The sequence below is a fragment of the Dactylosporangium sp. NBC_01737 genome (assembly GCF_035963215.1).
Lineage (GTDB): Bacteria > Actinomycetota > Actinomycetes > Mycobacteriales > Micromonosporaceae > Dactylosporangium.
The window spans coordinates 5,315,280-5,545,965 of sequence record NZ_CP109153.1; the positions used below are offsets into that span (position 1 = coordinate 5,315,280).

Here is a 230,686-nt window from a genome sequence, read left to right on the forward strand (position 1 = left end):
GGGCTTCCCGCACGACGTCGCCGGGATCCTCGCCGAGGCCGGCGTCGCGCCGGGCCGGCTGACGCTCGCCGTGCCGGCCGCCCTCGCGGGGGAGGACAGCGCGGTCCGCGGGGCGCTGCAGGAGCTGCGCGGGCTCGGCGTGGGGCTCGCCCTGGACCACACCGGCACCGCGCAGGCGCGGCTCGACCTGCTCGCGTCGCTGCCCTTCACCCGCCTCGTGCTGGACGCCGCGCTGTTTCCGGCCGACGGCGAGGACCCCCGCCGGGAGGCACTGGTCGACGCCGTGGCGCGGCTCGTCGCGGCCACCGGCGTGGAGACGGTCGTCAGCGGGGTCCGCGACCCGGGGCAGGTGTCACGGCTGCGGGACCTCGGGCTCGCGCTCGGCTCCGGCCCGGCGCTCAGCGCGCTGTCGGATCTGCGGCTGTCGAGCCGGTAAAGCGCTGGTCACCCACCGTCAGCGCAGGAGCGCTCTCCTGCGATGGGCGCGGCGCCCTTCCTACGGATCGAAGAATAAGTGTGGGTCCGCTCTTGACAGGGCGCCCCGATCGGGCAACCCTCGTCCTTGGAGAGCGCTCTCCCACCCCAGACCCCGGGCCGCCCGCCTTTGGCCGCGGAGTCACACACCCCGGATGGCCGGACCGAGCACCACCGTGTCCCTGCGGTGGCGCTGCCGGCTGCCGCCCGCCCTGAAACCGGGAGCAATTGATGCTGACCGCCGCACGACCGGCGCACCGCCGCCGCCGGAATCTGTTCATCGCATCCGTCGCCGCCATCCTGATGGTGGCCACGTATGCGGTGACCACGACCTTCTCGGCGTCCGCCGCCGACACCCTCCTCTCACAAGGCAAGACCGCGCTGTCGTCGTCCGACGAGAACGGTGGCACGCCCGCGTCGGCCGCGTTCGACGGCAACACGACGGCCACCCGCTGGTCCTCGGCCGCCTCCGACCCGCAGTGGCTGCGTGTCGACCTGGGCCAGACCGCGACGATCTCGCAGATCAAGCTGTACTGGGAGGCCGCGTACGCGACGGCGTTCAAGCTGCAGACGTCCCCGGACGGCAACACCTGGACCGACATCAAGTCGGTGACCGGGGCGACCGGCGGCGCGCAGACCTACGACGTGACCGGCTCCGGCCGGTACGTGCGGATGTACGGGACCGCCCGTGCCACCGGCTACGGCTACTCCCTGTGGGAGTTCCAGGTCTACGGCTCCTACGGCGGCACCACCAACCCCGGCACCTGCAACACCGGCGTCAACGCCGCTCAGGGCAAGCCGGCCACCGCCTCGTCGGCGGAGAACGCGGGCGCCAACGCCGCCGGCGCGGCCGTCGACGGCAACACCGGTACCCGCTGGTCGAGCCTGTTCGCCGACCCCCAGTGGCTGCGCGTCGACCTGGGCGCGACCCAGTCGATCTGCCAGGTGACGATCAACTGGGAGGCCGCCTACGGCAAGGACTTCCAGATCCAGACGTCCAACGACGGCACGAACTTCACCACGATCAAGACCGTGACCGGTGGTACCGGCGGCATCCAGACCCTCGACGTGGCCGGCTCCGGCCGCTACGTGCGGGTGTACGGCACCGCCCGCGGCACCGGCTACGGCTACTCGATCTGGGAGTTCATCGTCCGCACCGGCACCTCCCCGTCCGGCTCGGCCTCGACCACCCCGTCGACCTCGCCGTCCGCGTCGCCGACCCCGTCGACGTCCACCGGCCCGATCCAGGGCGGCGGCGACCTCGGCTCCAACGTCATCGTCTTCGACCCGTCGCAGTCCACCGCGACCATCCAGACGAAGCTGGACCAGATCTTCGCCCAGCAGGAGACCGCGCAGTTCGGTCCCGGCCGCGTGCAGTTCCTGTTCAAGCCCGGCACGTACAACGGCCTCAACGCCCAGATCGGGTTCTACACCTCGATCAACGGCCTCGGCCAGAACCCGCAGGACGTCCGGATCAACGGTGACATCACCGTCGACGCCGGCTGGTTCCAGGGCAACGCGACGCAGAACTTCTGGCGCTCGGCGGAGAACCTGTCCGTCTACCCGGTCTCCGGCGTCGACCGCTGGGCCGTCGCGCAGGCCGCACCGTTCCGCCGCATGGACATCCACGGCGGCATGACCCTCGCGTCGCCGAACTGCGGCTGGGCCTCCGGCGGTTACATCGCCGACTCCCGGGTCACCGGCAACATCAACCCCTGCTCGCAGCAGCAGTGGTTCACCCGTGACAGCACCATCGGCAGCTGGAACGGCTCGGTCTGGAACATGGTGTTCTCCGGCGTGCAGGGCGCACCGGCGAACAGCTTCCCGAACCCGCCGTACACGACCCTGCCGACGAGCCCGATCACGCAGGAGAAGCCGTACCTGTACACCGACGCGTCCGGCGCCTACCGGGTGTTCGTGCCGTCGCTGCGCACCAACAGCAGCGGCGCCACCTGGATCAACGGCCAGACCCCGGGCACCTCGCTGTCGATCAACCAGTTCTACGTCGCGAAGCCGGGCGTCTCGGCCGCGACCCTCAACGCCGCCGTCGCGCAGGGCCTGAACCTGCTCTTCACCCCCGGCGTGTACCACCTGAACAGCACCGTCAACATCAACCGCGCCGGCACCGTGGTCCTCGGCCTCGGCTACGCCACGATCGTCGCGGACAACGGCGCCCTGCCGATGGCCGTCGGCGACGTCGACGGTGTCAAGATCGCCAGCCTGCTCTTCGACGCCGGTCCGACGAACTCCCCGGCGCTGCTGCAGGTCGGCCCGAACGGCGCCTCCGGCAACCACGCCACCGCCCCGAACCTGATCTCCGACGTGTTCCTGCGCGTCGGCGGCGCGGGCGCGGCCAAGGCCAGCGCGGCCCTGATCGTGAACAACAACAACACGATCATCGACCACATCTGGGCGTGGCGCGCCGACCACGGCGACGGCGCGGGCTGGACCTCCAACCCGTCCGACAACGGCCTGATCGTCAACGGCCAGAACGTGCTCGCCTACGGCCTGTTCGTCGAGCACTTCAACAAGTACAACGTGGTGTGGAACGGCAACGGCGGCCGCACGATCTTCTTCCAGAACGAGCTGCCGTACGACCCGCCGTCGGCCGCCGCCTGGTCGCACGACGGCATCGTCGGCTACGCCGCGTACAAGGTGGGCAACAACGTCACCACCCATGAGGGCTGGGGGATGGGCAGCTACTGCGTGTTCACCACCGACGCCTCGATCGCCGCGTACCACTCCTTCGAGGTGCCCAACACCCCGAACGTCAAGTTCCACAACATCTTGACGGTGTCGCTCGGCAAGGGCTCGATCACCCACGTCATCAACGACACCGGCGCGGCCGCCCAGGCCTCCGCGGTGACGCCGTCCAACGTGGTCAGCTACCCCTGATCCGCATCTGCCAATTAGACGGGGGCCGGTCCTTCGGGACCGGCCCTCTCACCGCGCCGCGGAGACCTGAACACCGAGGGCCGGTCTCCCACGCCGGGAGCCGGCCCTCGGTCACGCCCGTGGCAGCGCACGGAGGGCGACCACGGGATGGGCGCGTATGCGCGATCCCAGCCACGCGGCACGCGGGCTGTGCGCCGCTGGCGGCGCATTGGGGGTCCGGGGTGAGAATCCCCCGGCGGGACCCGCCGCGAAGCGGTGGGGCAGCTAGAGACTGTGCGAGACGGTCAGGGAGTAGAACTTGACCTTTGCGCCGTTGGTGGTGCTGTCCGAGGACGACTGGTTGTAGGAGCCGGCCTTGAAGTACATGCCGTACTGGTTGAACGACGACGGGATCGCGTAGCTGGTGGTGCTGCCGTTCACGGTCAGGTTGATCCGGTTGCCGCCGGAGATCGCGATGACGTAGGACCACTTGACGCCGAGGGGCACGTTGCCGACCAGGTGCAGGGTCTGGCCACCGTCGGGGGAGTTCTCGGTGCCGATGTAGATGTCGCCGTTGGGGCGGTAGTACAGCTCCAGCAGCGGCTTCGTCGACGGGCCGCCGGTACCCAGGTGGACCTGGCCGACGCAGACGTTCTTCGTCACGTTCGGGATGCGCAGCGTCGCGCTCATCCGGTGCGAGCCGGCGAGGCGCCAGTCCGCGGCGCTGCCGCTCGCGTTCATCTCCCGCAGCTCGGAGCGGGCGTAGTTCGAGTTCGGCGTCGTGACGCCCTTCTCCGGGGCCCAGAACGTCATCGAGCCGTCGTTCTTGTCGGTGAAGAAGTACGCCGGGTTCGTGTACCCGTTCGCGCCCCGCAGCTGTGATGACGGGATGGTCGTCGGCGCGCCGGGGGAGCCGACCGGCAGCTGCAGCTGCCAGATCGACAGGTCGAAGTTGCCGCCGGGCGCGACGGCCGGGTTGAGGCCGCCCGCCGGCGGGGTGGTCGGGGGCGTGCTCCCGCCGGGCAGCGTCCAGGCCTGGTTGGCGGTGCCGGTGCAGGTCCAGATCTGCAGCCGGGTGCCGTTCGCGGAGCTCTGCCCGGTGGCGTCGAGGCACTTGCCGGAGCCGGTGTTGACCAGGGACCCGTTGGTCGCGGTCCACTGCTGCGCCGCCGAGCCGTTGCAGTCGTACAGCTGGATCTTCGCGCCGTTCGCCGTCGATGCGGCGGTCACGTCGAGGCACTTGCCGAGCGCCTTGAGCTGCGTGCCGTCGACGGTCCAGGTCTGTGCCGCGGTGCCGTTGCAGTCGTACAGCTGGACCGCCGTGCCGTTGGCGGAGCTTGCCGCGGCCACGTCCACACACTTCCCGCCGAGCCCCGTGACGGGTCCTGCGGTGGCGGCGTTCGCGGTGGTACCGCCGAGCACGCCGGCGACGATCGCGGCGGTCGCTGTGGTGACGGTGGCGGTGGCGAGGATGAGCGTCGTCGAGCGCCGCTCCGGGCGTTGTGGCATGGGCTGTCCTTGGGGGAGGGGAGTGCCCGCCCCGAATAGGCAGGGCGGCTAACAATAAACAACCTTGTCTATGCCTTGTCAACGCTTCCTCGCCGCGCATGTTGACGAACCGTCACGCATCTGAAATCTTGGATGTCCAGCGACGCAAGAACTTTGCAGAACTCGTCAAGATTCTGTGCGGCGCTGTGCAAGCCACGTAGCAGTCGACCGCCACCGCCTGCTGCGCCCCCATCCACCCGCTGTTACCGCCGATCCCACAGTCCCCACACAGGGCGCACCGACACCCCCGGCGCGCCTCGCCGCCATGCCCGCAGGGTCCAACCCCGCGGGCCCGGTGTGTCGCGCCCTCGCCCCGATGAGAGGCCAAGACGTCATGAGTACACGAAAGTCCAGGTGGCGGCTCTTCACCGCGGTCCTGGCGACCGCGGTCATCGCCGCCACGATGCCCACGGCCGCCGAAGCCGCCGGCGGGCCGAACCTCGCCCTCGGCAAGCAGGTCCAGGCCAGCAGCTCCAACGGCCCGTACGGCACCGGCAACGTCAACGACGGCAACGCCGGGTCGTACTGGGAGAGCACCAACAACGTGTTCCCGCAGTGGATCCAGGTCGACCTCGGCGCCAACACCGCCATCGACCAGGTGGTGCTGAAGCTGCCCACCAACTGGGGCACCCGCACCCAGACCCTCGCCGTGCAGGGCAGCGTCAACGGCAGCGCGTTCAACGACCTGTCCGCGTCGGCGGGGCGGGTGTTCAACCAGTCCTCCGCCAACGTCGTCACCATCAACTTCACCGCCGCCAGCGTGCGGTACGTGCGGGTCACCATCACCGCGAACAACGGCTGGCCCGCCGGGCAGCTGTCGGAGTTCGAGATCTACGGCGCGGCCGGCAACGTGCAGCCGCCGACGGCACCGGGGAACCTCGCGTACACCCAGCCGGCCTCCGGGCAGGTCCGGCTCACCTGGACCGCGTCGACGTCCGCGTCGGGCATCGCCGGCTACCAGATCTTCGCCAACGGGGCGCTGCGGGCCACCGTCGGCGGCACGGTCCTGGTGTACACCGACACCCAGCCGGACACGGCGACCGTCGAGTACTACGTGAAGGCGACCGACCCGGCCGGCAACGCGTCGGCGGAGAGCAACCACGTCACCCGGACCGGCACGACCCCGCCGAACGGCACGAACCTGGCCCTCGGCAAGGCGATCGAGGCGAACTCGTCGGTCTTCACGTTCGTCGCCACCAACGCCAACGACGGCAACGTCGGCTCCTACTGGGAGTCCAACGGCTTCACCGGCATCCTGACCGTCAAGCTCGGCTCGAACGCCGACGTGAGCTCGGTCGTCGTCAAGCTCAACCCCGACACCGCGTGGGGCCCGCGTACCCAGGCCATCCAGGTCCTCGGCCGCGAGCAGTCCGCCACCGGCTTCACCTCGCTCAACCCCCGCGCCGACTACGGCTTCAGCCCGACGGGCAACCAGAACACCGTGACGATCCCGGTCAGCGGCCGCGTCGCGGACGTGCAGCTGCAGATCTTCACCAACAACGGCGCCCCCGGCGGTCAGGTCGCCGAGCTCCAGGTCATCGGCACCCCGGCGCCGAACCCGGACCTCGTCGTCACCGGCCTCACCTGGTCCCCGGCCGCCCCGACCGAGACCCAGGCCGTGACCGTGTCGGCGACCGTGCGCAACGCCGGTACCGCGGCGTCCGCCGCCACCACGGTCAACGTCAACGTCGGCGGGACCTCCGCGGGCACCGCCGCCGTCGGTGCGCTCGCCGCCGGCGCGTCCACCACGGTCACCGTCAACGCCGGGACCCGCGCGATGGGCAGCTACCCGGTCTCCGCGACCGTCGACCCCGCGAACACGGTCGCCGAGCAGAACGAGTCCAACAACGCCTTCACCGCCGCCTCGCAGCTGGTCGTCTCCCAGGCGCCCGGCCCCGACCTGCAGGTGCTGAGCGTCTCGTCGAACCCGTCGAACCCGGCGGTCGGCGCGGCGGTCAGCTTCACCGTCGCGGTCAACAACCGCGGCATCACCGCCACCAGCGTCTCCACGGTCACCCGGGTGACGGTCGGCAGCGCGACGCTGAACGGCACCACCGGCGTGATCGCGGCCGGCGCGACCGTCAACGTCGCGATCAGCGGCACGTGGACGGCGACCAGCGGCGGCGCGACCATCACCGCGACCGCCGACGCCACCGGCGTGGTCGCCGAGACCAACGAGAGCAACAACTCCCTCTCACAGTCCATTGTGGTCGGACGTGGCGCGGCCGTGCCGTACACGTCCTACGAGGCCGAGGCCGGGCTGTACCAGGGCACCCTGGTCACCGCCGACCCGCTGCGCACCTTCGGGCACACCAACTTCGGCACCGAGTCCTCTGGCCGCGCGTCGGTGCGCCTGAACAGCCAGGGCAACTACGTCGAGATCACCTCGACCAACGCCGCCAACTCCATCGTGGTGCGCAACTCCGTCCCGGACTCCGCGTCCGGCGGCGGCGCCGACTACACGATCAGCCTGTACGCGAACAACGTGTTCGTCCAGAAGATCACGCTGTCCTCGCGCTACAGCTGGCTCTACGGCACCACGGACGACACCGAGTCGCTGTCGAACTCGCCGCAGGCCAACGCGCGCCGGCTCTTCGACGAGTCGCACGTGCTGCTGGCCTCCTCGTATCCGGTCGGCACCAAGTTCAAGCTCCAGCGCGACGCCGGTGACAACGCGTCGTTCTACTACATCGACCTGATCGACCTGGAGCAGGTCGCGCCGGCGCTCAGCCAGCCCACCGGTTGCACGTCGATCACCACGTACGGCGCCATCCCGAACGACGGCGTCGACGACAGCGCCGCCATCCAGCGGGCCGTCAACGACGACATGAACGGCGTCATCAGCTGCGTGTGGATCCCGGCCGGGCAGTGGCGGCAGGAGCAGAAGATCCTGTCCGTCGACCCGACCCGCGGCCAGTACAACCAGAAGGGCATCCGCAACGTCACCATCCGCGGCGCCGGCATGTGGCACTCGCAGCTCTACACGCTGACCGAGCCGCAGAACGTGGTCGGCAACATCAACCACCCGCACGAAGGCAACGTCGGCTTCGACATCGACGACAGCACCCAGATCTCCGACCTCGCCATCTTCGGCGGCACCACCAACCGCGCCAACCGGGGCCACGGCCTCAACGGCCGGTTCGGCAAGAACACGAAGATCAGCAACGTCTGGATCGAGCACGTCAACGTCGGCGCCTGGGTCGGCCGCGACTACAGCGACACCCCGGCATACTGGAACCCGGGCGACGGCCTCGAGTTCACCGGGATGCGCATCCGTGACACGTTCGCGGACGGCATCAACTTCTCCAACGGCACGAAGAACTCGCGGGTGTTCAACTCGTCGTTCCGCACCACCGGCGACGACTCCCTCGCCATCTGGGCCAACCCCCGGGTGAAGGACGCCGCGGTCGACATCGCCCACGACAACCACTTCACCAACAACACCGTCCAACTGCCGTGGCGCGCCAACGGCATCGCCATCTACGGCGGCTACGGCAACGGTGCGGAGAACAACCTCGTCTCCGACACGATGAACTACCCCGGCATCATGCTGGCGACCGACCACTCCCCGCAGCCCTTCAGCGGCACGACGGTCATCTCCAACAACGGCCTGTACCGCTGCGGCGGCGTCTTCTGGAACGAGGACCAGGAGTTCGGCGCGATCACCCTGTTCCCGTCGTCGCTGGACATCGTCGGCGTCACGATCCGCGACACCGACATCTACGACTCCACCTACGACGGCATCCAGTTCAAGACCGGCGGCGGCAACATGCCGAACGTCGCCATCACCAACATGCGCATCGACAAGTCCAACAACGGCGCGGGCATCCTCGCCATGGGAGGCGCCCGCGGCAACGCCAACCTGACGAACGTGACCATCACCAACTCCGCCGACGGCAACATCGTCAAGGAGCCCGGCTCACAGTTCGTCTTCAACGGCGCCTGACCGTCCCACCACCTCCGCGGGCCCGCCACCACGGCGGGCCCGCGGCCGTGCGTCACCCCAGCACGCGCGACAACCCGTGTCCCTGCGCGGCCCAGCCCGCGCGGTGGCGCGTGTCCTGAGACTGCCCAACCCGCGCGGCGAGTCGTTTCCTGCGCGGCCCGGCGCGCGGTGGCCCCGTGCCCCGGGTGCCCGGCGCGCGTGGTGGCCCGTGCCCCGGGTGCCCGACACGCGCGGTGGCCCGTGTCCTGCGGCCCAGCGCGCGTGGCCGTGTCCCCGGGGCGCCGTGTCCCCGGTGCCCAGCCCGCGTGGTGGCCCGTGCCCTGTGCGGCCCGTTGTGCGGCGGTCGGTCCCCGCCTGCCCGCGCGGCGGCCCGTGTCCTTGCGCTGCCCGGCGCGCGGCGGTCGTGGTCCGGCCCGTCTCAGCCCGCGGGGTCGGCATATGCCCCGGCCCAGCCCGCGCGGTGGTGTGCCCGGCTGGCCCGTGGGGTGGGGTGTCCTCTGGTCGGTCGCCGACTGGACGCCCGCCTTGCAACCGGCCGTCGTGTCGGAGTGGCGCGGCGCCGCGTCCAGTGGATCGGCAGGTTCGCCACCTGGCCATGTCCTGCTGGAACCGTTGCGGTTGCGGCGCGCTGCTTCATTGCACCCTAGCTCCGCCGTGCAAACCATCGAACGGACTCGTCACCCATCGTAGACCGGTTCTCCGGGCGTTCTGTTCATGATCGGCGACTCAAGCGGCGGAGGTCGACTGGGGCAGGGGTCTGAGAGGCCCACATCGTGCCGTGTTCGCTGTGGGCGTTACGCGCCGGGTGGTGATCGCCGGTTTGGGTGTGACCGAGTGCCGGCCTCGCCGTGCGGCCGTGGATTTGATCTCGCCGCCATGATCGAAGGATGGCCGGGGTCGTCCGGGCAGCCAGCCTGGGCCTTCGATCATCGGGGAAGATCCGCTCTGCGATCGGATCTTCCGGTGGAACGGCCGCAGACATCGGCGGGGCGGCGGAGGCCGACCCCCGGGCTGCTCGCGTGAGCGGATCCCTGCCAGCGCGCAGCGCGGCAGTGCGCCGCTTGCGGCGCATTGGGGGTCCGGGGTGAGAATCCCCCGGCCGTCGCGCGGCCTGCCGCGCCGAAGCTAGTGACTGTCGACGCGGACCGACAGGCGGGTGGTGCCGATGACGATCTCGTCGCCGGGGTTGACGGTGACGGAGGTGACCTTCTGGCCGTTGACGCGGGAGCCGTTGGCGGAGCCGAGATCGGTCAGGGTGAGGCGGGTGCCGTCGAAGTCGAGGCGGGCGTGCTGGCGGGAGGCGCCGGTGTCGGCGAGGCGCAGGTCGGCCTGCTCGCCGCGGCCGATGACGGTGCTGCCGCGTTGCACGGCGTGGGCGGAGCCGTCGTCGGTGATGAGGCGCACGCCGCTGTCGGGGCCGCGGCGGGTGCGCTGGTCGGCGCCGGTGTAGACCTGTGCGTCGACGCGGAACAGGCCGGTCTCCAGGGTCTCGCCGCGGGAGACCTCGACGAGGATGTCGCCGTAGACGGCCCAGCCCTGCTCGCCGATGTACTCCGCCTGGGACTGGGCGAGTTCGCGGGCGAGGGCGGCGGCGTAGGGCGAGAGCCGGTCGTGGTCGGCGGGGGACAGGACGATCACATAGCGGTTGGGCACCAGGATGCGGCCGCCGGGCAGGCCGGACTTGCCGGCGTTGGCCTCGCCCTGCATGGCGTTGAGGATCTCCACGGGGTGGACGACGCCCTTGAACACCTTTGCGAAAGCACCCTCGACCATGCCTTCGAGGCGCTTCTCGAACCGCTGCAGACCGCTCACGCCTCAACGGTAGCGCCCATGAACGTTTCATCGGCGTCGTGGTGCCGACAATCACCGTGACAATGCGCTGACCTGCGGAAAGGACCAGGTCAGGGGAGTCCCGGGACATCGCTGCGACTGGCGTCACTGTCGGGGAGCGCCCAGGATCGCCGGTCATGAAGGTCTTGCACAAACGTGGACTCCTCGCGGTGGGCGCCGCCTCCGCCCTCGCGGTCACCGGGATCATCGTCCTGCCCGCCGTCAACGCCTCGGCGGCGAGCGGCTGCCGCGTCGCGTACACGGCGAACCAGTGGCCGGGCGGGTTCACCGGGAACATCACGGTCACCAACCTCGGCGACGCCGTGAACGGCTGGACGCTCGGCTTCACGTTCGCGGACGCGGGGCAGAAGGTCGGGCAGGGCTGGTCGGCGACCTACAGTCAGAGCGGCACCACCGTCACGGCCCGCAGCCTCGACTACAACGGCAGCCTTGCGACCGGCGCTTCGACGAGCATCGGATTCAACGGTACGTGGACGGGCAGCAACCCGTCGCCGGCGACGTTCACGCTCAACGGCGTGACCTGCACCGGCACGGTGACGAACAGTCCCACGCCGTCAAGGAGCCCGTCGAGCAGCCCGTCCACCAGCACGAGCCCGAGCACGCCGCCGCAGGGTGGTACGCCACTGGCCGCGAACGGGCAGCTGCACGTGTGCGGGGTCAATCTCTGCAACCAGAACAACAAGGCGATCCAGCTGCGGGGCATGAGCACCCACGGCATCCAGTGGTTCGCCTCGTGCGTCAACAACGCGTCGGTCTCCGCGCTCGCGGACGACTGGAAGGCCGACCTGCTGCGCATCGCCATGTACGTGCAGGAGCAGGGCTACGAGACGAACCCGTCGGGCTTCACCAACCAGGTGAACGGCTACGTCGACCTGGCGGAGTCCAAGGGCCTGTACGCGATCATCGACTTCCACACGCTGACGCCCGGTGACCCGAACTACAACCTGGACCGGGCCAAGACGTTCTTCGCGGCCGTGTCGGCCCGCAACGCGAACAAGAAGAACGTCATCTACGAGATCGCCAACGAGCCCAACGGCGTCTCGTGGGCGTCGATCAAGTCGTACGCCGAGCAGGTCATCCCGGTCATCCGGGCCAACGACCCCGACGCGGTCGTCATCGTCGGCACCCGCGGCTGGTCGTCGCTGGGCGTGTCCAACGGCGCCGACGAGAACGAGATCGTGTCGAGCCCGGTGAACGCGTCGAACATCATGTACGCGTTCCACTTCTACGCCGCGTCGCACGGGGACAACTACCGCAGCGTGGTGTCGCGGGCGGCGGGCCGGCTGCCGCTGTTCGTGACCGAGTTCGGCACGGTCAGCGCCACCGGCGGCGGCAACGTCGACCTGAACAGCAGCACCGCGTGGCTCGACCTGCTCGACTCGAAGAAGATCAGCTACGCGAACTGGACGTACTCGGACGCGAACGAGAGCAGCGCCGCGTTCAACCCGGGCACGTGCGCGGCGGGCAGCTGGACCAACTCGTCGTCGCTGAGCACCTCCGGCGCGTGGGTCCGCGGCCGGATCCGCACCGCCGACAACTTCTGACCACGAAGAAGCACGAAAGAGCACGAAAGAGCGCGAAGAGCGCGATGAAGCGCGATGAAGCGCGATGAAGCACGATGAAGCACGAAGAAGCACGAAGAAGCAAAAGACAGAAGCAAGAGAAAGACGCACGAAGCATCATGACGAAGCGGGACGGGTGAGCAACTGCCCGTCCCGCTTCACCACGTGACCGTCGACGAGCACCGTGCGCACGTCGGCGGCGGTGAGGCACGACACGACCGCGCCCGCCCGGTCGCCGCGCAGATGCCCGAGGCCGTCCAGGAGCAGCAGATCCGCCCGCTTGCCGGCCTCGACCGTGCCGATCACGTCGCCGAGACCGACCGCCCGGGCGCCGTCGATCGTCGCCGCCCGCAGCAGGTCCGCGGCCGCCGGCACCGACGCCGACCGCGTCCGCAGCCGGGCGGTGCGCAGCGTGTCCCGCAGCGGCTCGAACAGGTCCGGCGGGTTGTTGATGACGACGTCGGCGCCGAACGCGGGGCGGGCCCCGGCGTCGGTGAGCCTGCCGTACGCGGACGCGCCGTGCCCCATCACCGCCTCCACCGTCGGCGTCACCACCACCGCCGTGCCGGACGCCGCGAGGAGCTTCGCGTCGTCGGCGGTGACCGCGTTGAGGTGGACCAGCTGCAGGTCGGGGCCGAGCAGCCCGGCGTCGTGCAGCCGCCGCACGCAGCCGCCGCCCACGTGCGCGGAGACCATGAGCCCGAGGTCCCGGCCGAACGCGAGCTGCGCGAGTGCGGTGTCCCAGTCGTCGTACTCGGGGCCGAGGATCGCCAGCGCGCCCGTCACCCGTCCGGTGCGGCCCGCGAGCCGCCGGACGTCGGCCGTCGCCGGAGGCGCGCCATGACCGACGACGGCGCGGATCCCGGAGGCGTCGAAGGCGTCGACGACCGCGTCGGTGTGCTCGGGGGAGCGGGTCGCGTTGCTGTAGTCGAAGACGGTGGTGATCCCGGCGTTCAGCGCGAGGGCCGCGCCGAGCGCCGTCGCCTCGAACGCGCCGGCGGGCGACAGCGCGGCCAGGGCGGTGCCGAGGATCTCCGCGAAATACCGTGACATCGGCATGTCGGCGCCGGTACCGCGCAGCGCCGCCTGCCACACGTGTCGGTGCGCGTCGACGAACCCGGCGGTGACGGTCAGACCCGTCGCGTCGAGCACTTCGCAGCCGGGGGCGGCCAGGGCCGCGAGCCCGGGACCGACGGCGGTGATGACGCCGTCGGTGCAGAGCACGTCGGTGCCCGGCAGCTCGGGACCGCTGCCGGGCACGACGTGAGCGTGTTGAACAAGAACCTGACGGTGCACGTACACCTCCGAGAAAGCTTTTCAAAAAGCTATCTCGAAAGTGATGTGCTGGCAAGTCAGGTGGCGGTGCAGGTGACCGCCGGTGCGGTGTTGGTGCCGGACCAGGCGCCGTTGAAGCCGAAGCTGGTGGACTGGCCGGCGCTCAGCTTGCCGTTGTAGCTCGCGTTCACGGCGGTCGAGACGCCCCCGGCAGAGGTGATCGTCGCGTTCCAGAACGATGTGATCGTCTGCCCGTTGGCCCAGGTCAGCTTGACCGTCCAGCCGTTCGTGCCGGCGCCGCCGGCGGTGACGGTGACGTTGGCGCCGAAGCCGCCGGACCACTCGTTGGTCTTGGCGTACGTGGCGGTGCAGCCACCGGGCGGGACACTGGTGCTGCGGCTCGGGCTGGCGCTGGCGCTCGGGCTGGTGCTGCGGCTCGGGGAGGACGACGGCGACGACGGGGAGGCGCTACCGGTCGGGCCGGTCCCGCCGGTGAAGATCACGTCGCTGCAGAAGTAGTACGACTGGTCGAGGTGGCTGGCCTGCCAGATGGTGTAGATGACGTGCCGGCCGGTCCGGGACCCGGCGTTGACCTGCGCCTGGTACTGCGGCGCCGGCGCGTACCGGCCGGTCGAGTTGACCAGTTCGAGGCTCGCCCACGTCAGCGGCTGGGTCGTCGGGTCGAACCCCTGCTTCGTGATGTAGATCCGCAGGTAGTCGGCGCCGTGCTGGGCGGCGTCGGTGAGGGTCATGGTGAAGGTGTTCGGCTTCGTCGCCGCGACCCACGCGCCGATGGTGTCCATGGACGCGTACCGGCCGTTCTGGGTGCGGCCGCCGCTGCAGAGCTGGCCGTCGGGGATGGCGGCCTGGTGGTTACCGGCGACGCCCTCGCGGTAGAGGCCGTTCCAGTTCCACATGGTGTCCGGGTTGGCCTGCCACGCCTGGGCACACATCGGGTCGGTCTGGGCCATGTTCGGGTTCTGGAAGTCGCTGCCCCATCTGGCCCAGCAGCCGTAGTTGCGCGACGGCGGGTCGGTGATCGAGCCGTGCGCCGAGGCGGGACTCTGGGCGACGACGACCGCGGCCATGGCCGCGGTGAGGATGGCGGCCGCGCCGATGGCGAGCCGTCTGGTACGGGCTGAAAGTTGCACAGGGAGCTCCGTCACGTCGATACGAGTTGTGTCCATGGCGGCGCCTGCGGTGCAGCTCAGAGGCTGTCCGCGGCGCTGTACGGCTCCCGCGTCCATGATACCTGCGGCATGGATCACTGTGAATGCAAGGCGGGCCCGCCCCGGGACGCCGTTCCCGGGAGCGGGCCCGCCGGTCGGGGTCAGCTCGCGGCGCAGGTGGGGGTGAGGGTGCCGGCGGTGCCGGTGGCCTGGAGGCCGAACTCGGTGTACTGGCCGGGGTTGATGTGGCCGTTGTAGGACACGTTGGTGAACGTGTTGCCGTTGCGGGTCACGCTCCAGGAGTTGGTGACGGTGATGCCGCTGGGCAGTGGCATGGTGACGGTCCATGCGTTGGTGCCGCCGGAGCCGGCGGTGACCCTGACGGTGACGACGAACCCGCCCTGCCACTGGTTGACCGACGCGGTGGCGGTGCAGCCGCCGGACGGGACCGGCGGGGAGGAGCTGCTCACCGGCGGGCTGCTCGGCGGGCTGGAGGTGGGTCCGCCGCCGCCGAGGGCGGTCAGGGTGCTGGTGTACGCGGCCTTCTTGTTGCCGTTGCCGTCGAACAGCAGCGGGGTGCCCGAGGCACGCCACGAGTCGCTGTCACGGATACCCCACACAGTCATCCCGGTGCACCGGCTCACCGCGAGGCAGGCCTCGGTGACCCGGCGGTAGTTGTCGGCCTGGGCGCTGCCGGAGCCCTCGATGTCCAGCTCGGTGATCTGCACGTCCAGGCCCAGGTCCGCGAACCGCTGCAGATTCGCCTGATAGTCCGACGGGACCGGGCTCGCACTGTTGAAATGCGACTGGAACCCCACACAGTCGATCGGCACCCCACGAGCCTTGAAATCCGACACCATCGCATACACGGCGTTGGACTTCGCGTTCTGCCCATCGGTGTTGTAGTCGTTGTAACACAACTTCGCGGCCGGGTCCGCGGCCCGCGCCGCACGGAACGCCACCTCGATCCAGTCATTCCCCGTCCGCTGCAGGCTCGAGTCACGCCGCCCGCCGCCACCACCATCGGCGAACGCCTCGTTCACCACGTCCCACGCATAGATCTTGCCCTTGTAATGCGTCGCGACCTGCGTGACATGGTTGACCATCGCGTTACGCAACGCCGTCCCCGACAGGTTCTGCGCCCAGCCCGGCTGCTGCTGATGCCACGCCAGCGCATGCCCACGCACCCGCTGACCGTGCGCCTGCGCATGCGCCACGATCTGATCCGCCGAGCCGTAGGAGAACGACCCCTGCGACGGCTCCGTCGCATCCCACTTCATCTCGTTCTCCGGCGTCACCATCCCGAACTCACGATCCAGAATCGTGCTGTACACCGAGTCACTGAGCTTGTACGCCGCAACCGCCGTACCGAAGTACCGGCCCCGATCCGCCGCGGCGGCGTGCAAGGTCGACCCGGCCGCGGCGGCCGTGGACACCACACCCAGCACCACCGCCACCGCGACGGCACCCGCACCGGCGGCACCCAGCGCCCGTTTTCGATTCCTGTCCATCACAACGCCCTTCGTTTTCGAAACATGTTCGGCGGGGAACTCGACCAGCATCGATCAATGCAACCCCGGCGGACCCGCCCCGCGGCGCACCGGTTCCAGGTGGCGGCGTCGGTGCAGCGTGCGGCGGCGCGGGCGGCGAGTTTCGAAAATTGATGTGTGAAAGTTGCAGCGCGGGGCGTGCTTGACGCGGCGGTGCGGCGGGTCATACGGTCCTGGATCACAACCACATATCGCGCTGCACGACCCGCGACGGGAGAGCCCCCGGCACCACCGGGGCGCCGAAGGAGCAATGTTCTCCCCAGAATCTCTCAGGCACAGGTACCGCCGCGGTCAGGCGACTCTGGAAAGTCAGGACGAAACCTGTCCTGCGCCAACGGTGCAAACCGTCCACGTCGGCATCCCGCCGGGCGGTGGCGGTGAAGCTCTCAGGTTCCGATGACAGAGCGGGGAGGTCACCCAGCCGGGTGCCGTCCCGTGACGGCATCTGCGACCCAGGGAGCCTCACGTGACGCCGTTGTTCGATGTGCACCGCGATCTGGGTGCCACCTTCACCGACTTCGCCGGCTGGCGCATGCCGCTGCGCTACACCGGTGACCTCGCCGAGCACCACGCCGTGCGCCGCGCCGCCGGCCTGTTCGACCTGTCCCACATGGGCGAGATCGAGGTCACCGGCGCCGACGCGGGCCGTTTCCTCGACCACGCGCTCGTCGGCCGGCTGTCGACCCTGGCGGCCGGGCGGGCCCGGTACACCATGCTCTGCCACGACAACGGCGGCGTCCTCGACGACCTCGTCGTCTACCGGCTCGCCGAACGCCGCTACCTGGTCGTGGCGAACGCGGCGAACACCGCCGTCGTCTTCGCGATGCTGCGCGAGCACGCCGACGGCTTCGGGGTCGGGGTCCGCGACGCGTCCGCGGACTGGGCGCTGATCGCGGTGCAGGGACCCGCAGCCGCGGCGATGCTCGACCCGGGACCGTTGCGGTACTACGCGATCCGGGACTTCACGGTCGCCGGCCGGGGTGTGCTGCTCGCGCGGACCGGGTACACGGGCGAGGACGGCTTCGAGGTGTACTGCCGGCCGGGCGACGCCGTGGCGGTGTGGGAGTCGCTGCTCGCGCGCGGCCCGTCGCCGGCCGGACTCGCGTGCCGCGACACGCTGCGTCTGGAGGCCGGGATGGCGTTGTACGGCCACGAACTGTCCGTCCGTGTCACGCCGCTGCAGGCCGGTCTGGAACGGGTCGTCGCGTTCGACAAGAGCGACTTCGTCGGTGCCGCCGCCCTGCGCCGCCAGCGCGCCGAAGGCCCCGCCGACGTCCTCGTCGGCCTCGTCACCGGCACCCGCCGCGCGCCCCGGCGCGGCTACCCGGTCCTCGACCCCGCGACCGGCGCCCAGGTCGGCGCGGTCACCAGCGGCGCGCTCTCCCCGACCCTCGGCCACCCCGTCGCGATGGCCTACGTCCCCGTCGGCGTGTCGGCGCCGGGGACCCGCCTCGCCGTCGACGTCCGCGGTACCGGTGCCGACGCCGACGTCGTCGCGCTGCCCTTCTACTCCCCGCAGAGGTGAGCATCATGCCCGCGATCCCGCCGCACCTGTCCTACACCCGCGACCACGAATGGCTGCACGACGGGCGGGTCGGCATCACCGCGTTCGCCGCCGACGCGCTCGGCGACATCGTGTACGTGCGGCTGCCCGACCTCGGCGCCACCGTCACCGCCGGCGTGCCGTGCGGCGAGATCGAGTCGACGAAGTCCGTCAGCGAGCTGCTCGCCCCGGCCGACGGCACCGTCGTCGAGGTCAACGCCGCGCTCGCCGAGGAGCCGGGCCTGGTCAACGACGACCCGTACGAGCGGGGCTGGCTCTTCAAGCTCGCCGTCACCGGTACCCCGGACCTGCTGGACGCGGCCGCCTACACCGCCCTGGCCGGGTGAGCGCGGTGGCGTTGAGCGCGTTCGACCTGTACTCCGTCGGCATCGGCCCGTCCTCGTCGCACACCGTCGGCCCGATGCGCGCCGCCCACCGCTTCGCGTCCACATTGGACACCCTTGAGGTCGGGCGGGTGCAGGCGGAGCTGTTCGGCTCGCTCGGCGCCACCGGCCACGGCCACGGCTCGGCGAAGGCCGTCGTCCTCGGGCTCCTCGGCGAGGACCCGGCGACCGTGGACACCGACACCGCCGACGAACGCGTCGCCGGCATCCGCCGCACCGGCCGGCTGCGGCTGTCCGGCGGCCGTGAGGTGCCGTTCGACAGCGACAACGACGTCGTCCTGCACCGCCGCAGGTCGCTGCCCGAACACCCCAACGGCATGCGCTTCCACGCCTGGTCCGGTGCCGGCGAGCTGCTCGCCGAGCGCACGTACTTCTCCGTCGGCGGTGGCTTCGTCGTCGGCGACACCGGCATCGTCGCGGACACCACGGTCCTGCCGCACCCGTTCAGCACCGGCGGTGAACTGCTCGCCCTGTGCCGCGAACTGTCGCTGCCGGTGAGCGACGTCATGTACGCCAACGAACGCGCGTGGCGCCCCGACGCCGACACCCGCGCCGGCCTGCTGCACCTGTGGTCGGTCATGCAGGCCTGCGTCGAACGCGGCTGCGACCGGGAAGGCGTCCTGCCCGGCGGGCTGCGCGTACCCCGCCGGGCACCGGCCCTGTACCGCGACCTGAAGGCGGACGACGGCACCGAGGACCCGCTGCGGGTCCTGGACTGGGTGAACCTCTTCGCCCTCGCCGTCAACGAGGAGAACGCCTCCGGCGGCCGGATCGTCACCGCCCCCACGAACGGCGCCGCCGGCATCATCCCCGCGGTCCTGCACTACTACACGCGGTTCGTGCCCGGCGCCACCGACGACGGCGTCGCCCGGTTCCTGCTCACCGCCGCCGCCGTCGGCATCCTCATCAAGGGCAACGCCTCCATCTCCGGCGCCGAGGTCGGCTGCCAGGGCGAGGTCGGCTCCGCGTGCGCGATGGCCGCCGCCGGGCTGTGCGAGGTCCTCGGCGGCACCCCCGGACAGGTCGAGAACGCCGCCGAGATCGGCCTCGAACACAACCTCGGCCTCACCTGCGACCCCGTCGGCGGCCTCGTCCAGATCCCCTGCATCGAACGCAACGCCATCGCCAGCGTCAAGGCGATCAACGCGGCGCGGCTCGCCCTCAACGGCGACGGCAGCCACAAGGTCACCCTCGACAAGGCCATCCGCACCATGCGCGACACCGGCCGCGACATGTCCGTCAAGTACAAGGAGACCGCCCGCGGTGGACTGGCCGTGACGGTCATCGAATGCTGACGGCGCCGGTGGGAGACTGGGGCGGTGGATCGGGTCCTTGACGGCGGCGAGGTTGCCCGGGAGCTTGCCGAGCTGCGGCCGCGGGACACCGGCTACCGGACCCTCGACGTGGCCGACCCCACGGCGGCGTGGGCGGTCGTGCGGGAGCTGTCACTCGATCGGCTGATCCTCGCCGGGGTGGCCGCCGGACCGCGGCTGCTGACGCTGGTGCGGGCGGCGCTCGGCCACGACCCGGGGGCGCAGGAGCTCCTGACGTACCTGCGGGCATGGTTCCCGCCGGCGGGGGACGTGCCGCCGGTGCCGGAGCGGCTCGTCGGGACCGTCCGGTGGCTGGCGCTCGGCGTGCCGGGGGAGCCGGTGGCGCACGGGCTGTTCCCGAGCACCGTCACGAAGCTCGCCCGGCTGGCCCTGGCCCGGCAGCGGCTGTACCCGGGCGACGTGGTGCAGCGGGCGGCGCAGCGGGCGTATGCCGGGCCGTACGACGCGCACGAGGCCCTCGCGTGCGCGCTGGTGCACCCGGACGTGGACACCGGCACGCTCGTGTGGCAGCACACGCGGCGGGGGAGAGGGTGGCGGTCGCGGCGGAAGACGGCCAGGGTCCTGGCGTGGGCGCGGCGGCTCGGCTACCTGGCCGAGCCCCTGGTCTGCGGGTGCCGGCACGAGCGCCTCGAGGCGCCGGGCGCCCGGTGGGAGGCGGTGCGGCTGGCCGGGAACTGGACCCGGATCCTGCCGCTGCTCGAGGAGGTGGCCGCCGACCCGGCGCGGTGGCTGGCCGTGTACCGCTGCTCGCTGTGCGAACGCCTGTGGGCGCAGGACACCGTGTCGTCCGGCCACGCGGACCTCACGTACGGGTACCCCATCGCCACCGACGACCCGGCCGGATGGCTCGCCGCCGCCAGCCCCCGAAGTTTGCGGTAAAAAAGAGAAAGTTTCAGGCAGGGCGGCGGGCGATGGCGATCACCGACTGGCCGAAGGGCGGGGTGACGAAGCGTTCGGCGAAGCGTGTCATCGGCGCTACCGTCGAGTCGTAGAACTTCACCATCAGGCCGGGACCCGGCTTCTGCCGCAGCAGGCACGTCGACACGTAGTAGCCGATCAGGCCCAGCGAGTTGGCGTAGTGCAACTTCTCGATCTCCAGGTCCGCCGCGAGCAGGACCTCCCGCATGGTCTTGCGGGTGTACCGGCGCACGTGGCCGGTCGCGATGTCGGCGGGGCCCATCGCGAACGGGAACGCGGGCACCACGATGATCACGTAGCCGCCGGGGCGGACCAGCGAACGCATCGTCTGCAGGGCGCCGAGGTGGTCCTCGATGTGCTCCAGGACGTTGTAGGACACGGCGGCGCTGTGCTCGGCGGTGATCTCGCTCGGCAGCATCAGCTCACGGATCGCGACCTCACGGTTGCCGGAGAAGCGCTCCTTGAGCGCCAGCAGACGGTCCGGGTCGGCCTCGGTCACCGTCATCCGCGGCGCGTGCTCCAGCCACTCCGCCGCGTAGTCGCCCAGGCCCGCGCTGACCTCGATCGGGTCGTCGCCGAGAAACGGCGTCGCGAACGCGACGAACCACTTGCGATGATTCTTCGCCATCGCCAGGCCCTCGAGGACCTCGGACTGGATGAGCTGGTCACCGAGGATCTCCGGACTGCGATCCCGATCGCCTCCAGGTGGCACGGCGTTCTCCTCGGTAGCTCGGCGATCCAACGATCTGATCATGTTATCCGGAATTGGCGTAGTTTATAGGCGTCGATGCTCTGGGGCCAGAGCGTGCGCCATGGGCAGGGGTCCAGCTATGGTCTCACCCGTGAAAACCGGCGGAAAGAACGCGCTTGTCGTCGTGAGCTACGTGGTCTTCTCCGTCGTGCTGTTCCACCATCTGTGGGCGGCACCGCAGACGAGGATGCTCGCGGACAACAACCAGGACCAGGTGTTCTTCGAGTGGGTGCTCACGCACGCCGCGCGCCTGTTCACCCATGGTGACTCCCCGATCCTCACCGACCAGCTCAACGCGCCACTGGGCGTGAATCTGATGGCCAACACGTCCATCCTCGGGCTCGCCCTGCCGCTCGCCCCGATCACGCTGCTGTTCGGCGCGCCGGTCACGTTCGCCCTCATCAGCACCATCGCACCCGCCGCCACGGCGATCGCGTGGTTCTTCATGCTGCTGCGCTGCGAGGTCGTGCGGTCCCGGACGGCAGCGTACCTGGGCGCGCTGTTCTGCGGGTTCGGGCCCGCGATGGTGTCGCAGACGACCGGGCACCCCAACATCGCCGGGCAGTTCATGATCCCGCTGATCCTGTGTGCCGTGTTCCGGATGCGTGAACCCGGCAACACCGTCCGCAAGGGTCTCGTGCTCGCCGGTCTCGTCGTCTACCAGTGCTTCATCAACGAGGAGGTCCTGTTCCTCGCGGCGTTCGCGTTGCTGGTGTTCCTGCTGGTGTTCCTGCGGCCCAGCGAGATGCTGCCGGCCGCGAGGGCCGCGCTGCCGGCGCTCGGCGTCACCGCCCTGGCCGCCGGCGCCGTCATGGCCTACCCGCTGTGGCACCAGTTCGCCGGCCCGCAGGCGTACCACGGGCTGCCCGACTTCGTGCACGGCTTCAGCGCCGACTTCGCCGGGTTCTACAACTTCAGCCGCCGCTCGATCCTCGGCGACGTCACCCAGATCGACAAGCTCGGCGGGCCCACGGAGGAGAACACGTTCTTCGGCTGGCCGCTGCTGCTGCTCCTGCCGGCCGCCGCGGCGGCCCTGTGGCACCACCGGGCCGCGCGGGCGCTGTTCGTGACCGCCGTCGTGTTCGCGGCGCTGTCGCTCGGACCGGTCGTGCGGTACAAGGGCGAGGAGACCACCTGGCACGGCCCGTGGCGCTTCCTGGTCGACCTGCCGCTGTTCGACTCCGTGGTGCCGACCCGGGTCGCGCTCGTCGTCACACCCCTCGTCGGGGTGCTCCTGGCCATCCTCGTCGACCGGTTCATCGTCGCGGGGCCGGTCACCCGCACCGAGACGGCCCAGGCCGTCGCGGCCGACGCCCCGCCCGTCGAGGGGTCGTTCGCCGCCGAACCGCCCGTCGAGCCCCGCCGCGACGAGGACGACGAGCCGCTGCCCGCCGCCGGCCGCTGGCTGTGGACGGCGGCGCTCGCCATGGCGCTGCTGCCGCTGATCCCGACGCCGCAGCCCACGAACGAGCGGCCCGCCGCGCCGATCTTCTTCAGCAGCGGCGTGTGGCGGCAGCACGTCCCGGAGCAGGCCACGGTCGTGGTCATCCCCGGCGGCTGGTGGGAGGGCCTCGACGCGATGCGCTGGTCCGTCGACACGCGCATCAACTTCAAGATCGCCGGCGGGTACTTCCTCGCGCCGGACCCGAACGACCCGGAGCACAAGGCCATGTTCGGCCCGACCTACCCGCAGACCTGGTCGCTGCTCGGCCAGGTCGGCACCGACGGCGTCGTGCCGCAGCTCGGCCCCGAGTACGTGGCGCAGGCCAAGGCCGACCTGGCGTACTGGAAGGCGGACCGGATCATCCTCGCCGACGGGCACGGCAACAGCGACGCCATCCGGCAGACCGCCGACATGCTGTTCGGCCCCGGCGAGCACGTCGTGGACGTCTGGGTCTGGAAGGTCTGACGTCAGCCACCGGCGGCGTGGCTGACGATCAGTTCCTCGATCGTGTACAGGAACGTCTCCATGTCCGCACGGGGCAGCAGCGCGCTGTCGGCGGTCATCGCGAGCTCCAGGGCGCCCGGCGCGTCCTGGGCGTCCAGGGCGAACGACACGCCCCGGCGCGGCTCGTGCTCCACCGGCCACGTCAGCGTCGTGCGGGTCAGCGCCTCCCGCAGCGGCGCCGGGGCCGGCGGGGCGAAACCGAGCGCCGGCATCAGGCCCCGCTGGTCGTTGACGAAGCAGGAGTGGTCGCCGGGGTGCTCGAGGGCCGCGACGTCACGGTCGAGGGCGAGCTTGTCGTAGTACGCGTGGCGCTGCGCGGACAGGGCGGCGCCGAAGGTCCGGCGGACCAGGTCCGGGAAGTCCGCGCCGCCGGTGCCGGTCAGGTGGAACAGCCCCTCCTGGGCGATCGTCGTCACGCCGCCGGCCATGCCGGGCAGGAACCGGTTGTTCACCACGACCTGGAAGACGGCCTCGCCGACGCCGGTGATGCGGGCCGCCGACGCGGCCGCCGCGGCGAGGACGACCGCGGCGGGGCTGACCGCCAGCGAGCCCGCGACCCGGTCCAGGGCCAGGCCCAGCGCGGGGGAGTTGAGCACCGCGTTGGGGAACGTGGCCGCCGGCGGCCGGCCCGCCCGCGCCGGGAACAGGCTCGCCGGGCCGCGGCCCAGCTTCTCCGCCACGACCGGCGGGCGGCGGCGTCGCGGCGCCGGCCCCGCTCCGACGTCTGGAACGCCGCCTCCTCCAGGGGCTGCAGCAGGTCCCGGGCGGGCAGGGGGCCGCGCAGGAGGGCGGCGAAGTCGGCGAGCAGGTTGCGCAGCCCCCAGCCGTCGGAGGCGGTGTGGGACAGGAAGAACACGACGTAGTGGGCGTCGCCGCCGGCCTGCACGACACCGACCCGCAGCGGCCACTCCCGTTCGGCGTCGAACGGCACCGCGAGCAGCTCGTCGCGCAGCGCGTACGCGGTCGGGGTGACCGTGTCCGGGCCCGCCGCGCGGGTCACCAGCGGGATGCCGCCGGCGGCGTGCACGACCTGCTCGACCCGGCCGTCGCCGGTGGTGCGCAGCCGGGTCCGCAGCGACTCGTGCAGCAGCACCAGGTCCCGGACCGCCGCCTCGACCCGGCCCGCCGGGACCGGCGAGGGCAGCGGCAGGCCGCCGGAGACGTTGTAGCGGGCGGCGTCGGTCCCGAGGTTGCGCACCACATCCCAGATCGCCTGCTGCCCCCACGTCGCGGGCCCCGAACCGGCCCTGCCGCCGCTGAACGCGACCTCCGAACGCCGGTCCGCCCACAGCTGTGCCACCGTCATGCCCGCTCCCACCCCGTGTCGCCGACGACCCAGCCCGAGTCTCGTGCACCGCCGGACGCAATGTCGACGGCGTCGCGAAGCTGTATATGCAGGGCACCGTACGGTCCTCAAGTCCCGGCGGGGGTGCCGATGGCATGCGGTGACGAACCTTCGCGGGTGGCTCGCGGTCTCGGCGGCCGCGTCGCCCGGCACCGCTCAGAGGCAGTACGTTTGGACCCGAACGACAGGCAGGCCGAGCGTCTCCGCGTCCTGTCGTGAGGTGAAGTACACGACGGAGTAGCTGTTGCCCGCCGCCGTCACGCCGAGCGCCGGGGCGGCGCCCAGGTCGCACGTCAGCGGCACGACCACCGCCCGGTAGCCGAGCGTGGCGAGCACGCCCGCCTGCTCGTTCCCCGGCGGCCGCCGGGTCCCGGTCTCGTGGACGCCGGCGACGGCGGCCCACGCCTCGGCCCCGTTCGACGACGGTGTCATCGGCGTCGCGTACCGCGGCGGGCACCCCGGGCCGAAGACGCACAGGCGGGGGATGAGCGCCGCCGCACGGTCGACCGTCTCGGGGGTGCGCACGATGCCGCCGAACTCGGCGACGGCCGAACCGACCCGCACGACCAGGAACCGGAACGGCTGCCCGGTCTGCTCGCCGGCGCCGTCGGCGGGCAGCGCGACCGTGATCGACAGGGCCTCGCCGCCCAGGGCCGGGCTGCTCACCGGCTCCAGCACGCCCGCGCCGTCGAAGCCGCTGCACCGTTGCAGCTTCGGCCGCAGGTCGCGCATGACCGCCTTCGCGGCGTCCTCGTCGCGGTACACGTACAGGGCCTGGTTCAGCTGCCTGCGCCGCTCCTGCTCGCCGTCGACCTCGGTCATGGCCCGGCGCGTCACCGGCTGCCCGAAGCAGTCGGCCTGGAAGTCGTGGTGGTCGATGACCTGCTCGGCACCGGTCTCGCCGGCGAGGAAGCCGGGCGGGATCCGGTCCAGCCGGGTGCCGGTCGGCGCCGGCGGGGCGGGTGTCGCCGGCGGCACGGCGGGCGGTTCCGGCGCCGCGTCGCGGTCCAGGTCGCGGGTGATCGTCCAGCCACCGGCGAGGACCGCGAGGACGGTCAGACCGGCGAGGACCACGTGCCCCGTGCGGCGCCGGCGCCCCCGGGCCTCGATCCGCTCGGCGGGCGGACCGGCCGCGGCCGCGTCGACCCGCGCCCGCAGGGCCCGGAACGCCTGGTCGACAGCCTCGTGCTCGGCGTCGGCGGTCATGTCGTCACCTCTGTGGTCAGCATCGGGGCCAGGGCCTGCCGCCCGCGGGCCAGGCGGGCCTTCACGGTGTTCTCCGGCGCGCCCTCCATCCGGGCGATCTCCGCGACCGCGAACCCGCCCAGGTGGTACAGGACCAGGGCCCGGCGCTGCGGCTCCGGCAGCCGCCGCAGCGCAGCGACCAGGTCCAGGGTGTCGCCGCCGGGTTCGGGGACCGGCGGCGGCGGCCCGTGCCGCGCCCAGCCGGCCACGGCCGTGCGGGCCTTGCGCCACCGGCTGATGGCGAGGTTGTGCCCGACCCGGCTCACCCATGCCCGCGGGTCGTCGTAGGTGCCGATCCGCCGCCAGCGCGCCCAGGCCCGCACGTACACCTCCTGCGCCACGTCCTGCGCCTCGCCGAGGTCACCCGTGTACGCGACGAGTTGCGCTACCAGGCCCCGGTAGGTGTCCCGGTAGAACTCCGCGAACGTGTCGGCGTCTGCCATGCCCAGGAACACGCCCCTCGAGGGTCGCCGGTTGCATACGGAAAAGCATTCGTTCCACTGAATTTCGCGGTGCGACCCTGGCGGTGACCCCTGTTCCGGGAGGAGGAACGACGATGACCGTGCAGTTCGTGCTCCATCTGCAGCGGCACGACACCGTGCTGCGGGTGCCGCGCACCGGTGCCGTGGTGTGGGACGACGAGGCCGTGCACGCCGAGGCGTACGCCGCCGACCCGCAGCGGTACGCGCTGACGGCGCTCACGCCCGGGGTCCTCGCGCCGCAGCGGGCCCGGGTGCTGCTGCGGCTGCTGCTCGCCTCCCGCGCCGGGCTCGACGACGCCACCCGGGACACCCTCGCGCGGGTCACCCGGGTCCTCGCGCTCGGCCTCGCCCCGGCGGACGTGCTGAGCGTGCTGCTCGCGGTACGCCGGCGCCGGGCCAACCACAGGCACGTCACCCGGACCGTGCTGACGGTGCTGCTGGAGCACCCGCACGCGGCGCAGTTCGCGCAGGCCCGCCGTGGCGTCGCCCAGGACTGCTTCGAGCACGCCCTCGGCCGGGCCACCGCCCGCGCCTGCGTCGACGCCCTGCGCCGCGGCGCCCGCCCGCACCACGCGCTGCTGCGCTCCGCGGCCGCGTCGCAGCGGGTGCCGGCGCTGTACCGGCACGGCGACGCCACCGCGCTCGTCGCGCTCCCACCGGCCGCCGGCGACCTCGACCTGACCGCGCAGCGGCCGGAGACGGTCACCGCGACCAACCGGGGCGACCTCGCCGCGACGCTCGTGCACCTGCTGCGCGGCGGGCCGAGCGACGAGCTGCTGCCCGCGGTCGCCCGGTACACCGACGAGACCGTCGCCGGGATGCCCCGCTACGACGGCACCGTCGCGCTGGTGCTGGACGACTCCGCCTCGATGCGCGGCTACGGCGACCGCGAGTGGGCGGTCGCGTCGCAGGTCGCCGCGCTGCGCCGGGTGCTGGACCGGGTCTGCGCCCGGCTGGTCGTGGTCCCGGTCGGCGGCGCGCACGGCCGTCCCGGCGGGGCGACCGACCTCGCCACGGGCGTGCTGGACGCGCTGTCGGGCCCGGTCGCGCCGGACGTCGTAGCCGTCGCCTCCGACGGCTACGAGAACGTCCACCCCGGCGACCTGGCGCGGGTCACCGCGACCCTGCCCCGGGTGGGGGTCCGCACGCCGGTCCTGTTCTGTCAGGCCACGTTCGGCCACGCCGACGACCTGACGCTGCGCCGGCCCGCGCCGCTGCTGCCGCAGCGCACGTTCTGGCACGGCGACGACCTGGCGCCGCTGGTGCTGTGGATGCTGTCCCATGTGGACGGTGCCGCGGCGGACCGGTGGATCGTCGCGGAACTGCGCCGCCGCCTCGCCGCCGCCTCGCTCACGTTGGAAGGAGGATCGTGATGAACCTGCCGGTTCCCGCCGGGGTGGACACCACCGGCTACCGGCTCGGCCCGCCGCAACGGGCCGGGGCGCTCACCATGGTGCCGGTCTTCGGGCCGGCGTACCCAGGTGTCGCGCCGCCCCGCAGCGGGCTGAAGCTCAGCCGGGTCGTCACGTACGGCCAGGTCGAACTGACCAACCCCGCCGACGCCGGGGTGGCGATCGTGCCGCTGCACGTCGGCTACATCCAGGACTCCGCGCAGAACCACGCGCTGTGCCGCTCGGCGTTCATCGCCGCGGGCCAGACGCTGCGCTTCGACGACGCCTGCTGCGTCCAGGAGAGCCAGGGCGGTTACCTGGCCGAGCGGGACCAGTGGTTCTTCATCCTGCCGGTGGAGCTGCGCGCCGCGGCGCTGCGGCTGCGGGGGACCAGCCAGTACAGCAAGCTCTGGGGCGACATCGCGGGCTTCAACGCCCGTCATGGGCTGCCGGCCCGCGGTCACCTGGAGCAGGTGCTGACCCGCAAGCGGGCGGTGCTCACCCAGTACCAGAGCCGCCTGGAGCTCCTCGACGGGCAGCTCGGCGCGCTGTTCTTCGTCGGCGACAGCCTCGCCGGGATGGAGATCGCGCCGGACCCGGTGTACTTCGCCGAGGTCTGGATGGCCCTGGTGTGCTTCGCCTACGGCCCGGCCGCGTGGTTCGCCGCGCCCGGCCCGTCCGCTGCGATGGACGCCGCGTTCGACGTCGACTCCCTCGACGGGCTGCGCACCGCCCTGGAGGCGCGGCGCCGCTCGGTGGCGGACGAGGTGGGTGACTGGCTGGCGCGCGCCGCGTGGCAGCCGGGCGACCTGGTCGAGGAGGAGCGCTACCTCGACCTGCGACTGTCCACTGTGACCGGTGAGGCGGTCGGCGGCCAGGTGGTCACCGACGGCTCGCGTCTGGTGTACGCGTCGCTGTTCGCGGCGGCGGCCTGAAAACCGGTTGCCGGCCGCACCCGGGAACCGGTTGAATACAAGGTATTGCGGGACTGCGTCAGGCCCGGCCGACAGGCCCCCCGATTCCAGATCGGGGCACAGTCGCTAAATAAAAGCGGCCTTTATGTCGACAGGGCGCTGGCCACACGACCCGCGATCGCCACGAAGGCGCCACCCCGGCGGGGGTGGCGCCTTCCGGCGTCCTTGGCCCGGCTTGCGTGCGGCGCGCAGCGTCGCATGGGGGTGTCGCCTTCGAGGTCGCCGGGGCAGTCCCGCAGGTGCGCGCGCAGCGCGGCGAGGGCGGCCGGCTGGTCCTCCCGCTGCAGCAGCAGCTCGGCCGAGTCGAACGCCACCATGGTTCCCATCGCGCGGATGCTACCGAAACCAGACAACCCGAAGGACCGGTGCGGTCCTTCGGGTTGACGGGTGTCAGGTGTCAGCGGTTGGCGTCGGCCTCGCGCTGGCCGTCGCGCTGGGCCGGGACGGCGGGCTCCGAGGAGTGCCGGGCGAACCCGTTGCCGTGGCCGGTGCCGGTGCTCGGCCGATCGTCGTCGGCCGGGGTCTCGTGCGCGGGCGTGCGCGGCTCGAACAGGCTGCGCGGTGCCGCCTCGCCCGGCCTGCTCTGCTCGCCGCGCCCGCGGCCCTGCTCGCCGAGCGGGCCGTGCTCGCCGGTGCGGCTGTCGCCGTGGCCGTTGCTGCCGCGCAGCTGCGCGCCGAGCGAGCCGCGCTCGCCGGTGCTGTCGTCGCGGGCCTGCTCCGCGAGGGGTGCGTGCTCGCCGGAGCGGCTGTCCTCGGCCTGCTCCTCCTCGGGCCCGCTGTCCTCGGCCGCCGCGGCCGGCTGCGCCGCGCCCGGGCGGGCGCCGAGCGGCTGCCCGGTCAGCGGGTTGATCGCGACGGGCTGGCCGGTGAGGGGTGCACCGCGACCGGCTGGGTGCCCTGCTGGGTGGCCACCGGCTGCGGCTGACCGCCCGGCTCCTGCTCGGCGAGGCGCTGCTGGTCCACGACGCGCTGCTGCTCCGCGGCGCGCTCCGCCGGGGTGCGCACCGGGATCTTGGCGTATTCGCCGGTCTCGCCGCCCGCGGCAGCCGCCATGACGGCGGCGGCGGCCAGGTCCGCGACGCGCTTCGCCTCACGCTGGACGCGGGCGCGGACCTCCTTGGCGTGCCGTTCCGCGGACTCGGCGGCGGAGCGGGCCTCCTCGAGGCGGCCCATCTCCTCGGCCAGGTCCTGGCGGGTCTCCTTCAGGCGCTGCTGGAACTGCACGACCTCACGCTCGGCGGTCGCGCCCTCACGGCGGGTCTGGGCCAGGCGCTGCTGGTTGCTCTCCAGCTCGGCCTGCAGCTGGGTCAGCGCCTGCCGGCGGGCCTGGATCTCACGCTGGACGGTGGCGAGCTGGTGCTGGGCCTGGGCGTTCTGCTCCTCGGCGCGGCGGCGCAGGCCGGTGAGCTCCTCCTCGAGGCTGGTGCGCTGGCCGGCGAGCTCCTCCTCGACCTGCTCGCGGTGCGCGGCGATCTCCTGCTCGGCGCCGGCCTTGACGTCGGCGATCTCCTTCTCGGCGGCGGCCTTCCACTGGGCCAGCTCCTGCTGGGTCTGGTTGCGGGCCGCCTCGATCTCCTGCTGGATCTTGAGGTGGGCCGCTTCCAGGAGCGCCTTCGCCTGCGCCTGGGTGTGCTTGATCTGCGCGGCGCTCTGCTCGTTGATCCGGTTGGCCTCCTGCTCGGCGCGCTGCTGCGCGGCCTCACTGTTGGCCCGCAGCCGCTCGGCCAGCTCACGGATCTCGGCGAGCTCGCCCTGCGCGGCGGCGCGGCGCTCGTCATAGGCCTGCTGCTCCTCGGCGCGGCGCTTCGCCAGCTCGTCCTCGAGGTCCTGCAGCGTCTTGGCGGCCAGCTCGCGGGCCTCGGCGAGGACCTTCTCCGCCTCGGCCTGGTGCTTGGCGGCGCGCTCCTGGGTGGTGCTGGTGATCTGGTTGGCCTGCTTCTCCGCGAGCGCGAGAATGTCGTCGACCATCGGCCCCAGGTGCCGGAACGAGGCCTTGTCGACCTGCGCGGGCCGCTCCCGCAGCTCGTTGATCTCGGCCTGCAGCTGCTGGCGCTGCGCCTGCATCGACCGCAGCCGGGTGTCGAGGTCCTGCCGGTCCGCCTCGATCCGCCGGCGCTCGGCGGCGAGCTGCCCGAGCTCCCTGTCCCGTTTCGCCAGATACTGGTCGACCTGTCCCTGGTCGTACCCCCGCAGCGCGACCTTGAAGGCCGGCCGAGCGCCGGAATCCTCTCGAGCTGTCAACAGCTCTCCGCCCTGGGACATGTGCCAACCCTCCATACCATCGCGCTCGCGATCTGGCGCAACGCTACCGTCGCGCGCCGCCGGGCCAACACCCCGCCCGGCGTGTCAGTTTCGCACCACATCCGCGGTCGGTGGATCGTCCGGAAGGCCCTCGATCCTGCGGGCATGTTCGATCATGCCGTGGATGGCCTCGAGGCTCGGGCCCGACAGCCCGGCGGCGCGCAGCGCCATGGTGCGCACCGCGTTGTCCCGCAGCGCGGCCAGCAGTTCCAGCTGCTCGTCGATGCGGCGGGCGGCCTCGTCGTCCAGGAAATATGCGGCATTGACGCCGAAGAACTCGGCGAGTGCCTCGAGGTGGCGTTTGGTCGGATTGTCCCGGGCGCCCTTGCGCAGCTGCCAGATGTACGTATGGGAGATCATCACCCCCCGCTCGCGGATGGCGGCGGCGACCTCCTCGTAGCTGTACTCGCCGCGGCCCGGCGGGTGGACCGTGCCGAACAGCCGGTTGAGCTTCTCTGCGAGGGTCACCTTGCCTCCTGCAACGTAGCGACGCTTGACAATCGCACCCCCGCGATGGAAATCTCCATCATAAGCTCAGATTTATGGACGATGTCGCCCCATAAACTGAAGTTGACGTCACCCATTCGGGTTGGGCGGATCGTTGTGGCCGGCGAGAGCAACGGGGGTGGCCACGACGCCCTGCACGGCCGCGTCGCGGTATCGCCGCGCGAGGCCGAGCAGCGCCCGGACCTCGGCGTCGACGTCGGGCCCGCCGGCCGACTGGGAGGCGCCCGGCGGGCCATGAGCCGCGTCCGGGGTGGGTGACGCGGCCTGCTCCAGCCGCTTCCCGGTCGTGATCGCGGCCCGCAGCGCCGCCGCGTCCTCGGCGCCGTCGCCGGCCCGGCCCGTCAGCAGCCACTGCGCGTCGCGGATCTCGATGACCCGGCGGTAGAGGCGCAACTTGACGCCGCGCAGGGCGAGCAGCTCGCCGAGGCGCCCCGGCGGGTCGCCGAGCACCACCCCCGGCGCGGCCGTCGACAGCTCCAGCCACAGCGGCCGCAGTCGCCGCAGCGCCACGTAACGTGACATCCAGCGCCGCAGCCCGCCGAGGGCCGGCAGGGCGCCGCCGGCGGCGAAGAGCAGCAGCATCATGGCCAGCAGCCCGCGGGAGACGTTCTGCGCGGCGGCGCCGTCCAGGGCGAGGCTGCCCGCGGCGTGGCTGACCTGGTAGGCGACCCGGTTCGCCATGAACAGCAGCCCGACCACGGCCGCGGCGCTCAGCAGCCACATCCCGGTCCGCAGCGCCCCGGGCGCGACCGACCGCCCGGTGGGGCGGAACAGCACCAGCGCGCAGCACAGCCCGACGGTGAGCCCGAGCTGGGTGAGCACGGCGTAGGCGGTGACCAGGGGCTCGCCGGCGTGCTCGTAGACGAAGTCGTAGCGCTCCGGCCGGCGCGGGGCCAGCAGGAACAGCACGCACATCGCCACCGACGTCACGCCCAGCAGCGCGTACGCCGCGCGCCGCAGCCACGCCCACCGCGCCGGGTCGGTGGACAGCAGCCCGACGATGTGGACCATGCCGGCGGACGCGGCGACAGTCGCCAGGTTCTTCAGCGGCACCGAGATGTCCGGCACGTGCAGGACCGTGTCCGTCGCGTACGAGATCTCCCGCCGGTTGAACGTGAACGACAGCGTCGCCAGCAGCACCACGAGCCGGACGGCCTTGCCGCGCGGGGTCTGCGGCGTCGCGAACCGCCAGATCGTGAACGCCCAGAACGCGGCCAGGACGGCGATCTCCAGGACGTCAACGACCACGGCGCTCGACCAGGAACGGTTCGGCGAGGGCGTCGTACAGGTTGCCGAGGGCGGGGTCGGCGGGCGGCCGGGCGGCGGTGGTGCCGGCCCGCTCGTTGAGCATCGTGGCGATCATCTCCGCGACCTGCTCCTGCGGCGCGGAGTATGAGGAGCGGCGCAGCACCCGGGCGACCGTCGCCGGGTCGAGGTCGGGCAGCAGCAGCGCCGTCACGTCAGCCGGTGAAGGCTCCGGCGCGACGTGCTCGCACAGGATGTGCCCGATCTCGTGCAGGATGATGTGCTGCTGGTGCAGCCAGCCGGTGCCGGCGGCGTAGAAGACGTGGTCGGCCTTGTCCGTCGCCAGCCACAGCCCGCACGCGGTGCCGTCGGCCCCGGCCTGCGGCAACTGGTGCAGGTGCAGGTCGCGCCCCCGCGCGGCGGCGACGGACGCGCAGAACGCCCGCAGGTCGAACGGGTCCGGGACGTCCAGTCCGGCGAGGATCCGCCTGACCTGTTTCTCCAGCTCTCGCAGCCGCATCCACGCTCCAGCCGACCTTCGGGACATACCGGCTCAACGATAGGCCCCGGGTGGCGGCGGTCAGAAGGCCGCCGCCACGGCAATGCGCTACAGGCCGGAGTTGAGCGCGGTCATCAGGGTGCCGGACGTGGTGTCGCCGGACATCTCCCAGATCATGCCGCCGAGCAGGTTCTGCTGCTTCAGCCAGGCGGTCTTCTGTGCGATCGACCACGTGTCGTCGAACGTCCACCACTGCCCGCCGGGCCCGGTGAAGCAGGACGTGGCGATCGACTGGACGTCGTGGTACACGGTGCAGCCCGGCACCATGGCGAGCAGGTTCGCGTAGCCGCGGGTGCCGGCCTCCTCCGCGAACTGCCCCGGTGCCGCGCCGGTCGCGGCCTGCCACTCACCGTTCGTGGTGCCGGCGGTGACGCCCTGCCAGCCGCGGCCGTAGAAGGCGAAGCCGACGGTCAGCTGCCGTGGGTTGACGCCGGCGGTGGTGTACGCCGCCACGGCGTTCTGCACGCTGAACGTGAACGGGTACGGGTCCTGGGCGTCGCCGTACAGGTTGCCCTGGTGCCCGGTGCGGTTGGGCTCCCACGAGTTGTCGCTGCCGGCGCCGTGGAAGTCGTAGCCCTGCACGTTGGCGAAGTCCAGGGAGTCGAAGACGCTCGGCGTGCCGTCGTTGTGCGTGATGTCCCAGCCGGCGGCGATCTTCGCCGGGTCGGCGGGGGTGAACGCGGTCAGCAGGTAGCGCTTGCCGCCCAGCGCGTCGAGCTGCTTGCGGAACTCGGCGAGCAGCAGCGTGTTGTTCGCCTTGTCCTGCGGCCCCCAGTGGTTGCCGGCGTGGCCTTCGGCGCCGGGCCACTCCCAGTCCAGGTCGATGCCGTCGAAGATGCCGGCGGCGCTGCCGGGCCCGCCGGCGCCGTTGTACAGCGGCAGGTTGCCCTTGATGTACACGTCGATGCAGGAGCGGACCAGCTTCTCCCGGGACGCCTGGGTCGCGGCCGCGTCGGAGAAGAACTTCGAGTAGGTCCAGCCGCCGATGGAGATGAGCACCTTGAGGTTCGGGTGCTTGGCCTTGAGCTTGCGCAGCTGGTTGTAGTTGCCGCGCAGCGTCTCCCAGCCGGTGTCGGCGACGCCGTCGACGGACTGCGCGGCGCTGAACGGCCGGCCGTAGTCGGCGTCGGCGTCCCCGGCGCCGGTGCCCTGGTCGGGGTCCTGCGGGTTCGCCGTGGTGCCGCGGGTGACGCCCTGCAGGCAGGTGAGGTTGACCGGGTCGAGGTTGGCGAAGGCGTAGTTGACGTGGGTGAGCTTCGCCGCGGCGCCGGACGTGTCGAGGTTCTTCACGAAGTACTGCCGGCCGTAGATGCCCCACTGGACGAAGTAGCCGACCTTCGCGTAGGCGCCGGAGCCGACGGCGTCATCGGTGGTGACGGTGACGGGGGCACTGGCGGGGGAGGCGTTGTCGTACGTGTCGCGCGCCTTCACCGTGAACGTGTACGCGGTGAGCGGCGCCAGCCCGGCGACGGTCGCGGTCGTCGTGGTGGACGACGCGACGAGGGTGCCGCCGCGGTACACGTCGTAGCCGGCGATGCCGCTGGGGTCGGTGACCGCGTTCCAGGCAAGGGTGACGCTGACCGACGTCTTCGCGGTGCTGCGCAGGTTGCCAGGCGCGGCCGGCGCGGTGGTGTCGTCGGCGGGGTTGAGGGTGGTGGCGGTGACCGGGGCGCTGTCGGCGGAGGCGTTGCCCCGGGTGTCGCGGGCCCGCACCGTGAAGCTGTACGCGGTGTTCGGGGTGAGCCCGGTGACGGTGGCCGACGGCGTGGTGACCGACGCGGCGAGGGTGCCGCCGCGGTACACGTCGTAGCCCGCGATCGGGAAGTCGGTCGGGGCGGGTGCGCTCCACGCGAGGGACACGGTCTTCGTGGTGCGGCCGGTGACGGCGACGCCGGCGGGGACGTTCGGGGCGCGGTCGGCGCTGCCGTCGCACTTGTTGCCGTTGATCCGGCAGTTCAGCGGCTGGCTGTTGGTGCCGGTGGCGATGAACCAGAAGCTGTACGGCTCGGTGTTGCGCCCGGCGGGGACGGTGCCGTTGTAGTACGCGTTGACGACGGTCACGTGGTTGCCGGTGCGGGTGACGGTGCCGTTGTAGCCGGAGCCGACGGTCAGTCCGGCGGGCACGTCGAACTCGAGGGTCCAACCGGTGATGGACGCGGCCGTCGGGTTGCTGACGACGTACTTGTCGACCCAGTAGGTGCCGTTGTCCGCGGCGGAGAACGCGGCGGTCAGCCCGGGGGTGGCGGCGTGCGCGGTGCCGGGTATGGCGACCGCGGCGGAGACGGTGAGCAGGACGGCGGCGAAGAGCCTGGTGGGGTGCACTCTGGCCTCCTATTAGGAAAGTTTCTTAATAGTCCGCGCGAGGTGGCAATAAAGTCAAGTATGTCTATATCCTTAAAGGTTCTTAAGGTTGCCGCCCCCGTGGGCGTGCTCGACTTTTTGACGACCGCGGTTAGTTTCTTGCATTTACATACCTGAGTTAGTACCGTCAGCCGCACGAAACCATCGCGACGTGTGGATGTGTGGGGCTTCGGCGGCCCGTGCACCCACCGCCGGACGCACGACTGACGACCCGGCGCCCGCCAGCGCCGGGCACCCCGGCGTGCCCCGGCATCGCGTGACCCGACCCATTCCGGGAAGGACCCCCGCCGATGCACCCCCGCCGATCCATCACCCGATCCGCCGCGGCGGCGCTGCTGGTCTGCAGCGCCGCCGTAGCACTGCCCGCCGCGCCCGCCCGGGCGCACACCACCATCAACCCCGCCCTCTTCCAGCAGATCGAGCTCGCCAAGGGCATCAACGAACTCGGCGAACCCATGTCGATCGCCGTGCTGCCGGACCGCTCCGTGCTGCACACCGCCCGCAACGGCACGCTGCGGCGCACCGACGCCGGCGGCACCACCACCGTGATCGGCAACCTGCCCGTCTACACCCACGACGAGGAAGGCCTGCAGGGCGTCGCCGCCGACCCGAACTTCCTGACCAACCGGCAGATCTACCTGTACTACGCGCCGCCGCTGAACACGCCCGGCGGGGACGCGCCCGCCGCCGGTGCCGACTGGACCCCGTGGAAGGGCGTCAACCGGCTGTCCCGGTTCACCCTCAACACCGACAACACCCTCAACACGTCCAGCGAACGCACCGTCCTGGAGGTCGGCACCGACCGCGGCATGTGCTGCCACGTCGGCGGCGACATCGACTTCGACGCCGCCGGCAACCTGTACCTGTCCACCGGCGACGACTCCAACCCGTTCGACTCGGCCGGTTACGCGCCGATCGACGAGCGCACCGACCGCAACCCCGCCTACGACGCGCAGCGCTCCGCGGGCAACACCAACGACCTGCGGGGCAAGATCCTGCGGATCAAGGTGAACACCGACGGCTCGTACTCGATCCCGTCGGGGAACCTGTTCCCGCAGGGCACCGCGAACACCCGGCCCGAGATCTACGCGATGGGGCTGCGCAACCCGTTCCGGATGAGCGTCGACAAGCCGACCGGCGCGGTCTACGTCGGCGACTACGGGCCCGACGCGGGCACCACCGACGCCAACCGGGGCCCGTCCGGGCAGGTCGAGTTCGACCGGATCACCGCACCCGGCAACTACGGCTGGCCGTACTGCACCGGCACGAACACCACCACCGAGACGTACAACGAGTGGAACTTCGCGACGAACAGCACCGGCCCGAAGTACAACTGCCCCGGCGGACCGGCCAACAACTCCTTCCGCAACACCGGGCAGGGCACCCTGCCGGCCGCGAAGGCGGCCTGGATCCGCTACGCCGGGGACGCCGGCAGCCCGCCCGAGTTCGGCAGCGGCTCCGAATCGCCGATGGCCGGGCCCGTGTACCGCTACGACGCGGCGAACCCGTCGGCCGTCATGTTCCCCGCCGACCTCGACGGGCACTTCTTCGCCGGTGAGTTCGGCCGCCGCTGGATCAAGGCCATCGACGTCAACGGCGACGGCTCGCCCGGCGCCATCGCCAACTTCCCCTGGTCCGGCATGCAGATCATGGACCAGGCGTTCGGCCCCGACGGCGCCCTGTACGTCCTGGACTACGGCGCCGGCTTCGGCAACGGTGACGCCAACTCGGCGCTGTACCGCATCGAATACACCGGCGGCGGCAACCGCGCGCCCGTCGCGGTCGCCGCGGCGAACCCGACGTCCGGGCCCGCGCCGCTCACCGTGAACTTCAGCTCGGCCGGCAGCAACGACCCAGAGGGCCAGGCGATCACGTACGCGTGGGCGTTCGGCGACGGCACCACGTCCACGGCGGCGAACCCGACGAAGACCTACGCCACCGCCGGGACCTACACCGCGACCCTGACCGTCCGGGACCCGCAGGGCGCGACCGGCAGCGCCAGCGTCCGGATCTCCGCCGGCAACACCGTGCCCACGGTGCGGATCGTGACGCCGGCGAACGGTTCGCTCGTCTCGTTCGGCGACACCGTGCCCTACCAGATCACCGTCACCGATCCCGAGGACGGCACCGTCGACTGTGGACGGGTCCGGATGACGTACATCCTCGGCCACGACACCCACGGCCACCAGATCACGTCACAGACCGGCTGCACCGGCTCGATCACCATCCCCCTCGACGGTGAGCACGACGCCGCCGCGAACATCTTCGCCGTGTTCGACGCCGAGTACACCGACAACGGCGGCCTCACCACCCACACCCAGCACACCCTGCAGCCGCGGCACCGCCAGGCCGAGCACTTCAGCTCCCAGCAGGGCGTGCTGACGTTCGACAAGGCCGGCGCCGAGGGCGGCAAGACCGTCGGGCAGATCGAGAACGGCGACTGGATCGCGTTCACCCCGTACCTGGTGAACAACGCCACCTCGTTCACCGCCCGGGTCTCCTCCGGCGGCGCCGGCGGCACCCTGTCGCTGCGCACCGGCTCACCCACCGGCACGCTCATCGGCTCGACCAGCGTCCCGGCGACCGGCAGCTGGGACACGTTCGTCAACGTCACCGGCACCGTCTCCGGCGCACCCGCCACGACCGGGCCGCTGTACCTGGTGTTCACCGGCGGCGCGGGCGCCCTGTTCGACGTCGACGCCTTCACCCTCGACACCGGCGGTGTCGTTCCCACGGGCCGGGTCGAGGCCGAGTCGTACACGTCCCAGAACGGGGTCCAGGTCGTCGCCGACGGCACCGCGCACGGCGGCAGCCGCGTCGGCTACATCGACGGCGGCGACTGGGCCGGCTATTCGGGTGTGAACGTCTCCGGCAAGACCGGGTTCACCGCCCGGGTCGCGTCCGGCGGCACCGGCGGCACCATCCAGATCCGCTCCGGTTCGGCCACCGGCCCGCTGCTGGGCTCCGTCAACGTCGGCAACACCGGCGGCTACGGGACGTTCGTCGACGTGACCACCACGCTGACCGCCGGTTCCGGGGCGCTGTTCCTCGTCTTCGTCGGCACCGGCACGGGTGGCCTGTTCGACGTCGACGACTTCGCCCTCACCGGCGGTTCCACGCCGCCGGTGACGAACCTGGCGCTGAACAAGACGGCGACCGCCGACAGCCAGTGCGCGGCGACCGAGACTCCCGCGAAGGCCGTCAACGGCACCGTCAACGGCGGCAACGCCGACAAGTGGTGCTCCCTCGGCGCGTCCAAGTGGTGGCGGGTCGACCTCGGCTCGACCGTCTCCGCCGGCCGGGTCGTGATCCGCCACGCGGGCGCCGGCGGGGAGAACACCGCGTTCAACACCCGCGACTTCGACGTGCAGACCAGCGTCGACGGCACCACCTGGACCACCGTGTCCCAGGTCCGCGGCAACACCGGCAACGTCACCACCTCCACGTTCACCGCCGCCGGCGTCCGCTACGTGCGGGTCAACGTCATCGCACCCACCAGCAACGCCGACACCGCCGCCCGTCTCTACGAGGTAGAGGTCTACGCATCATGAAACGCATTCTCGCCACCCTTGCCGTGACCGGCGCGCTCCTGGCCGCCGGGGCCGTCCCCGCCGCCAACGCCGACACCGCCTTCGACGTCCTCGTGTTCTCCAAGACCGCCGGGTTCCGCCACGACGCCATCCCGGCCGGCATCACCGCGATCCAGCAGCTCGGCGCGGCGAACGGGTTCACCGTCACCGCCACCGAGGACGCCGCCGCGTTCAGCACCGCGAACCTCGCCCAGTACGAGGCCGTGGTCTTCCTCAGCACCACCGGCGACGTGCTCAACGCCACGCAGCAGACCGCGTTCGAGTCCTACATCCGTGGCGGCGGCGGCTACGTCGGCGTCCACGCCGCCGCCGACACCGAATACGACTGGCCGTTCTACGGCGACCTCGTCGGCGCCTGGTTCGCCTCCCACCCGGCGATCCAGCAGGCGACGCTCCGCGTGGAGGACCGCACCCATCCGGCAACTGCCCACCTGGGCGCCACCTGGGTGCGCACCGACGAGCTGTACAACTACCGCACCAACCCGCGCGCCACCGCGCACGTCCTCGCCACCCTGGACGAGACCACGTACAGCGGCGGCACCATGGGCGCGGACCATCCGTTCGCCTGGTGCAAGACGATCCAGAGCGGACGGTCGTTCTACACCGGCGCCGGCCACACCCAGGAGTCCTATTCGGACAGTGCGTTCCGGGCCCACCTGCTCGGCGGGATCCGGTACGCCGGCGGCAAGGTCGCCGCCGACTGCAGCCCCGGCACGGTGACACCGCCGACCGGCCGCATCGAGGCCGAGTCCTACACCTCCCAGTCCGGCGTGCAGATCGTCGGTGACGGCGCCGCCCACGGCGGCAACCGCGTCGGCTACATCGACAACGGCGACTGGGCCGGCTATTCGGGTGTGAACGTCTCCGGCAAGACCGGGTTCACCGCCCGGGTCGCGTCCGGCGGCGCCGGCGGCACCATCCAGGTCCGCTCCGGCTCCGCCACCGGCCCGCTGCTCGGCTCGCTGCCGGTGACCAACACCGGCGGCTACGGCACCTTCGTCGACGTGACCACCACGCTGTCGGCCGGTTCCGGCTCGCTGTTCCTGGTCTTCGTGGGTACGGGCTCCGGTGGCCTGTTCGACGTCGACGACTTCGCCCTCACCGGCGGTTCCACGCCGCCGGTGACGAACCTGGCGCTGAACAAGACGGCGACCGCCGACAGTCAGTGCGCGGCGACCGAGACTCCCGCGAAGGCCGTCAACGGCACCGTCAACGGCGGCAACGCCGACAAGTGGTGCTCCCTCGGCGCGTCCAAGTGGTGGCGGGTCGACCTCGGCGCCGCGGTGTCCGTGGGCCGGGTCGTGATCCGCCACGCCGGCGCCGGCGGGGAGAACACCGCGTTCAACACCCGCGACTTCGACGTGCAGACCAGCGTCGACGGCACCACCTGGACCACCGTGTCCCAGGTCCGCGGCAACACCGCCAACGTCACCACCTCCACGTTCGGCCCGGCCGGCGTCCGCTACCTGCGGGTCAACGTCCTGGCCCCGACGAACAACGCCGACACCGCCGCCCGCCTCTACGAGGTAGAGGCCTACGCGTCCTGACCCCCGTTGCTGTCCCGGCGTGGAGCTTTCACGCCGGGACAGCCCGGGACCAGCGGAAAATGTCCCGGGCATTGAACAGCGTCGAACACCGTTGCTCTACTGCGCGGATGCGGACCCTCCTCGCGCTCCTCACCGCGGCCTTCGTCGGCGCGGTCCTGCTCCTTGCGCTGCCGACCGGACCCGCCAACGCGGCCGCGGTGCGCATCATGCCCCTCGGCGACTCCATCACCGGCAACCCGGGCTGCTGGCGGGCGCTGCTGTGGAACGACCTGCAGAACGGCGGGCACACGAACATCGACTTCGTCGGCACGCAGCCACCCCAGGGTTGCGGGGTGGCGTACGACGGTGACGGCGAAGGGCACGGCGGCGCGCTCGTCACCGCCGTCGCCGACCAGAACCAGTTGCCCGCCTGGCTGTCGGCGAGCAAACCCGACGTGGTGCTGATGCACTTCGGCACCAACGACGTGTGGAGCAACCGTTCCGTGGACGTGATCCTCGCCGCGTACGGCAAGCTCGTCGACCAGATGCGGGCCAGCAACCCCGCGATGCGGGTGCTCGTCGCGCAGATCATCCCGATGAACCCGTCCAGCTGCACCGAGTGCGCCGCGCGGGTCGTCGCCCTCAACGCCGCCATCCCGGCGTGGGCGGCCGGCAAGACCACCGCCGCGTCGCCGGTGACCGTCGTGGACCAGTGGACCGGGTTCAGCACCGCCACCGACACCGGCGACGGCGTGCACCCCAACGCCACCGGCGACCGCAAGATCGCCGACCGGTGGCTGCCCGCCGTGGTGCGGGCCCTCGGCGGCGTCCAGCCCTCGGCGTCGGTCTCCCCGTCGCGCTCCACGTCCCCGTCGGCGTCGGTGTCGCCGTCCCGGTCGGTGTCGCCGTCGGCGTCCCGGTCGGTGCTGCCGTCCGACAGCGTCCCGCCGGTGCCCGGCTGCGCCGCCACGTACACGGTGGTCGGGCAGTGGCCCGGCGGCTTCCAGGGCGAGGTCACCGTCCGCAACACCGGCACGGGCACGTTCGCCGGGTGGACGGCGCGCTACACGTACACCGGCGCAGAACGCGTCACGCAGGCCTGGGGCGCCACCGTCACCCAGACGGGAACGGCCGTGACCGCGGACAACGCCACCTGGAACGGCGCGCTCGCCCCGGGCGCCTCCGCCACGTTCGGCTTCATCGGCAGCGGCACCCCCACCACCCCACCCGTCACCTGCGCCGCCCGCTAGCGATTCCCCGCAAGCTCGTCGGAGACCCCGCCGGGTCTGGGGGCGCCGCGGCGCCCCCAGACCCGCGGTAGCCGATCGCACACGAAGGGCTTGCCGGCGGGACGGGTTACTGGGTGCTGGAGCCGGTGCGGAGGCGGACCTCGGCGCCGTTCTGCTCGTAGCTCTGCTGCGACACCTGCACCAGGACGGCGTCGCGGTGGAACGACGGCACGGTCACGGCGCCGCAGCTGACCATGGTGGCGCGCAGCTTGGCGACGGTCCGGGCGATGTTGGGGTACAGGCTGCCCGCGTAGGGCACGTACCCGTCGACGCCCTCCTCGAACGGCATCTCTGTCTCGCCCTGGTCGTAGCGGGCGACGTTGCGGGCCCGCTGGGAGCCCTCACCCCAGTACTCCTTGTACAGCTGGCCGTCCAGGTTCACGACGTTCGACGGGCTCTCGTCGAAGCGGGCGAAGTACCGGCCGAGCATGATGAAGTCGGCGCCGAGGGCCAGGGCGATCGCCATGTGGTAGTCGGCCAGGAGCCCGCCGTCGCAGCAGACGGGCACGTACACGCCGGTCTCCTGCGCGTACCGGTCGCGTTCGGCGACGACGTCGATGAGCGCGGAGGCCTGCCCGCGGCCGATGCCCTTCTGGTCGCGGGTGATGCAGATCGACCCGCCGCCGATGCCGACCTTCACGAACGCGGCGCCGGCCTCCGCGAGGTACCGGAAGCCGCGCCCGTCCACGACGTTGCCCGCGCCGACGGGAACGGCGCCGTCGAGCTCGCCGACCGCGTACTGCAGGGTGTTGCGCTGCCAGACGGAGTACCCGTCGGAGGAGTCGATGCACAGCACGTCGGCCCCGGCCGCGACCAGCGCCGGGATGCGGTCACGGTAGTCGCGGGTGTTGATCCCCGCGCCGACCCGGAAGCGCTTGTCGTCGTCGATGGACTCGTTGCGGAACTGCTTGTGCAGCTCGTAGTCGCGGCGCAGCACGATGGAGGCGAGGTGCCCGTCGGCGGTGACGATCGGCAGCAGGTCCAGGCGGTGGTCCCAGATGAGCGTGTTCGCGTCGGACAGCGACACCGTCTGCGGCGCGGTCACGAGGCCCGCGGCCGGGCGCATCCGGGACTCGACGGTGTCGTTGAGGTCGTGCCGGTGCGGGTGGAAGTCCGCGGTGGAGATCAGCCCGACGAACCGCCCGCCGGGGCTGCCGTCCTCGGTGACCACGGCGATGTCCCGCTCGGCGGCCCGCAGCAGCCGGCTCACCTCGCCGAGGGTCGCCGACGGCTTCGTGTTGATGTCCGAGTGCCGGAACCCCGCCTTGTGCCGCTTGACCGCGCTGACCGACTCCGCCTGCTCGGCGATGCCCTGGTTCTGGTGGATGAAGCTCAGCCCGCCGGTCTGCGCCAGCGCGATCGCCAGCCGCGGCGACGACACCGCCTGCATGATCGCGCTGACCAGCGGCACGGCGATGCGCAGCGGCGACGTCCCGCCGACGGCGTGCCGCACGATCGGGGTCGACAGGTCGACGTTGTCCGGGGTGCAGTCCTCGGTGGTGAGGTTCGGCACCAGCAGGTATTCGTTCAGGGTGCGGGAGACCTCGGGGAGGATCACGACCACGTGCCTGCTCCTAAACACTCCGCCGCCGCAACGGCATGGCTGGAATGCAGCCACACGCTACCAGCGCCGCCGCGCCCGCCTCCGCCGGTCGGCGGGGTTTCACCCACCTGACCCGAACGCCGCGAGGGCACCCGTGTACGGCTTCGGCGGCGGCGGGGCGAACTCGCCGTGCTTCGATGTGGACACGCCGAGGGTGAGCAGGGACTGCACGAGCAGTGTCGCCGCGGCCACCCCGTCCACGACCGGTACCCCGACGCGTTCGGAGACGACCGACGGCAGGCCGGCCATGCCGGCGCAGCCCAGGACGATGACGTCGGAGCCGTCGCGGGCGAGGGCGGCGCGGGCGAGGGTGACGACCCGTTCGGTGACGGCCGGGTCCCGGTCCAGCTCCAGGACCGGGATGTCGCAGGCGTGCACGCCCCGGCAGACCCCGGGTGCGACGTAGCGGGCGGCGAGGTCCCAGGCGCGGCCCCGGGTGCGGTCGAGGGTGGTGACGACGCTGAAGCCGCGGCCGAGCAGGGCCGCGGCGTGCATGGCCGCCTCGGCGATGCCGACGACCGGGCCGGCGGCCACCTCCCGTGCCGCTTCCAGGCCGGGGTCGCCGAAGCAGGCGATGACGTAGCCGTCGGCGTCGCCGGCGCGGATGGCGGCGAGGACGCCGGGGACGCTGAGCGCCTCGTCGTAGTGGCTCTCGATGGAGGCCGGGCCCATGCTCGACGTGACCGCCTCGACGCGGGTGCCCGGGCCGGCGACGGCCCGGGCACTCAGCTCGATCTTCGCGGTCATCTCCGCCGTGGTGTTCGGGTTGACGACCATGATCCGCATGGCGTCAGGCGGCTGGGCGCATCGTGCGGCGATTCGCGAGGCCGAGGTGCACGGCGAACCCGAGGCCCATGCCGATGAACCAGCTGTACTGGGCGGTGGTGTGCATGCCCGGCCCGTGCGTCCACAGCACCGGCACGACCGCGACGAGCGCGCCGACGGCGGTGGCGACGATCGCCGGGGGGTTGTAGCCGCGCTTGTAGAAGTACTTCCCGCCGGCGTCCATCGTGAACATGTCGTCGACGGACACGACCTGCCTGCGGATCAGGTAGTAGTCGGCGATGAGCACCCCGAACAGCGGGCCGATCGCGGCGCCGAGCACCTCGAGGGTGTAGTGGATGACGTCGGGGTTGTTGTACAGGTTCCACGGCGTGATGAGCACCGACCCGACGGCGGCGATCATGCCGCCCATCCGCCAGCTGATCCGCTGCGGGCTGACGTTGGAGAAGTCGAACGCCGGGGAGATGAAGTTCGCCACGATGTTGATGCCGATCGTGGCGATGGTGAACGTCAGCGCGCCGAGCACGATCGCGAACGTGCTGTCGATCCTCGCGACCGTCTGCACCGGGTCGGTGATGAGCTCGCCGAAGATCGGGATCGTCAGCGACGACGTGACCACGACCAGGATCGAGAACGCGAGGAAGTTCACCGGCAGGCCGAGCAGGTTGCCCTTCTTCACGGCGCTGAAGGACCGCCCGTACCGGGAGAAGTCGCCGAAGTTGAGCATCGGGCCGGAGAAGTAGGACACGACCAGCGCGATCGCCCCGAGCATGATCGGCACGGCGTCGAAGCCGGTGTACTTGACCTCGCCGAGGTTCAGGTCGATCTCGCCCCAGCCGGCCTTCCAGATCAGGTAGCCCGCCAGGACGATCATCACGACGTACACGGCCGGGCCGCAGAAGTCGATGAACCGGCGGATCGTCTCCATGCCGGTCCAGAACACCGCCGCCTGCAGGACCCACAGCAGGGCGTAGGAGCACCAGCCGAGCAGCGGCAGGCCGAGGAACCCCCACTCGTTCACGTCCGCGTACGGCGCGAGGCCGGGGAACAGCTTCAGCACCACCACGTCCAGCGCCGCCGAGGCCAGGTAGGTCTGGATGCCGTACCACGCGACCGCGATGCCGCCGCGGATGATCGCGGGCACGTTCGCGCCCAGCACCCCGAACGCCACCCGGTTGATCACCGGGTACGGCACGCCGGTCACCTGGCTCGGCTTCGCGACCAGGTTGCAGAAGAAGTAGACGATCGTGATGCCGACGACCAGCGACACGAGGACCTGCCAGCTCGACAGGCCCAGCGCGAACAGGCTGCCGGCCGTGACGTACCCGCCGACGCTGTGCACGTCGGACATCCAGAACGCGAAGATGTTGTAGGAGCCCCACGACTGGTGCCGCAGCGGCGCCAGGTCCTCGTTGGTGAGCCTGGGGTCGTAGCCGGGTTTGATGACGCCGGAGCCGACCGGCATGCCGGCCGCCTCGACCAGATCCTGCGGCCCGTCGGCTCCTGCTCCTGCGAGTGTTCCTGCGACGACGGGTTCCTGCGCGCGTGCCACTGTGTCGGCCATCTGCGAACTCCCGAGGTAGTGCGGCTCGTTGCCGCTCACGCTAGGAATCCGCTGTTTCACGCCGATGTGCGGGAACATATATCTTTGTCAGTCCGGCTCCGCGAACAGCCCCGTGTGCTGCGGCAACAGGGCGATGAACGTCTGCAGCCGCCGGTGGTGCTCGGTGCACACGCGGATCAGCGCGTCCGCGTCCCGGGCGATGAACGCCTCCAGCATCCCGGCGTGGTCGCGGTGCAGCAGCTGCCGGTCCGCGCCGTCCAGGTGCGACATCGGCTGCAGCGGCTCCGTCATGTTCCACGCCGTGCCCAGCATGTGCAGCAGCCGCCGCATCCGGCACGGCCGGATCAGCGCCAGGTGGAAGCGGCGGCTCTCCCGGTGGTGCGCCCGCGGGTCCCCGTTGGCGACCGCTTCCTCCAGCGCCGCGTGCGCGGCCCGCGCCTGCTCGTCGTCCTCCGCCCTGGCGAACGCCACCGCGACCCGCATCGCCGCGGTCTCCAGGGCCTCCCGCACCAGGTAGATCTCGCCGAACTCCTGCGCCGTCATCTGCGCCACCCGGTACCCCAGATGCGGCCGGTGATCGACGAGCCCCTCACCGATGAGCGTCATCAGCGCCTCGCGCACCGGGATCCGGCTCACCCCGAACGCGGCGGCGACCCCGTCGACCGGGATCGGCGAGCCCGGCGGCACCTCCCCGTCGAGGATGCACGCGCGCAGCTCGTCGAGGATCACGCTCTGCGAACTGCCCAGCGGCTTCCCGGCGAGCCTCGAGATCAGCACCGACCGACGGCGTGGTCCAGCCATCCGCCACCTCCCAACGGTGCAGCTCACGCTATCCCCGCCCGGTTATCGGCACGTTTCGCGCGCCCCGATGACGACGCCTGCGGCAAACCCGCCCCGGCGAGGATGCCGGTCGTGACGCCGCTGATGAAGATGCACACCCTCGGGCACGACTTCATCCCCCGACCCGATCCACGCCGGCGGCCTGCGGTATCACGGGATGGCGCCGCTCATCTCGCACGTGTACGAGCTCGGCCTGATCGAGGCGGTCGCCAAGACCCAGCGCGAATGCTTCGAGGCGGGGGTGCGCTTCGCCCGTACCGAGGGCATCATCCCGGCGCCCGAGCCGACGCACGCCCTCGCCGCCTGCGTCGAGGAGGCGCTGCGCTGCAAGGAGACCGGCGAGGCGAAGGTGATCCTGACCGCACTGTGCGGCCACGGGCACCTGGACCTGCCCGCCTACGGCCGGTTCCTCGCCGGTGAGATGGAGGACCGGGAGCTGTCCGACGAGGCGGTCGCCGCCGCCGTCGCGCAGCTGCCGAAGGTCCCGGCCTGACGCGCTGACCCGGGAGCTCAGCGCAGTTCGACCTGGACGCCCTCCTCGGTGAGGAAGGCGACCAGGTCGTCGAAGGTGAGGGCGGGCAGCCAGGTCGCACGGTCGTAGCCGGGGACCAGGTGGCGGCGGGCGACCTCCGAGTCGTGCCAGATCAGGCGGAACCCGGGGGTCGCGCCGCCGTCGCCGGTGGCGGCGTTCTCGTGCAGCCAGAACAGGTCGCCGCCGAACCAGCCGCCGGGGCCGTTGATCGCCTCGCCGATCGCGCAGTAGAAGCCGTCGATGTCGGTGACGTGGCGGCCGTCCAGGTGGTAGACGGTGCCCGCGGGCTTGTCCGGTGCGTGCCGGCGGTGGATCGCGGCGGCGTGCACCCACAGGCAGCGGCCGCTGCGGTCGAGGTCCGCCCACAGGTTGGGCCCGGCCGGGCCGCCGGCGCGCCACATGTCCCACAGCGGGCGTTCGTTGGCCGCGAGGGGCTCCGGGATCCGCGCGTCCAGGGTGACGTCGACGAGGTCGCCGCCGAGCGCGGACGGGCGCGTGCCCGTGACGCTGCCGAACACGCGGCGGCTCCAGCCCGTCGTGTGGGCAGTGCCGTCGACGCGGACGTGGGCCAGTTCGGCCTCGAGCGATCCGGTGAGCCCGGGCCGGCAGCCGAGCAGGGTCAGCGGGGGACCCGGCGGCCAGATGCCGGCCCGTTGACGGAACAGGCCCGTGACGGCACGGCACTCACCGGCCGCCGTCCCCCCGGTGGCGTCGTGCGTCCCGTACCACGCGATCATCCGGTAGCCGGAGACGTCGGGCGCGGTGGTGCCGTCGCGATTGGCGTTGTCGTCGCGGCGATGGCCTTCGAGGTCGACGTCGAGCAGCCCGGACCCGTCCGCGGCGGGCCGGTGACCGACGAGCCGGACGTCGAGCAGCTCCTCCATGATGTCCAGGCACTGCCGGCACGAATCCTCGCAGCGCTCGCCGACCGGCCGGCCGGGGACGTGGGCGCCCTCCACGATGAGGTTGCCCAGCCAGGCCGGCCCGGTGCCGTCGATCGCGGCGAGCAGCGGGCCGGACGGGGCGCAGCCCACCAGGGTGTAGCGCTCATACGACGGCTCGGCCGGGAACAGGCCGTCGACGAAGAGCCCGTCGATGTCCGTGCAGTCGGTCAGGACGGCACGGGTCTCCTCGTCGAGCAGGCGCCAGCGCAGCGGAATCGGCACACGCCGACCCTAGCCGCCCCCGGCTGAGCGCTGCCTGAGCCGCCGGCACCGGCAACTGCAAGAATCCTCGGATGGTGACGACGTTGACAGTCGACTGCGGTGGTGGCGGGCTCAAGGCCGCCGTGGTCGACGACACCGACACGCTGTGCAGCGAGCCGGTGCGGGTGCCGACGCCGTACCCGCTGCCGCCGGCCCGGCTGGTGGAGGCGCTGCTCGGCATCGCGGCGGGGCTGCCGGCCGCGGACCGGGTCACCGTCGGGCTGCCGGGGATGATCCGGCACGGGGTGGTCGTCGCGACGCCGCACTACGTCAACGAGGCCGGGCCGCACACGCCGGTCGACCCTGAGCTGTTCGCGCTGTGGAAGGGTTTCGACGCCCGGGCCGACCTCGAGCGGGCCTTCGCCCGGCCGGTGCTGGTGCTCAACGACGCCGAGGTGCACGGGGCCGCGCTCGTCGAGGGCAGCGGCCTGGAGCTGGTGCTGACGCTCGGCACCGGGCTCGGCAGCGCCCTGTTCGACGGCGGTCGGCTCGCCCCGCACCTGGAGCTGTCGCACGCGCCGTACTCGAAGAACCGCACGTATGACGACGTCCTCGGTGAGCTGGAGCGGCAGCGGCTCGGCGACCGGCGCTGGTCGCGGCGGGTGCTGCGGATCGTGGACGGGCTGCGGCCGGTGTTCCGCTGGGACCGGCTGTACCTCGGCGGCGGCAACGCCGAGCGCCTCGCCGTGACCATGCCCGACGACGTGCGCCTGGTCCCGAACCAGGCCGGGGTGCGCGGCGGCTCACGGGCGTGGACGCTCATCGGCGTGTAACGCCCGTTCTGTCCGAAATATACCTTACTGTGATGCGGTGACCACGGTATGTGACGACGTGCTGGAGACCGCCAGGGGTGCCGTGGCCGCGCTGCGCGCGCTGCCGCCGCCGGCCGCCGACACCGGCGTCCCCGTGGTGCTGTGCCCGGGGCTGATCGGCTCGAAGGAGGACTTCCTGCCGCTGCCCGCGCTGGCCGCCGCCGGGTACCGCGCCTACGCCTACGACTACCGTGGCCACTACGGCGCCTCGTGCGACGCCTCGGCCGACGCTTTGTCCGACCGTGATCATTCCATCCGGCGGCACGCCGACGACCTGCTCGCCGTCCTGGACGCCGTCGCCGGCGGCGGGGACGCCGGGACGCCGCACGTCGTCGGGCACTCCTACGGCGGGTTCGTGGTCCGCGCCGCCGCCCTCGCCGACCCCGGCCGGCTGCGCTCCGCGGCCCTCATCGGCTGCGGCCCCGGCATGGACAGCCCGAAACACCGCAAGATCCTCGGCGGGTTCGACCACACCCTGTCGCTGCAGGGCAACGCCGTCATGTGGCCCGTCGTGCGCCGCCTCATCCCCGAGGACGACACCGCCCGGCGCGAGTTCTGGCGGACCCGGCTGCGGCTGATGCGCCCCGCGTTCGTCCGCGGCGCCCTCGAGGCCCTCGCCGGCGAGTCCGACCGCGCCGACGACCTGCGCGCCACCCGGCTGGCGCTGCTCGTCCTGCACGGCCACCGGGACCGCAAACTGTGGTCCTCGACCGAGTTCGCCGGCTACGCCGAACGCGCCGGCGCGTCCCTGGCCGTCATCGACGGCGCCTCCCACAGCCCCAACCTCGAACAGCCCGGCCCCACCGCCGAGGCGCTGCTGCGGTTCTGGGCCGAGACCGACCGGCGGCGGGCCCTGCGCACGTTCGTCGACCTGGTCCGCCCATCGGCGCACCCCGACCCGTACCCGGCCTACGCGCGGCTGCGCGGCGCCACCCCCGTGCTGCCGGTGCAGCTGCCCGGCAAGACCGAGGCGGTGGTGCTCACCCGGTACGCCGACTGCGCGCGCCTCCTGCAGGACGCCACGTTCGTCAGCGCCGGCGAGGCACCCGACCTGCTCACCGCCGGCTGGCGCGAACACCGCCTGGTGCGCTGCCTGTACCAGTCGTTCGGCTGGCGGGAAGGCGCCGCGCACCTGCCGCTGCGCACCGCACTCGCCCGCCGGCTCACCCCGCGCCGCTGCCCCGTCCAGCACGCCGACGTCGTCGACGTCGCCACCCGCGTCCTGGACGGCTTCGCGGTGCGCCTCGCCGGGGGAGCGACGGTCAACCTCGCCGACGCCGTCGCCGTGCCGTTCGCGTCGCTGGTCACCGGCCGGCTCCTCGGCATCCCCGACGCCGACGCGCTGCGCCTCGGCGTGGCCGCCCGGGCCGGCAGCGCCGCGTTCGAACCGTTCATCACGCCCCGGCAGCGCACCGCGATGGCAGCGGCCGGCGACACCATCATCGACACGCTCGCCGCTCATGCCGCGCTTTCCGGCGGCGGCCTTCTGGACGTGGTACGCGCGCACCGGCCGGACGGCGGCGAGCAGTACCACGGCGACCTCACCCTGCTGTTCGGCGCCGCCTACGACTCCCCGGCGAGCCTCGTCACCCTCGGCGCCCGGCTCCTGCTCACCCACCCCGCACAGGCCGCGCTGCTGCGCGAGGATCCTTCCCTCGCCGAGCAGGCCGTCGAGGAGATCCTGCGCTACGACCCGCCGGTGCAGGTGGCGGTACGCATCGCGACCGTGCCCTGCTCGTTCGGCGACGTCGCCGTCTCACGCGGCACCGCACTGCTCGGGATCCTCGGCGCCGCCAACCGCGACCCCGCGTACACATCAGATCCCGACGAGTTCCGGATCCTGCGGCGTACCACACGGCCGCCGCTGTCCTTCGGCGCCGGACGGCACTACTGCCCCGGCTCGGCCCTGGCCCGCACCCACGCCCGGGTGCTGTTCCCGATGCTGCTGCGCCGCTTCCCCGGCCTGCGCCTCGCGGGACCGCCCCGGTTCCGCTCGCCCGGCACGATGCTGCGCGGCGTCGAAGACCTCCCCGTCGTCCTGGATGAATGCGAGACCACCTGATGCGGGTGCTGTTCACGATCAACCCGGCGCCCGGCCACCTGTACGCCCTCGTCCCCCTCGCCTGGGCGATGCACCTGCGCGGCCACGAGGTCCTCGTCGCCGCGCCGCAGTCGATGGGCCAGCAGATCCGCCGTGCCGGGCTCAGCCACGCCGTCGTCGGCGGCGACGCGTCGTTCTTCGAGCTGTGGCCCGCCCACGTGCCGCTCGGCGGCAACGACACCCTCGACCTCGCCGTGTTCGCCGCCATCGCCGAACGCACCGGCCCCGACGTCGTCGCCCTCGCCCGCGCCTGGCGGCCCGACCTCATCGTCACCGAACCCGTCGAGTACGCCGCGCCCCTCGCCGCCACGCTCCTGGGCATCCCGTGGGTCCTGCACCACTGGGGGCTGCCCGTGCCCGGCGCCCTGCACCGCGCCGCTCTCGCCGACGTCGCCGACCGGCTGCTGCGCCTCGCCGACACCCTCGGCGTCTGCGGGGCGACCGCCGCGCCGCTCGCGACGGTCGACACCTGCCCGCCGTCGCTGCGGCTCCCAGGCTCCGTCGCCGGCTCGGGCCCTTTTTCTGGCGTGTGCCTGCCTATGCGGTACGTGCCGTACAACAGTGCCAGCACGCTGCCCGACTGGTTGTTCGCTCCCCGCGTCCGCCCGCGCGTGTGCGTCTCCATGGGCACCGTGCCGATCCCCGAGGGCGTCGACGGGCTCACCGCCGCCGTCTCCGGCATGCGGGACCTGGACGTCGAGGTCGTCGTCAGCGGCGCCGGCGTGCACGGCATCGAGGACCTGCCCCCCAACGCCCGGCGCGTCGGCTGGCTGCCGCACCACGTGCTGCTGCCGACCTGCGACCTGTTCGTCCACCACGGCGGCTCCGGCAGCTCGATGGCCGCCCTCGGCGCCGGCCGCCCGCAGCTGGTCCTGCCGCAGATGTGCGACCAGTTCAGCATCGCCGACCGGCTCACCGCCGCCGGCGTCGCACGCAGCGTCGCCTTCGCCGACCGGTCCCCGGACGCGGTCCGCGCCGCCGTACGGGCGCTGCTCGCCGACACCGCCGTCACCCGCCGCGCCGGCCGCGTCCGCGACGAGATCGCCGCGATGCCCCCACCCGACGCCGTCGTGGCGAGTCTGGCGGGACTGACGGGCCGGGCCCGACCTGGCATGGTGGAAGCATGTGCAGGAACATCCGGGTACTGAACAACTTCGAGCCACCGGCGACCGAGGACGAGATCGAGGCCGCCGCGGTGCAGTACGTGCGCAAGGTCAGCGGCATGACCCGCCCCTCGCAGGCGAACCAGGCCGCCTTCGACGCGGCGGTCGCAGCCGTCGCCGCCGCCACGCGCGAGCTGCTCGGGTCGCTGGTGACGCAGTCACCGCCGCGCGACCGTAAAATCGAGGCCGCGAAGGCGAAGGCGCGCGCAGCCGAGCGGTACGGCACCCGCGACTGATCCCTGCCCTTACGACGCCGTCGTCGGCGTGCACCCGTCGCGGCCCGGGACGGCGACCATCGGCGGCCACGAGATCGAAGTGATCGTCGGGCCCGACCTGATCCGCTCCTACGGCGGGCCGTTCCCGGTGATGTACCTGACCGCCGAGGGCCGCTGCACCGGCAGCTCCCGCCTGGCGTCGATCGGGTTCGGATCACGGTTCGGCGGCTGACGGAACGCTTCGCCGGGGCGTCGCGTCGCACCGGGCATGAAGCGTCTCCTCGTCCTGTTCGCCGCCGTCGCCGTCGCCGCTCTGATCATCGGGCCGGCGCTGGCCCGCCGCGGGCCGGTCTACCGCCTCGCGTGCCCGGAGTCTGTCACCGCCTACGGGCAGATGCCACGGCCCGCGGTCCCGGTCGTCGGCGGTGCGTATGTGGCCGAGGTCGGCGACCGCTTCGCCGTCGGCGGCCATCGCGACCCCATGCCCGAAGGCCGGCCGCGGCTCGGTGGCGACGCGACGGTCGTCCGGTACGACCATGCCGAGACCTCGCCGACCGGGCAGCGGTGCGGGCGGGTGGTGGCCGGCTACCGGTACCACGTCTACGTCGCCGAGCACGCCGGTGACGTGGTCATCGACGGCCATCAGGTGCGGATCAGCGATCGACCCTGATCCGTCGAAAAATTTCACGGCATGGTCAGCATCTTGCGGTGAAGCATTGACCAAGTTACGGTTCGATCCTTCATCGTTGCCGTTCCCCGCCAGGAGCGTGTCATGCGTGTCATGCGCCGTGCCCTCATCCACCTCCTGCCGGCAGCATTGACGCTGGCCGCAGCCATCGCCCTGCCAGCACCCGCGAACGCCGACGCCACCACCGTCTCCGTGGACAACCTGCGCACCGGCTGGGACAGCGCCGAGCCCGGCCTCGCGCCGTCGGCCGTCTCCGCCTCCGACTTCGGCCAGCTGTTCTCGACCACCGTCAACGGGCAGGTGTACGCGCAGCCGATCGTCGCCGCCGGCACGCTGATCACCGTCACGGAGAACAACTGGGTGTACGGGCTCAACCCCGCGACCGGCGCCGTGACCTGGTCGCGCAGCGTCGGCCCGGCGTGGCCCGCGTCCGCGATCGGCTGCGGGGACCTGGTGCCGAACATCGGCATCACCAGTACCCCCGTCTACGACCCGGCGACCGGCGCCGTGTTCTTCATGGCCAAGGTCAACGACGGGCCGGACGCCGACCACCCGCACTTCTACCTGCACTCGATCAACCCCGCGACCGGCGCGGAGCGGGCCGGCTGGCCGGTGACGATCCAGGGCTCGCCGACCAACGACCCGGGCACCACGTTCAACGCGAAGACCGCGGCGCAGCGGCCCGGCCTGCTGCTGCTCGACGGCGTCGTCTACGCCGGGTTCGCCAGCCACTGCGACTACGGCCCGTACGTCGGGTACGTCGCCGGCGTGCGTACCACGACCCCGCAGATGACGACGTTGTGGTCGACCGAGGCGGGCCGCAGCAACGGCATGGCCGGCATCTGGCAGTCCGGCGGCGGTCTCGTCTCCGACGGGTCGGGCCGGATCATCGTGGCCACCGGCAACGGCGTCTCGCCCGCACCCGGCCCCGGCACCAGCCCGCCCGGGACCCTCGCCGAGTCGGTGATCCGCCTGCAGGTCAACGGCGACGGCTCGCTGACCGCCAAGGACTTCTTCAGCCCGTTCAACAACAGCCGGCTCGACCAGGACGACACCGACTTCGGCTCCGGCGGCCCGATGGCGCTGCCCGCCGGCTTCGGCACCCCCGCCCACCCGCGGCTGCTGGTGCAGACCGGGAAAGACGGCCGCGTGTACCTCCTCGACCGGGACAACCTGGGCGGCAACGCGCAGGGCCCGGGTGGCGGCGACGCGTCCGTCGGCCCGCCGGCCGGACCGTACAACGGCGTCTGGGGACACCCGGCGTTCTGGGGCGGCGACGGCGGCTACGTGTACCAGGTCGAAAACCAGGGCTTCCTGCGCGCGTTCAAGTACGGCGTCAACGGCGCGGGCCTGCCCGTCCTCACGTCCGCCGGGACCAGCGCGTCGACGTTCGGGTACACCTCGGGCTCGCCGGTCGTCACGTCCACCGGCACCACGTCGGGCTCGGCGATCGTGTGGGCCGTCTACAGCGACGGGTCCAACGGCGCCAACGGCCAGCTCCGCGCCTACGACGCGCTGCCGGTCAACGGCAGGCTCAACCTGCGCTACAGCGCGCCGATCGGCGTCGCGACGAAGTTCGTCACGCCCGCCACCGACGGCGGCCGGGTCTTCATCGGCACCCGCGACGGGCACCTCATCGGCTTCGGCCGGCCCACCACGGCGGCGCTGACCAGCAGCCCCACCGACTTCGGCAGCGTGGCCGTCGGCAGCACCGCCAACGCCACCGTCACCGTGACCGCCACCCGCGCCGTGAGCATCTCCGCGATCTCGACGACCGCGCCGTTCGCCGCGACCCCGCCGGCGCTGCCGGTGAACCTCACCACCGGGCAGACCCTGTCCGTGCCGGTGCGGTACACGCCCACCGCGACCGGCGGCGCCACCGGCAGCCTGACGTTCACCACCAACGCCGGCACCGTCCCGTTCGACCTGCACGGCGTCGGCACCCGGCCCGGGCTCGGCGCCACCCCGTCGGCGCTGTCGTTCGGCACCGTGCCGACCGGCGCGAACAAGACCCTCGGCGTCAGCATCACCAACACCGGCACGACCGCGGTCACCGTCACCGGGTTCACCGCGCCGGCCGCACCGTTCACCGCCACCGGCTTCCCCGGCACCGGCACCACCCTCGCCGCCGGCGCGTCCGTCTCCGTCACCGTCCGGTACACCCCGACCGCCGCCGGCAACCACAGCAGCGCGTTCATCGTCACGAGCAGCGCCGGCTCGGTCACCGTCCCAGTCACCGGCACCGCCGTCACGGGCTCGCCGCACCTGACCATCACCCCGAACCCGGTCGCGTTCGGGCAGGTGCCGGTCGGGCAGACCGCGACACAGACCTTCGACATCGCCAACACCGGCAACATCACGCTCACCCTGACGAAGGCCGCACCGCCGGTCGGCGCGTTCAACACGACCACACCGGTGTCGGAGGGCCAGCAGCTGTCGCCGGGTGACGTCATCCACCAGACCGTCACGTTCACCCCGTCCGCGCAGGGCGCCCAGTCGGCGGTGTACTCGATCACCGGCGACGACGGCCAGGGCGCGATCCTCGTGCAGCTCACCGGCACGGGGGTGACCGGCACCGGCACCACCAACCTGGCCGCGGGCCGGCCGGCCACGGCCTCCAGCGCGCAGCCCGGCTACCCGGCGGGCAACGCCACCGACACCGACGTGAACTCCTACTGGGAGAGCGCCAACAACGCCTTCCCGCAGTGGATCCAGACCGACCTCGGCGCCACCTCCGCGATCGGCAAGGTGACCCTGCGGCTGCCCCCGGCCGCGGCCTGGGCGACCCGCCGGCAGACGGTCGCGGTCCTCGACGGCGCCACCGGCACCGTGCTCAAGCCCGCCGCCGAGTACATCTTCGACCCGGCGACCGGCAACACGGCCGACATCGCGGTCACCGCCAGCGTGCGGCACGTGCGGCTGCAGATCACCGCCAACACCGGCTGGCCCGCCGGGCAGGTGTCGAGCCTGGAGGTGTACGGGTCGGGCGGCGGTCCCGCCACCCTCACCCTGGCCCCGGCGTCCCTCGCGTTCGAGGACACCGCCGTCAACGACAACAGCGACTGGCAGACCGTCACCGTCACCAACACCGGGACGGGCCCGGCGACCGTCTCCGGGATCACCGCGACCGGCGACTTCACCCGGGTCACCACGTGCGGCACGGTCATCGCCGCGGGCGCCAACTGCACGATCACGGTTACGTTCCATCCCTCCGCCGCGGGTACGCGCACCGGCACGCTCACGGTCGTGAGCAGCGCCACCAACGGCACCGCCACGGTCGGGCTCTCCGCGGCCGGCGTCGTGCCGACAGCAAGCCGCGCCGCAGAAGAACGCCGAAGAACGCCACCATCCACCGTCAATACAGGACTGACCGTCACCAACACCGGCACCGCCGCCGCGACCGTCTCCGCGGTCACGGTCGCCGGCGACTACAACGACGCAGACCGCGAACGCGATCGCGGACGACCGGCAGCTTCACCAGATCGGATCACGTGGACAAACCCAACGGACCAGGTGAGCGTGGGGGGGACAGCCGACCCAGCCAGGCAGACGCTCCGGCAACGTGGTGGACTGCAACCCGAACATCTGGGAGGGAGCGCGTGCCTGCGGGTCACCGCGTGTGTGGAGGGCAGACGACCTCTTGTCGGTGGGCCGGGTCACACACCCCCCCCCCCCCCCCCCCCCCCCCCCCCCCCCCCCCCGCGCGCGCGGGTGTGTGGGGGTGGTGTGGCGCGCGGGGTGGGCGTGCGTGTGGGGGGGTGGGGTGTGCGATGGGGGGTGTGGTGTGCCCCGTGTGCGTGTGTGCGCGCGCGCGCGCAGCGCGCGCGCGCGCGGGGGGGGGGGGGGGGGGGCTTAACAGCGGGGGTAGAAAAAGTTTGCGTTGTGATATAAGTCATCCGTGCGTCTGGGGTAATCACCCGGTTGACGCGATTTAACGAACCGGACGTTCATCACCAAACGACTTCCGTGAGCACTAGGTTCACTCGACGACATGAGTGCGCCGCGCCAGAGGATTCGCCCGCCAGCGGGGCCACGGGAGGTTCGACGTGTGGAAGGGCCGCCTGGCCATCGTTGCGTTGCTGTTCGTGTCACTGCTCGCGGGGCTGTCGATGCTCACCGTCGGCGGCGCGAGCGACGACCAGCTTGAGGTCTATTCGTGGTGGACGGGACCCGGCGAGGAAGAGGGCCTGGCCGCGATGGCCGAGGCCTTCGAAGCGGCGAACCCCGGCATCCGGTTCGTCAACGCCGCCGTGTCCGGCGGCGCCGGCTCCAACGCCAAGGCGATCCTCGCCAGCCGGCTGCTGGCCAACGACCCGCCCGACTCCTACCAGCGCCACGCCGGTCTCGAACTGCTCGACGACGTGCGCTCCGGCAAGGTCCAGGACCTGACCGACCTGTACGAGCAGCAGGGCTGGCGGAAGGTCTTCCCGAAGGGCCTGCTGGACAACCTCACCATCGACGGCAAGATCTACGCCGTCCCGGTCAACATCCACCGGGCGAACCTCATCTGGTACAACCCGCGCACGCTGCGTGAACTCGGGCTTTCGGGTCCCCCGAAGACGTGGTCGGACTTCCTCGCCCAGGCGGACACCATCCGCGGCAAGGGCAAGGTGCCGCTCGCCGTCGGCCCGGAGTGGACGCCATCCACCTCATGGAGGCACCAGCGGACTCTTCGGCGAGCTCGGCGTCAACGACCTAGGCCCAGACGCCGGCCCTGAACATGTTCGGCAAGGTGCTCGGCAACTCCGACGTGAAGTCCGCCGGGTGCAGGCTGTGTGGGTGTGCGCGTGTGCGTGTGCGCGCGCGTGTGCGCGGCTGGGTGTGTGGAGCACGACACACACACGCCCCCCGGCCCCCCGCGGCGCGCCCCCCCGCCCCGACGCCCCGCCCCCGCCCGGCACCGACGGCATGTACGACTTCCTCTCCGACTCCTTCACCCTGCCGACCGGGGTGCGCAGCCCCGACCTCTCCCGCAAGTGGCTCATCGAGTGCGGCTCCGCATCCGGACAGAACCTCTTCAACCCGCTCAAGGGTTCCATCCCGGCCCGCACCGACGCCGAAGCCAACCTGTACCAGGGATACCTCGGCTGGACGCTGCAGCAGTGGCGCGACCCCAAGACCCGCATCGTCGGCTCCCTCGCGCACGGGGTCGTTGCCAACAACGCCTACAACGCCGAGATCGACTCGGCGCTCGGGCTGTACGTCCAGCACGGCGACCTGGGCAAGTTCGCCAGCACCGTGCAGCAGCAGTTCCAGGAGACACGATGAGCGCCCCCGTCCATGTGCCACGGCACTCCAACGCCCCGCCGCAGGCCCCGTTCACCCCACCCCCGGTGCGCCGCCGCAAGCACCGCGGCCCGGCGTGGCTGGCCGGGTTCCTCCTCGTGTCGCCGTCGCTCATCCTCATCGGCGTCTTCGTCTACGGCTTCCTGGGCTGGAACGTCCGCGTCTCCTTCACCAACTGGCGCGGCCTGTCGCCCTCCTACCATTTCGTGGGCCTGGACAACTACACGCGCCTGATGCGCGACGAACGCTGGCACGCCGACGTGCGCAACCTCGTCGTTTTCACCGCCGTCTTCGTCGGCGGCGCCCTGCTCCTCGGCTTCCTCATGGCGATGCTGCTGGACAAGGGCGTGCGCGGCGAAGGCTTCCTGCGCGGCGTGTTCCTCTTCCCGATGGCCATCTCGTTCATCGCCACCGCCATCGTCTGGCGCTGGCTGCTGGACAACGGCTCCGGCGACGACACCGCCGGGCTGAACAAGCTCTTCGCCGTCCTCGGCCTGGACTTCCTGCGCAGCGACTGGCACAAGTCCGACTCGATCTGGGCGATCGCCGCCGTGGCGCTCCCCGCCGGCTGGGCCCTCTCCGGGTACGTCATGGCCCTCTTCCTCGCCGGCATGCGCGGCGTACCGGAGGCCCTGCGCGAATCCGCCCGCCTCGACGGCGCCAGCGAGACCCAGGTCTTCTGGCACGTGGTCCGCCCCGCCCTGCGCCCCGTCACCTTCAGCGCCATGCTCATCATGATCCATATCTCGCTGAAGACGTTCGACCTGCTCTACGCCCTGGACCAGGGCAACCTCCGCATCGACACGCCCTCGCTCTACATGTGGTTCACCACCTTCGACGGCGGCTTCTACGACCGCGGCGCGACCATCGCCACGGTCCTGCTCATCGGCGTCGCCCTCGTCGTCGGCCCCTATGTCTGGTACGCACTGCGCACGGAACGGCGGTAGACGCATGGTGCCCTGGTTCGCCGTCTTCCTGCCTGCCGGACAGGGGAGTCGCATGCTGCTCCGGTCCGCTGCCTCCTCGCCCGCTGGACGGGGGTAGTCGCATGGTGCGCGCCACCGCCACGGTGCCCCGGCACGTGGTCACCGACCCCATCCCGCCCGCGTCGTCCAAAGCCGCCGGCGGCGCCCGCAGCGTCGTGCGTTACGTCGTGCTGTGGGCCCTCGCGTGTTTCTTCCTCCTGCCGGTGTACGTCCTCGTCGTGACCTCCTTCAAGGACCCCGTCGACGTGTCGGTGACGCGGATCTGGGACCTGCCGACCAGCCTCTCCATGGACAACTTCGGCCTCGTGTGGCCCAAGCTCTCCTCCGGCTTCCGCAACAGCCTCTCCCTGGCGATCCCGGCCAGCCTCCTGTCGGCCCTGCTCGGCTGCGCCAACGGCTTCGTGCTGTCGAAGATCCGCTTCCCGTTCTCCAACGTCGTCTTCCCGCTGATCCTGTTCGGCATCTTCGTGCCCTACCAGGCCGTCATCATCCCCGTCTCGCAGACCATGACGGCGGTCGGCCTGCGCGGCGGCAACGACCCGACGGGCGGCCTCGCCGGCCTGATGCTCATCCACATCATCTACGGCCTGCCGATCACCACCCTCATCTTCCGCAACCACTTCGTCGCGATGTCCAACACCCTGCTCGAGTCCGCCCGCCTCGACGGCGCCGGCATCCTGCGCAGCTTCGTCGACATCGCCGTGCCCCTCGCCAAACCGGCCTTCGCCGTCGCGATCATCTGGCAGTTCACCTCCTCCTGGAACGACTTCATGTTCGGCGCCATGATGACCAGCCGCGACTCCTGGCCGGTGACGATCGCCCTCAACAACATCGCCGGCGGCCAGTCCGTCCCCTTCGGCCAGGCGATGGCAGGCGCCCTGCTCGTGAGCCTGCCCACACTCGCCCTGTACATCATGTTGGGCCGCTTCTTCATGCGAGGCCTGCTCGCCGGCACCCTGCAGGACTGACATGGGTGCCGTACTCACCCCCTCATAGGCAGAATTACCGATGCGCCGGACCTGCCCTTGCCGCGATGCTCCTCCCTGCGATCGATCACCGACCACGGAGGTGCTGTCATGAACACCATCACGCGCGGCTGGGCGGGTCCAAGCCTCACCGGCCCTGGATGACGCTCGACGAAACGGCCCCACAGCCTGCCCCGTCCTGCCCCCACACCTATGACCGTCCCGGCCCGACTATGCCGCGACGCTCATCCCACACGGGCCGTCCGGCCGCCGTCCACGACAGCGACCGGACGCCCACCACCACTCAGCCGCTCGGCTTGCCCAACTGCCACGCCGCTCCGGCCCGCTCGGCTTGCCCAACTGCCACGCCGCTCCGGCCCGCTCGGCTTGCCCAACTGCCACGCCGCTCCGGCCCGCTCGGCTTGCCCAACTGCCACGCCGCTCGGCCCGCTCGGATTGCCCGGCCGCCACGCCGCTCGGCCCGCTCGGATTGCCCGGCTGGGACGCCGCTCCGGCCCGCCCGGCTGCCGCGCCGCTCGGCCCGCTCGGATTGCCCGGCTGGGACGCCGCTCCGGCCCGCCCGGCTGCCGCGCCGCTCGGCCCGCTCGGATTGCCCGGCTGGGACGCCGCTCCGGCCCGCCCGGCTGCCGCGCCGCTCGGCCCGCTCGGATTGCCCGGCTGCGATGCTGCTCCGGCCCGCTCGGATTGCCCGGCTGGGACGCCGCTCCGGCCCGCCCGGCTGCCGCGCCGCTCGGCCCGCTCGGATCGCCCGGCTGCGACGCCGCTCCAGTCCGCTCGGCTTGCCCGGCTGCCATGCCGTTCAGCCGCTCCGCCCGCCTCGCCGCTGTGCCGCTCTGCAGCCCCTGGCCGCCGCCCCGTCGCCCGACGTTCCGTCGGTCAGGTGATCTGGCGGGGCTGCGCTGCATACCCGCACTCGCACCGGAAGCCGTAGATCGAGCCGCCCACCCCGCCGAACTCGCCGGTCCGCACCTGTCCGACGAACCACATCGGCCGCTCGCAGCAGGCGGGCCACTGCGGATGTGCCTGCAACCACTCGGGTCGCCCGCCGAGCCGCCCGACGTCGTCCCACCGCCGCTCGCCGACGGGGGCGAGCCGCATCCGCAGCGGCTGCGGGGCGTCGTCCGGCGGATATCCGGGGCACGACTCGGCGCGCTCCTCGTCGAACCTCCCCAGCCGCCAGCCGTAGTCGCCGCGCAGGTCCTCGTCGGCGTCGCACTCCGAGCAGAAGCTCATCACGAACGGGTGCCCGCCTCCCCGGAGCGCGGGCGGCAACAGCGCGTCGCCCACCAGCAGCGGCACCGTGAGCGGCAGCGCACAGCCGAGCCCGCGCGGATCCTCGAACACCGTGGCCGGGTCGACGAACGCCGCCAGCCGCGGGTCGCCCTTCCACGCGGTCACGATCGTGCGGGACGCCGGCGCATACCGGCGCTCGGCAGGGCCGTCCGCCGGCACCCATACGCCACGCTCGCCGCACATCCTGCCGACCGCCTCGGATGCCCGCGCCAGCCGCGCCAGGTGGGCGAGGGCCCGGTCGGTGTCGACCCCGAGCAGCAGCTCGACCCGCGCCGAGTCGAGGTCCGCGGGTGTCTCGTATCGCCGGACCTCGGCGGGCGGTGACGCGGCGATCCGATCGGCGAGACGGTCCACGATGTCGTCGGGGGCGCCTTCGGACGTCTGCCAGAAGCCGACCCAGTCGGCGTCGATGAGCCGGGCCACGGCCGCGTCGGTGAAGTCCTCCAGCACCGTGCCACGATAACGGCCGCTCATGCCACGAACCTGATCTCTGGATACCGCGGCGACGCCGCGTCGAGCAGCGCCGAGCCGACGCCACGCAGGTGGAGGTCGAAGAACGCGCCGACGTGCGCCCTGGCCACGGCCACCACCCGGGGGCCGTCGATCGTGCCGTATGCGTCGATGGTCTGCGCGCCGGGCAGCGCGGCCAGGGTCGGCACCATCAGCACCGAGTCGTGGAAGGAGAGGTGCCGCGCGTCGGGCATCCGCAGCTCGCGGTGCCAGCCGCGGAGATGGTCGGCGAACGCGCCCCATCCCGGGGTGTTGCCGCGGTCGGTGTCGCCCGCGGCGAACAGCAGGAACGGCCGGTCCAGGCCGGTGGCGGCGTCGGCGCCGTAGAGTGCGCCGTCGAGATTGATCCCGGCGCGGATGCGGCGGTCGTCGTGCATCGCCTGGGCGGCCGTGGCGCCGCCGAGTGAATGGCCGAAGGCGCCGACGCGGGTCAGCCGCAGCGAGCCGCGCGTCCCGGCCGGGAGGCGGCGGTGCTCCACGTCGGGGTTGCCGCCGGCGTCGAGGATCGCCAGGCGGTCCAGCACGAAGCGGAGGTCGGCGGAGCGGACGGCGACCATCTTCGCCGCGAACGCGTCGAACTGCGCGGGGTCCTCGATCTGCGCGATCAACGCCATGATCGTGTTGGGCTCCACCCGTCCGCCTGGGAACTCGACGGCCAGGGGGTCGTGGGTGTGGTCGACGGTCACCACCACGTGGCCACGGCTGGCGAGGTCCTCCACGAGCGCGGCGCTGGAGTTGCGCTCGGCGCCGAAACCGGGCGAGAACAGCACGACCGGCCAGCCGCCCTGCCGAGCGGCGAGCGGGGCACCGGTGTGCGCGTGTGTGCGGACCTCGGCCAGGCCCGGCAGGTCCCGTGGGACGCCGCTGACCGTCTCGGCGAGGTCCCGCCCGACCGGCCCGGCCTCCGCCTGGGTGAGCCACGGCGCGGGTGGCCCGGCCGGACGTGCCGTCGGATACCACAACTGGATCATGAGTTCTCTGGGCCTGGCGGGCGTCACCCACGGATCGGTCCGGGACGGGTCGACGAGATGCAGTGGCACCGTCCCGATCGGATGCGGCCCGGTCGGTGCGGGCAGCCGGAACGCCGGCCTGGTGCCCCGGGCGGCAGCGGCCGGCAGCGCGGGGAACAAGGTCAGAGCGGTGCCGATGGTGGCGGCGCCCAGCAGCCGGCGGCGGGACAGGGCCAGGGGATGCATGGTGGGGTCCTCTCGCTTGTGTGCCGCCGAAGGTAGCCCCGCCCCGGTGCTCGCGTCGTCGTACCCACGACCGACCCGGATCCGGCGGTGTCCGACCTGAGTAGGACACCCATGGTGTGCTTGACGATGACGACGCGGCACCCGCGCGCCGCCTACCTTGCCCCCATGACAACGACGTTCGCGGTCGAAGTGACCGATCTGGTGAAGGTGTATGGCACCGGCGACACCTCGGTGCGCGCGCTGGACGGTGTCGGTGTCGCGTTCCCCGCCGGCGAGTTCACCGCGATCATGGGTCCCTCGGGCTCGGGCAAGTCCACGCTGATGCACTGCCTCGCCGGGCTGGACGCCGCGACGTCCGGCTCGATCCGGCTGGGCGGCACGGAGCTGACCGGCCTGTCTGACAAGGCGTTGACCCTGCTGCGCAGGCAGCGGGTCGGGTTCGTGTTCCAGTCGTTCAACCTGCTGCCGACGCTGACCGCCGAGCAGAACATCCTGCTGCCGTTCGATCTCGCGGGCCGCCGGCCCGACCGCCGCCGGTTGGCGCAGGTGGTGTCGGTGCTGGGCCTGGGCGAGCGGCTGCGGCACACGCCGAGCCAGCTTTCCGGCGGTCAGCAGCAGCGGGTGGCGTGTGCCAGGGCGCTGCTCGGCCGTCCCGACGTGGTCTTCGCCGACGAGCCGACCGGCAACCTCGACTCCCGCACCGGGGCCGACGTCCTCGACGTGCTGCGGCGCAGCGTCCGGGAGCTGGGCCAGACGGTGGTCATGGTGACGCATGATCCCGTCGCGGCGTCCTACGCCGACCGGGTGGTGATGCTCGCCGACGGCCGCATCGTCGACGAGCTGCGCCGTCCCACGCCCGAGGCCGTCCTGGACCTGCTCAAGCGACTGGGGGCCTGACGTGCGACGCACCGCACTGGCGGGTCTGCGACCCAGGCGGCTCGTGCCCACCGCGATCGCCATCGTGCTGGCCGTCGGGTTCGTCGCCGGCATCATGATCTTCGGCGACACGACCCGCGCCGCGCTCCTGGACGAGTATGCGCGGTCGGCCCGTAACGTCGACCTCGCCGTGACCGCCGCCGACGGCACCCGGCTGCCACTGTCCTCAGTGGATGACGTCCGCCGTGCCGGCGGTGTCACGTCCGCCGAGGGACGCATGGCGGAGCAGGCGCCCCTCGTCGACCGTGCGGGCCACCTCGTCACCGAGTTCGGCGTCCCCGGTCATGCCGTCGACGCCGGCGACCGCCCCGAGCTGCGGCCCTTCGACCTGCGCACCGGTGCCGTGCCACAGGCGGACGGGGACGCGGCCCTCGACGCCCGCAGCGCCCGCCAGACCGGTTACCGGGTCGGCGACACCATCGCCCTCGTCGGCGCCGACGAGCAGCGGCACGAGTTCCGCCTCGTCGGGATCGTCGACATCACCGGCGTGGACGGCGGCAACACGTCCACGGTCGTGCTTACCCGGCAGGCACTCGTGCGGCTCACCGGCGCCACCGGCTACCGCGAGGTCGTCGCGACCATCGCCGACGGCACCACCGCATCGGACGTCCGTTCCCGCGTGACCGCGGCGGGCAAGGTGCGCACCGGCGAGCAGCTTCGGCGTGACCTGGCCCGCGAGGCGTTCGGGCAGATCGACGGCCTGCTCGTCGGCCTGCAGCTCTTCGCCGTGGTCGCGGTGCTCGTCGCCGCGCTCGTCATCGCCAACACGTTCAACATCCTGCTCGCGCAGCGGATGCGGGAGACGGCCCTGCTGCGGTGCGTCGGTGCGACCCGCGCGCAGGTGTTCCGGCGGGTTGTCGCCGAGGCCGCCGCCGTCGGGCTCGCAGGCGCGGCGCTCGGCACCGGTGTCGGTCTCGCGATCGGGTTCGGGCTGTCCCGTGGTGCGGCCCTGCCCGGGATCGGGCTACCCAGTGGCCGCCTGGTGGTGGGTGTTTCGCCGGTACTGGTCGCGCTGCTCCTCGGCGTCGTCCTGACGGTCGTGTCGGCACTGGTGCCGGCGGTCCGGGCGACCCGGGTGCCGCCGATCGCGGCGCTGCGCGTCACGCCCCTCGGCCGCGGCACCAGCAGGCGCGGACGGATGGTGCTCGTCGGGACCACGGCGCTGCTCGCGGCCGGTGGGGCGGCGCTGACCGTGGCGGGGCTGCGCACCGGTGACCCGCAGACGGCGATGGTGATCGTCATGGCCGGCGGCACGTGCGTGTTCCTGGCGGTGCTGCTGCTGTCGCCGCTGTTCATCGGCCCGCTGATGTCGGCGTTCGGGTGGCTGCCCGGCCTGCTCGTCGGCGCGCCGGTCCGCCTGGCCGCCGCCAATGCCCGGCGCAACCCGGGCCGCACCGCGGCGACGACGGCCGCACTGCTCGTCGGGGTTGCGTTGATGGCCGGCGGCAGCACCATCGCCGCGACCGTCAACCGCACCGCCGAGGCCCAGCTCAACCAGGCGTTCCCGATCGACTACCTGCTCACCCCCGCCGTCACCGGCGGCGACAGGCCCGCGACGGTCCCGCAGTCGATCACCGCCGTGCTGCGCGCCGACCCTACGTTCGGGCTCGTGGCGGCGGTCAGGCAGGACACCGCGAAATCCTCGGCAGGGGCATTGCTCGTCGGGACCATTGACGAGGCGGCGATCGGCACGGCGTACCGGCCCGCGGTCACCACCGGTCGGCTGGCGGACCTGCGGCCCGGGACCGCCGTCGTGTCCAGTGGCTCCGATGCCCTCGTCGGGCGGCGCGTCGGCGACCAGCTCCGGCTGACCGGCCCCGCCGGCCGCACGATCACGCTGACGGTCGCGGCGACGGTCCAGAGCGCGACGCTCGTCGGCGACGTCGTGATCACCGCGGCCGACTATGGGTCGCTGTTCCCCGCGGCGGCCGGTGACTCGCTCGTCATGCTCCGCACCGCCGGCGGTGTGCCCGCGGCGACGGCGCGCGCCCGGCTCGACACCGCGCTCGCGGCGCATCCGCTCGTCCAGGTCGGCGACCTCGCCGAGTTCCGCGACGAACGTAACGCCGCGATCGACCAGATCGTCGCCGTGATCGCGGTCCTGCTCGCGCTCGCGCTGATCATCGCGCTCGTCGGCATCGCCAACACGCTGTCGCTGTCGGTGCTGGAGCGCACCCGGGAGTCGGCGCTGCTGCGGGCCCTTGGCCTGACCCGCGGTCAGCTGCGAGCGACGCTGCTCGCCGAGGCGTTACTCATGGCGGCGGCCGGCGCCGTCGTCGGCGTCGTGTTCGGCCTGGTCTACGGGTGGCTGACCGCCATCGCGGCGTTCGGCGACGTCGAGACCCTCGTCGCGATCCCGGTCGGGCAGCTGGCTGCATTCGTCGGGCTCGCCGCGCTGGCGGGCACACTCGCCGCAGTGCTGCCGTCACGCAGAGCGGCAAACGTTGCCGTCGTCGTCGCGCTGGCCGATTGACGACCTATCGTGGACGACGTGTGGAACGGCGAACACCTGCGGCGCATCAGGACCTGGCTGTTCGACGGGGGCATCGCGGGATCCGTGCTGTATGTGACGCTGCTGGAGCGCGGACTGGAGCCGGCCGTCGTCGCCATCGGGCTCGTCATGGCGGCCGCGATGCTGGGCCGCCGCCGCTATCCGGTGACCGTCGCCTGCGTCGTCTACACGGCCGCACCGCTGCACCTGCTGTTCGACGACGCGATGCGGCTGTATGACATGGCGGTGCTGATCTCGATGTTCGCCGTCGTCAAGTACCGAGCCCAGCTCGTGTGGGGCATCCTCGCCGGCGTCGGCGCGGGGCTCGGCGTCGTGATCGGCGCCGCCGTCGAGGCCCGCCGGACCGACAACTTCGGCGCCATCTCCTGGGTCATCGGCGCGCTGACCGTTGCCGTGTGGTTCTCCGCGTACGGGGTGCGGACCAGGCGCCTGTACGTGGCGAGTCTCGAGGAGCGGGCCGCCACCCTCGAGCGCGAGCGCGACCACCTGGCCCGCCTCGCGGCCGCCGACGAGCGGGCCGCGATCGCCCGCGAGCTGCACGACGTCGTCGCGCACAGCCTGAGCGTGATGATCGTCCAGGCGGACGGCGCCGGGTACACGCTCGACCCGGCCTCGGTGCATGCCCGCGAGGCGCTCGACACGATCGCCGCCACCGGCCGCGACGCCCTCGAGGACATGCGTCGCGTCGTGAGCGTCCTGCGCGGCGCGTCGCCGGGGGCGGCCGCCGTATCCCGACGACGCGTCGGTCTCGCCGAGCTCGACCGGCTCGTCGAGCGGGCCGGCCTGCGGGTCGACCTCGACACGGTCGGCACGCCGGCGGGGTTGAGCGTGGCGGAGGAGCTGACCGCGTACCGGATCGTCCAGGAGTCCCTGACCAACACGCTCCGGCACGCGGGACCCGACGCGAAGGTCACCTTGCGTCTGGAGTACACACCGGACCGCGTCGCGATCGAGGCCACCGACGACGGCGCCGGCCGCCCCACGGCCACCACCCGCCCGGGCGGCCACGGCCTGGTCGGCATGCGGGAGCGGGTTGCGCTGCACGGCGGGACCGTGACCGCCGGCCCGCGGTTCGACGGAGGTTGGACCGTCATCGCCACGATCCCCAGAGCACCCCGGACCGTGCCCGCCGATCGGGCGTCCGCGGTGGGTGAGGGTCCGAGACCGCCTGCAGGGGGCGCGAGCGACGACGGGACCGCTGGCGCAGCTGCGCCCAGGGGCCTGGGTGGGGTCGAGCCCGGCAGTCGTGGTGTGGTCGCGGCCAGCGATCCGGTTGTGGTCGCGGCCGGCGACGGGAGTGACGGCGCAGTTGGGGGCAGTGGCCTGGGTGCGGTCGGGGACGGGGGTCCTGGCGTGGTCGGGCGTGGCGGTCCTGATGTGGTCGCTGGTGCTTCCGGTGTGGTCGAGATCGTCAGCCTGGATGTTGTCGAGCCCGGCAATGCTGATGCGGTCGGGATGGGCGTGGTCGGGATGGGTGCGGGCGAGATGGGTGCGGGCGAGATCGGCGTGGGCGAGGTCGGAGTGGTCGAGAGCGGTTCCCTTGGCGTGATCGGGGCTCGTGGTTCGGGTGTGGTCGGGGCTGGGGCCGCCACTGTGGTGGCGACTGGGCGGTGGGGAGTCCGGTGATCCGGCTTGTGATCGTTGACGACCAGGAGCTGATCCGGGCGGGGTTCCGGATGGTGTTGTCGGCGCAGGAAGACATGGTTGTGGTGGGGGAGGCGGGGGACGGGGCGGAGGTGTTGCGGCTGCTGCGGCGGGTCGAGGCGGACGTGGTGGTGATGGACATCCGGATGCCGGTGATGGATGGGATCGCGGCGACCGAGGCGTTGTGTGCGCGGCCGGGTGGGCCTCGGGTGCTGATCCTGACCACGTTCGACACCGACGAGGACGCGTTTGCGGCGTTGCAGGCTGGGGCGAGCGGGTTCCAGCTGAAGAACGCGCCGCCGGCGAGTCTGCTGGCGGCGATTCGGGCGGTTGCTGATGGGGACGCGATGGTGGCGCCGAGGGCTACGCGGAGTCTGCTGGACCGGTTCGCGGGGAAGTTCGTGACGGCGCCGCCGGTGGTTGACGATCCGGACGCGATGCGGCGGCTTGCGAGCCTGACGGACCGGGAGCGGCAGGTGCTGTTGCTGGTCGCCGAAGGGCTGTCCAATGTGGAGATCGGGGAGCGGCTCAACGTTGCCGAGACGACGGTGAAGACGCACGTGGGGCGGGTGCTGACCAAGCTGGAGGTGCGCGACCGGGTGCAGGCGGTCGTGTTCGCGTATCAGATCGGGCTGGTTCGCACCGACTGATTCCTGGTGTCGGTCCTCGGGGCTCGGTGGTTTCGCGCAGCCCTCGGTGGCGTGGCAGGGGTAGCGCGGTCGCCGTCCGTGCCGTCTTGCGGTGATGCCAAGCCTGGTCCGCGCTCGCATGGTCCAGCGCCGTCGAGGTCGTCATTCGGTGCTACAACACCGTTCTCAGTCATCACGAAGAGCCGGCGACGGTGAGGCCGCGCGACACCGCCGAGCCCCGAGGCCGCCTCAGGGTTGGTTGGGTACGGGTTGCTCAGGGATCGACCGGAGTCGACGTGGGGGGCGGGTTCGTCCTGCCGCACGAGTCGCCGGGGGTCGCAGGGCGGAAGGCTGCTTGGCAGAGATGCCTACCGATGGGAGCGGCCGTGACGACCCGTAGGACCATGCTGAAGACCGGTGCCGTGACGGCGTTCGTCGCCGTCGGCGGTGCCACGCTGACCGCCGACCCAGCCGCGGCCGCGCCGACGTCCGGGCCGGACCGGGCCGCGCTGCAGGACACCTTGGCGCGGATGGGTGCCAACGGGGCGTCCGGGATTCTCGCCGAGGTTCGTGACCGGGACTGGGCCTGGCGGGGCGCCGCGGGTGTCGCCGAGCTCGGTACCGGTCGGCCGGTGCAGCCGCGGGGGCGGTTCCGGGTCGGCAGCGTCACGAAGTCGTTCGTCGCGACCGTGGCGCTGCAGCTCGTCGCGGAGCGGCGGCTCCGGCTGGACGATCCGGTCGAGCGGTACCTGCCGGGGCTGGTGCCGGACGGTGGCCGGATCACCGTGCGGCACCTGATGCAGCACACGAGTGGCCTGTTCGACTACACCGACGGACTGCTCGGCGGGGCGACCGTGCAGGATCTGGTGCGGATGCGGTACCGGTCGTGGTCGCCGCGGGAGCTGCTTGCGTACGCCTTGGACGAGGCGCCGCTGTTCGAGCCGGGTGCGGGCTGGTCGTACTCGAACACCAACTACATCCTCGTCGGGCTGCTGATCGAGCGGGTCACCGGACGGCCGTACGGCAGCGAGGTGACGCGGCGGATCATCCGGCCGCTCGGGCTGCACCAGACCGAGGTGCCCGGCCACGATCCGGACATCGCCGGGCCGCACGCGCACGGGTACCTGCCGCTCGAACGCGACGGCGGTGTCGTGCCGGTCGACATCACGCGGTTCGAACCGTCGATCGCGTGGGCGGCGGGGGAGATGCTGTCCAGCGCCGAGGACCTCAACCGGTTCTACGGCGCGCTGGTCGGCGGGCGGCTGCTGCCGGCGTCCCTGCTGGCGCAGATGCAGGCGACGACCGGGCCGGAGAGCTACGGCCTCGGGCTGTTCTCCCTGACCCTGCCGTCCGGCACGACGCTGTGGGGGCACACCGGGGGCATCTTCGGCTACGAGACGTTCGCGATGGGCACCGCCGACGGCCGCCGGCAGCTGAGCCTCTCGGCCAACCCGTGGGGCCCCCACGAACCGGACGACGCGATGGACCAGCTGCTGACCCTGGCGTTCGACGGCACGGGGGCAGCGGCGCGCACGGGCAGGATCCAGCAGCTGCCGAAACTGGGCCGTTTCTAAAGGGAGCGGCGCCGCAGGTCAGGAGGGGGACCTGCGGCGCCGTGCCTTCCCAAGGAAAAACTGTGCGTCTCCGAGAAAACTAGGGGCGCGCCGCCCAGCGCTGGGCGCCGGTGCCGTTGCAGGTCCAGAGCTGGACCTTCGTGCCGTTGGCGGTGCCGGAGGCGTTCACGTCGACGCACTTGCCGGAGCCGGTGCCGGTGATGGAGCCGTTGGCGTTGAACGTGAACTTCTGCGCGTTGGTGCCGTTGCACTCCCAGATCTGGATCTTCGTGCCGTCGGCGGTGCCGTTGCCGTTGACGTCGAGGCAGCGGTTGCCGTAGACGCGCAGCTCGTTGGCGGCGGTCCTGGTCCACTTCTGGTTGGTGCCGCCGTGGCAGTCCCAGATGTGGACCTGCGCGCCGGGGGTGGTGCTGACACCGGAGACGTCGAGGCAGCGGTTGGCCTGCGGGTTGACCAGCGACACGGCGGCGCCGACCGGCGGGATGGTCGGGGTGAGGCTGCCGGGCACGGACTGCAGGGCGCTGAACCAGCGCGCGCCCATCTTGTCGTAGCCGGTGGCGTTGGGGTGGACGCCGTCGGCGAGGTCGGCGGTCGTGATCGCGGAGTGCATGTCGACGAGGTGCGTGAGCGGGCCCTTCGTGGCCACGATGCCGGGCAGGGCCGCGTTGTACGTCTGGACGCGCGCCTCGAGCGTCGCGTTGGTCTCCGGGGTGATCTGCGCGACGAACAGCTCCACCGACGGGGCGGTCGCCCGGATCTTGTCGATGAGGGCGGACAGGCGCGCGGGGGCGTTGGCGACGTCGTAGTTCTGGTTCATGTCGTTGGTGCCGATGTGCAGCAGGATCGTGCGCGGCGTGTACGACGTGAGCCAGCCGACGATGTTGGCGTCGAGCTGGTCGATCCGCCAGCCGGAGTGCCCCTCGTGGTCATGGTCGCCGAGGCCCGCCGGGCCGTTGAAGCCGGAGCCGACGAAGTCCACGGTGTACCCGCCGGCGGCGAGCCGCTGCCACAGGTTGATCCGGTAGCCGCCGGGCACGTTGTACCCGTCGGTGATCGAGTCGCCGAGCGGCATGACCCGGACGCCGCCGTTGGACTCGGCCTGCGCCGGTGCCGCCGTGGCGAGGGTGAGCCCCGCGGCGAGGGCGAGGCCGAACCCGGCGGCGGCGAGCCGCCTGAGATTGCGTCGCATGTGCTGGTTCCTCTCGTCTGGGCCGTCCGAGGGCGGTCCGCTCGGCGCGGGGATCCTGGCGGGGACCCGAGGCGTCGCGGCAGGGACGGTCGCATCGAGTTTTGGCGATGCGCCGCGGGCCGGGGAGCCCAGTGGTGGACCGGACCGGTCGAACGCCACCTACGCTGCGCCGAGCGGTTGCCGACCGCGGGCGTTCCCCGGGCAGCGTCAGGGCCTTGCAAGAACGCGTTCGAATCCAGCAAAGATGAGTCTGGATATTGCGGAGTCGTGTCGGCGGGGTTACCGTCCCTCTTGCACCGCACCGCCAACCGGTGTCACAACCCACCCCGCCGCTCGATCGTCTCCACCAGCGCCGACCAGCCCGACACCGCCAACTCGCGGCCGGCCGGCCGATGCCTCGCGCGGTAACGGCCCCGTCGAAAGCGAGCAAGACATGTTCCGGTCCCCCCGAGGTGCCAGGCGGAAAGGGCGTCTTGTCGCCCTGACCGCGGGCACCACCCTCGCTGCCGCGGGCGTCGTCGTCGGGATGACGATGTCGCCGGCGTCGGCGGCCGCGACCGGCGGCGTCGGTGCGACGCTGCCCTACGTCGAGGTGCAGGCGGAGAACGCCGCCACCAACGGCTCCGTCATCGGCCCCAGCGCCGCCTACAACACCCTCGCCGGTGAGGCGTCCTACCGCAAGGCGGTCACGCTGCAGGGCAGCGGCAAGTTCGTCGAGTTCACCACGCCGGTGGAGACGAACTCGATGGTCTTCCGGTACAGCATCCCCGACACCGGCAACGGCTCGGTGTACACGGCGCCCATCTCGCTGTACATCAACGGCGTCCGGTCCAACAACTTCACGCTGACCAACGCGTACAGTCACTACTACAGCAGCTACCCGTTCAGCAACCAGCCGGGCAGCAATCACCACCACTTCTACGACGAGGTCAACCGCCTCTTCCCGCAGAGCTACCCGGCGGGCACGAAGTTCCGCCTGCAGGTCGACTCGGATTCCACGGCTTCGTCGTACACCATCGACCTCGCCGACTTCGAGAACGTCGCGGGACCGCTGTCGCAGCCGGCCGGCTCCGTCTCGGTGACCAGCAGGGGCGCCGACCCGTCCGGCGTGGCCGACTCGACGGCGGCGTTCAACTCGGCGATCGCCGCCGCGGGTGCCGGTGGCACCGTGTGGATCCCGGAAGGCACGTTCCGGATCCCCGGCAGCAACCCGGGCTGTGGCATGGGGTGCAGCCACATCATCGTCAACAACGTCACCATCCGTGGCGCCGGCATGTGGCGTTCGAGGATCGTCGGCAACGCGCCCGGCTTCTACGGCAACTACGCGCCGTCGCCGAGCAGCAACGTGCACCTGGCGGACTTCGCCATCTTCGGCAACGTCCAGGAGCGCAACGACGGCGACCAGGTCAACGGCATCGGCGGTTCGCTGACCAACTCGACCGTCGACCGGGTCTGGATCGAGCACGTCAAGGTCGGCGCATGGATGGACGGGCCGTTCAACAACCTGGTGTTCAACCAGATGCGGCTGCGCAACTACAACGCCGACGCGATCAACTTCCACAACGGCGTGACCAACTCGAAGGTCACCAACAGCCACGTCCGTAACCCCGGCGACGACGGCCTCGCCATGTGGGCGGAGCACAACGCCGACGTGAACAACTCGTTCGACCACAACACCGTCGAGCTGCCGATCCTCGCCAACGGCATCGCGATCTACGGCGGCCACGACAACTTCGTGACCGACAACCGGGTCATCGACGCGGGCCTCAGCCAGGGCGGCGGCATCCACGTCGCGCAGCGCTTCGCCTCGACCCCGATCGGGCGCACCGACGTGCTGCGCAACACGATCATCCGGTCCGGCAACCTCGACCCGAACTGGCAGTTCGGCGTCGGCGCGCTGTGGTTCGACGCCCGCGACGGCGTGATGAACGGCCTGACCAACGTCGACAACATCCTGATCCAGCAGAGCCCGTACGAGGCGATCCAGTTCGTCTCGGGCTCCCAGATCAACAACGTGAAGATCAACAACGCGACGATCCAGAACACCGGCACGTTCGTGGCGCAGCTGCAGGTCGCCGGTGCGGCGACGATCACGAACAGCACCGCGACCGGTACCCAGGCATCCGCGCCGATCTACAGCTGTGGTGTCGGGTTCAACCTGACCGACGGCGGCGGCAACTCCGGGATCTTCGGCTCGACCGCCTGCCAGATGCCGGTGCCGACGTTCCCGCCGTACCTGCCGGACAACGGCTCCAACATCAGCGTCAGCCCGAACGCGCTCGGCTTCGGCTCGGTCGCGACCGGTGGCGCCAGCGCCGCCCAGGCCGTCACGGTCACCAACAGCGGCACCGCCTCGGCGCCGGTCGGCACGATCGCCGTCACCGGTGACTTCTCGCAGAGCAACACCTGCGGCAGCAGCCTCGCCGCCGGCGCGTCCTGCACGGTCAGCGTCACCTTCCGGCCGACCGCGGCCGGCACCCGCACCGGCGACCTGTCGGTGACCGCGGCCGGCATCACCAGCACCGTGCCGCTGTCCGGCACCGGTGTGGCACCCGGACCGGTCGTCAACGCCAACCCGACGACGCTGTCCTTCGCCGGTACCGTCGTGGGCGCGTCCGCCCCGACGCAGACGGTGACGCTCACCAACTCGGGCACCGCGGCCGCGACCGTCTCCGGGGTCACGGCCACCGGCGACTTCAGCCAGACCAACACCTGCGGCTCCCTGGCCGTCGGTGCGTCCTGCACGGTCACCGTGAGGTTCACCCCGACGACGTCCGGCGCGCGTACCGGCACCCTCACCGTCGCCAGCAACGCCAACAACAGCCCGGCCACGGTCGCGCTGTCCGGCACCGGCATCGGTACCAACACCAACATCGCGCTCAACAAGACGGCCACCGCCAGCAGCCAGGTCAACGGCACGCAGGCGGCGACCACGGCCACCGACGGCAACGCCGACACCTACTGGGAGAGCAACAACAACGCCTTCCCGCAGTGGGTCCAGGTCGACCTGGGCGCGACCAGCAGCATCGGCAAGGTCACCCTGAAACTCCCGCCGGCCACCGCATGGGCGACCCGCCGGCAGACCCTGTCGATCCTGGGCAGCACCGACGGCTCGAACTTCAGCACGATCGTCGGTTCCGGCGAGCGGGAGTTCAACCCGGCCACCGGCAACACGGTGAGCCTGACCTTCGGGGCGACCAACGCGCGGTACGTCCGCGTCAACATCACCGCGAACACCGGCTGGCCGGCCGGGCAGGTCGCCGAGCTCGAGGTCTACCCCAGCGGCGGCACCACGCCGACCACACCGGTCCTCAGCGCCAACCCGACCAGCCTCACGTACGCCTCGCAGACGCTGAACACCACCAGCGGCTCGCAGGCCGTCACGATCACCAACACCGGCACCGCCGCGGCCACGGTCTCCGGCGTCACCGTCAGCGGTGACTACCTGCAGACCAACAACTGCTCCTCGATCGCCGTCGGCGCGTCCTGCGTGGTCAACGTGAGCTTCCGGCCCACCGCGTCCGGCACGCGCACCGGCACCCTCACCGTCACCAGCAACGCGCAGAACAGCCCGACGACGATCGCGCTGTCCGGCACCGGCGCCGGCGGCACCACACCCACCAACCTGGCCGCGGGCAAGCCGACCAGCGAGTCCAGCCACGTCCAGGTGTACGGCTCCGGCAACGTCACCGACGGCGACCAGAACTCCTACTGGGAGAGCGCCAACAACGCCTTCCCGCAGTGGGTCCAGGTCGACCTCGGCTCGGCGCAGAGCATCACCAAGGTGGTCCTGCAGCTCCCCGCCTCCTGGGGCGCCCGCAACCAGACCATCCAGATCGCCGGCAGCACCAACGGCACGACCTGGTCGAGCCTGAAAGACCAGGCGTCCTACGCGTTCTCCGGCGGGGCGGGCAACACCGTCACGATCACGTTCGCGGCGCAGACCCAGCGCTACGTCCGGCTCAACATCTCGGCCAACACCAGCTGGCCGGCGGGGCAGATCTCGACCTTCCAGGTCTGGAACATCTGACCCTCCTGCAGGGCACGGGGTGCCGCCGGTCTTGCGGACCGGCGGCACCCCTCGTGGCCTCCGTGGTGCCCGGCGGCGCACGTGAACAACAGGCGCGTGGAGGACCACTCCAGCAGCTTCGCCTCGCTCGGATGCTCCGTCGTCTTACCTGCGCCTCCGCCGACTCGTCGTCTTCGGGAAGGTCGCGTTCGCCTACAGTGCGATGATGAGGCTCGTCCCGGTCGTGGAGATGGCCACGTCACAACCCACCTATCTCAACCTGGACCACGCGACGCTGGTCGCCCCGGTGCACCTGGACACGAAGGCGCGCGTGCTGCGCCGGGACCAGGAGACGTGGGCCGTCACGTTCGTGGTCACCGTCGGCGACACGGCGTCGGTCTACGCGACGCGCCGCTCCTTCGCCGGCGAGCAGGACGCGCTCGCGTGGATCGCCGCCGTCACCGAGGTCATCCGCTGAGGCGCGCTCAGACGTAGACCCCCTCCTCGAAGCCGAGCCGCTCCAGCACCTGCTGCGTCGCCCCGCCGCCGTCCCGCGACACGATGCAGGTGACGTCGATCTCCCACCGGCCGTCGTCGCCGACGAGCACGCTGTCGACGTTCATCACCTCGTACACGTCGAGCCGGATGCCGAGACCGGGAAACGGCGCGATCGGCAGCCGGATCTCCCGCAACCAGGTCCCGTCCGGAGTGAGGGTGACGAGCAACGCCCTGATCGGCCCTTCGGTGAGGCTCTTGCTCACGTGATTCCCCTCGTCATGGTGTACGCCCACCGCCCCACCCACGCTGCCGCGCCTTCCCACCGCCGCCACCGCCCCCGCACCACCGCAGCCCATGCGCCACGGCAACGCAGCGCGCCCGGCGACGGTGCGGTGCTGCGGTGCGATCGGTGGCGATGCAGTGCAGTGATGCGGTCGTGCGGTGCGGTGCGGTGCGGTGGGATCGTGCGATGCGGCCGGTAGTGAGGCAGTGCGGTGCGTGCGGTCGTGCGTGCGGACTGGGGTGCGGTGATGCGGTCGTGCGGCGCCGTGGTGCGTGCGGGCCGCGTTGCTGCGGTGCGGTGATGCCGGTCGTGCGGTCGGCGGTGGTGCGGCGCGGTGCGGTCGCGCGGCGGTGCAGGTGCGCTGCGGTCGGGCGGTGGTGGCGTCGGGCGGTGGTGGCGTCGGGCGGTGGTGACAGCTCAGGGCGCGGCGGCCGGTAGCCAGGTCGCCTCGGCCACGGCGCGGGTCGCGGCGTCCGTGTAGACCGCCGTGGCCAGCCACGCCTGGGCGAACGCGCTGCCGTCGTCGCCCGCGAGCCGCCCGAACATGTCCCGGGGACGCGTGCACGCCGCCTCCGTCAACCGGTCGAGCAGGACCGCGCCGGTGTCGAGCCGGGCCCGCCGCAGCCGGGTGGCGTCCGACGGTCCCCGGCCCGCCGCGAACGTGTGGACTGTCCTCCGCCGGACACCGTCCGCTCGACCTGCGCCGCCAGCAGCCGCAGCACGGGATCGCCGGTCGTGGCGGCCCTGCTGGCCACCGGCACGAGCGGAGCCGCACCCTGCCCGGGCGCGACGCCCCCGGGCGCGGCCTGCCCGGGCGTGACCTCCGCGGGCCCGGCCTGCGCGGGAGGACCGTCGCCCAGGTCGCCGCTTGGGGTGGCGGACGCGCCGGTGGTGTCCTCCAGTGCCGCGAGGCCGGCGGTCTGCGGCAGGTGGCTGCGGTGGAGCCGGTCGAACGCCAGGTCCGCGTGCCCGCCCTGCGCCGCCGGCAGGTTCCAGTCGGTGGCGTCCACCGGCGCGACGGACAGCGGGAACACCGTGCCCGGCCGCGCCGGATCGGGCCGGGCGACGATCAGCAGCTCCAGGCCGGCGGCGTGGCCGAGCAGCCGGAGGTTCTCCCGGTACGCCAGCGCCGGCGAGTCGTCAGCGACCCGCAGCGTCAGCGGCGTGCCGCCGGAGGCGGTGGCGTGGACGGCGTCGTCGCCGCCGGTACCCTCGATCCGCACCGACAGGAAGACCAGGTCGTCGCCTGCGCGCCGGTCCGTCACCGGCAGGGCGAGCGCCTCGAACGCCCGGTGCACCTGCTCGCCGAGCGGCACCGTCCACAGCCTGGCCAGGGGCTCCTCGTGCCAGCCGCAGCCGCGGGCGGTGACCGCCCGCACCGACTTGCCCGCCCCCAGCTGCCGGGTCGCGGACGCCGTCGCACCCGACACGACGAGACCCGCTCGGGTCAACGCCCGGTGGCTGAGCGCGGTCTCGCCGAGCGCGACCGTCGCGTTGCCGGCCTTCGCGGCCCGCCGGGCGTCGCCGGGCATCAGGTCCGCGATCATCCACAGGCCACCGTCGCGGTCGGCGACGTAGGTGACCACGCCCGCGTAGCCGGAGTCGGCGAGCACCGCCGTCGTGCACAGGCCGTGCAGCCGGAGACTGCCCCGCAGCTCGTACGCCCGCCGCGCCGTGCCCAGCAGCCCCTCCGCCGGTCCGCCGCCACCGGCCGACCGCAGCCGTTGCAGGACCCCGATGAGCTCCTGCAACGCGGCGGTCAGCTCCCCGAGCCGGAAGTCCGGATCGCCGGTACGGGCGGCCTGCAGCATCGCGGCCACGATCCGGGCTGCGGCGGCCGGACGGTACACCTTGCACGCCTGCCCCTCGTGCGCCGCCCGCAGCAGCGCCGTCCGCGCGACCGTCCCCGACCCGGTGACACCCGCGGCGAGCACGTCGACGGCGGCCCGCCACAGGTGCTCGACCGCCGCCCGCTGCTGCACCGTCAACGGCTCGGCCGTCGCCTCCGCCGGCACGTCGACGGCGTTCGCGGCCGAGGCGGTGCTCGTGGCCGGATCCGGGGCACCAGCGACCCGGCCGGCGCCGGACGCCGCGGCGTCCCCTGCCGCCGCGACGTCCCCGGTGCCCGCGACGTCTCCGGTGCCCGCGGCGTCTCCCGGCACGGCAAGGCCCACAGGCGCGGCAAGGTCGCCGGCCGCGTCAGGAGCGCCGGCCGCGTCCGGTGCCGCAACGCCCGGCGTGTCCGGCGCGGGGAACGATTCCGCTTCGGCCGGGGACCCTTCCGCGTACGCCGGGGCGAGCGCCAGCACCGCGGCGCGGTGCAGGCAGTTCGGTGCGAGGAGGCAGGTGCACGTCGCCGCGTCCGGTGAGCGGACCACCCCGCCGTCGGTGACCAGGGTGACGGTCGTCGTGTCGTCGACGGCGACCGTGAACCGGCCGTCCGCCGCCGTCACTGGCAGCGCCGCGAAGCGGGTCACCGCCTCGTCGACCTTCTTACGCAGCCTGGCCGGCAACGCGTCGACGGCGGCCACCAGCACCGTGTCCGCCACCGGCGGAAGGGATGCCCCGCTCATGCCATCGCCTCCACCAGTCGCCGGCCTGAGCCGGACCAGCGCTGCGGACCGCTCATGCGCGCACCTTCTCCCCGACCCAGCGGGCCAGCTCCAGCGGACTCAACGCGGCGACCGGCATGCCGCACGCGACGAGCTGCGAGGCCACCGACACCGAGTACCGCGGCCGGCCCCCGTCGTCGAGGCTCGCGCAGCCCAGGACGGTCGCACCCGACTCGACCAGGGAACGGGTCTCGGTGAGGAGCCCGCCCAGCGGGTACCCCTCCTCGAAGTCACTCACGACCACGACCAGCGTCCGCGACGGCACGGTCACCAGTGACCTGGCGTGCCGCAGCCCGGCGGCGATGTGGGTGCCTCCGCCGACCTTGACCTCGAGCAGCAGCCCCAGCGGGTCGCTGACCCGGTCGGTCAGGTCGACGACCTCGGTCGAGAACGCCACGAAGTGCGTCGTCAGCGCCGGTACCCCGGCGAGGATCGCCCCGGTCAGCGCCGACCAGATGACCGACGCCTCCATCGACCCGGACACGTCGACGACGAGGACGAGCCGCCAGTCGACGCCCCTCCGGGCCTTGGTGCGGAACACGGGCCGTTCGGGGATGACCTGGACCCGGCCCTCGCCGTCGCGGCGGGTCGTCGCCAGGTTGGCCCGCAGGGTCCGCGGCAGGTCGAGCGGCCCGCCCGGCCGGCGGGTCGGCCGCGGTGTCGTGATCCCCGCGAGGGCCGGCCGCAGCCGCGCGGCCAGCTGCCGGGTGAGCTCCTCGACGATCCTCGCGACCAGCGGCCGCAGCCGCGCGACCACCGACTCGGGCATGGCGCCGGCGAGGGACAGGACCGTCTGCAGCAGCTCCACCGACGGTGTCACCGCGTCGGGGTCCAGCAGCAGCGCGGCCTCCCGCCGCCCGGACTCCGCGGCGCGGGCCAGGACCTCCTCGCGGATACCCGGCCCGAACAGCGCGGACAGTTCCTCGGCCCATTCCCGTACACCCGGGAACGGCGCCTCCCGGCCTGCCCGCCCCGCGGCGTCGGCTCGCGACCCCTCGCCGGTGCCGGCGCCGTAGAGCTCGTCGAGGGCGGTGGCGTACCGCGCCGCCCCCGGACTCAGATCGTCCGACCGCCGCCCCAGCAGCAGCCGCCACCGGTCCACTGTGGACAGTGTGTGACCGGCGCCGCGTGGCTTGGTTTCGGTGACCGGAGCCTCGTCGGCGGGTGCGGTGTCCGCGGTGCCGGTGGGCGGCGTCAGGCCGTACGCGGCGAGCGCCGCACTGCCCGCCCGGTCGGCGAGCAGCCGGATGAGCAGCTCCTCCGGCGATACGTCGGTGATGTCGCGGACCGACGCGGTGTCGCCGAGGCGCTGCTCGACGACCGCGAGGAGCCGGTCCCGGCCGGCGGGGCTGACCGCCTGGAAGCCGCCGCGCAACGCCGGCAGCCGGGACAGGAAGTCGGCGTCGGGCAGGGACTCGACCCGGTCGAGGAGACCGTCGAGCATGTCGTCGCCGGCCTGCAGCAGCGGCTCCGCGGCGGTGAGCAGCCCGCGGAGGTGGCCGAGCAGCCGCCGCCGGCCGTCGTCGGTGCGGGCGCCGTCGACCCAGGACGCCAGCCGGGTCCCGAGCGCCGCGGGCTCGGCGAGGCCGAGGATCACCTGTACGGCACCCGCGGCCGCGGACATGACCGGCGTGCCGTCGTGCGCGAGGCGGCCGACCGCACCGGCGAGGCGGAGCCCGACCCCGGCCGCGTCGGCCCGCTGGGCGAGGGCGACGAGCGCCCGGACGTCGTCGACGGACTCGGATCCGGTCAGGCCGTCGACCTGGCGGACGGCGGCGGACTCGAGCTGCTCGACCATGGGGGCCAGCTCACCGAGCAGCCCGGCGGGCATGCCGGGGACGTGCCCCCGGTCGAGCCGGTCGACGAGCGCGAGCGCGGCCATCAGCTCGTCCAGGCTCGCGGCGGCCGGCACCCCGGCGGCGACCTCCGCGATCCGCTCCCGGGTCAGCGCGACGAGCCCGCAACCGGCCGCGACCGCGAGCCCGTCGATCAGCTGCGCCGACGTCGGGCCGTTGTCGTCCTGCTCGACGCGGCGCCGGTGCCGCAGCGTGCCCTCGGCCGCCTGAGCCAGGGTGACGCCCCGGATGCCGGCAAGCTCCAGCATCGCCTCGGTGCCGGGCACCCACTGCACGGTCCACCGGGTGGTGAGAGCGTCGGTGCCACCGGCACCTTCGACGGCGACGCGTTCGCCGTACGGCACGCGACACACCTCGAGCTGCCGCAGCGCCACCTCCCGCCGCCGGTCGAGGTCGGAGCGCAGCGAGTCGAGCCGCATGTCACGGGACTTCTCACCGGCGACGGGCAGTCGCAGCTCGCTCACGAGCGCCTCGACCGCGGGCCGCAGCCCGGACCGGGGCGTGCCGGGCGCGAGCACGCCGCGCTCCTCACCGACGAGGACCTGCTCCATCGCGGTCGCGACGACGCGTCCCCGGCCGAGCACCTCGCCGTGTGCGACGACGCTCTGCAACGCCTCGACGATCTCGCCCCGGCCCGGTGCGGGCAGCGCCCGGAGCCGTGCCAGGTCGGTGGCGAGCCGGTACGCCTCCCGAGCCTCCGCGGGCCCGGTCGGATGGCCGGCGGCGCGGACCCTGGCGCACACGTCGACGATCGCGGTGAGCGCGGCCCGTTCGACGTCCGCGGGGCGTCCGCCGGCGGTGACGACCGCCTGCTGCCAGCGGGGGTCGCGGATCCCGGCCGGGTAGCCGGACCTGGCGTCGAGCAGGGAGAACGCGTACGGCACCAACGAGGTGACGACCTCGGGTCCCTTCCCGGCCCGCTGCGGTGCCGGGTCGGCGGCGGGCTTGTCCACGTCGAGCAGCGCCCACGCGTGGAACGACCCGACCACCGCGGCGACCCGCCGCCCTTCGAGCGCCGCGAGGTGCCGGCGCATCCACGCCTCACGCCGCAGGTCGAGCGCCGTGACGTCATCGCCGGTGTCGTGCCGCATCGCCCAGCCGACGAGCAGCGCGGCCCGGCGGACCGCGTCCGGCGCTGCGCCGGGCGACCGGGCCTCGACAACCCGGTCCCACATGTCCTCGTCGGGCCTGCCGGTCGCGGCCCGCCGCAACGCGTCACCCAGCAACCGCAGCCCGTCCGGCGCGACCGTGGAAGGCGCGCGTGTCAGGGGTGCAGCCGTGGACGGCACGGGCGTTGGGAGAGCGGGTGCTGAGGGCGCGGCCGTGGAGGGCGCGGGTGTTGGGGGAGCGGGCGTGGAGGACGCGGGCGTGGAGGGAGAGGGTGTTGACGACGCAGGTGCTGAGGGCGCGGCCGTCGCGGACCCACCGATCCCGTCCGACGCCGACCCGTCTGAAGGGGTCGCGCCCGAGTGCGCGCCGTCGGATGCGGGCAGGTCCGCAGCCGTCCCCTCCGCGGCGGTGGTGCCCGGAGGCGTGCCGTCCGTCGCAGGTGGAAGGCCAGAGGCGGTCGAAGCCGGGCCGTCCACGGCAGGTGCGGCGGCCGAGGCGTCCTCGGGGAGGTCGTCGTGCCAGGCGCGGTCGGCGAGGGGCAGGTCGCAGGGGATCACCTCGACGCCGTTGCGGGCGGCCCAGCGCACCGCGACCAGCTCCGGGGAGAAGTCCGCGAACGGGTAGAACGCCGCGGTGCCGCGGGGGCCGGCAACCCCCGCGAGGGCGACCGGTGCCGTGGTGGCCGGGTCGGCCAGCCACGGCAGCCAGTCCGCGAACTCGGCCGGGAGCTCCAGCAGGAGCACCTCCGGCCGGGCCGCGTCGAGGAGGTCGTCCATGACCGCGGACAGCGCCGGCGAGTGGTGCCGCACCCCGATGAGATACGGCGCCGTCGACTCGGCGAGGACCCGCAGCGCCCCGTCAGGCGCTTCGCCGGGAAGGCCGCCGCCGGGAAGGCCGCCACCGGAAAGCTCACCGGAAAGCCCACGGGCAGACCCGGCGGAACGCCCACCAGAACGCCCATCGGAGAGCCCACGGCCGGACCCGCCGCCAACCCGACCGGCAGACCCGGAGGAAGACCCGGAGTAAGGCACGGAAGACCCGGCGGCAGGGCCGGTGGCAGCCACGGCGGAAAGGAACACGGCGGGGGGATCGGCGGAGCCACCGCCGGACCCACCGCCAGAGCTGGCGGCAGGTCCGGCGGCAGGCCCGCCGGAACGCAGCCCGGCGGGAGGATCGGCCGGGGCAGTGTCAGGACTTGAGGACATCACGGAGCTCCCACAGCTGGGTCCACAGCCGGGACCCCTCCTCGGCGCGGCGGCGCACGGCGCCGTCCCAGTAGCCGAGGAGCTTCGCCCCGTCGGCCGGGTCGTCCTTGCACACGACGCCCTGCAGGTGGGCCGGGAGCAGCGACAGCACGTCGCGGTCGCCGGGGAAGTACGCCGCGGCGAGGCCCAGGGACGTGGCGACGGCGACGGCCTCGGCGGTGCTCATCACCGTGGAGGGGCGCTCGACCTCCCAGCCCTCGACGGACCGGCCGGCCCGCAGGTCCCGGAACGCGGTGACGAGCGCCTCCAGGACCGCCTCGTCGACGCCATACGGCGTGCGCACCCGGTCGAGGGCGGCCCTGGCCTGCCGGCCGACGAGCGCGGTCTCCGCGGCCAGGTCGGGGATCGGCCCGACCGTCTCGAAGTTGAACCGGCGCTTGAGCGCGGCGGACATCTCCGACACGCCGCGGTCGCGGAGGTTGGCGGTGGCGATGAGGGTGAAGCCGGGAGCGGCGTGGATGGTGGCGCCGGCGGTGCCGGACAGCTCCGGCACCGCGATGCGCCGGTCGGACAGGATCGACACCATCGCGTCCTGGACCTCGGGCAGGCAGCGGGTGATCTCCTCGACGCGGGCGACGGCACCGGACCGCATCGCGGTGAGGACCGGCGACGGCACGAGGGCCTCGGGGCTGGGACCGCCGGCCAGCAGCAGGGCGTAGTTCCACCCGTAGCGCAGCTGGTCCTCGGTGGTGCCGGCGGTGCCCTGCACGACCAGCTCGCTGGTCCCGCAGACCGCCGCCGACAGCAGCTCCGACAGCATCGACTTGGCGGTGCCGGGCTCGCCGACGAGCAGCAGCCCGCGCTCGCCGGCGAGGGTGACGACGCAGCGCTCCACCAGGGCCCGGTCGCCGACGAACTTGCGGGTGATCGCCAGCTTCGCCGGCAGGCCGGCGGCGCGGGCGCCCTTGGGCAGGGTCAGCTCCTTGTCGTCGCTGCCGACGATGAACGTCACCACGGCCCGCGGGGTCAGCCGCCAGCCGGGCGGGCGGGCGCCGTCGTCGTGGGCGGCGAGGAATGCCAGCTCGCCCGCGTGCGCGTGCTCGGCGGGATCGACCTGCCGGACGTGCCCTGCGGCAGGTCCGGTCTCCAGCGTGGTGCTCATCGACGCCCTCTCGTGGTGAGTTCTTCGAAGCGGGGGTGGTCGCCGCCGGTGACCCGGGCCCAGGCGACGGTGAACAGCGCCGGTGCGGGCGCGACGGGGATGACCGCGCCGAGGCTGGTCACGTCGTCGCCGTCGCGGATGAACAGTGGCAGCTTCCACAGCTCGAACGGCAGGTTGGGGCTGGACAGCGCGACCCAGCCGCCGGGCAGGAACAGGGTGCGCCCGGCCCGCGGCCGCTTCGCCTCCACGACCAGTTCGGTGGCGGCGAGCTCGGCGCGGGCCTTCTTCAGCCGGGCCGGTTTCCAGCCCGTCCACGCCGCGACGTTGCGGTCGGTCGGGTCGGGCAGCGCGAGCAGCTGCAGGTAGAGCGTGGCGGCGTCGGCGCCGAGGCCGTGCTTCGCGGCGACCTCGGCGACCAGGTCCGGTGCGGAGCGCGACGGGTCGTGGTCCTGCTCGGAGCCCTCCGTGGAGGCCGCCGCCTCGACCCACGCGTCGAGCTGGCCGCTGAGGATCGCGCGCAGCGCGACGATGAACCGCGGTGAGCTGTCCAGCTCGGTGAGCAGCGCCGCCACCCGCGGGTCGTCGGGCCCGGTCATCCGGGCGGGACGCAGCAGGATGCTGGGCCAGTGCCGGTCGTGGACGATCTTGTACAGGCCGGCGTCCCGGGTCGTGCCGTCGGTGGTGAGGGGGAGGCCGATCTTGGCGATGAACTCCGTCAGGTCCTCCTCATACAGCGTCCCGATCTGCACCTCCAGCTCCGGGTCGGCCAGCCGCTGCCGGACGAGGTCCAGCACCCGGGGGAGGCTGACGCGCAGGGCGTGCCCGGCGGGGAGCCGCCGCACCAGCCACGGCACGGCGCGGGTGACGGCCCTGAGCAGGTCGGGGATGCCGATGCCCTCGACGGGGCCGTGCAGCCAGCGGCACGTCTCGGGGTTGGCGAGGCCGTGCACGAACGCGGAGGCCCGGATGCCGGCGGTGATGCGCGCCGCGCGCACCTCGACGACGAGGTCGTCGGCCAGCGGGGTCCTCGCCCCATACCGCTCCACGTGCCAGGTGCCGGCCCGCTCGATGCACGGCCCGTCGGTCCACAGCGCCGCCGGGTCGTCCGGCAGCAGCGCCAGGGCGAGGGAGCGGCGCTCGGAGCGGGACAGCGAGTCGCGGTCGCTGAGGGCGCCCTCGATCGCGGCGTCGGTGAGGACCTGGTCGAGGTGCCAGCCGTCCGGCCGGCGATCCTCCCAGTCCTTGGCCGAGACCGGGTCGGCGAGCAGCACGGTCGCGTCGGCGAGGGTGATGCCGGCCGCCGCGGACAGCGCCGGGACGAGCTCGGGGCGCCACGGCAGCGGGCCGTGCTCCCGGGCCGCGGCCACGAACGCGGCGAGCCGCTCACCGTCCCACCCGCCGGGGTCCAGGATCTGGTGCCGGGTGATGGCGTGGCCGGCCACCGCGCCGAACGTGCCGTCGGGGGAGTATTCGAACGCCTTGACCTCGCCGTCGGACTCGTCGGTGCGCAGCACGACCAGCCGCCGCTCGCCGGCGCTGATGACGTCGCCGGGCTTGGGCATCGCGGTGCGGTCGTCGGCCTGCAGCCAGAGCCGTCGCAGCCGCCCGCCGGGCGCGAGCAGCCCCGACCCGGCGATCACGTCGAGCAGGCCGAGCAGGTGCGTGTGGTGCTCGGCCGAGATCAGCGGCGACACCACCCGGTGGAGCACGGCGGGCATTGCCCCGACCACGTCGAACCAGTCCGGGTCGGCGCTGGCGGCGATCGGCGCGATCGGCCGCTGCGGCTGCCTGCCGAGCAGGGCCGCGCCGACGTGGATGTAGAGGTTGGCCCCGACGTGGCTGTAGTCATAGCAGCTCGGGATGAGCCCGGACAGCGCCGCGTTGAGGATGCGGTCGTCGGGCAGGTGGTCGTCGGGGTCGGCCTGCACGGCGGTCGCGATCGCCGCGGTCGCCGTGGTCAGCTCGACCAGCCGCGCCACGGAGCGGGCCGCCTGCTTGACGACGCCGGCGATCCCGGCGACGAGCGGCGCGGCGCCCACCTCGGGGAACGTCTCGGCGACGAGCTTGCGGGCGGCGTCGGTGTCGATCTTGGCGTCCGGGCCGACGAGGTCGACGACGGCGGCGAGCAGCCGCGCCGCCTGCTCGTCGGTCACGGCCCGCAGCGCCGCCGAGCCGGCCTCGTCGCGCACGCGCAGGTAGTGCCAGAAGGTCGCCGGGGGCATCATCCGGGTGCCCTCGCGGAACGGGTCCTTCTTGAGGCTGGTCCTGAGCACGGCGATCTCCGTGCCGTCCTCGGCGCACAGGACGATCTTGTTGTCCCGCCACGAGTCCTGGAACACCATGCCGTAGACGGCGTCGGCGCCGGGGAACCGGATCGCGCCGACCGGCGTGCCGTGGGTGCGGCCGGGCCGCTCGAACTTACCGGGCATGGTGAACGTGCGGCCGTCGACGCCGGTGCCGGTCTCCGTGCCGTCGGCGGTCGCGCGGATCCGCCAGCCGACCAGGCCGTCGCGGTGCCCGAGCGGGCTCGTCGCCGCCTGCGGCGGTGCCGGCAGCAGGTGCGAGGCATGGTGCACGAGCGTCTGGCCCTCGACGGCGCCGGCCTCGAAGAACGCCGGCAGCGACGCCCGGCCGAGGGTGCCGGTGGCCGCGTCATACTCATGCCAGCGCCAGGCCTCGTCGGGGCCGGACTCCGCGAGGGTCCAGTAGTGCTGGCCGTCGCCGGCGACCTGGGCCCGCTCGTGGGAGGACCGGTCGCCGACGTGCAGCGGCCGGCCGCCGGCGGTCCGCCCGCCGCCGGGCAGGGCGAGCGAGGTGTGGGTGTTGACGGTGAACGCCTCGTCGGGGGTGGTGAACACGTCGTCGGGGGCGCCGCTCCAGTAGCCGGCGCGCTCCTGCCCGATGTCCCAGCTGACCAGCAGCTGGCCGTCGACGTAGCGCAGCACCGTGCTCCAGTCGTAGCGCCGCTGGTCGGCGGGGATCCGCAGCATGTGCTCCAGCTCGACCCCGTCGGCGCCGACGACGGCGACCTGGTCACCGGCGCGCACCACCAGCTGCGGCCACTGCCGCTGCACCCGCACCTTGGCGTCATAGCTGTCGTCGTCGGACTCGATGTCGGCGTCGCCGACGAGCGTGTCGATCGCGGCCTCCAGGGCCGGCCAGCCGTATTCGTCGAAGACCCCGGCGCGCAGCGTCGTGGCGAGGACGGGGGCGAGGTCGTGCCCGGTGATGCGGCGCACCGCCTCCGGGTTGACCGCGAGACCCTCCGGGCAGGCGATGAGCGCGAGCCGCTTGAGCTGGTCGTCGATGCCGGGCAGGCCCTGCTCGATCACGCTGTCGGCGAGCCGGTCGATCCACCAGTGCAGCGCCGTGCGCAGGCCGGGCACGGCGACGACCGCGGCCACGTCCTCGGGTGACACCTTGGTGCTGCGCCAGCCGGGGCGCAGGTGGCCCTCGATGCTGTCCGCGACGCGCGGCAGCAGCCGTGGGTGCGCGACGAGGTGGACGAGGTCGCGGCGGCCCGGTTTGTCGTCCTTGAGCCACTGCTCGACGGGGCAGGTCGCGTTGGCGGCGACCTCGCCGAGGGGCACGCCGAGCTCGAGGCAGAGGTCGACGACGTCGAGGTCGAGATAGCCGGCGGAGGCGCACAGGTCGGCCGGCGCACCGTCGGCCTTCAACCGGCCGGCCATGCGGGTCACCAGCGCCGACTGCGCCGCCAGCCGCTCCCGCCGCCAGCCGGAGCGGTGCTGGTGCAGGCGGGTCAGCCAGCCGGCGGGGCCGTCGGGCGACTCGGCCCCGGCGGGCACGGTGCCGGCCGGCTCGATCAACGCGGCGGTCGCGCCGGACTCCTCGAGGATCTCCAGCCAGGTCTCGTCGGGGCAGTTGCCGGGGAACATCGCCAGCAGCTGGCCGCGGACCGCCGGGTCCTGCCGGGCGACGGAGACCAGCACCGCACGGTAGGCGGTCCAGAACCCGCCTGGCGCGCGGACGATCGACGGGGCGGTGAGCAGCACCCGCAGCAGCGCCTCCTCCTCGTCCGGGCCGAGCTTCGCGGCCTTCGCCAGCCGGCGCAGGTCGGTGTGCATCGACGCATACGGGGGCATCCCGCCGAGGGTCCGCTCCACGCACAGCCGGCGGAAGCGCTCATAGGCCGTCGCCGCGTCGGCGCGGGCGGCGAGGTCACGGGCATAGGCCGCCAGTGCCTTCGCGGTCAGCGCGCCGGCGAGCGCGAACTCCAGGAAGACCGTGTGCTGCCGGTCCTCGTCGATCTTCAACGCGAACGCGCGCTCGGCGTCGCGGGCCTTGCCGAACATCGACGCCGCGTAGGTGGGGCTGTCGGCGGCGAGGAACGCCCGCGCGGCCTCCTCGTAGAACGTCGGCAGGAAGTGCGGCACGGACCGCGCCAGCCGGTCGCCGAGCTCGACGAACCCGTCGCGGGCCGGGCCGATCCGCGACTTCGCGATCCGCACGAGCCGCTCGATGTCCTTGACCAGGGCCAGGGCGTGGTGGCCGTTGGCGGGGTCGTGCACCAGCGCCCACGCGGGGAACCCGAGCGCCTGCTGGCGCACGACGCCGACCTCGGTGACGGTCTCGGGTGCCTCGAACCCGAGGAACTCCATGGTGAGGTCCTCGGCCGGCCCGAGCGTGCCCGGGACGAGGCGCACCACGGTGCGCTCGCCGAGGACCGGGTGCCGGTAGGCCCGGGTGGTCAGCGTGTCGATCGTGTCCTGCGCCAGACCCTCACCGCTCGGCAGCACCGCACCGGCGTCCAGCAGCGCGTCCGCACTCATGCCTGCTCCTCCTTGCTCTCCTCGACGACCCGGCCCGCATAGAGCGCCGCGGCCATGCGCATGCCTTCGGACCAGGCGACCGGCCCGACCTCACCGAGCGGCACGGACGTGCCGTCGTCACGGACGAACACGAGGTCGCCGGTCTCGGTCTCGTAATAGGGATCGTCGGAGCCGACCCAGCTGCGGGCCTCGACGGTGCGGCCGCCCTCGAACACGCGGCAGATCGCGGAGCCGCCCTTCACCGGATAGCCCAGCGACGACGAACGCGCCGTCAGGTGCCGCAGCTCGGCGAACTTCCCGCCGGCATAGTCACTGACGCGGGTCGCGGCCGGCTCGACGTCGGGGCCGCGGGTCCACGTCTGGCGGAACAGCTGGTCGACCGACTGCTTCACGCCCAGGTCGGCGGCGAATTCCCGCAGGTCGTCGAGGTCGGCGAGCTGCACCGGGTGGGGGATCGCGACCCGCGTCGCGGGCAGCCGGACCGTCTCACCGTCGAGGTTGACGATGCCGACAGTGCCGCCGCCGTCGCCGGACGCGTCCCGCAGGAACCCGACCTCCTCGGGGTCCCACGCGCCGTCGTCGTCGAGGACGGCGACGACCAGGTCGGTCAGCGCGGCCCGCCACACCTCGTCGGCCCAGACCCGGGCGAGCACCTCGGCGGGCACAGGCAGTGACCGGACCATCCACCGGTCGACCTGCTCGCGCACCTGCGCCTCGTGCCGGCCCAGCCACTCCTGCAACTGCTTGAGCCCGAACACGACGGCGTCGTCCTTCAACGCGGGCGGAACGGACTTGAGCAGCTTGCCCTTGGCGTTGCGGCACGCTATGCGCCCGGCATCCAGGGTGACCTCATAGCCACCGCCGGCGGTCAGCCACGTCATGCGATCCCTGCCTCATCGGGTCTCGGACTTCCTTGACCCCCGGCAGGTTAGTCACCGGGTGCGACATTTTTGCAAGGCGCCAGGTCCACGATGACCGGGACGTCCGGATAGATGTGGGAAACGTCCGTCACCCGTTACCGTGTCGGCATGGTCGTCGAGCTGCTCGTCACCGCGGAAGGCGCTCGCCGCAGGATCCTGATGCTGCAGTTCTGGGCCTCGTCGTCGGAGCTGTCCGGATTCCGTTTCTCCGAGGTGTACGAGCACCCGGACGCCGGACGGCACACCTTCGAGGTCGACACCGGCCGCCGCGCCATCGTCCTGTTCGGACGGTCCACTTTGGACAGTGCGGGTGAGCGCGCCACCGTCGAGGCGTTCCGGGCCAGGGTCGCGGCCGGCGACCTCGGCCCGCACCTGCCGCCGGGTGGTGCCCGCGATCTCGTCGAGCGCTGGATCCTCGACGCCGGCCTGCCCAGCAGGGTCGGCGGCCGCCCGCGCACCCACCGGGTCCTGCGGGCCGGTGACCGGTGGCTCACGCTGCGGTTCTGGGTCGGCCCGCGCCCGCAGACCTTCTGCTTCGAGGAGGAGCGCCGCACCGGCGAATTCCGCGACCCGGCCAACGTGCACGCGGTGTCGGCGCCGATGGCCGACCTGGAGCGGCTCGTGACGTTCCTCGAACGCGGCTACCCGCCGGCGGGTGCGCAGCGGCTCGACGACCGCCTCGCCGCCTGCTTCGACGCCGCCGCCGCGGCCGGCGACCTCGACGACGAACCGGCCCGCGATCTGGTCGCGGGGTGGTTCGCCGACGCGGGCACGGCAGCGACGCAGACCGGGTTCGCCCGCACCGAGCGGCTGCTGAAGGTGCACCGGGCCGCGACCGACTGTGTCTTCACGCTCACGCTCATCACCGACCCGCAGGCCGGCACGATCACCTTCCGCGAGGAGTACGACTACCTCCCCCGCCCCGGCGACCCGGGGCGTGAGTACTCCTACGGCGTGCGCACCCCGTACACCTCGATCCGCCGCCTGAACGAGTTCCTCGGCGCGGCACCGGGCGGTGACCCGCAGGCCCGCCTGGCACGGTGCTTCCGCGACCTGCTCGCCGCCGGCAGGATCGGCGACGGGCTGCCGCTGCGCGAGGCCCGCGACCGGGTCGGGGCGCTGTTCGCCGGGGCGGGGGTGCCGGCCGAGCCCGCCGACTCGCACTGGATCAGCAGCGACTGAAACTGTCGTACCCGGGCGTTACGCTCGCCGCCATGAACGCCGAGTTCCCGTTCCCGTTCTTCGGCGCCGGCGAGGCGACCTACTTCGAGTGGGCCGAGGTGTGCGTCCGGTTCGCCCGCGAGCCGGCCGAGGGGGAGCGGGCCGCGATCGCGCGGCGTGTCCCGCCGCCCCTCATGCCGGCCGAGGACGAGCAGGACCGGGTCTGGGCGGGCCCGCTGCTCACCGTGGGCAGCGACCAGTTCGCCCACATGTGGATCATCGAGAACTACCCGAAGGAGGACGACGACGAGACCGACGACGACGTCGAGGGCGGGTTCCCGTTCGCGGCGGTGTCGCGGGTGCGCCGGTTCAACGAGGACATCGAGGCGTGGCTGCGCTTCGCGCACGAGCAGTGCCCGATTCTGGTCGCATACCGCCCGGAGGACGGCGAGTCCGGCGGCACCGAGCTGTCGGCGTGGCACGATTGGAGCGTCGCGCGCGCCGACGAGGTGCTCGCCGCCTTCGACCCGGCGGTCGTGGAGGCCGCCCGGGCCGCGATCGGGCACGACCGTCACCCGGACGGCGAGGCGTATGTGGTCCGCGGCATCCTATGGATGGCACCCCAGCGGAGTTCTGTCAAGACCTGACAAATGCCATCGCCACATACCGGTTTGGGGCGATACTTTCGGTAAGTCCTTGACAGAACACGTCTGCCCCGTGAGGATCGCGCCGTGGTGGCCCAGCGCATCGACCCTCACACCCTCTGGCATCCCGAGACCGGCGGTGCCGGCCGGCGGGTGGCCGAGACGCTGCGCCTGTACGGTCCACGGACCCGCGCCGAGCTGGTGCACCTCAGCGGCCTGTCCCGCCCGACGGTGTCCTCGGCCCTCGCCGACCTCGGCGGCGCCGACCTGGTGAGCGAGCAGGTGGGTGCCGCCGCCAAACCGGTCGGCGGCCGCCCGGCGTCCGTGGTGCGGCTGACCCGGCGGGCCGGGATCGCGGTCGGCGTCGACGTCGGCCGCCGGCACGTGCGGGTCGCGCTCGCCGACCTCGGCCACGCGGTGCTGACCGAGCGGCAGTCCCGCACCGACTTCGACATCGACGACCGGCCGCGCGAGGCCCTGGACCTCGGCACGACCCTCGTCGACGCCGCGCTGCGCGGCATCGGCGCCGACCGCTCCGACGTCGTCGGCGTCGGGCTCGGGGTGCCGGCGCCGATCACCCGGGACTGGCGCATAGGGTCACCGGGGATGCTGCCCGGCTGGGCGGACGTGCTGCCGGCCGACGAGCTGACCGCCCGGCTGTCGCTGCCCGTGCGGGTCGACAACGACGCCAACCTGGCCGCGCTCGGCGAATACGTGTGGGGCGCCGGCCGCGGCTGCGCCGACCTGGTCTACGTCAAGCTCGCCACCGGCATCGGCGCCGGGATCGTGCTGGACGGCAGGCTGTACCGTGGCGCCGCCGGGACCGCGGGCGAGCTCGGTCACGTCACCCTCGACGCGCGGGGCCCCGTGTGCCGGTGCGGCAACCGCGGCTGCGTCGAGCTGTCGGTGGGCGGGCGTGCCCTGCTCAGCCACGCCCGGCTGTCGCATCCGGAGCTCACCGACCTCGCCGGTCTCATCGCGCTCGCGCAGGCCGGCGACCCCGGCTGCCGCCGCCTCCTCGCCGACGCCGGCACCCAGCTCGGTTACGCGCTCGGCAACCTCGTCAACCTGATCAACCCGCAGCGGGTGCTGCTCGGCGACGAGCTCGGCGCGGCGACCGACATCCTGCGCGAGCCGCTGCAGCGGGGCCTCGCCGAGACGGCGTTCACGGCCGCCGCCGCGTCGGTCGAGGTCGTGCAGAGCGCCCTGTCGCTGCGGGCCGCGGCGCTCGGCGGGGTGGCGCTCGCGCTGGGCGTGGACACCGTCCCGTTCGCGGCCGCGTCGCCCACCCTGTCTACCCTGTGACGGATGACTGACGCCCGTCGGCTGGTCGACCGGCTCTGGTCGTTCTGCCACGTGCTGCGCGACGACGGGGTCGGCGCCGTCGAATACGTGGAGCAGCTGACCTACCTGCTGTTCCTGAAGATGGCGCAGGAGCGCGGCACCGACCTCGGGTGGCGCCGGCTCACCGGCACGCCGGCCGCCTACCAGGACCTGCTCGGCGAGCTCGCCGGCCGCCCCGGCGTGCTCGGCACGATCTACGCCGGGGCCCGCAACCGGATCCAGGACCCGGCGAAGCTGCGCCGGCTCATCGAACTCATCGACCGCGAGCACTGGACCGGGTCCGGCGCCGACGTGGCCGGCGACGCGTACGAGGAGCTGCTGTCCCGTGGTGCCGAGGACGTGAAGTCGGGTGCCGGGCAGTACTTCACCCCGCGCCCCGTCGTCCAGGCCGTGGTCGCCTGCGTGCGGCCCACCGCCGCGGACACCGTCGTCGACCCGGCCGCCGGCACGGGCGGCTTCCTGCTGGAGGCGGCGAAGGTCGCGCGCAGCGTCGGCGGGATGGAACTCGTCGACGGCACCGCCCGCCTCGCCGCGATGAACCTGCTCCTGCACGGCGTCGGCACCCCGGACGGCCCGTCCCCGGTCGAGGTCGGCGACGCCCTGGCCGCCGACCCCGGCCGTCGCTACAGCGTGGTGCTGTCCAACCCGCCGTTCGGCCGCCGCGCCGGCGAGCGCGCGCCGGCCCGCGCCGACTTCACCGCGGCCACCGCCAACAAGCAGCTCAACTTCGTGCAGCACATCGCCACGATCCTCGACACCGGCGGCCGGGCCGCGGTCGTGGTGCCGGACAACGTCCTGTTCGAGGGCGGCGCCGGCGAGACGGTCCGCCGCCGGTTGTTGTGCGACTTCGACCTGCACACCATGCTGCGGTTGCCGACCGGCATCTTCTACGCACAGGGGGTGAAGGCCAACGTCCTGTTCTTCGACCGGACCCCGCCGTCAGGGGTGTTGTGGGTGTACGACCTGCGCGCCGGCGTGCACTTCACGCTGAAACAGGACCCGCTGCGCCGCGAGCACCTCGACGGGTTCGTCGCGGCGTACCGCCCAGGCGAGCCACGCACGTCCCGGGTGCGCGACGCGCGGTTCCGCCCGTACGGGCACGCCGAGCTCCTCGCCCGTCACGGGGTGGACCTCGACCTCACCTGGACCGCCGAGGCCGGCGAGCCCCGCGGATCCGGGGAGGTGGACGAGCCGCAGCGCCTCGCCCGCGCCATCGTCGAGGACCTGACCGCCGCACTGCGGGAGTTCGAGGCCGTCGCCCTGGAACTGGGGCCGGAGCCCGGCACCGGGTGAGCCGGTTCACGCCCGCACGGGCGCAATTCGGCGGAACGGCACCGTCTTTAGCGGTAAGGTAACGACTCGTGGTAACGAGCGCACCGGCCAGCACCCCTGTCAGCACATCCGCCGGCAGGGCACCCGGGGTGGGGCGGCTGCTCGTGCCGCTCGGCGCGATGTTCCTGTTCGTCGGCCTGTCGACCGCGGTCGTCGGGCCGTTCGTCTCGCTGTTCCTCAGCACCACCGTCAAGGCCGACCCGCTGCACGTCGCCGCGTTCCTCGTGGCCGGGCCGGTGTCGATGGTCGTGTCCTCGACCCTCATCGGCCGGCTGTCGGACCGGCGGCCGGTCCGCCGCCAGATCCTCGCCGCCGCGGCCGCCGCCGGTGGGATCAGCGCGACCGCCACCGCCTTCGTGCGCGACTACTGGGTGCTGCTGGCGCTGACCGTGACCGTGACCGCGATCAGCGGCTCGCTGTTCCCGCAGGCGTTCGCCTACGCCCGGGAGATCCTGGAGCGGCGCGGCTCGACCCGCGCCGCGATGACGATCAGCACGCTGCGGATGCTGTTCTCGATCGCGTGGGTGGCCGGGCCGCCCATCGCGGCGGTCCTCCTGGACGCCGGCGGCTTCCGCGTGCTCTACCTGACCGCCGCCGTGATGTACGGCGCGGCCGTGCTCGTCGCCGTGTTCGTCCTCGACGACGTCGCGCCGGCGCCGAAACCGCCCCGCGCCGAGGCCGGGCACGCTCCGGCGCGGGTGCTGCAGGTCGTCGCCGCGCTCACCCTGCTGCAGGCGGCCGGGACGCTGGGCGTGCAGGCGATGTCGCTGTACCTCAGCCACGACCTGCGCGGCTCGGTGCGCGACGCGGGCCTGGTGCTGGGGCTGTGCGCCGCCCTGGAGATCCCGCTGATGCTCGGGTTCGGCGCGCTGTCCACCCGGTGGCCGCTGCACCGGCTGATCGTGATCGGCGCCGGCCTCGGCGTGCTGTACTACGTGCTCGTCGCCGCGTCCACGCACACCTGGCAGGTCGGTGCCGCGCAGCTGGTGAACGCGAGCTTCATCGCCGCCGTGCAGGGCCTCGGCATCTCCTACGTGCAGGAGATGCTGCCCGGCGAGCCCGGCCGCGCGGCGACCCTCGCCGGCAACGCCTACCCGGTCGCCGCGATCCTCGCCGGGCCGCTGTTCGGCCTCGCCCAGCACTTCGGCTACCGCTACGCCTACGCCGCCGGCGCGACGCTGTGCGCCGCCGGTGTGGTGCTGCTGCTGACCTCGCGCCGCCCGCGCCGGTCGTGACGGCGCTGCGCTTCGACGGGTGGATCGCCGGCGTCGGGACGGCCGGCGGGACGAGGCTCGTCCTCGGGCACTGGCCCCGCTCACCGTTCGGCCCCGTCAGCGACGTCATGGTCGAACGCCCCGGCGGCCACCGGATCCTGCTCGCCGGCACCGCCGACCTCGCGGCGTTCGTCGCCGCGACCTACCGCTTCGACGACGTCCGGATCGTCGCGGTCGGCGTCGTTCGCACCGGTACGACCTGGGCCGTCGACGCCGGCCCCCTGGGCCTGAGGTTCACCACGGGGCGCCGGGGACCGATAGGCGGGTTGCTGCGGTGCGTCCCGCCGCCCGTGGCGCGGCACCCGCGGTGGATCGCCGCGATCGACCGGCCGGCCCGGCTGCTGCTGCCCGGGGTGCGCACGCACGGCAGCGCCGGTGACGACCGGCACGAGTGGTACGGCGTCCAGGACCTGCACCGCATCACCGCCGCGACCGCGACCTGGGACGGCGTGGACCTCGGGCCGCTCGCGGACGTGGACCCGCCGGTGCGCTTCGGGTTCGGCTCCACGCCCCGCGCGCCCTCGCTGGCCCGGATCACGACGACCGTCGGCCCAGCTTCGCCAGGTCGTAGCCGTCGGGGTAGGACTTCGTGACGATGCCGTCGGCGAACAGCGGCGTGGTGCGCGGCCGGGCCAGCCGCAGCAGCCGGGCCCGCGCCCGCAACGCCAGGTGCAGCCCCGTCCGGGCCCACGCCGGCGGGTCCGGCACCGCGCAGGCGCGGCGCAGCGGCGGGTCGTACAGGGCCGCGATGAGCGCGTCGGCCGCGCCCCGCAACGGTTTCGGGATGCGGCCGCGCAGCAGCCCCCGGGTGACCCGCTCGATCTGCTCCGCCTGCGGGGTGTGCCGCAGGTTGGCCGCCTCGTACGCGTCGAACCAGTCCTCGAAGGCCTGGTAGCCGGCCGGGAGGTCGCGGACCCCCATGCGCAGCCCGACCTCGCGGTAGTAGCGGGCGGCCGCCTCACGCTCCTGCTCGGCGGGTGCGCGCCACCCGTACCGCCGCAGCCAGCGCATCGGCACGACCACCAGTGCTGCCAGGACGTAGACGCTGTCATCGTTGTCGGCGGCGACGTGCCGGTGCGCCTCGTTCAGCAGGCGCAGCGCCAGCCGTCCGCGCGGATGTTCGAAGCCGTGCAGGAGGATCTCGTACATGATGATGCCGGTGTCGTCGGCGCGCCGCCGCGGCTCGGTCAGCACCCGTCCGGTCCGCACGAGGCCCTCGGCGACGCGGGGCAGCGCGAACGACCGGTTGAACGCTAGATTGAACGCCATACGCATGTCCCAGGGGAACTCCTCGCGCAGCGTCAGCTGGTGGATCAGCAGGTAGTCGACGCCCGCGTCGCTCGCCTGGATGCGTCGCAGATTGTCATATCGACCCCTTCTGATCCCCCGCATGGCTGTGCAGTCTACGGATCCGGTGGCTCATGGTGAAATCAGTGCGGCGCCGACGGGCGCTCCTGGCCGGGGCGGTCCTCCTGGCCGGATCGGCCCTGTGGTTCGGCACCGACGAGGTGCTGATCCGGGTGCACAGCGGCGGCGGGATCGCCGGTCGCTACGACACGGTGGTGATCTGGGAGTCCGGCAAGGTGCTGGTCGGTGAGCAGGACCTGGCATGGTCCTGGCTGACCCCCGGGCAGCACCGGCGGCTGCGCGCCGCCCTCGACGCCGCCGACTTCGCCCACGTGCCGCAGCCCCGCGGCGGCGTCAATTTCGGCCACCGGATCGACTACGACCGGTGGTCGGTGGTGGTCACCGACGGTGCCGGGCTGGGTGACGTGCTGGCGGTGCCGCTGGAGGTCATCGGGGAGTATCGCCACCGCTGAGCCGGTCCAGCATGTCGGCGAGCACGGCGGGCCCGGTGGCGAAGTTGAGGCGGACGAAGCCGGCGGTGTCCACTGTGGTCCCCGCGGAGAACTCCGCGCCCGCGCTGAGCCTGACCTTCGCGGTGCGCTCCAGATCCCCGGCCGGATCCGTGCCGCCCCAAGGGATCCAGCTGAGGTACGTCGCCTCCGGCGGCCGGTGCGGCAGCCGCGCGGCGACCGTGTCCCGGTTGGCGCGCAGCAGCGCCCGGGTCTGCTCCAGCCAGCCCGCCGACTCCCGCCACGCGGCGACGGTCGCGACCCGGCCCGCGATGCTGGGTGTGCCGTACACGTCGAGGGGTTGCGCGTCCAGCGACGCCCGCACCTGCTCCGGGCCGACGTGCGCGACGGCGAGGCGCAGCGCGGCCAGGTTGAACGCCTTCGTCGCCGAGGTCGCGGTGACGGTCCGCGCCGCGACCGACGGGTCGAGCGACGCGAACGGGATGTGCCGGTGCGGCGCGTACGCGAGGTCGGCGTGCACCTCGTCGGCGAGCACCACCAGGTCGAGCCGCTCCGCGACCGTCGCCAGGGCCTCGAGCTCGGCCCGGTCGAAGACCCGGCCGGTCGGGTTGTGCGGGTTGACGAGGACCAGCAGCCGGCAGCCCGCGAGCCGCTCCGCGAGCCGTTCGGTGTCGAACGTCCAGCGCGAGTCCCCAGCTCCGTCCCCGAGCATCGGCAGCGGCACGATGCGCCGCCCGGCGCGCGCGATGCTGGCCAGGAACGGCGGGTACGCCGGGACGTGGATCGCGACCCCGTCGCCGGGCGCGGTCGTGTGCTCGATCATCACCTGGAGGATCTGCAGCAGGTCGGTGAAGATCCTGGTGCGTCCGGGGCGCGGGCTCCAGCCGTGCCGCTGCCGCATCCAGTCCTCGAACGCGGCGACGACCGGGTCCTCGCCACGCCAGAACGGGTAGCCGAAGTCCTCGCGGTGCACCAGGTCCAGGAGGCGCTCGCGGATCGCGGGGGAGACCCCGAGGTCCATGTCGGCGACCCAGGCGCCGATGGTGCCCGGCGCCGTCGCGCCCCACTTGACGCCGTGCCCGGCCCGCAGCCGCGCCGTGTCGTCGCCACGCTCGGGGCTGATGCAGTCGCGCAGGATCTCCATCTGGCCGTGGTGCTGGGCCAGCTCCTCGAAGACGTGCTGCAGCGCGGCGCCCTGCGTGGCGACCCGCTCGGGACCCTGGAACCCCGGCGGCGGCGTGCCCCGGGGCGGGTCCTGCGGTGACGCGCCGCGCACGTCGGCGGCGAACTGCGCCCGCACCTGCGCGACCCGCGCCACGAGGTCCTCGACCCGGCCCTCCGCGGTGAACTCCGCGTCCCGGTCGCGCTCGCTCGGCCGCCCCGCGACGAGGGTCCCGGCCCAGAACCCGACCACGCCGAGGCAGTGCGTCAGCAGCGCGAACGGCGAGTTCGCCCCAGGCATCGGCCGCTTGCAGGCCCGCTCGTCGCCGAGGTCGGTGACGATGCGGACCATGCCGTCCAGCGCGCGGTCGGTGTAGTAGAGGTACTCCTCGGCGCTGATCATGCTCGTCCCCTTCGCGTCACCTGTCTAACCGGTGACGACAACCTTGCGCCGGGACGGCGTCACCTGTCAAGGTGGTGACGTGACGTTCGTGTTCGTCAGCGGTGACCTCGCCCTCGACTTCGCCGGCACGCTCAAGTGGCGCCGCAGCGCCCCGGAGGAGCTCCTCGCCACCCCGGCGGACGCGGCGCGCTGGGCCGTTGAGGCGGGCGTGCTGACGTCCGCCCCGCAACTGTCCACAGTGGACTACGGGTCATTGGTTGCCCTGCGGGAGCTGGTCTACCGGCTCGTCATCGCCACGCTTGAGGGGCGTTCCTGGCCGGCGAGGGACCTGCGCGCGCTGAACGCGGCGGCCGCCGTCACGCGGCCCGGGGTGAGCCTCACCACCGGCGGGGTCCGGCGGGTGGGCGGGGCGGCGGCGCTCGGGGCGGCCGTGGCGGTCGCGGTGGTCGAGCTGCTCGGCGGGCCCGACATGGCACTGGTGCGGGAGTGCGCGCTGCAGGAGTGCACCCGGCTGTTCGTGGACCGTTCCAGGGCCGGCAACCGCGCCTGGTGCGGCATGGAGGAGTGCGGCAACCGGGTCAAGGCCGCCGCCTACCGGGCCCGCCGCGGCGCCGGTCAGGCCGCTGCCGGTTCCGGTCGGGGCAGTTCCGGTGGTGGCGGTGGTGATGGTGCCGGTGGTGCCGGTGGTGATGGTGCCGGTGGTGCCGGTGGTGGCGGTGGTGGCGGTGGTGGCGGTGGTGGCGATGGTGGCGATGGTGGCGGTGCCGGTGGCGGCGGTCAGGTGGCCGGCGGGATCGCGGTGTCGGCGTCGCGCCAGGCGATGCGGTCGTAGCCGAAGGCCAGGCACGCGTCGCGGATCCGGCCGGGCACCGTCTGGGCCTCCGCGCGCAGGACGATCTCGCCGTCGACGTTGTACAGCGACAGCAGCACCGTCGGACCCGGCGCCGGAGGGTCGATGGGGATCTCGACGCGGGCGTGGCCGTGGGTGCTGATGAGCAGCGTGCCGGCCCAGTGCGGCCCGGGATCGGCCGCCGGCACGCCGAACACGATGAGCCGCTGCAGGTGCCGGCCGTGCAGCAGGTCCAGGCGCAGCCGCTGGTGCCCGGCGCGCCGGTCGAAGGCGAGCGGGCCGAACGTCTCGCCCGGGCGCAGCACCGAGGACCAGCCGGAGTCCATCTGGTACGCGCAGCCGAGCACGAACCCGTCGTCCGGCGACCAGGCGGCCTCGAACGTCAGCGCTCCGATGCCGGACTGGAGCCGGGTCAGCTGCACCGACGGCCGGCGCGGCGACAGCACCGTCGGCGCGGAGTCATGGGTGCGCGGCGGGGTGAACGCCGGCGTGGCCGCCACCGGCGGGGCGGCCGCGGGCGTGGCCCTCGGCGGGGGAGCGAACGGCACCGGGTCCTGGGTCGCCTCGCCGGACAGATCGAGGGAGGTGCTCCGGGCGGGCGCGGGCGGCGGGGTGGTGCGGTCGGACAGGTCCAGGGACGTGTTTGCGGCGGGCACGGGCGGTGGGGTACCGCTGCCGCCGGACAGATCGAGGGACGTGTCGCCACCGGACAGGTCGAGGGAGGTGCTCCGCGCGGGCGGCGGGGCGGCGGGGCCGCTGGACAGGTCCAGGGAGGTGGCCGCCGTGGCTGCGGGCGGCGGCGCGGGGGCGGGCGCCGGTGTGGTCGCCCTGGCAGGGAGGCGCCGGTGCCGGATCCAGGACAGGTCGTCGGTGGTGACGGCGGCGTGGACTGGGCCGCGGTGCCGCAGCCAGGACAGGTCGTCCGTGCCGCTCACAACCGGATCCCGTAGTCGGCCGCGAGGGCCGTGACACCGCCCGCGTATCCGTCGCCGAGGACCTTGAACTTCCAGCCGCCGCTGTGCCGGTACAGCTCGCCGAGCGCCAGGCCGGTCTCGGAGTCCAGGGCCGGGGCCAGGTTCTCCGAACGGATCAGCTCCGCGTTGCCGTCGAGGTTGAGGACCCTGATGATGCACGTCTTCAACCGGCCGAGGGTGCGGCGCACCGCGGTGCCCTCGTTGACATACATGACGACGACGATCCGCGTGACCTCGGCGGGCGCGGCGTGCAGGTCGACCTCGATCTGGTCCCGGTCCTCGCCGACGACCTCCCGCAGCTGCTGCACCGACAGGTCGGGCGAGGCGAGCTGGTTGAAGTACACGAAGTGCCGGTCGGAGACGGCGTCACCGTCGCCGCGGCAGAGGATCGCGGCGACGACGATGTTGTCGACCAGGACCTGCTCGAGGCCCGCGCTGAACTGCACCCCGAGCACGACCCCGCGCAGGTCGGGGATCTCCCGGGTCAGCGTGACGTTCGCCCCGCGCTTCATCTCCTTCACGGCTCCGGTCATGCCGCCGCCTCCGGCGTCGGCACGACCCAATGCTGGGCCCACGATGACCGGCCCGAGACGCTGCGCTGGCCGGTCATGAGAGGTCCAGGTCGGAGCCGGAGAACTTGGTCCGCAGGAAGTTGCCCTGGGTGGCGAGGGCGTCACGGTCCTGGCCGCGCACGGCGACCAGGATGTTGGACGCGGCCTCCTGCAGCAGGTCGAGCTGCTCCAGCAGCTCCGGGACCGGGGCGGGCCGGTCGCGCATCGACGCCTCCAGAGTCAGGTAGCTGCGAAGGGTGGTCGGCAGGAAGTCCTCGACGGTGTTGCGGACCAGCAGCACCGCGTGGATGTCGAGCGGCCGGGTCGCCGACGTGTCCAGGATCTCCCGGAGCGTGTCGGTGAGCCAGCGCGCCTTGACGACCGCGGACGCCGGCAGCCGGGACGCGTGCTGGTTGACGAAGTGCTCGGCGTCCACGATCCGCCGGCGGATCTGCTCGGGATCGTCGACCTGGTCGGCCGTGGGTTCGGTGGCGGGGGCCGCGTCGTCGTCGGCGTCCCCCCACCATCGCAGCCAGCGCACGGGTGGGTCAGCCGGTCTGCTCGCCGCGCCGCGTGCGCTCGAGATACGGCGCGGCACGCTGGATCTGCCCCTCAAGGGCCTGGACCGTCTGCGCCATCGAGTCGACCGCCTGCGCGCGGAACGTGTCGAGCGCGTCCATGGTGGCGAACACGTTGTCGAACGCCGCCTGGAGCTTGTTGATGTCGATGGTGGACGACGCGGCCTGCTGGTTGATCGCCGCGCCCTGCGTCTTGAGCTGCTGTGACGTGGCCTCGATGAGATTCGAGGTGACCGTGTTGAGCTGGGTGATCTGGTCCAGGACGAGCTTCTGCCGGGCCAGGGCCTGCGACACGATCACCGCGATGCGCAGCGCGGCGATGGTGGTCGTCTGCGCCCGGTCGACACCGCGGATGAGCTCCAGGTTGTTGCGGCGGACCAGGTCGAGGGCCATGTAGCCCTGCACGTTGACCGCCATCTGGGTCATGATGTCCTGCCGGCGCTGCCGGACCGGGAACAGCGCGTCGGAGCGCAGCGTCGCGGCGGCGTCGGTCTGACCGGAGGCCTCCAGGGCGTTGACCTTCGCCTCGATCGCGCTGTCGAGGGCCGCGGCGAGCTCGTTGTACTCGGCAAGGCGGCCCATCGTGGTCCACATGTTGACCTTCTCGGTCTCAATGGCCGCGTTGTCCTTGCGCAGGTCGTTCTGTCCGGAGTCCAGCGAGACGATGATCGCGTTGAGGTGCGACTGCGCCGACTTGTACTTGGCGAAATACCGGTCGATCTTGTCGCCGCCGGGCAGCCACTTCAGGACCTTCTGCACGCCGGTCAGGTCGGCCCGGTTGGGGTCCAGGTCGGTGATCGTGGTGCGCAGGTCGACGAGGGTGTTGGCGACCCTGGTCTGGGCGTCGTCGGTGGCGCCGCGCCCCCGGCTGCGGCCCAGGGCGGCGGCGGGACGCTCCAACATGCGGTTGGACATCCCGGCCGCCGCGCGCATGTCCTGCTCGCCCATCGACGTGATCGACGAGACCTTCTGCTGGAAGGCCGGCGAGTTGGTGTCGATCGCGGCCAGCTCCTCGACGAAGGCGGTGGCCTTCTTGCGCAGCTCCACCTGCTTCTCGGACTGCAAGGGCACCGCACCTGCCGCCTGGGCCGGCTCCACGACCACGACCGGCGCGGGAGGAGTCAGCACCAGCGCGCCCTGCTGCGGGGGGCCGCCGAGATCGAGTTCGGACATTCCAGGACCCTTTCCGATCAACTCTCGTTGGTGCAGCTCAGCCGACGTTGACGCCGAAGTCGCGGGCGATACCGGCCAGCCCGGAGGCATACCCCTGGCCGACGGCGCGGAACTTCCACTCGCCGTTGTGCCGGTACAGCTCGCCGAAGATCATCGCGGTCTCCGAGGAGGCGTCCTCGGTGAGGTCGTAGCGGGTGAGCTCCGCGCCGCCGTCCTGGTTGACCACCCGGATGAAGGCGTTGCGGACCTGGCCGAAGTTCTGGCCGCGCTGGGGCGCCTCGTAGATCGACACGGGGAACACGATCTTGTGGCACTCCGCCGGGACCTGGGCGAGCTGCACCAGGATCTTCTCGTCGTCACCGTCGCCGCCGCCGGTGAGGTTGTCGCCGGTGTGCTCGACGGACCCCTCGGGGCTCTTCAGGTTGTTGAAGAAGACGAAGTGCTGATCCGACAGGATCTTGCCGCTCTCGCCGAGCATGAGGGCGCTTGCGTCGAGGTCGAACTCGGCGCCGCTGGTGGACCGCTCATCCCAGCCGAGGCCGATCATCACCGCGCGAAGGTTCGGCGCCTGCTTGGTGAGCGAGACATTGCCGCCCTTGGTGAGGGTGACGGACATGGGAACTCTCCTCGCGCTCTCGTTGTGGTCGTCAACCATGTCCGATCGGCTTGTCGGATATATTCATCCGGCTGATCGACGACACCGGAGCCGCCTTCAAAGCTAACGCGCTTCCGGCTAGTGTCGAACATTGATCGAACAAGGCGGAGCCTACCCCAACGCTTCAAGCGGACGCGCCCGCACGAACGAGCGAACACCGACTCCCGCTGGCGGCCGGACGCTACTCTCGGGCGGGCACCATCATGATCAGCCGTCGGCGCCGCCTGACGCCGGGGGATCATCGGCAAAACATCGAATGACTGGAGATCGGTATGGGCATCAGCCTGACCAAAGGTGGCAACGTCTCACTGACCAAGCAGGCGGGTCCCGCCGGTCTGACGGCGGTGACCGTCGGCCTCGGTTGGGATGTCCGCACGACGACAGGCACCGAGTTCGACCTCGATGCGTCGGCGATCGCGACGAACGCCGAGGGCAAGGTCTTCTCCGACAAGCACTTCATCTTCTACGGCAACCTGGCGACCCCGGACGGCTCGATCCAGCACACCGGCGACAGCCTGACCGGTGAGGGCGGCGGTGACGACGAGCAGATCAAGGTCAACCTCGCCGGCCTGCCGGCCGAGATCGACAAGATCGTCTTCCCGGTGTCGATCTACGACGCCGACACCCGCTCGCAGTCCTTCGGCCAGGTCCGCAACGCCTTCATCCGCGTCTTCAACAGCGCCGACGGCGTCGAGCTCGCGCGGTACGATCTGAGCGAGGACGCTTCCACCGAAACCGCGATGGTGTTCGGCGAATTGTACCGCAATGGTGCCGAATGGAAGTTCCGCGCGGTCGGTCAGGGCTACGCGTCCGGGCTGCGGGGCATCGCCGGGGACTTCGGCGTCAACGTCGGATAGTAAGGTCGGCGCACCCGCAACATCCCGATGAGCCCGAAACGGTGTGACAGATGTTCTTGAAGACATTCGGCTGGTCACTGGGGGTCACCGCGGTGACGCTCATTGCCGCCTTCCTCCTGGGTGGGCCGACCGCCTTCCTCATCGTCGCCATCCTCTGCGTGCTGGAGATCTCGGTCTCGTTCGACAACGCGGTGGTCAACGCGACCGTGCTGGGGCGGATGAACGCCTGGTGGCAGCGGCTGTTCCTCACCGTCGGCGTCCTCATCGCCGTGTTCGGCATGCGCCTGGTCTTCCCCCTGCTGCTCGTCGGCATCACCGCCTCACTCAACCCGATCGACGTCGTCCGGCTCGCCCTCGAGGGCGGGTCGGTCGACGAGCCGGGCACCTACGCCGCCCTGCTGCACGAGGCGCACCCGAGCATCGCCGCCTTCGGCGGCATGTTCCTGCTCGTGCTCTTCCTGGACTTCGTCCTGGAGACCCGCGAGCACACCTGGCTCAGCTGGCTGGAGAAGCCGCTTGCCAAGATCGGCAAGCTCGACCAGCTGTCGGTGGTCCTGTCCCTGGCCATCCTCGTGATCGCGGCGGAGACCCTCGCCAAGGACGTCGGCACGGTCATGGTCTCCGGTGTGCTCGGCATCGCCGTCTACATCCTGGTCAACAGCCTCGGTGAACTCTTCGAGAACGCCGGTGGCCTCGGCGATGACGACGACGAGGATGACGACGAGAAGGAGAAGGCCGCCGGGATACACGGTGACGCGGGCGACGTCGAGGCCTCCGTCAGCCGCGCCGGCGGACCGAACGCCGTCGTCCAGGTGGCCGGCAAGGCCGCGTTCTTCCTGTTCCTCTACCTCGAGGTGCTCGACGCGTCGTTCTCGTTCGACGGCGTCATCGGCGCGTTCGCCATCAGCCAGAACATCTTCGTCATCGCCGCCGGCCTCGGTGTCGGCGCGATGTACATCCGGTCGCTGACGGTGTACCTGGTCCGCAAGGGCACCCTGAGCGAGTACGTGTTCCTCGAGCACGGCGCGCACTGGGCCATCGGCGCCCTCGCCGCGATCCTGCTGGTCGGGATCAAGTACGAGGTGCCCGAGATCGTCACCGGCCTGATCGGTGTCGGCTTCATCCTCGCCGCGTTCCTGTCCTCGGTCGTGCTCAACAGGCGCAACGACGCCGCCGAGGCCGCCGAGGAGCGCGCCGAGAGCCTCGCCGGCCGCCCGTAACTCAAACCCCCGCACCCCTCCCGGGAAGGCAGGCAACGCCGTGACGAACCCGAACAACCCGGTCTCGCTGAACAAGGTCACACTGACCAAGGCGGCCCCGGCGGTCTCGCTCGCCAAGCAGGGCGGGGCCGCGGGCATCCTCCGGGTCAACCTCAACTGGGCGCAGCCCGCCGGCAAGGGCGGGCTGTTCAGCCGCAGGCCGAAGGGCGTCGACCTCGACCTGGGCTGCCTCTACGAGTACACCGACGGCTCCAAGGGGGTCGTGCAGGCGCTCGGCGACTCGCTGCGTGACGTGCACACCCTCGGCCGCGACCCGATCTGCCGCCTCGACGGCGACGATCGCAGCGGCACGAACACCGGCGGCGAGAACCTGTTCGTCGACCTGCGGTACGCGGCGAACATCCGCCGGATCCTGGTGTTCGCGTTCATCTACGAGGGCACCCCGAACTGGGCCGCGGCCCAGGCGGTGGTGACCCTCTTCCCGGTCGCCGGCCCCCAGCTGGAGATCCACCTCGACGAGCCGGACCCGTCGGCCATGATGTGCGCGATCGCGATGATCGAGGGCAACGGCACCGACGTGTCCGTGCGCCGCGAGGTCCGCTACGTCCGCGGTGGCCAGCGCCTGCTCGACGAGACCTACGGCTGGGGCATGCGCTGGGCGGCCGGCCGTAAATGACAGCGTTGTCGACCTTTCGGAAGGCGTACATATGGGTGTGAGTCTGAGCAAGGGCCAGTCCGTCTCGCTCGTCAAGGGCGGCGGCGGCACGCTCACCAAGGTCCGCATGGGCCTCGGCTGGGACGCCATGAAGAAGAAGGGCCTGTTCGGCGGCCTGAAGACCCAGTCGATCGACCTGGACGCGTCCTGCCTGCTGTTCGACAGCGCCAACGCCCTCGTCGACCAGGTGTGGTTCCGGCAGCTGCGCAGCACCGACGGTGCCGTGCAGCACACCGGCGACAACACCACCGGCGCGGGTGAGGGCGACGACGAGAGCATCATCGTCGACCTGGTCGCACTGTCGCTCAACGTCCGCACGCTGGTCTTCGTGGTCAACTCGTTCACCGGGCAGAGCTTCGCCCAGATCGAGAACGCGTACTGCCGCCTCATCGACGAGACGAACGGCGCCGAGCTGGCCCGCTTCGACCTCAGCGGCTCCGGCCCGCACACGGCGCAGGTCATGTGCAAGCTGACCCGCGACCAGCAGGGCTGGACGATGACCGCGATCGGCACGCAGGCCTCCGGACGCACGTTCCGCGACCTGCTGCCCGCCGTCAACGCCCACCTGTAGATCCTGCACGCACCCCGCGCCCGCCCTGCCGGTTTTCCGGCGGGGACCGGGCGCGGTCGTGTTTCCCCCGGCGGCCGATAACGGGTGGAGCGGGCCGGAGGCGGGCGCCTACCATCCGGTCATGGCGAAGGGGCGCGGCACCGGGAGTCTGCGTCCCGTCCAGGACATCGTGTCCAGGATCCGGTTCGACGCGGCGCTGGACGCCGCCCGGTTCGTGGTCGGCTACGAGGAGCGCGGCGCCGGGATCCGCGAGTCGCCGCTGCCGCTGTTCGTGGCCGGCGGGGACGTGCCGTGGCACCGGGTCCGGTACGTGAAGGCCGGCGACCTCACCGTCTGGGACCGCCATGCCCGGGTCGACCTGGTGTTCGGCACCGGCGACACGCCCGCCGCCGACCTGACCGCGATCGGGTCGGCCCCGCCCGCGGCGCCGGCGAAGGCCGCGAGACCCGCGGCGGTGCGGCGGCAGGTCGCGTTCGACCCGGCGGAGTGCCTGCGGTTCGACCCGGCGGCCGGCGCGTGGGTGCCGGCCGGCCCGCCCGGGGACGTGCGGGTCGACGCGGTCCAGGTGGCGACGTTCAACGTGCTGTCCGACGCGTACGACCGCGACCTCACCTACCCGGACCTGCGGGTCCCCGCCTGCGTCGAGGTTCTCGAGGGGCTCGGCGCGGACGTCGTCGCGCTGCACGAGGTGACGCCGGTGCTGTGGGACGCGCTGCTGGCCGCGGCGTGGGTGCGCGACGGCTACCACGTGTCGATGGGGCCGGACCCGGAGGCGGGCTACGGCACCGTCCTGCTGGCCCGCTGGCCGCTGGCCATCGAGGTGCACCGGCTCAGCACCTACAAGCGGACCGTCCTGGGCGTGCTGGACCTCAACGGGCGGCGGGTCGGGTTCGCCGCCGCGCACCTCACCAGCGACCACACCGCCGGCGCGGAGCAGCGCCGGGAGCATCAGCTGCGCATCATCGACGAGCGGCTCGGCCGCGGCGACCTGCACGGCGCCGTCGTCCTGGCCGACCTCAACTTCGGCGACGACACCCGGCCGGACGTGGACGGGTACACCGACCCGTGGCGGCTGCTGCACCCGCACGACGCCGGCTTCACGTTCGACCCGGCGGTGAACCCCCTCGCGGCGCTCGCGTCGGTGACGGGGCGGTCCAGGCGGCTGGACCGGATCCTGGTCCGCTCCGGCACCCCCGGCGGGCTCGTCCCGCTCGCCGTGGAGCGCTTCGCGGACCGGCCGTTCGACGGCGACAGGTTCGTGTCCGACCATTTCGGGGTCACCGCGCTGCTGCAGGACGCCGTGCCGCCCGCTGTGGTCACGGCCGCCCCGGTGCACACGTCGGCGCTGGTGCTGCGGCCGCCGCCGTCGGCATGGGCGCCGCTGCAGGCGATCCGCGAGGCGCACGACCCGTCGTTCCGGCGCTGGATGCCGCACGTGAACCTGGTGTACGGATTCGTCCCCGAGGCCGACTTCCCTGCCGCGGCGGCCGCGGTCCGTGAGGCCGCCGCCGGGTTCGGGCCGCTGCGGATCCGCCTGGAGACGTTCCGGACGTTCGAGCACCGCGGCAGCACCACCGTGTGGCTGGAGCCGTCCCCCACGGGGCCGCTGCGGGAGCTGCAGGCGCTGCTGGCGCAGCGGTTTCCCGGCTGCGTGGAGCAGGACAGCCGCGGTGGGTTCACGCCCCACCTGACGGTCGCGAAGCTCACCGAGTCCGACGTCGCCGCCCGGGTACGCCAGTGGCAGGCCGAGTGGGAGCCCCTGGAGTTCACCGTCTCGTCCGTGGACCTCATCAGCCGCCGCGACGGCGAGCCGTTCGTGGTGCGCGACAGCGTCGCCCTCGGCGGCGTGGCCGGCCCGCATCCGGCGGTGGCGCCGCTGCCGGAGTGGAGCGCGCTGCCGTCGCCGGCGCACGCGGCCGCGCTGCACGCCGTCGCGGACGCCTGCGCGGCCGTCGACCCCGCCGCGCGCCTGCATGTCGTCGGCTCGGTGCGGCTCGGGGTCGCCGGCCCGTCGACGGACCTGGACCTGGTGTGGGCCACCGCCGTCCCGGACGCCCTGACCGGGCTCGCCGGGCTGCTCGACGGCGCCCGGCTCGCCGGCACCGTCGTCCCCGTCGTGCGGGCCACCGTCGGCGGGGTCGGCGTCGACGTGCAGCGGGTGCGCGCCGACCCCGGCGACCCGGCCCTGGATCTCGGCACCCTCGACGACGCCGACCTGCGCGCCGTCCTCGCCGTCCGCGACGCCGACGCGCTGCCCGCCGCCGACCCCGCGTTCCGGGCGCTGCTCGCCGAGGTCCGCGCCTGGTCCAGGGGCCGGCAGCTCGACGGCGCCGCATGGGGGCTGGTCGGCGGGTTCAGCTGGGCGGTCCTCGTCGCGGAGGCCCGCGCGCACCACGTCACCGACCTGCCCGGGTTCCTGCGGCACTGCGCCGGCCACCCCCGCCGCCCGCGCCGCGGCGAGCGGCACGCCTACTGGCCCGTGTACTCCCCGACGCCGCCCGGCATCAACACGACCCGCTCGATGACCCGCTCGACCGCGGCCGTGCTGCAGGAGGCCTTCGAGGGCCGCGGCGGCTCCCGGTCCCACGAGCACCGGGTCCTGCTCACCGGCGACCTCACCGGCGAAATAGAGGGCCGCGTGCTGGGCCTGATCCTCGCCCTGGAGGACGCCGGGGCGCGGGTCCGGCCGTATCCGCGCGCCGCCGCCCTCGGCGTCTACGGCGGCGACGCCGGCCTCCTGCGCGCCGCGGTCGCCGCGTCCGGCCTGCCCGCGACCATCGTCCACCCCGCGTAGGGGGTCAGGGCGGCGCCGGTCACAGCGCGGCGGTCAGGGCGGCGACGACGGCGGCGGCCGGCCCGGTGGCGGCGTGGCGGTGGCCGGTGCCGGCCCACAGGTGGACGCGGTCGGTGTCGCCGGCCGCCGCGGCCGCCTTGCGCAGCGGGCCGGTGAGGTGGTGGATCTGCGGGTAGCCCAGCGGCGCGGTCGCGTCGTGCCGGTCGATGAACCCGTTGCGCAGCGCCCGCGCCGGCCGCCCGGTGAACGCCCGCGTCACCACCGTGTCGTGCCCGGCCCCGGAGTCCCCGGCGGTGTCGCCCGTGGAACTCCCGGCCGGCATCCGGATGGCGGCGGACAGGGCGGTGCGGTGCGGGGCGGAGGTGCCAGCCTCGTCGGTGCGCAGCAGGGCCGTGCCGACCATGGTGGCGGTGGCGCCGGCGTGCAGCGCGGCGGACACGTCCGCGGACCTCGCGAGCCCTCCGGCGGCGACGATCGGCAGTGGCGTCACGGCCAGGACCGCCGCGACGAGGTCCGGCAGCGGCGACGCACCGGGCGGGTCCGACGGGGTCAGGGTCGCCGAGTGGCCGCCGGCGGCGGGCGCCTGCACGACGAGGGCGTCGACGCCGGCCTCGGCCGCCGCGAGCGCCTCGACGGGGCTGGTGACGGTCTGCAGGACGAGCGTCCCCGCCCGGCGCAGCGCGGCAACGGTCGAGGCGGGCGGGATGCCGAACGTGAAGCTGACCGCCGGGACGGGGTCGGCGAGCAGCAGGTCCAGCTTCGCCGCCCAGTGGTCGTCGTCACCGGCGGCGGACGGCAGAACCGGCGTCAGGTCGTACACGGCGAACTCGTCGCGGAGCTCCTCCAGGTACCGGTGCAGCTCGCCGGGGTCGGCCGGGATCGGCGGCGGGGCGAAGACGTTGACGCCGAACCAGGTGCCGGCGGCGCGGGCCTCGGCGATGCGGGTGGCGAGGGCGCCGGGTGCCAGATAGCCGGCGGCGAGGAAGCCGCCGCCGCACGCGGCGAGGAGCGCGGGGGTGCCGGCGCCGCCAGCCATGGGTGCGGCGAGGACCGGCCCGGGAAAGGTCACAGCCCAATGTAACAATTTTCGCAACTACCGTGAGTTATGCAAGTCGTTGCACAACCGGATGGTGTTTTTGCACGGGCATTGGCTAGACTGCCGGCGTGGTCACGAGACTGTCGAAGGTCGCGAAGTACGCCGGCGTGAGTGAGGCGACGGTCAGCCGGGTGCTGCACGACAAGCCCGGCATCGCCGCCGCGACCAGGGACTCGGTGCTCACCGCGCTGGACGTGATGGGCTACCAGCGGCCGTTCCGGCACCGCAGCGAGATGGCCCGGCTGGTCGGCATGGTGCTGCCCGACTTGCACAACCCGATCTTCCCGGCGTACGCCGAGGCGATGGCGGGCGCGCTGTTTCGGCAGGGCCTGGTGCCGGTGCTGTGCACGCGCACCTCCGACGGCGTCTCCGAGGCGCACTACATCGAGATGCTCCTGGCCAGGCAGGTCGCGGGCATCGTGTTCGTCGCCGCCAGCTACGCCGACGCCGGCCCGGAGCAGGCCGAGGCGCTGCGGCGGCGCAAGCTGCCGATCATCCTGATCAACCCGGCGGACGAGAACCGGGACGTGCCACGGGTCGGCGTCGACGACGCGATGGCCGTCGACCTGGCCCTTGCCCACCTGCAGAGCCTCGGCCACCAGCGCATCGGTGTGGTCGTCGGGCCCGCCGGGCACGTGCCGTCCGACCGCAAGGTCGCCGAGTTCCTCGCCCGGGTGAAGGGGGCGTCGCGCAAGCTCGTCGCGCGCACCCTGTTCTCGATGGAGGGCGGCCAGGCGGCCACGAACGGGCTGCTCGCGCAGGGTGCGACGGCGGTCGTGTGTGCCAGCGACGCTCTCGCCCTCGGCGCCATCCGGGCGGCCCGCAAGCAGGGCCTGGATGTGCCCGGCGACCTGTCCGTCATCGGCTTCGACGACTCGACGTACATGGCCTACACGGACCCGCCGCTGACCACGCTGCGGCAGCCGATCGAGACCATCGGCGCGGCCGCGGTCGCGTCGCTCGTGGCCCAGATCGACGGGCGCAAGGTCGCCCTCGACGAGCAGCTCTACGACCCGGAGCTCATCGTCCGCGACTCCACGGGGCCGGTGAAAAACAGCCTCTGAACTGGGAAAATACCTACATTTGCAAGGCTACGCAAGCAAAGTAGCGAATTCTTGCATTGGATTGCATGAACCTATGGACTTTCTGATGTCCATGGTCCTACTCTCGTCTCCACGCGCCGGTGACAACGGCGCGGCCCTCACACGTCGTGAGCAAGAAGCCACACCCCCGCCGGAAGGTGCAGCGCGCCTTCGGACTTTTTGGCTCGTGGAGAGAGAGGCACCACATGAAGCACCTGCGTGGCGTCCTGAGCGTGACGCTGTGCGCGTCACTGTTTTTGGCCGCATGTGGCGATACATCGGACAAGAGTGACGCCGCCGACGGACCCGTCACGATCACCGTCAACGGCATGCCGGCCGCCACCGACGAGTACAACCGCGCCAACTTCGAGAAGGACGTCAAGGACTTCGAGGCGAAGCACCCAAACATCAAGATCGACGCCAAAGAGGGTCAGATGGACCCGAAGACGTTCAGCGCGAAACTGGCCGGCGGCCAGCTCGAGGACGTCTTCTACGTCTACTTCACCGACCCGCAGAACCTCATCGCGAAGAAGCAGGTCTCCGACATCACGCCGTATCTCGGCGAGGTCCCGGCGATCAAGGACGTCCGCCCCGTCCTGATGCAGGTCTTCAGCGACAGCAAGGGCAAGGTGTACGGGCTGCCGTCGGCCAACTACTCCCTCGGCCTGATCTACAACCGCGTCCTGTTCCAGCAGGCCGGCCTCGACCCCGACAAGCCGCCGACGACGTGGGCCGACGTCCGCGAGGCCGCGAAGAAGATCACCGCGCTCGGCAACGGCATCACCGGCTACGGCGACTACAGCAAGAGCAACACCGGTGGCTGGCACTTCACCGCGGAGCTGTACTCCATCGGCGGCGACGTCGCGGTCAAGGACGGCGACACCTGGAAGGCCGGCTTCAACAACGCCCAGGGCCGGCAGGTCCTGCAGCAGCTCAAGGACATGCGGTTCACCGACAGGTCGATGGCCGAGAAGCAGGCCCTCGAATACGCCGACCTGCTGACCCAGATGGCGGCCGGGAAGCTCGGCATGTTCGTCGGCGGCACCGGCGACCTGCCCAACATCGTCAACCAGTACAAGGGCAGGTACGAGGACTACGGCCTCGGCGTCATCCCCGACGGCAAGGCGACCCTCGGCGGCGGCGACGGGTACATGTTCAAGGCCGGCCTGTCCCCGGCGAAGATCAAGGCGGGCCTGCAGTGGCTCGCGTTCCGCAAGCTCGACCCGGACCGCGTCGACGCCGACAAGGCCCTCGACAAGCAGAAGAACCAGCCGGTCGGCATCCCGGAGCCCAACATCTGGACCGGCGCGTCGGAGCAGAAGCTCATCGCCGCCAACACCAAGTACGCCAACGTGCCCGCCGCCAACTACAAGCCGTTCAACGCGGCCAGCGCCGGCATCCCCCTGAAGGTCGAGCCGCCGGCGGCGCAGCAGTGCTACGCGGCCCTCGACACGGCGATGCTCAAGGTCCTCACCGACCCGAACGCCAACATCGACCAGCTGCTCAAGGACGCCGAGACCCAGGTCAACCAGATCCTGTCGACAGTCAAGTAGCGATGGCGACGATCACCCCCACCCGTCCCGCGCGGCCTGCGCACCAGGAGGCCGCGCGGAACGGAAGGACGAGACGCCGGATCGCCGACAACGTCAACGCCTACGTGTTCCTGGCGGCGGGCCTGCTCTGCTTCGGCCTGTTCAGCTGGTGGCCGCTCATCAAGGGCGTCATCCTCGCGTTCCAGCAGGACAACTTCGTCACCGAGCCGGAGTGGGTCGGCCTGGCCAACTTCCAGGCCGTCCTGGATGACCCGCTGTTCTGGACCGCGTGGAAGAACACCCTGGAGTTCACCGCCCTGGCGCTGGTCTTCGGCTACCTGGTGCCGTTCGGGGTCGCGATCGTCCTGCACGAGCTGCGCCACCTGAAGGGGTTCTTCCGCTTCGCCGTCTACCTGCCGGTGATGCTGCCCCCGATCGTCACCGTGATCCTGTGGCAGTACTTCTACGACCCCGGCAACGGACTGTTCAACGCCGTGCTGTCCGCGTTGCACCTGCCGGAGTCCGGCTGGACCCAGTCACCGCGGATGGTGATGGTGTCGCTGGTCCTGGTGAGCACCTGGGCCAACATGGGCGGCGCCACCATCATGTACCTCGCCGGCCTGGCCAGCATCCCCGGCGAGCTGTACGAGGCCGCGGAGCTCGACGGCGCCGGCGTCTGGAAACGGATCCGGCACGTGACGCTGCCGCAGATGCGGTTCCTGATGCTGGTCCTGCTCCTGCTGCAGATCGTCGCCACGATGCAGGTCTTCATCGAGCCCTACCAGCTGACCGGCACCACCAACCCGGACTCGATCACCGTGATGGTGCTCATCTACCGCTACGCGTTCACCGTCAACAACGACTTCGGGATGGCCGCCGCGATGAGCGTGCTGCTGTTCGTCGTGCTGGGCGCGTTCTCCGCCGTGTACCTGCGACTCACCCGGAAGTCCTGATGCGTTCCCTCATCTCCGACAGCGAGCTGCGCCGCCGCCCGGTGCTGTACCGGGTCGTCCTGACCGCCCTCGCGGTGCTGTTCGTGCTGCTGTTCGTGTTCCCGCTGTACTGGATGATCACCGGCGCGGTGAAGACCCCGGTCGAGCTCGCCCAGCCGGTCCCGACGCTGGTGCCGCACAGCTGGCACCCGGGCACCTACCTGGACGCGTGGCGGAAGCTCGACATCGGCCGCTACCTGCTCAACACCGCGTTCTACGCGATCGGCGGCTGGCTGTTCCAGCTGACCGTCGACGTCGCCGCGGCCTACGCCCTGTCGAAGCTGCGGCCCCGCTTCGGCAAGCTGATCCTCGGCGGCATGCTCGCCAGCCTGATGCTGCCCGCCGCGGCGCTGCTCGTGCCCAGCTACCTCACCGTCGCCGACGTGCCGCTGCTGCACCTGAACCTGCTCAACACCCCGTGGGCGCTGTGGCTGCCGGGCGCCGCCAACGCCTTCAACATCTACGTCCTGAAACGCTTCTTCGACCAGATCCCCGACGAGCTGCTCGACTCCGCCGGCATCGACGGCGCCGGGCGGCTGCGCATGCTCTGGCACGTGGTGCTGCCACTGTCCCGCCCGGTCCTCGCCGTGGTCTCGATCTTCGCGATCATCGGCGCCTGGAAGGACTTCCTGTGGCCGCTGCTCGTGCTGCCCGACCCCGGCAGCCAGACGATCAGCGTCGCACTGAGCCGCCTGGCGTTCAACGGCTACGTGACCCCGAACGAGATGTTCGCCGGTCTGGCCATCGCCAGCATCCCGATGGTGGTCGTGTTCGCCGTCTTCCAACGCAGCATCTTGAGCGGCCTGTCCGCGGGCGCGCTCAAAGGCTGATACCAACCAACACCCCATGAAGGAGATCGCACCGATGCTCCGACGATCCCGCCTGCTCGCGATCGGGGCCGCCACCCTGATCGCGGCGGCCTCCATCACCTTGGCCGCGACATTGCGCGCCGAGGCCGCCACCACCACCTACCAGGCCGAGTCGGCCGCCCTGAGCGGTGGCGCCGCCATGGCCACCGACCACAGTGGATACACCGGGTCCGGTTTCGTCGGCGGCTATGTCGACGGCAACAAGGGCAACGCCGCCACCACGTTCAGCGTCAGCGTCTCCGGTACGGCGCAACGCACGCTGACGCTGCGCTACGCCAACGGCACGGGTTCGGCGAAGACCCTGTCCTTGTACGTCAACGGTTCCCGCGTCACGCAGGTCAGTCTGAACGCGACCGCCAACTGGGACAGCTGGGCCACTCGCGTCGACACCGTCACGCTCAACAACGGGACCAACAGCGTCGCGTACCGCTTCGACGCCGCCGACTCCGGCAACGTCAACCTCGACAACCTCGTCGTCGCCGACGTCCCGGCACCGCCGGCCGGCACCTACGAGGCGGAGTCGGCGGCGCTGTCCGGCGGCGCGGTCGTCGCGACCGACCACAGTGGATTCACCGGGTCCGGGTTCGTCGGCGGCTACACCGATGGCAACCGGGGCAACGCGGCGACGACGTTCAGCGTCAGCCGCTCCGGTGCGGGCTCGTCGTCGCTGACCCTGCGCTACGCCAACGGCACAGGGTCGGCGATGACGCTGTCGTTGTACGTCAACGGTTCCAGGCTCACCCAGGTGTCGCTGCCCGCCACCGCCAACTGGGACAGCTGGGGCACCCGCGCCGACACCGTGACGCTCAACAACGGGGCCAACAGCGTCGCGTACCGCTTCGACACCGCCGACTCCGGCAACGTCAACCTCGACAGCCTCGTCGTCGCCGCGGTGTCCACGTCGCCGACCCCGTCGACGTCACCGTCCACGCCGCCTTCCGGCGGTGCGGAGCTGGAGACCGCGTTCCTGTCCGGCGGCACGACCGCCGCGACCGCGATCGGCGGGTACACCGGCACCGGCTACGCGACCGGCTTCACCGCCGTGGGCGCGCGGGCGATCCGCACCGTCAACGTCACCGCCGCCGGCAACGCGGCCACGACCCTGCGGTACACCAACACCACCGGCAGCGCGAAGACCCTGTCGACCTACGCCAACGGGGTGAAGGCCGGGCAACTGTCACTGGCCGCGGGCAGCGGCTGGCTCACCGCGGCGCAGACCCTGCCGCTTCGGGCCGGGCTCAACCTCATCGGCTACCAGTACGACAGCGGCGACACCGGCGGCGTCTCCCTCGACAACGTCGCCGTCGCCGGATCCACGGCCCTCGCCGCCCGCGGCGCGACCGTCCCCTACACCGAGTACGAGGCGGAGAGCGGCAGCACCAACGGCGTCACGATCGGCCCGGACCGCGCCTACCTCACCGTCGCCGCGGAGGCGTCCGGGCGCCGGGCGGTCCGCCTGGACAACGCCGGCAAGTACGTGCAGTTCACCCTGTCGAGGCCCACCAACTCCCTGGTCGTGCGGGCGTCCGTGCCCGACAACGCGGCCGGCACCGGCACCAGCGCCAACCTCGCCGTCTACGCCGGCGGCGCCAAGGTGAAGGACCTGCCGGTCAGCTCCACCTACAGCTGGGTGTACGGCGCCTACCCGTACAACAACAACCCCGCCGGTGGGGAGGCGCACCGGTTCTTCGACGAGTTCCGCACCACGCTGCCCAGCTACCCGGCGGGCACCGTGCTGAAGCTGCAGAACGACGGCGGCACCCCGATCACCGTCGACCTCGTCGACACCGAGGTCGTCGCGCCGGCGCTGACCGCACCCGCGAACGCGCTGCCCATCACCGACTATGGCGCGGTCTCCGGCGGCGGCGACGACACCGGCGCCTTCAACTCGGCGGTCGCGGCCGCCAAGTCGCAGGGGCGCACGCTGTGGCTGCCGGCCGGCACCTGGGACATCACGTCCCGCATCACCGTCGACAACGTCACCGTCCGCGGCGCCGGCATGTGGCACACCACGATCCGCGGCGCCAACGGCAAGGGCGGGTTCTTCGCCACCGGTTCGAAGGTCCAGCTCGCCGACTTCACCATCGCCGGGGACGTCCGGTACCGCGACGACACGAACTTCGACGCGGCCCTGGAAGGCAACTTCGGCACCGGTTCCCTGCTGCACAACCTGTGGGTCGAGCACACCAAGGTCGGGCTGTGGGCGTCCAGCGGCACCGATGGCCTGTACGTCGCCGGGGTCCGCATCCGCGACACCTTCGCCGACGGCGTCAACCTCAACGGCGACCTGCGCAACACCCGCGTCGACCAGAGCGTGCTGCGCAACACCGGCGACGACGCCCTCGCCATGTGGTCGAACTCGGCGCCGGTGACGAACACCGCGTTCACGTTCAACACCGCGACCCTGCCGATGCTGGCCAACACGGCGGCCATCTACGGCGGCAACAGCAACCGGATCGAGGACAACCTGTTCTCCGACACGGTGTACGCGTCCTCGGGCATCGCGATCAGCACCTGGCACGGCGCGCAGCCGTTCGCCGGCACCACCAGCGTGCAGCGCAACACGCTGACGCGGACCGGCGGCTACGAACGCAACTGGGGCTCCTCGATGGGCGGCCTGTGGTTCTACGCCGAGGCCCGCGACATCACCACCCCGGTCCTGGTCAAGGACGTCGACATCCTGGACAGCACCTACCAGGGCCTGCTGATGACGTGGCAGCGCACCATCTCCGGCGTCACGTTCGACCACGTACGGATCGCGGGCGCCGGCACCTACGGCATCGAGATGTCCGCGGCCGGCTCGTCCACCTTCAATTACGTCACCGTCAGCGGCGCCGCATCCGGCGGCCTGCTGAACAACACCGGCTACACGCTCGTGCGTGGCCCCGGCAACAGCGGTTTCTAGAACCCTTCCTGTCAAAGAGAAAGCGGGGACCTCCAGTGTCCACAGCAGACGCCCGATGGTGGCGCGACGCGGCCATCTACCAGATCTATCCGCGCAGCTTCGCCGACGACAACGGCGACGGCGTGGGCGACCTGGCCGGGGTCCGGGCCCGCCTCGGGTATCTGCGGGACCTGGGGGTCGACGCGATCTGGTTCAGCCCGTGGTTCCCGTCGCCGATGGCCGACGCCGGCTACGACGTCGCCGACTACCGCGACATCGACCCGTCGTTCGGCACCCTGGACGAGGCCGCGGCGCTGATCGCCGAGGCGCACGCCCTCGACATCCGGATCATCATCGACATCGTGCCGAACCACACGTCGACCGCGCACGCCTGGTTCCAGCGGGCACTGACCGACGCGTCCTACCGGGACCGGTTCTGGTTCCGCGACGGCCGGGGCGCCGCCGGGGAACTCCCGCCCAACGACTGGGGTTCCATCTTCGGCGGGCCCGCCTGGACCCGGGTCGCCGACGGGCAGTGGTACCTGCACCTGTTCGACGCCGGCCAGCCCGACTTCAACTGGGACAACCCCCTCGTGCGGGAGGAGTTCGAGGACGTCCTGCGGTTCTGGTTCGACCGGGGCGTCGACGGCATCCGGATCGACTCGGCGGCGATGGTCGTCAAGGACCCCGCGCTGCCCGACTTCGACCCCGCGTCGCCGCCGGACCCGCACCCGTGGAACGACCGCGACGAGATCCACGACGTGTACCGCGGCTGGCGCCGCGTCGCCGACGGCTACCCGGGCGGCCGCGCCCTCATCGGCGAGGTCTGGCTCGCCGACCCGCAGCGCTTCGCGCTCTACCTGCGCCCCGACGAGCTGCACGCGGCGTTCAACTTCGACTTCCTCGGCTGCCCGTGGGACGCCAAGGCGCTGCGCCGCTGCGTCGACGAGACCCTCGACGCGCACGCCGCCGTCGGCGCGCCCGCCACGTGGGTGCTGTCCAACCACGACGTGACCCGGCACGTCACCCGCTACGGCCGCACGGAGACCGGCTTCGAGCACCACCTGCGGCAGACCCGGCACCTCGCCCCCACCGACCTGGCGCTCGGCACCCGCCGGGCCCGCGCCGCAGCGCTGCTCACCATGGCACTGCCCGGCTCCGTCTACGTGTACCAGGGCGAAGAGCTCGGCCTGCCCGAGGTCGAGGACCTGCCCGCGGCGGCGCGACAGGACCCGATCTTCGCCCGCACCGGCGGCGCCGACCCCGGCCGCGACGGCTGCCGCGTGCCGCTGCCCTGGTCCGGCACGGCGCCACCCTACGGCTCCGGCGCCCCCGGCTGGCTCCCGCAGCCGGCCGACTGGGCACAGTGGACGGTGCAGGCCCAGACGGACGACCCGTCGTCGATGCTCAGCCTGTACCGGCGGGCCCTGGCGCTGCGCCGCGCCGAACCCGGCCTCGGCGACGGCCCGATGGCATGGCTCGACGCGCCCGCCGACGTCCTGGCGTTCACCCGCGGCGACGGCTTCGCCTGTGTCGTCAACCTGTCTGGAGGCCCGGTCGACCTGCCCGCCGGTGCGGTGCTGCTCGCCAGCGGCCCCCTCGACGGCGGCCTGCTGCCGGCCGACACGTCCGTGTGGCTGCGCGTTTCCTGATCGAGCGGCGTGGCGGGAACCGTTCCCGCCACGCCCCCCGCCGTCCAGATACGTCTGCGTCAGGGACATTACTGTCCCGTTGCGGACGGTGACGGAGGCTTCCGTGAATGGATTCGGCTTGGCTACGGTTTTCGCACAGCCAGCCACCCATAACGGAGGATTCCCTTGCCATCCAAGGATAAATCCGGTCATGCCGTCGTGCTCGGTGCCAGTATGGCCGGGCTCCTCGCCGCGCGTGTCCTGAGCGAGACCTTTGCGAACGTCACCATCTTCGACCGCGACACCCTGCCCGCCGGCGCCGCCAACCGCAAGGGGGTGCCGCAGGGCGAACACTCCCACGGCCTGCTCGCCCGGGGCCGGCAGGTGCTCGAGGAGCTCTTCCCCGGCCTGGTCGCCGAGCTGACGGCCCAGGGAGGGATCCCCGTGGACATCATGCGCGACTGCGTCTGGGTCCAGGGCGACAAGGCGATGCCGAGGGTCGCGTCCGGCCTGGCCGGCCTGTGCGTGAGCCGCCCGGCCATCGAGGCCGGCGTCCGCAGCCGGGTCCTCGCCCTGCCGAACGTCGTCGTGCTCGACGGGCACGAGGCGACCGGCCTGCTGTTCGACGGCACCCGGGTCACCGGCGCCACGGTCCTGCCGGCCGGCGGTACGGCCGCGCACGAGGTCACCGCGGACCTCGTCGTGGACGCGACCGGCCGCGGCAACCGGGGTCCGACGTGGCTCGCCGCGCTCGGCTTCGAGCGGCCCGTCGAGGAACGCGTCGACCCGCTCACCGTCTACGTGTCCCGCGACTACCGCCGGGTGCCGGGCCAGGAGGACTTCGCCGCGATCATCACCTCGCCGAACGCGGGCCGCCCGTTCGGTGCGGTCGCCATCGCCGCCGAGGGCGACCGCTGGATGGTGACGCTGCTCGGCGTCGGGGCGGGCCAGGCGCCGCCGAGCGACCCGGACACCTACGCGGACTTCACCGCGAAGCTGCCCGACCGCCGGCTGCACGACCTGCTGCGCACCGCGGAGCCGCTCGGCCCGCCGATGCGGATGCGGCTGCCGGCGAGCGTCCGCCGCCGGTACGAGCGGATGGACCGCCTGCCGGACGGCCTGGTCTCGATCGGCGACGCGATCTGCGCCTTCAACCCCGCCTACGGCCAGGGCATGACGGTCGCGGCCGCGGAGGCCATCGAGCTGCGCGACGCGCTGCGGGCCGGCCGGGCCGGGCTGCCGCGCCGCTTCTACGCGAAGGCGGCGCAGGTCGTCGACGTGCCGTGGGACATCGCGGTCGGCGCCGACCTCGCCAACCCGGAGATCCAGGGCGAGCGCACCGGCAAGACCCGGTTCCTCAACGGTTATGTGGCGAAGATTCAGGTCGCCTCGACCCGCAGTGCGGCGGTCGGTCGACGCTTCCTGGAGGTGGCGAACCTGATGAAGGCCCCGCCGAGCCTGTTCGCGCCGGGCATCGTGGCCCGGGTCCTGTGGCTGGGTCGCAAGCCCGCCGCTCTGTCACCCGCGACCGTCGAGACGCCGCAGCGCGTCACGGTCTGAACGCGAGGCCGGGGCCTGGCTGCTTTGCCGGGCCCTGTCTCGCCGATGCGCTTTGTGAACTTTCGGTCCGGGTTCGCGTGCGTGATCGTCATGCCCGTAGTAGAAAATCCATCACGGCTGCGGCCGTTTGTGGTTCCGCGCAGCCTTCGGCGGCGCGCCCGGGCAGCGCTCACATGATGCAGCGCCGTCGGGCGCATCATTCGGTGCTACAACGCCGTCGCTGGTTCAAAGAACGAACAAATCACCCATATCGCGGCGCGCCTGAGGCGCGCACCAAGGTCCAGGCCCATCCCGGTCTTGATCGAAGGATCCCGGTGGCTGTCCGCGCGACCACGGCGGTCCTTCGATCATGCGCCGGGGTGGGAGATTTCCGTCCGGGGTGTGGTGCCGCTCCTTGGGTTTGTGCCGCGGTCCTCGGGGTGGATCTTGCGGCTGATCGAAGTCGGGTACCGGTCGTGCGGACGGCCGCGGGGCGACTTCGATCACGACGACAAGATCGAGTCCAGGTGTGCACGTGCGTGAGGCAGGCAGGTCGCGTGCTCGGCTAGGGCCCGAACCCCCGGGGGCGCGCACGCCCGTCACCGGCACGCACTCCGAGCCCGGGTGTGATCGAAGGACGCGGGTGGCTGTCCGCACGGCCAGGGCCGTCCTTCGATCACGGGTCGGGGCGGAAGATCGCCGACCTGAGCGTGGTACTCCCCAGTCCAGCAATCGATGGTTTCGTTCTTGGGCCAACGACGGTGTTGTAGCACCGAATGATGCGCCCGACGGCGCTGGATCATGTGAGTTCGGACCTGGCTTGGGATTACCCCAGACACGGCACGATTTTCTATGACGGGGATGACGATCACGGACGCGAACCGTAACGCGAAGGCGGCCGGCGCGTCGGCGAAACAGGAAGGGCCCGGCGGGGTTCGCCGGGCCCTCCGCAGATGGGCTCAGGCCCAGATGATGTCCGTGTCCGGGTTGTAGAAGCAGTTGGTGCTGTCGGGGCCGCTGCCGATGTGGCTCGGCTCGCTGCCCTTCGGCACGCCCTTGTACTTGTCGCAGATGACCGTGCTGTGCGAGCTGTCGCCGATGACGGTGACGCGGGTGAAGCGGGCGGTGTCGCCCCAGTTGGTGTTGATGCCGGCGACCACCTTGGTCGACTTGACGCGGATGTTGTCGATCACCACGTGCCGCTGGTAGGAGTTCGTGCAGTTGCCGCAGGCGCGGTACAGCTTGCCGGCGTTCTCGACGTAGAAGCCGGAGATGTTCACCGTGCCGTTGCCGTTGTGCTGGAACACCTTGTCGCTCGCCGCGCGGGCGCCGCCGCCGATGACGTAGCTGGTGCCGCCGCCGGTGCCGAGGAACGTCGCGGCGTCCTCGCCCACGTCCTCCCACCACACGTTCTGGATCGTGCAGGTGCCGAGGCAGTGGATGCCGTCGCCGGCGGGCGCGCCGAGGATGACGTTCTTGATGGTGGCGCCGTTGGCCAGCTCGAAGACCGGGTCCTGGCTCTCGCCCTGACCGCCGTCGCCGATGCAGCAGTAGCGCTTCATGCCGCCGTCGAGGGTGCCGGACACCTGGATGGTGCCGTTGTTGACGGGGGCGTCGCCGGTCTTCGTCGGCCAGCCGCTGGGCGGCGGCGTGCTCGACCCGGTCGGCCCCGGCGTGGTCGGGCCGGGCGTGGTGGGCCCGGGCGTCGTCGGGCTGGGCCCGGCGGCGTCGGACACGGTCACGTCGTCGAAGGACGCCGACGCGAACAGGGTCTGCACGCCGATGCGGCCGGTGCCGGCGACCGAGCTGGTGCCGGAGCCGACGGTCGCACCGTCGACCGTGCCGGTGATGCTGCTGCCGGACACCGTGAGGCCGAGGGTGTACCAGGTGCCGGTGCTGACGGTCCTGCTGGCGGAGCCCAGGACGGTCACGGCGCCGCTGTTGACGGCCTGCAGCTGCACCGAGTTGCCGGGCAGCAGCGCCAGCCGGTAGAAGGTCGTCGAGCTCTTGGCCCGGGCCAGCAGGCCCACGAGCCCGTTGGAGCCCAGCGAGTCCGGCCTGACCCGGGCGGTGACGGTGTAGTTGGTCCACGACGAGCTGCCGGCGAAGACGCGGGCGTTCTCGCTGCCGGCGTTGCTCTGCTGCATCGCGCCGTCGACGACGGACCAGGTGCCGCCGGACTTGGACCAGTCGTTGGTGTTGCCGTCGGAGAAGTTGTCGCTGAACAGCGTCGCCGCGAACGCGACCTGGGTGGTGACCGCGGCGACCGCGGTGAAGGCGGCGACACCGGCGGCCAGGATCGGCCATCGGTATCGCCGCGCGAGGCGGGGGAGTGCCATGCGATGTGCCTCCATGACGGAGATGTGGGGGCGTCGCGTGCATGGGGTGTACGGCTCGGGCGGACTGGGCGGGTCAGCCGGTTGCGCGCGGGGGAGTGTGCTTAGGAAAGCGCATTCCTCACGCCAACGTAGACCGATGCCTATGAACGGTCAAGGGATCCGAGGTGCATCCAGGTGAAGACGAGGGGGACGTCGCCGTCGCTGACGAGGTGGTGGTCCTCGCCGGGCGGGATGATGAGCAGGTCGCCGGCGCGGAAGGTGTCCGCCTGCGCGCCGTCGATCTCGACGTACCCGCTGCCCTGCACGATCGTGAAGATCTCGGGCACGTCGTGGGTGTGCGGGTTGGACTCGTCGTGGGTGCGGTGCCCGGCGTCGTCGTAGCGGCTGATGCCGCCGCGGATGACGGGTCCCCAGCCGGCGCCGAGCGCGGCGAGCGTGGCGGGGGTGCCGCCGTCTGGCAGGTCGGCGACGGTCAGCTTGCGCATGGCAGGTCTCCCACTTCACTGAGCAGTGCGTGTTCCCGCGCGGCGGTCCGCACGAGGTCGGCGATGCCGGGGATGGCGACGCCGTCCTCATGGGCGACGCCGGTCAGCGGCACGGGGTCGGGCGCGGCCATGATCTCGGCGGCGAGGGCGGTGAACGGCGCGGTCCGCGCCAGCGGTGCGATGAGCGGGTCGCCGGAGAGCAGGTTCTCCAGCAGGCTGATCCGGCCCGGCAGCTCCACGCCGTTGAGGCGGTCCTGCGGGTACACCACCTCCGCGGTGCTGCGGGTGCCGGTCACCGTGATGTCGCCGGCGATGAACTCGGTCGAGGCGAGCGTGACCGCGACCGTGATGACGGGACCGTGCGACGGGGTGAGGCGCAGCGCGGCGGTGTCCTCGACCTCGATGTCCCTGGTGCGGAAGCGTTCCAGCTCCAGGGTCCACGGCGGGGTGACGCCGCCGATGGCGAGGGCCTGCATGAGGGCGTGCGCGAACGGGTTGACCAGGGCCCCGTCGACGGCCCGCCGCCCCGACCACGGCGATCGGGTCCAGTACGTCGCGGGCCGCCACCACGCCCCGGCGACCGCGATGTGGGTCAGCGGGCCGAGGTCCAGCGCGGCGAGGGCGGGCAGGGTCGGCGAGCCGAGTGCCTGGAAGCCGACCTGGCAGCGCCGCCCGGTCGCGGCGAGCGCGGCGGACAGCTGCTCGTGCGCGTCGAGGTCGAGCACCGGCGGCTTCTCCAGCAGCAGGTCCGCGCCGGCGTGCACGGCGTCCAGGGCGATCGGCAGGTGCGTGTGCGGCGGCGTACAGATGATCACGAAGTCCGGTTTGTGCTCTGCGAGCAGCAGCCGGTGATCGGTGTACACGGGCAGCGCCTCGCCGATCATCGGCTGGACCTCGCCGAGGGCGACGAGGCGGACCCGGTCGCCGAGCTCGGCGATGTTCTGCCGGTGCCGGCGTCCGTGCCCCGACGCCCCGATGAGCGCGATCGTGGGGGTCGCGCTCACGCCGTCACCTCCGCTGCGCTGCGGCGCCGGCGTGAGCCACCCTGCACCGATGGTGAGCGACCCGAGCCGCTCCGCTGGTCGCTCACAATGCCGCCAGGGTCGCCGCGGCGCCGTGCCGCTCGAGGTCCCGCAGCCACCGGTCGATCTCCGCGCGCAGCGGCGCGTCGTCGGCGAGCCCCGGTGACAGCAGCTCCAGCCGTCGCTGCGGCGTGGCGGTGCGCAGCTGCGCGGCCAGGGGGTCGTCCAGCGGCAGTTCGGTGCCGTCGTCGGCGCGCCCGCCGACGAAGCGGATCCAGGCGGCGAGGACGAGCGCGGCGAACTCCGGCACCGCGCCGGCGGCCCGGCGGTCGGCGACGGTGCCGAGGATCCGCTGCGGGAGCTTCTGGCTGCCGTCGCCGGCTACCTGCAGCGTGCGGTAGCCGAGGGCGGCGTTGGCGAAGCGTTCCAGGACCTGCTCGCCGTACGGGATGACCGGCAGCGCCGTGATGGTCGGGGCGATGTCGCACGCCACGAACCGCTCCATCGCGCCTCGGGCGCCGGGCAGGGCGAGGGCCCGGTCGATGGTCGGCTCACCGGCGAGCGCGCCGAGGTAGGCCAGCGCGGAGTGCACGCCGTTGAGCGCGCGGAGCTTGCGCAGCTCGTAGGGGGCGGTGTCCGTGGTGAGCACGACGCCGGCGCGCTCCCACGCGGGCCGCCCGCCCGGGAAGTCGTCCTGCACGACCCATTGCCGGAACGGCTCGCCGACGACCGCCGCCTCGTCCCGGGCGCCGAGGAGGGTCTCCACGGTGGCGAGGCTCTGCGGGGTGGTGGCGGGCACGATCCGGTCGACCATGGTGCCGGGGAAGCTCAGCAGCGCCATGACGTCGGGGTCCTGCAGCGCGGTGCCGACGAGGTCACGCAGCCGCTCGCCGTTGTTGTTGAGGTTGTCGCAGCTGACCAGGGCCAGCGGCGTCTCGCGCAGCCGCAGCCCCCGCACGAGCAGGTCGAGCACGGCGGAGCCGGGCGCGTACGCCTTCTCGGTGACGGTGAACGTGACGACCCGGATCGCCGGGTCGGCGATGCGGCGCAGCACGGCGCCGGGCTCGTCGCGGGCGTGCAGGCCGCTGTCGAACGCGCCCACGACCCGCGCGGTGGCCTCGGTGCCGTCGACGGTGAGCACGCTGTAGAGCATCTCCTGCGCCCGCAGTGCGCCGAGCACGTCGTGGGAGCTGGGCGCGACCTCGACGATCGCCCAGTCGCCGCCGCCCTCGGCGATCGCCTCCTCGGTGTACACCGCCTGGTGCGCCCGGTGGAACGCGCTGATACCGAAGTGCAGGATGCCGGCCCCGGCCTCGCCGGGGCGCACGAGCGGCTGCGCGTGCGGCGCCAGGCCGGGCAGGACGGACCGGTTCAGCCGCGCCATGCGGGACCGTCCGGGAAGGAGAACTCCGCGATCGACGCCGGGTGCAGCTCGACGCTGTACCCGGGCCGGGTCGGCAGCCGGTAGCGGCCGTCGGTGACGGTGACCGGGTCGGTGAAGTGCTCGTGCAGGTGGTCGACGTACTCCACCATCCGACCCTCCATGCTGCCGGTGATGCGCAGGTAGTCGAAGAACGCGAGGTGCTGCACGTATTCGCACAGGCCGACGCCGCCGGCGTGCGGGCAGACCGGCACGCCGAACTTCGCGGCCATGAGCAGTTCGGCGAGGACCTCGCCGACGCCGGCGACCCGGCACGCGTCGATCTGCATGACGCGGATCGCGTCGGCCTGCAGCAGCTGCTTGAAGATGACCCGGTTCGCGGCGACCTCACCGGTGGCGACCCGGCACCGGCCGCCGGTGATCGTGTCGAGGGCCTGCTGGATGCGGGCGTGGCCGAGCACGTCGTCGGCGTGGGTGGGCTCCTCCATCCAGTACGGGTCGACCTCGGCGAGCCGGCCGAGGTTGGCGATCGCCTCGTCGACGTCCCACACCTGGTTGGCGTCGAGCATGAGCAGCGCGTCGGGGCCGATCTCGGCGCGGATGATCCGGGCGCGGCGCACGTCGTCGTCGATGGCGCCGCCGACCTTCATCTTGACCGCGGTCCACCCGTCGGCGACGGCCTGCCGGGTCAGCGCCCGGACCTTGTCGTCGGAGTAGCCGAGCCAGCCGACGGAGGTGGTGTACGAGGGCAGCCCGGCGGTGCGTGCATGGGCGAGGCGTTCCTCATACTCCGGCAGCCCCTTGTCGAGGATGGCGGCGGCCTCGTCGCGGGTGAGGGCGTCGGTGATGTGCTGGAAGTCCACGGCGGCAAGCAGGTCCGCGGTCGGCAGCTCGGCGAGCAGCTGCCACATGGGTTTGCCGGCCCGGCGGGCCCGCAGGTCCCAGACGGCGTTGAGGATCGCGCCGGCGGCGAGGGCGATGACGCCCTTCTCTGGCCCGAGCCAGCGCAGCTGTACGTCGGCGGTGAGGGTACGGGACCCCTCGGCGGTGCACAGTTCCTCGACGGTGTGCCCGATGACGTGGTGGGCCAGGGCCTGCACGGCGGCGCAGGTGATCTCGTTGCCGCGGCCGTTGGTGAACGTGAGGCCGGTGCCGGTGACACCGTCGTCGCCGGTCAGTTCGACGTAGGTGGCGGAGTAGTCGCCGCGGTTGATCGCGTCGGACCCGTCACCCGCGGCGGCGGTGGGGAACCGGACGTCGTGGACGGTCAACCCGGTGATCATCGTGCTCCTTCAGGGGTGCGCGCCCCGACGGTGCGCGCGTAGACGCGTTTGGGCAGGTGGTAGGCGAGGTCCGCGATGGTCTCGGCGGCCTCGTCCAGGGGCAGGCGGTGCTCGGCGACGAGCCGTGCGAGGAACCCGGCGTCGACGCGGCGGGCGACGTCGTGGCGGACGGGGATGGAGCAGAACGCGCGGGTGTCGTCGACGAAGCCGGCCGTGTTGGAGAACCCGGCGGTCTCGGTGACCGTCTCCCGGAAGCGGCGCAGCCCTTCGGGGCTGTCCAGGAACCACCAGGGCGCGCCGAGGAACACCGCCGGATACCCGCCGGCCAGGGGCGCGAGCTCACGGGTGAAGACGGTCTCGTCGAGGGTGTACAGCACGACGCGGAACCGCGGGTCGGTGCCGAACGCGTCCAGCAGCGGCTTGAGCGAGCGCACGTACTCCGTCGGCGAGGGGATGTCGCCGCCGACGTCGCGGCCGTGCCGGGCGAACAGGGCGGTGTTGTGGTTGCGGAACGCGCCCGGGTGCAGCTGCATGACCAGGCCGTCGTCGACGGACATCCGGGCGAACTCGACCAGCATGTGCGCCCGGAACCGCTCCGCGTCGCGGCTGTCGGCCTTGCCGGTGAGCGCTTTGTTGAACAACGCGGCGGCGTGGGCGGGCGACAGGGCGAGGGTCGCCGCGGTCGGGTGGCCGTGGTCGCTGGACGTGGCGCCGGCGGCGATGAACGCCTGCCGGCGCTCCCGCATGCGCTCCAGGAACTGCGGGAACGAGGTCACGCCGAGCTGCTCGATCCGCCCGGCCCAGCCGGGCCACTCAAAGTCGACGACGTCGTCGGGGCGGAACGTGGTGATGACCCGCCCACCCGGCCCGCCCCAGCCGTCGGCCTCGAGCTTGGCGTGCGCGGTCAGGTCCGACAGCGGCGACTCGGTGGTGGCGAGGACCTCGAGGTTAAACCGTTCGAACAGCGCCCGCGGGCGGAACGCCGGGTCGGCGAGGCGCTCGGACAGCAGGTCGTAGACGAGGTCGGCGGTGTCGACGCGCAGCGGCACGGTGACGTCGAAGACGTCGGCGAGGACCCGTTCGGTCCACAGCCGCGACGGGGTGCCGCGGAACAGGTGCCAGTTGGCGGCCAGGAGCCGCCAGATGGTGCGCCCGTCGGTCTGGGTGGGGCTGCCGTCGACGGTCGGCACGCCGAGCTCGTGCGGGGCGATGCCCTGGCTGGCGAGCATCCGGGTGACGTAGTGGTCGGGCACGACGATGAGCCTGGCCGGGTCGGGGAACGGCCGGTCGTCGGCGAGGATCGCCGGGTCGACGTGGCCGTGCGGGCTGATCAGCGGGAGGTCCTTGGCGTGCTGGTACAGCTCCCGCGCGATGGCCCGTACCGCGGGCTCGGCGGGCAGCAGATGGTCTTCATGCATCGTGTCGGATCCTGACGGGCAGCCCGAGGGCGATGGATTCGTTGGCGGCCAGGCCGATGCGCAGCGCGCGGGCACCGTCCTCGGCCTCCGCGGCGGCGACGCCGCTCGGCGGGCCTTCTCCGAGCAGGTCGGCCAGCATGCGGGCGTCGCCGCCGCCGTGGCCCTCCCGCTCGTAGGGGATGGGGATCTCGCGCGGCTCGCTCCAATGTGGATGGACCCGCAGCGTGGCCCGGCCCGGCTCGTCGCCCTTGACGAGTCCGGTGGCCCCGGGCGCGACGTGGTCGGTCTCGACCACCTCCAGCTCGAGGCGGCCCTTGCTGCCGTTGAACATCACCCGGTAGCCCTCCCAGGGGGCGTAGGCAGTCAGGTGATAGGTCATCGTGGCACCGCGGGCGTAGCGGACGAGGACCGCGAGGTCGTCCTCGATGGTGATGCCGGGAGCGAAGACGTCCTGGTCGCGCCGGTATCCGTCGGTGGTGCCGGTGTACAGCGCGTCGCGGTGCGGGTCTTCGCCGAGCGCGAACCGCTCCCGGGGCGCGCCGGCGCCGGCGCCGTGCGAGCCGTAGAAGAACAGCCGGCCCTGCGCGAAGACCTCGGCGGGCTCGTCGTCCAGCCACCAGTTGACCAGGTCGAAGTGGTGCCCGGACTTGTGCACCAGCAGGCCGCCGGAGTTGGCCTTGTCGCGGTGCCAGCGCCGGAAGTAGTCGGCGCCGTGCCGCACGTCGAGCAGCCACTCGAAGTGCACGGAGCCGATCTCGCCGATCTCCCCGCTCGCCACGATGGCCTTGAAAGTTTCATGCAGCGGGTTGTACCGGTAGTTGAAGGTGACCCGCACGCGGCGGCCGGTGCGGCGCACCGCGTCGAGGATCCGCGCGCAGCGCTGGGCGTCGACGGTCATCGGCTTCTCGGTGAGCACGTCGCAGCCGGCCTCGAGGGCGGCGACGATGTACTCGTCGTGGACACGGTCCACGGTGGTGACGATCGCGACGTCGACCTTCTCCTCGTGCAGCATGCGGCGGAACTCGGTGGCGGGGTAGGTGGGGACCGGCGCCGGCAGCCGTGCGTTGTGCACGGCGAGGCGGTGCGGCTCTGGGTCGGCGAGCGCGACGAGCGCGCAGGTGTCGCGATGTGGTCCGGTGAGTGCGCGCGTGAACATCTCAGCGCGCGATCCGGTGCCGACGATCGCGTAGCGGGTGTGCATCGGTTGTCGCTCCCTTGGGACTGCAAAGGGTTGCAGCGACACTGTGCTCCACTGCCGCACTTCGGGTCAATACCCCTGGATTTTCTGCATCCATAGGCGTTGACATGACAGCAACCGTTTGCATTAATGACTCCGTGCCCGCCACTATTCGAGATGTAGCCCGCGCCTCCGGCGTCCATGTCTCCACCGTGTCGCGCACGTTCTCGGCGCCCCATCTGGTCAACCCCGACACCCGCAGCCGGGTGCTGTCCACCGCGGAGAGCCTCGGCTACCGGCCCAACCGTGCGGCCCGCGCGCTCATCACCGGGCGGACCCACAACATCGGCCTGATCGTCGCCGACATCGCCAACCCGTTCTTCCCACCGCTGATCAAGGCGGCGGAGTCGCAGGCCCGGCAGCGGGACTACCACCTCTTCGTCGCCGACACCAACGAAGACCCGGTCATGGAGGAGCAACTCGTCCAGGCCATGGCGAAACAGGTCGACGGCGTGCTGCTGTGCAGCCCGCGCATGAGCAACGACCTGATCGAGAAGCTGCGCCGCGAGGTGCCGCTTGTTGTGGTCAACCGGGCCGTCGACGGGCTCCCCGCGGTGGTCATGGACGTCGCGAACGGCGCCAGGGCCGCGATCGAGCACCTCGTCGGTCTCGGCCACCACGACATCGCCCTGCTCGGCGGGCCGCGTGGCTCGTGGACCAACCGGGAGATCCGGCGGTCCGCGACGGCCGCGGCGAAGGCGGCCGGGGCCGACCTGACCGTGCTCGGACCGCACCAACCGACCGAGGCCGCCGGAGCCGCCGCGTGCGACGCCGTGCGTGCCACCGGAGCGACCGCCGTGCTGGCCTACAACGACCTCATGGCGATCGGACTGCTCGAAGCCCTCCACGACCGGGGCGTCAGCGTCCCGGGCGAGCTCAGTGTCGTCGGGATCGACGACATCCTGCTCAGCCGTTTGATCCGCCCCAAGCTGACCACGGTCTCCACCCCGACCGCGGCCGCCGGGCGGGCGGCCGTCGACATGCTGCTGCAGCACGACGACGAACGCCGCACGAACGCGCTGGTGACGCTCCAGACGGAGCTGATCGTGCGCGACTCCACCGGGCCCAACCCACATTGATCCCCTGCCAGGGAGTGACACGCCATGTCCGGAACACCCCGCCGTAGACTTCTGGCAACCGCCCTCGCCGCAGTGCTGCTCGCTCCGCTCGCCGCCTGCGGCGACGACGGCGGCGAGGCACCAGCGGTCGACTCAACCAAGCCCGTCGAGCTGAGCATCTTCTGGTGGGGCGGCGACGCCCGTGCCAAGCTCACCGAGGAGGCGCTCGCGCTCTACACGAAGAAGCACCCCAACGTCACGTTCAAGAAGACGTGGCAGGCCAACCAGGGGTACTTCGACAAGCTCGCGACCCTCACCGCGGGCAACGACGCGCCCGACATCTTCCAGATCGACGACAACTTCCTCACGGAGTACGCGTCGCGCAACGTCACGCTGGACCTGACGTCGTACCAGAAGTCGGGCAAGCTCGACACGACGAAGTTCCCCGAGAGCCTGTGGAAGTACGGCGTCGTGGAGGGCAAGCTCGCCGGCGTCGCCTTCGGTGAGAACACCCAGGGCCTGGTGTTCAACAAGACCAAGCTCACCGCGGCCGGCCAGCCGCTGCCGACCACCGGAATGACGTGGGAGGCGTTCATCGACTGGGCCGCGGCGGCGACCACGGCCACGAAGGTCCCCGGCACGCAGGACCCGAGCGCGGACTACAAGGCGTTCTGGATCTGGCTGCGCCAGCAGAACAAGGACCTGTACAAGGACAAGGAGCTCGGCTTCACGGCGCAGGACGTGACCGCGTGGCTGGAGCTGTGGAAGGGCGCCCGGGACAAGAAGGCGACCCCGACCGCCGACGTGATCCGCGAGGGCAACGCCACAGACATCACCAAGCAGCTCGTCGTGACCGGGAAAGCGCTTACCTCCTGGGTGTGGGTGAACCAGCTGCCCGAGCTGCAGAAGAACACCAAGGACGAGCTCGGCGTCGTGGCGTACCCCGGCGACCCGAAGGCACAGTGGGCCCGCGCCGCGCTGTACTTCTCCGTCTCCCGCGGCAGCGACAAGAAGGACGTGGCGGTCGACGTCATCAACTTCCTCGCCAACGACCCCGAGGTCGGCAAGGTCCTCGGCACCGACCGTGGCCTGCCGCCCAACCTCGACATCCGCACGGCGGTGCAGAACAGCGTCACCGACGCCTCCATGAAGACCTCCATCGAGGTCGAGAACTCCCTCGGCAAGACGTTCGGGCCCGCACCGCAGGTCCCGCTGAAGGGGCACAGCACGCTGCGCTCCGAGCTCATCAAGGCCGCCGAGTCGGTACAGGCCGGCAAGGCCACCCCCGCGCAGGCCGCCGAGGCCTTCATCACGGCCGCGAAGTCCGCAATCTCGAAGTGAGGCTCCTCCAGTGGCGCTGACCACCGCGCCGGCACCTTTGCACCGAGCGGCGAAGGGGCCCCGCGTCGAACCGCGGGGCCCCCGTCGCGAAGGGCTCGCCGGCTATCTCTTCCTGACACCGTGGCTCATCGGGCTGGCCACCATCACGGCCATCCCGATGCTCATGTCACTGGTGTTGAGCTTCACCGACTATGACATCCTGTCGGACTGGTCCGAGCTGAACTGGGTCGGGTTCGACAACTACCAGCGCATGTTCACCGAGGACCCGACGTTCTGGCACGCCGTGCAGGTGACGGTGCTGTTCGCGGTCATCGCGACGCCGCTGAAGCTCGGTGCCGCGCTCGGCGTCGCGCTGCTGCTCAACAAGGCGATCCGTGGTGTCGGGCTGTACCGCAGCCTGTTCTACCTGCCGTCGCTGCTCGGCGGCAGCGTGGCCCTGGCCATCGTCTGGGTCTCGATGTTCAGCCGGGACGGCTCGTTCAACGCGTTCCTGGCGCTGTTCGGCATCTCCGGCCCCGGCTGGGTCAACGACCCCGACTACGCACTGAGCACCCTGATCCTGCTCGCGATCTGGCAGTTCGGCGCGCCGATGGTCATCTTCCTGGCCGGGCTCAAGCAGGTGCCGGTCGAGCTGTACGAGGCCGCCTCCGTCGACGGCGCGGGCGCCCTGCGCAAGTTCCGGTCGATCACGCTGCCGATCCTGTCGCCGGTCATCTTCTTCAACCTGGTGCTGGAGACGATCCACGGCTTCCAGGGCTTCACGTCGGCGTTCGTCATCAGCGGCGGCACCGGCGGTCCCGTCGACTCGACCCTGATGTACACGCTCTACCTGTACATCAAGGGCTTCACCGACTACGAGATGGGCTACGCCTCCGCGCTCGCGTGGGTGTTCCTGCTCGCCGTCGGCCTGCTCACCGTCGTGCTGTTCAGCACGGGACGTTTCTGGGTGCACTACGGGGATGAGCGATGAAGTCGATCCTGCGCACCGTGGTGATCCTGGGACTGCTCGGGGTCATCCTCTACCCGCTGTTCTGGGTGGTCGGCAGCTCGCTCAAGAGCCAGCCGGAGATGCTCAGCAACCACGGGATCCTGCCGGACGCCTTCACCCCCGGCAACTACCCCGACGGCTGGTCGCACCTCGACACGACCTTCGGCCGGTTCTTCGTCAACAGCACGATCGTCTCGCTGCTCGTCGTCGTCGGCAACGCGCTGTCCTGCCTGCTCGCCGCGTTCGCCTTCGCGCGGCTGCGGTTCCGGGGGCGGGCCACCTGGTTCGCCGTCATGGTCGGCACGCTGCTGCTGCCCGGGCACGTGCTCATCGTCCCGCAGTTCATCGTGTTCCGGCAGCTCGACCTGGTCGGCGGCGAGTTCCCGTACCTGCCGCTGATCCTGCCGCACTTCCTGGCCACCGAGGCGTTCTTCGTGTTCCTCATGGTCCAGTTCATGCGCGGCATCCCCCGCGAGCTCGACGAGGCGGCGAAGATCGACGGCTGCTCCACGTTCGGCGTCTTCCGCACCATCATCCTGCCGCTGAGCCGCCCGGCCCTCGTGACGACGGCGATCTTCTCGTTCATCTGGACCTGGAACGACTTCTTCCGCCAGCTCGTGTACGTGTCGGACCTGTCCAAGTACACGGTGCCGGTCGCGCTGCGGCTGTTCATCGACTCGCAGGGCCAGTCCGAGATCGGCCCGATGTTCGCGATGTCGGTGCTGTCGCTGCTGCCGGTGTTCCTGTTCTTCCTCGCCTTCCAGAAGATGCTCGTCGAAGGCATCAACACCTCCGGCCTGAAGGGGTGACCACCGTGGCGCGTCGCGACTGGAAGGACACCGTCACGGTGGCCGCCGACCTCGCCCTCGTCGGCATCGCCGTCACCGTGTGCAGCCTGCCGGTGCTCACCGCCGGTGCGGCCGCGCACGCCGGCTCCGTCGCCGTGCGGGACATCATCGACGGATCCGCCGTGCGGCCTTCGGTGCTGTGGCGGGTGTTCCGGCGTTCGCTGCTGCCGGGTGCGCTCGCCACGGTCGCGACCGCCACGCTCGCGTGGCTCCTGCTGTTCAATCTCGGCGCCGTCGCCTCAGGCCGGGTCCCGGGCGGGTTGCCCGTGCTCGTCGGCACCGGTGCCGTCGCCGCCGCACTGCTCGCCGCCTGCGCGTTCGGCGTCGTGCACCTGGCCCAGCACCACTCGTGGCCCGGTGCACTGCGCTGGGCGGCCGGCGCGGTGTGGCGGCAACCGCTCACGGCGGCGATGGTGGCCGGGGTGTCATCCATCGCCGCCGTGATCGGCGCCCTCATCCCGGTCACGGCGCCGCTGCTCGTCGGGTACCTGCTGTTCGCCGTGCACGTCGTCGTGGCCCGGCGGCTCGCGGCCGACCCGGTCGCCGTGGACACCCTGGACGCCTGAGCCGCTAGGTTTGCGACGGCTCCGGGGCGGGGGTCTCCGACGGGGGCGGCGGACCGGAGGGCGACGGCGTCGGCAGCTGCGCCGACTCCACGGCCGGGCTCGGGCTCGGCGACGCCGCCGGCGGCTGGGCTTCCGCGGCCACCGCCTGGACCGTCACCGCGGGCAGGTCGAACGTCCAGCCGGCGGCGAGCAGCCGCGGGATCAGGATGCGCATCGCCTCGACGGTCTGCCGGCGGTCGCCGCCGCCGTCGTGGACCAGGACGATCGCGCCCGGTGTCAGCTGGCGTTCGATGCGGGACACGATCTCCGCGGTGCCCGGCATCGTCCAGTCGTCCGGGTCGACGCTCCAGCCGATCGGGGTGTGCCGCATGTCGTGCGCGACCTTCGCCGAGACACCCCAGTCGCCGTACGGGGCGCGGAAGTAGGTCACGGTCGAGCCGGGCGCGGCGGCGGCGATCGCGGCGTCGGTGGTGGCGATGTCGTCGCGGACCCGCTCGGCCGTCGCGTGCCCGAGCTCGTCGTGGTGGGTCGAGTGGTTGCACAGGGCGTGGCCGTCCGCGACGATGCGGCGCAACTGCGCCTGGTTCGCCGCGACCGACTCGCCGACGACGCAGAACGTCGCCGGGATGTGGTACTGACGCAGCAGGTCCAGCATCGCCGCCGTGTACTGCGACGGCCCGTCGTCGAACGTCAGCGCGAGGCTCCGCCCGCCGCCGGCGGTGCGCAGGACGGGACGGGCGCCGACCGCGGCGGCGGGCGCGCGGCCGCCGGCGAGCTCGTCGGGGCTGTCGGTGCGGCCGGCGTCGCCGGTGTCGGTGCGCCCGACGTGCGCGGCGGCCGGGAACGCCGCGACCGCGGTGCCGTGCAGCGCGGCGCGCAGGAAGTCCTGCCACAGCTTCGCCGGTAGCGTGTCACCCTCGATCGGGTGGCCGGCGGCGTCGCGGATCGGGCCGGGCACCAGCCGCCCCATCCAGACGGACACGGCCAGCTGCGGGGTGTAGCCGCTCATCCAGGCGTCCTGGTTGTCGGCGGTGCCGCCCCACTGCTGGCTGCCGGTGACCCCGGCGGCGGGCCGTCCCGGTGCCATGCCACGGCCGTCGACGACGGCGCGCAGGACGGCGGTGACGTCCGCGGCGACCCGCGGGTCGAGGACCTGCGCGCGGGCCGGCGCGGCGCTCCACGCCGTGTCGCCGGCGGCGGTCGTCACCGACGCGACGAAGTGCCGCTCGCTGCGGGTCCCGGCGGCGGCGAACGTCGCGTACACACCGGCCATGTCGGCGACCGACACCGGGTAGCGGCCGATGGCGATGTCGGCCCGGGTGCGGCCGGGCCGCGGGTCACCCGTGGCGTCCACCAGCGACGCCCGGCCGCCGTACGCGGGCGCCACCCCGAGGTCCAACGCCGTGGCCCGGACCTTGTCGGCGCCGATGTGCTGGGTCAGGGCGTAGATCGGGGTGTTCAAGGACCGGACCATCGCCTCCTGCAGGGTGCACTCGGGGCACTGGACGCCGTCACGGTTGACGAGCGGGGCGCCGCCCCGGTCGGCGAACAGCCGCGGCGACCGGCCGTCCCACCGCGACAGGTAGCCGATGCCCTCGCGGAGCCCGGCGGCCAGCGCGACCGGTTTGAACGTCGCCGCCGGCGGGTGCGGCGCGGCCGCGTCGTCGAAGTAGCCGCGCCCCTGGCCGCCGCCGTAGTACGCGCGGACGGCGCCGCTGGCCGGGTCGACGGCGACGAGCGCGGCCCGCAGCCCGTCCGGCTGGTCCCGCAGGGCCGCGCCGACGAGGTCGAGGGCGGCGCCCTGGGCGGTGGCGTCCAGGGTGGTCACCACGGACAGGCCGCCGGTGTGCAGCTGCTGCGACGTGATGCCGTGCCGGGCGAGCTCCCGTTCGATCTGGTCGAGGACGAGCCCGTTGCCGCCGGTGCCGCTGGAGGCCGGCAGCACCGCCGGGTATTCGAGCCGGCCGGCGTCGCCCATCGCGGCGACGATCCACCGCCACCGGTCGAGGGCCTCGCCGGGGTTGACGGCCGGGTCGAAGTACGACGGGTCCTTGATGACCGCGGCGAGCACGGCACCCTGCGCGGCGTCCAGGCGCTCCGGCGGGACGCCGAAGTAGGCGTGCGCGGCGGCGGCGATGCCGTAGGCGCCGCGACCGTAGTAGATGGTGTTGAGGTACCGGGCGAGGATCTCGTCCTTGGACACGGTGCGTTCGAGCTTCACGGCGAGCGCGAACTCGCGGGCCTTGCGCCCGGCGGTCACCTGAGACGTCAGGTACGCGTTGCGTACGTACTGCTGCGTGATGGTGGACGCGCCCTGCCGTGCGCCGCCGGCGTCGGCGACCACGGCGCGCAGCACCCCGCGGACGGAGACACCCCAGTGGTCGCGGAAGTCGCGGTCCTCGGCGGCGATGACGGCCCGGCGGACCCCGTCGGGGACCGCGCTGAGCGGCACGTCGTTGTGGTCGGTGACCCCGACGCGGGCCAGGACGGTGTGCCCGTCGCGGTGGTACAGCACCGACGCCTGTGGTCGCAGCGGCGCGTCCGGCAGGTCCACCGACGCGATCCACCCTTCGAGGGCGGCGTCGGCGGCGATGGTGGTCAGGACGAGGAGGACGAGCGCGCGGCAGGTCGCCCGGCGCCAGGCGCCGCGACCGCGCGGCAGCAGCTTCAAGAGGTCCATGGCTGCGGGGAACGGTAACGGTGTGCCGGCGCCCCGCCGATCCGCCGAGTGACGGACCACGACGCGGGTAGCCCGGCCGGTGCGCCGCACCGACCTCCGGCCGACCGCGACCCGGGTCGCCCGTCCCGCCCCGGCACGGCACCCCGCCGGGGGACCCCGGAAGGGGACGCCCCGCCACGGACGCGCTCACCCCGCACGAGTGGCGCATCGCCTACGCCGCCGCGGAAGGCGCCACCAGCCGCGAGATCGCCGACCGGATCGTGCTGTCGGTGCGCACCGTGGACCACCACCTCGGCAACGTGTACCGGAAACTCGGCATCCGGTCCCGCCGTGAGCTGATCGAGCTGCTGCGCGGCACCGGCCGCTGAGCCCGCCGCGCACTGTTACCGTTCCAAGGTGAGCAGCGTGATGAGGGCCGGGCTGAGGGACCTGCGCGCGTTCCTCGTCGGCCCCGACCCGGCGGTGCGGTTCACGACCCGCTTCGGCCGGGCGCTGCCGACGATCGGGGTGATCGCGGCGATCCTGTGCGGGCTCATCACCTTCGAGTACCTGCGCGGCAACGGCCCGAAGGTCGCCTCCGGCTTCCTCGTCATCGACGCCGTGCTCATCGCCGCACCCATCGGGCTGGTCGCGACCCGGCCGCTGTTCGCCTGGCGGGTCGCGTTCCTCGTGGCCGGGTTCGCCGGCGCGACCGTGCCGATCCGGCAGGACACGCCGTGGCCGTGGACGCCGACGCAGATGCTGATGTTCCCGCTGCTGCTCGCCGTCGTCGCGGTCCGGCACCGCCGCGGCGTCCTCGTCTGGACCGGGCTGTCCGCGGCGCTGCTGCTCGTCATGTTCGTCAACCCCGGCAACCTCGCCGGGCTCCTGTTCGCCGTCACCGCGATCCTCCTCGTCGGCGACCAGATCCGCCGCCGCCGCGAGGTCCAGGCCGCCCTCGCCGAGGAGGAGGAGCGCGCCGAGCTCGCCCAGGCGCGGCGGGCCGTCGCCGAGGAACGCAACCGGATCGCCCGCGAGATGCACGACGTCGTCGCCCACCACATGTCGCTCATCGCGGTGCGCGCCGAGACCGCCGTGTACCGCATCGACGGCGTGCCACCCGCCGTCGCCGAGGAGCTCGCCGCGATCGCCGGCACGTCCCGGGAGGCGCTCGTCGAGATGCGCCGCCTCCTCGGGGTGCTGCGCAGCACCGAGACCCCGCTCGTCGAACCGCAGCCCGTCCTCGACGACCTCGCCGGGCTCGTCCGCGACGCCCGCGAGGCCGGCGTCGACGTCACGTTCGACCCGCTGCCGGGCGCCAGGGTGCCGCCGGCCGTCGGGCTGGCCGCGTTCCGCATCGTGCAGGAGGCGCTGAGCAACGCGCGCCGCCACGCCGCGGGCGCACCGGTGCACATCACCCTCACACTCGGAAGCCCCACCCTCGGACCGTCCACATTGGAGCTGTACGTGCGCAACGCACCCGGTACCGAAGCGATCGTCCAGACCGGTGAACCGGGGGAGCGGCACGGCCTGCTCGGCATGCGCGAACGTGCCACGGCGATCGGCGGCACGTTCGACGCCGGCCACGACCCCGACGGCGGGTACACGGTGCGCGCCGTCCTGCCGCTGGAGGTCGCCGCGTGATCCGGGTCCTGATCGTCGACGACCAGGCCATGGTCCGGCAGGGCTTCGCCGCGCTCCTGGCCGCACAGCCCGACCTGCTCGTCGTCGGCGACGCCGCCGACGGCGCCCAGGGCGTCACCATGGCCCGCGAGCACGCGCCCGACGTGGTCCTCATGGACGTGCGCATGCCCGTCCTGGACGGCATCCAGGCGACCCGGCGGATCCTGGACGTCGCCCCGGGCCTGCACCGGCCGAAGGTCGTCATCCTCACCACGTTCGACCTCGACGACTACGTGTTCGAGGCGTTGCGCGCCGGCGCGTCCGGGTTCCTGCTCAAGGACGCCCCGGCCGCCGAGCTCGTCACCGCCGTGCGGGTCGTCGCCGCCGGCGACGGCCTCCTCGCGCCGTCGGTGACGCGGCGGCTCATCGAACAGTTCGCGGCCCGGCCGAAGGCCGCCGACCACCAGCCGGCCCGGCTCGCCGCCCTCACCCCCCGCGAGACGGAGGTGCTGCGGCTCATCGCCCGCGGCCGCTCCAACGCGGAGATCGCCGAGGACCTCGTCGTGGCGGAGCAGACGGTGAAGACCCACGTGAGCCGGGTCCTGACGAAGCTCGACCTGCGCGACCGCGCCCAGGCCGTCGTCTTCGCGTATGAGACCGGGGTCGTCAGCGCCGGGGCGTAGTACCGCAGGGGTACCGCAACATGGCCCTGCGGAGTGACGATCCGGGCACGGCCGCGCACCTACCTTCGGCGGCATGCTTCGCAGGTTGTTCGCACTGCCGCTGATCGCGGTGCTCTGGTCGGTGCTCGGCCCGGCGCAGGTGTCCGCGGTGCCGGCCCTCGCCGTCCACAGCGCACGGTACGCCGACGGTCTCGCGGTCGAGGTCGTCGGCGACCCGTCGACCGCGGCGACCGTCGTCGTCCTCGTCCCCGGGGTCGACACCACCGCCGCCAACTTCGACCGCGGGCTCGGCGGCGTCCAGCGCCGCGCCCCCGCGTGGCAGGCCAGGCAGCTCGCCGCCCGCGCCGCCACCCTCCGGCCGGCAGCCGCGGGGCGGGTCGCGGTCGTGGCGTGGCTCGGGTACCACCCACCGCGCGGGCTGCGGCTCGCCGCCGTCCGCGAGGACTCGGCCGCGACCGGCGCCGCGGCGCTGCTGCGGTTCCTGCGTGACGTGCCGGCACCCAGGATCGTCCTCGTCGGGCACAGCTACGGCTCCACCGTCATCGGCCGCGCCGCCGCCCGCCTCGACGCCGGTCTCGGCGGCCGGGTCACCGACGTCGTCGCGCTCGGCAGCCCCGGCATGGGCGCCGGCCGCGCCGCCGACCTGCACACCACCGCACGGGTCTGGGCCGGCACCGCCGCCGGCGACTGGACCCGCCGCCTGCCCGGCGCGCGCCTGCTCGGCGCCGGCCACGGCACCCACCCCACCGACCCGGCGTTCGGGGCGCTGCGGCTGCCCGTCGGCGGTGTCACCGGCCACGACGGCTACTTCGTGCCCGGCACCGAGTCCCTCGACGCCCTCGCCGCCCTCGCGATCGGAGACCTCGATGCTGCCGCTCGACACGATCATTAGCTGGTACCGCATGTACGCCGACGACCTGCGCTGCGCCCGCGACGAACAACGCGAACTGCTCGCGCAGCGCCCGATGCGCCCCCGCCTCGACGACGTCGAGGCCGAGATCAGCTACCTGACGATCCGGGCGCTGCGCCCACGGACCGTCCTGGAGATCGGCTCCGCCCGCGGCTGGTCGACGACGTGGCTGCTGCGCGCCCTGCACGACAACGACGACGGCGGGGTGCTGCACACGTTCGACCTCACCGACGACGCCGTGCACACCGTCCCGCGGTTCCTCGCCGGCGACCGGTGGCGCTTCACCCGCGGCGACGTGCGGCGCGGCACGCTGCCCGAGGACCCCGGGTTCGTGCTCGTCGACGCGGCGCACACGGCGCGGTTCGCCCGCTGGTACACCACGGCGCTCTTCGAACGGCTCCGCCCGGGTGCCGCCGTCGCCGTCCACGACGTCTTCCACGGCCGTCGCCCGTGGCCGGTCAGCGAGGGCGCCGTCGTGCTCGGCTGGCTGCGCCGCCACGGCATCGGCCACCTGACCGCGTCACCGGCCGCCGACCCCGACACCCACGACCGGCTCGTCGGCCTGAAACAGAAGCTGCACCTCGCCGCCCCCGTCCACGCCGCCGCAACGGGCAACCCGATGCTCTTCTTCCGTTACTTGTAACCCTGCAGGGCCCGCTGCAGGCGGGGTCTGGCGTCGGCGGGGAGGCGGCCGCCGTCGCCGAGGGCCTCCAGCACGATCTGCCGGAACGTCTCGGAGAACTGCGCGTAGTGCGCGGTCACCGGGCGGCTGTGTGCGGAGCGGATCGCGTCGAGCAGCGTCGGCGCGTACCGGTACCGCTTCACGACCGCCGCGTCGCGGTACACGATCTCGCGGGTGGCGGCGAACCCGCCGCGCTCGAACAGCAGCTGCTGGCTGCGTTCCCCGGTGAGGAACTCGATGAGCGCCCGTGCCGCCCGGGGACGCCGGCTCTGCGTCGCCACGGCGAGGTTCTGCCCACCGAGGACGCTGGGGCCGGGCAGTTTCGCGACGCCGAACTCGACCGCCGGGGCGCTGTCGGCGCCGTCGGCGGGGTCCAGGGCCCGGTGCGCGACGGGCCAGTTGCGCATGAACACGAGCTTCCCGCCGCCGAACGCCTGCGTCGTCGCGGTCTCGTCGAAGCGCACCGCGTCGGGCAGGATCACCTGCGGCGCGCCCGGCCGCAGGCCCTCCGCGAGCCGGGTCAGGCCGGCCTGCGCCTCGGGGGTGTCGATGACGACCTCACCGCGGCCGTCGACGACCTCACCGCCGGCGCCCCAGATCGCCTCCAGGGCGTTGACGGTGAGCCCTTCGTAGTCGCGCAGCTGCCCCGCCCACCCGGCGACCGGCTGGGGACCGACGGCGGCGGGCCGCGCCAGGACGTCCTGGACGGTGGTGACCAGCTGCGACCAGTTCGCGGGCGCGGTCGTGACCAGTTTCGTGCGGTAGTAGAGCAGCCCCGCGTCGGTGTTGAAGGGCAACCCCCACAGCTTCCCCTGGTACCGGCAGGTCGCAAGCGGCGCGGGAAGGAAACCGGCGACGTCCTGCCCGTCCGGCAACGCCCGGATGTAGTCGCTGGAGGCGAACTCGGCGGTCCAGGTGACGTCGAGGTTGAAGATGTCGACGCCGGCACCGCCGCTCTGCGCGCGGGCGACCATCTCGCTGTGCTGCGCGTCGGCGTCGGCGGCGATCTCCTCGATCCTGGCGGGGTTGTCGGGGTGCAGGGTGTTCCACTGGTCGACGAGCGCCTGCCGCTGGTTGCCGTCGCCGTCGTCGCGGCCGCTGAGGATGACGAGGTCGCCGCGTTCGAGGCCGGGGTCGCGGTCCAGCAGCGGCACGGCGTACACGGCGACGAGCGCGGCGACGGCGGCACCGGCGACGAACCCGGTGAGCAGCCCGATCCGGCCGCGCACCCGCCGCATCCGGTCCCGGAGCCCGGGCCGGTCGTCGTCTCCGGGCGGCGGTGGCGGGTCGTCGTCCCCGGTGGCGGGCCGGGTCGTGGCGGCGGGTCGTCGTCTCCGGGCGGCGGCGGTGGCGGGCCGGGTCGTGGCGGCGGGTCGTCGTCTCCGGGCGGCGGCGGTGGCGGGCCGGGTCGTGGCGGCGGGTCGTCGTCTCCGGGCGGCGGCGGTGGCGGGCCGGGCCGCGGTGGTGGGTCGTCGTCTCCGGACGGTGGTGGCGGCGTCGTCATGGCGCGGTTCATCCTCCCCAGAGCAGGCCGAACAGGGTGACCAGCACGTCGTCGAGGGTGTCGAGGCCGGCGTCGTAGCAGCCGCCGCCGGTGTGCGCGGTGACGTCGCGCAGGGGCAGGGTGCCGCAGCTGGCCTCGCCGATCGCGACCACGAACACCCGCACCCCCTTGCCGCGCACCTGTGCGTCCACTTCGGACGGTGACCGGCCGCTGGTGTCGTTGCCGTCGGTGAGCACGACCAGGCTCGCGACCCCTTCGCCAGGGTCGGCGGCGACGTCGCGGACACCGTCCACAATGGTCTGCAGCAGCGGCGTGTTGCCGGCCGGCCGCACCGCGGCCATCGCGTCGGCGGCGGCCTGTCCCCGGCCCGCGGCCCGCGCGACGGGCAGGAGCCCCGGGTGCCGGCGCCGCGGCCGTCGGCGGGAAAGATCCGCAGCCCGAACTCGTCGCGGTCGCTCATCAGCTTCAGGGCGCCGGTCACGCCGCGGGACGCGAGCTGGAAGCGGGTGGTGCCGGACCGGTCGACGCCGGCCAGCATCGAACCGGACGCGTCGAGCGCGAGCAGCACCCGGCCGGGGCGGTGCGCGCCCTCGTACAGCCGCAACGCGTCGCCGACCGCGGTGGCCGACGGTGCCCGCCGGTCGAAGACCGCCCCGCGTGCGCGCCGTACTGCTCGGTCAGCGGGTCGCCGACGGCGAACAGCCCCGGCGGCCGCAGCCCCGCCCGGACCAGCTCCCGGCGGCCGTCGTCGCCGCGCAGCCACGCGCCGAAGCCGGTCGCGGCAGCCGTGGTGGTGGCCGCGACCCCGTCCCAGGCGAGCCGGACGAACGGGTGGTCCTCGCTGATGGTGTCGTTCGGGTACTGCACGAGCAGCGGCCGCTCCGGCGGGCCGGCGCTGCCGGGGCAGCCGAGGCCCTGGTTGTAGCGGACGACGGCCTGTTCGGTGGCGATGACGGCCGCTGTGCCGCCCTGGCACAGCAGGTCCTGGCTGGTGCCGAGCGGATACCGGCCCCGGTCCAGCGACGCCTCGAGGCGCTGCTCGACGCCGCGGGCCGTGACCGGGGTCGCGCCGAGTCCCGTGTACAGCGCCGCGGTGGCGAGCACCCCGGCGGAGGAGAGCGCCGGGTCGGGTCGCACGACGTCCCAGCCGAGCCGGCCGGTCTCCGTCCACAGCTGACGCCACCCGGCGTCGGCGGGCAACGCCGCCGGGCTGGCCAGGACGATGGGGGAGTAGCCGATGCTGCGCTGCTCGGCGATCGGGACGGTGACGCCGAAGCGGGCCGACGCGGCGACGGCGGCCTCCACGTCGAGGGTCGAGTCCGGCAGCCACACGTCGGCGCGCGGCCCGATGCGCTGCAGCGCGTCGTTGAGCCAGCCGCTGGCGACCGCGGCCCGCGACTCGGTGGGTCCGGCGCCGTAGACGTACAGGTCGGCGGCCGGGCAGCCGTGGTGCCGTTCGGCGGTGGCGACCTCGTAGGCGTCGGCGACGCGCCGGGCCGCGCCGAGCTGCTCCACGGACGTCATGACCCGCACCGCGGCGGGCTGCGGGCACCCGTACAGCCGGCGGTGCAGCGCCTCGTACGCGACGGGGATGACCAGGCCGGCGGCGACGGCGAGCGCGCAGGCGGTGACACCGGCGACGACGGTGCGCAGCCGGGTGTGCCGGCGCAGGAACGCCCAGCCGAACCCCGCCCAGGTCAGCAGCCGCTCGAACAGGCCGGTGGCGAGGATGCTGGCGGCGCCGCCGATGCAGGACCCGATGATGAGCATCGCCCAGCGGCCGGCGGAGTTGGGCGTGCCGGTCGACAGCTGCTGCAGCGAGATCCCGAGCCCGCCGGAGAGGACGACCAGCACCGACACGAGCGGCCGCGCCGAACGACGGCCGTCGTTGTCCCCATCGTCGGTCATGCGGGCCGCGCACCCCCTGACAGTTTGATGTCAGTCTATCGGGTGTGCGGCGCCGGTGTGGTCTCGCTCACATGGCGAGGCCGTGCTCGTACGCGTACCGCACCGCCTGCGCCCGGTCCCGGACGCCGGTCTTGGCGAAGAGCCGGTTCACGTGCGACTTCACAGTCACCTCGGTCACGAACAGGCGTTTCGCGATGTCCCGGTTGGACAGTCCCGCCGCGATCAGCCCGAGCACCTCGGCCTCCCGCGCCGTCAACCCGTCCGGCGGTGCCGCCGGCCGGTGCGGTGCCGGCCGGTGTCCGGGCGGTGCGGTGGCGGCGGCGACGAGGCGCTGCTGGACGACCGGGTCGAGGACGGACTGGCCGGCCGCCGCGGCCCGCACCGCCTGCGCGATCTGCACCCGCCCGGCGTCCTTCGTCAGGTAGCCCAGCGCCCCGGCCCGCATCGCGCCGAGGATGTCGGCGTCGTCGGCGTACGTCGTCAGCACCACCACCCGCGTCGACGGGTGCGCGGCGCGGATCCTCGCGGTCGCGGTGACCCCGTCGCAGCGCGGCATCCGCAGGTCCATCAGGACCACGTCGGGGGCGTGCGCGGCGACGAGCTCGACGGCCTCGTCGCCGTCGGCGGCCGCGCCGAGCACCTCGACGTCGCCGAGCAGCCCGAGCAGCACCACCAGGCCCTCACGGACCACCGTCTGGTCGTCGGCCACCACCACCGTGATCATCCTGGGATCCTCGCATCGACCTGCCAGCCGTCGCCGCGCGGCGCGGCGGTGACGGTGCCGCCGGCGAGCCGGACCCGTTCGCGGAGCCCGTCGAGGCCGTGCCCGCCGGCCGGTGCCTTCCTGGGCGCGGCGTCACCCGCGCCGTCGTTGCGGACCGTGAGGCGCACCGTGTCGTGCCGATATTCGACGTGTACGGCCACCGCGCTGCCGGGCGCGTGCTTGCGCACGTTGGTCAGGGCCTCCTGCGCGGTGCGGAACAGCGCCAGCCCCGGTTCGCCGCCGACGGGCCGCGGGGTCCCCGACACGGTCACGTCCGCGGGTGCGCCGTGGTCGGTGCGGTACCCGTCGGCAAGCGCCCCGACGAGCTCGCCGAGCGGCACCGGGTCGCCGCGTAACGCACCGACGGCCCGGCGGGTCTCGGTGAGCCCGTCGCGGGCGAGCCGCCCGGCCCGTTCCACGAGCACTGCGGCGTCCGCGGCCCGGTCCTTCTCCAGCAGCGCCGCCGCCGTCTCCAGCTGCACCGACAGCGCCGACAGCGAATGCGCGAGCACGTCGTGGATCTCCCGGGCGACCCTGGCCCGCTCGTCGAGGGTCGCGACGGTCCTTGCCTGGCGGGCCTGTTCGTCGCGTTGCCGCCGGACCACGCCGAGCAGCAGCACCAGGCTCAGCGACCCGGCCCAGATCAGCAGCTCGGTCCAGCCGGCGCCCCGCGCCCACAGCACCGCCGTGAGCCCGGCCGCGGTCACGGCGGTGCCTGCGGCGGCGACGATGAGCGGCAGCGCGGCCACGGCGACGGTGCAGGCGGCGATGAGGTAGCAGGGTGCGAACCCGCGGGTGTCCAGCACGCACAGCGCCAGCCCCGCCGCCGCGCATCCGGCGACGGCGACGGCCTGCGTGCGCCCGGTCCGCACCGTCATCGCCAGCCACGCGACGGCGGCGACGGCGACCAGCGCGAGGACCGCCGGGCCGGGGCGTGGCCGGGTGTACAGCATCGCGGCGCTCAGCAGTACCAGGAAGGCCAGGCTTCTCGTCTGGCGCCACCTGGCGACGGCGGTGTCGGTGACCGTGAACACGGCTCCAGTCTCCGCTGCCGCTGTGGTCACCGGCTTCCCAGGTCGCTGTGCTGGGCTTCGGGCCGGCTCTCACGGTGGCTTTCGTGCCGGCTCTCGCGGCGGTCTTCGCGGCGGCTCTCACGGCGGCCGTCGCGGCGGCTTTCACGGGGTGCGAACGGGACGCCGGTGGCGATGGCGCGGCGGCCCACGACGGCGGCCTCGCCGAGGAGGCTGAGCCCGAGCACGAACGGCAGCGCCGCGGCGACGACGGCGGCGTCGGCACCGAGCCCCCGGGCCGCGGCGTCCTGCGCGAACCGCACCCCGATGAGCACGACCCAGACGACCACGGTCAGCGCCGTGTACCGGTACCACAGATGCCCGTTGCGGACGAACACCCGCACCGTCAGCCCCCGCGCGAGACCACCGGCGACGGCAAGGACCGCACCGGCCCCGAGGACGGCCCCGTCGAGGACCGCGTGCGGCAGGGTGCCGCCGGTGAACGCCTGCGACACCGCGTAGCCGCCCCACGCGACCAGCAGCACCGGCGGCAGGACGAGTCGCCGTGCCTCCAGAGGCTCCCCGGTGAAGCGGCGGATCAGCAGGTACAGGACGGCGACGGCGATCAGCAGCGCGGTGGTGAGGTTCATGCCGCTGACGCTAGGTGCGGCACCGGGTGGAGCGCCGCCACCCGTGGGTGGAGCCGGGGTGGACGTTCCGGTGCCCTGCACGCGGAAGGGCCCGGGTCGGCGCGCGACCCGGGCCCTGCTGAGCGGTGGTACTAGTTGCTGAGCGTCACAGCAAGATCGTCGAGGACGAACGACGTCTGCAGGGACGAGTCCTCCGTACCGCTGAACTTGATCACCACGGTCTGACCGGCGAGCGCGTTCAGGCTGTACGTGCGCAGCACGTACCCGGAGGCCTTGTTCAGGTTCGACAGGGTGCCGAGCGTCGTCGAGCCGGCCGTGATGGTCAGCTTGTCGTACGCGACGGACGTGGTCGTCTCAGCCGAGTCGATGTGGATGTAGGCCGTGAGGGTGGCCTTGCAACCGGCTGGGATGGTCACCGACTGCTGGATCGCCTCGGTGTGCGTCGAGCCGTACCCGTCGAGCCACGAGCTGTAGGTGCCGGTGCGGGCGGCCTGGCCCTGGCTGGCCCACTGGCCGATGGAGCCGGTGGTGCCGCTCCACGAGGTCGCGCCCGACTCGAAGCCCGGGTTGAGCAGCTTCTGGCCGGAGCAGCTGCCGGTCGGCGGGTTCGACGTCGGCGGGTTCGTCGTGGTGGGCGGCGGGGTGGTGCCACCGGTGCACGTCGGGTCGGCGGACTGGGCCGGGACGCTGACGGCGTTCCAGGCGTTCTTGACCGCGTTGAACTCGGTGCAGCTGCCCGGGTACAGGTTCTTGGCCGCGGTCAGTGTCCAGGTGCGGTACTTCAGGTACGACGAGGATGAGGTCTTCATCAGCATCGCGTTGTAGAAGATCTTGGTGGCCTTCTGGATGCCGATGCCAACGAGGCCGCTGGTGCCGTTGCACGTGGTGCTGCTCGGCTGGCCGTTGGTCGGGTTGGTGCCCTCGGCGAGCAGGTAGAACCAGTGGTTGCCGGGGCCGGCGGCCGCGTGGACCTCCTGCGACGGCGTGCTGCTGGAGTAGCAGTTGTCGTCGCCGGCGAGCGACGGGTTGTACATGTAGCGGATCGGGCCGCTGCCGACGAGGTTGACTTCCTCGCCGACCTGGTAGTCGGCCGGGTCGTTCGCGTTGGCGGCGAAGGCCTCGGTCGCCGCACCGAACACGTCACCCACGAACTCCTGGGTGCCGTTGCCCGAGATGCCGCCCGGGGTGGTGTCGTCGATGCCGTGGCCGACCTCGTGACCGAGGACGTCGAGCGAGCTGATCCACTTGCCGGCGGTGTTCTTGCCGATCTGGATCTGCGTGCCGTCGTAGTACGCGTTCTGGTCGTTCAGGCCGACGCGGATCGGCCAGCCGCCGCCGCTGCCGTTGAAGCCGTTGCGGCCCAGCCACGACGAGAGCATCGCGGCCTCCTTCTGCGCCGCGTACAGGGCGTCGACGCAACCGGTCTCGCGGTTCGTACCGTCGCCGTTGCCCCACACGTCATCGGAGCCGGTGAACGTGGCGTTGCCCGACGCGTTCTGGCAGCTGATGTTCGTGTAGTTCGGGTCCTTCATGCTGTACGTGCTGCCGGACAGCGTCGTGTTGACGGTGACGTTGCCGACGATCCAGCCGGTGCCGGTGCCGTGCATGACCCGCTCACGCTTGTTGAGCAGCGCGCCACTCGTGGCGTCGGTGGTGACGGTGAGGCGGCTCGCGCCCTCCGCACCCGTGCCGTTGAGGGTCGTCTCGTACGCGAGCTTCGCCGCGCCGTCCAGGGTGTAGACGACCAGGCGGGTGCCCTCGACGGCGTTGACGCTCGTGAGCAGCTTGCGCGCGGCCGCCTCGGCGTCCGCCGAGCTGATCTTCGCCGCGGTGGACAGGTTCCCGATCGCCTGGGTCTGCGCCACCGACGTGTACTTCGCCGCGCCCGCCGCGTCGGTGACGACCACGAAGTCACCACCGACGACGGGCAGACCCTTCCAGGTCCGCTCGTACGCGATGTACTTCGCGCTGCCCGAGGCGACCAGCGACTTCTGCACGTACGCGTCGTCGGTGCTCGGCTGCAGCACACTCGGACGCTGGGACACGAACGTCGCCGCGGACTTGGCCGCGACGGCGTTGGCTGCCTCGACGCCTGTGGGCGCCGGCAGCGGGGGCGAGGCTTGCACGGCTGCGGCGGTGCCGGCTGTTACCAGCCCGACCGCGAGCACTCCGGCCGCTGTAGCGAACCGTGGGGACAGCTTCAAGGGTGCCTTCTTTCCAGGGCGGCGCACGGTACCGGGGGTACGTACGTTTCGGGTGTGCGCCGGAACCAATCGAGACACGCGAGAGTCGAATCCAGGTGCAAGCGGCCGGCGTGCGCGCGCCGATCGGCCAACCGCGTGCTTCATCGACTCATGGCGATTTCAGGACGATCACACAGCCGGAATCATCCGGACAAGACTTCACACCCTTCGGGCACCCTTGCCGCCACCCTGTACTTCGACGACCGTCGACCTGTGAAACACCACCGAAACGGTTTAACTGAATTCACGCGTTCGTCGCTGAATAACTGCAGGTCATTAACTTTTAACTCATCGATGACCTTTACCGGTCTCGCTCCCATCGCCCGGCCCCGTAAGGTGAACGGCGATGACGCCGCGAGCCGACACCGGACCCACAGACCCCGCCCAGCCCCCCGCCGCGCAGGCCCAACACAAGATCACGAAGTCCGCCGCCCCGGCATCATCCGTTCCGCCACCCCCACCCGTCCCGGCGGGCCCTGCCGCTGCCTCCTCCCCTTCGGAGACCACGCCTTCGGGTCCCGAGGCCGCGCCCGGCGCTGCTAGGGCGGGCGGTTCGGTGACGCGGGCTGGTGCGGCGACGCGGCTGGATGCGGCGGTTCCGTCGGACGGGGTTGTTCCTCTGGACGCGGTGGCCGAGGTGGTGGCAGCCGCGAGGATCGGCGCCCGGCGCCTGCGCCAGGCCCTGACCCACCTGGCGACAACCCCGACAACCCTCGACGACCTCATCCGCGAGCATGCCCTGCCGCGCCGCACGGTCGAACACCTGCTCCGCGCCGCGGGCCCCGACCTGCACACCGCACGAGACGGCACACTGCGCTTACCCGGCGCGTACCGCACCCGCTTCAACACCCCGTCGCTGTCCGGTGCCCAGACGGGAGCCGGGCCTGGTGCCCAGACCGAAGCCGGGCCTGATGCGCAGCCGGGTGCCCAGACCGGAGCCCGTCCCGGTGCCGGGTCGGGTGCCCAGCCGGGTGCCCAGCCCGACGCCCGTCCCGGTGCCGGGTCGGATGCCCAGCCGGGCGCCCAGCCCGACGCCCTGGTCGCCGACATGGCGCGGCTCATCGCGCAGGTCCCGACCGACCGCGCCCTGGACCACGTCTCCGCCACCGCCGAGACCGCAGCCCGGCGCGCCCGCTGGCTGGACGAGACGTTCGACCTCGCGGGCGCCCACCTCGTCTGCGTCGGCGACCACGACCTGACCTCGCTCGCGATCCTCGCCGTCCGGCCCGATCTGCGGGTCACCGTCGTCGACGTCGACGAGCGGCTGCTGGAGTTCATCGCGCAGCGGGCGGCGCAGCGGGGCCAGGCCGTCGAGTGCTGGCACGCGGACCTGCGGTTCGGGTTGCCGCCGGTGGTTGCCGAGTCCGCGGACCTGGTCTTCACCGATCCGCCGTACACCCCCGAGGGCGTCCAGCTGTTCCTCGGTCGCGGGGCGCAGGCGCTGCGGGACCGGGTCAACGGGCGGCTGGTCATGGCCTACGGCTTCAGCCCGCTCACGCCGGCGCTCGGGGTGAAGGTGCAGCGGGCGGTGCTCGACCTGGACCTGGCCGTCGAAGCGATCCTACCGGCGTTCAACCGCTACCACGGGGCGCAGGCGGTCGGGTCTGCCAGTGACCTCTACGTGTGCAGGCCGACGTCGCGGACCTGGCAGGTGCTGGAGAAGCGGCTGAGCGGGGCGGCCGTCAACATGTACACCCACGGTGAGCACGCGCTGGAGGGCGAGGCGGTCGGGCGCGGGCCTACGGAGCTGCTGGCGGCGCCGGTGCGGTCGGTGCCGGAACAGATCGATCTCGCCGGTGACCCCGGATCATGGCTGTTGCGGGTGCTGCTGGCGCTCAATGCTTCTTCCCTGAGCTTACAGGTCCCCAACAAATCCCCCGACCTCGTCGATGCGAAGAGTCAGGCGGCGTTACGCTCCGTCGTCGCGGCCAAGTACACCCTACGGTACCGCCGCAGCACGCCCTCGCCGCGGCTGGCGATCGTGGAGGCGACGGCGGTGGAGGGCGGGACGCGCACGGCGGTCGGGTGGCTGCTCGCGCATGCGCACGGGAAGCTCGGCAATGTGCTGCGGGAAGGGCTCGTCAGGGAGCACGGGATGACGAAGAACGAGGCCAGGGCCAGGGTCGCGGAGCTCGCGCCGCCGTCGTGGCACGAGGCCCGGCTGCTCGACCTGCCCCGGTACGCGATCGCCGCCCTGGTCCAGACCCTGACCTGACCCCCGATCAACCGGGTTGACGGAAACCGGCCGACACGGAAGCAAGGCAGCAGCCAAGGAAAGGCGGCAGCATGAGCCTGTTCCGGGACCGGGGGTTCGTCGCCTTCCTCTGCGTGCAGACCCTGTCCGCGTTCGGTGACGCGTTCTCGTTCACGGCGGTGCCGATGCTGGTCCTGGCTGCGACCGGCTCGGCCACCGCGATGGGCGCCGTGAAAGGCCTCGACGCCGTCGCCGCCATCGTCGGCGGGCTCGCCGCCGGGGTGATCGCCGACCGGTTCGCGGCGCGGCGCCTCAGCGTCCTGCGGGTCTGTGACCTGGCCCGCTTTGCCCTCTACGGCAGCATCCCTCTCGTCTGGCTCCTCTCCGAACAGGCGAACCCGCCGATGTGGCTGTTGTTCGTGGCACTGCCCATCGCAGGGTTCTGTTCGATGGTGTTCCAGGTGACGTACGTGACGGTGGTGCCCCGTCTCGTCCCCGCCGATCGGATCACCGAGGCGAACGGCATCCTGTACGGCGCGTTCTCCGCCGCCTACCTCGCGGGGCCCGCCCTGGCCGGGTTGCTGTCCGGCTGGCTCGGCCCGCCTGCGGCACTCGGCGTCGACGCCGTCACGTTCCTGCTGTCCGCGGCGGGGCTGTCCTTCGTACGGCTCCGGACGGCGGAGACGGCACCGGCGGAAGGAACGGCACCGGCGGAGGAGGCCGACGGGGAAGTGCCGAAGTGGCGGGGGTTCGCCGAAGGGGTGCGGTTCCTGCGGGGGCACCCGCTGCTGTGGCCGTTGACCGTACTGCTCACCGTCCTGATCTGCTGCACCACAGCGCTCGACGACGTCGTCGTCTACCACGTCAAGGAGGACCTGCACCGCTCCGACAGCGTGGTCGGGCTGGTCCTGACCGCGGGGGTCGTGGGCTCCATGCTCGCCTCCGCCGTCGTCGCCAGGTTGCGGCGCAGGTTCGGGTTCGGGCCGGTGTGGATCGTGGCGTACACCTGCTGCGGCGTCCTGCTCGCCGGCGTCGGGTTCGCCGGTGGTGCCGTGGGGGTCGGCGTGCTCGTCGGCGCGGTGATGGTGACGACGGGGGTTGCGGGGATCGCGTCGATGTCGCTGCGGCAGGAGGTCACGCCCGGGCCGTTGCTGGGCCGGGTCACGTCGGCGTTCTGGACGTTGCAGCTGACGCTCGCGCCGGTGGGTGCCGTGGTGCTGACGTTCGCCGCCGGCCACGCCGGTGTCCGCCCGACCCTCGCGGTCGCGGGTGTGGCCTGCTCGCTCACGGCCCTCGCCGCGCTCATGACCCCGATCCGCACCGCCGGCCGGACGCGCTGACCCCGCCGCCCCGGCCGGCGAACGCGCTGACCCCGCCGCCGCCCCGGCCGGCGAACGCGCTGACCCCGCCGCCGCCCCGGCCGGCGAACGTGCTGACCCCGCCGCCGCCCCGGCCGGCGAACGTGCTGACCCCGCCGCCGCCCCGGCCGGCGAACGTGCTGACCCCGCCGCCGCCCCGGCCGGCGAACGCGCGATCTCAGCACCGCGGCCCCGGCGATTCCAGCGGCTCCGGCCGGTTCAGGGCAGCAGGCTCCCGGCCGTCGCCGACCACAGCTGCGGCAGATCTGTCCCGGGCGAGCGCAGCCACTGCAGTTGCAGCCCGTCCATCAGCGCGATGATCCGCCGCGCCAGCGTCTCCGGTGCGTCCGTGACGTCCTTCGCCAGTGCGGTGAGGTCCTCCAGGATCCGCTGCTGCCGCGCCACGAAGTAGTCGTGCGCCGGGTGGTCGGGTGCGAGGGACTCCGCCTGCAGCACCGCGAACAGCCGCACGATCTCCGGCTGCCCGGCGTTGCGGCGCACCAGGGCCGCGCACAGCTCGGCCAGGGTCGGCGCGGTGCCGGCCAGCAGGGTGCTCAGCGCGCGGGCGTCCTCCGCGTCGCGGTGTTCGAGGATCGCGATGAGCAGGCCGTCCTTCGACCCGACGTGGTGCAGCAGGCCGGGCACGGTGAGGCCGCAGTCGGCGGCGACGTCCTGCATCGACAGCCCCCAGAAGCCGCGCTCGGCGACGAGCCGCGTGGCGGCGGCGATGATCTGCCGGCGCCGTTCGGCGGCCGGCAGGCGGGTCCGGTCGTGGCGTGCCATCGCCAACACTCCCTCTTGTCGGTTCCACGTCCGCGGCGTTATCGTACCCGGTACCTATTACTTTACAAGTACTCAGTAGAAGACAGGGACACCGCCATGGACCTCGAGGAGAAGGCCGCCGTCACCAGCGGCAGCAGCTTCTGGCGCAGCACCGCCGTCACCGGCGTGCCGGACATCATGCTCACTGACGGCCCGCACGGCGTGCGCAAGGCGCTGCCCGACACCACGGAACTGCTCGCCAGCGAGCCGTCGACGTGCTTCCCGCCGGCCGTCGCGCTCGGCTCGACCTGGGACCCGGCGCTGGCCCGCAGGGTCGGCGAGGCCCTCGGCGACGAGGCCCTCGCGATGGACGTGCAGGTGCTGCTCGGCCCCGGCATCAACCTCAAGCGCAGTCCGCTCGGCGGCCGCAACTTCGAGTACTTCGCCGAGGACCCGCTGCTCACCGGCGTCCTCGCGGTCGAGTGGGTCAAGGGCCTGCAGAGCCGCGGCGTCGGCGCGTCGCTGAAGCACTTCGCCGTCAACAGCCAGGAGACCGACCGGATGCGGGTCTCCGCCGACGTCGACGAGCGCACGCTGCGCGAGATCTACCTGCGCGCGTTCCAGCGGGTCGTCACGCAGGCGAAGCCGTGGACGGTCATGTGCGCCTACAACCGCGTCAACGGTGTCCTCGCCTCCCAGCACCACTGGCTGCTGACCGAGGTGCTGCGCGGGGAGTGGGGCTACGAGGGGCTCGTCGTGTCCGACTGGGGTGCCGTCGCCGACCGGGTCGAAGCGGTCCGCGCAGGGCTCGACCTCACCATGCCCGGTCCCGACCCCGACGGCGACCGGCGGCTGGTCGAGGCGGTCCGCAACGGCACCCTCGATGAGTCCACATTGGACACCGCGGTTTCCCGGGTGTCGGCGTTGGTACAGGCAGCGCTCGCCGCCCGTACCGACGCCACCTTCGACGCCGACGCGCACCATGCGCTCGCCCGTGAGGTGGCGGGCCGGGGCATCGTCCTGCTCAAGAACGAGGGCGGCACGCTGCCGCTGCAAGCCGGTTGCGGACCGGTCGCGGTGCTGGGCGAGTACGCGCGGACGCCCCGCTATCAGGGCGGCGGCAGCTCCCAGATCAACCCGACCAGGCTCGACAACGCCCTCGACGCGATCACCGCGCTCGCCGACGGACCGGTCACGTTCGCACCCGGGTACGACGACGTCGACGCCGCCGTCGCCCTCGCTCGGGACGCGGCCGTCGCGCTCGTGTTCGCCGGCACGGACCGCGAGACCGAGGGCGCCGACCGCGAGTCGCTCGACCTGCCGGCGGCGCACGTCGAGCTCATCGAGCGGGTCGCGGCCGTCAACCCGCGCACCGTCGTCGTGCTGTCCAACGGCGCGGTCCTGCGCACCGGGCCGTGGGACGCGGCGGTGCCCGCGGTCGTCGAGGGCTGGCTGCTCGGCCAGGCCGGCGGCGGCGCCGTCGCCGACGTGCTCTTCGGCCGGGTCAACCCGTCGGGCCGGCTGACCGAGACGATCCCGCTGCACCTCGCCGACCACCCGTCCTACCTGGACTTCCCGGGTGAGGCGGGGCACGTGCGCTACGGCGAGGGCGTCCACATCGGGTACCGCGGCTTCGACGCCCGCGGCCAGCAGGTCGCGTACCCGTTCGGCCACGGCCTGTCCTACACGACGTTCGCCTACGGCCCCGCGACGGTCACCGCCACCGGCGACGGGCTCAGCGTGCGGCTCGACGTCACCAACACCGGCGGGCGCGACGGCCGGGAGGTCGTCCAGGCCTACGTGTCGCTGCCCGGCTCGGCGGTGCGCCGCGCGCCGCGGGAGCTCAAGGCGTTCGCGAACGTGGCGGTCCCCGCCGGCGGGACCGCGCAGGTGGAGCTGACGATCGCCCGCGACGACCTCGCCTACTGGGACACCCGCGTGTCGCGCTGGGTCGTGGAGGGCGGCACGTACCAGGTGGAGGTCGGCGCGTCCTCACGTGACCTGCGGGTCACCGCCACGGCCGACGTCGCCGGTGACGACGTGCGGGTGCCGCTGACCGGCGAGTCGACGATCGCGGAGTGGCTCAGCGACCCGAAGGGCGCCCAGGCGCTCGGTGAGGTGTTCGCGTCCCTGGCCGCCGGCGGCGAGGCGGGCGCGATGGCCCGCACCGCCGGCGACCCGGAGATGCTGACGCTGATGGGCAGCCTGCCGCTGTCGCGGCTGTCGGTGTTCGCCGGCGAGGCGTTCGGCCCCGCGGCGATCGAGAAACTGTCGGGCTCCGTCAACTGAACCGTTTGACGAAGCCACGCTGCCACGGCGTCTCGACGGCGTGCCGGGAGTAGTGCTGCCGGACGTACGCGACGGCCTCACCGGCCGGCACCCCGTCGAGGACCGCCAGGCACGCCAGGGCGGTCCCGGTCCTGCCCCGCCCGCCGCCGCACCCGAACTCGACCCGTCCCGTCTCCGCCTCCAGCAGCGCGTCCTGCAGCGCGGCCCGCAGCGCCGCCGGGTCCCGGGGCAGGCCGAAGTCGGGCCAGCGTACCCACCGCGCGGGCCACGGCGTCGCCGCCGGTTCGCGGCCGAGCAGGTAGACGCCGAGGGTGGGCGTGGCCCCGTCCGGCACCGGCTTGGACAGCGGCCGCCCGCGGACCGTGCGTCCCGACGGCAACGTCAGCAGACCTGGCGTGCCGGCCGGCCACAGCTGCGACATGTCCCTCCTCAGACCCTCGGGCGGAAACTGGCGAACACCAGGTCCAGGTCCGGCCGGGCCGCAGCCCAGTCGGCGTCGCTGGTCTGCCAGTAGAATCCGTACGCCTGCTTCGGCGACGTGACCACCCCACGGTTGTTGACGTGCTGGCGGGTGCCCCGCCCGAACGTGAACTCCCAGTCGGCGGCCGTCACGAAGTACGGCACCGGCTTGATGTGGATCTCGACGTAGTTGGGGAAGTCGCCGTCGGCCCGCCGCGCGTCACGCTGCGTCTGCCAGTCCTTCACCGGGTCCGACTTCGGCTCGTCCGTCTGGTCGATGCCGAGGACCCGGCCGTCGCCGCGGAAGTACACCATCGTGCCCTCCTTCGAGCGCCGCCAGCCGGCCGGCACGTACACCGAGAACCCCGTCGGGTCCGTGTAGTCGATCCAGCCGGCGGGCAGCGGCGGCAGCTGACCCGTCGCGCTGACCTGCACCGACGGCGACGACCCCGGCCCGGCCGGCTCACTGGACGGTGCCACGCTCGGCGTCACCGCGGGCGCGCTCGTCGCCGCAGCCGTCGTCGACTGCGCCGACTTGGCCGGCGCCGCGGTCTTGTCCTCATCCCCGTCGGGCCGCAACGCCAGCGCCGCGATGACAAGGACGACGACGAGCACCCCGGCGGCCGCGGCGAGGATCTTTGCCCTCGATTGTCCCGGTGTACGCCCAATCCCGCCGAACTCGACCACTCCCGGCACAGGTGCCGGCACGGACGCCCGCGCCGGCACGGTCACGGGAGCGGCGACCGGCTCGGGTTCGGGCTCCGGGTGCGGCTCGGGTTCGGGCTGCGGCTCGGGTTCGGTGGCAGCGGCGGGCTCGTCGACGCTCTCGGTCTTCGGCGTCGCGGCCTGCTCGAACGCCGACGCATCCACCATCGCCGGCGCAGGCACCAGCTCCGGTTCGGGTTCCGGCTCCGGCTCGGGCTCGGGCTCGGGTTCCGGTTCGGGCTCGGGCTCGGGTTCCGGTTCGGGCTCGGGCTCGGGCTCGGGCTCGGGTTCCGGTTCGGGTTCCGGTTCGGGTTCCGGTTCGGGCTCGGGTTCCGGTTCGGGCTCGGGTTCCGGTTCGGGCTCGGGTTCGGGTTCCGGTTCGGGCTCGGGTTCCGGCTCGGTGATCGCGGTCGGGGCGTCGGCGAGTTCGGCGGCCGGTGGCGGGGCCTGCTCGAACGCCGGCACCTCGTCCGGCGCCACTTCCAGGTCTGCGGGCGGGGCGGGAGGCGCCGGCCGTACCGTGGCGGCGGCCTCCACCGCGGCAACCTGCGGCACCGGCAGTGCGGGCTGGACCACCGTCGGCGGGTCCTGGCGCTGCCGGGGCTGCACGACCGTCGGCGGCTCCGCGGGTGCCGGTCGCTGTGCCGGGACGGCCGGGGTGCCTTGGGTTTCGGCGGAGCCGGGGAGCCGGAGGCGCCGTGGCCGCCGGGGTCGCCGCGGCCGGTGCCGGGGTCGACCGGCCCCAGCCGCTCAGCCACGACCGGCGGCTGCGTTCCGGGGGCGCGGTGAGGACGGCCCGGAGGCGCTCCTCGGTCTCGGCGAACCCGGCCCGCGCCCGCGGGTCCTGCGCAGCAGCCCACGCAGCGCCGGCGTGAGCGGCCCGGCGCGCTGCGGCGTGTCCAGCTCGTCGGAGGCGAGGGCCATGAGGGTCTCCATGGCCGACCCGCGGCCGTACGGCGAGCGGCCCTCCACGGCGGCGTACAGCGTGGCGCCCAGCGACCACAGGTCCCCGGCGGCGCCGGCGGTGCCGTCCCGGGCGCGCTCGGGGGCGATGTACTCCGGCGAGCCGAGGACCAGGCCGGTGCGCGTGACGTGCCCGTCGCCCTCGATCCGGGCGATGCCGAAGTCGGTGAGCACGACCCGCCCGTCGTCGCCGAGCAGGACGTTGCCGGGCTTGATGTCACGGTGGTGGACCCCGACGCGGTGCGCCGCCTGCAGCGCGGCGAGCACGGCGAGGCCGATCTCGGCGACCCGCCGCGGCGGGAGCGGCCCGTCGGCGCGCAGGGTCTGGTCGAGGGACCGCGACGGCACGTACTCCATGACCAGCCACGGCTGCCCGTCGAACGCGAGCACGTCATACACCCGCACCACGTTCGGATGCGCCAGCCTCGCGGCCGCCCGCGCCTCCCGCAACGTGCGCTCCATCGCGACGTCCCGCGCGCTGTCGAGCAGCTCCTGCGGCAAAATGATCTGCTTCACGGCGACGTCACGCCCGAGCGTCTCGTCGCGGGCGCGCCACACCCTGCCCATTCCGCCCGCCCCGAGTGACTCAAAAAGACGATATCGGTCGGCGACGAGGGCGGGCGCGGCGGTCATGCACAAAGGTGTACCCGATCGATCACCCAAGCACGCAATCGGCACACCGGGTCGCCGCCGGACCGTCGCGAGGATCACCACCGCCCCACCCGTGCAACCTGTCGCCCCCGCAGCCTCCCGACCAGCCCGAACTGCTGACAACCAGCCTGCACCCGATCACCTACCGTGAAAGGCCGGTGGGTTTGTACGGCTCGGAGGAATTTGTGCACCAGAACGTCCTGCACCTCGGCGGCACCGCGGGGACCCTGATCCTCGCCGTCTATGTGATCGGCGGCCTCATCACCATCGCCGCCGGTCTCCTGCCCGGCAACGCGACAAGGTTCCGCCTCCTGTGCGTCCTCGTCGGCCTCACCCTGTCCGCCTGGTCGGCAAAGGTCCTCTTCCTCGGCGGCGTGATCCTCGTCGGCCTGCCCATCCTGCTGGTGCCGGCGACGTTGACCGTTGCCGCGCTGATCGGCACGTACCGGGCCTACCGCCCACAACGCGCCCCCCACCTCACCCCGCTGCGCCCTCACCCGGCCGCCCGGACCTACACCGAGCCACGCCCGTTCCAGCCCGCTCCGGCGTTCCCCGGTGCCCTGCCGCTGCCCGCACACGCCACCCCGGCATTCGCGCATGCCACCCCGCCGTTCGGCGGTGCCGCGCCACCGCCTGCGCACGCCGCTCCTGCACTCGCGCACGCCGCTCCTGCGTCCGCGCACGCCGCTCCTGCGTCCGCGCACGCCGCTCCGGCGTTCGGCGGTGCCGTGCTGCCAACGCCTGCGCACGCCGCCCCATCGCTCGCGCACGCCGCACCCGCCGCCCCGCCGTTCGGCGGCGCCGAGATGACATCCGCGCATGCCGCTCCTGCGTCCGAGCGCACCGCCCAGACGTTCGCACGCACCGCACCCGCATTCACCGATGCCGCAGCGACGCTCACGCATGCCGACACTGCGTTCGCGCACGCCGTCCCAGCGTTCGCGAGCCCTGTTACCGCGTTCATGGGTGACGCTCCGGCAGCTGCACAAGCCTCGTCGGCGCCCGCGCCGGTGGCTGCCCACGTTTCGCAGGCTTCAGCCCATGCCGCCCCGTCGGCCGCCCACGCCGCTCCGCTGGCCGCCCACGCCGCCCCGCTGGCCTCGCATGCCGAACCGGTCACGGCTCATGCCGGCGTGCGTGCCCACAGCGCCCCAGGCGCGGCCTACAACGGCGCCCCGCGCGCGGCTCACGTCACTCACAGCGCCACGGGCACGGCACGCAGCACCCAGGACGTGACCTGGGCCATGACGCAGACGCAGTCACTGTCGGCGGGCGTCACGCAGCCACGGTTCCACGGGCACGCGATCGCCCCGCCGGCCGCGTTCCCGGCACCGCCACGGTTCGCACCGCAGCCCCTGCACAACGTCCCGTCGCCGCGTCCCGCGCCTGACGGCTACGTCACCGTGCACGCGCAGTACCCCGCCAACCACCTCCAGCCTTCGTCGTCGCACCCTGCATCGCACTCGTCACCTGTGTCGCACCGCCCGACGCAGCACCCGGTCCGGGCCCAGGATCCGTCGTGGTCGGGGGAGGCGTTCGAGGGGCAGCGGGTGTCCGTACCACAGCGAAACGACACAACGATGACGTCCTCGCATGCCGTCGCGCCCCCGACGCGCATGCCGCTCGCCCCGGCGACCGACCCTTCCCCGCTCCAGCCGTCGGCGGTCCGCGCCCGTCACCGCGCGGCCCGGTCAGCCGGCTGACCTCGGCGCCTTTCTGCTCGCGTCAGCCCTGGTCGACCACCCCCTCGCCAGCATCGGCCGACGGCGGGAACACTCGGTCGACCAGGCTGTCGACCAGCGCGTCCACCCCGTGCGGCCGCAGCACCTCGGGAACGGTGAGGTCGTCGACGATCAGCCCGAGCATTCCGAGGTAGAGCAGCAGCACCGACCCGCGGTCGCCGGGCAGGCCCGCGCCGACGTGGAACGCCACATTCTCCTCCAGGTCCGACGTGAAGAAGCTGGTCAGCCTGGTGTCGAGTTCCGGCCGGCGGGTCGCCTCCAGCCGCAGCTCCAGCAGCGCCAGGTGACTGCTGCGCTCCCGGCGGGTCCGGTCGAGCAACTGGTGCATGAGGGTCTTCACGAGGTCGCGGGACGGTGTGGCGCGCATCGTCTCGGCCAGCTCCGACGGGTCGGGCGTGAGCCGCTCGCGGACCCGGAGCATGAGCTGCTCCAGCAGGTCGGCGCGGTTGCTGAAGTAGTTGGACGTCGTGCCCGTCGGCACGCCCGCCGCTTGGTCCACCGCACGCAGCGTCAGCCCCCGCGACCCCTCGTCGGCCAGGACCTCGATCGCGGCGTCGAGCAGGGCGGTCCTTCTGGCGGGGTTCTGACGCATGGCACTCCTTCCCGTCGAGCCTCAGGTTGACACCACTGCAAACACAGTACTAAGTTCGAACCACTTCATTCACAGTACATCACCTGGAGTGGCCATGCGAAACCTGATCTATCTCGTGGCCGTCACGCTGGACGGCTTCATCGCGGGACCCGGCGGGCAGGTCGACTTCTTCGGATTCGAGGGCGACTCGGCGGTCGCGGTCCTGGCCGACTGGCCCGAAACCATGCCCACGCACGTGCGAGGTCCCCTCGGGCTGGAGGGCGCCACCAACCGGCGGTTCGACACGGTCGTGATGGGGCGCGGCACCTATGAGCCGGCGCTCGCCGTGGGCATCACCAGTCCATATCGACATATGGAGCAGTTCGTCTTCTCCAGGACCCTGGCGGATCTCGACCCGGCGGTCACGTTCGTCGGGGGCGACACCGACCCCGCCGCATTCGTGCGCGACCTCAAGCAGCGCGATGGCCTTGACATCTGGCTGTGCGGCGGCGGCGACCTCGCGGCGCAGCTGGTCGGCGAGATCGACGAGGTCATCCTCAAGGTCAACCCGATGGTGATCGGTTCGGGGGTACCACTGTTCGCCGGCCCACTCCGACCGACGCCGTTCCGGCCGGCGGGTTCACGAACGTTCGACACCGGCGTGTCGATCATGACGTATCAACGCGCGGTGGCGGCATGATCCGCGCCGTGACGGACGCCGACATCGACCGGGTCGCGGCGGTCGTCGTCGACGAGCCGGTCGGCTGGATCGGCGCCGAGCGCTTCCGGGCAGAGCTTGCCCAGCGGATGTACCGGCCGGAATGGACCTGGATCGCCGAGCAGGAGGGCCGGATCGTTGCCCGTGCCCTCTGGTGGGGCCTGGCCGACGGCACGCACCCGGTCGCGCTCGACTGCCTCACCGTCGACCCGTCCGTGCCGGATCGTGTGGCACTCGCGGCCGAAGTGCTCGCCGCAGGCATGTCGGCGCTGGGTGCGCCGGTGGCCCCGCAATACAACGTGTCGGTGACCGGAGGCTGGCGGGACGACCCGGCGACGGTGGCTGCCGTCGAGTGGCGCCGGGCGGCGGCGCTCGCCGCGGGGCTGACCGAGGAGGTGGAGCGCCTGCGGTTCGAGTGGACACCCGCCCCGCCGGGCACCGGGACGGTGCCCGTCAGCGAGAGCCGGCTGGTGTACAGGGACGCGGGCGACGAGGAGTTCCTCGACGTGTTCCGGCGGGTCGCGGCGGGCAGCCTCGACGCGCAGACGCGGCGGAGCCTGTCCGCGGAGGGTGTCGAGGCCACCGCCCGGGCCGAGATGGACTTCTATCTGGGGTGTCCGGGGGAGCGTTCGTGGTGGCGGATCGCGACGACGCCGGACGGGACGGTCGTCGGGCTCGCCGTGCCGTCGGCGACGCCGTATCACCGCAACGTGGGCTACCTCGGTGTCGTGCCGGAGATGCGGGGGCGTGGATATGTCGACGAGCTCCTCGCCGAGATCACCCGGATCCACGCCGCCGACGGAGCGCCGGTGATCACCGCGACCACGGATGCGGCCAACGCGCCGATGGCGGCGGCGTTCGTGCGGGCCGGGTATCGCGTCACCGAGATCCGGCTCGTCTACACCGCCCCGCCGTCGACCGAGGAGGCCGGCTGACCGGGAGGCGGACGTGATCCTCTGCTGGTGGAGCGCCCACCGCAGCGGCGACGGGCTCTTGACCTACCTATAGATCATCTTTATATTGCTGGACGTGAGTGTGATGCGGGAGCCGACGTTTCTGATCCTGGCCGCGCTGGCGGTCAGGCCGCTGCACGGGTACGCGGTGATCCAGGAGGTGGCGGAGCTGTCGGGCGGGCGGGTCGCGCTGCAGGCGGGCACGCTGTATGCGGCGCTCGACCGGCTCACCGCGGAGGGGCACGTCGAGCCCGACCGCGACGAGGTCGTCGACGGCAGGCACCGGCGGTATTACCGCCTCACCGACGCCGGCGCGCAGGCGCTCGAGGCAGACGTGGCCCGCCAGCGGCAGAACGCCACGGCCGCCGCGAAGCGCCTGCGGACCCGCCGCACGATCGGCGGCGCACAGGTGGCGACCTCATGACCCGCCCCGGCGAGACTGCGGGACCCGGCAAGCCGACGGTCCCCGGCGAGCCGTCCAGCCGCGAAGCTGCTTCAGGGAGTGGCGAGGCGATGGGCCGCGGGGACAGGAGCGGCCGCGACGTTGCGGCTGCGGTTGGTGGCACGGCGGCACGCCACGGGAATGGAGCCGGCCATGCGGGTGGGGCAGCGCTCGGTGGTGAGGCGGCGGGCTCCGAGGCGGGGGCGGGCGCTGAGAGCGGGGCAGATGCCGGGCGGGTCCGGCTCGCACGGTGGTATCGGCGGTTGCTGTGGGCGTATCCGCCAAGGTATCGGCGGGCGGAGCTGCTCGACACGCTCCTCGAAGCGGCGGCGCCGGGACGGCGCAGGCCCGCCGTGCGGGAGGCGGCCAACCTGCTCCGGCACGGCATGCGGGCGCGGCTGGGCAGGCCGGCGAGCCGCGGCGTGGTGGTGGTGGCGTGGCTGAGTGTGGTTGTGTTCGCGTTCCTCGGCATGGCGGGGGCGGCGCGGCTGTCGTGGTTCACGGCACGGTCGCTGCCCGATGCGGTGGAGCTCGAGGCGATCCGGCAGACGGCGTATCCGGGGCTGCGGCCGGTCGCGCAGACCCGCGTCGACGACGTGTTCTACTACGACGAGCCGACGACCAGCAGGGCGCTGCTGTTCGGCGCAGACGACTACACACCCGGGCGGGTCGAGACGCTGTACGGGTCGGGGGAGGACCTGCGGGTGCTGCTGCCCGGGGTGCGCGACCGGCTCGTCGCCGACGGGTGGCAGGTCAGCGAGGTCGAGTTCTGGGATGAGTCCACGTACGGCACGGGCGCAGACCTGTACGCCCAGCGCGACGGGCTCACCATCTGGGCGACCGACGGCGGCTGGCAGGCCACCCCGCGGCTGGACCTGACGATCACGAGGACCCGACCCGCCGCGACGGTGCCGCTGTCGGTGCTGGGCGCGGTGCTCGGTGCGCTGGTCGGTTGGCTCGTCGCCGGATGGGTCAGCCGTCGCACCGAGGGTCGGCACATCGCCCTGCGGGGCGCGGTGGGGACGCTTGCCACGTCGGCGTTCGTGCTGATCCAGCCGGCGCTGCTGCTGTGCGCCGTCGCTCTGTACGACCCGCTGGACCAGCCGTGGATGCCCGTGCCTGTGTGGTTCGGGTTCATGTACCTCGGCCGGTTCCCGGCGATCCTCGCCCTCGGCGCGGGACTGGGAGTGCTCGCGTTGGCCGCAATGCCTCGTCGGCGGCCCGTCCCCGCCGACCTGGCCGTCGGCTGACGCCACCATCTGCCAGATGGTTTGGGCAGCGCCCGTCGGCTCGCGCCGCGGTGCGCCGGACAGCCGGCTGCGGGCGGGCGGCTGCGGATGGGCGGCTGCGGACGAGTGGGTCGCGACGCGGCGGGTCGTGATGCGGTCGGTGGGCGGTGTCAGGTTGCGGCGGGTGCTGTCCGCCCGCTCGGGCGTCTGCGCCCCGCGACTGGGACGGCAGCAACCCGAAGGATCTGCGGGGTCCAGCCCCCGGGGATCCTTCGGGTTGTTGGGAGGTGCGGTTGTGGGGTCAGGGGAATGGTGCAGCGGTCATGATCGGCGCAGCCAGGTGCGGGTGGGCCAGGTGCGGTGGAGCAGGGTGCGGCGGCACCAGGTCCGGCGGTGTGCACCGGGGCGGCGTGGGTGGCATGAGGGCGGGACCATCAGTCGCCCAGCGCCTCGGGCCACTTGATCGGGCACGCCACGGGGGCGACCGGGCCGGTGCCCGTGATGCCGGTGCCCGCGGGGGCGTGCGCCGGTCGCGGGCGCGGGGGCGGTGTGCCGGCCGGGCTGGGGTGCGTTGCCGTGGGCCGGGATTGCGTGGGTCAGGGCGGCGACCGGGGCGGTCGTGCGCAGCGAGCGAGACGGGCGCATGGGGGTTCTCCTGCCAGTGGGCGATAGGCGGCGCGTCGGGGCGTGGCCGGTGGCGGCGGGCGATGGGCGTCGGGCGACAAAGGTGGCGTCCGGCGGTGGCGTCGAGCGATGGACGCCGGCGACGGCCACGGCGGTAGTAGGGCAGTGGGCAGCAGGGTGGGAGTGGGCGGTTAGCCGGGGGCGAGTACGTGTGCGAAATGGGGTGACAGGCCGCCGGCGTCGGAGTGGGTCTTCAGGAGGGGGACGAGGGTGCCGTAGGTGGGGAGGCGCAGCGTTCTGGACAGCATGCGCAGGGTGCGGCGGGCTGGGTCGGTGACGGCGGTCTGGCAGCCGAGGAGCCGGACCGCGACCACGTTGTGGCGGTCCAGGACTCCGTCGGCGGCGAGGGTGGTGAAGAAGGCGGCCACGTGACGGTCGAGCATGTCGATCGGGGTGCGGCCGAGGCGGAGCAGGTGGTGGCCGCGGGTCGAGTGGCCGATCAGGTCCAGGAACACCGGGCCCGGCGGCCAGGTGGCTGTGGTCAGGACGTGGCGCAGGTCGGGGAGCGAGGACGCGTGGTGCAGCGTGACGCACCGTGGGAACCTGCCGGCGAAGAACGACTCCGCGCAGTCGGGGGAGGCGACGTTCAGCGACGGGGGCGTCAGTCGCCCAGTGCGTCCGGCCACTTGATGCCCAACGGTGCGGCGGAGTGGGGTGACGTGGTGAGAGAACCGGCTGGGGCGGGGATGCGGACGGGGCCGGCCCACGGCGGGATCTTCGGGCCGATGGCGCCGACGGGGACGGTCGTGTGCAGGGAACGGTGGGGCTTCATGTGGTGCTCCTTGGGAACGAGTCCGACAGCGCGGACGAGTCCAACAGGGCGGACGAGTCCGACAGGTCGGAGAGGTGGGAAGAGACACGGCCGGCGATGAGGAACAGGGCGCCGCGGGTGACGGTGCCGCCGATCGTGGTGAGGCTGTCCGGGCCTGCGTCGCAGTGCTCCGGGGAAGCGAGGTCCAGCCACATCGTGACCGGTGACGTCGCCGGGTCGGTGGAGCGGCCCGGCGGGTAGACGCCCACCCGGGCGAGGGTGCCCCGCTGCTCGAGGACTTCCGCGCAGTGTCCGGCGTACCGGTTGCCGGCGCGCGGGTCGTCGGTGCCGGGCCAGTACACGACGGACTGACGCTCGAACGGTTGCCCGGCGAAGCCAGCGAGATCGGCTGAGCCGGCGAGAAAGGCCGAGTCAGCGAGATCGGCCGAGCCAGCGAGAACGGCCGAGCCGCCGAAACCGGAGAGGCCGGACAGGACAGCGGCTGGGAGGCGTTCGATGAAGTCCGTCGCCAGGTAGACCGCGCCCGTGAGGTGCAGTTCCGGCCAGGCGGGGCCGAGGGTGGAGCCGCCGGTGTCGCCGTCCGGGCCGCTGAAGCAGTCGTCGACCTCGACGTCCGCCCAGCTGATCACCGCGGCCGCGGCCGCGGACGGGGTGCGGGCCAGGTCGACGCTGAGCAGCCTGGCCGGGTCGAAGTCGTGCTCGACGGGGTCGCCGGTCCAGAACGCGCAGCGGGTCACGCCGTCGATCCGGCCGAGGAACGCCGGCGTGCCGACGAAGACGGTCCGTGAGGAGGTCATGTGCAACAGGGTGCGGCGGCAGGCTGAAACGACGCTGACGCGCCACTGACGCCGCACCCCGGAAACGAAAGCGCCCTAGACAGCGACCGCCAGGGCGAGGGCGAACCGGCCTTCGCGGTCCGTCCACCAGTGGCGCAGCGCGAACCCGGCCGCCGACAGCTCAGCCGTCAGGCCGTCCCGGCGGAACTTGGCGGATACCTCGGTGCGCAGTTCCTCGCCGTCGGCGAAGTCGACCGTGAGGTTCAGGCCGCCGACGTGGACCCGCTGCGCACCGACCGCGCGCAGCCGCATCTCGATCCACTCGTTGGCCGGGTCCCAGAGTGCGACGTGCCGGAACGCGGACACGTCGAAGTCGGCGGACAGGGTGCGGTTGAGCACGTGCAGGACGTTGCGGTTGAACTCCGCGGTGACGCCGGCGGCGTCGTCGTACGCGGGGACCAGGACCGACGGCGACTTCACCAGGTCGGCGCCGAGCAGGAACCATTCGCCGTGGCCGAGGCGGGCGCGCAGCGCGGCGAGGAAGGGGGCCCGCTCCGCTGGGGTGAAGTTGCCGATGGTGCCGCCGAGGAACGCGACGAGCCGGTCGCCGTTGTCGGGCAGGACCTCCAGGTGGTTGACGAAGTCGGCGACGATGCCGCGCACGTGCAGGTCCGGGTATTCCAGGCGGAGCGTGGCGACGGCGTCGCGCAGCGCGGACGCGGACACGTCGAGGGGGGCGAAGGAGCCCAGCGTCCCGGCGTCGCGCAGCGCCGACAGCAGCAGCCGGGTCTTCTCCGAGGAGCCTGAGCCGAGTTCGACGAGGGTCTTCGCGCCCGTGAGGCGGGCGATCACCGCGGCCCGGTCGGTGAGGATCTCCCGTTCGGCGCGGGTCGGGTAGTACTCGGGCAGGCGGGTGATCTCCTCGAACAGTTCGCTGCCGCGGGCGTCGTAGAAGTACTTCGGCGGCAGTGTCTTCGGGGTCGCGGTGAGGCCGGCGCGGGCGTCGGCGCGCAGCGCGGCGGCGAGGTCGGTGTCGAGCAGGTACACGTCGAGGTCGGGATCCTGCAGTGTCACGAGAAGGCACCTTCCGATATGTGTACCGCGGACGGGTCCGCGACGAGCAGCGAAAGATCGGGGACGGCCCGCCAGCCCGGGTCGTCGTCGATGGGTTCGGACGCGACGAGGACGCTGCCGGGCGGCGACAGCACGGACAGCGCATGCCCGAAAGCGACAGCGGCCAGGGACCGCCCGTCGGTGAGCAGCAGGTTGAGCCGGGATCCGGGCGCCGCGGCGGCCACCGAGGTGACCACCGAGGACAGTGCGTCGCCGAGGGTCGCTCCGGTCCGCAGGCGCGCCCGCACGAGTGCCCACAGCAGCGCGCTGTCCGTCGGCGCGTCCAGGGTGATCAGGTCGCGGACCGGCAGCCCCGCGGCGACCTCCGTGACGCTGTCGGGCCACCCGGCGACGCGGCCGTTGTGGCTGAACAGCCAGGGCCCGTCGTGGAACGGCGCGGCCGCGGACTCGATGACCGGCATGCCGACCGTGGCGGAGCGGACCGCCGCCAGGATCGCACCGGACGACGTCGCCGCCGCCAGACCGGGCAGCGCCGGGTCACTCCACAGTGGACGGGCCGACCGGTACACCACGGGAGACGGGAACCAGCCCAGCCCGAAGCCGTCGGCGTTGATGGTGCCGCCGCCCCGCATGTCACGGGGCGCCCACGACTGGTGGGCCAGGCCGTGCGGCGCGTCGAACAGCAGCCGCGACAGCGGGATCGGCGGCCCCAGGTAGGCCAGGTGACGGCACACTAGGCGGACTCTTCGGCGGTGGCGGAGCGGGCCGTGCGGAACCCGCTGAAGATCTGCCGGCGGATCGGGTGGTCCCAGTTGCGGAACGTGCCCCGGCACGCGGCCCGGTCGGTGCCGAACGACCCGCCGCGCAGCATCTTGTAGTCGCCGCCGAAGAACACCTCGGAGTACTCCCGGTACGGGAACGCGCTGAACCCCGGGTACGGCTGGAAGTCGCTGTCGACCCACTCCCAGACGTCGCCGATGAGCTGGTGGACCCCGAGCGGCGACGCGCCGTCCGGGTAGGCGCCGACGGGTGCCGGAGCCAGGTGCCGCTGGCCGAGGTTGGCGTGCCGCGGCGCCGGGTCGTCGTCGCCCCAGGGGTACCGGCGGGATCGGCCCGTCGCGGGGTCGTGCCTGGCCGCCTTCTCCCACTCGGCCTCGGTGGGCAGGCGCCGGCCGGCCCAGGTGGCGTAGGCCTGCGCCTCGTGGAAGCAGACGTGGACGACGGGCGCGCCGGGCACGACCGGTTCGGTGCGACCGAAGGTCCTCGCGTACCAGTCGCCGCCGTCGCGGATCCAGTGCAGCGGCGCCTCCAGGGACGCCGACAACCGGTGCCGCCAGCCGTCCGCGGTCCACCAGCGCTCGTCGTCGTAGCCGCCGGCGTCGATGAACGCGGCGTACTGGGCGTTGGTGACCGGCGCCCGGTCGATCCGGTACGCGGCGACGTCGACGCGGTGCGCCGGGCGTTCGTTGTCCAGGGCCCAGGCCTCGGTGGAGGTGCCCATGTCGAACGGGCCGGCCGGGACGAGGACGTCGCCGCCGACCGCGGCCCGTGCCTGCGGCGGCGGGTCGGCGGAGAGCACCGGCGGCCCGGCCCGCAGCTGGTGCGTGGCGAGCATGGTCTCGTCGTGCTGCTGCTCGTGCTGCACGATCATCCCGAACGCGAACCCGTCCTGCACGAGCCGCCGCGCGGAGTCCGGTGACACCCCGGACGAGCCGGCCGCGCCGCTGCTGAACGCGACCGGGCTCGACGGGTCGAGCCGGTCCAGGACGTCCAGGGCCTTGTCCCGCACGGCCGCCACGTACGCGCGGGCCTCCGCCGGGCCGAGCAGCGGCAGCTGCGGCCGGTCCCGCCGGGCGTGCTTGAACGCGTCGTAGAGGTGGTCGATGTCCTGCCGAACGGGTTCCCGGCCGCCGACGTCCCGGACGAGCCACAGCTCCTCCTGGTTGCCGACGTGCGCCAGGTCCCACACGAGGGGTGACATCAGCGGCGAGTGCTGCCGGACCAGGTCGGCGTCGTCGACGGCGTCGGTGAGGCCGGCGGAGCGCAGACGGGTCCGCTCCAGCTCAGCGGCCACCTGCTCCCTGAGGCTCATGCCGCCACCTCCGCTACGCTCCGGCGTCGGCCTGAGCTCAACCTGTCATTCCGATGAGCGGCTTCTCCGCTGCGCTCCGAGCCACTCATGCCGCCACCTCCGCTACGCTCCGGCGTCGGCCTGAGCTCAACCTGTCATTCCGATGAGCGGCTTCTCCGCTGCGCTCCGAGCCACTCATGCCACCACCTCCGCTACGCTCCGAACCACTCATGGCGGGAACTCCCTTCGATGACGTCCTGCAACAGGGCTGCGGGCAGGTCGAGACGCTCCAGGGCCAGGTCACGGACCGCGGTCGCGGCCTTTGCCAGGCCGGGGTCGGCCATGCCGAGCCGGGCCGCGAGGGCCCACTGCCCGGCGACCGGCGCGCACAGCTCACGCACCCGGTCGATGGTCGGCTCGTCGGCGAGCAGCGCGGTGAGCACCGCCGCCGCCGCGAACCAGTCCGGCCCGCGCAGGGTGTCGAGGTAGCGCACCTCGAGGTAGCCGCGCGGGCGCACCGGCGGGAACAGGGTGCTCAGGTGGTAGTCGAGGTCCGCGTAGCTCGGCTGGTACCCGAGGGCGCCGCCGATCCAGTCCGCGAATGTGACCCCGGCGGGCGCCGTCCACGGCCCTTCGCCGCGCCGCACGCACAGCAGCTGCGCGTCCAGCGCGTACCGGGCCCACTCCAGGGCCGGGTCGTCGCCGGGCGGCACGTGCCGGGTCCGGGACGGGTCCATCGCCAGCCAGGTGCGCATCCGTGCCGACGCCCAGCCGGTGTCGTGCCCGGCGTGCTGCCGGGAGTTGGCGAACAGCGCGATGAGCGGCGGGCCGAGGTCGTGCACCGCGGCCCAGCGTGACGGCGGGCCCGCGTCCAGGCACACCTGCAGGCCGGCGGTGCTGCACATCATGGTCCGCCCGGCGTCGTTGCGCCGGGCGAACGCGGTCGCCATCGCGTCGTAACGGGGAGTGGAGAGCATCCGCCGCGGTGGGCGGTGCGGGTCGATGCCGGTGCCGCCGAGCTCCAGCCCGACGCGGGCCAGCCGCTCGGTGAGCTCCGCCAGGTCCGCGCCGACGGCCTCATGCAGGTCCGTCAGGGACCGTTGCGGGACGGTGGAAAGCTCCACCTGGCCACCCGGCTCGAGGGTGACGGCCGACCCGTGCCGCATCGGCAGGTTCGCCGAGCCGGCTCGCAGGGTGGGCGGTGCGTGATCGCCGAGCGCCTGACACAACCGATCTGCATCGATGTATGTCGTTGGATCTGCGCTGGCATGGACGGTGTACTCAAGTTCGACGCCGACCGTTTCCGGTGGTCCGGTTTTGAAGCAGATCGATGCAATATAGCCCTCGGCCTGCTCGATCGCACAGATCACCGCATCGGGATCGGCGGCCGTGCGGTCGATGCGCAAGGTCGCCATGCGAGCCGACGCTACCCGAGGATCCGGCGGTCGGCGAATGTTCACAGTGAACAAACCATTACCGATCCATGACGAACACCCGTTCGAACTGGGCGAACTCTTCCCGGTTACGAGCCGTCGAAATACCCGCCAGGGTGAACGCCACACCTGCCCGTTTCAGCGCAGCAGCCGGTACAGGGTGAGCATCTCCCGCACGACCGGCTTGAAGACCCGGAACCGGGACATCCCGACCAGCCGGTCGATCAGCGGCGCGGACCGCTCGACCAGCAGGCGCGTCTTCGCCTGCCCGGGTGAGGTGTCGTGCACCCAGTACAGCGTGACGCCCATCTGCGCGAGCCACAGCAGCTCCGGCAGCTCGGCGCGCAGTTCGGGGTCGATCTTCGTGGTGGCGCCGTCCACCACGGAGCGGAACATCCGCACCGAGCGCTCCCGCGCGGGTGCGGAGTCGGCGCTGAACGGGCTCAGCGGGGAGCCCGGCTCGGCGGCCGTCTTGAAGAACGACCCGGCGAAGCCGTGATACGGGGCCATCGTCTCCACCCCGGTCAGCATCGCGGCGCTGAGCCTGTCCACGAACGTGCCGGGGGTGGCCAGGATCTGCCGGCAGGCGTCGGCGTGGGCGTCCTGCACGGTGGTGTAGAACGCCTGGACCAGGTGGCCCTTCGACGGGAAGTAGTAGTAGGCGTTGCCGACCGACACCCCGGCGGCGGCGGCGATCGCCCGCATCGTGGTCTTGTCGTAGCCCTGCTCCCCGAAGAGCCTGACCGCGGTGTCCACGATCAGCCGCCGGGTCTGCTCGCCCTTCGCGGTCGACTCGCCGGCCGCGGCCTCAGGCGTCGCAGGTTCCACCACAGTCCGAACCATATCCTTGCCCGAGTTCCTGACCGAACGTGTCGGTGCGGGTGCCCCGGCGCAGCGCCGCTGCCGCCTCGACCACCCGCCGCGCCGTGGGGCGCAGGTCGGGCCGGGCCAGGCGCGCCGCCAGCCCCCGATAGCCGTCCAGCGCCCACAGGCAGATGATCCACGCGCTGTCACCGGTGTACACGCCGCCGTCGTCGGCGACCACGGTGATGTCCGCGAGGGTCTCGGCCGCGTCGAGCGCCGGATACCGGCGGCGCGCCTCGTCCGACCCGGCCGCCACGAACTCCAGCGGCACCAGCTGCGCCCGCGACGCGAGCCACGTCCGTGCCGTGCGGCACAGTCCGCAGCCCGCGTCGTAGAGCACGGTGAGCCGGGTGATCACAGTGGCGGCTGGGGTTCGTCGCCCTCCGCCGGTCGTGGCGCGGCGGCGGGCGGGGCTGCAGGGGCCGGCTTCGGATAACCGCGCGGCGGCATCGGCGGCATCGGGTACGGCGGGTAGCCGGCGGGGATCATCCGGGCGGGCGGCACCGGCGGCGGCAGCTGGTCCAGCAGCCGCCGGCGCCGGAACCGGCTCAGCACGAACAGGTTGAAGAAGTGCACGCCGCCGAGGACGAGCAGCACCAGGCCGAGCTTCCACGCCAGCGCCTCCATCGCCGAGCTGCCGTCCGGCAGCTCCTGGCCGATCTTCAGCGCGACCGCGACGTAGCCGAGGTTGAGCAGGTAGAAGCCGACGACCAGCAGGTGGTTGACGGACTTGGCCAGGCGCTCGTCGGCGAACGCGTCGTCGAGGAACACCTGGCCGTTCTTGAGCAGCGTCCGCGCCACCCAGACGGTGAGGACGATGCTCACCGCCAGGTAGATCAGGTACGTGCCGAGCTTGAGGTCCATGACCGGCCCTTCTTGAACGTGTTCAACTACGACTCACGCTAGACCGATTCTTGAACACGTTCAATTGTGTGCCGGGTCTCAGGTGTACCGGACCCAGCCGCCGCCGACCGTCCCGACCGTCACCGGATCGTCCATGCGCCGCGGGTCGTAGATGAGCACCGCCCCGTCGGCGAGTCGCCCGATCGAGGGTTGGGCGGGCATCGGCACCGCGAGCGGTTCGGCGCTCCCGGCGGACCAGACGAGCAGCTCCTTGCGCAGGGTGGCGACCAGCAACCGGCCGCCACCGATCGGGACGATCCCCTGCGGCACCTCCAGGGGCGGCGGCGACGCCTGCTCGATCACCTTGCCGGCCGACAGCAACGCCAGACGGCCGTCCCTGAATCCGGTGTACCAGACGTCGCCGCGGTCCGCCGACGGCAACAGGTACGTGTAGGACGGCTCCTCCCGCACGTCCTGCCAGGTCGTGCCGTTCGCGGAGTACACCAGCAGCGCCCGGCCGCTGACCTGCTCGCGCTCCAGCAGCGCCCACAGGCCCCCGGGGGTGCGGACCACCTCCCGGATGCGCGTGCCCGCCCGGACCGGCACGACCCCGACGTCCCCGACCCCGTCCAGCTTCAGCCGGCCGCCGGTTGTGATGAACCGGTCCGTCGTCGCCGGGGTCAACGGCGGTTCGTGCCTGGCCGCGTACGTCGCGACGTCCTCGCGGGTCCAGGTGTTGCCGGCGTCGATGGAGGACCAGTAGATCTTCGAGAAGCTGTACAGGGTGATCCGCTCCGAGTCGGACGCGACGAGGCCCCACGCGGGGACTGTGCCGTCGGCGTCGCGCATGTCCGGCAGCGGCCGCTGCTGCCAGGTGCGGCCGCCGTCGGCGGTGCGGCCCAGCCGCGGGTCGCAGCTGCCCGTGCCGTCGCAGTTGCGGTAGAACACCCAGCCGTGCTGCTGGTCGGCGAAGCGGACATGGTGCGGGCCGCTCGCGCCGGCGAGCACCACCGGCCGCTCGGCGAACGAGAACCCGGCGGTCGGCGCCGGGGTCGGTGTCGGCACCGGGACCGGGGTCGCGTCGTGCCGCCCTGCGGTGCGCAGCGCCGCGCCGCCGGAGGCGGTGAGGACCACCACCACCGCCCCGACCAGCCACAGCCGCAGCCGCCCGCGCCGGGACCGGCGGGGCAGCGCGTGCAGCGGCAGCGGCCGGAACGTGCCGGCCGCGTCCTCGGCGAACCGGGCGAACTCCTCCTCGACCCGCGATTCACGCATGCCACACCTCCCGGTCGAGTTCGGCGGCGAGCGCCGCCCGGCCACGGCTCAGCCAGGAGCGCACGGTGCCCTCGGCGACGCCCTCCTGCTCGGCGATCTCGACCGCGGTCAGCTGCCCGAGGTGCCGCAGCACCAGCGCGCGCCGGTGCGCCGCCGGCAGCTTCGCCAGGGCGTCGAGCAGCACGAGGCGGTCCGGGGTCGGGCCCTGCACGGGGTCCGGGGTCCGCTGGCGCTGCAGGAACCGCGTCGCGCTGCGCAACCGGCGCAGCCGGCTGGTGGCGAGGTTCCACGCCACGTGCCGCACCCACGCGGCCGGGTCGGCGTACCGCGACACCGCCGGCCAACGTTCCAGGGCGCGGCAGAACGCCTCCTGTGTCAGGTCCTGCGCTTCGGCGTGATCGCCGAGGTACGCGTAGAGCTGCACCGCGACCCTGGCGAACCGGGTCCGGTACAGCTCCGCGAAATCGTCCGGTGGGGCTGGCATGCCGGTATCACGCGCGGCCCCGCCGGAGCGTTGCACCGCCGCTACAACCCGGCGATGAGCAGCGCCGAGACCAGCAGCGACGCCTGATGCAGGGCCTGGTCGGCGACGTACATGCCGCAGACGGGGCTGGTCGTGTCGGCGAACTGCGGGGAGCCGGTCGCCCGCAGCACCGCCCGCACCGGCCAGCGGCGGTCCAGCAGCCCGTGGGTCACCGCCGAGAACACGACGCCGGCGGTCACCCCGGCCGGGGACAGCGGCAGCCGCAGCACCGCACAGGTCAGCAGCAGCGCCGCGGTGATCGTCAGGTGGTAGGACAGCAGATGTGCGGCGAGGGCGCGCCAGCCGGCCGCGCCGGGGTGGGCCTTGTGGGTGGCCTGCCGGTCCGTCTGCGCCACGTGATCGCCGAGGGAATGCCCGACGAGCAGGACCGCGAGGGCCACGACGAAAACGACGGACCGGGACAGCGTGTCATAGGACATGATGGAGGGGCTCCTCACGGGGAGCAGCGGGACGGTTCGGTCTTGGAGGATGGGACCGTCCCGCCGCATCGACATTGATGGCAGGCGCCATCATGCGCACGGATTCCGGCTGAGTTCTACGTCGAACGTTGCAGAACACATGTGTCGTGAGTCGCGTGCCGCAGCTGATGCGCGCACGGTCCCCGATGGGTATGAACGGTGGCATGGTGGACGCGCGCGTGGGCAGCACCCTGGAGTTCCAGGTGGAGCAGGCCGCTGAGGTACAACTGATGATCGCCGTCTGCCCGCGACCGGGAGTGACGGTCGACGAAACCCTCGTGGCGCAGCTCGACGGCGTCCCGGTCGAGGTCCGGCCGGTCGCGGGCGGGCACTACCTGACCGCCGCCCCGGGCCTGCTGCACATCGACTACACCGCCGCGGTCACCGTGCGTCGCGGCGCGCCGGAGCGGCTCGACCTGGGCCAGCGCATCGCGGCCACCCGCCCCAGCCGCTACTGCCCGTCCGACCGGCTCGCCGGGTTCGCGGCGCGGGAGTTCCAGCGCTTCGCGCCGTCGCACGCCGACACCGTCGCGGGGATCGTCGACTACGTGCACCGGCACACCCGGTACGAGGCGGGCACCTCGACCGGCACCACGGACGCGACCGAGACGCTGCTGTCCGGCGCCGGGGTCTGCCGCGACTTCGCCCACCTGGTCGCGGCACTGGCCAGGTCCGTCAACATCCCGGCGCGCACCGCCGCGGTCTACGCGCCGGGCCTGTCACCGATGGACTTCCACGCCGTCGTCGAGGTCGCCGTCGACGACGAGTGGCGGGTCGTCGACGCGACCGGGCTCGCGCCCCGGCAGAGCCTGATCCGCATCGCGACCGGCGCCGACGCGGCCGAGACCGCGTTCGCCAGCGTCCTGACCGGCGCGGCGGAGCTCACGTTCATGGAGGTGCGGGCCGTGACCGCCGGCGATCTCCCGATCGACGACGGCCACGGCATCGTGCATCTTCCGTAAGGTCAGAAGCCGAGCTTGCCGGCCCCGGCCTTCGCGGTGACCAGCGCCGGGACCGCGGTGGCCGGGTCGGGCGTGGCGGCGCGCAGGGCCGGCACCCACGTGGTGGCCGGCAGGTCCGGCTCGTGCGTGGCGTTGTACTCCGCGACGAGGTTCACCGCCGACACCGGGCCGGTGCCGACCCTGGTGGCCGTGCCGACCTCGGTGATGGCGCCGGGCGCGGTGCCGCGCCAGTCGTACGCCACCTTCGACAGCGGGATGTCGGCGCTGCGCAGCAGGAAGTTGTTCTCGGCGTACACCTGGGCGTAGACGCCGACGCCCCACGAGTAGCTGTAGCTGTCCTCGTCGGTGGCGTAGAAGTAGTTGTCGTACACGTCGACCTGGCCGAAGCGCACCCGCGGCACGCGCTGGCCGACGTTGGCGAAGCGGTTGTGGTGGATCGTGACCCGCAGCTTGCCGACGTCGGCGCCGACGGTGTTCGACGAGCCGATGAGCATCGTCTTGTCGTGGTCGAAGAAGTTGTTCCAGGAGATCGTGACGAGGTCCGCGGCCCGGATCACGTCGAGGGCGCCGTCGTGCACCTGGTAGGGCCGGCCGAAGTACAGCGGCTGGGTGTCGTCGGTGTTGTTGCCGTCACTGAAGTTGTTGTGGTCGGCCCAGACGTGCGTGGCCCCGGTGACGGTCACGGTGTCGTAGAGGGAGTTCCAGTTGCCCAGCGCGCCGTCGGTCGGGTCCCACGACGGGAAGCAGTCGTAGGCGTCCTCGAAGCGCAGGTTGCGCAGGATGACGTTGTCGACCTTGTCGATGAGCAGGTTGGCGCCGCTGATCTTCGAGCCGCCGAGGCCGACGATCGTGGTGTTGCCGCCGACCTTGACGTTGACCCGCAGGCCCTGGTTCTTCGCGGAGCGGGCGCGGGCGTCCTCGAGCGGCCCCGTGGGCTTCGTGGCGCGGCCCCAGACCGCCGGGTCGTAGGCGGCGAGGAACGCGTCCAGGCTGTACTCGGGGTCGGCGTAGTCCGCGCAGGTCTTGCCGGCGTTGGCGTCGATCCCGCCGGACACGAAGACGATCTTCGGGGTGTCGCCGGCGACCGCGGCGGCGAGCTCGTCGCGGGTACGGACGGTGAAGACGTGCTCGGCGTCGGCGGCGGAACCGCCGCTGGTGCCGGTGGTGTCCGACGCCCAGCCGTCACCGGCGGGCAGGGTCTGGCGGGCTAACGCGAGCGCGGCGGGGGGTGTGCCGGCGGCGGAGGCGCTCACGGCCGCTCCGGCGAGAAGGGCCGCGCCGGCGAGAGCGGCGGCCGCGACGGTGGTCTTGCGCATGCAGACTCCAAAAGAGGCGAGGAAAGCGCATTCCTAGCGCCAACGTCCCACCCGGTGCACATAGGAGTCAATGCTTGGCGTTTGCAGGAAAGTTGCAGTTAGGGTCTTGGTACCACCCAGTCGGGGTGTTCCTCGGCGAATGCGTCCAGGCGGTCCGCGCGGGCCGAGCCGAACAGCGCGAACGTCGTCGGGTCGAGCTGCTCGAACGCCGTGCCGTTGCGCACGGCCGCGTTGAACTTCCCGCCGTTGGTGCGCAGCATCGTCACCGCGTCCGGTCGCAGCCCCCGCAGCAGCAGCAACCAGTCGGCGACGGACCGGCCGTTGCCGTCGAACGTCAGCGACTCGCCGACCGCGGTCAGCGCCCGGTTCAGGGCCAGGGGGTTGCTCAGCACCCCGGCGGAGGTGAACCGCTCCCCGAGCGCGGTGATCAGCTGCTGCTGGTGCCGCTGCCGGCCGTAGTCGCCGTCGGGCAGCAGCTCCCGCTGCCGCACGTAGTCCAGGGCCTCCCAGCCCGCGAGGTGCCGGCAGCCGACCGGGTACACCTGCGGCCGGACCCCCGCGATGCGCTCCGGCCGGAACGTCGGCGGGATCAGCCGGAACGGCGGGGTCTGGCGCCCCTTCGCGTCCCACCCGATGTGCACGGACACGGTCTCCACGTCCACGCACAGGTCGACCCCGCCGACCGCGTCGACGACGCGCTTGAGCCCGGTGAAGTCGATGATCGCGCCGGCGTCGAAGACCAGCCCGGTCAGCCGCCGCACGGTCGTGGCCAGCAGCGCGAACCCGCCGGCCCGACCGCCGTCCTTCGAGCCGGCCGCGAACGCGGCGTTGAGCTTGTCGGTGCCGTACCCCGGGATCTCCACCTTCGTGTCCCGCGGCAGCGACACCAGCCAGGCCCGGTCCCCGCCCGCCGACACGTGCACGACGATGATCGAGTCGGCCCGCGCGCCGGCCTGGTCCTCACCGGGCCGCGCGTCGATCCCGACCAGCAGGATGTTGCGCCCCGGCTGGGCGTCGGCGGCGACCGGGTCCTCCGTGCGCGCCACGATCGGGCCGCGCGACGAGCGCGGCGCCGACTCGATGGTGATCTCCCGCGGCGGGCTGTCCCGGGCGGCCTCGCCGAGCAGGTCCATCTGGTCGACGGTGCCCTCGTAGTGCCGCCAGGCCAGGGTCCCGCCGCCGGCGAGGACCGCGGCGGTGACCACGGTGAGGAGCAGTCCGCGCCACACCACGCCGCCCTCCCGTCATCGGTCTCCACCCCGCTGATCGGCGGCCGGGCCGCCGACCTGAGGTTCGCGGGTCAGGTCGACGATCGCCCGGAGCTCCTGGTGCTGCGCGGCCTTCGCGGCGAGGACTGGCGGCGGGCCACCGACTGCACGGCATGGGACGTGCGCACGGTGGTGTCCCACCTGGTCGCCCAATGCGAGGACGGGATCAGTCTGCCGACCCTGCTGCGCCGCGAACTGGCCGGGCGCCGACGCCATCCGCAGCTGTCCGGAGTGGACGCGCACATGGCCGTGCAGGTCGCCGAGCACCTCGGTGACGCCGGACCGGACCTGGTGGACCGCTTCGCCACCCAGTGGCCACGCGCCGTGCGGGCGCGGCAGCGCCGGCCGGGCGTGCTGCGCCCGGTGCCGATCGATCTCGGAATACCCGGCGTCCCCCGTGCCCCGCTCAGCTACCTGCTCGACGTCATCTACAACCGGGACCTGTGGATGCACCGGGTCGACCTCACCCGCGCCACCGGCCAGCCGTTCATCGTCGGCGCGCACGACGGGCACATCGTCGCCCAGGCGATCCGTGACCTCGCGAGCCGGTGGTCCGGCCCACCCGTCGCCCTGGAGCGCACCGGTGACGCCGGGGGGTCATGGATCATCGGGGCCGGCCGCCCGGCCGCTGTCGTGCGGGCCGACGCCGTCGCCTACCTCCGCGCGCTGGCCGGCCGCGACGACGCCGTCGCACTCACCCTCGTCTCCGGCGACGAGGCGACCCTCCCGCACCTGCGCCGGGCGCGGATCCCGTTCTGAGCACGGCCGGCGACCGGCGGCACCACTAGGAGTCGCGGTACCCGTACCGGTGGCGCAGCGGGACGGTCACAGCGCCGGTCACCCACCGGTGCCGGGGTGCCATCCCCGTCGTCCACTCGTCGTCCAGGCGCAGCCGGACCTCGCCCGAGCGGAACCGGACCGGGTTGCCGGACACCTGGTGGGTGCCGCGCACGAACAGCTCACCCCGGTCGCCGACGCGCACCGCCGCCGCCGGCACGCCGCTGAGCTCCGTCACCGCGCGCAGTGTCGCGTCCGGCTCGGCGATCAGGTCCTCGTAGCGGAACCGCAGGTACGGCAGCCCCGCCCGGCGCGTGATCCGCTCCGTCGCGAGGTTCCACGCCGACCAGTACAGCGCCGTGCACGCCGGGTGCATCCGCGGCATCAGCTCGCCGTTCGGGGCGTCCGGGTCCTCCTTGTGCCGCTGCCACGAGTACGCCACCGCCCGCGGGTCCCGCACGATGTGCGCGACCCGCACGTCCAGGGCCGGCGCCTGCAGCAGCGCCGTCAGGTAGGACGGGAACTTCGAGGAGTCCACGACGACGTCGGCGCCGCTGACCTTCGCCACCGCCCGGTACAGCTCCGCCAGCGCGTCGTAGTACCAGCGCAGCTCGGTCGCGGCCGGCCGGGAAGGGCGCACCAGCAGCCCCGGCAGGTGCCTGGTCCGGAACTGGCGCGACGCCTCGTCGAGCTCGCGCAGCTCGTCGTCGTCCGGGATGCGCCCGAACGCCTCGTGCAGCACCTCGACCCAGAACTCGCACGAGCGCAGCGGCGTCCCGCAGCTGCACCGCCGGTTCTGCAGCAGCCCGCGCTCCCACAGGAACTTGATCTCGCCGACGCCGACGAGGCCCGGCACCTGGTCCAGCATCCCCTCGGCGAGGGTGCTGCCGCTGCGACCCCACCCTGCGAGGTACAGCACGCGGGTGGTCGGCGGCGAGTCGGTGTGCACCTTCGCTCAACGTCGCGCCGGCACGGCGGGTTACGACCGGGTTGGTCCGTTTTGCCGGTGTGTTTGCTCGGCAACGCGTCGGGGGTACCACCGCGGCATGCGACGCACCGTGGTCATCGTCGCCGTGGCCCTGCTCGCAGCCCTCGGCTACGGCGCCTATGCCTCCACCCAACCGCCGGACCGGCACGAGTTCCGCATCACCGCCGTCGAGGCCGCCCAGTCCGCGCACGATGCCCTGCAGACCGCCTATCTCGCCGGGGTCGCGCTGCGCGACGGCCGCGCCACCGCCCTCTACGTCACCGTGCTGCTCGACGGCGGCACCCGGCGGACCACGAAGACCGTTGCGACCCTGGCCGAGCTCCCGCCGCCCGACGAGGAGATGCGCACCCTGCGCGACGAGCTGGCGCCACTGCTCACCGAGGCCGTGCAGCGCCTCGGTGACGCCGCGGCCGACCCCACGGACATCGACGCGCTGCCACCGCTCACCGAACGGCTGGCGAACTTCCTGGACCGGTACGCGTGAAGAAGTTCTTCGCCATCACGCTGGGCATCCTCACCGCCATCGGCGGGTTCGTCGACATCGGCGACATGGTCGCCAACTCCCAGGCGGGCTCCCGCTTCGGCATGTCCCTCGCGTGGGTCGTGCTCGTCGGGGTGCTCGGCATCTGCGTCTACGCCGAGATGGCCGGCCGGGTCGCCGCCGTCAGCGGCCGGCCCGTGTTCGACCTCGTCCGGGAGCGGCTCGGGCCGCGCGTGGGGCTGCTCAACCTCGGCGGGTCCTACCTCGTCACGGTCCTGACCCTCGGCGCCGAGATCGGCGGTGTCGCGCTCGCCGCGGAGCTCGCCACCAGCGTGCACTACCTGCTCATCGTCCCGGTCGCCGCGTTCGTGTGCTGGGTCGTGCTGTGGCGGGTGAAGTTCGAGACCATGGAACGGGTCTTCGGCCTGCTCGGCCTGACCCTTGTCGTGTTCGTCGTCGCGCTGCTGAAACTGCCGACCGACTGGGCGCAGCTGTGGGAGCAGGCCCGCACCCCGGCACCGGCGGGCGAGGAGAACTGGGGCACGTACGCGTTCGCCGGCGTCGCCCTGTTCGCCGCCGCGATGACCCCCTACGAGGTGTTCTTCTTCTCCTCCGGCGGCGTCGAGGAACGCTGGACGGTCAAGGACCTCACCGTCTCCAGGGCCAACGTCTTCATCGGCTTCCCCCTCGGCGGTCTGCTGTCCCTCGCGCTGATGGCGACCGCCGCCGTCGTCTTCCACCCCATCGGCGTCGAGCTGGAAGACCTCGGGCAGACCGCGCTGCCCGTCGCCATGGCCCTGGGCAAGCTCGGCCTGGCCGTGGCGATCCTCGGCTTCTTCGCCGCCACGTTCGGCGCGGCGCTGGAGACCGGCCTGTCCGCCGGGTACACCGTCGCGCAGTACTTCGGCTGGTCCTGGGGCAAGCGGCTCAGGCCCCGCGACGCCGCCCGCTTCCACGTCGTCGTCCTGATCAGCGTCCTGCTCGGCACGGCCGCCCTGGCCACCACGATCGACCCGGTCCTGCTCACCGAGACCACCCTGGTGCTCAGCGCGATCGTCCTGCCGCTGACCTACCTGCCGATCCTGGTCGTCGCCAACGACCGCCAGTACATGGGCGAACACGTCAACGGCCGGCTCGGCAACACCCTGGGTGTGCTCTACCTGATCGTCATCCTCGTGGTCGCCGCCGCGGCCATCCCGTTGACGATCATGACCGGAATGGGAGGCTGAGGATGCTCCTCGTCGGATTCGAACTCCTCGACCGCCAGATCGTCGACCTGGCCGGCGAGCCGATCGGGAAGGTCGACGACGTCGAGTTGACGGTGGTGGCCGGTGCACCCCACGTTGCCGCGCTCCTGTCGGGACCGCAGGCGCTCGGTCGCCGGCTGGGCGGGCGGCTCGGCACCTGGATCAGCGGCGTCGCCGGCCGCGTCCATCCCGCGGAGCACCCGGACCCGCTGCGCATCCCGTGGGACCTCGTCGCCTCCCACGACAGCGCCGTCAAGCTCACCGTCCGCCGCGAACTGCTCGCCGCGCCGTTGCTGGAGGAATGGCTCCGCGACCACGTGGTGGGACGCATCCCGGGATCCTCCGATGCGGGCGAGTGACCTCATCGGCCGCCGGGTCCACCTCCCCGACGGCTTCACCGGCAAGGTCGCCGACCTCGAGGTCGAAGGCACCGAGGTCGTCGCGCTGATCGTCGTGCGCGGCGCGTGGGGGCGGCTGCTCGGGTACGAACGCGACACCGTCCGCGGACCCTGGATCCTGGAAACGCTCGCCCGTGCCGTGCTGAGGCGCGACAGTAGGCGGGTAGCCTGGTCCGACGCGCGCTTCGAACCGTGATCACGGGGTAGTGATCGCCGGTCGGCGCGAGATCGTCTTTGACTGGAGAGGTTCAGATGTCCGACCTTGCTCAGATCGGCGTGACCGGTCTCGCGGTGATGGGACGTAACCTGGCCCGCAACCTGGCCCGCAACGGTTACGCGGTCGCCGTGCACAACCGCTCCTACGAGCGCACCCGTCGCCTCGTGGACGAGTTCGGGCACGAGGGCACGTTCGTGCCGAGCGAGTCGATGGCCGACTTCGTCGCGTCCCTGGCCCGCCCCCGCGCCGTCATCATCATGGTGAAGGCCGGCGGCCCCACCGACGCCGTCATCGACGAGCTGGTCCCGCTGCTGGAGCCCGGCGACATGATCGTCGACGCCGGCAACGCCCACTTCGCCGACACCCGCCGCCGCGAGCAGGCCCTGCGCGAGCACAACCTGCACTTCGTCGGCACGGGTGTCTCCGGCGGCGAGGAGGGCGCCCTGCTCGGCCCGTCGATCATGCCCGGCGGCTCCCCGGAGTCCTACCAGACCCTCGGCCCCATGTTCGAGAAGATCGCCGCCGTCGTCGACGGCACGCCCTGCTGCGTGCACATCGGCCCCGACGGCGCCGGCCACTTCGTGAAGATGGTCCACAACGGCATCGAGTACGCCGACATGCAGCTCATCGCCGAGGCGTACGACCTGCTCCGCGCCGGCATCGGCGCCACCCCGGCGGAGATCGCCGACATCTTCCGCACCTGGAACACCGGCGACCTCGAGTCCTTCCTCATCGAGATCACCGCCGACGTCCTCGGCCACGTCGACGCCGACACCGGCAAGGCGTTCGTCGACATCGTCCTGGACCAGGCCGAGCAGAAGGGCACCGGCCGCTGGACCGTGCAGAGCGCCCTCGACCTGGGCGTGCCGATCACCGGCATCGCCGAGGCGACCTTCGCCCGCTCCCTGTCCGGCCACGCCGACCAGCGCGCCGCCGCCCGTGCCGCCTTCCCCTCGGGCTCCGGCGGCCTGTCGATCTCCGACCGTGACCAGTTCATCGAGGACGTGCGGCTCGCGCTGTATGCCTCGAAGATCGTCGCGTACGCCCAGGGCTTCGACCACATCGAGGCCGGCAGCGAGGAGTACGGCTGGAACATCGACCGCGGCGCCGTCTCCACCATCTGGCGCGGCGGCTGCATCATCCGGGCCCGGTTCCTCAACCGCATCCGCGAGGCGTACGACGAGAACCCGTCGCTGAAGAGCCTCATGGTCGCGCCGTACTTCGCGGACGCCGTCAACTCGGGTGTCCCGTCCTGGCGGCGCGTGGTCGTGGCGGCGGCCCAGGCCGGCATCCCGACGCCGGCGTTCTCGTCATCCCTGGCGTACTTCGACGGGCTGCGCGCCGAGCGCCTGCCTGCCGCGCTGATCCAGGGTCTGCGGGACAACTTCGGGGCGCATACGTACCGGCGCACCGATCGCGACGGCTCGTTCCATACTCAGTGGGCGGGCGACAAGAAGGAACACACTGCCTGAGCTTTTTCTCGATGGCCGCCACGTCTGTTTGTTTTGGCGTGGCGGTCTTTCTCTGTTCACCCCCCAGGATCCTGTGGTCGTCTTCCTGTTGGGCGTCCGCTTGGGGGTACGCCGCTTGGAGTGGTTCCTGGTGTCGGTCCTCGGGGCTCGGTGGTTTCGCGCAGCCTGCGGCGGCGCGGACGGGTAGCGCGGTCACCGTCCGTGCCGTAGTTGCGGTGATGCCAAGCCAGGTCCGCGCTCACATGGTCCAGCGCCGTCGAGGTCGTCATTCGGTGGTGCCACACCGTCGCTGGCATCAAAAACCATCACAGATCACCCAACCCGCGGCGCGCCCAAGGCGCGCGTCAAGATCCAGTCCGGCCCCCGTCATGATCGAAGCGGAAGATCGCCGTCCGAGTGCGATGTGATGGCTCGGTATCTGGCTGCTGTTGACTGGCAGCCTTTTTGATACTCCCCCAAGATCCTGTGGTCGTCTTCCTGTTGAGCGTCCGTTTGGGGGTACGCCGCTTGGAGTGGTTCCTGGTGTCAGTCCTCGGGGCTCGGTGGTTTCGCGCAGCCTGCGGCGGCGCGGACGGGTAGCGCGGTTGCCGTCCGTGCCGTGTCGAGGTGATGCCAAGCCAGGTCCGCGCTCACATGATCCAGCGCCGTCGAGGTCGTCATTCGGTGGTGCCACACCGTCGCTGGCATCAAAAACCATCGCAAATCACCCAAATCGCGGCGCGCCCGAGGTGCGCGCCAAGATCCAGCCCGATCCGCGTCATGATCGAAGGATTCCGGTGGTCGTCCGGACGACCACGGCCGTCCTTCGATCATGGGCCGGGACGGAAGATCGCAGTCTGAGTGCTGGTACTCCCCGGTCTAGTGATCGATGGTCTTCGTTTTTTGACCAGCGGCGGTGTTGTAGCACCGAATGATGCGCTCGACGGCGCTGGATCATGTGAGTTCGGACCTGGCTTGGGATTACCGCGACTACGGCACGGACGGTGACCGCGCTACCGTTCGCGCCGCCGGAGGCTGTGCGGAACCACGAAGGCCGCAGCCGTGATGGATTTTCTATTACGGGGATGACGATCACGCACGCGGACCGCAACACGAAGGCGAGCAGCGGATCGGAGATCACGAGAAACGCGACACAGGCACAGCGACGGCCTCGCGGGCGGCCAGAACGGCGCCGGTGAGCGCGGCCACCGCGGTCAACGCGAACGCGGGCCCGAACGAGCCGCCGCCGCCGAGGATCAGCGTCAGCAGGGCGACCGTGACCGCGCCGGACAGGTACTGCGACGTCGTCAGCACCGCGCCGGCCGAGGACTGGTGCGCGGCAGGGACGTCGCGGCCGCCGAGCAGGAACATGGCCGTGTAGATCATGCCGTGGGCGAAGCCGCTGACGAGCAGGCCCGGTAGCAGCCCGGCGGCGTAGGAGGCGTCGCCGGCCAGGGCCAGCCAGCCCAGGCCGAGCGCCGCGAGGGTGAAGCCGGCCGAGAGGACCGCGGGGGTGCCGAAGCGGCGTACCGCCCGGCCGGTGACCGCGCTGCCCAGGGTCACGAGCGCGGCGAGGGGCAGGAACGCCAGGCCGGCCCGCAGCGGCGGGTAGCCGCGTCCGGTCTGCAGGAGCAGGGTCACCACGTAGAACTCGGAGCCGACGCTGGCCATGTACAGCGCCGTGGCCGCCACGCCCACGCGGAGGCTGCGGATCCGGCGCAGCGACGGCTCGATCAACGGTGCACCGCTTCGGGCCTCGTGCGCGACGAAGCCGGTGGCCAGCAGCGCGGAGACGGCAAGGGTCGCGACGGTCGCGGGGGAGGTCCAGCCGGCGGTGCCGGCGAGGGTGAGGCCGAGCACCGCGCCGAGGGCCGCGCCGGTGCCGAGCAGCGCACCCGGCAGCGGGACGCGGGCGCCGCCCGCTGCCGCGGCGCGCAGCCAGATGAGGCCGCCCGCGGCGCACAGCAGGGTCACGGGCACGTTGACGAAGAACGTCCAGCGCCACGAGACGCGGGTGAGGACGCCGCCGAGGACGACGCCCGCGGCGAGGCCGGACGCGCCGACCGCGCCCCAGACGGACAGGGCGCGGGAGCGGGCGGGGAACATCGTGCCGAGCAGGCCGAGGATCGCCGGCTGGAGCAGCGCGGCGGCGAGGCCCTGCGCGAACCGGGCGGCGAGCAGCACCCCGCCGGACGAGGCGAGGCCGCCGCCGACGCTCGCCACGCCGAACGCGACGGTCGCGGCGACGAACAGGCGGCCGGCGCCGACCCGGTCGGCGAGCCGGCCGCCGACGAGCAGGAAGCCGGCGAAGGGCACCGCGTACGCGCTCACCACCCACTGCGCGGCCGGCAGGTCCAGGTCGAGGTCCCTGGACATGCCGGGCAGCGCCACGTAGACGATCGAGTAGTCCAGGGCCAGGAGGAACTGGGCGAGGGACAGCAGGAGCAGCGGCATGCCCGGATCCTCGGAGGTTCACACTGGTGTGAACGTCAAGGAGGAGTGAGCATGCGCATAGGTGAGTTGTCCCGCAGGACGGGCATCCCGACCCGCCTGCTGCGCTACTACGAGGAGCAGGGGCTGCTCACGCCGGTGCGCCTGGCGAACGGGTACCGCGACTACGCCGAACGGCTCGTCGACCGGGTGGAGCAGATCCGCGGGCTGCTGGACGCGGGGCTGCCGACCCGGGTGATCCGGGAGGTGCTGCCGTGCACCGACAACCCGTGCACGATCACGGTCACCGACGCCAGCGACGAGCTCGTCGGGCTGCTGGAGGCCGAGCGCGACAAGATGGACGCGCGGATCGCGTGCCTGGCCCGCAACCGCGACGCCATCGCGGCGTACCTGCGCCAGGTCGAGGCGGCAAGGCACCGGTGACAACCATTTCCCGGGCCGGCGTCGTTGACCGCCCGGGAGGGTGACCGGTGGAGGACTTCGAGACGTACGTCAGCGCGGCCTGGCCGCGGCTGCTGCGCTCAGCGTGGCTGCTCACACGCGACTGGCACCGGGCCGAGGACCTGGTCCAGACGGTGCTGGCCCGCGCGTACGGGCGCTGGCCGCGGATCAGGGACGGCGCCCCGGACGCATACCTGCGCGCGATGCTGGCCAGCACGTATCTGAGCTGGTGGCGGCGCAGGTGGCGGGGTGAGCTGCCGACCGGGGAGCTCCCGGAGCCGCCGCCGGTCCCCGACGAGTTCGACGGCGTCGAGCTGCGTCACCTGCTCGCCGCCGCGCTCTCCCGGCTGCCGCGGCAGCAGCGGGCGGTGCTGATGCTGCGCTTCCACGGCGACTTCACCGAGGCCGAGACCGCGCGGGCCCTGGGCGTGCGGCTCGGCACGGTCAAGTCGCACACGGCGCGGGCCCTCGTGGCGCTGCGCCACGACCCGCACCTGCGGGCACTGCTGAGCGAAGGAGCGGGTCGATGAGCGACGGCACACAGGTCACCGATCTCTTCGAGCGCGCCGTCGCGGAGGTGCCGCCGGCGCTGCTGCTGCCGCCGCACGCCGCCATCCGCCGCCGGATCCGCCGGCGTCGCGCCGCGGGCTGGGGTGCCGGTGCGGTCGCCGCCCTGCTGGTCGTCGCCGGGTTCGTCGTCGCGCGACCGGGCCCGGCGGTCGAGGGCCCGGAGCCGGCCGCGTCCGCGGTCGCGTCGGCGGCGCCGGGCGTGCCGTGGACGGCCGCGCGGATCGACCGGACCGGCACGAGGATCACCGTGTACGCGGCGCCGCTGGTCGGCAAGTGCGTCGAGCGGGACCCCGCCCGCGACGACCTGGACTTCTCCGACGACCGGGTCACGATCCTCCTCGACGGCGCGTACACCGGCTGCGCCGACGACACGCAGGTGGCGGCGCGGACGTTCGAGCTGCCGCAGTCGGTCGGCACCCGGTTCCTGCGGGACGCGCGGAGCCCGCAGGGCCAGCAGCTCGTCTTCTCCGACGCGGACCTGCCGGAGCTGAGCCGGACCGGCGGCTGGAGCGAGCTGCCACCGGTCTGGCTCAGCTCCGGCGCCGCCGTCCTCGCCCTCGGCTTCACCCGGGCCGGAGGTCCGCAGCTGCGGATAGCGCCGATGCGCTGGGAGCCGGAGCCCGACGGCAGGCTGTCGCCGCCCGATCACACGCTGATGGTCGACGGTCGCCGGATCGACGTGTACGACCGGTCCGACGGCCCGGCGGCCGGCTGGTGGTCCGCCGACGAACGCGTGCGCTTCACGCTGGAGGTGACCGGCGGAGCCATCGAAAAATCCGCGTTCGAGGAGATCCTGCGTGGTATGACCTGGTCGTGACCACACCCCTTCCCGAGCCAGTCATCGAAGTGGCGACCCCCGCGCACCGCGCCGCGGCGGTCGCCACCGTCGTCGCCGCGTTCGCCGCCGACCCCGCGTTCCGGTTCTTCTGCCCCGACGACGAGACCTATCCGGGCGACGCGGAGGTGATCGCCGGCGGGCTGTTCGACGCCAGGGTCGGGCGCGGCACCGTCTGGGTCGCCGACGGGGGAGCGGCCGTCGCGATGTGGGACGGGCCGGGCGCGCCACCGTCGAGCCACCGGCCGACCGGGCGGTTCGCCGTGTACGAGCACGCCGTCGGCGCCGTGATGCCCCGGTACCCGCGCTGGTACCTGGGGGTCCTCGCGTGCCACCCGGAGCGCCGCGGCCGGCGCCTGGCCCGCGCCACGATGGCGCCGGGTCTGCGGCGGGCCGCCGAGGACGGGCTGCCGGCGCTGCTGGAGACCTCCAACCCCGGCAACGTCGAGGTGTACCGCAGCGTCGGCTTCGACGTGCTGGAACATCTCACCGTCGGTGACGAACTGCCGGTCTGGATCATGCGCCGCCCGTAACACGGGGGACCCGCGCGCTGACCTGGGGAGAGCGCTCCCGCAGCCATCGCATCAGGCTTCGTCACTGTGCGACAGAACGTTCATCGGCCGTGAGCTGCTGGTAGTCGATGTTTGGAGAGCGCTCTCCCATTCGGCCCGAAGCATTGACACGATTCGAGCAAAGGTTCACAGTGACCGGATGAGAGAGCGCTCTCTCATCCCCTCGCAACACACTGGTCACCCGAGCGACATGAATGGAGCTCCCTATGCCTTGGTCGGCACCCGCCCCCGGCCATCGACGTCTCTCACGATTTACGACCGGCCGGCGTGCGCTGCGCGCCGGTGCCATCGCCACCGCGGTGGCGGCGATGCTGTGTACCTACATCGTCGTGGTCGTGACCCGCGCCGACGCCGCGGAGACCCTGCTGTCGCAGGGCAGGCCCACCACCGCGTCCTCGATCGAGAATGTCGGCACCCCCGCCGCCAGCGCCACCGACGGCAACGCCGGGACCCGGTGGTCCAGCGCGTACAGCGACCCCCAGTGGATCCAGGTCGACCTCGGCTCCACGCAGACCATCACCCGCGTAGCGCTGAACTGGGAAGCGGCCTACGCGACGGCGTACCAGATCCAGACCTCCGCCAACGGGACCACCTGGACCAACGTCTACACCACGACCACCGGCACCGGTGGCAACCAGAGCCTGCCCGTCAGCGGCTCCGGACGCTACGTGCGGGTCAACACCACCGCGCGGGCCACGCAGTACGGCGTCTCGCTGTGGGAGTTCCAGGTCTTCGGTGGCGACACCACGCCCGGCACGTGCGGCACCGCCAACGCCGCGCTCGGCAAGACCTACAGCGCCTCCTCGACGGAGAACGCCGGCACCCCCGCGTCGTCCGCCTTCGACGGCAACAACGGCACCCGCTGGTCCAGCGCCGCCAGTGACCCGCAGTGGGTCCAGGTCGACCTCGGCTCCACCCAGGTCGTCTGCGGCGTGACGCTGAACTGGGAGGCCGCATACGCGACGGCCTACACGATCCAGGTGTCCACCAACGGCACCACGTGGACCACGATCCACACCGCCACCGGCTCGACCGGCGGCGTGCAGACGCTCACGGTCACCGGCACCGGCCGGTACGTGCGGATGAACGGCACCGCCCGGGCCACCCAGTGGGGCTACTCGCTGTGGGAGTTCCAGGTCCGTGTGCAGGGCGTGCCGGCGACCACCAGTGACACGCCGAGCAGCCCGAGCAGCAGCCCGAGCCAGCCGAGCACCAGCCCGAGCCAGCCCGGCAGCAACGTGCTGCTGTCGTACAAGAAGCCGGCGTTCGCGTCGACCTCGCAGAACGACACCAACTGCAACCCGTGCACGCCGGACAAGGCGTTCGACAACGACCCGGCAAGCCGCTGGGCGACGAACCCGACCGGCGGCTGGGTCGACCCGGGCTGGATCTACGTCGACCTCGGCGCGACCGCGCAGATCAAGCAGGTCGTGCTGCAGTGGGACCCGGCGTACGCCGTGGCCTACCAGATCCAGACCTCGGCCGACGCGAACAACTGGACGCCGATCTACACCACCACGACCGGCAAGGGTTTCCGCGAGACGCTGACGGTCAACGGCACCGGCCGGTACGTGCGGATGTACGGCACCGCCCGGTCCAACGGCTACGGCTACTCGCTGTGGGAGTTCAAGGTCTTCGGCACCGGCGGCGCGCCGGTCCAGCCGCCGGCGTTCCCGGCCGACCCGGTGTTCCCGGCGACCAACCTGGTGTGGGCCGACGAGTTCAACACCGGCACCAACGTCGACACGTCCAAGTGGACGATCGACCCCGGCACCGGCCAGAACGGTGAGATCCAGTACTACACCAACCTGGAGAACACGTCCGTCTCCGGCGGCTCGCTGGTCATCGAGGCCCGCAAGCAGACCCTCGGCGGCCGCGACTACACCTCCGGCCGGATCAACACCAGCAACAAGTTCTCCACCCAGTACGGCCGCGTCGAGGCCCGCATCAAGGTCCCGAAGGGCAACGGCCTCTGGCCCGCCTTCTGGATGATGGGCACCGACTTCCTGCAGGGCCGGCCCTGGCCGTACAACGGCGAGATCGACATCATGGAGATCCTCGGCAGGAACACCAGCGAAATCTACTCGACGCTGCACGCGCCGGCCTACAACGGCGGTGGCGGCTACGGCCAGAAGATCACCACGGTCGACCTGTCGCTGGACTACCACGTCTACTCGACCGAGTGGGACAGCAAGCACATGACGTTCCGCGTCGACAACCAGATCATCCTGGTCGCCAACAAGGACACCGTCGAGACGACCCGTGGCCCGTGGGTCTACGACCACCAGTTCTACCTGATCCTCAACCTCGCGGTCGGTGGAGACTTCCCCGGCCCGATCGACGCGACCACACCGTTCCCGTCCCGGATGTACGTCGACTACGTGAGGGTTTACAAATGAGTACGGTCCTGGGGAGGGGCCTGATCAGGAAGAGCCTGATCGGGCTGGCGCTCACGGCGCTGATCGGCACGTACGTCGCGACGCGGGCCCTCGGGTCCGCGGACGCGGCAGAGCTTCCGATCTCGCAGGGGAAGCCGGTCACGGCGTCCTCGGCCGAGAACGGCGGATCCGCGGCCGCGAACGCGGTCGACGGCAACGGCGGCACCCGGTGGTCCAGCGCGTTCAGTGACCCGCAGTGGCTGCAGGTCGACCTGGGCGCGTCCGCCACGATCACCAGGGTGGTGCTGAACTGGGAGGCCGCGTACGCCCGCGACTTCACCATCCAGACGTCGGCCAACGGCAGCACGTGGACGACGATCAACACCACCGTCAACGGCACCGGCGGGGTGCAGACGCTGAACGTGTCCGGCTCAGGCCGCTACGTGAAGCTCAACACCACCCGCCGGGCCACGCAGTACGGCGTGTCGCTGTGGGAGTTCCAGGTGTTCGGTACCGGTGGGTCCACTCCCACCACCAACCCGACCACCATCCCGCCGGGCGCGGTCCGGGTCGCGGAGTTCCTCGCCGACTGCCCGTTCAGCCACCGGCTGCCGGACGACCCGATCGTCTTCCCCGGCCTGCCCGGCGCGTCGCACATGCACAGCTTCTTCGGCAGCACCGTCACGAACGGCAACTCGACGGTGACCGACCTCGCCAACGGCCCCAGCAACTGCAACCCGGCCGTTGACAAGTCCTCGTACTGGGTGCCCACCCTGTACCAGGACGGGGTGGCCAAGGAGCCGGTGATCACCACGTTCTACTACCTCGGTGAAGGGGTCAACGACGCCGTTCGCGAGAACACCCAGTCGCTGCCCTTCGGGCTGCGCATCGTCGCCGGCAACGCCAAGGCGACCGCACCCGACGCGACCACCATCTCCCGCTGGTCCTGCCTGCACCACAACGAGTCCGGCGCGGGGAAGGACTTCATCAACTGCCCGGCCGACTCGATGCTGGAGTCCTACCTGGACTTCCCGCAGTGCTGGAACGGGCGTGACCTGGACTCGGCCGACCACAAGAGCCACATGGCCTACCCGGTCAACGGCGCCTGCCCCGCCACGCACCCCGTCGCGGTGCCGAAGTTGCGGCAGGTGCTGCGGTACCCGGTGAACGGTGACCCCTCACGCATCCGGCTCAGCTCGGGTGCCGGGTTCACCATGCACGGCGACTTCTTCAACGCCTGGCCGCAGGCCGAGATGGACCGCCGGGTCGCGTACTGCATCCGCCTGAAGGTCAAGTGCGGCGCCAACGGGACCGCATGACCACCGTATCCACCTAGGAACCGGCCGTGGATGGACGTGCCTCAGTTGCCGTCCATCCACGGCTCCCTTTTCTCACCGCGCGGGGGCACGATCTACCGTGAGACTCATGACGGGCAGCGACACGCGACCACCCACCCTGGAACAGGTCGCCAACTACGCCGGGGTGTCCCGTGCCACGGTCTCCAGGGTGATCAACGGGGTGCAGACCGTCGACCCCGAGCTGCGGCGCACCGTCGAGCGGGCGATCGCCGCGACGGGCTACGTGCCCAACCTCGCCGCCCGGTCCCTGGTCACCCGCCGCACCGACTCGATCGCCCTGGTCGTGTCCGAGCCGGAGAACCGCGGCTACGAGACGCCGTTCCTCACCCGCACGTTCACCGACCCCTACCTGGGCCGCGTCACCGCCGGCGCGCAGGAGGTCCTGCGCCCGCTCGGCATCCACCTGGTCATCTTCCTCGCCGACCCGCCCGCCCGCGAGCACGTCATGCGGTACCTGCGGCAGGGCCACGTGGACGGCGCCCTGCTCATCTCCAGCCACGTCGACGACCCGCTGCCCGGCCAGCTCGTCGACCTCGGCGTCCCGTGCGTGCTGTCCTGCCGCCCCGGCCGCCCGGTGCACACCAGCTACGTCGACGTCGACCAGCGCGCCGGCGTCCGCATGGCCGTCGACCGCCTGGCCGCCCTGGGGCGCCGCTGCATCGCCACCATCACCGGCCCGCTGGACATGCCGGCCGCCCAGGACCGCCTCGCCGGCTTCCGCGCCGCCGTCGCCGCCCACGGCCAGACCGAGGTGCCCTACGTCGAGGGCGACTTCACCCGCGGCGGCGGCGAACGCGCGGCCCGCACCCTGCTCGCCGCCCACCCCGAGATCGACGGCGTCTTCGTCGCCAACGACCTCATGGCCGACGGCGCCCTGCGCGTCATCCAGGAGTCCGGCCGCCGCGTCCCCGACGACGTCGCCGTCATCGGCTTCGACGACAGCACCGCCGCCCTGGAGTGCCACCCGCCGCTGAGCACCGTCCGCCAGCCGGTCGAGGAGATGGCGGGGGAGATGGCCCAGCTGCTGCTCACCCGCATCCGCGAACCCAGCCGCTCCCCGCGCTCCGTCATCTTCAACCCGGAGCTGATCCTGCGCGCCTCCGCCTGACCCGGGGATCCACGGCCGCCTGAGCGGCCAAGGTGCCGGCCTGCTGGCCTCGCTCGTTGCAGAACGCGCTCAGGAGAGGCCCTGGCCCTTGCGGAGCAGGGGTGGGTACAGCACGGTGGCGGTGCCGCGGGCGAAGAGTTGCGCCGGGCGGCCGCGGTCGCCGGCGGTGGTGCGGCCGGTCGGCTCGACGAAGCCGTCGGTGGAGGTCACCTTGCGGTGGAAGTTTCGCGGGTCGAGGCGGGTGGCCCAGACGGCCTCGTAGACGCCGCGCAGCTCGGCGATCGTGAACTCGGGCGGGCAGAAGGCCGCGGCGAGCGGGGTGTACTCCAGTTTGGCTCGGGCGCGCTCGATGCCGTCGGCGAGGATGCGGCCGTGGTCGAAGGCCAGGGGTGGCAGGGCGGCGACCGGGACCCAGTCGGCCGCGGCGGCGTCGCTGCCGGCGCGTGGTGACGGCGCGTCCGGGACCAGCGCGAGGTAGGCGATCGTGACGACCCGGCCGCGTGGGTCGCGGGCCGGTGCGCCGTAGCTGCCGAGCTGCTCGAGGTGGCCGGCGCCGTGCAGGCCCGTCTCCTCCACCAGCTCGCGTTCGGCGGCGTCGTCGAGGTCCTCCTCCGGCAGCACGAAGCCGCCGGGCAGCGCGCTGCCGCCCTGGTACGGCGGGATCGCCCGGCGGATCAGCAGCGCGCTCAGTGCGCTGTCGCGGATCGTCAGCATCACCAGGTCGACGGTCACGGCGAACGACATGTATTTATCACCACATTGACGAGAAACGGTGACGACTTATATCGTCAGTACGACGATAACTTACCTGGGAGGGCCGCCATGGCCGACGTGACAACCCGCTTCTTCCTGCGGCACCTGCGTGGTGCGCCGACCTCCTGGGTCCGCCACCACGTCAGGGGCAAGGTGCGGCACGAGGGCATCGGCCAGTCGTTCTACTACCGGCCGCTGACCGCCGTGCTGTCCGAGGTGCCGGTCGACGACCGGGAGCTGCCGCTGCTGTTCCACGCCCGGACCGCCGACTTCGCCGACGTCACGGTGCAGGCGACGGTCACCTACCGGATCAGCGCCCCCGACGTCGCCGCGTCCCGCCTCGACTTCTCCGTCGACCCGGAGGCCGGCTCGTGGCGCGGCCAGCCCCTGGACCAGGTGGCCACCCTCCTCGCCGAGCTCGCCCAGCAGCCGGCCCTGGACCTGCTGGCCCGGCTGACCCTCACCGACGCGCTGACCTCGGGGATCGCCCCCGTCCGTGAGGCCGTCGCCGAGGCGCTCGGCGGCGACCCGCGCCTCACCGACACCGGCGTCAGCGTCGTCAGCGCCCGCGTCGTCGCGATCCGCCCCGAGCCGGACCTGGAACGGGCACTGCAGACCCCGACCCGGGAGGCGGTGCAGCAGGAGGCGGACCGGGCCACGTATGCGCGCCGTGCCCGCGCCGTCGAGCAGGAGCGCGCCATCGCGGAGAACGAGCTGCAGAGCAAGATCGAGCTGGCCCGCCGGGAGCAGCAGCTGGTGGAGCAGCACGGCGCCAACGCCCGCCGCAAGGCCGAGGTCGACGCGGCCGCGGCCCTGGTGGCGGCCCAGGCCGTCGCCGAGCGGGAGCAGGTCGCGGCGACCGCGGCCGCGGAGCGGTCCAAGGTCACGGCGCTCGCCGACGCGGAGCGTGCCCGGTTGACCGCGGCCGCCGAGGCCGACGCCGACCGGGCCCGCACCGAGGCCCGCGCCGAGGGGGTCCGCGCCGTCGGGCTCGCCGAGGCCGAGGCGGAGACCGCGCGCCTGGCCGCGTACCGGGACCTGCCGCCCGGCGTCCTGCAGGCCCTGGCGCTGCGCGAGCTCGCCGGCAACCTGCCCGAGATCGGCCAGCTGACGGTCACCCCGGACGTGCTGACCGGCCTGGTCAACCGGCTCGGCGGGCGGTCGTGAGCGCGGCGTCGCGACGGACCGTCATGGCCCGCCGCTGGTCCGCGGTCCACCGGGTCCTGCGGATCCGGCACCGCCGCCACGTCCGCCGCCGGGCGATCCCACCCGGCTGAACCGCCCGGCCGAACCCGTTGGATGCGTTGCTGAACGAGACGTGGAAGGGAGTGCACCACATGAACACGTGGGCAGGGCCGTCGTGAGCACCCTCGCGCCCAGGGTGGTGCTGGTGTCGCGGCGCAGCGAGCTCGACGAACTGCTCGCCCGCCACGGCACCCGCGCCGCCGCCGCGTACTTCCTGCGCCAGCGGGGCCGAGACCTCGACGAGGTCGCGGCCCGGCACGCCGCCCAGCAGGCAGCGCTCGCCGCCGCCGGCGCGGCCGTGCCCGCCGACTGGCGCCGCGGCCACCTCGACCGGGCCGACCTGTCCCGGTTCCTGTTCGCGCCCGAGGACGTCGTCGTCGCCGTCGGGCAGGACGGCCTCGTCGCGAACGTCGCCAAGTACCTCGACGGGCAGCCGGTCATCGGCGTCAACCCGGCACCTGAACGCAACCCGGGCGTGCTCGTACGCCATCCGCCCGGGGCACTGCGGCGCCTGTTGCGTGACCTGCCCGGCCTGACCGTCCAGGACCGCACGATGGTGTCGGCCGCCCTCGACGACGGCCAGGAGCTGCTCGGCCTCAACGAGATCTACTTCGGGCACGTCACGCACCAGTCGGCCCGCTACACACTGTCCACATCGGACGGTGCGCGGGAGCGGCACTCGTCGTCCGGGGTCGTCGCCGGCACCGGGACCGGTGCGACCGGCTGGTGCTCCTCGATCGCCCGGCAGCGCGCCGACGCCCCCGCCAGCCCCGCACCCGGCGAGCCGGCCCTGACCTGGTTCGTGCGGGAGGCGTGGCCGTCGCCCGCGACGGGTGTCACGCTGACCAGTGGCCGCCTCGACGGCACCGAGACCCTGGAGCTGGCGAGCGAGGGCGAAGGGCTCGTCGTGTTCGCCGACGGCCTGGAGGCCGACCGCCTCGAGCTGTCCTGGGGGCAGCGCGTCACGATCGGCGTCGCCGCCAGAAAACTGCGTCTCGTCATGTGACCTGCGGTGTGACACCATCTCAGGCCATGATCCGTGAACGGCTGCACGACCACGCGGTGCTGCTGCACCGCCAGGGCAAGGACGACCCGCTGCCCGCCGGTGGCGAGCCGTACCCCGACGATCAGCGCCCGCGCACCGGCATCGGGCGCGACGCACGGCGGGTCGGGGCGGACGTCGCCGCGATCCTCGACGCGCACTTCGCCGAGCCGGCCGCCGCGCCCAGGGCGCTCGTCGGCGCGTTCGACGCGGTGTACGTGCCGGTCCACGACAACGAGCACGTCGCCGCCGCGGCGCTGAGGGCGGGCCGCAAACGGGTCCGCCGGACCGGCCGGTGGCTGGTGCGGCACGGCGTCGACCGGCGCGAGGTCGCCGTCGGGCTGGCGCTGCTCGGCACCGAGGCGACCGCCTCCGACAAGGACATCGAGCTCATCCGCACGATCGGGCTGCTGTCCGCCGAGTTCGGCGCCCTCGCGGTCGAGTCGCTGCGGCACCGCGGCGACGCCGGCATCGAGGCGCTGCTGTGGCTCGCCGCGCGGACCACCGGCTGGGGCCGGGTGCACGCGATCGAGGCATTGTGCAGCGTCGCGGTCCTGCCCGAGGTACGGGACTGGCTGCTGCGGCACGCCTGCGCCGGCGACGACCTCGACGCGGTCACCGCCGGTGCCGTCGCGACCGCCGCGCACCTGCACGCCGCGATCATCGCCGAGGACGCCGACGACGAACTGGTCGACCACGCCGCGGCGCTGCTGCGGGCCATGGCCGACGGCTCCGGGCAGGGCATGACCCTCGCCGACTACCCGCCGGCCCGCTACGTCATCGCCGCGCACGCCCGGCGCCTCGCGCGGCAGAAGCCGACGTGGGCGCGATACGCGGCAGCCGCCGTCATCGCCGACCGGATCGCCCGCCTCGAACCCGAGCAGCTCGGCTGCACGAAGCGGCAGCGGGAGCGGCTCGTCGAACGCTACGAGAAGATCCTGCGCCTGCGGCGCTGGCAGGCCGTGGTCCCGCGGCGCAAGGCCAAGCGCAAGGCGAAGGCCGCCACCACCCGCCGCCGCACCACGTCCCGCCGCACCGGCCGCTAGGGTCCGACGTCGCCGGGTGGTGCGTCGCCGATCAGTGCGCCGAGCCACGTGACCAGCCGTACACCTCGAACCTTGATCGTGTAGAACTTGCCGAACTCGAAGAGCCCGTGGTCGTCGCCGGGTGCGGTGTAGCTGTGCAGGCGCACCCCGGCGGCCTCGATCGCCGCCTCGTTGGCGGTGATCACGTCGAGGGTGCTCCCGCTCGTCCACCGGGCCAGCTCCGACGCGGCGTGCGGGTCGTCGGCGAAGTCGAACCGGCCCAGCACCAGCTGCGGATCGTGCCGGCCGGCCTGGGACCAGAACCGGGGGACGCCCCAGTCGCGCACGGCCAGCTCGTCGACCGCCCAGGCGGGCACCGCCTTGTAGGCGCCCCACCGCGCGTCGAGGACCCCGGCGTTGAAGTCGGGGTGGTCCGGCCAGGCGCCGGACTGGGCGCCGAACACCGTGACCCTCGCCCCGGGCAGCCGGTCGGCGACGAGGCCGCCGTAGATGGGCGCGGCCACCGACCCGGCGGTCTTGCCGACGACCACGACCTCGGTGGCGCCGGGATAGTGCCGGGCCAGGTGGTCCAGGGCCGCGGTGCCGTTGACGTAGCCGCGGTGCTCGACCGTCAGTTGCGGCGTGTACGCCTGGGAGGCGTTGCCCAGGTGCGCGTCACCGGTGCACGAGCTGACGTAGAGGTAGGAGTACTCCGCGAACGGGTTGTCGCTTCGGGTCACGTCGAACATCCCGCTGCGGTTCTCGGGCTCCACGCCCCGGGAGCTCCAGTCGTAGAAGTCGCTCTCGCCGTGCTCGCCGGTGAAGGCGCAGCTGGTCGCGTCCCAGCAGACGCCGCCGCCGTTGAGGAAGAGCACGACTTTGGCCGGGTCGGCCCGCCGTTCCCAGAAGGCGAACTCGCTGCCGTCGGCGCACCGGCAGTCACCCGCCGGCACGACCCGCGTCCACTCCAGGCCCTTGACGGCGCTGAACCGCAGGGCGACGGCCCCGGCCACCAGCACCAGCGCCAGCGCGGCCAGCAGCACGATCCATCGTCTTGTCATACGGCACAGGCTGCGCGTTGCGGCAACGGTCGCGCACCTGCCTGTGGTCATGGCGGGACCCCTGACCTCCGACGGGTTCTCCGGCGGTGCCACCGCGCCCTAAGGTGAGGCCGGTATGAGCATTCCCGCGGTACTGCGCCGGCCGGGCCTCCAGGATGCCGGCCTCGCCGCCCTGCTGCTGATCGGCTCGTGGGTGGGCAACGGCACCACGGCCGGCGGCCTCGGCGGTCCGCCGGCGTCCCGATGGTTCCTGATCGGGATCTGCGTCGCGGCCGTCGCGGTGCGCCGCCGGTGGCCGGTGCCGTCGCTCGCCGCGGCGTCGCTGGCTGCCGTGGCTCAGATGGCGCTCGCCGAGACGCCGGTGCCCGCGGACCTGGCCGTGCCGGTCGCGATGTACACGGTCGCCGTGCAGTGGCGGCGCGCGGTGTCGCTCGCGCTGCTCGGCGCCGCGCTGGCCGTGGTGACGGCGTGGTCGGCGTACGTGGCCCTGGACGGCCGCGCCGACGGCTGGCTGGACCGGTCGGCCATGGACACCGCACGGGAACGCGGCCCGCAGGACGCGCCGCCGCCGGCCGGGGAACCCACGTTCGGGCCGACGGACTGGGGCGGGCTGCCGGTCCTCGGCTCCATGCTGGTCGTCGCCTGGGCCATCGGGTGGGGCGTGCACAGCCGCCGCGCCTACCTCGGCGAGCTGCTGTCCAGGGCCCGGGAGCAGGCCGCCCTCGCCGGCGCCGAGGAACGGGCCAGGATCACCCGCGAGCTGCACGACGTGGTGGCACACGGCCTGGCCGTCATCGTGATGCAGGCGCAGGGCGGCACGGCGGCGTTCGCCAAGCGGCCCGCCGACACCCTCGCCGCGCTGGACACCATCGTGGCGACCGGCCGCGCGTCCCTGGCCGAGATGCGGCACGTGCTGCGCGACGGCCCCGCGCAGCCGGTGCCGGGCCTGGTGGACCTGCCCGGCCTCGTCGAGCAGGTCCGGCGGGCGGGGACCCCGGTCGACCTGCGTGTCGACGGGTCGCCGCGGCCGCTGCCGACCGGTGTGGACGTGTCGGCGTACCGGATCGTCCAGGAGGCGCTGACCAACACCATGAAGCACGCCGGGCCGGGGGCCCGCGCCACGGTGGTGGTGTCCTACGGCAGTGCCGAGCTGCGGCTCGACGCCGGCGACGACGGCACCGGTACACCTGCCGGCGGCGGGACCGGCAGCGGCCTGCGGGGCATGCGGGAACGCGCGGCGCTGCTGGGCGGCGAGGTCACCGCGGGCCCCGGGCCGGACGGCGGCTATCGCGTGCGGGCCCGCATCCCCCTCGACCCGGCGGGGACCGGATGATCCGGGTCCTGCTCGCCGACGATCAGGCGCTGCTGCGCGCCGGACTGCGGATGATCCTCGAGAACGCCGAGGACATGGCGGTCGTCGGGGAGGCCGGCGACGGCGCCGAGGCCACCGCCCTGGCGGCGGCGACGGCCCCCGACGTCGTGCTGATGGACATCCGGATGCCCGGGGTCGACGGCCTGGAGGCCACCCGGCGCATCCGCGCGTCGCGGCCGGACGGGCCCCGCATCCTGATCCTCACCACGTTCGACCTGGACGAGTACGTGTACACGGCGCTGCGGGCCGGCGCCAGCGGGTTCCTGCTCAAGGACACCCTCGCCGCCGACCTGCTCTCCGCGATCCGGGTGGTGGCCAGGGGCGAGGCCATCGTGGCGCCACCGGTCACCCGGCGGCTGATCGAACGGCACATCGGCACGTCCGGCGACCCGCTGCCCCGGACGGAGGCCGAGCTGCGCGTCCTCACCGAGCGGGAACGCGAGGTGCTCGAGCTCATCGCCCGGGGCCTGTCCAACGCCGAGATCGCCGGCCGGCTGTTCCTCACCGAGGGGACCGTGAAGGGCCACGTCAGCCGCATCCTGACCAAGCTCGGCCTGCGGGACCGGGTCCAGGCCGTGATCTTCTCCTACGAGTGCGGCCTGGTCCGCCCCGGCGCTTAGGGGCCGTATCGAAGTGGATGGCCGGGCTGCGGCGGACTCAGGCGTCGCCTCGCTCCGACCCCCACTTCGATACAGCGCCTAAAGCCGCAGGTCGTTCGTCACCGCACGGCCCTGCCCGGACAGCAGGGCGTCGAACGTGGTCGTCAGCGCGAACGGGTCGGCGACCACCGGCGACGCCCGCCGGCCGACGAGGTCCGCGAGCTCGCGGCCGGCGCGGTCGATGCGCCGGTGCAGGGTCGCGTCGCCGCCGCCGGCCCAGTCCTCCGTCGCGGCGAACACCGACGTCGGCGCCACCACCGCGTGCAGGTACGTGAACATCGGCCGCAGCGCGTGCTCCAGGGCCAGGGAGTGCCGGGCGGTGCCGCCGGTCGCGCCGAGCAGCACCGGCTTGTCGGTGAGCACGTCGTCGCCGAGGACGTCGAAGAACGACTTGAACAGGCCGCTGTAGGAGGCGTTGAAGATCGGCGACACGGCGATCAGCCCGTCGGCGGCCGCGACCGCGTCCAGGACGTCCTTGAGCGCCGGGGCGGGGAAGCCCGTCAGCAGGTGGTCGGTGATCTCGTGCGCGTGGTCGCGCAGCTCCACCACCCGCACGTCCGCCGCGAGCTCCCCGCCGAGCTCGCGGGCCGTTGCCGCGGCGAGCCGGTCCGCGAGGAGCCGGGTCGACGACGGCTGGCTGAGCCCGGCGGCGATCACCACGAGGCGCTTCATGCGTCCACCTTCTCGGTCTGTGCCGCCTTCAGCGAGGCGTGCGTGGGTGCGTCCGGCACGTGCGCGGGGCGGCCGACCGCGAACTCCTTGCGCAGCACCGGCACGACCTCCTCGCCGAGGATGTCCAGCTGCTCGAGGACCGTCTTCAGCGGCAGCCCGGCGTGGTCGAGCAGGAACAGCTGCCGCTGGTAGTCACCGACGTACTCCCGGAACGACAGCGTCCGGTCGATGACCTCCTGCGGGCTGCCCACGGTCAGCGGCGTCTGCGCGGTGAAGTCCTCCATCGACGGGCCGTGGCCGTAGACGGGGGCGTTGTCGAAGTACGGCCGGAACTCCCGCTTGGCGTCCTGCGAGTTCTTCCGCATGAACACCTGCCCGCCGAGCCCGACGATCGCCTGGTCGGCGGTGCCGTGCCCGTAGTGCTCGAAGCGCTGCCGGTACAGCCCGATCATGCGCTGGGTGTGCTCCTTGGGCCAGAAGATGTGGTTGGCGAAGAAGCCGTCGCCGTAGTAGGCGGCCTGCTCGGCGATCTCGGGGCTGCGGATCGACCCGTGCCACACGAACGGCGGCACGCCGTCGAGGGGGCGGGGGGTCGCCGTGAAGCCCTGCAGCGGGGTGCGGAAGTTGCCCTCCCAGTCCACCACGTCCTCGCGCCACAGCCGGCGCAGCAGCGCGTAGTTCTCCACCGCGAGGGCGATGCCGTTGCGGATGTCCTGGCCGAACCACGGGTACACCGGGCCGGTGTTGCCGCGGCCCATCATGAGGTCCACCCGGCCGTCGGCGAGATGCTGCAGCATCGCGTAGTCCTCGGCGATCTTGACCGGGTCGTTGGTCGTGATCAGCGTGGTCGCGGTCGACAGCTGCAACCGGCTGGTCTTCGCCGCGATCCAGCCGAGCATCGTGGTCGGCGAGGACGGCACGAACGGCGGGTTGTGGTGCTCGCCGAGCGCGAAGACGTCCAGGCCGACCTCCTCGGCCTTGAGCGCGATCGTCACCATCGCCTTGACCCGCTCGGCGTCCGTCGGCACCCGGCCAGTGGTCGGGTCCTGGGTGACGTCACCGACGGTGAACACTCCGAACTGCATCTCGCACGCTCCAAGCTCCTGGGTCTGACGGGCAGTAGAACATAGCTGCCGAGTCAAACATTCCGCCGGTGAACTATCGCACGGCGGGAGCGTGCCGGCTGTAACGCACGCCACGGACCCCGGCCGGCGAAGCCGGGGCCCGCGGCGGTACCGGGGTCAGGCGGCCTGCGGCGTGCGGCGGCCCTGCAGCAGCGTCGCGGCCCCGAGCCCGGTCGCCACCAGGCTGACGGCCAGCCCGATCAGGCCGCCCTCCATGCCCGTGGCGACGCCGACAACGGCGCCGATCAGGTTGACCACGCCGACGGCGACGACGGCCGGGGCGCCCCAGGCCGCCCTGGCCAGCAGCGCGACCGCGGCGGCGATGCCCAGCACGCCCAGCAGGCTGATCAGGACGCGGACGGGCATGGCGAGGCCGGCCCCGCCGTCGTCGAACGCGAAGGGCAGGTTCATCAGCGAGATGACGACGACGGCGAACGCGGTGACGTACCGGACGGCTTTCATGGTTTCCTCCTCAGACGGGTGTCCAACGCTGTCGAGCGTGCGGCGCGCGCCGTGCCCCGGCCCAGAGCGCGCGTTCCCGCGTGGCCGGGAGGAACTCCCGCCGCCGCGGGAACACCGGCCATTGCCGCACCAGCCGGCGGACGCGATGCTCGTCGTATCGACACCGTCCGCCAACCCAGCCCCGCCGCCGCCCGATGCGCGGCGGCGACCCTGGTCGCCGTCCTGGCCGGGGTCGTCTCCCTGCGTGGGCCGCGGGCGGCCACACCGGCCCGGTGCCGTGGCTGGAGCCCCTCACCACGATGCTCGCCTACGGCGTCGCCGGTGCGGTCCTCATCGACCGGCGGCCGGACCTGCCGTTCGGCTGGCTGCTCGCCGGCGCCGCCGTCCTCCTGGCCGTGCACGTGACGGCGGTGCTCCCGGCGTACGAGGCGGCGCTGCGCGGCGACGACGGGCCGCTGGTGCGGGCCGGGCTCGCGGCCTCCAGCCCGGGTTTCCTGCCGATCGCCGTGCAGGGCCTGGTCAACGTGCGGTTCCCGGCCAGGCGCCCGGCGACGCGACGCGGCCGGGTCCTGGAGCTCGCGCTGATCACCGGGACCGCCCTGGTCGTCCTCTGCGGCGCCGTGGACGCGGCGGTGTCGGCGTCGGTGGACGGATCGAGCGCCGCCGGTGCCGTCATGGCGGTGCTCGCGCCGCAGGTCCCGCACCGCACCCAGGCGATCGTCCGGGCCCGGGAGGCGGGCCTGGGCCGGGCACCGTCGTGACGGGCGCGGCTACCCTGCGAGGGTGGCGACGCTGACCGAACTGCTGACGCTCGACGTCGGGGTGCTGCTCGACCGGGTGTGTGCGTTCACGGCCGGCCAGCGGGAGGCGCTGCACCGGCCGGCGCTGCAGGCCTGGGAGCGGTACGCGTGGCGGGACGCGCTGGACGGTCGCAAGGACCGGTACACGCAGGAGGAGGGCCGGCGGCTGGAGCTGATCCTCGCGGCCACGGCGCCGGCCGAGCAGCTGACCTGGCCGACGGACGACCAGCGGCTGCGGATCGCCCGCTCGCGGGGTAGCCGGTTCCTGCACGCGCTCGCCCGGCACACGGTGCGCACGATCGCGACCACGGACTACAGCCCCGATTTCGGCATCATCCGCCGGGCGGAACGCGACGGGCTGGTCACGCTGGACGCCGACGACGACTACGTGCTGGCGATGGTCAACCAGTTCGGTGGGCGGTTCAGCGGCGGCGGCGGCCGCCGGGCGGATCTGCTCCGAGCAGACCCGGAACTGCTGGCCCGGGCGTTCTGGCGGATCTTCGAGATCGAGGGCAACCGGCAGGTGAGCCTCGCCAACGTCGACAAGTACCGTGGCTCGCGCGTGCAGACCTGGCACGACGCCGTCCTCGATCTGCTGTCCGACGGCACGATCGACCGCGCGCGGGTCCTGGACGCGACGGTCGCCGCGCTCGGGCTCGGGTTCCCGCAGTACCGGGCCGGCTGGTACTCCCGCCTGCACGCCGCGCTGGCGCCGTCCGCCGACGAACGCGCCGCGCGTCAGGCCGGCTACGCGATGCTGCTGCGAAGCTCCGTGGGGCCCACCGTCGCGCTCGCCGTCGACGCCCTCACCGCGGTGCAGAAGGCGGGCCGGCTCGACCACGACAGCGCCGCGCTCACCGACGGGCTCGCCGCCGCGGTCCTCGCCCCGGCGAAGTCCACCGCGACGAAGGCCCTCGCCCTCGCGGCGCGGGTCGGCAGTGGACAGTCGTCCGTCATCGTCGCCGCGCTCGGGCATCCGCACCCGGACGTCCAGGCGGCCTGCGTCGAGCATCTGCGCGCACGCGGCGAGCGCGGTGCCGTCCTGTCCGCGTTGCCGGCACTGGCGCCCGCGGTCGCGGCCGCTGCCCGCGGCTGGCTCGGCGTCGAGGCGCCGCCCGCGGTCACGGCACCGGTTGCCCCGCCGGAGGTTGCCGCGCCGGAACTGGAGGCGGTGGCGCCCATCACCGAACCGGCGGAGCTGGCCGAGGCGTTCGCCATCCTGCTGGCCGACCCGACCGACGCGGAGCTGCTCGAACGTGCCCTGTGCGCGGCCGCCCGGCTCGGCCCGGACCCCGGCGAGTACGCCGGGCTGGCCGCCGGGCGGCACGCCTGCTGCGGGACGGCCCGGCGTACGAGTGGGACCTGCTGCTCGACGTCGTCGCCGGGGTGGTGCTCGCCGCCGCCCACGCGCCGCGGATACGCCGGCTGCCGTCGCTGGCACCGCAGGTGCAGCTGCTCGCCGGGCGGGTGTCCGCCGTGGAGTCGGCGTTGCGTGCCGGGCGCCGGTTCGCGCCGTGCGCGGAGCCGACCCATGCCGGCGGCTGGATCGCGCCGGCGGTGCTCGTGCAGCGGCTCGCCGAGGAGGCCGCGCCGGATCCGCTCGACGTCGTCGCCGCGCTCCTGCGGCTCGGGCCGGACCCGGCCGGCGTGTCCGCGGCGGTCCGCGACGAAGCGGCCGCGATACCCGGCGCCCTCGGCGCCTCCCTCACGTATGCGCTCGGCGGGCCGGCACCGGCAGCGCTCAGCCGCTCCGACCGTCCACTGTGGATCGCCGCCGCCCGGGCCCGTGCACCGCGTGGCGACGACGCGCCGCTGATCGGCCGCGGGCCCGGCTTCGACGCGGCCGGCGCCGGACGGGCACCCACATGGCGGGTGTCGTGCGATCCCGAGCGGCCCTACAGCCCCATCCGGGTCGGCGCGCTCGGGCCGGCCGCCGCGCCGGCACCCCCGGATCCGGCGCTGCCGACCGTGGCACTCGCCGGTGTGGACTCATCCGTCCGCACGCCCGGCGCGCCGTGGCACCCGTGGCTGGCGTCGGTGTGGCCCGGCAACATCGAGCCGCTCCTGGCCGTCTCGCTGCACCACCAGAACGACTCCCTGCACGGCACCGTCAACGGCGGCGCCTACGCTCTGCAACTGCTCGGCAGCACGGTCGCCGAGCTGCCGCCGCTGAGCCCCTACGTCGTCGCGGCCGGGCTGGCGGCTGCCACCATCGGCGAGCGCACCGTCGCCGTCGACGCCGCCGCGGCGCTGATGCCGCAGCGGATGAGCGCCGCGGCGCTGGCAGCCGCAATGGCGACGCTGGCTCCCGCCGTACCACTGAACCGGTGGGCCGCATCGCTGGGCGACCTGTCCATGGCGGGGCTCGGCGGGCAGGTCCGGGCGGTGCTGACCGCGTTGCTGCCGTGCCTGGACCGCAGGACCCGCGGCCTGCACGCGCTGGTGGAACTGCTGCGCGACGAGCACCTGCGCGCCGGCGTACCGGTGACCGAGCCCGCGCTGCGGCAATGGCTGGCCGCGGCCGACGGCAGGTCGAAGACCGCCACCGCCGCACGATCACTGCTCGACCCTCAGTTGCCGGCGCTCTCGTAGCGGCGCAGGCCGCGGGAGAAGACCAGCCAGGCGACGCCCAGGCAGTAGACGGCGACCAGCGGGGTCAGCAGCCCCACCCACGCGGAGCCGCCGCCGAGCAGGTAGCTGACGGGGAAGAAGCTGACGAACGCGAACGGCAGGACGAAGCCCAGCGCCGCCTTCAGCGCCAGCGGGTAGATCGACAGCGGGAAGCGGGCCAGGTCACCGACCTGGTGCACGGCGAACGCGAACAGCGGGCTGGGGCTCTGCATCCAGAACGACACCGCGTTCGTGGCGAGGTTGATCGCGACCTTGATGGCGATCGCGGACAGCAGCACGACCACGGCGACCGCGATCCTGCCCGCGGACCAGCTGACGCCGAGGTGCGCGACCGAGAAGCCGAGCATGAGCCCGCCGGTGACGATGTTGGACAGCCCGTTGACGCCGATCTGCATGCTGCTGACCTGCAGCACCACCGGGTAGGGGCGGACCATCATGTAGTCGAGGTCGCCCTGGTTGATCTGCCAGGCCAGATTCCACATGCCCTCGAAGAACAGCGAGCCGACGCCCTCGGCGACCGCCACCATCGCGAACATCGCCACGACCGCCCAGAAGGACCAGCCGTTGATGTACGGGACCTTCGCGAAGATCGCCGCCAGGAACACGACGTTGACGACCTGCACGATGACCGTGCCGACCATCATGATCCAGAAGTCGCTGTCGTACTCGAGCAGCGAGCGCAGGTGCGCCCCCAGCAGCCGGACGTAGAGCCGGATCGTGCGCATGGTCAGCCCCCGTTCACGGTCAGCCGGCGCAGTCCCCGCCGGAACAGGGTCCTGGCACCGAACCACATCGCCAGGACCCAGCCGAGCTGCGTGGTGACGAGCAGGAGCGCGTGCGTGCCGGACGCCTGCCCGATGAAGATCAGCGCCGGGGTCGAGGTGAGCCCGGCGAACGGCGACCACTGCGCCGAGGTCGCCAGCCAGCCCGGGAAGTACACCAGCGGCACCACCGCACCGGACAGCAGGTTGGTCAGTGCCTGCCTGGCCCACAGCACGCCGACGAAGTTCTCCGTCCAGAAGCAGGCGAGGGTACTGACGTAGGAGACCGCGAACTTCAACGGCACCAGCAGGATCATGCTGGCGGCGAACAGCGCGAGCATCGGCCCGGGCGGGGTGTCCAGGGCCCCGCCGGCGGCGACGGTGACCGCGACGACGGCCACGACGGCGACGACCTCGATCCACACCCCGCCGACCGTCTCGGCGAACCGGGCCCGCTGGTAGTCCACCGGCTTCACCAGGTCCAGCGCGACCAGCCCGGAGCGGATCCGGTGCGACATGCGGAAGTCGACGAACGTGCCGACCAGGGTCGCCGACGCGAACGCGACGACCAGGTAGGCCCGCATGTGCGGCCAGTCGAACCCGCTGACCTGCCCGCCGGCGAGCAGGACCTTCCACACCGCGAGCAGCGCGATGAGCTGGAACGCGGCGCCGCCGAGGGACAGCAGGAAGTTGCCGCGGTACGCCAGCGCGCTCAGCGCCGCGGCACGCGCGTGCGCACGGTACGGCTTCACGACGTCAGCACCAGTTCCCCGGAGTACACCCGCCGGATGACGTCCTCGATGGACGGCTCGTCGACGCTGAAGTCGACGAGGTTGGCCAGGGGCGCGAGGGCCGTGACGACGTGCCCGGCGGTCATCGTGAACCGGTCGAAGCGCACCGAGAACAGCAGCGGCGTCTCGCCGACGGTGACCTCCGCACCCGGCAGCGCGGCCCGGACCAGGTCGAGGTCGGCGGCGGTCTCGGTCTGCACGTTGAGCAGCCGCTCCCGGGCGAACGCGTCCTTCACCGCCTCCAGGTCCCCGTCGAAGATGATCCGCCCCTCGTCGATGATGACCAGCCGCCGGCAGAAGCCCTCGATGTCGCCGAGGTCGTGGCTGGTCAGCATGACCGTGGTGCCCTCGTCGCGCACGGTGCGGAAGAACTCCCGCACCCGGTCCTTCACGGCGAGGTCCAGGCCGATCGTCGGCTCGTCGAGATACACCACCGGCGGGTCGTGCAGCAGCGCCGCGGCGAGGTCGGCCCGCATCCGCTGCCCGAGCGACAGCTTGCGGCCCAGGACCGGCAGCACCTCGCCGAGCTCCAGGACCTCCTCGAACCTGGCCATGCGCTTGCGGTAGGTGCCGTGGTCGATGCCGTACACGTCGCGCAGGACGGCCAGGGACTCCGACACCGGCAGGTCCCACCACAGCTGGGTCCGCTGCCCGAACAGCACCCCGATCCGGTGCGACACCGCGATGCGGTCCTTCTGCGGCGACAACCCGTCGATGCGCACCTCGCCCGACGTCGGTACCAGGATCCCGCTGAGCAGCTTCACGGTCGTCGACTTGCCGGCGCCGTTGGGTCCCACGTACGCGACCGCCTCACCGGCCTCGATCGACAGATCGACGTGATCGACGGCGGTCTTGTCCACGAACCGCCGCACGAAGAGATGTTTGACGGCCCCCCGCATCCCCGGATCCTTGTCCGGCCTGCGGAAGACCTTGGTCAGTTGTCGAGCCTCCACGAGTGCCATCGCCGGGAGCCTAGTATTTCTTCGCGATCCGTATTAACCCATTTTCCGCGCTCGATGACCGATGACGCTGTGCAGTCCGACGGGCAGCGGATGATCCTCGTCGTCGAACGAGCCGCCGATCGTGGCCGTCACCCCGTGCCCGCTGAGCAGCGCCGGCACCGCCGAGGTGTCGATCAGCACGTTGCCGTGGTGCTCGTCCTCGCGCCGGTAGCTGCCGTCGGCGCCGCGGACGAAGGTGGTGAGGTCCCGGTCGAACCGGTCCGGCGCCGGCTGGCTGAACCTCGTGACGATGGCCCAGTCGTCGCCGACCCGTCCCTGCGCCATCGCCCCCTGCCGGGCGGCGCCCCATTCCAGGTCGCACAGATCCACCGCCAGCAACCCGCCGGGCAGCAGCGCGCCGGCGATCGCAACCAGGGCACGGTGGACAGCGGCCTTGTCGGGCAGGTAGTTGAGGGCATGCCCGATCCCGACGACCGCGTCCACCGCCGGCAGCGGGTCATCGGGCAGGACCAGGGTCCGGATGTCCTCGGCGCCCGGCACGGCGGCCCGCGTGAGATCGAGCATCGCCGGCGAGGCGTCTGTGGCGATCACCCGATGGCCGGCCTCCACCAGCCGCTTCGTCAGCAGCCCCGACCCGCACCCGATCTCCAGGACCACGCCGCCGCCCGCCCGGACGGGTTCGAGCAGCGCCAGGATGCCCGGCGCACACGCCTCGGCGTGGAAGCCGTAGCCCTGGTCGAACACGTAGGCGAGGTCGCGCCGGTAGTACGGCTCATTGATCTGCACCCGTGCATTGTGGCCGCAGGGGTGGGTCCAGGCGTTGCCGGTGGGTTTGCTCAGCGTGCCGGAACGTCGGTGGGTTGCTGTCCCGGTCCGGGAGTCGTGGCGTTGCGGAGTGCCGTCTCGACCCGGCGGTTGCTGGTCATGGTGGCCGTGACGGCGGTCATGGCCAGGAGAAGGCCGCCGGCGGCGTAGAGCGGGGTGCGCAGGTCGTAGGTGGTGGCCAGCCAGCCGCCGAGGAAGGCGCCGACCGGGGCGGCGCACATGGCGAGCATGCGGGAGGTGGAGGCGACCCGGCCCATCAGGCGGGCCGGGACGATCGCCTGCCGGAGGGAGGGCGCCAGCACCATCGTGGCGCCCATCCCCGCCCCGCAGACGGCGAGTGCGAGCCCAGCCACGTACGGGTTCGGGGCGCCGGCCAGTCCCAGGATGGCAAGGCCCTCGACCGCGGCCGTGCAGGTCAGTGCGGTGCCGGTGCCGAGCCGCCGGCCGAGGAAGGAGGCGATGCCCGCGCCGAGCAGGCCTCCGGCGGCCTCCGCGGTGAGCAGCAGGCCGAAGCCGAAAGGGCCCATGGCGAGGCGCTCACGGGCGAAGAGGGCGAGGACGGTCTCCACGGCGAGGAAGGCGATGTTGCCGACCGCCGGACGCAGCGCGAGCCCGAGCAGCAGCCGGTCCCGGAAGACGTAGGAGGCCCCGGCCCGCGCTTGGCGCAGCAGTGACTCGCGGGCGCCTGCGGCGGGCCGCGGCACGGCGGGCAGTGACCGGACGAGCAGTGCGGAGAGCATGAACGACACCATGTCGGCGAGCAGCGGGACCGTCCGCCCGAGCGTGAGCAGCGCACTGCCCGCGGGTGGCCCGGCGAAGCCGGACGCGGCGGTCTGGGTGCCGCGCAGGCGGGAGTTGGCGCGTTCCAGGAGTGCGGGGTCGCGGCCGAGCAGATCCGGCAGGTAGGCCGTGGCGGCCGTGTCGAAGAAGAGCCCGCCGAGGGCGAGCAGGAACGCGACGGCCGCGAGGAGTGGAATGCTCAGCACGTCGAGCACGGCCGCGGCCGCCGGTATCGCGAGCAGCACCGCACGCATCGTGTCCGCGACCCACATCGTGCGCCGGCGGTCCCAGCGGTCCACCAGCGCGCCACCGAGCACCCCGAAGAGCAGCCAGGGCAGCGTCCCGGCCGCCGTGACGACCGCGAGGGCCATCGGATCCCGGGTCAAGGTCAATGCCAGCAGCGGCAGCGCGGCATGCGTCACCCCGTCACCGAGCGAGGACACCGTCTGCGCGGTCCACAGCCGTCCGAACCCGGTGGGCAACGTCGCGACAGCGCGCATCGGATTCGGGGTTTCGACGTCGATCAGGGTTTCGCTCATGGACGCACGATCGCCCCCGCCGCCCGGGCGGAACAACGCGAAAGATCGAACCGCCGCTTAAGCCACCGGTTATCGTTCGGCGTCAAGGCCCTAAGCTTCCCCGATCACGCAGTTCAGGGACGGGATCCGGACGCGCGGTGACCCGAGGGGAGGCGGCCCGGTGGAGCTGCGCGACATCGAGATCTTCCTGACCCTGGCCGAAGAGCTCCACTTCGGGCGTACAGCGGAACGCCTCCACGTGTCCCAGGCCCGGGTCAGCCAGTCGATCAAACAGCAGGAGCGCCGGATCGGCGGTGCCCTGTTCGAGCGGACCAGCCGCAGCGTGCGGCTCACCCCGCTCGGCGAGCGGCTGCGCAACCGGCTCGACGCGGGCTACCGCGAGATCATGGCAGGCATCGACGAGGCCGCCGCCGCCGCTCGCGGGCAGGTCGGCACCCTGACCATCGGCACCTTCGACACCCACCACCAGGAGATCGCGGCCGTCCTCGACCTGTTCCGGCAGCGGCATCCGCAATGCGAGCTGCGCATGCGCGAGATCCTCCCCTCCGACCCGTTCGGCGGGCTGCGCGCGGGCCGGGTCGACATCGGCCTGCTCTGGCTGCCCGTCCGCGAGCCCGACCTCACCGTCGGGCCGCAGCTGTACACCGAGCGGCTGGTCCTGGCCGTCTCCTCCGCTCATCCGCTGGCCGGCCGGGACCGGGTCGAGATGGAGGACCTCGGCGACCACCCGGTGGTGGACCTGGAGGGGCCCGTTCCGGACTACGTGTGGCAGGCGCACACCCCGGCCGTGACACCGTCCGGGCGGCCCATCCGGCGCGGCGCCACCGCGGCCACCCTCGAGGAGGCCCTCACGGCGATCGGTGCCGGCAGCGTCGTGTCCCCCGTCGGGTCGTACGCGGCCGCCTCCCGGCAGCGTCGCGACCTCGCATTCGTGCCCATCACCGACGGCCCGGTCCTGCAGTACGCCCCGGTCTGGCGCAGCGCCGCGGAGACCACACTGGTCCGCGCCTTCGTCCACGCCGCCGGGGGTGGCTGACCCGGGCTCCGCACCTCAACAACTCCCGCTGATGTGCGGGACGGTCAGTACCTGGATGGCGGGGGCTGTTCGAGGCCTGGGCCGCCGGTGTGCGGTGCGGGGTGGTACCTGGGGTGCGGGGGCGGCAGCGCCGCCACGCACGTCGCGGAGCAGGCGTTGACCAGCAGGGCCAGGGTGTCGGTGCCGAGGCGGCGGGAGATCCACGCCTGGTGCAGCTCCCGGTCCACCGGGCCGTCGCAGACGCTGCGGGTGCGCACGGCCTCCGTGCCCCACACGGCCGGGTCGAGAGCGCCGAAGCCGGTGCCGCCGGCCGGGGTCACCGGGTGCAGCGCCGGGCGCTGGTGGCGTCCTGCCGCTCCCCGTGGAACGTCACCGACGGCGGCCGGGTCTGCACCGAGTAGCCGGTGCAGGTGCAGGACGGCTTGCGGGCCGGTGCGGTGCCCTCGCTCATCCCCGGAGCATATCGACGCGGGTCAGGAGCGTCGTGCTGCGGCCGTGGGTCACCAGCAGGTCGCCGGTGGCGGTGGCGGCGAGCGCGGGGACCGGCAGCACCGGGAACGGCAGCGCCGGGGTGTGTTGCCGGCCGGAGGGCAGGTGCCACACGCGGACGGTCCGGTCGTGGGCGCCGGTGACCGCCACCGGGTGCCCGTCCAGCACGGCCGTCGCCACCGTCACGACGCGGCCGGTGTGGCCGGTGAGGACGGCGCGCTCGGCGCGGGTGGCGAGGTCCCACACGCGGACGGTCCCGTCGTCGCCGCCGGTGACCGCGACCGGGCGCCCGCCGAGCGACGCCGTCGCCACGCAGGACAGCGGCGTGGCGTCGCCCGACACCCATCGCGGCGCCCAGCCGCCGGCGTCACCGGTGTCGGCGAACCAGCGGGCCAGGTCCGGGTGACCCAGCCGGGCGGCGGTGAAGGCCAGGAACCATCCGCGGCAGTCCGGGTCCAGGTCGCCGATGGTCTCCAGGTAGGTCCGGCAGACCAGCGCGGCGGGGGGCGTCACGAGGCCGGTCGGGTCGTTCATCGCGGCGGGTGTACGGCGTACCGCACGACCTGCACGCCGCTCGGGAACGTGGTCGTCGAGCGGTGCTCCAGGGACAGCGGCACCGTGAACAGCGACGGGCCCTCGGCGATGACGACCGGGTGGACGGCGAGGAGCAGCTCGTCGACGACCGGCCACAGCGGGGCAAGGGTCGCGGGGCCGGCGGACAGGATCACGTCGGCGCTGTCGGCGCGCAGCGCGGCGAGCTGCGGGGCGAGGTCGCCGCGCAGGGCCGGCGCGGCCGTGAAGCCGGCGTCGCCGGTGAAGACGACCTTGCGCAGGCCGGCCAGGAGCCGGGCGAACTCGAGGTCCGCGGCGCTGGGGGTGCCGGCGCCGGTGGGGACGCCGCCGGCGGCGACCTCCTCCCACCAGGGGACGATCGCGTCGTAGAGGACGCGGCTCATCGCCCACGTGCCCGCGGTGCGGTAGCAGTCGTTGATGTGGGCCTGCTCCTGCTCGCCCCACGGGAACGGGTCCCAGAAGGTGCCGCCCGCGGTCGCGATGCGGTTGTCGAGGGTGGTCTGCATGTGCACGACGATCATGACGCGGTCCCGGTGGGCTTGATGTTCTGGTTCAGGTGGAAGACGTTGTGCGGGTCGTATCGGTCCTTGAGCGCCGTCAGACGGGCCAGTTTCGCAGGCGGGTAGGCGCGCCGCACCCCGGCGCTGCCCTCCTCACCCAGGGCGTTGACGTAGACGCCGCCGGAGAACGGCTCCAGCAGCGCCGCCGCGGCCCGGGCCCGGTCGCGTCCGGCGTCGTCGTCGGCGGGGTCGGTCCAGGAGGAGCCGGCGCCGAACTCGAACATCGTGTCGCGGTGCCCGAACGCCGTCGCGTCCTGCGGCACGTCGGCGATCGCGCCGCCGTAGCCCTGCAGGCCGGCGCCGCAGTGCTCGCCGGCGGCGATGAACGCGTCGAGCGCCGCGTCGGGCATCGACTTGAGATAGTGCGATCGGCCGTAGCGGCGCAGCGCGTGGCGGCCGGTGGTGTCCTCGCGTCGCTGCAGTTGCAGGTACGACATCGGCCGGCGGGTCTGCACGCCGCCGGCGCCGAACGTGGGCCGGTAGCCGGTGTCCGGGCCGGTCCACACGTAGCCGAGCGTGAGCGTGCCCGGGCCCGCCGACGCGGTGAACGTCGCCTGGCGCGGCGCGGCCAGGTGCTCGTCGCGCCAGCGGCGCATCGCGGCGTGCCGGGCGGCGCCGGTGAACGTGGACTCCACCACGAGCGCCTCGGTGCCGGTGTCGTGCAGCGCGAACTCGAACTCCGTCACGATCCCGAAGTTGCCGCCGCCGCCGCGCAGCCCCCAGAACAGCTCCGGGTGCTCCTCGGCATTGACCCGCAGGATCTCGCCGTCGGCGGTGACGACCTCGTAGGACACGACGTTGTCGCAGGCGAGCCCGAACCGCCGGGCGAGCCAGCCCATGCCGCCGCCGAGGGTGAGGCCGCCGACGCCGGTGTGCGACACGTTGCCGGCCGTGGTCGCGAGGCCGTGCCGCTGGGCGGCGTCGTCGAGGGCGCCGAGCAGCGCGCCGCCCTGCACGTACGCCCGCCGCCGCGCCGGGTCGACACTGGCGAGGCCCAGCGGCGTGAGGTCGATCATGAGCCCGCCGTCGGTGACGCCGAACCCGGCCGCACTGTGCCCGCCGCAGCGCACCGACACCTCCAGGTCCCGCTCCCGGGCGGTGCGCACGGCGGCGACCACGTCCCGGACCGTGCGGCACCGCACGATCATGGCCGGGCGGCGGTCGAACATCGCGTTCCACACCTGCCGGGCGCCGTCGTAGCCACGGTCGCCGGGGCGGAGCACCTCTGCTGTCCCTGTCATCGTCATGCACTCAGCTTCACGCCGATTGGTCCCTGCGATAAGGTCCGTTTCCATGGCGGGAGACAAGACCAATTCGGCGGCGGATCTGCTGGTGGACCTCGACCGTACCGGCGGCCCGCTCCACCGGCAGCTGGAGGCGTCGATCCGCGACGGCATCCGCAGCGGGCGGCTCGCCGCGGGCAGTGCGCTGCCGCCGAGCCGGGCCCTGGCCGCGTCGCTCGGCGTCTCGCGCGGGGTGGTCGTCACGGCGTACGAGCAGCTGACCGCCGAGGGCTACCTGACCAGCCGGTCCGGCGGATACACCACGGTCGCGGCCAGGGCGGCCGGCCCGGCGGCGGTGCAGCCGCCGGTCGCGCCGCCGCCGGCGAGGATCAGCTTCGGCTACGGGCGCACCGACGTGTCGCAGTTCCCGCGCGCCGCCTGGCTCCGGTCGGTCCGCCGGGTGCTGACGACCGCGCCGACGGACCGGTTCGGCTACACCAGCGGGCAGGGCACCCCGGAGCTGCGGGCCGCCCTCGCCGGCTACCTCAACCGGGTCCGCGGCACCGACGCGCACCCGGACACCGTGGTGATCTGCGCCGGCTACGCCCAGGCGGCGAACCTGCTGATCCAGGTGCTGCGCTCCGGCGGCGGCACCCGCCTCGCCGTGGAGGACCCGTCCGCCGACGACGACGCCCGTACCCTGGCCGCCGCCGCCGGCATGTCGGTCACGGGCGTGCCCGTCGGCCCCGACGGCGTCGACGTCGCCGCACTGTCCACAGTGGATGCCGACGGTCTGGTGCTGACCCCGTCGCACCAGTGGCCGACCGGCGGCGTCCTGCCCGCCACGGCCCGCGCCGCCGTGATCCGCTGGGCCACGTCCCGCGACGCGCTGGTCATCGAGGACGACTACGACGCCGAGTACCGCTACGACCGCGCCGCCGTCGGCGCCATGCAGGGGCTCGCACCGGACCGGGTCGCGTACGTCGGCTCCGCCAGCAAGACCCTGGCGCCGGGGCTGCGGCTCGGCTGGATGGTCCTGCCGCCGCGCCTGGTCGCGCCGGTGGTCGAGGCGAAGCTGCTCGCCGACCGGGGCTCACCGGCGATCGACCAGCTCACGTTCGCGGACTTCCTCGGCTGCGGCGAGTTCGACCGGCACCTGCGGCGGATGCGTCCGCTGTACCGCCGGCGCCGTGACGTCCTGCTCGCGGCGCTGTCCCGGCACCTGCCGCAGCTGCGGCCGGTCGGGGTTGCGGCGGGACAGCATCTCGTGGCGTGGCTGCCCTCGCACCTGTCGGAGGGTGCGGTGGAGTCGGCGGCGCTTGCCCGGGGGGTGGAGGTGTTCGGGGTGGGGCGGTATCGGCTGCGGGCGGGGGTGCCGGGGCTGTTGTTCGGGTACGGGTCGCTGTCCGAGCGGGCGATCGAGGAGGGTGTGGGGCTGCTTGCCGCTGCTCTTGGGGAGCTGTCGTGAGGTTTCCTGTTGTCACCCCCGAGGATCGTGTGGTCGTCTTCCGCCCAAGGCGCGCACCAAGATCCAGTCCGACCCCGTCATGATCGAAGGACGGCGGTGGCCGTCCGGGCGGCCACCGGGATCCTTCGATCATGACGAGGGCTTGGCATCACCTCGACACGGCGCGGACGCTCAACGGGAAGACGACCACAGGATCTTGGGGGGTGGACGGGGCGGCACGGCAACCGCCCCGTCCAACGACTCAGCTACAGGTGATCGACGGGACCGGGTTGGAACCCGAGTACGTCCCCTGGAAGCCGAACGCGGTAGAACCGCCAGGCGGGATCGACGCGTTGTAGGACATGTTGCGGGCCGTCACGGCGGTGCCCGACTGGGTCACCGTCGCGTTCCAGGAGCTGGTGATGCGCTGGTTGCCGCTGAAGGACCAGGCGACCGTCCAGCCGTTCAGGGCCGCGCTGCCGGTGTTGGTCACCTTCACGTCGGCGGTGAAGCCGCCGCCCCAGTCGTTCTTCGTGTACGTGACGGAGCACTTGCCGTTGCCCGGGTTCGGCGGCGGTGACGACGACGTCGGCGGGTTGCTCGTCGGGGGAGTGCCGTTCGTCGTCACGGAGAAGTTGTTGACGGCCAGGCCCTGGCCGCCGGTCCACGGCTCGAAGCCGGCCTGGATGCTGGTGAGGTACCAGCTCGTCTGCGCGTAGCCACGGCTCACCGCGTCGTTGAGGAACGCCGACGGGGCGAAGCTCACCGAGCCGGTGCCCTGGGTCCGCACGTAGGAGATGACGTTCCAGCCGATGTTGCCGAACCAGACGTCCCACGTCCCGTTCGCGAGGTTCACGGTCGCGACGCGGCTGCCGACCGGCTGGGGTGCGCCGGCGTGGTTCACCCACACCATGATCTCGGCACCGGTGTTCTGGCCGTCGGTGCGGGGCGTCGGGTCGAACCAGATGTCGTACGCGGCGTCCCACTGGCCGGAGCTGGGGTAGCTCATGCTGACGCTGGTCTGGATGCCGGCGAACCGGGAGTCGCTGACCCGCAGCGGCAGGATCGTGCCGCTGCTGCAGTTGGTGTAGTGGCAGCCGTAGAAGACCGACGGGTACGAGGCCGGCGCCCCGTTGGTCGGCACGTTGTGGTTTGCCTGCGAGATGCTGAAGCCGGTGCTGGTGACGTTGATGCACTGCGTCTGGTCGGTGCCCCAGACGTTGTTCTGCACCACGTACCGGCCGCCCTGGATGGTCGTGGAGCCGTACTTCTCGCAGATGGTCGTGTCGGCGTGCGCGCTGGTCGCGGCGGCGAGGATGGCGGTCCCGGTCGCTGCGAGGAGCCCGATGGCGGCGAGGCCAGCGCGGAGGCGAATGCCCATGGTGTCTCCCTTCCATCGAGCACCATGAGTGCTGTCCGGCCGGGGAGAGTGGTCGACGCCGTGTTGGTCCGATTTTGTGCCGGTACGGGCGGGGAAACTTTCAGTTGATGAGCCGGTCGGCGTCCTTGCGGGAGCCGATGCGGATGAAGTCGAGGTCCTTGCGTTCGGCCGCCGCTCGTGCGTACCGGTCCCGGTAGACCTGGTGCCGGGTCCAGGACCAGCGCAGCAGCGACACCTCCGGGTCGAGCCGGAACAGGCTGGTGAGCCGCTCCCGGTTGCCGTTCCACAGCTCCTCGCGGGTGACGCCGCGGCGGATCGTGCGCCACAGCACCTGCCGGATGACCGTGCGCCGCGGCAGGTCGAACCAGATCACCGTGTCCGCCCGCGACCACACCAGGTCCCGCACGGCGCTGTAGTTGCCGTCGATCACCCAGCCGTCGCCCTCGGTGATCTCGCCGACCTTCTTGCGGAACTCGGTGACGTCGATCGGCTGCCAGCCGGGGAGGTGGTGGATCGCGTCCAGCTCGACGAACGGCACCCCGAGCCGCGCCGCCAGGGCCTTGCCGAGCGTCGACTTGCCCGAGCCCGAGTTGCCCACCACCGACACCCGTCGCACCGGCCGCCCCGTCCCTGTCTTGTGCGGTCAGCAGGTGCTGTGGAACAACCCGCCGACCGCCGCGGACCCGACCAGGCTGTTATACAGCTCGATGGCCTCCCGGGTCTCGGCGACGTGCACCTCGACCCCACGGGCCTGCAGGTCCGCCACGGTTTCGCCGGGTACGCCCAGCTGCTCGTCCATGCCCAGCGACAGCACCACGACCGTCGCGCCGTGCTCCAGGAGCTCCTCGGCGTCGGCGGGCTGGATCCCGGGGGAGTGCCGCGTCCCGGTTTCGCCCCAGTCCCACTCGCGCCCGCCACCGGGCCACGCCTTGAGGTCCTTGACCACGCCGAGCCCTTCGACCTCGATGCGCCCCCAGCTCGCGTCGATGATCCGCGGCGAACGTACCTGCATGGCGCAAACCCCCTATCGGTGACGTTTCGACCCCGCTCGAAGATACGCGGGCGGCTTCGGTCCGCACGGACGGTAGGTGATCCGGGTGAACGGCTGAGGAGACGTTCGGGTGTTCCGCGGTACCTTGATCGCTCGGGTGGGTGTGGGCAGGGAGGATCGGTGCAGGTCACGCCGCTGTCCGGCAGGCTCTGGGTGAGTGTGCTCGGGGACATGACCGCGACGGTCGACGGTGCGTTCGTCGACCTCGGCGGGCGCCGCCAGCGGGCCGTGCTCGCGGTGCTGGTGCTGCACCGGGGCGACATCGTGCCCACCGACCGGCTCATCGACTGCGTGTGGGGCGGCCGGCCGCCGGCGAACGCGGCCGGGGCGCTGCAGGCGTACGTGTCGCACCTGCGCCGCCGCCTGGAGCCCGGCGCGACGGCGCGGGCCCGCGGCAACGTGATCGTGTCGCGGCCGCCCGGCTACGCGCTGACGCTGGACGCCGAGGCGGTCGACGCGTGGCGCTTCGACCGGGGCATCACCGAGGCGCTCGGCACCGACGACCACGGCGCGCAGCGGGACCTGCTCCACGCGGCGCTGCGGCTGTGGCAGGGCCCGGCGTACGCGGAGTACGCCGACGAGCCGTGGGCCCAGGCCGAGGCGGCACGGCTGGCGGAGCTGCGGGAGGTGGCCCGGGAGCAGCTGCTCGCGGCGCGGCTCGCGCTCGGCGGCAGCGCGCTGCTGGTGCCGGAGCTGGAGCAGCTGGTCGCGGAGGAGCCGCTGCGCGAGCAGCGCTGGCGGCTGCTGGTGCTGGCGCTGTACCGGGCGCACCGGCAGGGTGACGCGCTGGCGGCGCTGCGGCGGGCCCGGCAGACGCTGTCGGAGCAGCTCGGCGTCGACCCGGGGCCGGCGCTGCGGGCCTTGGAGGCCGAGGTCCTGTCGCAGGCGGAGTCCCTGGACGCGCCGCAGCGGCCGGATCCGCCCGGGGCGGGCGAGCGGGGTGGCACCGGCCGGGAGCCGGAGGCAGCGGGTCGCACCTCCGGGGGCGGCGCCGCGCCGGTGGCGGTGACCGGTCCGGGCCGGGCGCCGCAGGCGTCGGGGGACAGCTCCGGGGTACCGCCGCGGAAAACGACCGGCGAGCACCTTGTCGACCGGGACAGGGAGATCGCGGAGCTGCGGCTGGCGGCCGGGGACGCGTTCGGCGGGGTGCCGCGACTGGTGATGATCGAAGGGCCGGCCGGGATCGGCAAGAGCCGGCTGCTCACCGAGGCGCGGCGGATCTCGGACGGGCACGGCGCGCTGACGCTCACGGCGCGGGGCAGCCAGCTGGAGAAGGAGTTCGGCTTCGGGGTGGTGCGGCAGCTGTTCGAGGCGCTGCTCACCGACCCGGCGGCGCGGGAGCAGCTGCTGGCCGGTGCCGCCGCGTCGGCCGCGTCGGTGTTCGACCTGGGTGCGCACGGCGAGCGCGGCGACCACACGTTCGCGGCGCTGCACGGGCTCTACTGGCTGACCGCGAACGTCGCCGCGACCCGGCCCCTCACCGTCGTCGTGGACGACCTGCAGTGGTGCGACACCGGCTCGCTGCGGTTTCTGGCCTATCTGGTGCGCCGGCTCGACGGGCTGCCGGTGCTGCTGGTGGCGACGCTGCGCACCGGCGAGCAGTACGACGACGACGCGCTGATCTCCGAGCTGCAGCTCGACCCGGCGGCCACGCCGGTGCGGCCCGGGCCGCTGAGCGGCACGGGCGTCGCCGACCTGGTCCGGGAGCGGCTCGGTGACGGCGCCGAGCCCCGGTTCGTCGCCGCGTGCCACCAGACCACGTCCGGCAACCCGCTGCTGCTGCGGCAGCTGCTGCGGGCCCTGGAGGCCAACGGGGTGCGGCCCACCGACGCGCACGCCGGCACGGTCACCGCGATCGGGTCGCGGGCCGTGTCCAGCATGGTGCTCATCCGGCTGCGGCGGATGCCCGCGACGAGCACCGCCGTCGCGCGGGCGATCGCGGTCCTCGGCGACGGCGCGGGCCTGCCGACGATCGCCGCCCTCGCCGGGGTCGACGAGCCGGCCGCCGCGGCGGCGGTCGCGGCGCTCGCGCGGGCCGAGGTGGTCCGGCACGAGTACCCGGTCGGGTTCGTGCACCCGCTCGTGCGCGACGCGGTCTACCAGGACCTGCCGCCCGGGGAGCGGCAGCTGCACCACGAGCGCGCCGCTCGGGTCCTCAGCGGGCTGTCGGCGACGCCGGAGCAGGTCGCCGCGCACCTGCTGCAGATCCCGCAACGCGCCGACCAGTGGGTCGTCGACGTGCTGCGGGCCGCGGCCGACACGGCGCTGCACCGGGGCGCGCCCGAGGGCGCCGCCGCGTACCTGCGCCGGGCCCTGGCCGAGCCGCCCGCGCCGCAGCAGCGACCGGCGGTGCTGCTGGCGCTCGGGCAGGTCGAGACGCTCAACGACGGCCCGGCCGCGATCGCGCACCTGCGGGCCGCGTACGACGACCCGATCACCGACCCGGCGACGTTCGCGGCGGTGTCGCGGATGCTCATCCACACGCTGATCTTCACCGGGCCGGAGGGCAACGCGCCGGAGTTCGCGCGGCGGGCGTCGGCGCGGCTGGACCCGGCGTTCGCCGACGAGCGGCAGGGGCTGCAGGCCCTGTCCCAGATCGCGGGTTACATGTACACCGGCGACCCCGGCTCGTTCCCGGCGCAGATGCCGGAGATCTCCGGCGACGGGCTCGGCGCGCGGATGCTGGCCGTGTGCCACGCCTGGGAGGCGTTCGTGCAGGGGGAGCGGCTGGCCGAGGCGGCGCGGCTGGCCCGCTTCGCGCTCGACGACGGGATCCTCCTGCGCGGCGACCCTGGGCTCTTCTGGGTCATCGCGGGTCTGGTCATGGAGGAGGCCGAGCAGGACGTCGGCACCCTCTGGGACGACGCGCTGACCCTCGGGCACACCCGCGGGTCGCTGTTCACCGTCCTCGCCGCGCACCTGTGGCGCGGGTGGCGGGAGTGGCACCGCGGCGACCTGCCCGAGGCGTGCACGTCCCTCGTCGCCGCCAACGAGCAGAGCCTGCGCTGGGGCGGCGTGCCCGCGATCGGCATCGCCTACGGCGAGGCATTCCTGGTGCGGGCCCTCATCGACCGCGGCGAGCTGGGCGAGGCACGGGCGTTCGTCGACGAGCACCACGACCGGCCGCGCATCGGCGACGGGATCCGGCTGTTCCAGCAGTCGGAGGCGAAGCTGCTGATGGCGGAGGGGCGGCACGACCGGGCCCTGGCGCTGCTGCGCCCGTGGCACGAGGGCAACCCGATGTGGTTCGAGGAGCGGTCGCTGCGCGCCGAGGCCCTCGCCGGGCTCGGCCGGACCGCCGAGGCGCTGGAGCTGGCGCTGTCGGATCTGTCGGACATGAGGCGGTGGGGGGCGCCGCGGGGTGTCGGGCAGGCGCTGCGGGTCGTCGGCGAACTGCGCCGGGACCGGGCCGATCTCGCCGGCGCGGTGGAACTGCTCGCCGGCACCGCCGCGCGGCTCGAGCACGCGCGGGCCCTGTACGCCCTCGGCGACCTCGACCGGGACACGGCCATGCTCCGCGACGCGCTGCGCCTCGCCGAGCAGTGCGGCGCCGCGCCCTGCGGGCCCGCGTCGCCGCCGCCCTCGCCGGACTCGGCGAGCAGGTGCCGGCGCAGCCGTCGGCGTCGCTGACCACAGGGGAACGCCGCATCGCCGCCCTCGCCGTCGGCGGCGCGGACGACCGGGACATCGCCCAGGCGCTGTTCCTCACCCCGCACACCGTGAACGACACGCTCGCCGCGATCCGCCGCAAACTGGGCGTCACGACCCTCGCCGAGCTGCGCGCCCACGTCTGACTCAGGTCGTCCGCAAGTTCGGCCCAAGGGCGTCGCCGCAGCCTGTACGGCATGACCACTGTTGCGAACTCACTGCGCGGCCTGTGCGGCGGCGCGCTGCACCTTCCCGGCGACCCCGGCTACGACACCGCACGGACCCCGTGGAACGTCACGGTCGACCAGCGCCCGGCGGCCGTGGCGTACCCCGCCGACGCCGGCGAGGTCGCCGCGGTCGTCCGCGCCGCCGCCGGCGCCGGGCTGGGTCGCGGCGCAGGGCACCGGCCACAACGCGCCCCCTCGGCCCCCTCGACGACGTCGTCCTGCTGCGCACGTCCGCGATGACCGGCGTCACCGTCGACGGCGCCCGGCGCACCGCCCGCGTCGAGGCCGGCGCGCTGTGGATCGACGTGGTCGAGCAGGCCGCGCCGCTCGGGCTCGCCGCGCTGCACGGCTCGTCGCCGGACGTCGGCGTCGTCGGGTACTCCCTCGGCGGCGGCATCGGCTGGTACGCCCGCGCTCTCGGCATGCAGGCCAACGCCCTCACCGCGGCCGAGCTCGTCACCGCCGACGGCACCCTGCTGCGCGTCGACGCCACCCACGAGCCGGACCTGTTCTGGGCGCTGCGCGGCGGCGGCGGCAACTTCGGCGTCGTCACCGCCGTCGAGTTCGACCTGTTCCCGATCACCACCGCGTACGCCGGGCTGCTCGCCTGGGACTGGCACGAGGCGGCCCGGGTGCTGCCGGCGTGGCTGGACTGGGCCGCGACCGCCCCCGACGAGGTGACCACCTCGCTGCGGCTGCTGCAGGTCCCGCCGATGCCGCAGCTCCCGCCGGTCCTGCAGGGCCGCCAGCTGCTCGTCGTCGACGGCGCGGTCCTCGGCGCCGCCGGCCCCGGCATCCTGGCGCCGCTGCGGGCGCTCAAGCCGTTCCTCGACACGTTCGCCGACGCGCCCGCCGCGTCGCTGATCCGGCTGCACCTGGACCTCGGAGGGACCGACGCCGTCGGTGTCGAAGTCGGCGCTGCTCGGCGACCTGCCCGCCGCCGCCGTCGACGCGCTGCTCGGCGTGGCCGGCCCCGGCTCCGGCACGTCCTGCTCGTCCCGGCCGAGCTGCGCCAGCTCGGCGGGGCGCTGGGCCGCTGCGCCCCGGGCGCCGGCGCCCTCGCCCGCCTCGACGGCGCGTTCGCGCTGTTCTCGTGCGGGATCGCGGCCACACCCGAGATGGGCGCGGCCGCCGTCGCCGACGCCGGCCGGGTCGTGTCGGCGCTGCGGCCGTGGGCGAGCGGGTCGCAGTACCTGAACTTCGCCGAGGAGCGCGTCGCGGCGGACACCGCGTACGAGCCGGCCGCGCTGCGCCGCCTCCGCGCGATCCGCGCCACGGTCGACCCGTCCGGGCTGTTCGCCGCCAACCACGCCATCTGAACGTCCCCGACCGGCATCCTGTTCGCGGGGTGCCGGTCACCGCGGCGCGCTAGCGTGCCCGGCGTGGCACTCCCGATGCTGGCCGCGAAGCGGCCCCTGCCGGCCCAGGTGGCGGTCTACGCGTTCGTGATCGTGCCGTTCCTGGCCCTGCTCGCCGCGGTCCCGTTCGCCTGGGGGTGGGGCCTCACCTGGCTCGACGTCGCCCTCGCGGTGGTCTTCTACACCGTGACGTGTCTCGGCGCGACGGTCGGCTTCCACCGGTACTTCACGCACGGCGCGTTCAAGGCCCGCCGGTCGCTGCGCATCGCCCTGGCCGTCGCCGGCAGCATGGCGGTGCAGGGCCCCATCCTGCACTGGGTCGCCGACCACCGCCGCCACCACGCGTTCGCGGACAAGGAGGGCGACCCGCACTCCCCATGGCTGTTCGGCACGTCACCGGCGGCGCTGGTACGGGGGTTCTGGCACGCCCACCTCGGCTGGGTGCTCGACCGGGACCTCACCAACCAGCAGCGGTTCATCCCCGACCTGCTGGCCGACCGGGACATCCGGCTGATGCACCGGCTCTTCGGCCCGCTGACCGTGGCGACGCTGCTCGCGCCGGCCGTCATCGGCGGCCTGGCAACCTGGAGCTGGTGGGGCGCGGCGACCGCGTTCTTCTGGGCCGGTCTGGTCAGGGTCACCGCCCTGCACCACGTCACCTGGTCGGTGAACTCGGTCTGCCACATGATCGGCGAGCGGCCGTTCGCGGCGCGGGACCGGTCGGCGAACTTCTGGCCCCTGGCGATCCTGAGCATGGGCGAGTCGTGGCACAACCTGCACCACGCCGACCCGACCAGCGCCCGGCACGGCGTCCTGCCCGGGCAGATCGACGTGTCGGCGTGGGTGATCCGGCGATTCGAACGGGCCGGCTGGGCGTGGGACGTGCGCTGGCCGACCCCGGAGCGGCTTGCCCGCCTGGCCGCCGCCTAGCGCGCCTGGGGGCCTAGAGGTAGACGTCCAGGCGGCCGCTGAACATGCCGTTGCCCTGGGCGAGCCGGGCCGCGGCGGCGTCGGTGGTCCGCTCGAACTGCAGCCGGGTCTCCTCCGCCCGCTGCCGCAGCTGCTCCTCCAGGCGCAGCTGCTCCTGGATGCGCTGCTGGTCGTCGAGGCGCTGCTGCTCCTGGACGCGCTGCAGCTGGACGCGGTACTGCTCGTCGCGGTACTGCTCGTCGCGGTACTGCTGCACGTCGTCGGCGCGCCGCTGATCCTGGCGCACGAGGTCCTGGCGGATCGACTGCTGGTCCTCGACCCTGCGCTGGTCCTGCACCCGCTGGTCCTGCAGCCGGTCCTGCGCCCGCTGGTCGTCCAGGCGCTGGTCCACCAGATCTGCCTGGCGCTGCTGCATTTGGGTGGCCTGGGTGGGCGTGACTGCGGTGGTGGTGGCTGCTACCGGTGTGATCGACATCGCGCATCCCCGTCCTGCGACTCGATTACTCTCCGAATGCTCTTGACGACTCCAGGTTACCCGCCGTGATCGTCCGTAACCGGCCGGCCGCCCACCCGGTGCCCAGTGTTACCCGTGTGTTTGCTGAGGGCGCATTGTCCCGGCCCGTGGGACACATCGGCCGGATCGAGGGTCATGCAACCGCTTGCCGGACCGTAGGCTGGGATTCGCGAGACGCCGGTCACGTTCTGGAATCGTTGCTGTGCGCGGCGGTTGACTCGTAGTGTCACGGCGGCAGTCCGAGGAGAGGCGCGCATCCATGCCCAGCGACAACGGCACGATCGGTGAGCCCGTCACGATCCCGCAGGAGTCCGACAACCGGCACGCCCCACCTGCGACGGTCGTCATCTTCGGCGCCTCCGGCGACCTGACACGGCGCAAGCTGATCCCCGCGATCGAGAGCCTCGCCCGGCACAACCGGCTCACCGAGCAGTTCGCCGTCGTCGGCGTGGCCCGGACCCCGATGGACGACGACCAGTTCATCCACGCCGTCCTCGGCGACCGGGGGCTGTCCGGCATGCCGCAGCTGGCCGGCGCCGTGCGGTACATCGCCGGCGGCTACGACGACCCGGAGACCTACAAGCGGCTCGCCACCGTGCTCGACGACCTCGACCGTGAGCGCGGCACCGCCGGCAACCGGATCTTCTACCTGTCGACCCCCGCCGAGGCGTTCCCGCTCGTCATCAACGGCCTCGCCGGCGCCGGGCTGCACCAGGCACGCGAGGACTCCTTCGCCCGCCTCGTGATCGAGAAGCCCTACGGGCACGACGAGGCCAGCGCCAAGCAGCTCGACGCGACCGTGCACGCCGCGTTCGACGAGTCGCAGGTCTTCCGCATCGACCACTACCTGGGCAAGGACACCGTCCAGAACGTCCTCGCGCTGCGCTTCGCCAACGCCATCTTCCAGCCGATCTGGGACCGCACCTGGGTCGACCACGTGCAGATCACCGTCGCGGAGACCCTCGGCGTCGGCACCCGCGGCAGCTTCTACGAGCACGCCGGCGCGATGCGCGACATCGTGCAGAACCACGTGCTGCAGGTCCTCGCCCTCGCCCTGATGGAGCCGCCCGCGTCGTTCAGCGCCGAGGCGGTCCGCAACGAGAAGGTCAAGCTCCTGCAGGCGATCCGCCTGCCCAGCGGCCGCGCGATCGACGACATCGCGGTGCGCGGGCAGTACACCCGCGGCGGCTCCCGCTCCGAGCTCATGGCCGGCTACCGCGAGGAGGCCGGCGTCGACCCCCTGTCGCGCACCGAGACCTACGCGGCGCTGCGCCTGGACGTCGACAACTGGCGCTGGGCGGGCGTGCCGTTCTACGTGCGCACCGGCAAGCGCCTGCCGAGCCGCGTCACCGAGGTCGCCCTGCAGTTCCAGCGCCCGCCGCACCTGCCGATCCCCAACCGGCAGCTGACCGAGCTGCAGCCCGACGCCCTCATCCTGCGCATCCAGCCCGACGAGGGCATCGCCCTGCGCTTCGGCGCGAAGGTCCCGGGCCACTCCTTCCGGGTCCGCTCCGCGAGCATGGACTTCTCCTACGACAAGACCTTCCGCGAGGAGTCCCCGGAGGCCTACGAGCGCCTCCTGCTCGACGCCCTCATCGGCGACACGACCCTGTTCATCCGCTCCGACGAGGTCGAGCAGTGCTGGCGGATCGTCGACCCGATCCTGGAGCGCTGGTCCGAGGACACCGGCCCCATCCCTACCTACGAGGCCGCCTCCTGGGGCCCGACCGAGGCCAACCGCCTCATCGAGCGCAGCGGCCGCGCCTGGCGCAACACGGTCGCCTGACCCGTCCGGCTGAGGGACCGCCCACGCGGTCTCTCAGGCCGGCTCGAGGTCGAATGCGGCCATGATCGCTCGGGTGAGCGCCTGCTCCTGTTCCGGAAGCAGGAATCCGATCAGGCGGCCGAGTTCACTCCGGTCGACGGTGTCGATGTTGTCGCAAGACACGACAGATGGTTTGTCGAGTCCGTTCTGAGGGCCCACCGCGACCTCGGTGCGGAGACCACGGATCGTGGTGGTGATGGGAACGACCGTCACCCACCGAAGGTGTGGCCGTATCCGTTCGCGGGTGAGGACGAGGACCGGTCGAGGTCTGTCCAGTTGAGCCAGGCGGATCGGCCGCATCAGTCGATGTCCATCGGCCGCCGGGATGTCCATGCGTGGAAGTCGTCGAACTCGTCAGACGGGTTCGCCGCATAGATGCGTGCGTCGTGCTCTGCGTCCTGCCGCCTTCGGTCGCGTTCCAATGCGCGGACGACGACGGCCGCACGACTCGCTGCGGCGCCGGCAGCGATCTCCCGGTCGATGTACTGCACCAGGTCATCGGGAAGTCTGACTGCGATCTGTGTCGTCATACCACAATGGTACCGATCTGGGATGCAGTCTGGTGTCGTTGCTGTCATGGAGTAAATATAGCCATATGGCTATGAGACTGCAATCGCATGGTCAGGGCCAGCGGGTGGCGTTGGCGTCGGTGAGGGTGCCGGGGCGGTCCAGGACGACGCAGAAGGTGAGGCCGGCGGGGTCGCGCATGACCCACCAGCGGTCGTGGCGCTCGACGCGGGTCGCGCCGAGGGCCTCCAGGCGGGCCACCTCGGCGTCGAGGTCGTCGGTGTGGATGTCGACGTGCATGCGCGGGGCGCCGTCGCCGAGCTGCTGGGCGAGCAGCACCAGGTCGTGGTTGGGGATCAGCGCGCCGTGGAACTCCGGATACTTGGCGACCTGCTCCAGCGGGGCGCTCAGGGCGCCCCGCCAGAAGGTCACCGTCGCGTCATGGCCGGCGGTGGGCACGTCCAGGACGATCGTGTAGAGCCTGCTGTAGTGAGCCACGGCGCCGAATGTACCGGCGGGCGCGGGTGCCGTTACAGGGCCAGCAGGATCGACGTGCGCAGCGCCGGGGCGCCGTCGACGGGTGCCGGGTCCTCGGGCGTGGGTGCGACCCCGCCGGCGGCGATCCGGTCCAGGGTGTGCAGGCCCAGCGGCCGGACGCTGCCGAAGATCGTGTAGTTGGGGCGCAGCGCCGAGTCGGCGAAGACGAGGAAGAACTGGCTGCCGTTGGTGTCGGGGCCGGCGTTGGCCATGGCGAGGACGCCGCGGGCGTACACCTTGCGGACCCCGGTCGGGTCGGTCGGTGCCGGCGGCA

200 protein-coding genes and 2 riboswitches (2 of these 202 only partly in view) are annotated in these 230,686 nt (G+C 72.6%); of the genes, 102 read left to right on the forward strand and 98 right to left on the reverse strand.

Features of this window, described 5'->3' with window-relative positions; genetic code table 11:
* Positions 1-436, forward strand: partial view of a diguanylate cyclase domain-containing protein gene (locus OHA72_RS23970; protein ID WP_327010020.1) — the 3' end only. Its footprint begins 1,745 nt before the window's first position; the window shows 436 of its 2,181 coding nt (coding positions 1,746-2,181); its start codon lies off the left edge, out of view; it ends in the stop codon at positions 434-436.
* Between the two features lie 269 nt (positions 437-705).
* A complete protein-coding gene (locus tag OHA72_RS23975; RefSeq protein WP_327010021.1) occupies positions 706-3,369 on the forward strand; it encodes a pectate lyase-like domain-containing protein in 2,664 nt (887 codons plus the stop codon).
* A 264-nt stretch (positions 3,370-3,633) separates the two neighbouring features.
* Here the strand turns inward: OHA72_RS23975 and OHA72_RS23980 are convergent, their stop codons facing one another.
* Positions 3,634-4,857, reverse strand: a complete 1,224-nt coding sequence (locus tag OHA72_RS23980; RefSeq protein ID WP_327010022.1) for a polysaccharide lyase family 7 protein — start codon at positions 4,855-4,857, stop codon at positions 3,634-3,636.
* Between the two features lie 373 nt (positions 4,858-5,230).
* Between OHA72_RS23980 and OHA72_RS23985 the strand changes: the two genes are divergently transcribed.
* Positions 5,231-8,842, forward strand: a complete 3,612-nt coding sequence (locus OHA72_RS23985; protein WP_327010023.1) for a CARDB domain-containing protein — start codon at positions 5,231-5,233, stop codon at positions 8,840-8,842.
* Positions 8,843-9,967: 1,125 nt separating this feature from the next.
* Here the strand turns inward: OHA72_RS23985 and OHA72_RS23990 are convergent.
* Entirely contained in the window at positions 9,968-10,615 is a 648-nt protein-coding gene (locus OHA72_RS23990) for an FHA domain-containing protein (protein WP_327011651.1), read from the reverse strand.
* 194 nt (positions 10,616-10,809) lie between these two features.
* On the opposite strand from OHA72_RS23990, the gene OHA72_RS23995 reads away from it, so the two are divergent.
* Entirely contained in the window at positions 10,810-12,237 is a 1,428-nt protein-coding gene (locus OHA72_RS23995; protein WP_327010024.1) for a cellulase family glycosylhydrolase, read from the forward strand.
* Between the two features lie 135 nt (positions 12,238-12,372).
* Here the strand turns inward: OHA72_RS23995 and OHA72_RS24000 are convergent, their stop codons facing one another.
* From OHA72_RS24000 to OHA72_RS24010, 3 genes are all read right to left on the reverse strand, one after another.
* The gene (locus OHA72_RS24000) at positions 12,373-13,515 is read right to left on the reverse strand and encodes an amidohydrolase family protein (RefSeq protein WP_327010025.1); all 1,143 of its coding nucleotides are present in this window, start codon (positions 13,513-13,515) and stop codon (positions 12,373-12,375) included.
* A 92-nt stretch (positions 13,516-13,607) separates the two neighbouring features.
* Complete coding sequence (locus tag OHA72_RS24005) at positions 13,608-14,618, reverse strand: lytic polysaccharide monooxygenase auxiliary activity family 9 protein (protein ID WP_442788741.1); 1,011 nt, start codon at positions 14,616-14,618, stop codon at positions 13,608-13,610.
* A 242-nt stretch (positions 14,619-14,860) separates the two neighbouring features.
* The gene (locus OHA72_RS24010; protein WP_327010027.1) at positions 14,861-16,210 is read right to left on the reverse strand and encodes a glycoside hydrolase family 10 protein; all 1,350 of its coding nucleotides are present in this window, start codon (positions 16,208-16,210) and stop codon (positions 14,861-14,863) included.
* Between the two features lie 240 nt (positions 16,211-16,450).
* Positions 16,451-16,544, forward strand: a riboswitch (glycine riboswitch).
* A riboswitch (glycine riboswitch) is annotated at positions 16,545-16,662 on the forward strand.
* 53 nt (positions 16,663-16,715) lie between these two features.
* Between OHA72_RS24010 and gcvT the strand changes: the two genes are divergently transcribed.
* The 4 genes from gcvT to OHA72_RS24030 are packed head-to-tail and all read left to right on the forward strand — an operon-like array spanning position 16,716 to position 20,409.
* On the forward strand, positions 16,716-17,774 hold the full coding sequence (gene gcvT, locus OHA72_RS24015) for a glycine cleavage system aminomethyltransferase GcvT (protein WP_327010028.1): 1,059 nt from the start codon (positions 16,716-16,718) through the stop codon (positions 17,772-17,774).
* A 5-nt stretch (positions 17,775-17,779) separates the two neighbouring features.
* Complete coding sequence (gcvH, locus tag OHA72_RS24020; protein ID WP_327010029.1) at positions 17,780-18,139, forward strand: glycine cleavage system protein GcvH; 360 nt, start codon at positions 17,780-17,782, stop codon at positions 18,137-18,139.
* A gap of 5 nt (positions 18,140-18,144) precedes the next feature.
* The gene (locus OHA72_RS24025) at positions 18,145-19,491 is read left to right on the forward strand and encodes an L-serine ammonia-lyase (RefSeq protein ID WP_327010030.1); all 1,347 of its coding nucleotides are present in this window, start codon (positions 18,145-18,147) and stop codon (positions 19,489-19,491) included.
* 24 nt (positions 19,492-19,515) lie between these two features.
* Positions 19,516-20,409: a hypothetical protein gene (locus tag OHA72_RS24030; RefSeq protein ID WP_327010031.1), complete on the forward strand. Its 894-nt coding sequence runs from the start codon at positions 19,516-19,518 to the stop codon at positions 20,407-20,409.
* A 13-nt stretch (positions 20,410-20,422) separates the two neighbouring features.
* Here the strand turns inward: OHA72_RS24030 and OHA72_RS24035 are convergent, their stop codons facing one another.
* On the reverse strand, positions 20,423-21,076 hold the full coding sequence (locus OHA72_RS24035) for a methyltransferase domain-containing protein (protein ID WP_327011652.1): 654 nt from the start codon (positions 21,074-21,076) through the stop codon (positions 20,423-20,425).
* Positions 21,077-21,290: 214 nt separating this feature from the next.
* Here OHA72_RS24035 and OHA72_RS24040 point away from each other — a divergent pair, with 214 nt between their 5' ends.
* The gene (locus OHA72_RS24040) at positions 21,291-23,108 is read left to right on the forward strand and encodes a DUF6311 domain-containing protein (protein ID WP_327010032.1); all 1,818 of its coding nucleotides are present in this window, start codon (positions 21,291-21,293) and stop codon (positions 23,106-23,108) included.
* A gap of 487 nt (positions 23,109-23,595) precedes the next feature.
* Here the strand turns inward: OHA72_RS24040 and OHA72_RS24045 are convergent, their stop codons facing one another.
* From OHA72_RS24045 to OHA72_RS24055, 3 genes are all read right to left on the reverse strand, one after another.
* Complete coding sequence (locus OHA72_RS24045) at positions 23,596-24,453, reverse strand: condensation domain-containing protein (protein WP_327010033.1); 858 nt, start codon at positions 24,451-24,453, stop codon at positions 23,596-23,598.
* Between the two features lie 195 nt (positions 24,454-24,648).
* Positions 24,649-25,698 (reverse strand): hypothetical protein, encoded by a 1,050-nt coding sequence (locus tag OHA72_RS24050; protein WP_327010034.1) that lies wholly within the window; start codon positions 25,696-25,698, stop codon positions 24,649-24,651.
* A complete protein-coding gene (locus OHA72_RS24055; RefSeq protein ID WP_327010035.1) occupies positions 25,695-26,180 on the reverse strand; it encodes an RNA polymerase sigma factor in 486 nt (161 codons plus the stop codon). Before OHA72_RS24055 ends, OHA72_RS24050 begins: the two co-directional genes overlap by 4 nt.
* A gap of 113 nt (positions 26,181-26,293) precedes the next feature.
* On the opposite strand from OHA72_RS24055, the gene OHA72_RS24060 reads away from it, so the two are divergent.
* Both OHA72_RS24060 and OHA72_RS24065 read left to right on the forward strand, forming a co-directional pair.
* Positions 26,294-27,592 carry a vWA domain-containing protein gene (locus tag OHA72_RS24060; RefSeq protein ID WP_327010036.1) on the forward strand — a complete coding sequence of 433 codons (1,299 nt, stop codon included), beginning with the start codon at positions 26,294-26,296 and terminating at the stop codon, positions 27,590-27,592.
* Positions 27,592-28,545, forward strand: a complete 954-nt coding sequence (locus tag OHA72_RS24065) for an ARPP-1 family domain-containing protein (protein ID WP_327010037.1) — start codon at positions 27,592-27,594, stop codon at positions 28,543-28,545. Before OHA72_RS24060 ends, OHA72_RS24065 begins: the two co-directional genes overlap by 1 nt.
* A 122-nt stretch (positions 28,546-28,667) precedes the next feature.
* Here the strand turns inward: OHA72_RS24065 and OHA72_RS24070 are convergent, their stop codons facing one another.
* Complete coding sequence (locus tag OHA72_RS24070; RefSeq protein WP_327010038.1) at positions 28,668-28,910, reverse strand: hypothetical protein; 243 nt, start codon at positions 28,908-28,910, stop codon at positions 28,668-28,670.
* Between the two features lie 68 nt (positions 28,911-28,978).
* On the opposite strand from OHA72_RS24070, the gene OHA72_RS24075 reads away from it, so the two are divergent.
* Positions 28,979-29,509: a hypothetical protein gene (locus tag OHA72_RS24075; RefSeq protein WP_327010039.1), complete on the forward strand. Its 531-nt coding sequence runs from the start codon at positions 28,979-28,981 to the stop codon at positions 29,507-29,509.
* Here the strand turns inward: OHA72_RS24075 and OHA72_RS24080 are convergent.
* The 5 genes from OHA72_RS24080 to OHA72_RS24100 all read right to left on the reverse strand — a co-directional run bounded on the left by OHA72_RS24080 (position 29,422) and on the right by OHA72_RS24100 (position 35,518).
* Positions 29,422-30,825, reverse strand: coding sequence for a coiled-coil domain-containing protein (locus OHA72_RS24080; RefSeq protein ID WP_327010040.1), 1,404 nt, complete (start codon positions 30,823-30,825; stop codon positions 29,422-29,424). The two genes, OHA72_RS24075 and OHA72_RS24080, sit on opposite strands and share 88 nt — an antisense overlap.
* 105 nt (positions 30,826-30,930) lie before the next feature.
* Entirely contained in the window at positions 30,931-31,353 is a 423-nt protein-coding gene (locus tag OHA72_RS24085; RefSeq protein WP_327010041.1) for a helix-turn-helix domain-containing protein, read from the reverse strand.
* Between the two features lie 108 nt (positions 31,354-31,461).
* The gene (locus tag OHA72_RS24090) at positions 31,462-32,640 is read right to left on the reverse strand and encodes an MAB_1171c family putative transporter (RefSeq protein WP_327010042.1); all 1,179 of its coding nucleotides are present in this window, start codon (positions 32,638-32,640) and stop codon (positions 31,462-31,464) included.
* A complete protein-coding gene (locus OHA72_RS24095) occupies positions 32,630-33,157 on the reverse strand; it encodes a hypothetical protein (protein WP_327010043.1) in 528 nt (175 codons plus the stop codon). Before OHA72_RS24095 ends, OHA72_RS24090 begins: the two co-directional genes overlap by 11 nt.
* A gap of 87 nt (positions 33,158-33,244) precedes the next feature.
* Positions 33,245-35,518, reverse strand: a complete 2,274-nt coding sequence (locus OHA72_RS24100) for a glycosyl hydrolase family 18 protein (RefSeq protein WP_327010044.1) — start codon at positions 35,516-35,518, stop codon at positions 33,245-33,247.
* A gap of 329 nt (positions 35,519-35,847) precedes the next feature.
* Between OHA72_RS24100 and OHA72_RS24105 the strand changes: the two genes are divergently transcribed.
* The 3 genes from OHA72_RS24105 to OHA72_RS24115 all read left to right on the forward strand — a co-directional run bounded on the left by OHA72_RS24105 (position 35,848) and on the right by OHA72_RS24115 (position 41,923).
* Positions 35,848-39,108, forward strand: a complete 3,261-nt coding sequence (locus OHA72_RS24105; protein ID WP_327010045.1) for a carbohydrate-binding protein — start codon at positions 35,848-35,850, stop codon at positions 39,106-39,108.
* Positions 39,105-40,694: a ThuA domain-containing protein gene (locus OHA72_RS24110; RefSeq protein ID WP_327010046.1), complete on the forward strand. Its 1,590-nt coding sequence runs from the start codon at positions 39,105-39,107 to the stop codon at positions 40,692-40,694. The genes OHA72_RS24105 and OHA72_RS24110 overlap by 4 nt, the downstream gene beginning before the upstream one ends.
* A 107-nt stretch (positions 40,695-40,801) precedes the next feature.
* Positions 40,802-41,923 carry a cellulose binding domain-containing protein gene (locus tag OHA72_RS24115; protein ID WP_327010047.1) on the forward strand — a complete coding sequence of 374 codons (1,122 nt, stop codon included), beginning with the start codon at positions 40,802-40,804 and terminating at the stop codon, positions 41,921-41,923.
* Between the two features lie 106 nt (positions 41,924-42,029).
* On the opposite strand, the gene OHA72_RS24120 is transcribed toward OHA72_RS24115, so the two are convergent.
* From OHA72_RS24120 to OHA72_RS24135, 4 genes are all read right to left on the reverse strand, one after another.
* A complete protein-coding gene (locus OHA72_RS24120) occupies positions 42,030-43,526 on the reverse strand; it encodes an IMP dehydrogenase (RefSeq protein WP_327010048.1) in 1,497 nt (498 codons plus the stop codon).
* Between the two features lie 99 nt (positions 43,527-43,625).
* Entirely contained in the window at positions 43,626-44,351 is a 726-nt protein-coding gene (locus OHA72_RS24125) for an aspartate/glutamate racemase family protein (RefSeq protein WP_327010049.1), read from the reverse strand.
* Positions 44,352-44,355: 4 nt separating this feature from the next.
* The gene (locus OHA72_RS24130) at positions 44,356-45,951 is read right to left on the reverse strand and encodes an NCS1 family nucleobase:cation symporter-1 (RefSeq protein WP_327010050.1); all 1,596 of its coding nucleotides are present in this window, start codon (positions 45,949-45,951) and stop codon (positions 44,356-44,358) included.
* A 48-nt stretch (positions 45,952-45,999) separates the two neighbouring features.
* Positions 46,000-46,689, reverse strand: coding sequence for a GntR family transcriptional regulator (locus tag OHA72_RS24135; protein WP_327010051.1), 690 nt, complete (start codon positions 46,687-46,689; stop codon positions 46,000-46,002).
* Between the two features lie 220 nt (positions 46,690-46,909).
* Between OHA72_RS24135 and OHA72_RS24140 the strand changes: the two genes are divergently transcribed.
* Complete coding sequence (locus OHA72_RS24140) at positions 46,910-47,245, forward strand: hypothetical protein (protein ID WP_327010052.1); 336 nt, start codon at positions 46,910-46,912, stop codon at positions 47,243-47,245.
* A gap of 17 nt (positions 47,246-47,262) precedes the next feature.
* Here the strand turns inward: OHA72_RS24140 and OHA72_RS24145 are convergent, their stop codons facing one another.
* Entirely contained in the window at positions 47,263-48,450 is a 1,188-nt protein-coding gene (locus tag OHA72_RS24145) for a barstar family protein (protein WP_327010053.1), read from the reverse strand.
* Between the two features lie 71 nt (positions 48,451-48,521).
* Here OHA72_RS24145 and OHA72_RS24150 point away from each other — a divergent pair, with 71 nt between their 5' ends.
* The 11 genes from OHA72_RS24150 (at position 48,522) to OHA72_RS24200 (ending at position 60,708) form a co-directional block, all read left to right on the forward strand.
* Entirely contained in the window at positions 48,522-49,262 is a 741-nt protein-coding gene (locus tag OHA72_RS24150; RefSeq protein WP_327010054.1) for an ROK family protein, read from the forward strand.
* A 37-nt stretch (positions 49,263-49,299) separates the two neighbouring features.
* Positions 49,300-51,363, forward strand: a complete 2,064-nt coding sequence (locus tag OHA72_RS24155) for an alpha/beta fold hydrolase (protein WP_327010055.1) — start codon at positions 49,300-49,302, stop codon at positions 51,361-51,363.
* Positions 51,348-52,550 carry a nucleotide disphospho-sugar-binding domain-containing protein gene (locus tag OHA72_RS24160; protein WP_327010056.1) on the forward strand — a complete coding sequence of 401 codons (1,203 nt, stop codon included), beginning with the start codon at positions 51,348-51,350 and terminating at the stop codon, positions 52,548-52,550. Before OHA72_RS24155 ends, OHA72_RS24160 begins: the two co-directional genes overlap by 16 nt.
* Entirely contained in the window at positions 52,526-52,801 is a 276-nt protein-coding gene (locus OHA72_RS24165; RefSeq protein ID WP_327010057.1) for a DUF2277 domain-containing protein, read from the forward strand. The genes OHA72_RS24160 and OHA72_RS24165 overlap by 25 nt, the downstream gene beginning before the upstream one ends.
* Positions 52,802-52,829: 28 nt before the next feature.
* Positions 52,830-53,012 carry a hypothetical protein gene (locus tag OHA72_RS24170; protein ID WP_327010058.1) on the forward strand — a complete coding sequence of 61 codons (183 nt, stop codon included), beginning with the start codon at positions 52,830-52,832 and terminating at the stop codon, positions 53,010-53,012.
* A gap of 36 nt (positions 53,013-53,048) precedes the next feature.
* The gene (locus OHA72_RS24175; protein ID WP_327010059.1) at positions 53,049-53,450 is read left to right on the forward strand and encodes a hypothetical protein; all 402 of its coding nucleotides are present in this window, start codon (positions 53,049-53,051) and stop codon (positions 53,448-53,450) included.
* A 102-nt stretch (positions 53,451-53,552) separates the two neighbouring features.
* The gene (locus OHA72_RS24180) at positions 53,553-57,359 is read left to right on the forward strand and encodes a choice-of-anchor D domain-containing protein (RefSeq protein ID WP_327010060.1); all 3,807 of its coding nucleotides are present in this window, start codon (positions 53,553-53,555) and stop codon (positions 57,357-57,359) included.
* A 155-nt stretch (positions 57,360-57,514) separates the two neighbouring features.
* Positions 57,515-58,186 carry an ABC transporter substrate-binding protein gene (locus tag OHA72_RS24185; RefSeq protein ID WP_327010061.1) on the forward strand — a complete coding sequence of 224 codons (672 nt, stop codon included), beginning with the start codon at positions 57,515-57,517 and terminating at the stop codon, positions 58,184-58,186.
* A gap of 190 nt (positions 58,187-58,376) precedes the next feature.
* Positions 58,377-58,736 (forward strand): hypothetical protein, encoded by a 360-nt coding sequence (locus OHA72_RS24190; RefSeq protein ID WP_327010062.1) that lies wholly within the window; start codon positions 58,377-58,379, stop codon positions 58,734-58,736.
* Positions 58,733-59,701: a carbohydrate ABC transporter permease gene (locus tag OHA72_RS24195; RefSeq protein ID WP_327010063.1), complete on the forward strand. Its 969-nt coding sequence runs from the start codon at positions 58,733-58,735 to the stop codon at positions 59,699-59,701. Before OHA72_RS24190 ends, OHA72_RS24195 begins: the two co-directional genes overlap by 4 nt.
* A gap of 101 nt (positions 59,702-59,802) precedes the next feature.
* On the forward strand, positions 59,803-60,708 hold the full coding sequence (locus OHA72_RS24200; RefSeq protein ID WP_327010064.1) for a carbohydrate ABC transporter permease: 906 nt from the start codon (positions 59,803-59,805) through the stop codon (positions 60,706-60,708).
* A gap of 894 nt (positions 60,709-61,602) precedes the next feature.
* Here the strand turns inward: OHA72_RS24200 and OHA72_RS24205 are convergent.
* Together OHA72_RS24205 and OHA72_RS24210 are read right to left on the reverse strand one after the other, a co-directional pair.
* Positions 61,603-62,493 (reverse strand): hypothetical protein, encoded by an 891-nt coding sequence (locus OHA72_RS24205; protein ID WP_327010065.1) that lies wholly within the window; start codon positions 62,491-62,493, stop codon positions 61,603-61,605.
* Positions 62,490-63,725, reverse strand: a complete 1,236-nt coding sequence (locus tag OHA72_RS24210; RefSeq protein WP_327010066.1) for an alpha/beta hydrolase family protein — start codon at positions 63,723-63,725, stop codon at positions 62,490-62,492. The genes OHA72_RS24205 and OHA72_RS24210 overlap by 4 nt, the downstream gene beginning before the upstream one ends.
* A 165-nt stretch (positions 63,726-63,890) precedes the next feature.
* Here OHA72_RS24210 and OHA72_RS24215 point away from each other — a divergent pair, with 165 nt between their 5' ends.
* The 5 genes from OHA72_RS24215 to OHA72_RS24235 all read left to right on the forward strand — a co-directional run bounded on the left by OHA72_RS24215 (position 63,891) and on the right by OHA72_RS24235 (position 71,020).
* The gene (locus OHA72_RS24215; protein WP_327010067.1) at positions 63,891-64,622 is read left to right on the forward strand and encodes an ABC transporter ATP-binding protein; all 732 of its coding nucleotides are present in this window, start codon (positions 63,891-63,893) and stop codon (positions 64,620-64,622) included.
* A gap of 1 nt (position 64,623) precedes the next feature.
* The gene (locus tag OHA72_RS24220) at positions 64,624-67,134 is read left to right on the forward strand and encodes an FtsX-like permease family protein (protein ID WP_327010068.1); all 2,511 of its coding nucleotides are present in this window, start codon (positions 64,624-64,626) and stop codon (positions 67,132-67,134) included.
* 9 nt (positions 67,135-67,143) lie between these two features.
* The gene (locus OHA72_RS24225; RefSeq protein ID WP_327010069.1) at positions 67,144-68,799 is read left to right on the forward strand and encodes a histidine kinase; all 1,656 of its coding nucleotides are present in this window, start codon (positions 67,144-67,146) and stop codon (positions 68,797-68,799) included.
* A gap of 50 nt (positions 68,800-68,849) precedes the next feature.
* Complete coding sequence (locus OHA72_RS24230) at positions 68,850-69,467, forward strand: LuxR C-terminal-related transcriptional regulator (protein WP_327011653.1); 618 nt, start codon at positions 68,850-68,852, stop codon at positions 69,465-69,467.
* A gap of 365 nt (positions 69,468-69,832) precedes the next feature.
* Entirely contained in the window at positions 69,833-71,020 is a 1,188-nt protein-coding gene (locus tag OHA72_RS24235; RefSeq protein WP_327010070.1) for a serine hydrolase domain-containing protein, read from the forward strand.
* 79 nt (positions 71,021-71,099) lie between these two features.
* Here the strand turns inward: OHA72_RS24235 and OHA72_RS24240 are convergent, their stop codons facing one another.
* Entirely contained in the window at positions 71,100-72,209 is a 1,110-nt protein-coding gene (locus OHA72_RS24240; protein ID WP_327010071.1) for an RICIN domain-containing protein, read from the reverse strand.
* Positions 72,210-72,642: 433 nt separating this feature from the next.
* Here OHA72_RS24240 and OHA72_RS24245 point away from each other — a divergent pair, with 433 nt between their 5' ends.
* Both OHA72_RS24245 and OHA72_RS24250 read left to right on the forward strand, forming a co-directional pair.
* Positions 72,643-76,239, forward strand: coding sequence for a choice-of-anchor D domain-containing protein (locus OHA72_RS24245; protein ID WP_327010072.1), 3,597 nt, complete (start codon positions 72,643-72,645; stop codon positions 76,237-76,239).
* Between the two features lie 205 nt (positions 76,240-76,444).
* A complete protein-coding gene (locus tag OHA72_RS24250; RefSeq protein ID WP_327010073.1) occupies positions 76,445-76,696 on the forward strand; it encodes a hypothetical protein in 252 nt (83 codons plus the stop codon).
* A 7-nt stretch (positions 76,697-76,703) separates the two neighbouring features.
* On the opposite strand, the gene OHA72_RS24255 is transcribed toward OHA72_RS24250, so the two are convergent.
* The 7 genes from OHA72_RS24255 to OHA72_RS24285 form a co-directional block, all read right to left on the reverse strand.
* Positions 76,704-76,979: a hypothetical protein gene (locus OHA72_RS24255; protein ID WP_327010074.1), complete on the reverse strand. Its 276-nt coding sequence runs from the start codon at positions 76,977-76,979 to the stop codon at positions 76,704-76,706.
* A 437-nt stretch (positions 76,980-77,416) separates the two neighbouring features.
* Complete coding sequence (locus OHA72_RS24260) at positions 77,417-77,578, reverse strand: hypothetical protein (RefSeq protein ID WP_327010075.1); 162 nt, start codon at positions 77,576-77,578, stop codon at positions 77,417-77,419.
* Positions 77,575-79,572, reverse strand: coding sequence for a hypothetical protein (locus OHA72_RS24265; RefSeq protein WP_327010076.1), 1,998 nt, complete (start codon positions 79,570-79,572; stop codon positions 77,575-77,577). The genes OHA72_RS24260 and OHA72_RS24265 overlap by 4 nt, the downstream gene beginning before the upstream one ends.
* Before the next feature lie 52 nt (positions 79,573-79,624).
* On the reverse strand, positions 79,625-83,386 hold the full coding sequence (locus OHA72_RS24270; RefSeq protein WP_327010077.1) for a DUF5682 family protein: 3,762 nt from the start codon (positions 83,384-83,386) through the stop codon (positions 79,625-79,627).
* 379 nt (positions 83,387-83,765) lie between these two features.
* A complete protein-coding gene (locus tag OHA72_RS24275; RefSeq protein ID WP_327010078.1) occupies positions 83,766-84,944 on the reverse strand; it encodes an ATP-binding protein in 1,179 nt (392 codons plus the stop codon).
* Positions 84,941-89,734: a hypothetical protein gene (locus tag OHA72_RS24280; RefSeq protein WP_327010079.1), complete on the reverse strand. Its 4,794-nt coding sequence runs from the start codon at positions 89,732-89,734 to the stop codon at positions 84,941-84,943. The genes OHA72_RS24275 and OHA72_RS24280 overlap by 4 nt, the downstream gene beginning before the upstream one ends.
* Positions 89,731-90,615 carry a DUF4132 domain-containing protein gene (locus OHA72_RS24285; protein ID WP_327010080.1) on the reverse strand — a complete coding sequence of 295 codons (885 nt, stop codon included), beginning with the start codon at positions 90,613-90,615 and terminating at the stop codon, positions 89,731-89,733. Before OHA72_RS24285 ends, OHA72_RS24280 begins: the two co-directional genes overlap by 4 nt.
* Positions 90,616-90,762: 147 nt before the next feature.
* Here OHA72_RS24285 and OHA72_RS24290 point away from each other — a divergent pair, with 147 nt between their 5' ends.
* From OHA72_RS24290 to OHA72_RS24315, 6 genes are all read left to right on the forward strand, one after another.
* Positions 90,763-91,836 (forward strand): hypothetical protein, encoded by a 1,074-nt coding sequence (locus tag OHA72_RS24290; protein WP_327010081.1) that lies wholly within the window; start codon positions 90,763-90,765, stop codon positions 91,834-91,836.
* 32 nt (positions 91,837-91,868) lie between these two features.
* A complete protein-coding gene (locus OHA72_RS24295) occupies positions 91,869-92,462 on the forward strand; it encodes a hypothetical protein (protein WP_327010082.1) in 594 nt (197 codons plus the stop codon).
* 84 nt (positions 92,463-92,546) lie between these two features.
* Complete coding sequence (locus OHA72_RS24300) at positions 92,547-93,764, forward strand: ROK family transcriptional regulator (protein WP_327010083.1); 1,218 nt, start codon at positions 92,547-92,549, stop codon at positions 93,762-93,764.
* A 3-nt stretch (positions 93,765-93,767) separates the two neighbouring features.
* Complete coding sequence (locus OHA72_RS24305; RefSeq protein WP_327010084.1) at positions 93,768-95,096, forward strand: class I SAM-dependent DNA methyltransferase; 1,329 nt, start codon at positions 93,768-93,770, stop codon at positions 95,094-95,096.
* Positions 95,097-95,164: 68 nt separating this feature from the next.
* Positions 95,165-96,370 (forward strand): sugar efflux transporter, encoded by a 1,206-nt coding sequence (locus tag OHA72_RS24310; protein WP_327010085.1) that lies wholly within the window; start codon positions 95,165-95,167, stop codon positions 96,368-96,370.
* Positions 96,367-97,002, forward strand: coding sequence for a hypothetical protein (locus OHA72_RS24315; protein WP_327010086.1), 636 nt, complete (start codon positions 96,367-96,369; stop codon positions 97,000-97,002). Before OHA72_RS24310 ends, OHA72_RS24315 begins: the two co-directional genes overlap by 4 nt.
* On the opposite strand, the gene OHA72_RS24320 is transcribed toward OHA72_RS24315, so the two are convergent.
* Positions 96,944-97,801, reverse strand: a complete 858-nt coding sequence (locus tag OHA72_RS24320) for an oxygenase MpaB family protein (RefSeq protein WP_327010087.1) — start codon at positions 97,799-97,801, stop codon at positions 96,944-96,946. The two genes, OHA72_RS24315 and OHA72_RS24320, sit on opposite strands and share 59 nt — an antisense overlap.
* A gap of 41 nt (positions 97,802-97,842) precedes the next feature.
* Here OHA72_RS24320 and OHA72_RS24325 point away from each other — a divergent pair, with 41 nt between their 5' ends.
* Positions 97,843-98,229, forward strand: a complete 387-nt coding sequence (locus OHA72_RS24325; RefSeq protein WP_327010088.1) for a hypothetical protein — start codon at positions 97,843-97,845, stop codon at positions 98,227-98,229.
* On the opposite strand, the gene OHA72_RS24330 is transcribed toward OHA72_RS24325, so the two are convergent.
* Positions 98,204-99,790: an aminotransferase class I/II-fold pyridoxal phosphate-dependent enzyme gene (locus OHA72_RS24330; protein ID WP_327010089.1), complete on the reverse strand. Its 1,587-nt coding sequence runs from the start codon at positions 99,788-99,790 to the stop codon at positions 98,204-98,206. The two genes, OHA72_RS24325 and OHA72_RS24330, sit on opposite strands and share 26 nt — an antisense overlap.
* A gap of 79 nt (positions 99,791-99,869) precedes the next feature.
* Here OHA72_RS24330 and OHA72_RS24335 point away from each other — a divergent pair, with 79 nt between their 5' ends.
* Positions 99,870-100,622, forward strand: a complete 753-nt coding sequence (locus OHA72_RS24335) for a CGNR zinc finger domain-containing protein (protein WP_327010090.1) — start codon at positions 99,870-99,872, stop codon at positions 100,620-100,622.
* Here the strand turns inward: OHA72_RS24335 and OHA72_RS24340 are convergent.
* From OHA72_RS24340 to OHA72_RS24360, 5 genes are all read right to left on the reverse strand, one after another.
* Positions 100,568-101,575, reverse strand: coding sequence for a hypothetical protein (locus OHA72_RS24340; protein ID WP_327010091.1), 1,008 nt, complete (start codon positions 101,573-101,575; stop codon positions 100,568-100,570). The two genes, OHA72_RS24335 and OHA72_RS24340, sit on opposite strands and share 55 nt — an antisense overlap.
* On the reverse strand, positions 101,572-102,147 hold the full coding sequence (locus tag OHA72_RS24345) for a TerD family protein (protein ID WP_327010092.1): 576 nt from the start codon (positions 102,145-102,147) through the stop codon (positions 101,572-101,574). The genes OHA72_RS24340 and OHA72_RS24345 overlap by 4 nt, the downstream gene beginning before the upstream one ends.
* 73 nt (positions 102,148-102,220) lie before the next feature.
* On the reverse strand, positions 102,221-102,706 hold the full coding sequence (locus OHA72_RS24350; protein ID WP_327010093.1) for a hypothetical protein: 486 nt from the start codon (positions 102,704-102,706) through the stop codon (positions 102,221-102,223).
* Positions 102,707-102,713: 7 nt separating this feature from the next.
* Positions 102,714-103,916 (reverse strand): toxic anion resistance protein, encoded by a 1,203-nt coding sequence (locus OHA72_RS24355; RefSeq protein WP_327010094.1) that lies wholly within the window; start codon positions 103,914-103,916, stop codon positions 102,714-102,716.
* Positions 103,917-103,953: 37 nt separating this feature from the next.
* Positions 103,954-104,532 (reverse strand): TerD family protein, encoded by a 579-nt coding sequence (locus OHA72_RS24360; protein ID WP_327010095.1) that lies wholly within the window; start codon positions 104,530-104,532, stop codon positions 103,954-103,956.
* Positions 104,533-104,843: 311 nt separating this feature from the next.
* Here OHA72_RS24360 and OHA72_RS24365 point away from each other — a divergent pair, with 311 nt between their 5' ends.
* From OHA72_RS24365 to OHA72_RS24385, 5 genes are all read left to right on the forward strand, one after another.
* A complete protein-coding gene (locus OHA72_RS24365; protein WP_327010096.1) occupies positions 104,844-105,428 on the forward strand; it encodes a TerD family protein in 585 nt (194 codons plus the stop codon).
* Positions 105,429-105,478: 50 nt separating this feature from the next.
* Entirely contained in the window at positions 105,479-106,648 is a 1,170-nt protein-coding gene (locus OHA72_RS24370) for a DUF475 domain-containing protein (protein WP_327010097.1), read from the forward strand.
* A 40-nt stretch (positions 106,649-106,688) separates the two neighbouring features.
* Positions 106,689-107,324, forward strand: coding sequence for a TerD family protein (locus OHA72_RS24375; RefSeq protein WP_327010098.1), 636 nt, complete (start codon positions 106,689-106,691; stop codon positions 107,322-107,324).
* Positions 107,325-107,355: 31 nt separating this feature from the next.
* The gene (locus tag OHA72_RS24380) at positions 107,356-107,934 is read left to right on the forward strand and encodes a TerD family protein (RefSeq protein WP_327010099.1); all 579 of its coding nucleotides are present in this window, start codon (positions 107,356-107,358) and stop codon (positions 107,932-107,934) included.
* A 121-nt stretch (positions 107,935-108,055) separates the two neighbouring features.
* Positions 108,056-110,728, forward strand: a complete 2,673-nt coding sequence (locus OHA72_RS24385) for an RNA repair domain-containing protein (RefSeq protein ID WP_327010100.1) — start codon at positions 108,056-108,058, stop codon at positions 110,726-110,728.
* A gap of 19 nt (positions 110,729-110,747) precedes the next feature.
* Here the strand turns inward: OHA72_RS24385 and OHA72_RS24390 are convergent, their stop codons facing one another.
* Complete coding sequence (locus tag OHA72_RS24390) at positions 110,748-111,797, reverse strand: nitronate monooxygenase (protein ID WP_327010101.1); 1,050 nt, start codon at positions 111,795-111,797, stop codon at positions 110,748-110,750.
* Between the two features lie 95 nt (positions 111,798-111,892).
* On the opposite strand from OHA72_RS24390, the gene OHA72_RS24395 reads away from it, so the two are divergent.
* From OHA72_RS24395 to OHA72_RS24425, 7 genes are all read left to right on the forward strand, one after another.
* On the forward strand, positions 111,893-112,888 hold the full coding sequence (locus OHA72_RS24395) for a LacI family DNA-binding transcriptional regulator (RefSeq protein WP_327010102.1): 996 nt from the start codon (positions 111,893-111,895) through the stop codon (positions 112,886-112,888).
* 224 nt (positions 112,889-113,112) lie between these two features.
* Positions 113,113-114,459 (forward strand): ABC transporter substrate-binding protein, encoded by a 1,347-nt coding sequence (locus OHA72_RS24400; RefSeq protein ID WP_327010103.1) that lies wholly within the window; start codon positions 113,113-113,115, stop codon positions 114,457-114,459.
* 2 nt (positions 114,460-114,461) lie between these two features.
* A complete protein-coding gene (locus OHA72_RS24405) occupies positions 114,462-115,391 on the forward strand; it encodes a carbohydrate ABC transporter permease (RefSeq protein ID WP_327010104.1) in 930 nt (309 codons plus the stop codon).
* Entirely contained in the window at positions 115,391-116,260 is an 870-nt protein-coding gene (locus OHA72_RS24410; protein WP_327010105.1) for a carbohydrate ABC transporter permease, read from the forward strand. The genes OHA72_RS24405 and OHA72_RS24410 overlap by 1 nt, the downstream gene beginning before the upstream one ends.
* A 34-nt stretch (positions 116,261-116,294) precedes the next feature.
* Entirely contained in the window at positions 116,295-119,204 is a 2,910-nt protein-coding gene (locus OHA72_RS24415) for a CBM35 domain-containing protein (protein WP_327010106.1), read from the forward strand.
* Between the two features lie 35 nt (positions 119,205-119,239).
* Positions 119,240-120,835, forward strand: a complete 1,596-nt coding sequence (locus tag OHA72_RS24420) for a glycoside hydrolase family 13 protein (protein ID WP_327010107.1) — start codon at positions 119,240-119,242, stop codon at positions 120,833-120,835.
* A 198-nt stretch (positions 120,836-121,033) separates the two neighbouring features.
* Positions 121,034-122,374, forward strand: a complete 1,341-nt coding sequence (locus OHA72_RS24425) for an FAD-dependent oxidoreductase (protein ID WP_327010108.1) — start codon at positions 121,034-121,036, stop codon at positions 122,372-122,374.
* Between the two features lie 938 nt (positions 122,375-123,312).
* Here OHA72_RS24425 and OHA72_RS24430 read toward each other — a convergent pair.
* The 7 genes from OHA72_RS24430 to OHA72_RS24460 form a co-directional block, all read right to left on the reverse strand.
* Positions 123,313-124,692: a pectate lyase gene (locus tag OHA72_RS24430; protein WP_327010109.1), complete on the reverse strand. Its 1,380-nt coding sequence runs from the start codon at positions 124,690-124,692 to the stop codon at positions 123,313-123,315.
* Between the two features lie 140 nt (positions 124,693-124,832).
* Complete coding sequence (locus OHA72_RS24435; RefSeq protein ID WP_327010110.1) at positions 124,833-125,177, reverse strand: cupin domain-containing protein; 345 nt, start codon at positions 125,175-125,177, stop codon at positions 124,833-124,835.
* Positions 125,165-126,181: a Gfo/Idh/MocA family protein gene (locus OHA72_RS24440; protein ID WP_327010111.1), complete on the reverse strand. Its 1,017-nt coding sequence runs from the start codon at positions 126,179-126,181 to the stop codon at positions 125,165-125,167. The genes OHA72_RS24435 and OHA72_RS24440 overlap by 13 nt, the downstream gene beginning before the upstream one ends.
* An 82-nt stretch (positions 126,182-126,263) precedes the next feature.
* Positions 126,264-127,583 carry a mannitol dehydrogenase family protein gene (locus OHA72_RS24445; protein ID WP_327010112.1) on the reverse strand — a complete coding sequence of 440 codons (1,320 nt, stop codon included), beginning with the start codon at positions 127,581-127,583 and terminating at the stop codon, positions 126,264-126,266.
* Entirely contained in the window at positions 127,571-128,863 is a 1,293-nt protein-coding gene (locus OHA72_RS24450; protein WP_327010113.1) for an enolase C-terminal domain-like protein, read from the reverse strand. Before OHA72_RS24450 ends, OHA72_RS24445 begins: the two co-directional genes overlap by 13 nt.
* On the reverse strand, positions 128,860-130,281 hold the full coding sequence (uxaC, locus tag OHA72_RS24455; RefSeq protein ID WP_327010114.1) for a glucuronate isomerase: 1,422 nt from the start codon (positions 130,279-130,281) through the stop codon (positions 128,860-128,862). Before uxaC ends, OHA72_RS24450 begins: the two co-directional genes overlap by 4 nt.
* Positions 130,274-131,482 (reverse strand): Gfo/Idh/MocA family protein, encoded by a 1,209-nt coding sequence (locus OHA72_RS24460; RefSeq protein WP_327010115.1) that lies wholly within the window; start codon positions 131,480-131,482, stop codon positions 130,274-130,276. Before OHA72_RS24460 ends, uxaC begins: the two co-directional genes overlap by 8 nt.
* Before the next feature lie 134 nt (positions 131,483-131,616).
* Here OHA72_RS24460 and OHA72_RS24465 point away from each other — a divergent pair, with 134 nt between their 5' ends.
* The 5 genes from OHA72_RS24465 (at position 131,617) to OHA72_RS24485 (ending at position 136,319) form a co-directional block, all read left to right on the forward strand.
* Positions 131,617-132,597: a LacI family DNA-binding transcriptional regulator gene (locus tag OHA72_RS24465; protein ID WP_327011654.1), complete on the forward strand. Its 981-nt coding sequence runs from the start codon at positions 131,617-131,619 to the stop codon at positions 132,595-132,597.
* Positions 132,598-132,669: 72 nt separating this feature from the next.
* On the forward strand, positions 132,670-133,917 hold the full coding sequence (locus OHA72_RS24470; RefSeq protein WP_442788672.1) for an ABC transporter substrate-binding protein: 1,248 nt from the start codon (positions 132,670-132,672) through the stop codon (positions 133,915-133,917).
* A 10-nt stretch (positions 133,918-133,927) separates the two neighbouring features.
* Entirely contained in the window at positions 133,928-134,887 is a 960-nt protein-coding gene (locus OHA72_RS24475; RefSeq protein ID WP_442788673.1) for a carbohydrate ABC transporter permease, read from the forward strand.
* Positions 134,884-135,714, forward strand: coding sequence for a carbohydrate ABC transporter permease (locus OHA72_RS24480; protein WP_327010117.1), 831 nt, complete (start codon positions 134,884-134,886; stop codon positions 135,712-135,714). The genes OHA72_RS24475 and OHA72_RS24480 overlap by 4 nt, the downstream gene beginning before the upstream one ends.
* 5 nt (positions 135,715-135,719) lie before the next feature.
* Positions 135,720-136,319: a hypothetical protein gene (locus OHA72_RS24485; RefSeq protein ID WP_327010118.1), complete on the forward strand. Its 600-nt coding sequence runs from the start codon at positions 135,720-135,722 to the stop codon at positions 136,317-136,319.
* A 4-nt stretch (positions 136,320-136,323) separates the two neighbouring features.
* On the opposite strand, the gene OHA72_RS24490 is transcribed toward OHA72_RS24485, so the two are convergent.
* Complete coding sequence (locus tag OHA72_RS24490) at positions 136,324-138,999, reverse strand: transglycosylase domain-containing protein (RefSeq protein WP_327010119.1); 2,676 nt, start codon at positions 138,997-138,999, stop codon at positions 136,324-136,326.
* A gap of 206 nt (positions 139,000-139,205) precedes the next feature.
* Here OHA72_RS24490 and OHA72_RS24495 point away from each other — a divergent pair, with 206 nt between their 5' ends.
* The 5 genes from OHA72_RS24495 (at position 139,206) to OHA72_RS24515 (ending at position 142,837) form a co-directional block, all read left to right on the forward strand.
* On the forward strand, positions 139,206-139,367 hold the full coding sequence (locus OHA72_RS24495; protein ID WP_327011656.1) for a helix-turn-helix domain-containing protein: 162 nt from the start codon (positions 139,206-139,208) through the stop codon (positions 139,365-139,367).
* Positions 139,368-139,395: 28 nt separating this feature from the next.
* Positions 139,396-140,622, forward strand: coding sequence for a sensor histidine kinase (locus OHA72_RS24500; RefSeq protein ID WP_327010120.1), 1,227 nt, complete (start codon positions 139,396-139,398; stop codon positions 140,620-140,622).
* Positions 140,619-141,284 carry a response regulator gene (locus tag OHA72_RS24505; RefSeq protein WP_327010121.1) on the forward strand — a complete coding sequence of 222 codons (666 nt, stop codon included), beginning with the start codon at positions 140,619-140,621 and terminating at the stop codon, positions 141,282-141,284. The genes OHA72_RS24500 and OHA72_RS24505 overlap by 4 nt, the downstream gene beginning before the upstream one ends.
* A gap of 73 nt (positions 141,285-141,357) precedes the next feature.
* On the forward strand, positions 141,358-142,176 hold the full coding sequence (locus OHA72_RS24510) for an alpha/beta hydrolase (protein WP_327010122.1): 819 nt from the start codon (positions 141,358-141,360) through the stop codon (positions 142,174-142,176).
* A 10-nt stretch (positions 142,177-142,186) separates the two neighbouring features.
* Positions 142,187-142,837: an O-methyltransferase gene (locus tag OHA72_RS24515; protein WP_327010123.1), complete on the forward strand. Its 651-nt coding sequence runs from the start codon at positions 142,187-142,189 to the stop codon at positions 142,835-142,837.
* Here the strand turns inward: OHA72_RS24515 and OHA72_RS24520 are convergent.
* From OHA72_RS24520 to OHA72_RS24550, 7 genes are all read right to left on the reverse strand, one after another.
* Positions 142,828-144,105: an extracellular solute-binding protein gene (locus tag OHA72_RS24520; protein WP_327010124.1), complete on the reverse strand. Its 1,278-nt coding sequence runs from the start codon at positions 144,103-144,105 to the stop codon at positions 142,828-142,830. The genes OHA72_RS24515 and OHA72_RS24520 overlap by 10 nt on opposite strands.
* A gap of 283 nt (positions 144,106-144,388) precedes the next feature.
* On the reverse strand, positions 144,389-144,721 hold the full coding sequence (locus tag OHA72_RS24525) for a vWA domain-containing protein (protein ID WP_327010125.1): 333 nt from the start codon (positions 144,719-144,721) through the stop codon (positions 144,389-144,391).
* 136 nt (positions 144,722-144,857) lie between these two features.
* Positions 144,858-146,288, reverse strand: a complete 1,431-nt coding sequence (locus OHA72_RS24530) for a substrate-binding domain-containing protein (RefSeq protein WP_327010126.1) — start codon at positions 146,286-146,288, stop codon at positions 144,858-144,860.
* 67 nt (positions 146,289-146,355) lie between these two features.
* Entirely contained in the window at positions 146,356-147,012 is a 657-nt protein-coding gene (locus OHA72_RS24535) for a response regulator (RefSeq protein ID WP_327010127.1), read from the reverse strand.
* Entirely contained in the window at positions 147,009-148,085 is a 1,077-nt protein-coding gene (locus OHA72_RS24540) for a sensor histidine kinase (protein WP_327010128.1), read from the reverse strand. The genes OHA72_RS24535 and OHA72_RS24540 overlap by 4 nt, the downstream gene beginning before the upstream one ends.
* Before the next feature lie 26 nt (positions 148,086-148,111).
* Positions 148,112-148,711 (reverse strand): hypothetical protein, encoded by a 600-nt coding sequence (locus OHA72_RS24545; RefSeq protein ID WP_327010129.1) that lies wholly within the window; start codon positions 148,709-148,711, stop codon positions 148,112-148,114.
* A 131-nt stretch (positions 148,712-148,842) separates the two neighbouring features.
* Positions 148,843-150,915, reverse strand: coding sequence for a M4 family metallopeptidase (locus tag OHA72_RS24550; RefSeq protein ID WP_327010130.1), 2,073 nt, complete (start codon positions 150,913-150,915; stop codon positions 148,843-148,845).
* A gap of 667 nt (positions 150,916-151,582) precedes the next feature.
* Here OHA72_RS24550 and OHA72_RS24555 point away from each other — a divergent pair.
* Together OHA72_RS24555 and OHA72_RS24560 are read left to right on the forward strand one after the other, a co-directional pair.
* Entirely contained in the window at positions 151,583-153,169 is a 1,587-nt protein-coding gene (locus OHA72_RS24555; protein WP_327010131.1) for a bis-aminopropyl spermidine synthase family protein, read from the forward strand.
* 71 nt (positions 153,170-153,240) lie between these two features.
* Complete coding sequence (locus OHA72_RS24560; RefSeq protein WP_327010132.1) at positions 153,241-154,488, forward strand: MFS transporter; 1,248 nt, start codon at positions 153,241-153,243, stop codon at positions 154,486-154,488.
* 237 nt (positions 154,489-154,725) lie between these two features.
* Here the strand turns inward: OHA72_RS24560 and OHA72_RS24565 are convergent, their stop codons facing one another.
* Positions 154,726-155,289 carry a TetR/AcrR family transcriptional regulator gene (locus OHA72_RS24565; RefSeq protein ID WP_327010133.1) on the reverse strand — a complete coding sequence of 188 codons (564 nt, stop codon included), beginning with the start codon at positions 155,287-155,289 and terminating at the stop codon, positions 154,726-154,728.
* Positions 155,290-155,385: 96 nt separating this feature from the next.
* On the opposite strand from OHA72_RS24565, the gene OHA72_RS24570 reads away from it, so the two are divergent.
* Positions 155,386-157,557 (forward strand): glycoside hydrolase family 3 C-terminal domain-containing protein, encoded by a 2,172-nt coding sequence (locus OHA72_RS24570; RefSeq protein WP_327010134.1) that lies wholly within the window; start codon positions 155,386-155,388, stop codon positions 157,555-157,557.
* Here OHA72_RS24570 and OHA72_RS24575 read toward each other — a convergent pair.
* The 3 genes from OHA72_RS24575 to OHA72_RS24585 all read right to left on the reverse strand — a co-directional run bounded on the left by OHA72_RS24575 (position 157,550) and on the right by OHA72_RS24585 (position 160,317).
* Positions 157,550-157,978, reverse strand: a complete 429-nt coding sequence (locus tag OHA72_RS24575; RefSeq protein ID WP_327010135.1) for a protein phosphatase — start codon at positions 157,976-157,978, stop codon at positions 157,550-157,552. The two genes, OHA72_RS24570 and OHA72_RS24575, sit on opposite strands and share 8 nt — an antisense overlap.
* A gap of 8 nt (positions 157,979-157,986) precedes the next feature.
* Complete coding sequence (locus OHA72_RS24580; protein ID WP_327010136.1) at positions 157,987-159,330, reverse strand: serine/threonine kinase C-terminal domain-containing protein; 1,344 nt, start codon at positions 159,328-159,330, stop codon at positions 157,987-157,989.
* A 141-nt stretch (positions 159,331-159,471) separates the two neighbouring features.
* A complete protein-coding gene (locus OHA72_RS24585; protein ID WP_442788674.1) occupies positions 159,472-160,317 on the reverse strand; it encodes a serine/threonine-protein kinase in 846 nt (281 codons plus the stop codon).
* Positions 160,318-160,520: 203 nt separating this feature from the next.
* Here OHA72_RS24585 and OHA72_RS24590 point away from each other — a divergent pair, with 203 nt between their 5' ends.
* Positions 160,521-162,038, forward strand: coding sequence for a hypothetical protein (locus OHA72_RS24590; RefSeq protein WP_327010137.1), 1,518 nt, complete (start codon positions 160,521-160,523; stop codon positions 162,036-162,038).
* Positions 162,039-162,060: 22 nt separating this feature from the next.
* Here OHA72_RS24590 and OHA72_RS24595 read toward each other — a convergent pair whose 3' ends face one another.
* The gene (locus OHA72_RS24595) at positions 162,061-162,669 is read right to left on the reverse strand and encodes a TetR/AcrR family transcriptional regulator (RefSeq protein ID WP_327010138.1); all 609 of its coding nucleotides are present in this window, start codon (positions 162,667-162,669) and stop codon (positions 162,061-162,063) included.
* 94 nt (positions 162,670-162,763) lie between these two features.
* On the opposite strand from OHA72_RS24595, the gene OHA72_RS24600 reads away from it, so the two are divergent.
* The 4 genes from OHA72_RS24600 (at position 162,764) to OHA72_RS24615 (ending at position 166,011) form a co-directional block, all read left to right on the forward strand.
* The gene (locus OHA72_RS24600; protein ID WP_327010139.1) at positions 162,764-163,348 is read left to right on the forward strand and encodes a dihydrofolate reductase family protein; all 585 of its coding nucleotides are present in this window, start codon (positions 162,764-162,766) and stop codon (positions 163,346-163,348) included.
* Between the two features lie 8 nt (positions 163,349-163,356).
* Positions 163,357-164,301: a GNAT family N-acetyltransferase gene (locus OHA72_RS24605; RefSeq protein WP_327010140.1), complete on the forward strand. Its 945-nt coding sequence runs from the start codon at positions 163,357-163,359 to the stop codon at positions 164,299-164,301.
* A gap of 103 nt (positions 164,302-164,404) precedes the next feature.
* A complete protein-coding gene (locus tag OHA72_RS24610; protein WP_327011657.1) occupies positions 164,405-164,743 on the forward strand; it encodes a PadR family transcriptional regulator in 339 nt (112 codons plus the stop codon).
* Positions 164,744-165,024: 281 nt separating this feature from the next.
* Positions 165,025-166,011 (forward strand): hypothetical protein, encoded by a 987-nt coding sequence (locus tag OHA72_RS24615; RefSeq protein ID WP_327010141.1) that lies wholly within the window; start codon positions 165,025-165,027, stop codon positions 166,009-166,011.
* Between the two features lie 794 nt (positions 166,012-166,805).
* Here the strand turns inward: OHA72_RS24615 and OHA72_RS24620 are convergent.
* The 13 genes from OHA72_RS24620 to OHA72_RS24685 form a co-directional block, all read right to left on the reverse strand.
* Entirely contained in the window at positions 166,806-167,300 is a 495-nt protein-coding gene (locus OHA72_RS24620) for a hypothetical protein (protein ID WP_327010142.1), read from the reverse strand.
* Complete coding sequence (locus OHA72_RS24625; RefSeq protein ID WP_327010143.1) at positions 167,276-167,446, reverse strand: hypothetical protein; 171 nt, start codon at positions 167,444-167,446, stop codon at positions 167,276-167,278. Before OHA72_RS24625 ends, OHA72_RS24620 begins: the two co-directional genes overlap by 25 nt.
* Complete coding sequence (locus OHA72_RS24630) at positions 167,443-168,243, reverse strand: hypothetical protein (RefSeq protein ID WP_327010144.1); 801 nt, start codon at positions 168,241-168,243, stop codon at positions 167,443-167,445. The genes OHA72_RS24625 and OHA72_RS24630 overlap by 4 nt, the downstream gene beginning before the upstream one ends.
* A 75-nt stretch (positions 168,244-168,318) precedes the next feature.
* Positions 168,319-169,290: an L-histidine N(alpha)-methyltransferase gene (gene egtD / locus OHA72_RS24635; RefSeq protein WP_327011658.1), complete on the reverse strand. Its 972-nt coding sequence runs from the start codon at positions 169,288-169,290 to the stop codon at positions 168,319-168,321.
* A 2-nt stretch (positions 169,291-169,292) separates the two neighbouring features.
* Positions 169,293-170,030 (reverse strand): ergothioneine biosynthesis protein EgtC, encoded by a 738-nt coding sequence (gene egtC / locus OHA72_RS24640; protein WP_327010145.1) that lies wholly within the window; start codon positions 170,028-170,030, stop codon positions 169,293-169,295.
* On the reverse strand, positions 170,030-171,388 hold the full coding sequence (gene egtB, locus OHA72_RS24645) for an ergothioneine biosynthesis protein EgtB (RefSeq protein WP_327010146.1): 1,359 nt from the start codon (positions 171,386-171,388) through the stop codon (positions 170,030-170,032). Before egtB ends, egtC begins: the two co-directional genes overlap by 1 nt.
* A 191-nt stretch (positions 171,389-171,579) precedes the next feature.
* A complete protein-coding gene (locus tag OHA72_RS24650) occupies positions 171,580-172,695 on the reverse strand; it encodes a glutamate-cysteine ligase family protein (RefSeq protein WP_442788742.1) in 1,116 nt (371 codons plus the stop codon).
* 243 nt (positions 172,696-172,938) lie between these two features.
* Positions 172,939-173,631 (reverse strand): TetR/AcrR family transcriptional regulator, encoded by a 693-nt coding sequence (locus OHA72_RS24660; protein WP_327010149.1) that lies wholly within the window; start codon positions 173,629-173,631, stop codon positions 172,939-172,941.
* Positions 173,609-174,022, reverse strand: coding sequence for a thiol-disulfide oxidoreductase DCC family protein (locus OHA72_RS24665; protein WP_327010150.1), 414 nt, complete (start codon positions 174,020-174,022; stop codon positions 173,609-173,611). The genes OHA72_RS24660 and OHA72_RS24665 overlap by 23 nt, the downstream gene beginning before the upstream one ends.
* Positions 174,019-174,528, reverse strand: a complete 510-nt coding sequence (locus tag OHA72_RS24670; RefSeq protein ID WP_327010151.1) for a hypothetical protein — start codon at positions 174,526-174,528, stop codon at positions 174,019-174,021. The genes OHA72_RS24665 and OHA72_RS24670 overlap by 4 nt, the downstream gene beginning before the upstream one ends.
* A gap of 78 nt (positions 174,529-174,606) precedes the next feature.
* Positions 174,607-175,782, reverse strand: coding sequence for a beta propeller repeat protein (locus tag OHA72_RS24675; protein ID WP_327010152.1), 1,176 nt, complete (start codon positions 175,780-175,782; stop codon positions 174,607-174,609).
* Positions 175,775-176,266 (reverse strand): RNA polymerase sigma factor, encoded by a 492-nt coding sequence (locus OHA72_RS24680; RefSeq protein ID WP_327010153.1) that lies wholly within the window; start codon positions 176,264-176,266, stop codon positions 175,775-175,777. The genes OHA72_RS24675 and OHA72_RS24680 overlap by 8 nt, the downstream gene beginning before the upstream one ends.
* A 41-nt stretch (positions 176,267-176,307) precedes the next feature.
* On the reverse strand, positions 176,308-176,745 hold the full coding sequence (locus OHA72_RS24685; RefSeq protein WP_327010154.1) for a DUF3307 domain-containing protein: 438 nt from the start codon (positions 176,743-176,745) through the stop codon (positions 176,308-176,310).
* Positions 176,746-176,948: 203 nt separating this feature from the next.
* Here OHA72_RS24685 and OHA72_RS24690 point away from each other — a divergent pair, with 203 nt between their 5' ends.
* Positions 176,949-177,746, forward strand: coding sequence for a transglutaminase-like domain-containing protein (locus OHA72_RS24690; RefSeq protein ID WP_327010155.1), 798 nt, complete (start codon positions 176,949-176,951; stop codon positions 177,744-177,746).
* A gap of 2 nt (positions 177,747-177,748) precedes the next feature.
* On the opposite strand, the gene OHA72_RS24695 is transcribed toward OHA72_RS24690, so the two are convergent.
* Positions 177,749-179,062, reverse strand: a complete 1,314-nt coding sequence (locus OHA72_RS24695; RefSeq protein ID WP_327010156.1) for a pectate lyase family protein — start codon at positions 179,060-179,062, stop codon at positions 177,749-177,751.
* Between the two features lie 98 nt (positions 179,063-179,160).
* Positions 179,161-180,294, reverse strand: coding sequence for an LCP family protein (locus OHA72_RS24700; protein ID WP_327010157.1), 1,134 nt, complete (start codon positions 180,292-180,294; stop codon positions 179,161-179,163).
* Between the two features lie 96 nt (positions 180,295-180,390).
* On the opposite strand from OHA72_RS24700, the gene OHA72_RS24705 reads away from it, so the two are divergent.
* Complete coding sequence (locus OHA72_RS24705) at positions 180,391-181,089, forward strand: maleylpyruvate isomerase family mycothiol-dependent enzyme (protein WP_327010158.1); 699 nt, start codon at positions 180,391-180,393, stop codon at positions 181,087-181,089.
* A gap of 25 nt (positions 181,090-181,114) precedes the next feature.
* On the opposite strand, the gene OHA72_RS24710 is transcribed toward OHA72_RS24705, so the two are convergent.
* Positions 181,115-182,056: a sulfotransferase gene (locus OHA72_RS24710; RefSeq protein WP_327010159.1), complete on the reverse strand. Its 942-nt coding sequence runs from the start codon at positions 182,054-182,056 to the stop codon at positions 181,115-181,117.
* Positions 182,057-182,153: 97 nt separating this feature from the next.
* Here OHA72_RS24710 and OHA72_RS24715 point away from each other — a divergent pair, with 97 nt between their 5' ends.
* The 5 genes from OHA72_RS24715 to gndA are packed head-to-tail and all read left to right on the forward strand — an operon-like array spanning position 182,154 to position 185,910.
* A complete protein-coding gene (locus OHA72_RS24715) occupies positions 182,154-182,579 on the forward strand; it encodes a hypothetical protein (RefSeq protein WP_327010160.1) in 426 nt (141 codons plus the stop codon).
* On the forward strand, positions 182,576-183,805 hold the full coding sequence (locus tag OHA72_RS24720) for an NRAMP family divalent metal transporter (protein WP_327010161.1): 1,230 nt from the start codon (positions 182,576-182,578) through the stop codon (positions 183,803-183,805). The genes OHA72_RS24715 and OHA72_RS24720 overlap by 4 nt, the downstream gene beginning before the upstream one ends.
* A 2-nt stretch (positions 183,806-183,807) precedes the next feature.
* Positions 183,808-184,182 (forward strand): hypothetical protein, encoded by a 375-nt coding sequence (locus OHA72_RS24725; RefSeq protein WP_327010162.1) that lies wholly within the window; start codon positions 183,808-183,810, stop codon positions 184,180-184,182.
* The gene (locus OHA72_RS24730) at positions 184,169-184,417 is read left to right on the forward strand and encodes a PRC-barrel domain-containing protein (RefSeq protein ID WP_327010163.1); all 249 of its coding nucleotides are present in this window, start codon (positions 184,169-184,171) and stop codon (positions 184,415-184,417) included. Before OHA72_RS24725 ends, OHA72_RS24730 begins: the two co-directional genes overlap by 14 nt.
* 56 nt (positions 184,418-184,473) lie before the next feature.
* The gene (gene gndA, locus OHA72_RS24735) at positions 184,474-185,910 is read left to right on the forward strand and encodes an NADP-dependent phosphogluconate dehydrogenase (RefSeq protein ID WP_327010164.1); all 1,437 of its coding nucleotides are present in this window, start codon (positions 184,474-184,476) and stop codon (positions 185,908-185,910) included.
* Positions 185,911-187,026: 1,116 nt separating this feature from the next.
* Here gndA and OHA72_RS24740 read toward each other — a convergent pair.
* Positions 187,027-188,343, reverse strand: coding sequence for an MFS transporter (locus OHA72_RS24740; RefSeq protein WP_327010165.1), 1,317 nt, complete (start codon positions 188,341-188,343; stop codon positions 187,027-187,029).
* A gap of 51 nt (positions 188,344-188,394) precedes the next feature.
* Here OHA72_RS24740 and OHA72_RS24745 point away from each other — a divergent pair, with 51 nt between their 5' ends.
* The 7 genes from OHA72_RS24745 to OHA72_RS24775 all read left to right on the forward strand — a co-directional run bounded on the left by OHA72_RS24745 (position 188,395) and on the right by OHA72_RS24775 (position 195,602).
* Positions 188,395-188,763: a MerR family transcriptional regulator gene (locus OHA72_RS24745; protein ID WP_327010166.1), complete on the forward strand. Its 369-nt coding sequence runs from the start codon at positions 188,395-188,397 to the stop codon at positions 188,761-188,763.
* 47 nt (positions 188,764-188,810) lie between these two features.
* Complete coding sequence (locus OHA72_RS24750) at positions 188,811-189,311, forward strand: SigE family RNA polymerase sigma factor (protein WP_327010167.1); 501 nt, start codon at positions 188,811-188,813, stop codon at positions 189,309-189,311.
* On the forward strand, positions 189,308-190,168 hold the full coding sequence (locus tag OHA72_RS24755) for a hypothetical protein (RefSeq protein WP_327010168.1): 861 nt from the start codon (positions 189,308-189,310) through the stop codon (positions 190,166-190,168). Before OHA72_RS24750 ends, OHA72_RS24755 begins: the two co-directional genes overlap by 4 nt.
* Positions 190,165-190,719: a GNAT family N-acetyltransferase gene (locus tag OHA72_RS24760; RefSeq protein ID WP_327010169.1), complete on the forward strand. Its 555-nt coding sequence runs from the start codon at positions 190,165-190,167 to the stop codon at positions 190,717-190,719. The genes OHA72_RS24755 and OHA72_RS24760 overlap by 4 nt, the downstream gene beginning before the upstream one ends.
* Before the next feature lie 347 nt (positions 190,720-191,066).
* Entirely contained in the window at positions 191,067-193,157 is a 2,091-nt protein-coding gene (locus tag OHA72_RS24765; protein ID WP_327010170.1) for a discoidin domain-containing protein, read from the forward strand.
* The gene (locus tag OHA72_RS24770) at positions 193,154-194,455 is read left to right on the forward strand and encodes a DUF1996 domain-containing protein (protein ID WP_327010171.1); all 1,302 of its coding nucleotides are present in this window, start codon (positions 193,154-193,156) and stop codon (positions 194,453-194,455) included. The genes OHA72_RS24765 and OHA72_RS24770 overlap by 4 nt, the downstream gene beginning before the upstream one ends.
* A 106-nt stretch (positions 194,456-194,561) precedes the next feature.
* The gene (locus OHA72_RS24775; RefSeq protein WP_327010172.1) at positions 194,562-195,602 is read left to right on the forward strand and encodes a LacI family DNA-binding transcriptional regulator; all 1,041 of its coding nucleotides are present in this window, start codon (positions 194,562-194,564) and stop codon (positions 195,600-195,602) included.
* A gap of 69 nt (positions 195,603-195,671) precedes the next feature.
* On the opposite strand, the gene OHA72_RS24780 is transcribed toward OHA72_RS24775, so the two are convergent.
* The gene (locus tag OHA72_RS24780) at positions 195,672-196,346 is read right to left on the reverse strand and encodes an NUDIX hydrolase (protein WP_327010173.1); all 675 of its coding nucleotides are present in this window, start codon (positions 196,344-196,346) and stop codon (positions 195,672-195,674) included.
* A gap of 78 nt (positions 196,347-196,424) precedes the next feature.
* Here OHA72_RS24780 and OHA72_RS24785 point away from each other — a divergent pair, with 78 nt between their 5' ends.
* From OHA72_RS24785 to OHA72_RS24795, 3 genes are all read left to right on the forward strand, one after another.
* Positions 196,425-197,522: an SPFH domain-containing protein gene (locus OHA72_RS24785; RefSeq protein WP_327010174.1), complete on the forward strand. Its 1,098-nt coding sequence runs from the start codon at positions 196,425-196,427 to the stop codon at positions 197,520-197,522.
* A 193-nt stretch (positions 197,523-197,715) separates the two neighbouring features.
* Positions 197,716-198,606: a diacylglycerol kinase catalytic domain-containing protein gene (locus tag OHA72_RS24790; RefSeq protein ID WP_327010175.1), complete on the forward strand. Its 891-nt coding sequence runs from the start codon at positions 197,716-197,718 to the stop codon at positions 198,604-198,606.
* Between the two features lie 26 nt (positions 198,607-198,632).
* Positions 198,633-199,688: a hypothetical protein gene (locus tag OHA72_RS24795; protein ID WP_327010176.1), complete on the forward strand. Its 1,056-nt coding sequence runs from the start codon at positions 198,633-198,635 to the stop codon at positions 199,686-199,688.
* Here OHA72_RS24795 and OHA72_RS24800 read toward each other — a convergent pair.
* Positions 199,685-200,728, reverse strand: a complete 1,044-nt coding sequence (locus OHA72_RS24800) for a pectin acetylesterase-family hydrolase (protein WP_327010177.1) — start codon at positions 200,726-200,728, stop codon at positions 199,685-199,687. The genes OHA72_RS24795 and OHA72_RS24800 overlap by 4 nt on opposite strands.
* A 115-nt stretch (positions 200,729-200,843) precedes the next feature.
* Here OHA72_RS24800 and OHA72_RS24805 point away from each other — a divergent pair, with 115 nt between their 5' ends.
* Both OHA72_RS24805 and OHA72_RS24810 read left to right on the forward strand, forming a co-directional pair.
* Positions 200,844-202,061: a sensor histidine kinase gene (locus OHA72_RS24805; RefSeq protein ID WP_327010178.1), complete on the forward strand. Its 1,218-nt coding sequence runs from the start codon at positions 200,844-200,846 to the stop codon at positions 202,059-202,061.
* On the forward strand, positions 202,058-202,720 hold the full coding sequence (locus OHA72_RS24810) for a response regulator (protein ID WP_327010179.1): 663 nt from the start codon (positions 202,058-202,060) through the stop codon (positions 202,718-202,720). Before OHA72_RS24805 ends, OHA72_RS24810 begins: the two co-directional genes overlap by 4 nt.
* A 78-nt stretch (positions 202,721-202,798) precedes the next feature.
* Here OHA72_RS24810 and OHA72_RS24815 read toward each other — a convergent pair whose 3' ends face one another.
* The 3 genes from OHA72_RS24815 to OHA72_RS24825 all read right to left on the reverse strand — a co-directional run bounded on the left by OHA72_RS24815 (position 202,799) and on the right by OHA72_RS24825 (position 205,017).
* Entirely contained in the window at positions 202,799-203,431 is a 633-nt protein-coding gene (locus OHA72_RS24815; protein WP_327010180.1) for an FMN reductase, read from the reverse strand.
* On the reverse strand, positions 203,428-204,516 hold the full coding sequence (locus tag OHA72_RS24820) for an LLM class flavin-dependent oxidoreductase (RefSeq protein ID WP_327010181.1): 1,089 nt from the start codon (positions 204,514-204,516) through the stop codon (positions 203,428-203,430). Before OHA72_RS24820 ends, OHA72_RS24815 begins: the two co-directional genes overlap by 4 nt.
* Positions 204,517-204,672: 156 nt before the next feature.
* Positions 204,673-205,017 carry a hypothetical protein gene (locus tag OHA72_RS24825; protein ID WP_327010182.1) on the reverse strand — a complete coding sequence of 115 codons (345 nt, stop codon included), beginning with the start codon at positions 205,015-205,017 and terminating at the stop codon, positions 204,673-204,675.
* Between the two features lie 272 nt (positions 205,018-205,289).
* On the opposite strand from OHA72_RS24825, the gene OHA72_RS24830 reads away from it, so the two are divergent.
* The 3 genes from OHA72_RS24830 to OHA72_RS24840 are packed head-to-tail and all read left to right on the forward strand — an operon-like array spanning position 205,290 to position 208,409.
* Positions 205,290-205,778 carry a hypothetical protein gene (locus tag OHA72_RS24830; RefSeq protein WP_327010183.1) on the forward strand — a complete coding sequence of 163 codons (489 nt, stop codon included), beginning with the start codon at positions 205,290-205,292 and terminating at the stop codon, positions 205,776-205,778.
* Between the two features lie 22 nt (positions 205,779-205,800).
* Positions 205,801-207,633, forward strand: a complete 1,833-nt coding sequence (locus tag OHA72_RS24835; protein ID WP_327010184.1) for a DUF6493 family protein — start codon at positions 205,801-205,803, stop codon at positions 207,631-207,633.
* A 56-nt stretch (positions 207,634-207,689) separates the two neighbouring features.
* The gene (locus OHA72_RS24840; protein ID WP_327010185.1) at positions 207,690-208,409 is read left to right on the forward strand and encodes a hypothetical protein; all 720 of its coding nucleotides are present in this window, start codon (positions 207,690-207,692) and stop codon (positions 208,407-208,409) included.
* Here the strand turns inward: OHA72_RS24840 and OHA72_RS24845 are convergent.
* The 5 genes from OHA72_RS24845 to OHA72_RS24865 are packed head-to-tail and all read right to left on the reverse strand — an operon-like array spanning position 208,388 to position 213,106.
* Positions 208,388-209,173: an ABC transporter permease gene (locus tag OHA72_RS24845; RefSeq protein ID WP_327010186.1), complete on the reverse strand. Its 786-nt coding sequence runs from the start codon at positions 209,171-209,173 to the stop codon at positions 208,388-208,390. The two genes, OHA72_RS24840 and OHA72_RS24845, sit on opposite strands and share 22 nt — an antisense overlap.
* Positions 209,174-209,175: 2 nt before the next feature.
* Entirely contained in the window at positions 209,176-209,961 is a 786-nt protein-coding gene (locus OHA72_RS24850; RefSeq protein ID WP_327010187.1) for an ABC transporter permease, read from the reverse strand.
* A complete protein-coding gene (locus tag OHA72_RS24855; RefSeq protein WP_327010188.1) occupies positions 209,958-210,962 on the reverse strand; it encodes an ABC transporter ATP-binding protein in 1,005 nt (334 codons plus the stop codon). Before OHA72_RS24855 ends, OHA72_RS24850 begins: the two co-directional genes overlap by 4 nt.
* Before the next feature lie 33 nt (positions 210,963-210,995).
* Positions 210,996-211,748, reverse strand: a complete 753-nt coding sequence (locus OHA72_RS24860; protein WP_327010189.1) for a class I SAM-dependent methyltransferase — start codon at positions 211,746-211,748, stop codon at positions 210,996-210,998.
* Between the two features lie 50 nt (positions 211,749-211,798).
* Positions 211,799-213,106 (reverse strand): MFS transporter, encoded by a 1,308-nt coding sequence (locus OHA72_RS24865; protein ID WP_327010190.1) that lies wholly within the window; start codon positions 213,104-213,106, stop codon positions 211,799-211,801.
* Positions 213,107-213,266: 160 nt separating this feature from the next.
* Between OHA72_RS24865 and OHA72_RS24870 the strand changes: the two genes are divergently transcribed.
* Positions 213,267-214,142, forward strand: a complete 876-nt coding sequence (locus OHA72_RS24870; RefSeq protein WP_327010191.1) for a LysR family transcriptional regulator — start codon at positions 213,267-213,269, stop codon at positions 214,140-214,142.
* Between the two features lie 44 nt (positions 214,143-214,186).
* Here OHA72_RS24870 and OHA72_RS24875 read toward each other — a convergent pair whose 3' ends face one another.
* The 5 genes from OHA72_RS24875 to OHA72_RS24895 are packed head-to-tail and all read right to left on the reverse strand — an operon-like array spanning position 214,187 to position 217,011.
* On the reverse strand, positions 214,187-214,462 hold the full coding sequence (locus OHA72_RS24875) for a hypothetical protein (RefSeq protein ID WP_327010192.1): 276 nt from the start codon (positions 214,460-214,462) through the stop codon (positions 214,187-214,189).
* A complete protein-coding gene (locus OHA72_RS24880) occupies positions 214,459-214,593 on the reverse strand; it encodes a hypothetical protein (RefSeq protein ID WP_327010193.1) in 135 nt (44 codons plus the stop codon). The genes OHA72_RS24875 and OHA72_RS24880 overlap by 4 nt, the downstream gene beginning before the upstream one ends.
* The gene (locus tag OHA72_RS24885; RefSeq protein ID WP_327010194.1) at positions 214,590-215,165 is read right to left on the reverse strand and encodes a WD40 repeat domain-containing protein; all 576 of its coding nucleotides are present in this window, start codon (positions 215,163-215,165) and stop codon (positions 214,590-214,592) included. The genes OHA72_RS24880 and OHA72_RS24885 overlap by 4 nt, the downstream gene beginning before the upstream one ends.
* Positions 215,162-215,725: a dihydrofolate reductase family protein gene (locus tag OHA72_RS24890; protein ID WP_327010195.1), complete on the reverse strand. Its 564-nt coding sequence runs from the start codon at positions 215,723-215,725 to the stop codon at positions 215,162-215,164. Before OHA72_RS24890 ends, OHA72_RS24885 begins: the two co-directional genes overlap by 4 nt.
* Positions 215,722-217,011, reverse strand: a complete 1,290-nt coding sequence (locus OHA72_RS24895) for an FAD-binding oxidoreductase (protein ID WP_327010196.1) — start codon at positions 217,009-217,011, stop codon at positions 215,722-215,724. The genes OHA72_RS24890 and OHA72_RS24895 overlap by 4 nt, the downstream gene beginning before the upstream one ends.
* Before the next feature lie 46 nt (positions 217,012-217,057).
* Here OHA72_RS24895 and pdxR point away from each other — a divergent pair, with 46 nt between their 5' ends.
* Positions 217,058-218,455 (forward strand): MocR-like pyridoxine biosynthesis transcription factor PdxR, encoded by a 1,398-nt coding sequence (pdxR, locus tag OHA72_RS24900; RefSeq protein WP_327010197.1) that lies wholly within the window; start codon positions 217,058-217,060, stop codon positions 218,453-218,455.
* Between the two features lie 241 nt (positions 218,456-218,696).
* Here pdxR and OHA72_RS24905 read toward each other — a convergent pair whose 3' ends face one another.
* From OHA72_RS24905 to OHA72_RS24915, 3 genes are all read right to left on the reverse strand, one after another.
* On the reverse strand, positions 218,697-219,815 hold the full coding sequence (locus tag OHA72_RS24905) for a glycoside hydrolase family 12 protein (protein ID WP_327010198.1): 1,119 nt from the start codon (positions 219,813-219,815) through the stop codon (positions 218,697-218,699).
* Between the two features lie 100 nt (positions 219,816-219,915).
* The gene (locus OHA72_RS24910) at positions 219,916-220,431 is read right to left on the reverse strand and encodes a shikimate kinase (protein ID WP_327010199.1); all 516 of its coding nucleotides are present in this window, start codon (positions 220,429-220,431) and stop codon (positions 219,916-219,918) included.
* 27 nt (positions 220,432-220,458) lie between these two features.
* On the reverse strand, positions 220,459-220,827 hold the full coding sequence (locus tag OHA72_RS24915) for an Mth938-like domain-containing protein (protein ID WP_327010200.1): 369 nt from the start codon (positions 220,825-220,827) through the stop codon (positions 220,459-220,461).
* Between the two features lie 159 nt (positions 220,828-220,986).
* On the opposite strand from OHA72_RS24915, the gene OHA72_RS24920 reads away from it, so the two are divergent.
* The 5 genes from OHA72_RS24920 to OHA72_RS24940 all read left to right on the forward strand — a co-directional run bounded on the left by OHA72_RS24920 (position 220,987) and on the right by OHA72_RS24940 (position 227,029).
* On the forward strand, positions 220,987-224,496 hold the full coding sequence (locus tag OHA72_RS24920) for an ATP-binding protein (RefSeq protein WP_327010201.1): 3,510 nt from the start codon (positions 220,987-220,989) through the stop codon (positions 224,494-224,496).
* Positions 224,469-224,660, forward strand: a complete 192-nt coding sequence (locus tag OHA72_RS24925) for a helix-turn-helix domain-containing protein (RefSeq protein ID WP_327010202.1) — start codon at positions 224,469-224,471, stop codon at positions 224,658-224,660. The genes OHA72_RS24920 and OHA72_RS24925 overlap by 28 nt, the downstream gene beginning before the upstream one ends.
* A gap of 51 nt (positions 224,661-224,711) precedes the next feature.
* Positions 224,712-224,981, forward strand: coding sequence for a hypothetical protein (locus OHA72_RS24930; protein WP_327010203.1), 270 nt, complete (start codon positions 224,712-224,714; stop codon positions 224,979-224,981).
* Positions 224,978-226,060: an FAD-binding oxidoreductase gene (locus OHA72_RS24935; RefSeq protein ID WP_327010204.1), complete on the forward strand. Its 1,083-nt coding sequence runs from the start codon at positions 224,978-224,980 to the stop codon at positions 226,058-226,060. Before OHA72_RS24930 ends, OHA72_RS24935 begins: the two co-directional genes overlap by 4 nt.
* Positions 226,061-226,135: 75 nt before the next feature.
* The gene (locus OHA72_RS24940; protein ID WP_327011659.1) at positions 226,136-227,029 is read left to right on the forward strand and encodes an acyl-CoA desaturase; all 894 of its coding nucleotides are present in this window, start codon (positions 226,136-226,138) and stop codon (positions 227,027-227,029) included.
* Positions 227,030-227,042: 13 nt separating this feature from the next.
* Here OHA72_RS24940 and OHA72_RS24945 read toward each other — a convergent pair whose 3' ends face one another.
* Entirely contained in the window at positions 227,043-227,504 is a 462-nt protein-coding gene (locus tag OHA72_RS24945) for an MICOS complex subunit MIC60 (RefSeq protein WP_327010205.1), read from the reverse strand.
* A gap of 298 nt (positions 227,505-227,802) precedes the next feature.
* Here OHA72_RS24945 and zwf point away from each other — a divergent pair, with 298 nt between their 5' ends.
* Positions 227,803-229,329: a glucose-6-phosphate dehydrogenase gene (gene zwf, locus OHA72_RS24950; RefSeq protein ID WP_327010206.1), complete on the forward strand. Its 1,527-nt coding sequence runs from the start codon at positions 227,803-227,805 to the stop codon at positions 229,327-229,329.
* A gap of 33 nt (positions 229,330-229,362) precedes the next feature.
* Here the strand turns inward: zwf and OHA72_RS24955 are convergent, their stop codons facing one another.
* The 4 genes from OHA72_RS24955 to OHA72_RS24970 form a co-directional block, all read right to left on the reverse strand.
* Positions 229,363-229,581, reverse strand: a complete 219-nt coding sequence (locus tag OHA72_RS24955; protein WP_327010207.1) for a type II toxin-antitoxin system PemK/MazF family toxin — start codon at positions 229,579-229,581, stop codon at positions 229,363-229,365.
* 86 nt (positions 229,582-229,667) lie between these two features.
* Complete coding sequence (locus OHA72_RS24960; RefSeq protein ID WP_327010208.1) at positions 229,668-229,898, reverse strand: hypothetical protein; 231 nt, start codon at positions 229,896-229,898, stop codon at positions 229,668-229,670.
* 91 nt (positions 229,899-229,989) lie between these two features.
* The gene (locus OHA72_RS24965) at positions 229,990-230,373 is read right to left on the reverse strand and encodes a VOC family protein (protein ID WP_327010209.1); all 384 of its coding nucleotides are present in this window, start codon (positions 230,371-230,373) and stop codon (positions 229,990-229,992) included.
* A 32-nt stretch (positions 230,374-230,405) separates the two neighbouring features.
* Positions 230,406-230,686, reverse strand: partial view of a peptidylprolyl isomerase gene (locus tag OHA72_RS24970; RefSeq protein ID WP_327010210.1) — the 3' end only. The gene runs 433 nt beyond the window's last position; the window shows 281 of its 714 coding nt (coding positions 434-714); the start codon falls outside the window, past its right edge; the stop codon is at positions 230,406-230,408.

Excerpts from the sequence above, each read along its gene's own strand:
- OHA72_RS23975 (WP_327010021.1), top strand. The coding sequence starts at position 706 with ATGCTGACCGCCGCACGACCGGCGCACCGCCGCCGCCGGAATCTGTTC.
- OHA72_RS23980 (WP_327010022.1), bottom strand. The coding sequence starts at position 4,857 with ATGCCACAACGCCCGGAGCGGCGCTCGACGACGCTCATCCTCGCCACC.
- OHA72_RS23985 (WP_327010023.1), top strand. The coding sequence starts at position 5,231 with ATGAGTACACGAAAGTCCAGGTGGCGGCTCTTCACCGCGGTCCTGGCG.
- OHA72_RS23990 (WP_327011651.1), bottom strand. The coding sequence starts at position 10,615 with ATGGTCGAGGGTGCTTTCGCAAAGGTGTTCAAGGGCGTCGTCCACCCC.
- OHA72_RS23995 (WP_327010024.1), top strand. The coding sequence starts at position 10,810 with ATGAAGGTCTTGCACAAACGTGGACTCCTCGCGGTGGGCGCCGCCTCC.
- OHA72_RS24005 (WP_442788741.1), bottom strand. The coding sequence starts at position 14,618 with ATGGCCGCGGTCGTCGTCGCCCAGAGTCCCGCCTCGGCGCACGGCTCG.
- OHA72_RS24010 (WP_327010027.1), bottom strand. The coding sequence starts at position 16,210 with ATGGACAGGAATCGAAAACGGGCGCTGGGTGCCGCCGGTGCGGGTGCC.
- gcvH (WP_327010029.1), top strand. The coding sequence starts at position 17,780 with ATGCCCGCGATCCCGCCGCACCTGTCCTACACCCGCGACCACGAATGG.
- OHA72_RS24035 (WP_327011652.1), bottom strand. The coding sequence starts at position 21,076 with ATGGCGAAGAATCATCGCAAGTGGTTCGTCGCGTTCGCGACGCCGTTT.
- OHA72_RS24045 (WP_327010033.1), bottom strand. The coding sequence starts at position 24,453 with ATGACGGTGGCACAGCTGTGGGCGGACCGGCGTTCGGAGGTCGCGTTC.
- OHA72_RS24050 (WP_327010034.1), bottom strand. The coding sequence starts at position 25,698 with ATGACCGCCGACGCCGAGCACGAGGCTGTCGACCAGGCGTTCCGGGCC.
- OHA72_RS24055 (WP_327010035.1), bottom strand. The coding sequence starts at position 26,180 with ATGGCAGACGCCGACACGTTCGCGGAGTTCTACCGGGACACCTACCGG.
- OHA72_RS24060 (WP_327010036.1), top strand. The coding sequence starts at position 26,294 with ATGACCGTGCAGTTCGTGCTCCATCTGCAGCGGCACGACACCGTGCTG.
- OHA72_RS24065 (WP_327010037.1), top strand. The coding sequence starts at position 27,592 with ATGAACCTGCCGGTTCCCGCCGGGGTGGACACCACCGGCTACCGGCTC.
- OHA72_RS24070 (WP_327010038.1), bottom strand. The coding sequence starts at position 28,910 with ATGGGAACCATGGTGGCGTTCGACTCGGCCGAGCTGCTGCTGCAGCGG.
- OHA72_RS24095 (WP_327010043.1), bottom strand. The coding sequence starts at position 33,157 with ATGCGGCTGCGAGAGCTGGAGAAACAGGTCAGGCGGATCCTCGCCGGA.
- OHA72_RS24105 (WP_327010045.1), top strand. The coding sequence starts at position 35,848 with ATGCACCCCCGCCGATCCATCACCCGATCCGCCGCGGCGGCGCTGCTG.
- OHA72_RS24110 (WP_327010046.1), top strand. The coding sequence starts at position 39,105 with ATGAAACGCATTCTCGCCACCCTTGCCGTGACCGGCGCGCTCCTGGCC.
- OHA72_RS24115 (WP_327010047.1), top strand. The coding sequence starts at position 40,802 with ATGCGGACCCTCCTCGCGCTCCTCACCGCGGCCTTCGTCGGCGCGGTC.
- OHA72_RS24125 (WP_327010049.1), bottom strand. The coding sequence starts at position 44,351 with ATGCGGATCATGGTCGTCAACCCGAACACCACGGCGGAGATGACCGCG.
- OHA72_RS24140 (WP_327010052.1), top strand. The coding sequence starts at position 46,910 with ATGGCGCCGCTCATCTCGCACGTGTACGAGCTCGGCCTGATCGAGGCG.
- OHA72_RS24150 (WP_327010054.1), top strand. The coding sequence starts at position 48,522 with ATGGTGACGACGTTGACAGTCGACTGCGGTGGTGGCGGGCTCAAGGCC.
- OHA72_RS24160 (WP_327010056.1), top strand. The coding sequence starts at position 51,348 with ATGCGAGACCACCTGATGCGGGTGCTGTTCACGATCAACCCGGCGCCC.
- OHA72_RS24165 (WP_327010057.1), top strand. The coding sequence starts at position 52,526 with ATGTGCAGGAACATCCGGGTACTGAACAACTTCGAGCCACCGGCGACC.
- OHA72_RS24175 (WP_327010059.1), top strand. The coding sequence starts at position 53,049 with ATGAAGCGTCTCCTCGTCCTGTTCGCCGCCGTCGCCGTCGCCGCTCTG.
- OHA72_RS24180 (WP_327010060.1), top strand. The coding sequence starts at position 53,553 with ATGCGTGTCATGCGCCGTGCCCTCATCCACCTCCTGCCGGCAGCATTG.
- OHA72_RS24190 (WP_327010062.1), top strand. The coding sequence starts at position 58,377 with ATGTACGACTTCCTCTCCGACTCCTTCACCCTGCCGACCGGGGTGCGC.
- OHA72_RS24195 (WP_327010063.1), top strand. The coding sequence starts at position 58,733 with ATGAGCGCCCCCGTCCATGTGCCACGGCACTCCAACGCCCCGCCGCAG.
- OHA72_RS24200 (WP_327010064.1), top strand. The coding sequence starts at position 59,803 with ATGGTGCGCGCCACCGCCACGGTGCCCCGGCACGTGGTCACCGACCCC.
- OHA72_RS24205 (WP_327010065.1), bottom strand. The coding sequence starts at position 62,493 with ATGAGCGGCCGTTATCGTGGCACGGTGCTGGAGGACTTCACCGACGCG.
- OHA72_RS24210 (WP_327010066.1), bottom strand. The coding sequence starts at position 63,725 with ATGCATCCCCTGGCCCTGTCCCGCCGCCGGCTGCTGGGCGCCGCCACC.
- OHA72_RS24215 (WP_327010067.1), top strand. The coding sequence starts at position 63,891 with ATGACAACGACGTTCGCGGTCGAAGTGACCGATCTGGTGAAGGTGTAT.
- OHA72_RS24230 (WP_327011653.1), top strand. The coding sequence starts at position 68,850 with ATGGTGTTGTCGGCGCAGGAAGACATGGTTGTGGTGGGGGAGGCGGGG.
- OHA72_RS24240 (WP_327010071.1), bottom strand. The coding sequence starts at position 72,209 with ATGCGACGCAATCTCAGGCGGCTCGCCGCCGCCGGGTTCGGCCTCGCC.
- OHA72_RS24245 (WP_327010072.1), top strand. The coding sequence starts at position 72,643 with ATGTTCCGGTCCCCCCGAGGTGCCAGGCGGAAAGGGCGTCTTGTCGCC.
- OHA72_RS24250 (WP_327010073.1), top strand. The coding sequence starts at position 76,445 with ATGAGGCTCGTCCCGGTCGTGGAGATGGCCACGTCACAACCCACCTAT.
- OHA72_RS24265 (WP_327010076.1), bottom strand. The coding sequence starts at position 79,572 with ATGAGCGGGGCATCCCTTCCGCCGGTGGCGGACACGGTGCTGGTGGCC.
- OHA72_RS24275 (WP_327010078.1), bottom strand. The coding sequence starts at position 84,944 with ATGAGCACCACGCTGGAGACCGGACCTGCCGCAGGGCACGTCCGGCAG.
- OHA72_RS24280 (WP_327010079.1), bottom strand. The coding sequence starts at position 89,734 with ATGAGTGCGGACGCGCTGCTGGACGCCGGTGCGGTGCTGCCGAGCGGT.
- OHA72_RS24285 (WP_327010080.1), bottom strand. The coding sequence starts at position 90,615 with ATGACGTGGCTGACCGCCGGCGGTGGCTATGAGGTCACCCTGGATGCC.
- OHA72_RS24290 (WP_327010081.1), top strand. The coding sequence starts at position 90,763 with ATGGTCGTCGAGCTGCTCGTCACCGCGGAAGGCGCTCGCCGCAGGATC.
- OHA72_RS24295 (WP_327010082.1), top strand. The coding sequence starts at position 91,869 with ATGAACGCCGAGTTCCCGTTCCCGTTCTTCGGCGCCGGCGAGGCGACC.
- OHA72_RS24305 (WP_327010084.1), top strand. The coding sequence starts at position 93,768 with ATGACTGACGCCCGTCGGCTGGTCGACCGGCTCTGGTCGTTCTGCCAC.
- OHA72_RS24320 (WP_327010087.1), bottom strand. The coding sequence starts at position 97,801 with ATGCGGGGGATCAGAAGGGGTCGATATGACAATCTGCGACGCATCCAG.
- OHA72_RS24330 (WP_327010089.1), bottom strand. The coding sequence starts at position 99,790 with ATGATCAGCGCCGAGGAGTACCTCTACTACACCGACCGCGCGCTGGAC.
- OHA72_RS24345 (WP_327010092.1), bottom strand. The coding sequence starts at position 102,147 with ATGACCGGAGCCGTGAAGGAGATGAAGCGCGGGGCGAACGTCACGCTG.
- OHA72_RS24355 (WP_327010094.1), bottom strand. The coding sequence starts at position 103,916 with ATGTCCGAACTCGATCTCGGCGGCCCCCCGCAGCAGGGCGCGCTGGTG.
- OHA72_RS24360 (WP_327010095.1), bottom strand. The coding sequence starts at position 104,532 with ATGTCCGTCACCCTCACCAAGGGCGGCAATGTCTCGCTCACCAAGCAG.
- OHA72_RS24365 (WP_327010096.1), top strand. The coding sequence starts at position 104,844 with ATGGGCATCAGCCTGACCAAAGGTGGCAACGTCTCACTGACCAAGCAG.
- OHA72_RS24370 (WP_327010097.1), top strand. The coding sequence starts at position 105,479 with ATGTTCTTGAAGACATTCGGCTGGTCACTGGGGGTCACCGCGGTGACG.
- OHA72_RS24380 (WP_327010099.1), top strand. The coding sequence starts at position 107,356 with ATGGGTGTGAGTCTGAGCAAGGGCCAGTCCGTCTCGCTCGTCAAGGGC.
- OHA72_RS24385 (WP_327010100.1), top strand. The coding sequence starts at position 108,056 with ATGGCGAAGGGGCGCGGCACCGGGAGTCTGCGTCCCGTCCAGGACATC.
- OHA72_RS24400 (WP_327010103.1), top strand. The coding sequence starts at position 113,113 with ATGAAGCACCTGCGTGGCGTCCTGAGCGTGACGCTGTGCGCGTCACTG.
- OHA72_RS24405 (WP_327010104.1), top strand. The coding sequence starts at position 114,462 with ATGGCGACGATCACCCCCACCCGTCCCGCGCGGCCTGCGCACCAGGAG.
- OHA72_RS24410 (WP_327010105.1), top strand. The coding sequence starts at position 115,391 with ATGCGTTCCCTCATCTCCGACAGCGAGCTGCGCCGCCGCCCGGTGCTG.
- OHA72_RS24415 (WP_327010106.1), top strand. The coding sequence starts at position 116,295 with ATGCTCCGACGATCCCGCCTGCTCGCGATCGGGGCCGCCACCCTGATC.
- OHA72_RS24430 (WP_327010109.1), bottom strand. The coding sequence starts at position 124,692 with ATGGCACTCCCCCGCCTCGCGCGGCGATACCGATGGCCGATCCTGGCC.
- OHA72_RS24435 (WP_327010110.1), bottom strand. The coding sequence starts at position 125,177 with ATGCGCAAGCTGACCGTCGCCGACCTGCCAGACGGCGGCACCCCCGCC.
- OHA72_RS24445 (WP_327010112.1), bottom strand. The coding sequence starts at position 127,583 with ATGGCGCGGCTGAACCGGTCCGTCCTGCCCGGCCTGGCGCCGCACGCG.
- OHA72_RS24450 (WP_327010113.1), bottom strand. The coding sequence starts at position 128,863 with ATGATCACCGGGTTGACCGTCCACGACGTCCGGTTCCCCACCGCCGCC.
- uxaC (WP_327010114.1), bottom strand. The coding sequence starts at position 130,281 with ATGCATGAAGACCATCTGCTGCCCGCCGAGCCCGCGGTACGGGCCATC.
- OHA72_RS24460 (WP_327010115.1), bottom strand. The coding sequence starts at position 131,482 with ATGCACACCCGCTACGCGATCGTCGGCACCGGATCGCGCGCTGAGATG.
- OHA72_RS24480 (WP_327010117.1), top strand. The coding sequence starts at position 134,884 with ATGAAGTCGATCCTGCGCACCGTGGTGATCCTGGGACTGCTCGGGGTC.
- OHA72_RS24490 (WP_327010119.1), bottom strand. The coding sequence starts at position 138,999 with ATGGACCTCTTGAAGCTGCTGCCGCGCGGTCGCGGCGCCTGGCGCCGG.
- OHA72_RS24510 (WP_327010122.1), top strand. The coding sequence starts at position 141,358 with ATGCTTCGCAGGTTGTTCGCACTGCCGCTGATCGCGGTGCTCTGGTCG.
- OHA72_RS24515 (WP_327010123.1), top strand. The coding sequence starts at position 142,187 with ATGTACGCCGACGACCTGCGCTGCGCCCGCGACGAACAACGCGAACTG.
- OHA72_RS24525 (WP_327010125.1), bottom strand. The coding sequence starts at position 144,721 with ATGGCCGCGGTGCGGCCGGCCGGCAACACGCCGCTGCTGCAGACCATT.
- OHA72_RS24530 (WP_327010126.1), bottom strand. The coding sequence starts at position 146,288 with ATGACCGACGATGGGGACAACGACGGCCGTCGTTCGGCGCGGCCGCTC.
- OHA72_RS24535 (WP_327010127.1), bottom strand. The coding sequence starts at position 147,012 with ATGATCACGGTGGTGGTGGCCGACGACCAGACGGTGGTCCGTGAGGGC.
- OHA72_RS24545 (WP_327010129.1), bottom strand. The coding sequence starts at position 148,711 with ATGAACCTCACCACCGCGCTGCTGATCGCCGTCGCCGTCCTGTACCTG.
- OHA72_RS24560 (WP_327010132.1), top strand. The coding sequence starts at position 153,241 with ATGAGCCTGTTCCGGGACCGGGGGTTCGTCGCCTTCCTCTGCGTGCAG.
- OHA72_RS24565 (WP_327010133.1), bottom strand. The coding sequence starts at position 155,289 with ATGGCACGCCACGACCGGACCCGCCTGCCGGCCGCCGAACGGCGCCGG.
- OHA72_RS24570 (WP_327010134.1), top strand. The coding sequence starts at position 155,386 with ATGGACCTCGAGGAGAAGGCCGCCGTCACCAGCGGCAGCAGCTTCTGG.
- OHA72_RS24575 (WP_327010135.1), bottom strand. The coding sequence starts at position 157,978 with ATGTCGCAGCTGTGGCCGGCCGGCACGCCAGGTCTGCTGACGTTGCCG.
- OHA72_RS24585 (WP_442788674.1), bottom strand. The coding sequence starts at position 160,317 with ATGACCGCCGCGCCCGCCCTCGTCGCCGACCGATATCGTCTTTTTGAG.
- OHA72_RS24595 (WP_327010138.1), bottom strand. The coding sequence starts at position 162,669 with ATGCGTCAGAACCCCGCCAGAAGGACCGCCCTGCTCGACGCCGCGATC.
- OHA72_RS24600 (WP_327010139.1), top strand. The coding sequence starts at position 162,764 with ATGCGAAACCTGATCTATCTCGTGGCCGTCACGCTGGACGGCTTCATC.
- OHA72_RS24610 (WP_327011657.1), top strand. The coding sequence starts at position 164,405 with ATGCGGGAGCCGACGTTTCTGATCCTGGCCGCGCTGGCGGTCAGGCCG.
- OHA72_RS24625 (WP_327010143.1), bottom strand. The coding sequence starts at position 167,446 with ATGAAGCCCCACCGTTCCCTGCACACGACCGTCCCCGTCGGCGCCATC.
- OHA72_RS24630 (WP_327010144.1), bottom strand. The coding sequence starts at position 168,243 with ATGACCTCCTCACGGACCGTCTTCGTCGGCACGCCGGCGTTCCTCGGC.
- egtB (WP_327010146.1), bottom strand. The coding sequence starts at position 171,388 with ATGAGCCTCAGGGAGCAGGTGGCCGCTGAGCTGGAGCGGACCCGTCTG.
- OHA72_RS24670 (WP_327010151.1), bottom strand. The coding sequence starts at position 174,528 with ATGGACCTCAAGCTCGGCACGTACCTGATCTACCTGGCGGTGAGCATC.
- OHA72_RS24675 (WP_327010152.1), bottom strand. The coding sequence starts at position 175,782 with ATGCGTGAATCGCGGGTCGAGGAGGAGTTCGCCCGGTTCGCCGAGGAC.
- OHA72_RS24680 (WP_327010153.1), bottom strand. The coding sequence starts at position 176,266 with ATGCCAGCCCCACCGGACGATTTCGCGGAGCTGTACCGGACCCGGTTC.
- OHA72_RS24685 (WP_327010154.1), bottom strand. The coding sequence starts at position 176,745 with ATGTCCTATGACACGCTGTCCCGGTCCGTCGTTTTCGTCGTGGCCCTC.
- OHA72_RS24690 (WP_327010155.1), top strand. The coding sequence starts at position 176,949 with ATGGTGGACGCGCGCGTGGGCAGCACCCTGGAGTTCCAGGTGGAGCAG.
- OHA72_RS24695 (WP_327010156.1), bottom strand. The coding sequence starts at position 179,062 with ATGCGCAAGACCACCGTCGCGGCCGCCGCTCTCGCCGGCGCGGCCCTT.
- OHA72_RS24715 (WP_327010160.1), top strand. The coding sequence starts at position 182,154 with ATGCGACGCACCGTGGTCATCGTCGCCGTGGCCCTGCTCGCAGCCCTC.
- OHA72_RS24725 (WP_327010162.1), top strand. The coding sequence starts at position 183,808 with ATGCTCCTCGTCGGATTCGAACTCCTCGACCGCCAGATCGTCGACCTG.
- OHA72_RS24730 (WP_327010163.1), top strand. The coding sequence starts at position 184,169 with ATGCGGGCGAGTGACCTCATCGGCCGCCGGGTCCACCTCCCCGACGGC.
- gndA (WP_327010164.1), top strand. The coding sequence starts at position 184,474 with ATGTCCGACCTTGCTCAGATCGGCGTGACCGGTCTCGCGGTGATGGGA.
- OHA72_RS24740 (WP_327010165.1), bottom strand. The coding sequence starts at position 188,343 with ATGCCGCTGCTCCTGCTGTCCCTCGCCCAGTTCCTCCTGGCCCTGGAC.
- OHA72_RS24745 (WP_327010166.1), top strand. The coding sequence starts at position 188,395 with ATGCGCATAGGTGAGTTGTCCCGCAGGACGGGCATCCCGACCCGCCTG.
- OHA72_RS24755 (WP_327010168.1), top strand. The coding sequence starts at position 189,308 with ATGAGCGACGGCACACAGGTCACCGATCTCTTCGAGCGCGCCGTCGCG.
- OHA72_RS24765 (WP_327010170.1), top strand. The coding sequence starts at position 191,067 with ATGCTGTGTACCTACATCGTCGTGGTCGTGACCCGCGCCGACGCCGCG.
- OHA72_RS24770 (WP_327010171.1), top strand. The coding sequence starts at position 193,154 with ATGAGTACGGTCCTGGGGAGGGGCCTGATCAGGAAGAGCCTGATCGGG.
- OHA72_RS24775 (WP_327010172.1), top strand. The coding sequence starts at position 194,562 with ATGACGGGCAGCGACACGCGACCACCCACCCTGGAACAGGTCGCCAAC.
- OHA72_RS24780 (WP_327010173.1), bottom strand. The coding sequence starts at position 196,346 with ATGTCGTTCGCCGTGACCGTCGACCTGGTGATGCTGACGATCCGCGAC.
- OHA72_RS24785 (WP_327010174.1), top strand. The coding sequence starts at position 196,425 with ATGGCCGACGTGACAACCCGCTTCTTCCTGCGGCACCTGCGTGGTGCG.
- OHA72_RS24795 (WP_327010176.1), top strand. The coding sequence starts at position 198,633 with ATGATCCGTGAACGGCTGCACGACCACGCGGTGCTGCTGCACCGCCAG.
- OHA72_RS24800 (WP_327010177.1), bottom strand. The coding sequence starts at position 200,728 with ATGACAAGACGATGGATCGTGCTGCTGGCCGCGCTGGCGCTGGTGCTG.
- OHA72_RS24805 (WP_327010178.1), top strand. The coding sequence starts at position 200,844 with ATGAGCATTCCCGCGGTACTGCGCCGGCCGGGCCTCCAGGATGCCGGC.
- OHA72_RS24810 (WP_327010179.1), top strand. The coding sequence starts at position 202,058 with ATGATCCGGGTCCTGCTCGCCGACGATCAGGCGCTGCTGCGCGCCGGA.
- OHA72_RS24815 (WP_327010180.1), bottom strand. The coding sequence starts at position 203,431 with ATGAAGCGCCTCGTGGTGATCGCCGCCGGGCTCAGCCAGCCGTCGTCG.
- OHA72_RS24820 (WP_327010181.1), bottom strand. The coding sequence starts at position 204,516 with ATGCAGTTCGGAGTGTTCACCGTCGGTGACGTCACCCAGGACCCGACC.
- OHA72_RS24825 (WP_327010182.1), bottom strand. The coding sequence starts at position 205,017 with ATGAAAGCCGTCCGGTACGTCACCGCGTTCGCCGTCGTCGTCATCTCG.
- OHA72_RS24845 (WP_327010186.1), bottom strand. The coding sequence starts at position 209,173 with ATGCGCACGATCCGGCTCTACGTCCGGCTGCTGGGGGCGCACCTGCGC.
- OHA72_RS24855 (WP_327010188.1), bottom strand. The coding sequence starts at position 210,962 with ATGGCACTCGTGGAGGCTCGACAACTGACCAAGGTCTTCCGCAGGCCG.
- OHA72_RS24865 (WP_327010190.1), bottom strand. The coding sequence starts at position 213,106 with ATGAGCGAAACCCTGATCGACGTCGAAACCCCGAATCCGATGCGCGCT.
- OHA72_RS24880 (WP_327010193.1), bottom strand. The coding sequence starts at position 214,593 with ATGAGCGAGGGCACCGCACCGGCCCGCAAGCCGTCCTGCACCTGCACC.
- OHA72_RS24885 (WP_327010194.1), bottom strand. The coding sequence starts at position 215,165 with ATGAACGACCCGACCGGCCTCGTGACGCCCCCCGCCGCGCTGGTCTGC.
- OHA72_RS24890 (WP_327010195.1), bottom strand. The coding sequence starts at position 215,725 with ATGATCGTCGTGCACATGCAGACCACCCTCGACAACCGCATCGCGACC.
- OHA72_RS24895 (WP_327010196.1), bottom strand. The coding sequence starts at position 217,011 with ATGACGATGACAGGGACAGCAGAGGTGCTCCGCCCCGGCGACCGTGGC.
- pdxR (WP_327010197.1), top strand. The coding sequence starts at position 217,058 with ATGGCGGGAGACAAGACCAATTCGGCGGCGGATCTGCTGGTGGACCTC.
- OHA72_RS24905 (WP_327010198.1), bottom strand. The coding sequence starts at position 219,815 with ATGGGCATTCGCCTCCGCGCTGGCCTCGCCGCCATCGGGCTCCTCGCA.
- OHA72_RS24915 (WP_327010200.1), bottom strand. The coding sequence starts at position 220,827 with ATGCAGGTACGTTCGCCGCGGATCATCGACGCGAGCTGGGGGCGCATC.
- OHA72_RS24930 (WP_327010203.1), top strand. The coding sequence starts at position 224,712 with ATGACCACTGTTGCGAACTCACTGCGCGGCCTGTGCGGCGGCGCGCTG.
- OHA72_RS24935 (WP_327010204.1), top strand. The coding sequence starts at position 224,978 with ATGACCGGCGTCACCGTCGACGGCGCCCGGCGCACCGCCCGCGTCGAG.
- OHA72_RS24940 (WP_327011659.1), top strand. The coding sequence starts at position 226,136 with ATGCTGGCCGCGAAGCGGCCCCTGCCGGCCCAGGTGGCGGTCTACGCG.
- OHA72_RS24945 (WP_327010205.1), bottom strand. The coding sequence starts at position 227,504 with ATGTCGATCACACCGGTAGCAGCCACCACCACCGCAGTCACGCCCACC.
- zwf (WP_327010206.1), top strand. The coding sequence starts at position 227,803 with ATGCCCAGCGACAACGGCACGATCGGTGAGCCCGTCACGATCCCGCAG.
- OHA72_RS24960 (WP_327010208.1), bottom strand. The coding sequence starts at position 229,898 with ATGACGACACAGATCGCAGTCAGACTTCCCGATGACCTGGTGCAGTAC.